This window comes from Bacteroides sp. D2 (genome assembly GCF_025147085.1).
Lineage (GTDB): Bacteria > Bacteroidota > Bacteroidia > Bacteroidales > Bacteroidaceae > Bacteroides.
Window position 1 is genome coordinate 6,458,938 of the sequence record NZ_CP102261.1, and the last position, 230,686, is coordinate 6,689,623.

Here is a 230,686-nt window from a genome sequence, read left to right on the forward strand (position 1 = left end):
CCATTGCCAACTCTTTACGACGAACCTGCAATAATTCTTTTTCGGATATTTTAGATATATCGACTCCGTTTACAAGTACTTGTCCGGCAGTAGGACGTATCAGGCGATTGATACAACGCAGTAATGTCGATTTTCCACTTCCCGAGAGCCCCATTATCACAAAAAACTCTCCTTCGTTTATTGAAAGATTGGCATCTTTCACTCCTACCGTACAACCGGTATCTTTCAGTATTTCCGCTTTACTCTTATCTTTTTTCAGCATCTTGAGTGCTTTCTGCTTCTCGTGACCAAAGATAAGGTACAAATCCTTTATTTCTATTTTACTCATATAATATATTGGTTTAGATTATAATATTTGTTTTGTTTTCAACTGCTGCGTTCCTCATTCTCATTTACATAAACAAGTTGAATGTCCGCATGGTTCAGTCCTGCTACATGGTAACATGACGATCCAATGAGTTTTTTAAATGATTAAAAAAACAGACTGAGTAGTTTAAAAGGAATAGAATTTGATAAGATTATCCTCTCAATGAACAGTAGAAAACAGTATTTTCATAAATAAATAACAGCCTGTTCTTGCATATTGTTGGCACAAAGGTAAGGAAAATAGATTAAACATGCAAATTTTATTCAGAAGTGGAGTAATTCCAAAGATGCTTTTTCAGGTCTACACATCCATTTTGCTTGAAAGAAACTCCCTCTTCCAGCAAGAGCTGCTTTTGCTCTGCCCAACCCGGTACAAGGCGTCCCGACGCATTGACAACCCGGTGACAGGGTGCAGATAAATCATCCGGAATCTGCTTCAAAGCACGCCCCACCATACGGGAACATTGAGGCATTCCCAATAATGCGGCAATTCCTCCATAGGTAGAAACATTACCTACCGGAATTTCCCGGACAACCTGGTATACCTCTTGACAAAAGGATGCGGAAAGGCTCGCCTTGTCTACTTTATAATCTTTCATCACCTGGACTTTATTTATTCACTCCTAAAACATAATACATACACTTAATTTCCTATATCTCAATCAAAGAAATAAATGCTATCCTTTCCGCTTCAACAAGTCTGTCGGACTTTCTCCAAACTGTTCCCGATAGCATTTGGTAAAATAAGAGGGAGAACTGAACCCAACCTCATAACCAATCTCCGCTACTGTCATATCCGAGGAAGCAAGCAGAGAAGCTGCTTTTTTCAAACGGGCGATACGGAGTAACTCATTCGGAGAATAATTAGTCAGAGATTTGATTTTACGATAGAGTTGCACACGGCTTAATCCCATATCTTTGCCCAAGTCTTCCACATTCAGATTAGAGTCTCCCATCTTAGCCTCAATCAAAGCCTTAAATTTCTCTACAAAGTCTTTGTCCATATCACAGACATCTTCTTTGGCCAATGTCTGCCCGTCACCAAAGAATTGTTTCAGACGACGATGTGAGTCTATCAGGTTGCGGACACGTGCCACCAGTAATTGCGAACTGAAAGGTTTGGATATATAGGAGTCTGCTCCACCATCATATCCTTGAATCCGTTGTTCGTCCAGAGAGCAGGCTGTCAACAGAATGACAGGGATATGACACGTTTGCAATTCGCTTTTCAAGCGACGACAACATTCAATTCCATCTATTCCGGGCATCATTACGTCGGAGATAATCAAGTCCGGGACATATTTCATAGCTTTACGAATACCTTCCGAGCCGTCTGCAGCTTCTATAACAGTATAATCAGTATGAAGCAATCCATGCACATATAAGCGAATATCAGCGTTATCATCAATAATCAGAACGCAAGGTTTGGAAGAGTCGTAACTTTTTTCCAATTCCTCTTCTTCGTAAGTTAAAGCATCATTCAAGCTCGAAGAACCGGAATAACCAGAAGTTGCAGGAGTTACGGGAGCCCCAGCAACGGCAGAGGTTGCAGCATCGGTGGAGGTTACAGAAGTAGCAGGGACAGAGAATGCCGGAGAGTTTTCTGAAACAACAGTCTCGCAAGTCTGTACAGGCAAATCAACGGTAAAGATAGTTCCTTGCTTTTCATCACTTTCCACCGTGATGGTACCTTTATGCAATTCCACAAAAGCCTTTACCAATGCCAGTCCAATACCCGAACCGGCATGGTGCATATCTATCTTATAGAAACGGTCGAAAATATTCCGGATATGCTCCGCAGAAATCATTGAACCGGTATTGGCAACAGTAAAGCGAATCCAGCAATGATCGTCTTTAGTCAGGGAAGACAAGCGTACAGTTACTTTTCCATTCTCCGGAGTAAATTTGAAAGCGTTGGAAAGGAGGTTGAAATAGATGCGTTCCAACTTTTCTACATCTGCCAATGTGCGGTAATCCGTATCCGGCATATAATCGAATGAGAAATGAATATGTTTCTTCCGGGCTGCTGCCATGAAAGACTCGTTCCATCCCTCAAAAGAAGAAAGAATGTCTAACGAAATAGGAGTATATTCCATTTTTCCATTCTCGTATTTACGAAAATCCAGAATCTGATTGACAAGACGCAAGAGGATATTCACGTTTCGCTGAACTAACAATAACATTCGGCGCTGATCTTCACTCAAAGACGAATCAGCCAGTAAATGCTCTACCGGGTCGGCAACTAATGTCAGTGGAGTACGAAAATCGTGAGATATATTTGTGAAGAAAACCAGCTTGGCATGAGTCGCTTCTTCCAGTTGATGAGAAAGCTGGATAAGCTGATCCCGCTGTTCTTCGAGTTTGTCACGCTGTTCTTCAAGAATATCCCGTTGCTCTTCGAGTTTATCGCGCTGTTGCTCTACTTGTTTCTTCTGTTCGGACAACTCTTTATTCAGGCGATTCTTGGAACGGAGGGATTTATAAACTACCAATAACAATCCCGCTACTAATAAAAGAATAACCAAGCCGCCATACATCACGACCTGTTGTGTAGCTACACGCGACAGATACCCACCGATACGTCCGTTCAATGTTTCAATCTTCTGATCCAGTTCCGAGATATGGGTAGTCTGAAGTTGCATAACGTGCGCGTTCGTGCGGTCTACAACGGCAGTATTCATGACCGTTTCGCGAGGATAAGACTTCTTCTCAAGAATATTCATGGCCAGTTGCATCACTTTGTCCCCATTAGTCGGATAAATAAAAGTTGCATCCAGCACATTGTCAAGCACCAATTCAAGCCCGTTTCCTTTGCCGGGCAGGGCATCAATGCCAACAAAAATCATTTCCTTTTCACGTCCGGCTTTCTTCGCAGCCTGATAGGCTCCCGGAGCGATACGGTCGTTATGTGCATATACCGCATCAATCTTCGGATGACGGCGAAGCATACTATCCATTTCCACTTCTGCCGGTTCACGTTCCCAGGCAGCATCCGCTTTATCAATCAGTTTGATATCCGGATAATTGCTGATAGCAGCCATAAATCCCTGATGGCGTTCCATGGCAGGGGTGGAACCACCCAGTCCGGTAAGCTCCACTACATTCCCTTTCCCTTTCAGACTTGATGCGATATAATTTCCTACCGCACGACCTATTTCATAATTATCGGCACCGATATAGGCAGTATATTTATCAGAAAGTATCTTCCGGTCTACAAGAATGACGGGTATTCCTTTCTGATAGGCCTCCTCCACAATTGGAGTCATGGGAGCCGCTTCATTGGCGGAAATTATCAGTAAATCAACTCCTTTATCTATAAAATAATGAACATCTTCCGCCTGCTTACGGTTATCATCCGCCGCCGAGCGGATTTCAACCGATACTCCATCATAAAACATCGCTTCGCGAAGAATCTCATCATTCATCTTGTGCCGCCAAGAGTCATCGCTACATTGGGCCACCCCAATACGGAAACGAGGCGCATCCTGACGACAGGCCGCCAAGCCCAAAAGACAAAACAAGACTGTTATCCACTTCGTATATTTCATCGCTTCAATCATTCTCTTTCTTTCGTATATCTTTTGTATTTCTTTCTGTAATCCAAATTTCTCTCCCCGCATTATTTGCATTCACCACCGGGAAATACATCAGTTCGACTTTCACAGGGTTCAGCGTGTATTTTCCAGTAAAGCGTGGAAGCAAAGGAACCGTAAACTGATAAGTACCTACCGGTAATTTTTCGCTAAAGATAACAGTTTTCTCTTTAAAATACTCACGATACACTTCAGAACGGGAGAAATTAACAGGTTTTGAGGCATAACTACAACCTGCCGGAACAGGAACTTCAAGCATCACATATTGCGCACCCTCCTGTTTCACCTGCAAGGTAACTGTCAATGTAACAGGTACACCCGCCACCAAAGAGTCTTTTTCCAAAGTCGCCTCCACCTTGAAAGCATCACTCTGACGAGCATTCATCACACGCTTCATTGAATAGACGCTATACAATAAAGGCTCTTTTCCCGTTTTTGAAATAAGCAGACTGTCGCCTGCTGTCAGCCGGGCATGATAAGGAAATTCCGTAATTCGTTGATGATCCTTACCGCTCACAGACACCGATGTTCCTGACATCCCTCCGGAACCTGCCAGCAAATCGGTCAGAACAGTTGCCACAGCCGAAGAAGCCTGATACGTATTCCATCCGCGCTCCTTAGTCCGCAAAATATACAATTGCATATTTTCTTTCAACTTACACAGGGAAGGGTCATTTTTAATAATCCGGTAGGCTATCAATGTATTTATCATCTGATTTCCCTCCCAATAATAAGTACGCCGTCCGTCGTCACAGTAAACACCTCCCAGCATATCCTTTTTCAGATAAGGACGTACGCTATCACCCACATTCACCGAATCCACCTGTTGTTTGATTTCCCAGAGAAGCAGCTTCTCTTTCAAGTATGAAAGAGGACGATAATACTTGTTTCTATTTGCCAACGAGTCTTCTTTCTGTTCCAATTGCCGGACGAAAGGTTCCAACAATCTGACTGCCGAAGAATAATCCGCCTCTACTTTCCACTCATGCAGAGCATGAAGTATTTCTATATCTTCCAGTTTCATTCCTCGATAAGGACGCGTATGAGCATACTCCACTTTCAAACCGTTCAGATTCAACTCCACAGGATAACCTGCATCTTGCGCCATCTTCAAAGCCCGCAGGATATGCGCAGACATCCAGAAAGAAGTATTTTCAGAGTTCCCCCACCACGACCATAACTGATGTTTGTTCTGATGATTCGTCAATCGATGGATAATAGGTCGAATTGCTTTATCTACTTTCACCTTTTCACCCTTACTCTGCATATACTGTTGGTAAGCCAGCAAACCGATTAACTTGGATGCCAGCTGCTCATTGCACAAATATTTGTATCCTGTCAAGTAATTCACCGATTCTTTATAGATGTCCAACTGATTGTCAGTGATACTTACCATCACTTCTTCATCCTCGCCGGATTGCACTTTGACCGTCTTTGCATCGGACAGAATACCCAATGTGCCCTCCGCCAATTCAGTTCCCTGTGGCAGTATCGGAATCGTATATTCCTCTCCATCCTGATAGCCATCGTCGCGAGTGAAAAGATAGCTGATGGTCACGCTATCGGTATGAGCTGCCTGCATCGGCACTGTTTCATGAAATCCATCCGTGAAACTCACTTCCTGCCGTTTCAATGTATCCGTTCCGACGCAGAACAGTGTTTTTCCAGCTATGTGCTGCCCATCCAGATAATTGCGGATAGTCCCGACCACCGTACTCTGATCCCCCTCCACCAGGAAGCGGGGAGTTTTCAACTCCGCCATCAACGGTTTGTAAGAACGGACGGAACGTCGGAAAGTACCCGTCTGCAAACGACGGTTCATGCCATAAACGACAGTTTCCCATTTCGTCACATTATCGGGGAAAGTTGTTTCAAACTGCACCGTTCCGGTTTTATCCGTAAACAAACGAGGCTGCCAGAAAGCCACATCCGAAAAATTCCTACGTAAGCCATTCAATTGCATCAGTTCATTATACAACTGTTCGTTATCCGCCTCTTCTTTCGCTTTCTGATCTTGCTCTTCCAGTTTCTCCAAAGGTGCGGTTGCAGCAGGAGAAGAAGAAGAACCTACCATTAATCCGGCAACAGACCCCGTCAACGAAGATCTTGAACGCATGCCGTATCCTACAACGACCACTTCCTCCAGCGCCTGACTATCTTCTTCCAAAGTAACCAACAGATTGGCTCCGGGAGTTGCTCTCATCTCCTGCTGTTTAAAGCCGACATAGCTAAACAAGAGCTGATCCCCTCCCCTGTCACAATCCATTTCGAAATATCCGTCCATGTCGGTGATCGTTCCCTCCGTCGTTCCTTTCACCACCACGCTGCACCCGATTAAAGGCTCTCCGGTAGCATCCGTCACATAACCGGAGACTTTACCGCCATAATTGCGTACATACTGCCTGATCCTCATTTCCCTGTGACCAGGAAAGTTTGTACCGATCCTGCCAATTCCTCTTCCCAGCAAGAGCCACCCTGCTGACAACGAATCGCGTTCGTGTAGAGGCAGAGACTCCATATCTACATCCAGATAGGTATATGATTGTATCGTCAGAGCATCCTGTTTCAGATACTTTCCATTGTTATAAAGCAAAATCGCATCATACGTTCCGGCAGGAAACTTGGAATATATTCTATTCATTTGCACTAAGGTATCCGGATAAACCAGTTCTCCGGTAGTGCAGTCTTTAAAAAGCAAGTTGGCCACTCCGGTAGAATCTTTTTCTTCCGGAAGCCGGAAATTCAACGTCTTATCCGGCAGGGAGAAATAAATCCGGGTGGGATGCCAACTCTTTCCCTTGCGAAGTTCAGCCACCAGACTACGGAATCTTTCCGGTGATAAATGGTAATCATTCAAAGTCGGAATCTTTGCCACAGACGAAAAATTCAGATAAGCCGGGCACATTTCCTCATCCTTATATTTATAAACCACATTGCCCTCGAATTCATAAGAGAAACCTCCCTCATGCCGATACAACACACCATTCATATATTTCCAAGGTCCCGGCTCCACAGGACCTGCCAATATCTTTTTCTTGTAGCGCGACAGCTCCATGAGTGAAATCGGAAACAGCTTTCCATTATGTTCGAGCGAAGTATATACCGCCCCATCCATCACCGGAAGACGGCAAAGATACCGTTCATAACGCTTCTTCTCTTCCGAAGTAAACTTATACTCATCATATTTCCCTTTCCTCTGCCGCAACCAGACTACTTCCACTCCTTGCGGCAACTGATTCATATCGAAACTTAAAATCGTTTTCTTGCCCTGGTCGAAAGCCAGAGAATCAATGATGAAAGCCCTGTCGTGCATTCGCAACGTAATCTTCTGCTTTCCCGACGGATGCAATACAGGAAAAGAATACTGTTTAGGCTGTTCCGTCCACGAAAAATAGCAGGGAACATCATTCTGCTCAATCACATAGATATTCACCGCCCGTCCGTTCAGCATCACATAAGGAGCAAACTGAGTGGTTCCATCCGGTGTATCAACCGTCTGACGGAACAGATTTCCCGAAGGATAAGCAAACTGATAATAAGGCAACTTATCCAAATGAAGCAACTGGTTCCAATGCTGATAATCCAATGTGCCCGTATGTAGATACTCTTTTTGCTTCATTGAGTAGGAAGCACGTTGCTCGCGCGGACGGGGTGCACTCCCGTAATAGGGTAAATCGGGTACGTGATAATCCAGCTGCGTGTTGACCGCAAAAGCTGTCAGATCGACGTTGGATACCGAACGCCCTTGTATATTGGTCACGTTCAGTTTTGTTTTCACTTTCTGACCGGGATACACTCGTTCCGGCAAATCAGATTCAATCACCAGCCGTTCGGAGGGTGAAGTGTACGAGCGTTTCAACATACATTCCTTATCCCCCATGAAATAAAATACTTCTACGTAATAGACGGAAGAGGGATCGATCTCTCCGGATTTGTGTTCCATCTCTTTTCCCGAACCTTTCTGCAACAGGCGGTTGCCTTGATACACATACCAGGAAAGTTCCAGCTGCAAAGGATTGGAAAGAGAGACACAGAACGAATCTTTTTCTATGCCGCCATTCAGTTCCAGTTTGGAGTCAAGTGCGGCGGAAGCAATCGTCGTTTCATATCCTGTTTCCGGTATTTTGAAACGATAGTCCGTCACTGCCTGATTGAACGGTTCGCGATAGGGCAAACGCACTTTCTTCACTTCTTTCTTTTCACCATAGGTCAGTTCGGCCGCCACAGGACGTTCCACTCCCAGGTCGAAGAATGAAAAGCAAATGGTATCCGCCTGCGTAGTGCACTGCATATCATAGCACGAATAGTAGAAAGTCGCTTTGCTCTGCTGCTCCAAACGGTTATTGTCTGCCGTAAGCAAAACTACATTCGCCGTATAGAAGCAATCGGAAGCTCCGAATATCCGGGCAGGAATATCTACCGAGGTTTTCCCGGAAGCATCCAGTTCCGCCTGCACGGACATCAGTGTATCGGGCAAAGAAAGTATCTGCGCATACGACTTCAGTACCTGCTGTCTGCCGACAGTCACTTCTACATTCACCTCCCGCAAAGGAAGTCCGTTGGCATCCGTTGCACTGATATCCATGCGGTTACTCTGCGGTGCATATTGCACATTCGAAGCCAGCTTCACCAACAACTTGTTTCCGTTCAGTTCATAGTCTTCATATTTGAAATTGGTGGAGGCTACGATGCGTCCCCGCTTATCGCGAAGCTGTACAGTATATCTCTGATCGAGCTTCAGATTCAATGAATCCGCCAACAGGAATTCTCCGGCGAAGCCTCCCGGATGGTAAGGGACGACGGACATTATCTTCTTATAGTCACGCCAGGAAGAACCGACACGCATCCACAATGAAAGTTCCTGTTTCAGAGGACGTTTATGTTCGGAGAGAGCATAAGACTTGAAACGGACAGTTTCGCCCGGTCTGTATTTATTCTTGTCAGTAATCAGGTAACTATAAAACTCCGGTGCATCTTGCCGCCCATAATCATTTTTATACCAGGGTGGTACAAGGTGTTTCCTCAAATCGAATACCGCACGAAACTTATCCACTTCAACCGTCAGGATATGTTGTTCTTTCTGCGACCAGTTATCGTCAGTATACGTCTGACTGTCTTCATCGTAATAAACAACCTTGCTGCCTACCCGCACTTTGGCGTCTTTCCTGATAGTTCCCCCGGCATCAACCACCTGCAAGGTGAGTACACCATACTCCTTGAAAAGGAAAACATGAAAAGGAATCACCGGAGCATAACGGTAATGAACTTCGTTCCGCTCTACATCAGCCAGCAGAAAATGCCCTTTGACCGGAGGGTTGCTCCAAGCATCCGTGAAACGGGCAAAAGGAGTCTGCTGTATTTTATCCCATTGTTTCTGCCGGAGTTTGCCTTTGAGAAGTTTCAAAGCCTCTTTGTTAGTCAGTTCGAAAACGATCGTTTCGGGAGAGGTATCATCCCAGATCATCGGCTGTCCGAATGCTCCATTGGAAAAAAGCAGGACTCCCAATAACAACAGGCTCTTTAGCTGGCATAGCATTGTGTTCATAGTATTCGATAGATTGATTGAGAACAAAAATAGAAAATAAAACTGTGAGTATGCTATAAATCATTCGATTATTCGCAATCTTATCCCTTGAAAAAAAGTAAAAATGGTCCCCCCATATTTACGCGGGAACCATTAACAAACGTATAAAGGGTAATACGAACACTTAATTGATGTTATAAAACATCTCTTTTTATTTGGATTATTTGCAAAGTTGACAGAAGTCCGTATCTTTGCAATGTGTTTTTCATAGTATTAGATTTAAGGTTAACAAAGGTTGGAGCAAGGCGTTGCTCCTTTTTTTATGCCTGTACGTTTCGTATCTCATTTAATTTTCTTCCCATTCTTTCTCCAGTTTGCCGTCAATGTCATAGCGTTTCCAACGACCGACGCGATGTCCGTTTTTGTATTCTCCACATTCGCGCAGCTTATCGTTCTTCACATAACGGGCCTCATAAGAACCATTCGGACGTCCGTTCACATACGTAGTTATCTCCCAATAGTCGAACCGGTTACTTACTACTAACTGGCGCTCTTTTCCGTTCAATCTGCCTTGCTGGTAGGTTGCTTCGTATTTCAATTCGCCATTCGCCGGGTTGTACTCCCGATATAATCCGTCCTTGCGGTCATTCTTCATGTAATATTCTTTTTCCCGGGTTCCCTTAGTAGGGCTGAACAAGACTTGCAATCCGTCTTCTTTTCCATTCTGATAAGTTTCAATCGTAAGCGTGTCACCAGTTTCGGCGAATTTCATCCATGCTCCTTCTTTCTGCCCGTTCTTGTAGCTACCCAGTACGTAAGGCGCTCCAAAGGTAAACATAGAGGAAAATTTACCCTCTTTCAATCCGTCTTCATTATAATAAATCGTTTCGTAGAGTTCGTGAGTACCTTTCATGAAAGTATATTGCTTGCCTACCTGACGACCATCTTTGTAGTTATGATCCATCCGCAAGGTTCCATCGGATTCGTAGGACAAATGTTTGCCATGCTCTTTCCCCATCCGGTAACCTTTCTCTGTCTCCACCTTTCCGGTAGTAAAATAGGTCTTGCTCGTACCGTCCAGTTTACCTTCTTTATATGACTTTTCTTCTTTCAATTTACCATCAAACTTAGAGTAAATCTTGAACAGCCCCTGTTTCCGTCCCTCCTTGTAAGTGCCCTCCGTGATGAGAATATTATCCAGATATTCTTTATAGCTGCCATCGTAAAAGCCATCTTTGAAAGAAGCCAACAGATAGGCAGAGTGGTAACCGTCTATGATGCGGTGTTCATCGTTCAGTGGATTTTCCGTTGTCAGGTCACGGTACAAAAGTCTACCATCGCCTACGTTAACGACAGATACCTGGTCAATTTTATACTCTTTTTGTGCAAATAAAGGAAGGGTCATGCATAGAAGTAAAAGTACATTCCAGCTTCTTGAGCGGAGTAAAATAGAAACATGTTTCATAAAGTGACATTCTCTTTTTAGTTATTATTTGTGTGAATCGCACAAAGGTATACAATTAGCACAAAAATCCAACAATAAAGGGGAAGAAATGAAAAAGGTATACCCCATACTATGAGATATACCTTTACTCCTTTGTATTTATAGAAAAATTACATCAGTCTATCTTTCAAAACCTGCGGAAGTTCGGGCATCGCACCGCTCTGTGTGCAAACATAAGCAGAAACCTCGACAGCCAGTTTATGCGCTTCGGGCACCGGTTTTCCATTGAGAATGGAAGCACAGAAAGCAGCCGTAAAAGAATCGCCTGCGCCCACTGTGTCGGCAACCGGTACTTTGGGTGTCTCCTGGAAAGAGACAACGCCCGGAGTGAACACATAGCTGCCATTGATGCCGCAAGTGAGAATCAACATCTTCAGGTTGTATTTTGCCAACAAAATCCAGCATTTATCCTGCAAGTCGATGCCGGGATAACCAAACATACGGCTGATAGTCACCAGTTCTTCGTCGTTTATCTTCAGGACGTTGCAGCGGCGGAACGATTCACGCAGTACCTCTTTAGAGTAGAAATCCTGGCGGAGATTGATATCAAATATCTTGAGCTGTCCGTCTATATCAGGCATCGTATCCAGAAAGCGGTTGATAGTGGCACGGCTCACGTCATTACGTTGAGCCAGCGAACCGAAGCAAACAGCACGTGTGCTCAAGGCCAGACGTTTCAGCTCATCCGTAAAGGGAATGTTGTCCCACGCCACGCCCTCTTTGATTTCGTAACAAGGCACGCCCTCATCATCGAGCGTCACCTGCACCGTACCGGTAGGATAATCTACCTGTTCAATCTGCATCTTCAACTTCTTCTCGTTGAATACTTTCAGAATTTCTTCTCCCAGTTCATCCCTGCCTACGGCACTCACTACACGACTGTCAAAACCAAACTGTGATACATGATAGGCAAAGTTTGCCGGAGCACCACCGATTTTCTTTCCTTCGGGCAACACATCCCAAAGTGCTTCGCCCATTCCTACAATTATATTATTCATGATATACGGGTTTTATTGTTTCCAAAGTTATAAAATTATTTTCTGATACGGAACGTATAATACAAGAGATAAAGCACGCCCACCGTCATTACAGCGATAGCACCATTCTGTCCCATGGAAGTATCCGAAGCCACTCCCATTGCCAACGGAAACACCGTCCCGCCGAAAAGTCCCATAATCATCAAGCCGGAAACTTCGTTTTTCTTACCCGGCAGATAAAGCAATGCCTGCGAGAAGATAACGGAAAATACATTGGAGTTGCCGAAACCAATCAAAGCGATGCAAGCATAGATAATTGCCTTCTCATGGAAGATAAACAAACCGATCATGGCAATCAACATCATCACCACACTAATGCCGAAGAAAGATTTCGGAGACATCTTACGCAAAATGAAAGAACCCAGAAAACAGCCCGCCGTACGGAAAATAAAATAAAGACTGGTTGCAAAAGCAGCATCATCCAATCCCATGCCGATGCGCTCCATCAGAATCTTCGGGGCGGTAGTGTTCGTACCTACATCAATGCCGACATGACACATGATACCAATGAAACATAGCAAGATAAACGGTTTGCCAAGCAGGGCGATGCATTGTCCGAAAGTAGACGGTTTGCCATCTTCTTTTTCCTCTTCAATCTGTGTGACATTGAGCAGAAGAATAGCGATGACAGCTACAATCATATAAATAGGGAACAGGATGCGCCAGCCTAAATCGAAAGTCGGAATGGCCTGTGTCGCTCCCCACATGGCGATATAAGGTGCCAGGAAAGAAGCAATGGCTTTCACAAACTGACCGAAAGTCAGACTACTTGCCAGGCGGTCGCCACGCACGATATTGGAAAGTAACGGATTCAGAGAAGTCTGCATCAACGCATTTCCAATGCCCAGGAGGGAGAAGGAAATCAGCATCAGCATATAGCTGTCGCCGAAAACGGGTAGCAACAGAGAAGCGAAAGTCACAATCAAACTAAGCAATACGGTTTTCTTCTGACCAATGCGGCCCATCAGCATGCCGGTGGGTACGGAGAAAATCAGGAACCAGAAGAATACCAGTGACGGAAAGATATTCGCCTGTGAGTCCGACAGACCAAGGTCTGCCTTTACGTAATTGGAGGCAATGCCTACCAGGTCAACGAATCCCATGGTGAAGAAGCAAAGCATCACCGGGATTAGTTTGGAGAGGGAAGAGTTTTTACTGTTTTCCATTATTTTATCTTTTATATGATGAATTCTGTTTCCATAGGGCGGAGCACATAACCCTACGGCAATGTATGCATCAGTCCTTTATATAGTTGGTGTATCTCACGTTCCTTGTTACTTTAAAGCTACGGTCTTGTTGGGTTACCACGGCCGTGGTAGCTTCTTCCCACGGCTGTGAAGAGTTCTCACCACGGCCGTGGGAGGATCTCGTCACGGCCGTGACGAACTAACAGAACCGTAGCTTTGAGGAAAGCGTCTCCGCACTTTAGTAGAACTCTTCCACTAGGACAGACGTACTCTTCCATAAGGAAAGACATATTAGTCTATAGGGAAAGAAGTATTCTACTCTAAAGAAACGAGGAAAGAGCGCATAGAGTAAGGAGAATGAGCTTATTTCTTCAACTTGTAGATCACAAACGAATCTACTTTATACGCTCCTCCTTTACTGTAAAAGTCGATATGAGTGTAAGGTTCCGACGGGAATACCTGATTAGTCATCACAAAACGTCCGCCATCACCAAAGGCTTCCACACTGGATTTGTCGACAAACAGACGGAGTTTCAATTCGTCTTTTCCACTTTCAATGGTCGTCCAAGTCAACATTGGGAAGTTCTCATTGAAACCCACCTCTCCGCTCTTGCAGCGGTCCATCGAGAATTTCTTTTCTTTCATGTCATATTGCATATCCACTTCTTCGCCTTTGTCATTGTAGAGACGGAAGCCGATTACATCCGCATGTTGATTTTCGATAGTCAGTTCTATTTCGTATGCACCCTCATTGCCGGCAATCATGTCTTTGATGGTACGTGTTCCGTTCACTTTGAACGAGCGTTTCTTGGAGATGTCACGCAGTTTCAGCAGTTCGGGAGAGGGAGCCGACTGAAGATAAGTCTCGCCATCTACGGTGAACAGGCTCAAATCGCGAGGAACAGAGTTCGGGCTACGGTATTGAGAGGTAGGAACATCGTTTGCATATTGCCAGTTGCTCATCCATGCGATAGCGATGCGACGGTTGTCGGGAGCATCACTCCAAGTTACAGTGGCGTAATGGTCTTTTCCCCAGTCCATCCATTTGGTTTTGGAGGGTGATTCATTTACAAATTCTTTTCCGTTGAACGTTCCGACAAAGTATTGAGTGGCCGAGTCACCGAAAGGACCGTCGCCCAAGCTGCAAAGTAACACCCATTTCTTTTCATTCGTCCCCTCTACCGGAAGTTCGAACAGGTCGGGACACTCCCAAACGTTTCCGTGAGCACCCTGTCCCTTGCCGAAGCTGCTTTCGAATGTCCAGTCTTTCAGGTTGGGAGATGAGAAGAATTGCATCTCCTGCCCTACTGCCAATGCCATAATCCAGCGTTGAGTGCCTTCATACCAGAAGACTTTCGGGTCGCGGAAGTCGCGTGCTTCGGATACCAGTACGGGATTGTTTTCATATTTAGTAAAAGAGCGTCCGTTGTCGGTGCTGTAAGCGATGCTCTGCACTTGGCGGTCACCATTTTGGGTATAAATAGCGATGATGGCGCCAGCACCGAATCCTGCAGTATTTTTAGAATCTACCACAGCCGAACCGCTGAAGATGGTTCCGAATGCATCCGGTGCAATGGCTACGGGACGATGTTCCCAATTGATGAGGTCTTTGCTGATGGCATGTCCCCAGTTCATATTGCCCCATTTGGAACCGTATGGGTTGTATTGATAGAATAAGTGATATTCTCCGTCTTTATATACCATTCCGTTGGGGTCGTTCATCCATCCGTAGAGAGGTGAGAAGTGGTAGGTGGGACGGAACTTTTCACGATTGCTCGTATCGAACGTGTCGGACAATTTCATTTCTTTGCAGCAAGCCGTGTTATCCGGTGAAAGGTTGACACGAATCGGATCGTTCGAATTCATTTTAAATTTGAAAGAGATTTGTTTGCCGGAATAAGCCGAAAGGTCTACCGGGACAAAGTAATCGACTTTATGGATGGCCAGGCGGACATCGAAGTTATCCACTTCCTTATTATCGACAATCATGCGGATACGCACGTCGGGAGATGCATCTTCTACGGGCAACAACAGATATTTCTGATTAGTGTTGACGCGTACAAGACAGTGTCCTTCTCCTAAGTCTTTTATTAATAGAGGAGAATTATCCGCACGAGCGGATAGGGAAATATTCATCACAATCATGCAAAGTAAAACCGCGAAGGTTTGAATTTGTTTGGAAGAGAGTTTTAAATTCATGCTTTATGGTATTAAGGTTGTTACAGTGCAAAGATAGGCGCTCCGGGATGAAGCGCCTGTCACTTTTGTTTCAAACACTGTAAAAGATGTTACTTTTCTATTAATATGTACTCACCTGAATGTTTGATACGGTGATTTCACCTTTATAACAGCAGAGTGACCATGGATTCTTCTGCATCTGGTAGATACGGTTTGTGAAAGATAACTGGTCGTTGATGTAAGTCACACAAACCGACTGGTCACTATAAATTGTCACACGGTATTCGTTATCGGCCGGAATGTTGAATTTGTTATCAAACAGATATTTGGCATCATCGCCGTCTTTCTCGAAATTAGCTTTGCCTTCATCAGCGTTGACATGGATACTGTACCATGATTTGGAGTCCGTTCCACGAACGAAAGAGATTCCAAAACGATCTGTATTCGAGGATGCTTTTACGGTAAAGGAAATCTTGTTATGTACTTTCAGTCGGTTGAAAATGACAGAAGCACCTTCGGCCAACGTATATGTCTTACCGCTTTCTGTTACATTTCCTTCTTTAGCCATTACTTTCACTTCTTGGGCAGAAGTGTATTTACGGTCGATTGCATCGGGAACTCCGAGCGTCAACGTACCGTCTTCGTGCTGAATCAAGCGTTGTGCCACCAGATTGCCTGCCCATTCGGGTTCTACATCACCTACGTTTCCGTTATCATTGCCGGCACGTGTGGGACACCAGCCCCAGATGTAACGGTTCGTTCCGTCGGAAGCGGTCTTGCCTGCGTAGAATGCACGACTGTCCAGCATACCTTCGCGACTGTCCGGCCATATTCCGGCGTCATTGGCGGTAGTTGCCTTTAAATCTTCCAGCGTTCTGCCTTTGAAGTATTGCACTTTGCGCATAAAAGAAGCCTGTTCGGAGTAAATCAGATACCACCAGTCTCCCATCTTGAATACGTCCGGACATTCGTAGAAACGATCCCACATCATAGTCATAAATGTTCCGGCAGATTCCCACTCCTTCAAGTCGGCAGAGGTAAATTCGGCAATGTGCCCTTTTCCGTTTTTACGGGTAGCGATCAACATGTGATAAACACCGTCTTCGGTCTGAAACAGGAACGGGTCGCGGAAGTCATTCTTATCATAGCCGTAAGTATCTCCTTTCAGGTAGAAAGTACGGTTTTTAGTCCATGTTTTGAAGTCAGGCGAAGTAGCTACCATTACGACTTGTGCATTCTGGTCGGAAGAAGGCTTGAACTTATTACCGGTATAGAATGTGTAATAGAGTTTATCAGCCGGATTGTAAATTGTACCTCCTGTACCGATTGCCGCATCCTGTTCATCGCGGGCTCCGCAGGGAATCAGTTCGCCAAGGGATTCATAAGTGGCACCGTCTTTGGTTGCCACCCCGAAAATGGGGTGGTAAGTAGCTTCGGGGTTCGGACGGTAATCTTGCAGATACATCACTTTAAAATCCTTGGCAACCGGATCATAAAATGGCATCGGGTCACCGATAAAGCCTACCTGCGGTTTGTAATACATGGAGAAGCCGTGTTCGTCGGTCGATTGAAAATAAGTGGCTGTACCATCCCAATCTTTCTGGGTCAATACGGGGTCCATCTCATCACTGCAAGCGGTCATTGAAGCCAACAGCGTGGTTAATGCTATATGTAAGATCATATTTTTCATAATTATCGCTTATTCTTTTATTTACATAAGTAATTGATTGCATTCAGAGTCATTTGCTCCACGTTATAGTGGTAGTAGTCGGCAGAAGCGTCTACTCCTTTACCATACCAGTCGTAACAACCGGAACCGATGCAGATCGTACGCCCACTATTGGCGCGCGGTTCGAATTCGGCGATGATTACCGCACCGTCGTCTCCGCATGCCACATTGATTCCTCCTGTTAGGTTACGCCATGCGTTCAGATCCTCATAACCTCCCCAGTCTCCGATATGCCATTGTGCTGTGCTATTGGTAATCGCGTAACCAGCATCAAAAGTATAGACTCTTGTTTGGTCACCATCTTTCCATCTTAAATCCTGGAACAACGGATGTGATTCGTTGCCGGTAATCGGGAAGCTCCATGGTCCATCAACGATGTCGGGTGAGTCTTCGTTTCCTCCCCAACTGTTGTTTGGTACACGTTCATCTTTTGCAATGCTAAGGTCCTTAATATAGAAAGTTGCGTAGCGAGTCAATAGAAGGTTGCCACCATTCTGATAATAGACTTTAAACTTCTCTACGGCTGCTTTTGCATCGTCCGGCAAAGGAGGATTGTCGCCATTATCTGCGTGGAAGTGCCACCAGATTGCGGTATATTTACCTAAATCAACTTTTCCATCTACTATATCTTTGAACGAGATATATTCGGACATTGATATATTATCCATCATCCATTGGGCAGCGGCTTTTTCTTCAGGACTTGTCAGCTGGCTCACGGAAGAAGCTGTACCGACAAAAGCAGTCGGAATCACATTTCCTTGAGTGACTGTCACTACATAAGGAGTAACTGCCGAACGGTAAGTTGCCGTATAAGTAACAGGATTTGTAAAGTCCTGGATACTTCCGGATACCGGAGTCACGGTGGCTCCATCCGATACGGTAAATGTACCTTTCAGCTGGGTGATGTCCACCGTCAGCGGCACAACCACAGATATCGTTTTGGATAACTGGTCTACTTTACCCACATAAGTATCATTCAGCTTGAAGGTCAGAATCTTCGCCTCATCTCTCTTCACGGTAATCGTGTAGCTCATTTGTACATCACCATTCTTCACTGTCAAAGATACGGGAAGAGAAAAGTCGATGGTCTCACCGACAGCGATGCTGGCCGTAGCCCCTTCGGAAAGATTCATTTCTGTGACTGCCATCCGGGTTACGTCATAATCGTAAGGAACTCCTACTACGATTGTTTTATTCTGATAATCGATCGTTCCCGCGTATGCATCCAGCTTGATAGCGTTCACCCATACATCCCCGTCCAGACGAAGATTGGATTTGAAGTCATCACTACATCCCGTGGCTGTCAGACATGCTACAGTCACCAACAGGATTGTATAAAGTTGTTTTATGATTGATTTCATGTTATTCTTTGTTTTAAGATTGATGGTTACCAACCGAAATTCTGTGTATAATTTCCATTACTAGCACTGATCTGTTCGAATGGAACAGGGAGGTATTCGTTCTTATTTTCTGTGAAACCTGCATTCTTGTAGACAGAACAACGGGATGCTTCGGTTACATAATAAGCATTGATGACGTCTTTGGCTTCTCCCCATCTTACGAGGTCGAAGAAACGTGAGCTTTCCATTCCGAACTCTACACGACGTTCCCATTTCAGCATTTTCATCGCTTCGTCCTGTGCATAGGCTTTCAGTTCATAAGGGGTTACTTTGAAGTTTACTCCGTACTCTTCTTTGTAATTGAAAATCAGCATAGTACTTCCGGCTGCACGGCTGCGTACATCATTGATAAGTGAGATAGCGTCAGCGATACGTCCATCGTTCAACTGTATCAGGGCTTCGGCACGCATCAGCAATACGTCTGCATAACGAATGACGATATGGTTCAGAGAACTTGCCCAATAAGAACCTTTCTTCAAACAGTCACAATCCGGGTCTACATTCTCTTTGAGAGAAACATAATATCCGTAAAGTCCCTTGCTACGGCTCCAGTCATCATTCTTCTGAATCATGTAGCCTTCGTTGTATTTATAAGGGAAGCCCGGCATACCTACCGTGTGGAATAAACGGGGGTCTACATTGTCTGACGTAACCTCGTAGTTCTCATTATCATAAGTGCTGAACAGCGGTTTTCCCTGCGAATCAGTTTTGAAAGCATTCACCAGATTCTGGCTTGGCTTATGGAAATCACAGCAACCGAGTATTTGCGGAGTTGTCAATCCCATTCCCCAGTTCAGGTTACCGTTGTAGGTTCCGTCGTTGATAGAATACTGAATGGCCCATACAGATTCTGAACCATTTTCGTATTGCGGCAGGAAGTTCATGCTATAATCAGTTTCCAGTCCGTAACCGGCTTTGGCCATGATAAGGGGATCGGTATATTTCACCACCTGTTTCAAGTCTTCCTCGTTGATACCGGTAAGGTTGTTGTTCACTCCGTCCTGGCGGTAAGCCTTATACAGGTAGGTCTTTGCCAGATAAGCGGCAGCGGCAGCCTGGGTAGGACGTCCTTTTTCCATTTGTATCTCCGGCAGATTGTCGTAAGCAAACTGGAAGTCGTCTGCTATCTTTTGCCATTGTTCGTTATTGGTATAAGTGGTATTCGAAAGCTCGTTGTAAGCATCCGGGTCCATGTTTTCATCGTTCACGATAACAATCTTCTTGAACAGTTGCTTCAACATAAAGTGAGCATGACCGCGCAGGAATCTCATTTCAGCAATGCGCTGGTTCTTCAGCGGATAAGTTTTTTCATCCATCAGGTCGAGTGACTGTAAGGCTGTGTTGGCACGAGTGATGCATTGATACAGTCTTTTCCATATATCGTTGATGTTCCAGTCTGTAGTGTTGATACCTTTGGAAATCTCCAGTGCGTTGAACACACCACCGTCTTCTGTTCCGGAACCACCTTTATAACAATCGTCGGAACGTACATCATAATTCCAAAGAGAGAAAGAAGAGTTGATATCGTCACCTGTCGCCCAAATGGCGTAGGCTGAAATCACGAGGTTGTCCACGTATTCGGGAGAAGCGATCTGATCTCCGGTCACAATGCCCTGCGGAACCTGACGATCCAAGAAATCGTCACAACTGCTTGTCAGCAAGGTAAATCCGATGGTTGCTATATATAATATCTTTTTCATAATCGTTCGTTTTATAAATGAGGTGAATTAAAATCCGATGTTAAGTCCGAATGTGATATTCACAGGGATCGGATAAGAGAAGTTCGGATTCTCCGGATCTTCTCCCGTAAAGTCCTTACTTTTGATAGTCAGCAGGTTTTGTGCACTGCAATAGAAACGCAAGCGTTCCATTCTCAACTTCTTGGAGATGACCGCCGGAACTGTATATCCTAACTGGATATTGCGCAGTTTCAGGAAAGAACCGTTTTCTACAAAATAAGTGGAGACGCGCTGTTCATTGTTTGTATCGCTACGAGTCAATGCCGGGATATTGGAATTCGGATTGGTAGGCGACCAGGCATTGAGCAAACGGGTTCCTTTGTTCAGGAAGCCGACATTGGCTGCACTCCAGAAATCGCTTTTCTTCTTTACGTCACTAATGATATCCACTCCCTGCACGCCTTGCCAGAACATAGTCAGATCGAAGTTCTTATATTCCAGATAGATATTCAAGCCGTAGCTGAAAGAAGGAGTAGGATCGTAAATCCATTCCTGGTCTTTTTCATCAATCACACCGTTGTGGTCGATGTCACGATAGCGAATACGACCGACAGCTGCTCCTTCCTGGGTAGCATGATTGTCAACTTCTTCCTGTGATTTGAAAATACCATCGGCAATGTAACCCACTTGTGCATTGTAAGTATGTCCGACTACACTCTTTACTCCATTACCACCAAACTTACCATTAGCGGCTACCGTTTCCGGTAATTCAAGAATTTCATTCCGGTAGGTGGAGATGTTTCCATTCAGGTCGTAAGTCAGTCCGAAAGCAGTCTTGTTACGATAACCCAGATTGAATTCAAAGCCTTGGTTTTTCATCGCACCCGAATTAATCCAACGGCTGCCACCTTCTCCCAATACTCCTACACCGGCCATTTCGGTCAGGATGTCGGTTGTTTTCTTATAATAGTATTCCAATGAACCATAGAGGGATTGTTTGAACAGGCTGAAGTCGATACCGACATTGGTCTGTGTGGTTGTCTCCCACTTGATATTGTCATTTCCGATCTGGTTACGTTTGAATCCGGAAGGTAGAGTGCTGCCTCCATTGGAACCGGTAATATCGTATGCTGTACCGTAGCTCTGACCTCCGAAGGAATCTGTTGTACCATAGTTGGGCGCGTAAATCGTGTAACGGGCAAGGTTGGAGATTTCCTGATTACCGGTCTGTCCCCATGAAGCACGCAGTTTCAAATCGTCCAGCCAAGTCAACTCTTTCATAAAGTTTTCCTGCGTGATACGCCATCCCAAAGATACGGAAGGGAAAGTGGCGTAACGATGATTTTTACCGAAGCGGGAAGAACCGTCACGACGAATAGTCAATGAAAGCAGATATCTGTCAGCATAAGAATAGTTCATTTTACCGAAGAAAGAGACAAGTGAATAACCTTCACCGGCACCGTAAGCCTGTGCCGTACCACTACCTGCATCAGGCCACATATAATCCGGGGTAAGGATGGAGAAGTCTTCTTTATATCCGGAGAAATGGCTGTCATCTTCACGGTTCAACTCCATACCTGCCATCACGTCTCCACGATGTTTGCCTATCTCCAACTGATAAGTGGCAATGGCATTCCACATCCATTTGGTCCAGTGTTCCTGTTTAGCTTCTACTGCGCTCTTGCCGTTGTTGGTCTGTGTCCCTTCCTGATAAGGATAAGTAAAGTAACGGGCTTGTTTGTTAGCATAGTCCAGACCGAAAGTAGATCGTACATTCAATCCTTTGAAAAGGCTTAAATTCACATAAGCATCACCGAACATACGCCAGTACGTGTATCGATTGTCTTTATTGTATTCGAGTACGGCACGAGGATTACGACGGTCCGGCCATCCTCCTACCGGTCCTCCCCATGAACCATCCGAAGCATAAACGGGAATGGCGGAAGGAATATCCAAAGCAGTTTCGATAATTCCGCCGGGAGCTTGCACTTCCGAAGTACGGTTTAATGTGAAATGCTGACCGATGGTCAATATATCATCAATCAATTTATAATCGCTGTTCATACGGGCGGAGAAACGGTCGAAGTCTGTATCTTTGATTACACCCAGGTTTTTGTAATATCCCAGAGAGAAGAAGGAAGAACCTTTCTCCGAACCGTTGCTGACAGAAAGATTGTATTGCTGGATGACACCTGTACGGGTAATTTCATCAAACCAGTCGGTATCTGCCACAGGCATTGTATTCTTCGAATCCAGGTATTTGGAAAGACTCATACCATATAGTACCGGATTTCCGTTGGCATCGTAACCCCAATTGTAGTTATATCCCAAGGCATTGCCATTCGGGTTCTCACCATCGTTTACATAGGCTTGCCACATGGCACGTCCGTACTGTTCCGTATTCAACACGTCCATCTTACTTTGATACATGGAAGCTGAAACCGAAGCATCAAAATTGATTTTAATCTGGCCTTTCTTTCCTTGTTTGGTAGTAATGACGATAACTCCATTTGCAGCACGCGAACCGTAGATGGATGCTGAAGCAGCATCTTTCAGTACTTGAATGGATTCAATGTCGTTTCCGTTCAATTCGTGCATACCGGCTTTGGTAGGAACTCCATCAATAATATAAAGAGGATCGTTGTTGTTCAACGTACCGATACCGCGAATACGTACGGTAGCCGATCCGCTCGGATTTCCATCCGCTGTAATATTCATACCGGGCACGCGGCCTTGAAGTGCTTTCACCGGGTTGTTCTCCCCTTGCTTCTGGATTTCGTCTACTTTCACTACGGAAACAGCACCGGTCAGGTCGGCTTTACGTTGAGTGGTATAACCTGTTACAACCACTTCATCTACCATTTGAGTGTCTTCTTCCAATAATACATTAATGATAGCAGCCGATTTTACGGTCACCGGTTTATAACCAATATACGTAATCTTTAAAGTAGAGTTAACCGGAACCGAAAGGGTGAAATTACCATCTAAATCAGTAATTGTTCCATTAGCAGTAGCTGTAGCTTCAACAACAGAGGCGCCGATGACCGGCTGTCCGTCCGTTTTAGAAGTAACGTTTCCTTTCACCGTAATGCTTTGCCCCCAAAGGACTGACATGAAAGTAAACAGGAAACAAACGCTGCAAAGAAGTTTTTTGTTCTTCATAATACGATGCATTAGTTTGATGTTATTAAATTAAAAGTACGAATTTTATCTATATCGATAATGCAAATTACGGTTGATTTATATCAAACGACTGAAAAAAATGTTTCAAAGGCTATAACATTTGTTGCATAGAACGCTATTTTATAGGGTTTTATACATGTTTTCTTTCATTACGGGAATTCTTGGATTCATATTCTTTTATAATCGCAGAAAACGCTACCTTTGTATAGTGATATGAGCCCAAAGAAAGAACGACTCTTCATTAAATGATAAACTCTAAAAATAAGATTCATGACTAAGCAACAAGCTTTAAAACTCTTTGAAGAAAGAAGAGTACGTACGGTATGGGATGATGAACAAGAGAAGTGGTATTTTTCAATAGTAGATGTGGTGGCTGTCTTGACAGACAGCAGTAACCCTCAAACTTATTGGCGTGTGTTAAAAAAGAGACTACTATCGGAAGGAAACGAAACCGTTACAAATTGTAACGGTTTGAAAATGCAGGCAGCGGATGGTAAAATGCGCCTTACCGATGTTGCCGATACCGAACAGCTTCTCCGCCTTATCCAATCTATTCCTTCCCCTAAGGCGGAGCCTTTCAAACTATGGATGGCTAAGGTAGCCAGCGAACGGCTCAACCAAATACAAGACCCCGAATTATCAATTGACCAAGCTTTAATGGATTATAAACGTATGGGATACTCTGATAGTTGGATTAACCAACGTCTGAAATCAATAGAAATCCGTAAAGACTTGACTGACGAGTGGAAGAAACATGGATTGCAGGAAGGCGTTCAATTCGCTACACTCACAGATATTATTTATCAGACATGGTCAGATATGACATCTAAAGAGTACAAACAATTTAAAGGATTGAAAAAAGAAAACCTACGGGATAACATGACCAATAAAGAATTGGTATTAAATATGCTTGCCGAACTTTCTACTAAAGAAATATCTGAAACCAGCGATCCGGAAACATTCAGTGACCACATAGATATTGCTCAACAAGGAGGAGAAGTAGCCCGTAATGCCCGACTGGAACTAGAAGCTAAAACGGGAAAGAGAGTAATCTCTCCTCTTAATGCCCAAAGTGGTATCCTACTGAAAGGTAAATCTGAAGACAAATCGAAAGAAGGATCGGAAAATGAACTTAAAGATTGACTCTAAAATAATCCAATAAATCAACGATATGAAAACAATCTCCAACAAACAACTTACGATTCAAGTATCTCCTCACGGAGCTGAACTCTGCAGTATCGTCGCCAATGGAAAAGAATATCTGTGGCAAGCCGATCCTGCTTTTTGGAGACGTCACTCTCCTGTCCTATTCCCAATTGTCGGGAGCGTATGGGAAAATGAGTATCGAAATGAAGGGGTTCCTTACACGCTTACTCAACATGGTTTTGCCCGTGACATGGAATTTACGCTTGTTGCTGAAAAAGAGGATGAAGTGCGCTACCGTCTTGTCAGTAATGAAGAGACTTTGCAGAAATATCCGTTTCCATTCTGTCTGGAAATAGGTTATCGTATTCAGGGAAAACAAATTGAGGTTATGTGGGAAGTGACAAATACCGGTGATAAAGAAATGTATTTTCAAATTGGAGCACATCCCGCTTTCTACTGGCCGGAGTTTGATGCAAACTGTTTGGAAAGAGGATTCTTCGGATTTGACCCAAAAGACGGTTTGAAATATATTCTCATTTCAGAAAAAGGATGTGCTGATCCTTCTACAGAATACTCCTTAGAGCTGACAGATGGATTGTTACCACTGGACATAATACATACTTTTGATAAAGATGCTTTGATACTGGAAAATGAACAGGTTCGTAAAGTTACCTTATATAATAAAGAGAAGCAGGCTTATCTAAGTTTACATTTTAATGCTCCGGTAGTTGGTCTTTGGTCTCCACCTGCAAAAAATGCTCCTTTTGTCTGCATCGAACCCTGGTACGGACGTTGCGACCGCGCACATTATACAGGTGAATATAAAGATAAAGACTGGATGCAACAGCTGCAACCGGGAGAGATCTTCCAAGGGGGATATATAATCGAAATTGATGAATAATTGATGAATGAAAGTAGCTGCCGGATCTCACATCTGACAGCTACCAATACCTAATTCTAATCTACAAAACCTAACTTATAAACCTAATCGATATACATTAAATGAATCGACATTAAATGTACCTCCTTTACTATAAAAGCACATACGGTTGTATGGTTCCGATGGGAATATGAGATTGGTCATTGCTATCTTTCCCCCATTCAGGAATATTTCTACAGAACATTTGTCGACAAAAATATCCAAAGCATATTTCTTTTCTTTTCTTATTGGCGCCCAGGTAGCTAATGCAAAATCATCCATATAATTGATGGAAGTCGTCTTTCTACGGTCGTGAGCCTCAATCTCATGAGGCACACTATTCTTTCCGAAATCTACAATACCACTTTTCGTCCGATCCATTACCAGTCTCTTTTCCGGAAGATTGAAATAAATATCCACCTTTTCACCTTTATCATTAAAGAGACTGAATCCCATTATTTCCGCCCCTCCAGCAGTAATATCCAATGCCAGTTCATAAGCACCTCCATTATCTGCCAATAAAGAATTGATATGATAATCATTAGCAACTGTAAATGTAGGAATCTCTTTACTTTCTTTTCGCAAAGCTTTTATCTCCGCCACCGGAGCTGCCGAAAGATAGACTTCGCTATTTTGTGTGTAAAGGCTTAACTCACGTGGTAAAGCATTGGCACTGCGGAATTGCTTCGTCGGGATAATATTACAATATTGCCAGTTACTCATCCAAGGCACAGCAATCACACGATCACCAGTATTCGAGAAACAAACGGTGGCATAGTGATCTTTGCCCCAATCCAACCATTTCGTGACATTTGGCTGATTGTCACAAATAAACTTCGTTCCATCGAAATCTCCTGTGAAGTACTGGGTAGCACTCCCCCCGAAGTAACATCCCGGATTTACATTTACTATCAACGCCCATTTCTTACGGTTCGTATCCCCATCTACCGAAAGTTCTACCATGTCCGGACATTCAAACTGACAAGGCTGCACTCCGTATCCTTCTCCGAAGCTACTCATATAGTTCCAGTCCTTCAGATTCTTAGAATCATAGAAACGCATTTCTTTATCGGCAGAAACAATCATAACCCATTTATCTTCCGGTTCATACCGGAAAACTTTCGGATCACGGAAGTCTTTCAAACCGTCAGAAGAACGCAGAATGGGGTTCTTCTCATATTTAGTAAATGTCCGCCCGTTATCCTTGCTAAAAGCAAGACATTGTATCTGCCCGTTTTTGTCACTGGCAGAAGTATAAAAAGCCAGAATACTCCCTGCTCCGTAACCGGCTACATTCTCCTGATCGACAATCGAGCTACCCGAAAAGATATGTCCCAATGTGTCACGGGCAATAGCTGGTTCCAGATGTTCCCAATGCATCAGGTCTTTGCTGACAGAATGTCCCCAATGCATATTTCCCCATTTGGAACCATAAGGGTTATATTGAAAATACAAATGATATTCTCCATCTTTATACACCAACCCGTTAGCATCATTCATCCAGCCATAAAGGGGAGTATGATGATAAACAGGACGAAACTTTTCTGTATTGGTAGTATCAAATGTATCAGATAATTTGATTTCTTTCCAGCAAAGTGCGTCTTTTGATTTATTACGGACACGTACGGTTACATTCCTCGTTCCGCCAGGCAAAGCAAAGGGAACAAAATAATCCACTTGATTCTGTGCCAAACGAATATCCATATCGGTATCGGCAGCTTCTCCTGTATGGAGGAGAACCTGACTTTCCGGTGCTTCCTCTTCTATAGGAAGCAATATATAATTAGTCGGATTGGTGATATGGATGACAGTCAAGCTATCACCTTGCTGTTCCAAGGTCAATTTGCTTTTAGTCGTATGGCAATAAGTCAGTCCATAAGAGACTGTTAATGCAAGTGCTACACCTTTACATAGTTTCATCCAGGGGGTTGTTTTCATGGCAACAAAGTATTCCTAGTTTATACAATCTTTAATCTAAAAATAGACGAAGGCAAAGATAGGGGATATCTTCACCTTCGGCTATAAACTTTGTTTCAAGAGGTATCAATTTTGATACATCTATCTATTCATGTTCTACCTCAATACAGACAATCGGACTTGTACTGACAGACAAATACTTGTTTTCCCGAATTATCATTAAATACTTCTTCTTCAAATCCTCCATACTTATGTATAATATGAAAACCACTCCATTCCAAATATGAATCTAATTCTTGAGGAAAAAACATTCTCATATCCAAGTTCTGAATAGAATTGAATTCACCATTGATAAAATAATGCCATTCTATACGATTTATCTGAGTTTTACTTTCATATCGCATGGTCTGCTTTATCAATACTTCTCTACCATCGTCAGTGGTATATGCAGCTATTTCCTTCGGTTCTTTTTCACCTTCAACTATATATTGAATATTCGGATTAAAGCAATCTAACAGAAATAAACCTCCTTCTTTGAGATGATTTTTAACGACATTAAATGCCCTAAACAAATCTTCATTCTTATATAAATGATGGATTGAATTAAATGGAATAAAGACAAGATCGTATTTGTCCTGCAAATTTAAAGTTCTAATATCTGCCTCAATAAACCTTATTTCTAATCCTGCTTCAAAAGCCTTGATCTTCGCTTGGTCGAGCATTGAAGACGTATAATCAACGCCACTAATATTATATCCATCCTTTGCAATTGGAAGAGTAAGCCTGCCTGTTCCACAGCAAAGTTCAAGTATTCGGGCATCCTTACTTTTGGGTAGCCACCGCTTATAAAAATGCAAATCAGCCAGATCGGTATTCATCCCATCATAAATATTTGCATCATAAATTAAATCGCCAACTTGATAATTACTATTCATTCATGTCCTCCAATCTCTTTTTATTATCACTCTACTCGAAACCAATATCCTTTGCATCCGGCCTCAAATGACCAGTAACTCCTCAATCAGCCCTAAAAGTTACTGGTCGTTCGCAAATTTAGCAAATATCTGTAAGCCAACTATGATTATCTTTTAAAACCTTCATTTTAATGATCTTCAATTCTAATAGAAGCCTGATATGGAATATTGTTGATATAGTCTACCGAAATTCAAACCAATCAATATTCATCGGACTAAGTATGTGAATCTTCATTGTATGTGTACCGGCTGATAATTGCAGGTTCGATACTGTAAAATCATTGTAAGTAGTCCAATTTCCCGTAGTTGTGGCCACAGGATTCAACTGTGCTCCTCCATCAAAAGAAAGGGCAAACTTTCCATCCTTCTCCGCTGCTGCACGAACCTTGACTGTAGAAACCTTCTCCTGAACATTAAATGTATATTGAATCCAATCGCCACCGGAAGTATTACTTATATGAACAATATTATTACTTGCACTAATCGCTACTCCCTGATCGCTCCGGTAAGACTTAAAGTTGCCGGATGAAGCATTCTTAAAGCTATATTGTCCATCATCAAAATCTTCCGCCTGAATGATACCGGGCACTTGACTGTGTCCTGCCCCAAACTTAATCCAATCGATATCAATATCCCCACTCTTTATACGAAAGTCAATATATTGTTCGCCTGTTTCCAACTCTATTGGATACACTAAAGTCTCATTCCATACTCCGGCAGAACCGCTTAATACTATTTCACCAGTCTTATAAACTCCATTCACAGCAATACGGAATTTACCCCCCGAACGCTTCTGAAACATTCTGCAAGTAATACCATAACGTCCAGCCTCTTTGACGTTGATTGAATAACGCACCCACTCTCCCGATTTCATATCTTTAAGATAAGTGATTCCGTTTTGCGTTTCCTGTTGCATTCCTCCCTCCAACGGATTTTTATGGTATCCATAATGTTCACCGCCTGTATTGTAGTTTTCAGCCTGTATTACTACAGATGGCGTCATCCTCACTTCTACAGCCCGACCACTACGGGGACTCCCCCAGTTTTGTACCATCTTCAATTTATTATTCTGATCATACTCGATCGGATCGACACAAACCGAACGCAAAGCTCCTTTTCCCGAATAATTAGCCGTATGATAAAAAGAATACCACCGACCTTTATACTCTACAATAGAGCCATGAGCCGTTTCTTCACCATGAGGATACATATATGCGCCGCATGGAGTGAATGGTCCCAAAAGATTGTTCGACATAGAATACTGCATCCGGTTACCTCCCTGACTACCCGCATGATTATCCGAATGGCTCAAATAATAGTTGCCTTTGTACTTATGTACCCAAGGTGCCTCATGAAAATCAGTAAAACCACTCAAAGGACTCATTACTCCATCCAGTTTAGTCCAGTCATCCTTGCGCAATTTAGCACCCCAACAGCCTTTGCCGGCACCGCTGGTATAAATATAAGGTTGTCCGTCATCGTCTACAAATACACAAGGATCAATCGTAGAAGGAATACCGTCAATCACTCCTTTCACCCTGAACTTTGCCGCAGGCTCCTTACTGGTTGCTACAAAGATGCGCCACGTATTAGCGTCAATCTTATGAGGGAAATAAAAATAATATAACTGTTCTTCTTTATTATAAGCACAATCAGGAGCCCACATAAAGCCATCGATTCCCATACCCACATGTGCTTTTACTGTGGCCGAATTCATGATCTCCCCATGATCCGTCCAGTTTTTCATATCCGTAGTGGAAAAAACATGGTATCTGTCCATGCGGTCACATCCTTGTGTCGGTTCCATATCATGTGAAGCATAAACATAAAGGCGACCGTCTGCCCATACATGTGCTGAAGGATCGGCTGTATAAAGCGTTCCCGTAAATGAATTCTGATACATCTGCGAAGAGAAATCAACAAACAACGGATTATGCTCATAATAACCGTATCTTGGATACTCAAATTGAGAACCGTCTACTTTATCCCCGGTATATTCTCCGGTACGTGTAAACACAAACTTATCCAGATTCATACTCCCCGTAGTGCACCATCTCAATACATGCCTGCCCTCACTCAGTTGTACATTGGTTACCTTCACCGAATGTGAGTAAACACTCCATTCATCCTCCGGCGATTCTACGATCTGACCGGCAGACTTTCCGTCTACCTCAAAATAAAAGCTGGTCTTTCCCCCACCCGACACACAATAAGTATCAATGGAATAGGCTCCTGCCTGATTGACCTGTAGTGTATAACAAAGCCAATCACCGTTATTGACATTACCTATATTTATAACTTCTCCGCTTTTACTGATAGCCACTCCTTTCTCTGTACGGTAATCCTTATAATTTCCTGCCGTACTGTTTTTAAAAGAGAAAGAAATATCCTGCCCACCATCATCAAAATCTTCTGCTTCTATCACTGAAGACACTCCCGATATCACAGACAAACTATTTCCTTCCGAATCTTTTTTAAACGGAATTCCCCGATAATTGGTCAGATATTCCTCGCAACTGATCCCATTGTCATAGCGGTCATCAACATACTCATATTCATCGCCGCCATCGTCCCCCTGCCCCGGATCATCATTGATTGACGCACGTTCCTCCTTACAAGAATTTAAAGCAATCATTCCTCCCAAAAATAGTGGAAGAAAATACCTCAAAGCAAATAACAAATTGTGTCCCATAGTTTTTCTTTTTAATTAAATTGAACTCGTTAGATTTGTGAATGTAAAGATAGCATGAGGCGCTTACCTCCGTTATTAAAACCGGATTAACCAAGAATTAAAAAACAATTAAATCACTTAACAAGCAATTTTTCTTATCAATCACCCCAAAAAACAGTAAACCGGACACCGAATAAAATCATTTTCTCCATCAGTTTTTTTAGTTCCGCAAAGATGCTTGCCAAGGAACATTTTACCCTTTATTTAGAAGAAAAACAGATGTTTTATACAATTAATCACTTTTTAATCCCAGATTAAGCCCTTTCATTCCTCCTTTTTAATGCTTTTCCCTTTACTTTGCCGCTAACTAATAATATCCGAAAAACTATTAATATACAAATATGAAAAAGAATCTAATCCTATTGTGCAGTTTGCTGACAGGTTTTACCTTACAGCCCATACAGACAAATGCACAAACAGCGACTAACGATCAAAAGTTATTTTATCCCTACTCTTTTGCTCCCAGTGAAGGCTTGGTCAATAAAACCGAGAAAGAGCATCGTCAAGAGATTTGCCTGAATGGTTATTGGGATTTTCAACCCGTCTCTTTACCGAAAGAGTACAAACAAGGAAAAGGAGTAGCTCCCCAACTGTCCCTTCCGAAAGATGGCAACGGTTGGAGCAAGACACGTATAAAAATACCTTCTCCGTGGAATATCAATTCTTTCGGCTATCGCGATCTGGAAGGTCCCGACCATCGCAACTATCCTTCTTATCCTAAAGAGTGGGAACAAGTAAAAATGGCATGGTTGAAAAAGAACATTACGATTCCCGCCAACTGGACAGGTCAGCAAATCAAACTTTACTTTGAAGCAGTGGCCGGATATTCCGAAATCTATATCAATCAAGAAAAAGTAGGTGAAAACTTCGATTTGTTTCTGCCGTTTAGCTTCGACATCACGGACAAAGTGACTCCCGGTGAAACAGTAGAAATTCTGGTAGGCGTACGTAGCCAGTCCTTATTCGAAGATAATTCGACTATCGGTCGCCGCATTGTGCCGGGAGGTTCTATGTGGGGATATCATATCAACGGTATCTGGCAGGATGTATATTTGCTGGCCTTACCCAAAGTTCATATAGAAGATGTATATATAAAACCATTGGTTGCCAAAAACACATTGGAAATAGAGGTGACCCTACAAAATAAAACCGACCGGAAAGCTGATATACAACTGCAAGGTAATGTCAGAGAATGGATAAATTGTGCCGGAATAGACATAAACTCTGCTCCCGTTCCTGCATGGACACTGGGTACGGAAGCATTACAGATAGCACCGTTCAAAGTTACAGTTGCGCCTAATGCATCACAAAAAGTAACTTTACAAGTCCCCGTCAATGAAAACATACTGGAATACTGGACTCCCGAACAACCGAATCTGTATGCCCTGTTACTTTCCATAAAAGATAAAAAGCAAACCATCGATACAAAATACGAACGTTTCGGCTGGCGTGAATGGGCATTGCAAGGAACCACACAATACCTGAACGGTAAACCTTATGCTTTACATGGAGACTCCTGGCATTTCATGGGTATCCCACAAATGACACGTCGCTACGCATGGGCTTGGTTCACTGCCATTAAAGGTATGAATGGAAATGCAGTCCGCCCGCATGCACAGGTTTATCCCCGCTTTTATATGGATATGGCAGATGAAATGGGTATCTGCGTATTGAATGAAACGGCCAACTGGGCCAGTGACGGCGGACCGAAACTGGACTCCGATCTCTTTTGGGAAGCATCGAAAGCACATTTGAAACGTTTTGTCCTGCGCGACAGAAATCATGCATCTGTTTTCGGCTGGAGTGTCAGTAATGAAAACAAACCTGTTATCCTCCATGTATATAATCGTCCCGAACTGATGCCTGTTCAAAAGAAAGCATGGGAAGAATGGCGCGACATTGTACATCAGTACGACCCTACCCGCCCATGGATTTCAGCAGACGGTGAAGACGACGGTGATGGCATATTACCTGTAACCGTAGGACACTACGGAGACATCAACTCCATGAAGCGCTGGACCGAAATCGGAAAACCTTGGGGAATCGGTGAACACAGTATGGCATATTATGGCACGCCGGAACAGGTTTCCAAATACAACGGAGAACGTGCCTACGAATCACAGGAAGGACGTATGGAAGGACTAGCCAACGAATGTTACAACCTGATAGCTAACCAACGCCGGATGGGTGCTTCATACAGCACTGTTTTCAACATGGCATGGTATGCACTGAAACCACTCCCACTCGGCAAAAAAGATAAAAGTAAAGCACCCAGTGTCAGCGAAGACGGCGTATTCTTCGGCGAATACAAAGAAGGTGTTCCGGGCGTCCAACCGGAACGCGTAGGACCTTATTGCACGACGTTCAATCCGGGTTACGACCCGACTTTACCACTCTATCAGGAATGGCCGATGTACAGTGCCTTACGTGCAGCCAACGCTCCGGGCGAACCGGCATGGTCTCCTTATGCAACAATCGACAAAGAGCAGTATCAGGCTCACAAAGCTACCAATACGGCTAAGAACTATAAAGAAGTAGTATTTATCGGTAATCCGGACAGCAAAGTAAAACAATTGATGGATGCGCAGGGAGTAATCTTCGCTTCCAAAACAACCATCCCTTCCTCACTGCTTTACATCGTGGATGGCAGCGAGGCTTTAAACGCCGCTACTCAAAAAGAAATTCAGAAGCAACTAGCCAAAGGCGCAGACTTATGGATATGGGGAATAACACCGGAAACCGTAGAGAAATACAATGAAATCCTACCTCTTCCCGTTGCACTAGATCCGCTGAAACGTTCTTCTTTCCTGCCTGTACAGAAAGCATGGATGCATGGGCTCAACAATTCCGACTTCTATTTCTGTGAACTTCAAAAAGCGGATGCCTCCAATTATTCGTTAAAAGGCGCATTTGTAGAAGAAGGTGAAGTTTTATTGAATGCCTGCAAGACCGACTGGCGCAAATGGAACAAACGTCCGGAAGAGATCAAAACAGCCGGTACAATCCGCAGTGAATACGAATGTACGTCTGCCACTCCGGTATTTGTTAAATATCAGCATGGCTCTTCCACTGTCTATTTGAATACATTGACTGAATTCGCCAATTCAGAAAAGGGATACAACACGTTGAGCATTATCCTGAAAAACGCAGGTATAAACTATCAGAAGCCGGAAATCAACATCAATGAAGTTTTCTTCCTGCGTGACGAGCAAATGAACTTCCCGGTAGCAACCAAAGAAAAGTTTGTGAAAAAGAATAATGGTTGGGCATTGGAATTCTACGTATTTAGCCCACGTCCTTTGGACGACTTATTGATAGAACCCAATATGCCGAAACTCTCCTTGATGTTAAAAGCCAAAACCCGCGAGTTGTCCATCAATGACAAACCTTATGCAAGTCTGTCGCACGATGGACGTAACGAGGTAATCTATAAAGAGCTCCCTCTGTTACAAGGCTGGAACAAACTGGTTATCACCATAGGAGACGGAGACCGGAATGACTTTAGCGGCTTCTTTCAATGTGACAACAAAAAGGATTTTCTCCCAACGTTGAAAGCTGCCTTTACCAATCCGGAAGCCAAATAAATGACTAATAAAAACGATTAAATATAAAAACTACCATGAAAATCTTACATTTCTGCGCTGCTATAACAATGGCTGCAATGTTAAGCGGATGCAATGGAGGGCAATCACAGACCGCCAACCGGGCACCGGTCGATTATGTCAATCCATACATAGGGAATATCAGCCATCTGCTGGTTCCCACATTTCCTACCATTCAATTGCCAAACAGTATGCTTCGTGTCTATCCGGAACGTGCTGATTATACCACCGAATTGTTAAACGGACTGCCATTGATTGTCACCAATCACCGGGAACGTTCCGCGTTCAACCTTAGTCCCTATCAGGGGAAAGAACTGCGGCCGATCATTACCTACAACTACGATAATGAGCACCTCACGCCTTACTCGTATGAAGTGGACCTGAACGACAACAGCATGAAGGCAGAATATGCCCTCTCCCACCAGTCGGCTCTTTACCGGATCACATTTGAAGCGGACAAACCTGCCTATATCATTGTAAACTCCCGCAATGGTTCGATCCATGTAGGAGAGAATTTCATCAGCGGACACCAGCAGTTAAGTGCCAACACCAATGTGTATGTATATATTGAACCACAAGAAAAACCGGTAAGCACCGGCATCCTGAAAGATGGAGTCATCGAAGCCAGCAAAGACAACGCAGAAGGTATCAACGCTTGTGCGGCATGGCGTTTTGCAGATGGCACAACAACAGTCAGCCTTCGTTACGGCATTTCTTTCATCAGTGAAGAACAAGCAGAGAAGAATATGCGCAATGAGTTGAAAGACTACAACATCAAAAATCTGGCAAAAGCAGGACGCCAAATCTGGAACGAAGCCTTGGGACGTATCAAAGTAGAAGGAGGAACCGAAGATGACAAGACTGTATTATACTCCTCCTTCTACCGTACTTTCGAACGCCCGATTTGTATGAGTGAAGCCGGTGGTCGTTACTTCAGTGCTTTTGACGGCGAAGTACACGACGACAACGGCACACCTTTCTACAACGACGACTGGATTTGGGACACCTACCGCGCTGCACACCCGCTGCGCACGCTGATCGACCAGAAAAAAGAAGAAGACATCATTGCTTCCTTCCTGCTGATGGCGGAACAGATGGGAACAATGTGGATGCCTACCTTCCCCGAAGTGACAGGTGACTCACGCCGTATGAATTCCAATCATGCCGTTGCTACCATAGCCGACGCTCTCGCTAAAGGATTGAATATAGACGCGGCCAAAGCCTACGAAGCCTGCCGGAAAGGAATTGAAGAGAAAACGCTCGCTCCCTGGTCGGGAGCAGCAGCCGGCTGGCTGGACAATTTCTACCGGGAAAATGGATATATCCCTGCTCTTCGCCCGGATGAAAAGGAAACCGACCCGAACGTGCATCCTTTCGAGAAGCGCCAACCTGTTGCCGTTACACTGGGAACGAGCTACGACCAATGGTGCCTTTCCCGCATCGCCGAAATATTGGGCAAGAAAGACGAAGCCGCCCATTACCTGCAATGTTCTTACAACTACCGGAATCTCTTCAACAAAGAAACAGGCTTTTTCCACCCGAAAGATAAGGAAGGCAACTGGATAACACCATTCGACTACCGTTATGCAGGTGGCATGGGTGCCCGCGAATATTATGGAGAAAACAACGGCTGGGTGTATCGCTGGGATGTGCCTCACAATGTAGCCGACCTGATTAACCTTATGGGAGGAAAAGAGCAGTTCATCGCCAATCTCGACCGTACCTTCAGTGAACCGCTGGGACGTAGTAAATATGAATTCTATGCACAACTACCCGACCACACAGGTAACGTAGGACAGTTTTCCATGGCAAACGAACCCTCCTTGCATGTACCTTATCTCTACAACTATGCAGGCCAGCCTTGGAAAACGCAGAAACGCATCCGTCAAATGCTGAAAACATGGTTCCGCAACGACCTCATGGGTATGCCGGGAGATGAAGACGGCGGAGGTATGACCTCATTTGTAGTCTTCTCCTCACTGGGCTTTTATCCTGTCACTCCCGGAGCACCGGTCTACAATATCGGAAGTCCACTTTTCACCCATGCAGAAATAACACTCAGCAACGGTTCCGTATTTGAAATCGAGGCTCCGAATGTTTCCGAAGAAAATAAATATATCCAATCGGCTACGCTGAACGGTCAAAAATGGGAGAAACCCTGGTTTCACCATGACGACTTGAAAAATGGAGGCAAATTAGTACTGACAATGGGCAACAAACCTAATAAGACATGGGGCAGCGGAGCAAATGCCGCTCCTCCTTCTGCAGACGATAAATAGGCTCTATCCGGTTGATATGAAGATGTCGCAAAATAGAATTTTCATTTTCTACATTCTATTTTGGGACATCTTCATGTTTCATTAAACGTATGATACGTAATAGCAAACAATTGTTTCAAAGCATTGCCTTATAAATAAACTCCGTTTTTTGGGTATATCATACAGTTTTTTGTATTTTTGCACTATAAATAAAGTACTATGAGATATCAACTACAAATCTTGCTCTCCGTCCTGCTTTGCATGGTAGGCAAAGTGGACGCATCTTCTTTGTATGATTATGGACTTTCTCTTAAATCCCATTCAGTACCGGGCATAGAGAGGACAACCTTGTACTTGGACGATAACCAACCTTTCTCTATAAAAAACGATTTTATCATTTCATTTCAAATGTATGTACGCGCCAATGAGCATGACTTTGGAACCATTCTCCATCTGCATACAAACACCAACCAATTTATTCGTTTCTCATTTGTGGCAGGTGAAGAAAGACATTTTCCGGCATTGGTACTCAATGAGGGCATCATCAACATAAACAGTCCCATCGAACGGGAAAAATGGCTGGATGTCTCGTTGCACCTGCGTTTGAAAGATAATGTAATTGAAATAGATTACGACAATAAAAAAATATCAGCGATGGCTCCCTTGCAAGGAGTGAAAAGCGTAACGGCTTTGTTCGGACAGATGAAAGAATATCTTTCGGACGTAGCTCCCATCGACCTTCGCAATGTAACCATCACACAAGATGGAAAACAGATACGTGAATGGAAACTGTGGAAGCACAATGATACCGTTTGTTATGATGAAATAGAAGGAGCTGTGGCACGTGCCATCCATCCAGTATGGCTGATAGACAATCATATTGAATGGAAACTTGTTCATCAGGCTAAAATCCCGGGAAAACTGGACGTAGCTTTCAACGCTCGCGAAGCCTTATTCTATTTAGTCAGATCCCAATCAATCGATGTATTGGACGAAAACGGAACTTTGCAGAAGGAAATTGCAATACGTGGAGGCTATCCGGCGGTAGAATTCCCCAATCATCTCTTATACGATACTTTAAGCAATAAATTAGTGTCTTATTATCCCAAGAAAGGCATCACGTCCCGTTTTTCATTTGATACTGAAAGATGGAGTAATGAGATACGTAACACGGAAGAAGCCAGCAACTACAATCATGCCAGAACATTCAATCCGGCAGACTCTTCCTTCTATTTCTTCGGTGGTTATGGTTTCTACCAATATCGCAACGATCTCTACCGGATGAAGTACAGCACTAACCAAATAGAACAAGTAGAATACGAACGTCCCCTTTACCCCCGCTATTCAGCTGCAATGGCCATAGTGGGTGATGAACTATACATCTTTGGTGGTAGAGGAAACAAGTATGGCAAGCAGGAATTGAGCAGCCATTACTATTGGGGATTATGCGCCATCAATCTGAAAAACAAGCAATCACGCATAGTCTGGCAAAAGAACCAACCCCAGGAAGAAGGTACTATCATGGCCTCTACCATGTATTTCGAACCCTCGGATAGTTCTTTCTATGCTGTTTCGACAAATAAAGGAGGTGTATTATGGAAGATTTCAATGAAAGATTCTGTCTACTCGGAAGTATCCAAACCCATCTATAATGAATCAACTTATCAGGATAGTGATTTCAGCCTCTATACTTCACCGTCTCATGGAAAATTATTCTTGGTATTAGATAAAATACTAAGCAACCATACACATGAGCTGGCAATCTACTCCATCAATATGCCCCTCGTGAACGAGGTGGATATCCGCCAGTCAACCGCCGGAGAGAGCATCAACAACCGATGGTACCTCTATGCCATTGGAATCTTGCTATTACTCGTCTTAGCCGGTTTTGTACTTTATCGTTTCAAATACAACGGCAAAAATAAAAAGGCACCTGCCACAAAGAAAGGAACAGAGAAAACTGTTGCCACCACCGGCAAAGTCCAGAGCCAATCTGACGTACCAGAGTCTAAAACCATACCGAAAAAAGAATGGATGCAAGAGAGTGAAACAATCTTCACAGAAACAGTCAACTATTACGACCGCAGTCGTGCATCTATTTCTTTGTTGGGCTGTTTCAATGTACGCGATAAAGATGGAAACGACATCACTTCCAACTTTACTCCCCGTTTGAAGCACCTGCTCATTCTATTGATCCTCTATACGGAGAAAAATGCGCAAGGTATTCTGGCTTCCAAAACAACAGAGATATTATGGCCTGAAAAAGAAGAAACCGCCGCCCGTAATAACCGCAACGTAAACCTGCGCAAGCTACGAGTACTCTTGGAAAGCATCGGAGATATGGAAGTAATGATAGAAAACAATTTCCTGCGTATAAAATGGGGAACGGGTGTTTTCTGTGATTATCACACCCTGATTACCTGCACCAAACAATTCGAGCAGGAGAAAAGTGAAGAACTGTTGAACCGAATCCTGGAAATACTGCTATACGGACCTTTACTCCCCAACACGATTCTTGATTGGCTGGACGACTTTAAGGACGACTATTCCAGTTATTCCATCGACTTGCTGAAGAACTTGCTGGACATTGAAATCAGCCGGAACCATCAGGACATGATTATCCGCCTTGCCGACATCATGTTCCTGCACGATCCACTAAATGAAGAAGCATTGGCAGCCAAGTGTTCCGTGCTAGTCACACAGGGAAAGAAAGGTATTGCCCGAAACCTGTACGACCGCTTCTGCAAAGAGTATCATGACTCCATGGGTGAAACTTATAAAGTCCCATTTGCCGACTTATAACCCGGACGACAAGCTATTTTTTTAATTAAATTTTCTCTCCCTTTTCCCTGAACCACCGATAAAGTTATCAAGATTTAGAGAAAGGGGAGTTTCTTTTCATACATTCCACACCACAAACCTGAATAAACCGAGTAATATTCCTCTTTGCTCATAACTTTATTTTCACTTAATACAAAGGATAAGCATCTGTTTGTGAAGGATTATAAGAAAAAAAAGACTTAATTCACATTTAATTGTTTTTTAATCCCCAATTAATCGCAAACACCACGCTTTTTTTATCGGTTCACAGTTCTTTTGCTGAAAATTAATCTTAAAAACATAACAGTATTATGAAGCAAGAAAGAACGCCTTAATCTAATTCGAATGATGAAACCTATAATAAAAACAGGTTCTCTCATCCGACTGATTCTTTAACTTAGTGATTATTCATAAATAAATTCATGAAAAGCATGAAACAACGATTTTCTCAGCACATGAGATACTATGAAAGAAGTCTCATTTTAATTTTAATGCTGTTCAGTGCTTCGGTAATGCAGGCGCAGAACCGGACAGTGAAAGGAACAGTATCCGATGCACAAGGTGAGCCTATTATCGGTGCTAATGTAGTGATAGTGGGTGGTACAAAAGGGGTGATAACCGATCTTGATGGTAAATACTCTATTCAAGTCCCGGAGAACGGCGCTGTGTTGAAATTCTCTTATATTGGTTTTAAAACAAAATCATTCAATGTAGTAAAAGGAAAGAATGTATTAAACGTGACCTTGGAAGAAGATGCTGTGATGCTGGAACAGACAGTGGTAACAGCGATGGACTTACGCCGCGATGAAAAATCTCTTTCTACCGCCTTCCAGAAAATGGATGTGGAAAGCATGACCGAAAACCGGGATGCCGGATTCGTAAACATGCTGGCAGGTAAAGTGGCAGGATTGCAGGTGATCTCCAATGGTGCCGCCGGTTCAGCCACCGTACGTATCCGTGGTGCCAACTCCATTTCCGGTAACAACCAGCCACTTTATGTAATCGACGGTGTACCTATTATTAATGATGTGACCGGTGGTGAAATCGACTATGGTAACCCGGCTAACAGTATTAACCCCGATGACATCGAAAACATCGTTGTTCTGAAAGGAGCCAACGCTTCCGCACTTTATGGTTCGGACGCAGCCAACGGCGCCATCCTGATTACCACCAAGAAAGCCGGTCAAAGAAGCGGACTGGGAGTTACCTACTCCACAAACGTTCAGTTCACCGAATTTTCCCAATATCCCATCTATCAAAATATATATGGTGGCGGACACATCAACCGTTTTGAAAACAACAAAGCCAACTCGTTCAATGGGGACGTCAAAGTGCCTTACGACCCGAACATGCCTTACGGCATCCAACGGATGGGCGGTTACGACAATTCCCGTTCATGGGGTATGCCGATGTTAGGTTTCCAAGTAGTAGGACGCAACGGAGAACTCAAATCCTACGTTCCTACCCCGGCAAACACCACCTCCATGTATCAGACTGCCTACTCCTGGACGAACAGTGTTTCTATAGAACGCGCCACCGAACATGTCTCCACCCGTATCGGCTTCACCAACCTGCGGAGCGATGACGTATTGGAAGGATTGAACAACCTTACCCGCAACGCTTTTAACGTGCGTTCCAACGTGAAACTGACAAAGTCGCTGGACGTCGACCTGAACGGTCGCTATACGCACGAGAATGTAAAGAACCGTTCTTACCGTAACAATTCCGACCGTAACCCTATCTATACACTTATGGATATGCCCCGCGACCTTTCCATACAGGAAATGTATCCCTGGAAAGACGAGAACGGAAAACCGACCGCCCTTCAATTCAAGAGTCCGGTGTGGATGCTGAACGAACTTTCCAACCAGGATAAGAAAGAATGGTTATTAGCGGACGTAACAGTCAACTACAAAATTACCAAAGACCTGAAACTGCGTCTGAAAGCCGCCCTCGACCTAAATATGAAAGAAGGATACGAATTTCGCAATATGTACACTCCGGGGGATGCCGACGGATTCTACAAGGAGTTTACCGAAAAATCACGCAACTATACTTACGAAGCCATGCTTTCTTACAACAAGACCTGGAAAGACTTCAACATATCCGCCAGTGTGGGTGCCAACTCGCAGGACTTCCTGTTCAAGAAACAAAACTCGGAAATCGGCACATTGGCCACTTCCGACTTTATCTCTCTCACTAACAACGGTGCTACCGTCAAATCCTGGCCGGAGTATAACGCGAAGAAAAAGCAGGCTGTCTACGGAACCGCCAGCATAGGTTACAAAGATTTCATCTACGTGGATGTAACCGGACGTAACGACTGGTCGTCTGCCCTGCCTTCCGACAACCGTTCTTATTTCTACTCCTCTTACGGTGTCAGCTTCGTACTGACGGAGTTAGTGAAGAGCATTCCTAAAGACTGGTTATCCTATGCCAAGATTCGTGGTTCTTACGCCAAGGTAGGTAACGATACCGGCTTCGACCAGTTGTTGAACGGATTCAGTTACAATACTTCTTATCTGGGAGACATGGCATGGTTTGAAAGCGAGAACAAGCGCAAGACCAACTCATTGAAACCGGAAAGCACTACATCTTTCGAGACAGGTTTGGACCTTCGTTTCCTGAAAGACCGTGCTTCCTTAAGTTTCACCTACTACAACAAGAACACCAAAAACCAAATTCTGACTTCCACCATCAACGGTGTAAGCGGCTATGGAGAAGCCTTGTTCAATGCCGGTGAAGTTAAGAACTGGGGATATGAAGTAACACTAGGTGTCGTTCCTTTCAGAAATAAAGACTGGGAATGGAAAGTGGACATCAACTGGGCTAAAAACAACTCGGAAGTGGTTTCGCTAGCCAACGGTATGGACTACATGACACTGACTACCGTACAAAACAGCGTGGAACTGCGCATTGTGAAAGGTGAGCCGCTAGTCAGCCTCTACTGCCGCGAGCCGTGGAAGACCAATGACGAAGGACAAGTGTTGGTGGGAGCCAACGGCCGTCCCTTGTCAGGTGAAGCTAAATTCCTTGCCAGCGTAGAACCGAAATGGACAGGCAGTATCCGTACTTCCCTCCGTTGGAAAGATTTGACATTCTCTGCCATGTTAGATATCCGTATGGGCGGGCACGTATGGTCGGAGACAGCTTTCCAGTCTTCCCGAAACGCGCAATCCATCATGTCACTGGGCGGACGTACCGAACACCTGTTCTCTGACTTGATTCTGAATGAAGGCGACCAGACCGGTTATCTCGGTATTCTCGACCCTAAATACGTCCCCAATGGCAAGAACAACATCTACATGGACGCTTCGCGCCCGAAAGGCATGAATATCCCCGGAGCCGTTTATGACAGTTCCGTACCGGGACTGGCGGGACAACCTTGCCAGGCTTGGATTAAGCCGATTGACTATTGGACCAACGACAGCGGTAAAAACGGCGAACTTTATTTGTACGACGCTTCTTACGTGAAACTGAAAGAAATTTCTTTAGGGTACAACATTCCCAAGAACTGGCTGAGAAAGATAGGTTTCATACAATCCATGAGAGTTTCCGCCGTAGGTAGGAACGTAGCTATTCTTCATCAGAAAACGCCGAAAGGAATTGACCCGGAAGCCACTTCTTCCATGGGAATCCAACAAGGTTTGGAACGAGGCTTCAACCTGCCAACTTCCAGTTACGGTTTCGATTTTAAAATAACTTTTTAACAGCGATGACGATGAAAAAGTACTTATATACACTATGCACTGCAGCCCTATTGGGACTGGCGACATCTTGCGTGGATAGTTTCGACGCAACCAACCAAAACCCCAACAAGCTATATTTGGATGAGATTGACATTCAGAAGATATTTCCGGGCACTATCTACAAATCCCTGGACGTATTATCCGAAATGAACTATAACTACTACGCCTACATGGCACGTTACATAGTTTCCTGGACAAGCCCGCAAAGTTCGGACAACGTAGGCGACAGATTCTATAACTTCTACAAGAAAGTCCTGGGCGACGTAGCCATCATGGAACAAAAATATGACCGGGATACCAACGGCAACTACTGGGCGATACTGACCACTTGGAAAGCCTACCTCTACTCCGTACTGACCGGAACTTGGGGACCTATCCCTTTGGATTCTGCCTGCAAAGAGACTTACGGAAACGTATATTACTACAACAGCGAAGCCGAAGCATATATGCAAATACTCCGCTGGCTGGACCAGGCAGTGGAAACTTTCGACCCGAACGGAACGAAAATGGTGAAAGACCCGTTCTATCCGTCTGCCGGCGGTGACAGCGACATTGAAAAATGGCGCAAGTTTGCCAATACCCTGCGTCTGGACGTGGCTATCCGCATGATGAACATGAAGAAAAGCCCCGAAGCCATCTCCATGGCACGCGAGCAGATAGAAAAAGCGTTGAACGAAAACAACCGCAACTACCTGTTCAGTTCCAACAGCGACAACGCAGCCGGACGCTACGGAACCGACCCCAATGCCGACGTATCCTTATATTACAACCGTATCCTGAAAGAGTTCGACTTGGGTACGAAGCTGGAAACAGAGATAGGCGGCCTGACATACCCGGCAATGAACGAATACTTCTTCTGCTATATGCGTTCCTACAAAGATCCTCGTCTGAGCAAGTACGCGCAAACATCACGTATCAACGAGAATGGTGACTACCGTGCGGTAGTAAGAGATTCCCTATGGTCCGTAGCAGAGCAGAAATATATCCAGGTGTCCTATAGAATACCGTTCCTCCCCCGCTTCGAATTGAAACAGACTCCAACCGGATGGATTGTAGGCAAGGATGAGCATAACAACAACCTTCAGAGCCTTTACTCCACAGCTTCTGTCAGCATCGAGGGGTATACATACGCCCTGATTCATCGTGACTTCATCAAGCAGGATGCTACAGTGAAACTGCTGACATGGGCGGACGTAAACTTCATGCTCTCCGAAATCCAGTTGCGCAAAGACGAATGGGGATTGAACGTGGCATTACCGCAGAGTGCCGAACAATACTACTACAACGGCATCAGTGCTTCCATGAACGAGTATGGCGTCACCAGCGGAGTATCCGAATATATCGAACGCAACGGTATCAAATGGAACACCAACGGACTAGGATGCCGCGACTACCGTGCCTTCTATAAAGCCGACATCAACGGAAAAGGCGGTTACAAGAACAATCTGGAACAGGTATGGAAGCAACGTTACATCGCCGACTACTTCAACGGATTCGCCGGATGGACACTGGAACGCAGAACACGTGTGATGCAATATCCGCCTATCTTCTACAACGGAACTCCGAACAACTACGGAACCTATGGTGCCAACCAGTTCGACCCTGTGCCCGAACGCCTGCAATATCCTACGGACGAACGTAACTGGAACATGAACTATTATCGTGAAGCCTGCCGTATGTTGCAATCCACTTCGCTCGTACCCCGTTCCGACGGCAACTATAATGACAATTTCTTCACTCCGTTGGGTATCGGTGGTCCATACAACCAGGAAGGCTTGTACGAACGTTGGAAAGGTGGTCAGTTGATGTATAACAACGAAATGGTAGCCCATTGGTATGGCGACACAATTGAAGAGTTTGTCGAAAATGTACTCGAAGACTATCCCGAATACGCTTCCCTGCAAGGAGAAGAACGTCTGGCGGCAAGTATCAAGTGGGTACGCATAGAAGATAATAAATAATATAATAAACAGATAGACAGTTATGAAACTAATGAAATACATTACCGGATGCTCCGCAGCCTTACTACTTCTTGCAGCATGCAGCAAGGAAGAAGGTCCGAGCGTCGATGACTACTTCCTGAACTACGAGATTCCGGAAATTCCCGTCACCGAAGATTATCAGGTGGGCATCTTCTACTACAAGGGGAATGACATTACCACCAGACCGAATGGTGACGCTAATTTCACCCGTTGGGAACTTCTGACGCTGACCGACAAGGAACTGAGCACCAAGAACAACTACAACAACCTGACACCGCAAGTAATGCCCGAATCACAAAAGGACGGCTATCTGCAACCGGACGCAGGAAGCCAGAGCTATCGCATGATACCAATGGTACAGCAGCATGTAGACGACTGTATCGAAGCAGGAGCGAACTTTATAATCCTGCCCGAAGTAGGCGCTGACCTGGGCAAGGGTCCCGGTACAGAAATCAATCAGGGAGATTCACTGTTCGTCACAATGATGCTGGGACGCTCCGGCAGAGGCGGCAAACGCCTGCCGATGCCACACCTCGGTCAACCGGGAGTAGACTTCGTAGACTTGAAAACAATGAAAATAGTAATTTCGGTCAACTGGAACAACATTGTCGACCTGCCTCCTACCCTTTCTTCAAGCAACTGCATCGAAACGGCAGCCGGAAAGGTATATGACGGTGTCACCTACACCCGCCAACAACTACTGAACAATTTCTTCAGCAAAATAGGCTGTTACTTCTCCGACGACCGTTACTACAAGCTTGGTGGCACGCGCCCGGTGGTTTACATCAAGAACAAGACAGGCGAAATCTACGCGCAAGAATCCAAAGCAATGTATGATGGTATCCGCAAAGCAGTGAAAGAAGCTACCGGTTACGACATTTACATCATGGTGGAAAGTGCTGATGTATGGTGCAACCAGATGCGTTACCAATACTTCTACATGGAAGGTTGCGTAGACGCCGTAGCCAGCCGCAATATGTACGACCAGTCAGAGATGAGCCGTTCCTATATGTACCCGCAGATGATAGATCAGAACTGGAAGTACAACCGTGAAACAGCATTGCCCGCTTTCGGTGACGGCAGTATGGAGTTCGTACCTTGCGTCGGTCCGGCATGGAACAAACTGGTGCAGGACGGTCGCGGTTCCATCGGTAACACTCCGATTGTGAAGAAAGACGCCGCCACCTACCGTACCATGTGCAACGTAGCCAAGATGAATGCCGGACGTAACCGGTTAATTCTTATCGACTCCTACAACAAGTACAACTTCGACTCTTTCATCGAGCCGACAGTAGAAGGATACGGCAACGGATATGGCAGGACTTACCTGGACATCACCCGGCAGCAATTCAAGAAAAACTAAGAATGTTAACTTTTTAATGATAGAAAGAATATGAAAAATAAATATTGGAAATACATTTGTCTGCTGGGCTTGGGCGCTTTCTGCTGGACGTGCTCGGACGACAATCCGAATGACGGTCCGGACGGTCCGGGTTCTGAAGGCGGACAGGGAACGGAACAGGAAATCGTACGTTCTTACAAAATAGGTACACTGGCAGGATTCGAAGGCAACTTGCGCCAGAAGATGGACAAGCCCAGCACCGACGTTTCCACCATGCACAACCGTTCATTATTCTGCCGCTACGTTGCTTCTGCCTACCCGGAAGCACAGGACGACCAACCTTATCCCGGCCCGATTACCGAAGCCGACTGGTGGGATAACTTTGTAGAGGAAATCGCTTACAGTGGTCAGGATTATGTTGCAATGAACTGTCGCGGCGAAGCCAACAAGGACATTGACCACGGACGCCCGGACAAACTCCATGACCTGATGGCAGCTATCAAGCGCAAAGGTGTGGAACACGAGTTTAAAATCGCCATCTTCGACGATACGCCTGCTTCATGGTCGGCTGCGCGCAACGCGCACAAAGGCTACGGTTATGACAACAAGCCGTTCAAGAACGGCAGCCGTGTAGAAGGTTCACACTATCCGTTACTGTTCCTCGACCCCGAAAAAGAGGATATGAAAGGTGCGGACAACGATTTCCGCAAGGAAGTGTACTACTACATCTGGAATGCCAACCTGAAACCCTCGTTCGAAAACGTACCACGCGACTACTGGTTCGAGATAGACGGACGCCCGGTTATCCTGTTCTGGAATCCTAACGGCTTCCTGCAGGACAGTTACCTTAGCGAGCTGATGAAGAAAGACCCGGCAAAATACAAAAGTACGACCGGGCTTGATGAAACAAAATCGGATGCTTACAACGGCAAGTTGAGCTATATCCTGAAGTGCATCAGCGACGATTTCAACAGTACGTTCGGCGTGCGCCCATTCCTTATCATCCAGCGCGAATGGACCGACCGCGACTTCTCATTGGTGAACTGCCCCTATCTGGACGGTATTCACAACTGGTTTGCCGTTCCCACTATGGATATGTCAGAAGAAGTGTACAACGAGAACTTAATCTACAACACCTATATCTCCGCCTACAACTTCAAGGGTTTCAGTGTAGGCAGCGGATGCCCGGGCTTCGTGCAAGGTGACCTCGCCCGTCCGAACTGGCAGTTTATCGATGCCGACCACGGTCGCTACGCAACCAAGATGATGGAATCGTTCTTAGCCAAAAAACCTGATCTCGTATTTCTGGAAGGATTTACCGACCTTGCCGAAAACGCAGCCTGGTGGCGCAGTTCGGATAAAATCTACTACGACTATCCCAACCAACGCATCAACCTGCTCCGCAAGTACAGCAACCGTCCTTTCCCGACCAGACAGAAATTGGAAGCGGAAGCCTGCGACTATTGTTTCAACGGTTCGGTTTCGGGCAATAAGATAGAAACGCTGTTGATGGAAACAGAAATGAACAATGCTCCCGAGCAGGGCGTGGTGAAATACTGCAACGACACGAAGTACAACGGTGGTTGGCACGCCAACCTCACTTCCGGCAGCTTGAACACATTGAGATGGAAAGAAATACCTTTCCGAACCGGAACATCCACTATCCGCTTCCGCTACTCCAGCAATAACGCAGCCAGCGTACGTTGCCAAATTGGCGACACAATGACCCAAAGCGTAAGTCTCCCTGCCACAGGCGGCGCATGGGAAGAAACCGAAGTAGCCGTTTACTCTCGTGACGCACGTGGATATGCCGACTTCAACCTGATAGTGACCGAAGGTGACATCAGCCTGAACTATGCAGAGATTATCGCAGAGAAATAAAGAAATTAGAATAGTAAAATATGTACCAAACTAAAAATTTACCTATGATGAACAAAAGAGTATTAAACAGTTTTCTCTATGGAACACTGTTGTTTTCATTAGGAACAGGAGTTGTTTCCTGTAAGGATTACGACTCGGATATCGAAGGTCTGAACAACCGCATCACAACCGTTGAGTCCGACATGGACAGATTCAAAGAAAAGATTGAAGCTGCGTTGAATGCTAACCTGACCGTACAAAGCTGGTATCCCAGTGAAGACCAGTCGCAATATACCATCGTATTGAGCAATGGAGACGAGTTGTATGTACAGGCTTCCAATAAAGCCACCCCTTTCTACCAGTTCAAGGTGGAAGAAGGCACATGGAGATATACCAAAGACAAAGGTGCGGGCTGGTATAAAGTGTTGACATTCGGTACCGAACAGGAAATTCCCGGAACAGACAAAGACCAACTGTATTATGACAAGAGCAACGGTTATATCTACATCCAGAAAACGGAAGGACTGGTGCAAACCACTATCACCGCAGACAAGGATACACCGATTTTGGCAGAGAACAAAGAGAATAAAACACTTTCCGTCTATATATACGGCGAAAACTATATTCTTCCCGTACAAGGTGGCGGTTTCAGCGGTATCAGTTCCATTCTCTTCCAAAAACAATTCGTGTTCGAAGAAGATGAATTCCTGGAAGCAGCCAGCTACACCAATACGCAAGGCAAAGTGGTTACTGCCCATACAGCTACCGCCAAGTTCAAGATTCTACCTAAAGACATTGATTTGTCCGAAGCCGACTTCCAGTGCGCGGATATTCACGAATTGAAGCTGACACGTGCGGAAGCGCCCCAACTGTTAGTAAATACAACTAAGAAGTTAGACGAAAACGGCATCTTGAGCGTAGAGTTGACTCCAAGTAACATGACGGCTCCTTACTACGGTGCAGTACTGGAAATCACATTGGACAAGACGACTACAAGTTCCAACTACTTCGTGGTGAAACCGACTTCCTACAGTGCCAACAACGGCGTGTTCGCTTATCGTGAGACACGTACGGTTTATCAGAACTCGGAATCCTTGAAATTCGTCAGCACCGAAAGTCTAGACCTTACCAGGACAATAGGCTGGGGATTCGGTGAAAACGAAGAAGTGAAGTTTGTGGACGAACTGGGATTCAGTGAACTCGCAGTTGCAACCACTTATGAGTTGACAGAAAACCCGAACAATACATTCGAAGTTACTGATAAAGGTGTATTAACTGCCAAAGCTGCTAACAGGTCGGGTAAAGTCAGAATAACTTATACCGTTGCCGAAGAGGAATTCTCTAAAGAAGTATTGATTTACTCACAGGATGAAGCGACCGCTAAGAACGGTATCGAATTGAGAAGTACAACAGTATCGTTGAGTGACATTGAAAGTCTGTACAAAGGTACAAAAGCCTTCATTGTGCAGAATGCCCAAACAACAATGGAAAATCTTGGTGTCACTGCGTCCAAAGCATGGAAACTGGGTACTCAAGCCAATGGCGGCAATTGGGAAGCTATCCCGATGACTACCAACCTTGCAACGATTACACAAGACACTGAGTTAGCTAATGGTGAAGTATGCCTTTACTACGATGCCGCCCAAAAGACCAGTTATCTGTTGGTAGGCCCTCAAGCTGATGGCATAGAAGGCGCTAACCTGTTCGCAATGAATGATGAAGGAACAGACAAAGCTCCTTTCACTCTCAATGAGAAAGAAGTGGGATTGTATGTAGGAAATGTAGGTACGAAGTATGTAGTGGAAGCTCCGACCGCAAAAGAGGAACTGGCTATTCAAATGTATGTAAAAGCCGGTATTGACCATCCGGATACTGACCCGAATCAGAATATACGTATATTAGGCAAGAAATTGGCAATCCCCGGTGTGTATGATGAAGAACTGGGTTACCACTTCAACGAGTTGGATTTGCGCACTACCTTGTATAATTTCAAACCTGCTGACGCTGATTTCAAAATCACATTGAATAGAGACGACCAGAATGACAAAGTAAAAGAAAAATGGGGTACTAACTTCCAATGGAATGCCGACAACTATACTTTAACATTAAGTCCGGTATGGGCTCTGTATAACTTCAACTTCAACGACAAGAAAGTGAGTGATATGACAGAAGCCAATAATGGTGTCAAACTCTCTTGGACATTCAATGCCGGTAAGGGAGAAACTACCTCTAACGGAAATGAACAGTGGTACATCAAAGACCCGGTTCGCCAGCCGGGTGAAAACACAATCTACATGGGGCTTGACAAACAGCCAAACGCAACGGGAGTCATCAGTACAGATTATGAAATCAAAGTATCTGAAATAACGGGCGACCCGGAAAAGAAGAAATTGTCAGATTTGGAAGTAGGCAAAGTGTATAAATTCGGAGACTACTTCAAGAATCACAATTTCTGGGTAAACGGTTGTTCATGGGATGTTTACGGCGGTCCTAAAAATCTTACCGGAAAGAATCTTCCTGTATTAATAAAATATGATTTTGCCACAAATAAACTTGTGATAACCGATTATGCAAAGAAATACTTTGGCAAAAGAAGGTGTGAATTAAAGTTCCAGCCACAAGGCAATGAGACTACTGCCGGTTTGGAGATTGACAGTGACGAACAGACATTCAAATTAAAGTTAGTTCCGACAACGACCAATTTTCAAATAAAGATTGATTATAATACCGACTTCTCAAATCAGAACCTGTTCTTCAGAATCGTTGAGGGGTAAATCTTAATCTCTGTACAAACCAGAGTAATGAAGATTACTCTGAATAGAGATGCTATCAAACAACCATGCCGTGAAATCGCAAGTCTGTTACAGACCTCGAATTCCGGCATGGCTCTTTTATATTTCATGTAACCTTTTACATCAAACTCACCACAAGATATTTTTTTCAATGTATACAATAAGGATTTCCACTGCATAGAATAAGAATTTTGAGTGCAGTAAACTGCAAGAGTTTATGCAGCCAGGTAGTTGTCACCTTGCTATGTGACTATTATCACCTTGTAAAGTGATAAATATCACCTTATAAGCTGACAATTGTCACTTTATAAAGTGACTATCTATATAAAAAAGACGAGAAACCTATAAAGATACAAAATTAATCAACGAAAAACAAGAGCAGGGACAATTAAGCACATATTAAGTGTACATTAAGCGGTACTTCATTCTAATATTTATTGTCGAACCGTACTTTTATACCAAAATTATTATTAACTTGTAATATCATGAATAGAATCAGCAAAGTATTTCTGGCTTGTGCGTGCAGCGTCTTCTGCATGAACGGACAAGCACAAAGCAATGCTACATGGACAAACGACTTCTCCAATGCCGGAGAAACACTGAAAGTGGTGGGTCGGGGAACATGCAGTATTGCCGACAATGTATTCCGTTCGAAAGGCGCTTATGCCGTATTCGGTCATCCCGAATGGAAAAACTACTCCTTTTCTTTCAAAGCCCGTGCCCCTAAAAATGCCGAACAGGTGCAGATATGGGCGAGCTTCCGCAATTACAACCATTTCGACCGTTATGTGGTAGGTATCAAAGGCGGACTGCAAGATGATCTTTACCTGATGCGCACCGGATATATGGGTACGGACGAATTTATGGGAGTCCGCCCGTTAGGTTTCCATCCTGTGCCGGGAGAGTGGTATCGTGTAAAAGTAGAAGTTTGCGGCAACCGTATCCGCATATTCCTCAACGACGAGAAACAACCGCATATTGATCTTGTAGACAAGAATGCCGACCTGGTACCATCGGGTGAAGTTGCTTTGGGTGGAGGATGGATAGAAACTGAATTTGACGACCTCACCGTTACTCCGATGGCAGACGATGCACTGAAAAACGTGAAAGTGGCAGAATATCAAAAGAAGCCCACTCCTACGGAGAAAGAAAACAAACGCCGCCAGGAACGAGCTTCCTATACTTCCGCCAAACTGGCAGCGCTCACCGGCAGCCGCACAGACATCACGCTGGATGGCAACTGGCTCTTTATGCCGGACTATCAACTGGACAACAAAGATAAGGCTGTTTCGGTACAAACAAACGACCAAGACTGGCACATCATGTCCGTTCCTAACTTTTGGACACCAATCCGTATCTGGCTGCATGGCGAAACGATGCCCTCTCCTACCGGTGCACAACCCAAAGGTGTGTCGGACACCTACTACCAACAGGAAACCGACCGCTGTGAAAACTATACATTCGATTATCGCCGGGTGAAATATGCCTGGTACCGTCAATGGCTGGAACTGCCTGCCAATGTGGAAGGCAAGAATCTGACGCTGACCTTCGACGCAGTCTCCAAAATTGCCGAAATCTATATCAACGGAACATTAGCCACTTCACACCTCGGTATGTTCGGTGAAATTCAGGTAGACGGCAGCCGTTTGTTGAAACCGGGTAAGAACCTGATTGCCGTAAAAGTGACACGCAAAATGGATGGAAGTACAGCGGAATCGGCAAATGCCATTGATTTCTTCTATTCTTCCGTACGTGAAAGTGAACAGGAAGATGCCAAAGTGGAAGTGAACAAAGATGCTCTGCTGAAAGAAATTCCTCATGGTTTCTATGGTGACGAACCTGCCGGAATCTGGCAACCGGTAAAACTGACGATTACCGATCCCGTAAAAGTGGAAGATGTCTTTATCAAACCGACCCTGAATGGCGCTACCTTCGATGTAACCCTAAAGAACCACGGTAGTAAAAAGAAACAGTTCGACCTTTATACGGATATCATCGACAAAGAAACCGGTGCTGTACTCTATTCGGGGTTATCCATACGGAAACTGAATCTCAATGCAGATGAAGAGCGCATGGAAACCTATACGATCAGCGATTTGAAACCTCGCTTATGGACACCGCAGCATCCCAACCTGTACGATTTCAAATTCCGCCTGGTAGCAGATAAAGGAACAGAACTGGACTGTCTGACAGAGACTTCCGGATTCCGTACTTTTGAAGTGAAAGACGGACTTTTCTACCTGAACGGTAATAAATACTGGTTGCGCGGCGGAAACCACATTCCTTTCGCACTGGCACCTAATGATGAAAATCTGGCCAATACTTTCATGCAACTGATGAAAGCCGGAAACATCGACGTAACCCGTACACACACCACTCCGTGGAACAAACGCTGGATGACAGCTGCCGACCGTAACGGTATCGGTGTTTCATTCGAAGGTACATGGTCATGGTTGATGATTCATTCCACTCCCATTCCAGACCAGCGTCTGATTGAAATATGGCGTAACGAGTTTTTAGGATTGCTGAAAAAATATCGCAACCACCCTTCACTGCTCTTCTGGACAGTGAACAATGAAATGAAGTTCTATGACAATGACAGCAATCTGGAACGTGCCAAAGAGAAATACCGTATTATTTCGGATGTAGTGAAAGAGATGCGTCGCATCGACCCTACCCGTCCTATCTGCTTCGACTCCAACTATCAAGCCAAAGGCAAGGATAAGAAATTCGGCGCTGACTTTATGAGCAGCATCGACGATGGCGACATTGACGATATGCACGGTTATTACAATTGGTATGACTACTCGGTTTTCCGTTTCTTCAATGGAGAATTCCAAAAACAGTTCAAAGTAGCCGACCGTCCGCTTATCAGTCAGGAGATGTCTACGGGTTATCCCAATAACGAAACGGGACATCCTACCCGCTCCTATCAGCTCATCCACCAAAATCCTTATACACTGATCGGTTATGAGTCTTATGACTGGGCAGACCCGGCTTCATTCCTGAAAGTACAAGCATTCATCACGGGTGAACTGGCCGAAACGCTTCGTCGCTCCAACGACCAAGCTTCAGGTATTATGCACTTTGCATTGATGACATGGTTCCGTCAGACATACGATTATCAGAACATAGAACCGTACCCCACCTACTATGCTTTGAAACGGGCTTTACAACCTGTATTGGTTAGCGCAGAATTATGGGGACGCAACTTGTACGCAGGTGAGAAACTGCCTACACGCATCTATGTGGTCAATGACCGTGAAGACGGAACGGATCTGCAACCGTCCCTGCTTCGCTGGGAAATACAAGATGAAAGCGGAAAGTGCCTGGCAAGCGGCAGTGAAAAGATTCCGGCTGTGAAACATTATGCACGATACTATGCCGAACCTGATATTCAGTTGCCGGCCAATCTGCCTGCCGACAAGACAAAAGCCAAACTGGTATTAAAACTCACAGAGAACGGTCTGCCTATTTCTGCCAATGAATATGAGTTGTTGCTCACTAATAAAGAGTGGAATATAGGTCAGGTAGACCCAAACAAAAAGATCGTATTGCTGGATAAAGATAACACGAAAACGGTATTTGACTTCCTGAACATCAATTATCAACCGATTTCTTCCATAAAAGAATTGCTCAACAGCAAACTGAAAGCCGACCTTTGCGTTATCTCCGGTCTGACAGTCTGCACTGACGAAGAAAAGGAGCTGATCCGTACTTATCAGTCAAAAGGTGGAAAGCTGCTCTTCCTCAACAGTAAGGAAGCCGTCAAAGCGATATATCCTGAATATATCACGGGCTGGATTATCCCGACAGAAGGCGATATCGTAATTATGGAACGTAATGATGCTCCGGTGTTCAATGACATCGATGTATTGGAATTACGCTATTTCAACAACAATAAACGGGAAATTCCGCAAGCATGTAACGCTACTCTGAAAGTCCATCGCCACAAAAACGTGACGGAACTGGCAGGACAGATGAAAATTCACGCTTACATTGATGGTGGAAAGCCGGAAGACCGCATCGAACGAATAGAATCTATGCGTGGACTGACGATGTTACAAATAGCTGACGGAAAAGGAGAAGCAATGATCTCGACCATGTGTACGGAAAAGGCAACGACAGATCCGGTAGCTGGCAAGTTAGTAGTGAATATGATTAATTGCCTGACTACCAACAAATAGGAATAAGGTAGAAAGCAGAAATAAAAGAGAGGACAAATGTCCGAAAGGTTTTGAATGAATAAACTCCCCCTCACAATGAAGTGAGGGGGAGTTTTCGTTGCAAAGTCTTTCGGACATTCAATCGTTGTAAAACGAATATCGCATTGTGTAACATTCATCTGATCGTATATCTCTTACCTTTAACAGTATCAAAAGCAATCCGGTCGTCAGCGAGTACTCTTACCCTAGCACCGGAAACTTTCAGACTCTTTGCATCCGGATATTTAAGCATACACTCTGCACCTGCATTAGAAAGTATTTCAATCGAAGTGATTTGCCCTTCTTTCCAGGTTACATCCACTTCAAAGTTTCCTCTGGCTTTCATCCCTTTGAACGCACCGTCTTTCCATGCATCGGGCAAAGCGGGAAGCAACTCGATATATCCCCCCTGACTCTGCATCAACATTTCCGCAATTCCGGCTGTACAACCAAAGTTTCCATCAATCTGGAAAGGCGGATGCGCGTCAAAAAGGTTGGTATATACACCACCGAAACGGCCTTGGGGAACAGTCAGTTTCATTGCACTCCGCAATAATGCATGAGAGCGGTTACCATCATGCAAACGGGCCCAGAAATTTAGTTTCCACGCTTTACTCCAGCCTGTGCCCTCGTCTCCACGGGTATTCAGTGTCACTTTCATGGCATTTGCATATTTATCATCTTCTTCGCTCCTTCCGATCACAATCTGCGAGCCCGGATGCAGCCAGAAAAGATGGTTCGTATGTCTGTGTCCACCGTCTCCGGTAACGTCTTTCGTCACTTCGTCCTTCCACTCCATCAATTGTCCGCCCAATCCTATTTTCGGACCGGAAAGTTTGTTCATTGCAGTCTCTATTTCTGCAATCTCCGGTTCTTTGTCCTTACCTAACACCTTGCTGGCTTTTATCATCATATCGAACATCTCTGCTATCATGGCTTGTGAGGTGGAGCAACCTAATGAAAACTCACCATGCTCGGGAGAATGTGAGGGGTTTGCCACCAAAGTACCGTCCCGCTCGTCCGTCCAAAGGTTATCCACCCAGAAAAGAGCCGCTTGGAGCATGACATCATAATACGCTTCTAAAAAGTCCTTGTCAAGATTAAACTGGTAATATTCCCAAATATCCTGGCACATCCAAATAGCTCCTGCCGGAAAATGATGGGGAGTGTCTTTCTTGGCCGGAGCCGTATTACCCCAAATATTATTTTCATGATGCGTCACCCATCCACGTACATTTCCGCCATCGGGTTTGCAATAATATTGTTGCGCCGTATATTTTCCACGTGGTACGAGGCTCTTTACATATTCTACCATAGGCAGGTGGCAACGAGATAGATTAGTAGGCTGCGTAGGCCAATAATTCATCTGCACATTGATATTGGTGTGATAGTCGGAATTCCAGGGATTGGAAAGTCTTTCTCCCCATACTCCTTGCAAATTGGCAGGCAGAGAACCTTCTCTTGAAGAAGAAATCAATAGATAGCGACCAAATTGGAAATACAACATTTCCAGATATTGATTCTCGGATTCCGAGTTGGTACGAGCATCCATACCCTTCAGCAAACTATCCGTAGTTACAACGGGCATTTCCGTCAGGTTGCCCAGATTCAGTTTCATTCTGTCATACAACGAATGGTAATCTTTCTCATGGGCAGCCAATAAAGCGGTATATTTTTTATTGGCCGCCTTTTTCAGCGTAGCCTTCACTTTATCCAGCGGTTCTTCTCCAGAGAAATAATGATAAGAATCGTCCATGCATTGCACATAGTTTGTTGCAGCCGACATCAATACGATGATTTCTTTGGCCTCTTCTATCTTCAATTTCTTCCCGTCTACTACCGTAATCTTTCCGCCTGTATGTTTCACTAATAGTTGCTGCGCGTATTTCAATCCATTCTTCCAATGATCTCCTACGCGCTTGTCACCACTCGTCGGAGTAGGATATCCTGTCAGGGTAATCGTATTGTCCGAAGCCCGGATGACCTTGTCGGTATGCAATGACTCCAAAGATATCATACGTGAAATCTTTCCCTTCTTCGAATCCGATGTCAGACGCATCACCATGATATTGTCCGGATAACTCATAAAATACTCCCGTTTGAAGGTTATTCCTCCCTCTTTATAAGTTACCCGATGAATAGCATTGTCGATATCCAGCGTCCGAGTATAGTCAGAATAGGCAGGTTCGGAGGTAGCCGGATTTACAACCTCTACAATGATATTGCTCAATGTTTGAAAAGAGCCGAAATGCTCTTTAGTTCCCGCCAGTTTATCTATGAGGTTTCGTAGTTCCGTACCGTTACCGTCCCCCTCATAATTATGGGTAATCAATTTTCCGTCTGCGTCAATATAAGCGGAATGATTTGCAGTAAAATCATTCATCTTCTGCTGTAACAGCACACGGGTTTTATGAAGATAACTTTTATTCGTTTCCGGGGTTCCCAAATGCCCTCCGTTATAAGACGGATCTTCGCCAGGACCTCCCGACCACAAAGTATGTTCATTTGTCTGAATAACATCTACTTCCACACCTCCGAAGATCATAGCGCCCATATAACCGTTACCAATAGGCAATGCTTCGCTTTCCCACACTTTTGCGGGTTTGTTGTAAGTAGCTTTCAGGGACGGCTGTTGGAAACGGGCGGCCATTGTTGTTTCCGCCATCAGACAGCATAAGAATAGTGCGTTTATGCACCGCAAATACTTGTTTTTCATACTACAATAAATTAAAAGTCGGGCTGTGTAAAAGGTACAGTTAATACATCGATTACCCTTTACACAGCCTCAACAACTATGATACAATCTATAAATTAATGACAGTTTGCAGACGAATATCTTTAGAGGAAGCACCGATCATAATGTCGAACGCACCTTGGGGAACGATGAATTGTCCCAATCCTGCATCCCAATAACGAAGTTGCTCTTTATCGAGTTCGATTTCTACCACACGGCTCTCTCCTGATTTTAAAGGAATACGCCGGAAACCTTTCAACTCTTTAATCGGAACAACACCTCCGGTTTCCGGAATCCGCACATAAACCTGTGCCACTTCATCCCCTTTCCTCTTGCCGGTATTCTTCAAGCGGAAAGAAACGCTGACGGTATTTGCACCGTCTTTTACTTTCAAATCGCTGTATTTGAAAGAAGAATAACTAAGTCCGTAACCAAAAGGATAAAGAACGTCTCCTTTAAAATATTTGTAAGTACGCCCTTGGGTTATATCGTAATCATCGAAAGCAGGCAATTCATCCAGAGATTTATAATAAGTGAGCGGCAAACGCCCGGCTGGATTGTAGTCACCAAACAATACGTCGGCAACGGCTGTTCCCCCCTGTTCACCCGGATACCAGGCATTTACGATGGCAGGAATATGTTCGTCCATCCAGTTGACAGCCAGTGAGCTTCCTGCTACCAATACAACGATTATATTCGGATTTACTTTATAGATTTCCTGTAAGAACTCTCTTTGGTCTGCCGGAAGCTGAATATCGTACCGGTCCTGCCCTTCACGTTCTATTGACTTATTGATTCCCATCACAGCAACGACCGTTTCACATTCGCGGACTGCTTTTCCAGCCTCCCCATACAAATCGAGACGGGTAGCTTTTCCTACCTGCGGAACTTTCCATTGTAATTTTGCGATAGTATAATCCCGGTTGTCATAGTACTCCGCTTTTAACTGATAATCTTTCCCCGCTTCAAGATAGATGGAAGCAGAGTCGGTAGATACCGCATGAGCCGACCAGGCATCAATCAACAACTGGTTGTCAATACTCAAACGACAACCATCGTCGGAAGTAAAACTAAAAGTATAACGACCGGAGATAGTCGGTCTCAACTTTCCCGTCCAACGAACGGAAAGCGGAGATTTAGGAAGAAAAGGATCGGGCGCCTGATTGGCAGGCTCAAAATTAATCCAACCTTCTTTACGTACTTTAGGCGTACCCTCCAATGCAGTGTTTTCAAAATATTCCGCTTTCAATCCTTCCGGAAAGTTTTCTCCTTGAATCAGTTCCAAGCCATCGGCAGCAGATTTCCAGGGTGCATACACTACTTTCACTCGATCGCCTACCCTGTCTTTTATACCTTGCAAAATGGAAACCGGATCTACTACCGGCGCACCGCTATAATCGCCAAACTCACATTTACCGGCATTGATACCTACCACGGCTATTGATTTCACCTTATTAACATTCAATGGAAGCATATTATTCTTATTCTTCAATAAAACAATGCACTCCCGGGCTGCATCCAAAGCAATCTGTTGATGCTCTTTCGAGCCGATCACCGACGGAGAGATTCTGGTATACGGATTTCGTTCGGTTCCATCAAAAAGTCCCAGTTTCATACGTGCTGTCAACACATGGCAGGCAGCCGAATCGATATCAGCATCCGATACCATGTATTGTTTGTAAGCATTCAACAGATATTCGTCATAGACATCATCTCCACATTCCAAATCCAATCCAGCCTGAATGGATAGAGTGGCAGCCGCCTCTTTCGTCTTTACATACTTATGGGCGTTTACCAATAAAGAAGGTCCCCCACAATCGGAAACGACATATCCCTGAAATCCCCAGTCCTGACGCAACACCTTTTTCAGCAGCCAGGCATTCAGTGTACAAGGCACATCGTTCAACGCGTTGTAAGCAGTCATGATAGAAGCAGCCTTTCCTTCCTTCACACACATTTCGAAAGCCGGGAAATAATATTCGCGCAGTTGCTTTTCCGAGATTTGCGGATTACAGACAAAACGGTTATGTTCTTCGTTATTGGCGGCAAAATGCTTGGGAGTGGAAACAATCTTCAAATAACGCGGATCATCTCCTTGTAAACCTTTCACAAAAGCCGTTCCCATCACTCCGCTTAGAAAAGGATCTTCCCCATACGTTTCCGGGGTACGTCCCCAACGGGGATCACGTGCCATATTCACCGTAGGCGACCAAAAGGTCAGTACATCACTAAACTGCTCTTTCTGCTCTCTCCCCTGATCGAGTTCATTCCAACGGGCACGCGCCTCATCCGAAATCACAGTAGCCACCCGTTTTTGTAACTCCGGGTTCCAGGTAGCTGCCAGTCCGATAGCTTGCGGAAATACAGTGAAACGTCCCGGACGGACTACTCCATGCAATGCCTCATTGCCATGATAGTATTTATCAATACCCAAACGGGGAATACCGGGAGAAGTAGCACGCAGCAAACTAATCTTTTCCTCCACTGTCAGGCGGGAAAGTAAATCTGCCACCCGTTCGTGCACAGGAGCGTTTTCATTCTTATACAACTCTTGCGCATGTATCAATGAGCAAGACATCACAGATAAAGTACCTGCCAACAAAATCTTTTTATACCTGTTCATTATCACCATTTTTCTATCATATTTTCTTTTATAATTGTTCGTAGCACTTATTCCGGAATCACTTTTCCACTTTCTAATCTACAGGGCCGTCCATCAACAAATCATGTTTCTTGTTCTTTGCATCATGAGAATTGAAGTAGGCTCCGTATGTTGCAATTCCCATTACACGCAACATGGAATTCCAGAAGACTATCCCGGAACCTTTTTTCCACGAAGAAGGAACAGCGACGCATTGTAAATCCCAAAGTCCGTTCAGACAAACTTCATCCCGATAAGGCTTTTCCTGGGGAGTGACCAACCCTTCTGCCGGAGAAAAATCACGGGAGAACACCACTTTCTGTGTCTGCGCAAGCATTGTTTCCGAAAAGACTCCGATCCAAATACAGACGCAGCATTTGAATACTTGCAAAGTCATTATCCCACTGTTCCTTTTATCTTGCATGTTTATCGACCTTTCATTTCACTAATTACCATTCTCATTAAATGCCGTTATCGAGAAATAATATTCCGAGTCTCTGTTAAAGTAACGGGCTTCATATTGATTGTCAAATACCGTCACTGCGTGCGTTAACTTATCTTTCTGTGATCCCCACCGTAACACGTATCCGGTAGCCCCTTTTTGTGCATCCCAAGTGAAACGAAACATTCGTTTATCCTCCGAATCCCGGATTGCCCGGAAGCCTGTCACCTTAGAAGGAGCAGCACCTTCTCCTTTACCAAATACACGGAAACCGGATAAAGAGAAGCACCCATCCATCTCTTTAGCGTTACAAATTCTCAAATAACGGACCTTCACGGGTTTATCCAACGTAAACAGGCGATGAGGCTCATCTTTTCCATTCTCTCTTTCATCAAACAAATTCATCCATTTTTCCCCATCTGCAGAACCTTCGATAAAAAATTGATAAACAACGGGAGGGTGTGGTGCGAAAACCTTGAAGTGATGGTCGGCAAAATTCACGTGTATACTATTTACCAACATTGGAGTCTCCAAATCAACCTGTAACCATTCGCCCTTTTTTCCGGTTTGAGCAGCCCACCATGTTTCAATCTGTTCATCATTTGCATTGCCCGGTTCATAGCCGGCAAGAGACGAAGAAGCCTGTACCGGTTTCCGGTATGAAAGCAGATTCCATCCCATACTCAAATCTGTTTTATCAAAATCAACTTTCCGGTTAGGAATATAGAAAGGATAATCCGACCAGACTGTGTGAGCATATATACCGTTGCGACTGGATACAGCAACCGGGAAAAGTCCCAACCGCCGTTCAAACATATGACGAACGGAAATGATCATGGAAGCTACGTGCCAGTAGTTTCCATACTTATCCTGAAAAGTATGTCCATGTCCTGCCCCACCGATAAAGCCTCCCGGTTTAAATGAGAACGGATTGTCTTCCACATATTCAAAAGGACCCAAAGGAGTATCTCCTACATAGATTCCATCGCCATAAATACGATATTGAGTACCCGGAGCCGCATATTGCAAATAGTAACGTCCTTCATATTTCAGTATACAAGGTCCTTCGTTCCATCCCTGACGCGGTTCTTCATTATTCTTTCCGGGAACTTCCCAGCCATACTTGTCTCCATGATGCGCGATCAGTGCTTTGGCTTCACCCAACGCGCGAAAACCGTCTTTCGGATCTACTTCCACCCCCATAATCGGGTCCTTATCCGAACATCCCCAATACATATACACCTTACCGTCCTCATCACTATAAAAAGCCGGGTCGTGAAGCCGGTAGGTCAGTTTGGTGTCCACAGCCTCCCAAGTATCTTTTTCCGGATGGGCATTTTTGAAAATCTGTGTTTTCCCGCTGGAAGTCGTAAAATAGAGCGTATCTCCTATCGGAAGAATGGTAGGAGCATAATCTTCCAATGTGGGGATAGTCGTACAAGGAATATATTCCCAGCCGGCCAGATCTTCAGAGCGCCAATATCCACCGGACTTGGACGCAAATAAATAATAATAGCCTTTAAAATACTCCAATACCGGATCGGCAGCTTCCCGACGCGATTCGTCTTTCGGTTGAAACCGATAGTTCAGATTCATCGGATTAGTTACTATCCGATGTTGGGCGATTCGCTTTCCTGATGAACAGGAAGTGATACATCCTGCCAATATGCTTGCAATTAATAGATGAGTAGATTTCTTCATGGTGTTTTTCTTTTTATTTATTCCGGTATTTGTGTCATTCCCAGTGATCTGTACGGAAAGGCGATGCCGGCAACCTTTCCTCATTATACAGATTACAACGCGGGCTATTGGAAAATCCGTAGCGCACAGCTACTGGTTCGGCAACTTCATGACTCGATACAATGACCTTATTACCTTCTATGACGGCATCCGCCCAAACAAATTTACGGTCGGCCCCGGCAATGCCAAATCCCGTGAGCTTTGTCGGCTTTGGACGAACCTGTTCTCCTTCAGGAATATAGGGAGAAGTCCCTATCATCAACTTCTTACCCTGATTGGTAAACTCCAAGATAATTTTATTGCCCTTCACTGACATTTTCTTATAAAGAGGTCCCATACCAACAATTTTCTCTCCATATGCCAATTTACGGGCAGCAAGGGCTAACCGATGTCCTACATCGTATTTATCAACCGGATGCAAATCGAACGGGTCGCCAACATCAATCGTTACCGCCATCGCAGTATTAGGCAGGTTCAGTGCTTTCAACTGACCTTCGCGCACCCAACGCCAACCGTTCCCCTCAACAGAAGGTTCCTGATCTACAGGCTCGAAATTAGGAAGCTGTACATATACAAAAGGAAAATCTCCTATTCCCCATTTCTCCCTCCAATCTGTAATCATCCGGGAAAAAAGTGTCGCATATTCTTTTGCCGAGCCACCGGAATTAAATTCACCCTGATACCAGATTACTCCTTTGATACTTAACGGAATTAAAGGAGAAATCATGGCGTTAAACAGATTAGCCGGACCGTTATTTCCACCATCCGGTTTGCGTGGATTGGGTGGACGAGGTACTCTGGGTTCCGGTTTGGCGGGCGCCGGTTTCCCATCGGCTTGTGCAGCCCGTACGGCTACCGCCCATTCTTTCTGTGCCTGATTCCACTCTTTACCTATTGTTTGATCCCATTCTCTGACTGCTGTATCAAACTCTTTCTGCTTTTGCGGATAAGTAGCCAGTATTTCCGGATTATCTTTCACATTTTTCTCGTAAGCAGCTACATAATGAGCCAATGCAGGCTCCTGCTTTAGCCCGGAAAGGCTTGTCCAAGCTTCTGCACGTGTACCACCCCAGGCAGACTGTATCACTCCTAACGGACGTCCGTTTGCAGCACGCATATCACGTGCAAAGTAATAGGCAGTGGCAGAGAAACCCTGCCCATTTATTTTTGCCAGCATCTCCGGAGTACAAAGCACCCATCTGGCAGCCCGTTCGGGACTGGCGGTTCCTTGAGGAATTTCAATCTCCGACAATGGCTGTAATGACGTATTTTTAGGAACAAAGAATAAACGTAACAACGAATCTTCCGAATGAGCTATATCATCAGCATATTCTTTTCTGACCTTGATCCCCCACTCCATATTTGATTGTCCGGAAGCAACCCATACATCACCTACCAGCACATCCGAATAAACCAGTTTGTTTTTTCCGGTAATAGTCAGCGTCTCTCCTTTTTTCTTCGTTTTTACCGGCTTCAGTTTTACCTGCCATGTCCCGTCGGCATTGGCAGTGGTTCTCACTTTTTGTCCGGCAAAGAGTACTTCAATGTTTTCTCCGGCATCAGCCCATCCCCAAATCGTAATCCGGGTATCTTGCTGCAAAACCATGTGGTTGCCGAAAATCAAAGGCATCCTTACATCTGCTTTCACTTCCGGCAATCCCAAGATAGCGGACAGTGACAGCAACCACGAAACCAAAAGTAATTGTTTCATTTTATCAGGAATTAGATGAAAGTGATGGCTCTACAGAGCCACCATCTTATATTTAGTAGTAAAAGCAACAGGTTGCTTGTTGTCTTTATCCAGTTTGAACGGAATCAGTTTTTCTTCTCCGGCTCCCAGTTCATAATGAATGGCATCCCCTGCTTTTTTGCCGTCAACAAACATTTCCACCTTGCCAATATCCATCAGCGTGCCATTATTCTTCACGCTGACCCATACAGTCTTTTGATTCTTCGTCAAATTCTCTTCTACTTTGGATACAGAAAGGATAAAGTCGGCACCGAATTCGTGCGTATAGTTAAGCATACCGGTCACCCCTTTTTTCTTATCGCTGTAACCCACACTATGTTTAATCTCATTCTTGGCCACATAGTCAGGACTCATACCACCGACACATATTTTGAATTCTCCTTTTTCCACTACCCTGTCCATGTGGTCATTGAGCAATGAAATGTCGTATGGCGTCAGTTCAAAAGAGACGGTTTTCGATTCTCCCGGTTGCAAATAAATACGATCGAAATCCTTTAACTCCATAACACGGGTTTTGACGCTGGCATACATATCCGTCACATACAATTGTGCTACTTCATCACCGGCACGGCTTCCTATATTCTTCACTGTAGCCTGAACCGTCACATTTCCATTGGGTTTTTCCTGTATCTTCAAATCCGAATATTCAAAAGAGGTATAGCTAAGACCGAATCCGAAACGGTAAAGAGGATAATATTCCATATCTACATATTCATAACGACGCCCCGATGTTTTGAAATTATAATATAAAGGAAGTTGTCCTACGTGACGTGGGAAAGTCATCGGCAAGCGACCACCGGGATTATAATCACCAAACAGTACATCTGCCATTGCCGGACCGCCTTCCTGTCCCGGTAACCAGTTTACGAGAATAGCTTTACACATTTCCGATGCTTTCAGAATATCATAAGGACGTCCTGCCTGAAGAATCAGAATCACCGGTTTACCTGTCGCACAAACCGCTTCCAGCAATTCCTGTTGTTTACCCGGCAGAATCAGAGTAGCCCAGTCATTATTCTCACCGCATGTCTTGCGAACATCATTGGTGGCTTCGCTGGTAGAACAATCCCCCAATACCATTACTACAACATCGGATTGAGAAGCGGCTTTTACTGCTTTGGGAATATTCGTTTCATCCGGATTTGTAAAGTCACAACCCTGCTCATAAAGAACTTTCGTTTGCTTACCAACAGCCTCTTTAATGCCTGTCAATACAGACTTCAACTGTCCGGGTAGTAGTTTCGGAGTGTAATCACCCGGTTGGAGATCGTCTGCTCCGGGACCCAGTACAGCTATTGTACGCAGGTTCTTGGTCAAAGGCAGAAGGTTCTCTTTATTCTCCAACATTACGATAGATTCACGGGCTGCCTGACGTGCCATCTCTTTATGGCTATCAGAGTTCCATCCCGGATAAATCTTCTTCCAGTCCAACGGTTTGCAGGGATTCTTTTCAAAGAGTTCATTACGGAACATGGTAGAAAGCATGGTACGACATACGTTGTCCAGATTTTCCATGTTGATGCGTCCGTCTTTGGCGGCCTGAATCACTTCTTTATTGTTATAAGTATCACCGCAATTAGTGGCAATACCGGCAGCCAATGCCTGGTTGGCAGCTTCAATCTTATCTTGTGCCGTATAATGTTTACGGGCAGTCAGATTACCGATAGCACCACAGTCACTGACAATAAATCCGTTGAATCCCCATTCCTGCCGCAAAATCTGTTGCAGCAGTTCCGTACTCTTGGCAACCGGAATACCCATATAATCGGAGTAAGCCATCATCAAAGACTGACAGTCATAGTTTCGGATAGCATGACGGAACGGAACCAGGTGAACTTCACGCATTTCACGTTCAGACAAACCGATGTCATGCGAGTCACGCCCACCCAATGGAGCACCATGTCCGCCAAAATGCTTGGGAGTGGTAAATAATCCTCTGGACTGATATCCTTTGATCCATGCACCACCTATTTGTGATACCAATACCGGATCTTCTCCAAAAGTCTCTTCACAACGTCCCCAACGTGCATCCTGCGCAACGTCCAGCACCGGTGACCATGCCTGCTTTGTATTGGCGGCTACCGTTTCGTCTCCGATTACCATCGCCACTTCTTCCGTCAGCTTCCGGTTCCAAGTGGCTCCCATTGCTAAAGCCTGCGGAAAAATAGTCGCTCCGCTTCCATACGAGAAACCATGTACGGCTTCTACTTTTGTGATAGGCGGTACATATAAATGAGGAATACCGGGAATCCCCCATCCTTCACGAATCAATTCCATTTTATCTTCAGGTGTCATCACTGCCAGCAGACTTTCCACCCGTTCTTCTACCGGAAGCGATGCATCCATATAACGACGGTCAGTCACTTTCCCTTTACTATCTGTCAGTACTTTCTCTGCTACCAATACTGAAATCTCCTTTAGAGAGAAAGGTTTATCCAGCTTTCCCGGCTTGAAATTCAACTTGACATGAGCGCCATATTTAGGAGTGAATTTCACTTTCATCTGTTTGTCATTGCCTTCTATCCGGTAGTTTACGGGAGTTCCCAGATTCATCGGATCATAAGTGACAAAGATATCCAATACCTCTTTCAGTTCATTTTTGTTGACTCCCTGCATCTGAAGATCCAGTTCGCAAACATCACCCGGTTGCTGGATGGTAAACATCAGCCATTGCTCGGTCTTTAGTGCCTGCGAAGGTAATGTCCACATCGTCTTTACATTTTTATCAAAAGCTAAAGCAGCATTGTCCGCATTGGCAGAAGCCGATACCGACAGTATATCACTTTGTTGCTGCGCCATTGCCATTGAACATGACAATAATCCTATTGCCAACATCCATTTCATTTTGTTTTTCATGTTATATTCGTTTTTCTTTAGTCAATCACTCATTTTGTTTGCCTTACCAGCTTGATTGTACCATCAGGATTGTAATACAGTTTATCTACACAGATAGAACGAAGCCAGTCGTGCCCGGACAACGCACTGTTATGGTAAAAGGCATACCATTGTCCTTTGAACTTGACAATAGATCCATGATTGGTATAGCTGTCAGTCGGTTCCATATAAATACCTTTCGATTCCCAAGGTCCCAACGGAGAGTCACTGATCGCATAGCGCATCCGGTTGTCCCCCTTCACTCCATCGTTCCAGTTTTCATCATGATTGTCGGAATAAGAGAGATAATACTTTCCATTATATTTGTGAATCCAGGCTGCCTCATGGAAATCTTCCAGTCCTTTCATGAGTTGCATCGGGCCATCCAATTCCATCATATTATCTTTCAACTTACCACCTTTACAGGTGCCGCCACCGCCATTATAGATATACGCCTGCCCGTCGTCATCTACAAAGACACAAGGGTCAATCATCGGATCCATCCCTTCAACATATCCCTGCACTTTGAATCCTTCCGCCGGTTTATTGCTGGTAGCCACTCCGATCTTCCAACTGTCGTTCCAGTCTGTTTCACTGGGATGAGGAAAATAAAAATAGTAAGTGCCGTTTTTATAAGCACAATCCGGAGCCCACATAAATCCTCCTTCTTTGCGTCCCCATGGCACCTGATCGGAGCTTAATATCTCTCCATGATCCGTCCATGTCACCATATCATCGGTTGAAAACACATGATAACGATCCATCAAATCACAACCTCGCGGAGGTGCTATATCATGGGAAGCATATATGTACAGACGTCCGTCTTCCCAAACATGAGCCGAAGGGTCTGCTGTGTACATATGCCGGATGAAAGGATTCGGAGTTGCCGGATTCAGGCTGGTATTAAAAGCTATCGCCTTTTCTTTGCGCAGAACCTTAGCGGCTTCACCAACCAGTTTCAGATAATGGTCACTTTCTACTCCCTCCTCGATAGGAACGAATGTACTTTTTCCTGTCGGAACTTCCTTTGCACATTTAAAGATAGCCGTCCCCTCATCAATTTCGTCAAACATAGCTACATAAATCATTTCGGCACCCGCCCGGATAGCTCCCATCATCTGTTTCCAAAGAAAAGATCCTTTATTGCGGGGGATAAATGAATTATGATCTTTACCTTTCATATTCCCCCAGGAGAAACCCGGAAAAACCAACGGTACATAATCAACCTGATTCTTTTTCGCCCACTGGATATCTTCTTCCACCAACTTCTGATATTTCGGATAAGTGGTTTCATTGTAACGTCCCACGAACCAAGGCATCACAATATCGCATTTTCTGATAAGCTCATGCAACCTGGGATCTGATTCCGTATCCCCTTTCAGCTCCCGCCATTGGGTAGGTACTCCAAGCATCACACTAAATTCCTGTGATTTTAAGCCGTCGATAATATGTGCAGCTTCTTTCAATCCATAACGGCGATTATCATTAAATCCCACACCCCATACAGTTACCAGCGGTTTGCCATTGTGATACAGATAAGAAGGGTTTTTCGCATGATTTTTTAAAGAATGGCGTTGCGCTATTTCCGCAATGTCTTTGAGCAACAGTTTTTCTTCTCCAGGCTGCATCCCGCTCAAGTCATACATCACACAAATAGCCCGTTCATATTTATTAGCAGCTTTCATTGCCGAGTTCAATACTTTATTAAAATGCTTCAATCCGCTTTCATTCCGGATTTCTGCGATAAAACGCTGCATGAACACTCCATCCAGTCCATACTCTTTCATCCATCTGAAATGAACATTGACAGTCGACTCGTCATAAGAAGAAAAGACGGATGCAGGCTTACCATCCGCAAAAGTAAAATCCGTTTTATAGAGCTTCTTATACTCCGATACCTCCGGCCAAAGATCTACGGAACACGATCCCGGACGAAATCCTTCACGACCATTGTAATGATGCCAGCCACGGCCGGAACCGTCACCAGGGGTGTTGAACCACCCCTGATAACCAGCCATAACCAATCCTTTGTAAGAATTGTACTGTTTCCTGCCGCCGGACTGTGCCATTATCCCTATTGAAAACAATAAATAGACCAATAACCAATTCAACCTTTTTACCATGTTATTTCTTTGTTTTTCATGTTATACCATTAAGTCCTTAAAACTATTTTCAGCAAAGTAAAGAGGCATCCCTTAATAAATTCCACAAAAGTGAATTAATAATGACTTAAAATCGAATTAATCGAGGAAAAAAAAGATAAAGTAGTAGAAATAGATACCTAATTAGGAAAATATTATGGAAATAAAGACCTGTAACCTCTTTGTTTTCCTGAATTTATTTTTCTACTTTTGAAGCAAATCTTTATTCTTCTACTTATGCCAGCAAATAGAAATGCCTTAATCCGTTATAAAACAATTGATAACTGTCTGCGTAATCCTTATCGACGCTGGACGTTGGAAGATTTGGTAGATGCTTGCTCGGATGCTCTTTATGAATACGAAGGCATTGATAAAGGCATAAGCAAACGTACGGTACAAATGGATATACAGATGATGCGTAGCGAGAAGCTGGGTTATAACGCTCCGATTGTGGTGTACGAAAATAAATACTATAAATACGAAGATCCGGAATACAGCATTACACAAACCCCGCTGAATGAACAAGACCTGAAAACGATGTCGGAAGCAGTGGAAGTGTTACGGCAATTTAAGGGTTTCTCCTATTTCACGGAAATGAGCGATATTATCAACCGCCTGGAAGACCATGTCGCTTCTGCCCGGATGAAAACCACTCCTGTCATTGACTTTGAAAAGAATGAATCATTGAAAGGACTGGATTATCTGGATACGATCTATCACGCGATTGTAAACGAGCATCCGATACAGCTCAAATATCGTTCGTTCAAGGCACGTTCCGCTAACAGCTTTATTTTTTATCCTTATCTATTAAAAGAATATCGCAACCGGTGGTTCGTTTATGGAGTCAGAGGAAACGGACGAATATTGCAAAATTTAGCTTTGGACAGAATACAATCATTGGAAGTTCTGCCACAAGAACACTATATCAAAAATACATTCTTCGATCCGAATACGTTCTTCGACGACTTGGTAGGTGTCACCAAAAACTCCGGAAGCGTAGCAGAGAAAGTTGGTTTCAAAGTAGCGGCAGCCGAAGCACCTTACATCATAACCAAGCCTATACATCGCAGTCAACAACTGGTGGAAAGGCTACCCGACGGAAGCGTCATACTGGAAATTGAAGTCGTAATCAATCATGAGTTAGAACGGGTATTCTTCGGATATGTTGACGGAATAGAAATTCTTTATCCCAAGACATTGGTAGAATTAATGAGTCGGAAATTGGAAAAGGCTGCCAAGCAATATACAAAGTCAAAATGAAAATAAAGCTTTCGCACATTCGTACCCTTCCTTATAAAACTCTGTCAGCTTTTGCACATCTTTCTCTATACGGTCTACAGCTACAGGTTTCAAAGGACGGATAACGACAATCTTTCCCTCATCCTCCATGCGTTCCACCATTTCCAGCTGTTCATTATAAACAGCACACCGGCAACTTAACGCTTCACGCAACTTCGGATATTTCCGGTATACAAACGAAGGGATACGAATATCTTTCGAATCTTTCCGATATCCCCGGTTACGGGTAAGTATCACGACATTTCTCGTACAGCCATCCGCAATAGCTCTTTGCAGAGGTATGGAATCTACGATTCCCCCATCAAGCATAGGAATCTCATCCACATAAGTGATAGGACACACAAAAGGGAGACTGCTGGATGCACGGACAATATCGATCACCCTGCGCCTGTCTTTTTTCTCTTCGAAATAATTGGCTTCTCCCGTAATGCAATTAGTAGTCACCATCACGAAACGTTCCGGTGAAGCAAAATATGTTTCATAATCATAAGGAAGAATGTGTTCGGGGAACTCATTGAACAATAGATCGAAATCCAAAATATTACGCTTTTTGAGCAAATATTTCAGACCGATATAATTGTACTTCTCCAACAAGTCGATATTGCTGTACTTGGCACGTCCCCGTTGCCGTGATGCATACGACAATCCGTTGCATGCACCGGCAGACACTCCTATCGCATAGGGAAACCGGATATCATGATCCATAAAATAATCAAGTACGCCGCAGGTGAATACTCCACGCATTCCCCCGCCTTCCAACACTAAACCGGTAGATCCATCTATCTGTAAGTTCTTCATTTTTTCTCCTATCTTCTAATTTCCATTCTCTTTTATACATGCTCTCTCTGTATTTACTATTCATGCATATTTATAACAAAAACAAACGGAAAAGGTAGTTCATTCAGCAAAAATAGTAAATATTTCAACAAAATCTTGTTTTTTTGCTTCAATCTATGTAACTTTAGGCTAACTTAATTGTTTAAGGAGGAAAAAAATTAAAAAGTCCTGCCCGCAGGCAAGCACCATGAGAATACAGTTTGAGATTAAAGAAAATTTGCCGGAAATTATCGAAGAGATCTTACACTCTGATAAGTGGCAAACTTCCGTGAAGGAAGAACTTAGCGGTCGGACGACCGTTGTGATCCGTGACCAAGCGTATGGTTCAGAAGCTACCATTGAAATTTATGCTACATCTATTGAAATCAAAACTGCCTGGTCTAAGTACTCCTATCGTATATTTGTAGCCAACGATATCGTATGGTGCGAATATAACGGTGCCTATCGTGGTCTGTTGGAACAAGTGCTCCTACCTACTATCACTCCTAAAGAAAACCTGCTCAATTCTGACGTAACTGAAAGTTCGCTTTATGGAAATGAGCATAAGAAATTGAGGGAGTATGCAGAAGATAATTTGAAACTGAAACAATTCCGCCGGGAAAACTTCAATGAGCAGAAGAATGGAACCGCACCATTCGATCATCCCAAGCGGGTGTATGATGAGTTTATCAAAGAAGATTATGTAGTTGCACCCAAAGAAGAAGAGAAGAAATAATCTGTACTTAATGCTTTAGTTTGTGCCATCGTATTGACACAACAGTGCCACCATGTTGACACTATCGTGCCAATGAGGTGGCATGACTGTGCCAACATGGTGGCATTAATACACTACTCCCAAGTTATCCAGGTCAGCCTTTGATATGGCAAATTCATTTCCAGCTTTAATTCGTTCCAGCACTAAATTTCCGATACATTGGGCATCTTGCACCGATTGAAAAGGCCTTTTCCCGGATACAACCGGGATAAAAGGCTGAACGATTATCAAACGCTCTCTCTCATAAATCTTATAACCGTATCCACTACCTTCAATCTGGGTTACTTCCAGCCGATATATGTTTATCGAATGCATATACCCATATATGATTCCCACTAAAAGCAGCAAGACAAAGCAACTAATACCTATTATTTTTTTATTTCTCTTCATATTCATAAGGCTTCAACTCCCAAGTATCATCGTAATAATAAGTAGAAGCTCCTCCCGTAGCTATAATTCCCCGTTTTCCAGTAGAAAAGCATACGGCTTTCGAGCGTGTACTTCCTTCGAAATCTGTCAAATCTTCCCCATCCCAGAGGTCTGTCAGAGGGTCGTAAATCCAATAATTGGAACGATAACTACCACCAGCAGTCTGCCCCGCAGCAATGTATCCTTTACCGTCGATCACGAAAGCACAAGCATAAGAACGGACGATAGAAGTGTAATCGTCGTCATAATCATCATCACTCTTATCGTAAAGTTCACGCAATTCTTTCCAAGTACCCGTTGCCGGATTAAAACACCAGAAATCCGTCACATCCGAACCGTTATTTTCACCGCCGCAGATATAAGCTATATCATCTATGACGAAGGCCATACCGCCCATTCTCTTCTGTCCGCCAAATCCACTCATGGCTGTCCATTCTCCTTTATCTCCCACCGACGGGTCGAACTTCCAGAAATCCTTTTGATAATTATCGTTGTAACCTGTACCCAGATACCCATACTGACCAATGCCGAAAGAAAGCGCATAATACCGTTTACCATAGATATTAGTCCCATCAGTTCCATCCGGAATAGAAGCCATCTCCTTCCAGGAATTCGTGGCAGGATCATACTGCCAGCAATCATTCAGATAATCCTTTTTTGTCGCATCGTAACCAGTAGCAATATATCCTTTGGTACCTACTGCAAAACCTGTAGCTGCATTCCGGGCTGGAGCTGCATCGGGCATTGATGTACACTGTGTCCACGAATTAGCCTCAATGTCATACGCCCAACAATCTTTCAAACGGTCTTTGGTACTCCCCCGGTATCCGGTGCAGAGGTACCCTACGTTACCAATCGTAAAACCAGCTGCGTCCGTACGCGCCACACCATCAAAATCAGAACGGCGATACCACACACCTGCCGTATATTCAGTATCATCCGTACATGCCGCCAATGAAAGCAGCACCACCATCATGCAAAGTAATTTATTCATTTTCGTATTCATAAATATGTCGTTGATTACAACCGCAAATGTAGGCGGCAACGGGCACGCATAAAAAAACTATCGACAAATACAGACATTCTATCTACCAACAAAATTCAGGTCGACAAATACAGAGATTTAGTCGATAGTTTTTTGGAGGACTATTTAAAACCTCTTCTTTTGCCGCTACAAAACCAATTTCATTTTTACTACATGAAGTCAATCATACTACTTTTTTCATTCTTTATATCTCTTTCTTTTTTCGCTTGTGTAGACGATTCATCGTCCATAGGAGCGAAATGGGTACAAAGTTCATTTCTCAACGAACAGATGGACACTTGTACGGTATTACTTAGTACAGTATTAAGCGACTCCATAGCCACTTCGGGAGATACGGTTTGCCAGATAGGATACCGTGACGACAACTTATGGGGGAAAATTACCGCCTCTTTTTACGCAGAGTATGAAGTACCTTCCTATTCTTTTGATGAAAACATCCAATATGAGTTCGACTCGATCACCATACGCCTGTATTCTTCGGGCAATTACCTGGGAGATACACTAAAAACCCAACGCATTCATCTGCATGAACTGACAAAGAATATAGAACTGGACGATAGAGGGTACCTATACAACACTACTACTGCCTATTACAACGAAACTCCACTGGCATCTTTCGACTTTCGTCCTACTCCGGGCTCACCGAGCGAAGAACTGGAAATACGATTGCCGGATGCATGGGGAGAAGAATGGTTCAACTTGATGCTGAATGATGGCCGATGGGTACAATCTCAGGATTTCTTCCATGATTATTTCAAGGGAATTGCTTTTATACCCGATGCAAATGACGCTTGTATCAGCGGATTTCAAGTCAACGACTCCAGTATGTGCATCACGGTCTACTATCACCAGATTACGGAAACACTGAACGAAAAAACACTGGTTTTCAATACAAGCAGCACACTGACTTACAACAAAATAGAACAAGACCGCTCAAACATCCCGATAGCCAACCTGCAAAGTGGGGACGGCAATGAATACTCTTCCGGAAAAAGCGAGCATCAGGTCTACCTGCAGGGAATGACAGGTATGTATGTCACCATCGACTTCCCACATTTAAATAATCTCTGCGAAAAAGGAGAGCTTGTGACTATCGAGAGCGCAACGTTACAGTTATATCCGGTAAAAGGAACTTATGACGGCATGTACCCGTTGCCCAAAAGCCTGGCTCTCTACACCGCCAACAATGAAAATGTGACGCAAAGTGTAATCACCGACCTCACCGGGAGTTCCGTACAAAGCGGAAATCTAGTAGTCGACGAGATGTCTTATGAGGAGACTTATTACTCTTTTGACATCACCTCTTTCCTGCAAACAAACCTGGGAACTACCGGATATGATCGTCAGAAACTACAATTATTTCTTCCGGACAACTTGTTCTATACCACACTTCAAGGCGTTATTTTCGGCGACGGAGAACATACCGCCAATAAAAAGAATACCAAACTTATCATACTTTACAAAACTTATCAACAATGAAAAAGATTTTGTTTTGCCTTCTGGCATTCTATACTCCTGTCTCTATAGTTATTGCACAAAATACAACGAACTCCCCTACTTCCATGTTCGGACTGGGAGAACTTTCTACCGGGGAAGGCGGGCAATATGCCGGACTGGGCGGCACAGGCATTGCATTGCGAGGAAATAATTTCCTTAACAATGCCAATCCGGCTTCACTCACAGAGTTGACCGAACAACGCTTCCAGATCGATGCCGGTATCATGGGAGCATACCAGATTTATTCACAACGAGGAGCAAGTAACCGTTCCGTCACCGGAAATCTGAATAACCTAAGTATCGGCTGCCGGATTATGCCACGCTGGTATGGAGCAATTTTCATGGCTCCCGTCAGCAGTGTGGGATATGCCATCACGCTGGATGAAGAAGTGGCAGGCACCAATGGAGGTACTATCTCTTCTCTCTTTCAGGGTGAAGGAGGACTTTCCAAGATGGGTATCAGCACGGCTTACCTTTTCGGAAAAAGATTTTCTGTCGGCACCAATCTTTCTTATGTGACGGGGACCATCACACAAACGGAGACGCAAGGTACTGCCACAGAAGAAACCAGCTCCTACAAACATACTTTTTATGCGGATTTCGGTGTACAGTATAAATGGGCTATAGACCGCGAACGTTCTTTCGTTGCCGGTGCCGTATATGGTTACTCGCAGGATTTTAAGCAGGATAATAACTTATACGTTAGTAGCAGTTCGGGAGGAGATGATATTGAAAAAAGCCTGAAACGCTATCGCCAATGTCTTCCTCAATTCTTTGGGCTCGGAGCTTCCTACAACACTCTACGTTGGATGGCAACCATCGACTACAAATATGTGGACTGGAGCCGGATGCAATCTTCCCAATCCAATGTCAGTTTTGAGAATCAACACCGGTTATCAGTCGGTGGAAGATATACATTGGGCAATGTCTATCGTAATCCGGTCAGCATCCTATTGGGAACAGGTATTAATAATTCCTATATCGTCATTCAAAAGAAAAAGGCAACCGAATATTACGTCAGTACCGGACTTAACTTCGGATTGCGCAATAACAACGTCCTTTCTATCGGATTGAAATATAAAGGCCAGATGAAAATTCCTAACGGCATGCAAAAAGAAAACAGCCTTTCCCTGTTCCTGAATATTACTTTCTCCGAGCGAACTTACCGCGCCAAGATACAATAAAATGTCATTAAACGGAAGTCATTAAGATAGCTGTCCATTTGAAAAAAGAGAAAACTTTGTGAAACTCTGTGTTACTCTGTGGTGAAACTTTCCTATATTTGTAGCCAAAACAATTTAATATTAATTTCATAGGAATGAAAAAGACAATCCTTATTGCTGCTTTAGGCCTGTTCAGCCTAAGTGTTATGGCACAAGATGCAAAACCTGAAGAAGGTTTTGTTTTCACGACAGTGAAAGAAAATCCGATAACTTCTATCAAGAACCAAAATCGTTCGAGTACTTGCTGGAGTTTCTCAACTCTCGGATTTGTTGAATCAGAACTACTTCGTTTAGGTAAAGGTGAATACGACCTGTCTGAAATGTTTGTTGTACACAAAACGATGCAGGATCGCGGAGTAAACTATGTACGTTATCACGGTGACAGTTCTTTCTCTCCGGGTGGAAGTTTTTATGATGTAATGTATTGCATCAAGAATTATGGTATCGTTCCGCAAGAAGTGATGCCGGGTATTATGTATGGTGATACGCTGCCGGTACATAATGAGCTGGATGCTGTTGCTTCCGGTTATATCAATGCGATTGCAAAAGGTAAATTAAGCAAACTGACTCCGGTATGGAAAAACGGACTAAGTGCCATTTATGACACTTACCTAGGAGCATGTCCGGAGAAGTTCACCTACAAAGGCAAAGAATATACTCCGAAGACTTTTGCCGAATCACTGGGATTGAACTATAACGACTATGTATCACTGACTTCTTATACACACCATCCGTTCTATTCTCAATTCGCCATCGAAATTCAGGATAACTGGCGTAATGGTCTGTCTTACAACCTGCCTATCGAAGAACTGATGGCTGTTATGGACAATGCTGTAAAGAAAGGCTATACCTTTGCATGGGGTAGCGATGTCAGCGAACAAGGATTCTCACGTGACGGTATCGCCGTAATGCCAGATGCAGCCAAAGAATCTGAACTGTCCGGTTCAGACATGGCCCGTTGGACAGGATTGACTGCCGCCGACAAACGCAGAGAACTATTCACCAAACCTTTCCCTGAAAAGGATATTACCCAGGAAATGCGTCAAGTTGCTTTTGACAACTGGGAAACAACAGACGACCACGGAATGGTAATCTACGGCATCGCTAAAGACCAGAACGGAAAAGAATACTTCATGGTGAAAAACTCTTGGGGTAAATCAGGCAAATATGATGGTATCTGGTATGCTTCCAAAGCATTCGTTGCCTACAAGACAATGAATATCCTGGTGTATAAAGATGCACTTCCTAAAGAAATTGCCAAAAAACTGGGAATTAAATAATTATTTAAGAAAGGCTTAATTTCCCAATGTATTCCGTAAATTTCTCCTTATAATTATCACCGACAGGAATATAAGTATTCTTATCAAAGATAATGCGAAGACGGGAAACTTCGGTAATCTTGCGAAGATTGACAATATAAGAACGGTGGACCCGCATGAAATGCGTGGGAAGCCGTTCTTCCATTTTCTGGAGGCTGGCAAGCGTTATTACAGGCTTGTCCTCTCCTTCCACAAAGATACGCACATACTCACTCATCCCCTCAATATAGCGGATATTCTTCACATCGATGCGAACCACTCTGTAATCGCTCTTCACGAATAATGAATCTCCTTTTATCTGCGAAGCATTTCCTATTTCACCCTGTTGTTCCAACAAACGATATTCAAATTGCCTGCGGGCTTTATCCGCCGCTTTCAATAAATCCTGGAACTCAAACGGTTTCAGCAGATAATCTACGGCATCCAGTTTGAAACCCTCTACCGCATATTCAGAATAAGCAGTAGTGAAAATCACCAACGGACGGTTCACCAAAGAACGTATGAAATCCAATCCGTTCAAATCGGGCATATTAATATCCACAAAGATCAAATCAACCTCCTCTTCGGACAATATCTTCATTGCCTCGAACGCATCCTGGCATGACTTTACCAAAGACAAAAAAGGTATCTGGGATATATAATCCGACAACTGCGTCAATGCTAACGGCTCATCATCTATTGCTATACATTTCATTCTAATAAAGGTATAATAAGTAAGACATCAAATTTATGTTCCTCTTCGGTAATGGAAAGCGTATAATCATTGCCAAATAAAAGCCTCAACCGCTTACGGATATTCTCGAGTCCGATGCCATGATGCTGTTCGTCAGCCGAACCATTATTGCTGTTGGAACAACGGAATGAAAGCCGGTTGCCCTCATCCAACTGTATCAAGACATGAATAAAAGACTCGCTCCGATAACTGACTCCATGCTTAAAAGCATTTTCCACAAAAGAGACAAAAAGCAAAGGAGGAATCTGCACTTCGGGCACTTCGGCCGGAAAATCCATCTGAATAGATACTTTGTTGGTATAGCGCAAACTCATCAGGGCAATGTAATTTTTAAGAAACTGAACCTCACGTGAAAGCAAAATCGTTTTATTACTCGCTTCATAAAGCACATAACGCATCAGTTTAGAGAGTTCCACAATCGTACTTTTCGCTTTCCCCGTATCAATATCCACCAACGCATGAATATTATTGAGCGTATTCATGAAGAAATGAGGATTAATCTGATATTTCAAATACTGCAGTTCCGACTGCAAACGTTGATGTTCCAGTTCCTTCAGCATTTCTTCATCACGGAAAGATTTAAAGAAAAGTTTGATGGCGATATTGAACCCTACCATCAAAAAGGCAATGATGAAATGAATAAGATAGCGGAGCACAAAAGGAGGATAAGGAAAAGGAGTCGGTTTTGGAAATCTTCCGGGACCATTTGGATCTCCCATTCCCCTAGGACGTTGTTCGGGATTGGATTCATGCCAATGCACATCCCCTTCCTCCCTCGCCTTTTCTCTCGTCTTAATAATCTGGTCCCTCCGGTTCTCCTTCATACGGAGAGGCAACTCTCCTCGCTTGAAATCTTTGGGGAAATGATTGGCAGAAGGAAACGGAGAAAGCCAACAAATCATTCCTATTACAAAAATCAACGAAACAGTATATTGCCAGTACCTTTTCTTAAAAAGAAAATAGGGAACCAGCCCATAATTATTCAACAGGAAAAGCACGAAAAAAGGAAGGATACTCAACCATGATTCGCGGATCACCATACGGGTTTCCTCCCGTTCAAGTCCTCCACTCATGGCAAAGTATCCGCCTATCAGCGGAAGAAGAAATATTACGATCCAGATAGCTCCGTAAATACTCTGCTCCAGCACGTGTTGTTTACGCAGTCTTTTCATGCCTCATTGCTTCTGATTATCGAAACAAAGATAAAACCGAACCTGTTTTATCACAAATAGAATCGACCAAAGAACGGATTTCGACGGTAAACTGCTGTTTACCATCCCCATCCACCAGGTCCATGTCCACCGCCTCCACCACCGGGCTGGCCACCGCCGGAAGTGCTGCCGACTTGTGTCACCATCGAACTGGCAGTAAATGTTGCCGTCTGTGTGCCACCGGAATAAGTGGCTCCCGAATATAACCCGAAGAACTCGGAACCACCGGAAACCGTTCCTCCTTTTGAGATAGTATAACTACCGCCCGAGGTCAGATTCGGACTACTGAATAATACCGTCATTTGAGAATAAGCACGGGGAATCTGATAGGTCAGTACGCTGGTTCCGTCGGCCGACTGGATATTCAGTATTTCTCCGTTACTTCCCGAACCGCCATAGATCACAGTGCGTTGCGTACATACACTTGATGTAGGTGTACTTGTTCCTCCTCCAATACCCAGAACAATCCCCCCGGTAATCTTAAAGGTATTCTGATCGCAATCGAATCCGTCTTCGGGAGAAGTAGTACCCGACGATACGATCACTCCCCCCGTAATGGTCAACGTACCATTAGAGTCAATGCCGTCATTTCCGGAACTATAACAATAAATATTGCCACCATTAAGAACAATGCTGTTACTTGCATTCATACAGTCATCGTAACAAAGCGCGGCAACTGTACCCTCATTGACAGTCAACACACTTTTACTCTCGATACCCTCACTACCTTCCCCACCGGTAGCCTTCACAAGCACCGTTCCTCCATTGATTGTCAACGCACCGTTCGCTTTGATTCCTTTTGCCGACGAGTCGAGCTTGCCATACACACACTGCGTACCGGTAGTTATCACTTTCACCGTGCCGTCATTGATGGTAATCGAACCGTCACAGTTGATACCTTTACCGGCTCCACCTGTACTCTGTATGGCGATCTCCCCTCCTGTAATCAGGATATTTCCGTCACATTTAATTCCTGCACACGAACTCAAATCATTGTCTTCATAAAGTGCGGTTTGAGAAGTGAATGCAGTCAGCTTTCCTCCGGAGATGGTCAGGTTACCATCACAGGATATTCCTTTGGAGGCTGCTCCCGCCACTTGTGCCTGAATAGCACCGCCACTGATTACCACATCCAGACAAGATTTCAACCCATGCGCTTTATTGTCCGTTGTAGAGAGTTTGGCAAATCCTCCGGTCATCGTAATTCCTCCCTCTTCACACTGAATAGCATCGCCGTCAGAAGATATATTCAGTATTCCGCCGCCGATAATCACAGATTCATTAGTATGGATTCCGTCTTTTTTGGCCGAAGCTACCGTAATATTACACCCGCTACGGAAACGCACATAATCATCGCTTGTGATGGCATGTTTATAATTTCCGGTAACTGTGAGTGAACCGCCTCCACTGAAAATGAGTTGCCCCTCACTGAACAGACAGGCTTTCATATCCTCTCCATCAGTAGTTGCCGTATAAGAAGACCCATCTGTCAACACATTCGTTGTTTCATCCGCGCATACCACAAACACACGTTTGGAAGACTGGATATTAATGGCAGCACCTACCGGATTGAGTATAGACACCCCTGCCAGTGATAATTTGAATTTCTTTTCGCTATATACCTTGAACGAGCCATTCGTAGTAGTCCCGCTCAACACATATTCTACTCCGCTGACTGTAGAATTAACCACGACATGCGCCCCATTGGAAGACACTTCCACTCCTGAAACACCATTGCTTACCGCAGCAGTCGTTCCATTATAGATAATCGTCACCACAGAGGCGAATTGGGAGTTCTCTATAAAATCATCATCGGAAGTAACCGTTTCCGACATGCTTCCATACGCCGTTTTATCACTTTCATCAAAAGCGATTGTAAATCCCAATAAATCTTCCGATCCCTCGGGAATCGTCGGGTTGGGCTGACTGCTTCCTCCACCTCCCGAACCTCCGACCAATATTCCTTCCTGATCGCCGAAATCGAATGATTCCGTCGTACAGTTCACCAACAACAGCAATAAAAGCGGTATCCAAAACAACACAATCCTTTTCATAATTTCTTGTTTTATCTATTAAAACTTAAATGAATATCCTGCAGACGCTTTCAGCCAACGAAACATCTTATAGGAAACACCTGCCGAACCCGACCAGCATTCCACCGTCTGCAATCCGTCCCTTGTACGAAATTCACCTTCCAGAGAAGCATCGAAACCGGAGAATATCTTTTTCTTCACTTCCAGAAAAGTCAGACCGGAAGAGACATATGTCCTTACACGGATCTTCTCACGGATCACTCTTCCGTTTTGATGAGCCAGATACATGGCGTAATCGGGAGTGTCGAGATAGGTAGTGTGATAAGCTATATTTCGCTCCCCCTGCACCTCTTGCACACGATAACAATTACTCGCCCGTTGTAATACGTCCATCAGGGCAGAGAGCGAAACGATATACTTCGTGTCCGTACGGTTCATCAAACGGATGGTACTCATCTCTTCCAAAGAAATGGAGGAGAAAGCGGAAAGTGCGGTGGTTACATTACATGCCTCGTTCATATTCATAAGGGATTAGAGTAGCAAGTGTTACAATACTGTAACAAATGTATGACAGAGAAGCAGAAAAAGGAAAAAAAATCAATGAACGGGGGATTCTTATCGGTGAATCGACTGTATTACAGCAATAAACTGTTCTGTTCTATTCTTAAGATTCTATTATTCAACAGTGGCTATGAATCGAATCAAATAGAAAATAAAATGCATAATCTAGTGCAAGAATATGCATATCACGCCCCTTATTATGCATAAATAAAGGGTAAACAGACCGTTTTTCATTGTATGAAAACGTCCGTTCTTTAAATGCAAGGTATCCTTGGTCGGTGAGGAACGCCTCCTTGCTCACCGACCAAGCTACCGTTCATCGGTGAGGAAGGAGGCGTTGATTGAAATAAGAGTCGTTTCCAAGCTATGTCACTTCTAACTTCGTTAATTTTCAATATAACAAATAGCTATAACATCAGAAAAAAAATATTGATTTATTTCGAATCTGGTAGCAAACAAATACAAACAGCAAGGATTTACTATCAAATCACTGTCTTTTGGGAGAATCCAAAAAGACATTTAAGCTCCTATTTATTTGCTATCCTCATATAGGTTCTAATTAAAGCAAAGAAAATGTATAAAACATCCTATTTTTATGTATAACCCTATTTTAAGCAAACATAGATTTATTTCTTGTAATATTCCAGCGGATTCCTCTTCACTTTTTTACGGAAGTATTTATTGAAAGTTGTAAAGATGAATATTACATTCTAAACTTTCCGCAAGAGTCAGAAATAGAGAAGAAAAAAAATGAACGGTTTCTCACCTGTGAAAAATAGGAGGAAAACCATTTGCTTTTTTAGAGACCTCTTCATTCTCTTTTTACAGCCATTCTTAAAAGAAGAACAATCGATATTAAAAATAGAACACATTTATTTTTTCATTTTAGGTACTTTTACCGCATACGATTAAAAATAGAACATTAAAATAAAAAAACAGACCTTGACAATAAAGAATTGTTAGTCGAACTTTGCAAAGTTTTATTAAATACGCAATAAAAACAAAAAGCAAAATGAGAAACTTACGAAAACTATCTTATGTCGCTTGCGCAGTATTTTTCTTTACATCATGCGAAGAAACTTACAATGACAAGCTATTTTGGCCAGGAGAAATTAGTCAGGAATATGGCTCGTATATTAAACCATATACGCTAGACCTAACCTACAGCGGAGAGAAATTAATTGGAAAAACTGTCAGCTTCAAGACAGAAGATAGCGAAACGGGAACACTGACGCTGAATAATATAATCCCGGGAGAAAAGGAAACTCCTATCAGTCGCATCCAACTTTATGAGAATGAAAAGAAAGGATATTATACTTTCAGCGGGACCAATATCACAATGGGAGGAGCTACGGTGAAATATGAAGGAATAATAACTCCGAAAAACATGCAACTATCACTGAACGTAACAATGGCTTATGCCAACTCCATTGCAAACACATATACATTTCCTGCATACTCCCACACAACAGATGGAGAAAGTATCATCCGTAATAGCGGAGCCAGCTACGTGAATATTACTACAAAAGCAGGAGGAGAATCTCTCCAGCCGGTGATTTTACAAATACAGCAAATGGCAACTAATATATTAGATGTGATTTTTCCTTATGTATTGAAGGATATTACATTTGAGAAAAATGGAATTGTCACTGCCAGCTATACTACGAGCCCTGTAGACATGAATGAAATTATGGAAGTTGCCAATTCGGGCAAAACTGACGCTGAATTCAAAAGTCTGATCAACAAACGCACTTATGAGTCATCTCCCAAAGGATTGGCCTACTGGAATCAAACAGGCAACAAAGCATTTGTCGTACAACTAAATATCCCTGCCATTGTGTCTCTCATAGCACAAAACAACGGAAAGCAAATTGACTATCAGCTTATCGCAGGAATCAGTGAAGCACTTCTAAAATCTGACCCGGCACGTTTAAAATTAACGTTAAGTGCCATCAATATGATTTTAAACAATGAAATAATCACCTATATTCTTCAATTGGATGATGATACTTTTGCAACTCTGCTCACATGGATGAAAGACGGAATACCAATGGGCATCAACTCAACAAAAGAACATACTTATATCTATTTCAACAAAGAAACTCTCATGCCGTTCATCAGCATCATCGGTAGTTTGCTGGAAACAAATTTAATTGAAGTTGCAGCCCTTTTCGATAAAATGGAAATCGGTATTGACCTCACAGCTAAGAAATAATTCATTTTAATTATCTAATATAAAAAAACAATGAAAAAAATATCTATCCTATTAATAAGCTGCCTTGCCGTAGCGTCTGCATTTTTAACTTCTTGTGATAATGATCACTACGGACCAGAGCCTATAGATGTAACAGCCAATTATTCAAATAAACTATCAAACCCCAATCCGAATCTAATTCTTACCTATAATGGTGAAACAATGATCGGAAAATCAGTAGACTTTAGCACTGTAACAGGAGAAACCGCTATTATTAACTTATATGATATTTTACCAGGAGAAAAAGAAGTAAAAATTATGTCTATCCCCCTTTCTGGAGATGGGCAAGGATATTCTTTTTCAGGAAATAGTATGGGAAATGAGACTTTAAGCTCTTTTAGATACGAAGGACGCGTAATAAAAGGACAGTTAACATTAAATATATCCAATATCAAAATGGGCAATGCAGAATTATGGGCAAATACTTATAAACTACCCACAGTTATTAATGGCATCAAAACGATTGTAGTTGGAGACATGTGGGGAGAAGAATATACATGGCAAGATGTTGACGGACAAGTACTAAATGCATCATGCTATTTTTATGCAGACATAGAAGCTTCAGAAAGTGGAGCCACAACTCAAACATGGGGTAGTGCCATTCAAAACATATTAAGTTATATTTTGCCACAAGTTCTACAAGAAATTACTTTAGGAGCGGACGGGAATGTAACGGCTTCTTATTCAAATGAACCATTGACAGGAGTAGACATGGATATCATTTTTGGATTTCTAGAAAATCCATTAACACAGGATATGATTACTCCTAACATTGTTAACCGTAATTATATTCCATCTCCAAAAGGATTTGCTAATTGGTTCCAAAAAGACGGTAAGTTAATATTAAAATTAAACTTAGCTAATATTATTGCCTCAATATCCAGCGGCAATCAATATATGGATGTCAATATAACCAATGCTATCATTGAAGCTATATCCCAAATGGATGCTATGAAAGTGAAAGAATTGCTAACCACGCTCAATCAAAGTCTAAAAAATGAAACACTTGGATTCCTGCTCAATGTCAATGACACTTCTTTCAAAGCTATTTTCAATTGGTTAACTACCGGAATCCCGATGCAAGTTATTTCAAAAGATGGACATACTTTTATTTACTTAGACAAAGAAGGTTTTACTCCCATAGCCAAATTACTACCAGATCTTAGTCCGCTAATAGTCAGTCTGCTTCCAGAAGATATGCAATCACTGGGAGGAATCATCTCTATATTTTTGAACGGTATATCAGACGCTTTTCTATCACCTGAAAAAATAGAATTTGGTTTGGAAATTGTTCCAAATAAATAAAACAAAAAACAATGAAGAAATTATATATCCTAACAATCCTGTTATGCCTTACCGGTTTCGGAAGCATCTTTGCCCAAACCCTGAAAGGACATATATATGATGCCAAGACCAATGAGCCATTGGTCGGAGCCACCGTCACCTACAAACTTCATGGTAATCAGGGAGTAGTATCTAACATTAACGGAGAATATGAAATCAAACTTCCCGAAGGTGGAGTTGACCTTGTATTCAGCTATGTTGGCTATGATGATGTCTTGATGCCCATCGTTATCAACAAGCGTGAAGTAGTCACCAAAGACGTTTACATGAAAGAAAGCACCAAGCTGCTGGAAGAAGTCGTAGTCAGTGCCGGACGCTTTGAACAGAAGTTGAGTGATGTCACTGTCTCCATGGACGTTGTTAAATCCGGAGATATTGCCCGTCAGGCACCCACGGATATTTCTTCCACTCTCCGCACACTTCCCGGTGTAGACATTGTAGACAAACAACCTTCTATGCGCGGAGGTAGCGGATGGACTTACGGAGTAGGTGCACGCAGCCAAATTCTTGTGGACGGAATGAGCACACTGAATCCGAAAACAGGAGAAATCAACTGGAACACTGTTCCTTTAGAGAACGTAGAACAGGTGGAAGTGATTAAAGGAGCATCTTCCGTACTATATGGCTCATCAGCTTTGAATGGTATTATCAATATCCGTACCGCACGTCCGGGACTGACACCGAAAACACGATTCAGCGCCTATATCGGTGTATATGGTGATGCGGAAAACGACGAATACCAATGGAGCGACAAGAGTTTCTGGAAAGATGATAAATATTCTGTTAAACCGATCCTGCGCGGAAGTCTTCTTAGCGGTATACGGAATCCTATTTACGAAGGATTCGACCTCTCCCATTCCCGCCGTATCGGTAATTTCGATGTCAGCGGAGGAATCAATCTTTTCACTGATGAAGGATACCGCCAACAGGGATACAACAAACGTTTCCGTATGGGAGGGAGCCTCACTTATCATCAGCCCGATATGGGAATGAAACTGTTGAACTATGGTTTCAATGTCGATTTCCTTTCCAATCAATACGGCGACTTCTTCATCTGGCGTTCACCAACGGAAGTGTACAAACCGTCTCCTTTCACCAACATGGGACGTGAAGAGAATAATTTCCATATCGATCCGTTCATCAACTATGTGAATCCGGAAAACGGTACGTCACATAAGATTAAAGGACGTTTCTATTACAGCGCCGACAATATCGTACGCCCTACCCAAGGAACTTCCATCACTGATATTCTGGGAAATATGGGAACTGATGCCAAAACGATACAGAATATAGCCGGTGGCGATTACAGTTCACTTTATCCTGCATTGGTAGGTATAGGTTCCGGACTTGTCAACGGCAACCTGGAAGATGCCATGAACGGAGTGTTCACCTCATTAGGCAATATTTTCCCGAATGCGACGACTGCCGATTATTGCGATCTGATCTCTTGGGTAATGGACAACGGAGTGCCGAGTGACTTAGGGGGACTTACGAACGGACAGTTACCGAGTGATCTGATTCCGTGGTTATCAAATGTTATCAATCCGTCACGAAACACTCCAAAAACACAGACTGATAAGAACTTCGATTACTACCTCGACTACCAGTTCAATAAGAAATGGGAAGGCGGTGCACAAATCACTACCGGAGTAACCCTGGAACATATCCGCTATGACTCCGCTGTAATGGATGAGGTATACAAAAGTGATAATATAGCTGCTTTCTTCCAATACGATCAGCGCTTCTGGGATCGTTTGAGTGTATCTGCCGGTGTACGTGCCGAATATTATCGGGTGAATAATCATCACCGTGAAGCCGAAACTAAAATCTTCGGAACCAAAGTTCCGTTCCGTCCTGTCTTCCGTGCAGGGTTAAATTATCAGTTGGCTGATTACAGTTTTATCCGTGCCAGCTTCGGACAGGGTTACCGTAATCCGTCTATCAATGAAAAATACCTGCGCAAGGATATTGGTGGAGTTGGCGTTTATCCTAATCTGGACATCAAACCGGAGAAAGGATTTAATGCGGAATTAGGAATTAAGCAAGGATATAAAGTTGGTAATTTCCAGGGTTTTGTGGATGTTGCAGGATTCTATACACAATATAAAGACATGGTTGAATTCCAGTTCGGGCTGTTCAACAATGCCAATTACACGATGATTAATAGCATAGGCGATGCATTCCAGATGCTGACAGATGGCAAAGGGTTCGGTATCGGAGCCCAGTTCCACAATGTATCGAAAGCCCAGATTTACGGAGTAGAAATCTCAACGAACGGCGTGTATAATTTCAATAAGAACACGAAATTGTTCTATAACTTGGGATATGTATACACGGAGCCACGCGATGCTGACTATCAGGAACGTAATGCAGTAGAGGGGCTTTATACCGATCCTCTTCAGATGAAAGAGAAATCGAACACAGGTAAGTACCTTAAATATCGCCCGAAGCACAGTTTTAAAGCTACGGTAGATTTCCAGTGGAAACGTATCAATGTCGGTGCCAATGTAGCATGGAAGAGCAAAGTTCTGGCAGTTGACTATCTGATGTTGGACGAACGCGAGAAACAGCAGAAAGACCTGATGGATTATGTACGTGGCATCCTTTTCGGTTATTCAAAAGGAGAGACACTGGCTACTTACTGGAAAAAACATAATACGGACTATGCCACTGTTGACGTGCGCTTCGGAGTAAAAGCCACAAAAGAAGTAGCTTTCCAGTTTATGGTGAATAACCTGTTGAATAAAGAATACAGCAACCGCCCAATGGCAGTTGCCGCTCCACGTACTTTCGTACTGAAAATGGACGTCACTTTCTAACTAACTTTCAAGATTCACAATTACTTAAGAAACGGCTGCTCAATGCAGCCGTTTTCTTTTTTCTCCTCATTTGTCATCATTTATCTATATATTGCGTATCTTTACCCCCCGAAAACGAGAAGAAATAACCGATAAAATGAAAAAACAAATCCTACTTATTGCCATCCTGTTTTGTACGGCCTTTGCACAGGCACAAGAAGTTTTTGTAACTGCTGATTTTGTAAGCAGTTATATCTGGCGCGGTATGGATAGCGGCAATGCAAGTGTACAGCCTTCACTCGGCCTCAACTGGAAAGGACTGACCGTTTACGCATGGGGTTCTACCGAATTTCGCGAAAAGAACAATGAAATAGATTTATCACTAGAGTACGAATACAAAAACCTGACTCTTTACGCCAATAACTATTTTACCCAGACAGAAGAGGAACCTTTTAAATACTTCAATTACAGTTCGCACTCTACCGGGCACACTTTCGAGGTAGGAGCCGGCTATATGCTTAGCGAAAAGTTCCCATTGTCAGTAAGCTGGTACACGACCTTTGCCGGAAACGATTACCGGGAAAACGGGAAACGTGCCTGGTCCAGTTACTGCGAGTTGAGTTACCCGTTCAGCGTGAAGGATGTAAATATGAATATCGAAGCTGGTTTCACTCCTTGGGAAAGTATGTACTCCGACAAATTCAATGTAGTCAATATCGGATTATCTGCAACAAAAGATATTAAAATAACATCCAACTTCTCTTTACCCATCTTCGGAAAGCTAATAGCCAACCCTTATGAAGAGCAACTTTATTTTGTAGTTGGAATTACATTGTAGATGATTCTTACATTCAATTATTAACTAATAAACACCCCCATGAAAAAACACTTTCTTATCTTCGCAACAGGTCTTTTTCTACTAAGTGCCTGTAATTCGGTAAAAGCACCGGAAGCTATCTTACCCATTCCCGAAGCCAAACAGGTGGAATGGCAAAAAATGGAAACGTATGCATTTGTACACTTCGGACTTAACACATTCAACGACCGTGAATGGGGATATGGAGACTCCGATCCTAAAACATTCAACCCTACCCGTCTGGACTGTGAGCAATGGGTACAGACATTTGTCAAATCCGGCATGAAAGGAGTGATCCTGACAGCGAAACATCACGATGGATTCTGTCTGTGGCCTACGCAACTGACAGAGTACTGTATCCGCAACACTCCGTACAAAGACGGAAAAGGAGACATTGTCCGCGAACTGTCGGATGCCTGCAAAAAGTATGGCATTAAATTCGCAGTCTATCTCTCGCCCTGGGACAGGCATCAGGCCAATTATGGTTCTCCCGAATATGTAGAATACTTCTATAAACAACTCAACGAACTGCTGAGCAACTACGGTGACGTATTTGAAATCTGGTTTGATGGTGCCAACGGTGGAGACGGCTGGTATGGCGGAGCAAAAGACAGCCGTACAATCGACCGCAAGACTTATTATAACTATCCGCGAGCTTACAAGATGATTGATGAGTTACAGCCACAAGCTGTTATCTTCTCGGATGGAGGTCCGGGCTGTCGTTGGGTAGGCAACGAACACGGATTTGCCGGAGCTACTAACTGGTCTTTTCTTCGTGCAGGAGAAGTTTATCCGGGCTATCCCAAGTATCGTGAACTGCAATATGGTCATGCCGATGGTAACCTATGGGTAGCTGCCGAGTGTGATGTTTCCATCCGTCCGGGATGGTTTTATCATCCGGAAGAAGACGACCGTGTGAAAACAGTAGACGAACTGACTGATTTATATTACCGCAGCGTAGGACATAACGCAACGCTATTATTAAACTTCCCGGTAGACCGTGACGGATTGATTCACCCTACTGACTCTGCCAATGCCGTAAACTTCCACCAGAATGTACAAAAACAACTGGCACACAATCTGCTGGCGGGACTCTCTCCCAAAGCATCGGACGAACGTGGAAGAACATTCTCCGCCAAAGCTGTGACCGACGGTGATTATGATACTTATTGGGCTACCAATGATGATGTCACTTCAGCCACTATCGAATTCGATTTACCTCAGGCAGAAAAGATCAACCGTATGATGTTGCAGGAATATATTCCTCTCGGACAACGTGTCAAATCATTCGTTGTAGAATATAACCAGGCAGGCGAATGGCTCCCAGTAAAGCTCAATGAGGAGACTACCACTATCGGATATAAACGGCTCCTTCGTTTCGAAACAATCACTACGGATAAGATTCGTGTCCGCTTCACGGATTCACGGGCTTGTCTCTGTATTAATAACATTGAAGCATATTATGCAGGAGAGACTTCGGATACATACACAGCGAAAGCTGCAGAACTGAAAAGTTACCCGTTCACTCTTGTTGGAGTAGATGTAGAGGAAGCACAGAAAGGCATGGATAAAAACGACCAGACCACCTGTTTCATCAATGGAAATACACTATTGATTGACTTGGGAGAAGAACGCACGATTACCTCATTCCACTATCTCCCCGACCAAAGTGAATATAATAAAGGGTTGATCGCAGCCTACGAAATATCTGTAGGTACGGACAGTAATGCGGTCAACCAGGTAGTAGCCAAAGATGAATTTTCCAATATAAAGAGCAATCCGATTTTGCAATCGGTTTACTTTACTCCGGTCAAGGCTCGCTACATTCAGTTGAAAGCAACACGGATGATACATGACGGTGAACCGATGGGGTTAGCTGAAATTGGGATACAATAATAGATGATATGGTACAAAAAACAGGAATTATTGTGCAGAAGAAAAACTATACTCTCCGTACCTGGCAAACCGAAGATGTAGCATCATTAGCCCAATATCTCAATAACAAGAATATTTGGGATAACTGTCGTGACGGTCTCCCCTATCCTTATAGTCAGGAAGATGCTAACGTTTTTCTCTCTATGGTACAAGCGAAAGAAAACATTCAAGATTTCTGCATTGAGGTAAACGGAGAAGCAGTTGGAAGTATCGGTTTTGTACCCGCTACGGATGTAGAACGTTTTAGTACAGAAGTAGGCTACTGGATTGGAGAACCTTTCTGGAACCAGGGAATCGTTACTGACGCCCTGAAAGAAGCCATCAACTATTATTTCGAACACACTGATAAGGTACGTGTATTCGCAGTCGTATTTGAGCATAACTCCCCATCCATGCGGGTATTAGAGAAAGTGGGATTCACGAAAGTAGGAATTATGCAAAAGGCTATTTTCAAGAATGATAATTTCACGAATGCACATTATTACGAACTTATCAAATAATCCGGAATTCATCAACAGTCTGCCGGACAATCCGGCAGACTGCCCATAAACGCTTTGTCAACCCTGAATTAAATCTATAAAAACCCTCCTCTTTTGCTCAAAAATCTTAAACCTGTGCATTTTTTACTCGGATTTCTTGTCAGAACCAAGCGTTTGAGTAAATTTGCACGCTGATAGTTAACCGGATAGTTTGGATAGCAAGATATTACTACTTGACTACTGGCTGCTAACTTGTAGAAATACTAATACTAAAATTTATAGCATGAGTTTGAAAATTGTTGTATTGGCAAAACAAGTTCCTGACACACGTAATGTTGGGAAAGATGCCATGAAAGCCGACGGGACGATTAACCGCGCGGCACTTCCCGCTATCTTCAACCCCGAAGACCTGAATGCTCTCGAGCAAGCTCTTCGACTGAAAGATGCTCATCCAGGCTCTACCGTAACCATCCTGACCATGGGACCGGGACGGGCAGCCGACATTATTCGTGAAGGACTTTTCCGTGGCGCAGATAACGGTTACTTGCTGACCGACCGTGCTTTCGCTGGTGCAGATACACTGGCTACGTCTTACGCATTGGCTACTGCCATCCGCAAAATCGGTGATTGCGACGTTATCATTGGTGGTCGTCAGGCTATCGACGGTGACACGGCGCAAGTAGGTCCGCAGGTAGCAGAGAAGCTAGGATTGACGCAAATCACATACGCAGAAGAAATTCTGGAAGTGGGCGATGGTAAAATCAAGGTGAAACGTCATATCGACGGTGGTGTAGAAACTGTAGAGGGTCCGCTGCCTATCGTGATTACCGTAAACGGTTCTGCCGCTCCTTGCCGTCCGCGCAATGCGAAACTGGTTCAGAAATACAAACACGCCAAAACAGTTACCGAAAAACAACAAGGTAACCTTGATTATACCGATTTGTATGACAAGCGTGATTATTTGAATCTGGTAGAATGGAGTGTAGCCGACGTAAACGGTGACCTTGCACAATGCGGTCTGTCCGGTTCGCCGACAAAAGTGAAAGCCATCCAGAACATCGTGTTCCAGGCTAAAGAGAGCAAAACCATCAGCGGCAGCGACCGTGACGTGGAAGACCTGATTGTTGAACTATTAGCTAACCACACCATCGGATAATCATGAATAACTTATTTGTATATTGCGAAATAGAAGAAGGTAACGTTGCAGACGTTAGCCTCGAACTTCTGACCAAAGGTCGTTCGTTAGCCAACCAGTTGAACTGTCAGCTCGAAGCTGTAGTTGCCGGAAGCGGCCTCAAAGATATTGAAAAACAAATCCTTCCTTACGGAGTAGATAAACTTCACGTTTTCGACGGTGAAGGCCTTTACCCTTATACATCACTTCCTCACACAGCTATCCTGGTGAACCTCTTCAAAGAAGAGCAACCGCAAATCTGTTTGATGGGTGCTACCGTTATCGGTCGTGACCTCGGTCCGCGCGTTTCTTCTGCTCTGACCAGCGGATTGACTGCCGACTGTACTTCACTTGAAATCGGTGACCACGAAGACAAAAAAGAAGGTAAGACTTATAAGAACCTGTTATATCAAATCCGTCCGGCATTCGGTGGTAACATCGTTGCTACGATTGTGAACCCGGAACACCGCCCGCAGATGGCAACCGTTCGCGAAGGTGTGATGAAGAAAGAAATCCTCTCTCCGACTTATCAGGGAGAAGTAATCCGTCACGACGTGAAAAAGTATGTAGCCGACACGGACTATGTAGTGAAAGTCATCGAACGCCATGTAGAAAAGGCAAAGAACAACCTGAAAGGTTCTCCGATCATCATAGCCGGTGGTTACGGTGTAGGTTCGAAAGAAAACTTCAACCTATTGTTCGACCTCGCTAAAGAACTTCACGCAGAAGTAGGTGCCAGCCGTGCTGCTGTTGACGCTGGTTTCGCAGACCATGATCGTCAGATCGGTCAGACTGGTGTTACGGTTCGTCCAAAACTCTACATCGCTTGCGGTATCTCCGGACAGATTCAGCATATCGCCGGTATGCAGGAAAGTGGTATCATCATCTCCATTAACAACGATCCGGATGCTCCGATCAATACGATTGCCGATTACGTAATCAACGGAAGTATCGAAGAAGTTGTGCCGAAGATGATTAAGTATTATAAACAAAATAGCAAGTAAGGAAAGATGGCTAATTATTATACAGACATACCGGAACTCAAGTTTCACTTGAACAATCCGATGATGAAACGTATTTGCGAACTCAAAGAACGCAATTACAGAGATAAAGATGAATTCGACTACGCTCCGCTGGACTTCGAAGATGCTGTAGACTCTTACGACAAAGTATTGGAGATTACAGGAGAAATCACAGGAGAAATCATTGCTGCTAACGCAGAAGGTGTAGACGAAGAAGGTCCTCACTGTGCTAACGGTCGCGTAGAATATGCTTCCGGAACCAAACAGAACCTGGACGCTATGGTGAAAGCCGGCCTGAACGGTATGACCATGCCACGCAGATTCGGCGGTTTGAACTTCCCGATCACTCCGTACACCATGTGTGCAGAAATCGTGGCTGCTGCCGACGCCGGTTTCGGAAATATCTGGTCTTTGCAGGACTGTATTGAAACACTGTACGAATTCGGTAACGCTGACCAACACAGCCGTTTCATTCCTCGCGTATGCCAAGGTGAAACGATGTCTATGGACTTGACCGAACCGGATGCAGGTTCCGACTTACAGGCAGTTATGCTGAAAGCAACTTATAGCGAAAAAGACGGTTGCTGGTTGCTGAACGGTGTAAAACGTTTTATTACAAACGGTGATGCTAATCTTCACTTGGTATTGGCTCGTTCGGAAGAAGGTACAAGAGACGGTCGTGGTCTTTCTATGTTCATCTATGACAAGAATGAGGGTGGTGTGAACGTACGTCGTATCGAAAACAAACTCGGTATCCACGGTTCTCCTACTTGCGAACTGGTGTACAAGAATGCAAAAGCTGAACTTTGCGGTGACCGCAAACTCGGTTTGATTAAATACGTTATGGCTTTAATGAACGGTGCCCGTCTGGGTATTGCTGCGCAGTCTGTAGGATTGAGCCAAGCTGCTTACAATGAGGGATTGGCTTATGCTAAAGACCGTAAGCAATTCGGTAAAGCAATCATCGAATTCCCGGCAGTATACGATATGCTAGCTATCATGAAAGGTAAGTTGGATGCCGGACGTGCTTTGCTGTATCAAACAGCTCGCTACGTAGACATTTACAAAGCATTGGATGATATTTCCCGCGAACGTAAACTGACTCCGGAAGAACGTCAGGAACAGAAAAAATACGCCAAACTAGCAGACAGCTTTACTCCGCTGGCTAAGGGTATGAACTCTGAATATGCTAACCAGAACGCTTATGACTGTATCCAGATTCACGGTGGTTCAGGATTCATGATGGAATATGCTTGCCAACGCATCTATCGCGACGCACGTATCACCAGCATCTACGAAGGAACTACCCAGTTGCAGACTGTAGCCGCTATCCGTTACGTGACTAATGGTTCTTACATCGCTACTATCCGCGAGTTTGAGGCCATTCCTTGTTCACCGGAAATGGAACCGCTGATGTCTCGCCTGAAGAAGATGGCTGACAAATTTGAAGCAAGTACCAACGCTGTGAAAGAAGTACAGGATCAGGAATTGCTTGACTTCACCGCTCGCAAACTGGTGGAAATGGCTGCTGATATTATCATGTGTCACTTACTAATTCAAGATGCCAGCAAGTCTTCTGAACTGTTCTCCAAATCTGCACACGTATATTTGAACTATGCAGAAGCGGAAGTAGAAAAGCATACAAATTTCATCGAAAACTTCGACAAAGAAGATTTGGCGTTCTACAAAAAGTAACAAATAATCGACTAAATCTGATAAAAGCATCCTTTCTTACGAAATGGATGCTTTTTTTATTTGTCATATTCTATTATTTTCCATTATTATTCTATACATTTGTCAGTGAGATAAGTAATTTTTTAATTGATGAATGTAGATAGAGATAGAAATATGGCACTCAAACCTTCATATAATGACAAACTGTATTTGCCAGGTTTATCAAACACGGAAATCCTTATATTGGCTCTCGAAGCCTCTCAAAAACTTGAGTGGAATATCGAGGAAGTAACTCCGGAAGGAATCCGGTTTGAAGTCCCGTTCAGTATACGCTCCCATGGAGAGGCAATAACCTTTACCATAGAAAAGGGAAGTGACGGGGAAGTATCCGTTCGCAGTCAGTCTTCTTCCGTACAATTTGTTGATTATGGAAAGAACAGAAAAAATATCCAGAAGTTACGGGAAACAATGGAAGAAATAAAAGCCTCACTCACTCCGGAAGAACTAGCCCAAAGGGCCAAAGATTTCGAAGAAGAGTTCAACCGCCCGCTCACAGAAGAAGAAAAAGCCTACATAGAGGAAGAAAAGAAGAGGAACTCTTTCCTGTCTTTCTTCATTCCCCGCAAAGGATTTATAGCAACTCCCATCCTGATAGACATCAATATTCTTGTATTCATTGTAATGATTGCTTCCGGAGTGGGTATTATGTCTCCTTCCACTCTGTCACTACTGAAATGGGGAGCCGACTTCGGACCGCTGACTCTGACCGGTGACTGGTGGCGCACAGTGACTTGCAACTTCATACATATCGGAGCTTTCCATCTCCTGATGAACATGTATGCTTTCATGTATGTAGGACTTCTGTTGGAAGAACTGATAGGAGGACGCCGTATGTTCGTTTCATACCTGCTAACCGGATTATGTTCGGCTGCATTCAGCCTGTATATGCACGGTGAGACAATCAGCACCGGAGCTTCCGGATCTATCTTCGGACTTTACGGTATATTCCTTGCATTCCTCCTCTTTCATCGCATCGCCAAAGAACAACGAAAGGCATTGTTAACCAGCATCCTCATTTTTGTGGGGTATAATCTGGTTTACGGGATGAAAGCCGGCATTGATAATGCCGCCCATATTGGCGGGTTGTTAAGCGGGTTTGTTCTGGGAATTATATACGTGGTCGGCTACAAGTTCGAGAAACCCGATGCACAGCGGACTGTCTCCATCATCGGGGAGCTTGGTATATTCTGTATATTCCTGTTCAGCTTCATGATCCTGTGCAAAAACGTTCCTCCTCTTTACCCGGAGATACGCAATGAATGGGAAAGCGGCATTGTGGAAGCCTATCTGAATGGTGAACTGGAAGAGGAAAACGAGAACAGTAATCATTCCGCTGTGAATGCTACGGACAATCTTTCCAGCAGGAAAGTTCCGGCATATACGCCTGTCGGCAATGACGATACGTGGCTATCTTATTATGATGCAGCCACCAAATTCAGTTGCCAGTATCCTACCAACTGGATAAAAATAGCAGGAGCAAAAGGAATTATTGACGGTGCGGAACCTCCATTACTCATGCTGGTCAACGGAGGGAATCAATTAACGATTACCGCCCTCACCTACGACACGCAGAAGGAGTTTGAACACATGAAAGAGTTATCACTCACTCTCCCAAGAAATGCACAAGGGGAACCGTCAGAAGATTACCAACTAAGCAATGTCAACATCAACGGACTCCCCATGACAAAGATCACGAATCCCCTGCACATCGGGGCTCCTGATGAACCGGGAGAGGATGTAAAACAAATAGCGTTGCATTACTTTCAAGAGAGCAAGAAACGATCTTTTGCTATTGTCATGCTTGTCTATGACGAAGAAGCTGAAACCGATCTGAATGCCATTACATCAAGTATCCAGATCACCCAATAAAGAGAATATGAGAGTATATATCCAAATCAAACAGTTAGGAAAGCGAAAGTGCAGTATCGAAAAGATTCCTATCGATTTTCCTGTTCCGCCTGTCAATGTACAGGGGTTGATCGAAGCCATCGTCAGTTGGCAAGTCTGCGAATACAATGAACGCTTGCAACAGAGCGAAGTGCTGAAATACCTCACACAGGAAGAAGTGGAAAATAAAACAGCTTCCGGCAAAGTAGGGTTTGCAGTAAACTATAATGGCAAACCTGCCGCAGAAGTCGAAGCCATCACCAATGCTTTGCAATCCTATGAGGACGGAATTTTCCGTATCTTCATGGATGATACGGAAACCGGAGACCTATCCTCTCCCATCCAACTTAAAGAAGAATCTACCTTAACCTTCATCCGGCTCGCTATGCTGTCGGGAAGATTATGGTAATCATTATCCTATAAAACACATTTAAAACGAAAAGAATCATGAGACTGATTTACAATGACGCATTAAATAAACGGATTGCTCCGTACCTGGAAAGGTTAACGAAAAAGAGAACCAGTTTAGACAAAGAGACAATGGCACTGTTGGATGTATTTATGCAATACTTCAACATGGATACCCGGTATGGTGCATACAGCGATAAATTAGAGCCTTGCATCATCTATATTATCCAAGAAGAGAAGATTAAAAGCGTTGCCAATCTTTTCGATGGTAAATTGAACAAGCTACTCCGCTATCTATTGGGAGACGAGTACGCCCACCTGTTCCACACCTATCTGAAGCTCAAAGCACGGTGCCCGTACACTCACGGATACTCGCGCCGGTCACAACGGTCGGCAAATCCTCTTCTGCATATCGGCCACGTTATAGATGCACTGACCCAGTTTCTGAAACTGCGCGCCACCGGATTTACGGTTCAAGCCATACTGAACGGAGGAAACACTCCGGAAGAAATAGAAGCATACAAGGATTCGATGAACTGCCAAAACTGGATGGCCGCCCAAATAGCAGAAGGCAACCAGACTGTCATTGAATACCTCAACAATGTGCTGACCAGTGAGAATAACGCCAACCGCCTCAACCAGGGACATCTCCAGGCTATCGCAGTAAGTGGATACCGCCCCTTGCTGGAACTGGAAGGGAAGTTACTTCTGGCAGCCAAGTTACAGGAGGGTCTCCGCCAAGCTATCGTGGAAACGATGGACGAAGGTTGTCCCGAAAGTTATCTCCATCTTTTCTCGGTCATCTGCGACAACGGCCTGCAACGATTTGCTTCCGTGAAACGCGGTATTGCAGTCAGTACGGGTATCGGAGAACAAGACAGCAGCGAACGTATCACCAATAAATATGTAGAACTGATCCATCGTTTTCTGAACGACCGGAAACAAGCACACAGTGCTCTTCAAAGCAAAGATACAGTCGAACTCTATCTGGCTTTATGGAGCATCGGATTCTATAATACGGAAGAGATTCAGACGCTCGTACCGGAAATTATCAAGAAAGGTGCTAAATACCAGGTACAGACATTACTTTATTTCTTACGCTGTACGCAATACTCCGGCATGAACCACCGCATCAGTAAAAATGCCTTTGAAAGATGGTATAAGGAACCGTCGGTGGTGGCGGCTATCTTACCGTTGTATCTGTCCGGTCTCTATCTTAGCCGGTATGGAGGGCACAAAGACGCCCCGTCACTCCACGACTATTTTGATAGCAAAGAAGAGGCGGTCCGCCATTATGAATATCTGAAGCAAATCTATCAGTCCATCTCTGCCAAAGAGATTTATTCTCCTTATGTATTCCCTTGGGAAAGCACAGAACTCACCCGTTCGGAAATCGTTCTCAAAATGGCATATATCACCTGGATGACTAATAATTCTGCATTGAAAGACGATCTTTGCAGCTATCTGCCCTCTCTGGATACTTATATGCGGGCAGGCTATATCGGTGTTGTATTAGCTCCACCGACCAGTCCGCTACAGGAAGAATATGTACTGCAATCACTGGGAGACCGTTCGCAAGATGTGCGTGAAGAAGCATATAAAGCATTGTCCGAGATGACCTTATCGCCCGAACAAAACCAGAAAGTAGAAGAGTTACTGCGCTTCAAATACAGCGAAATGCGTATCCATGCTATCAATCTGCTGATGAAACAGCCCAAAGAACAGCTAGCCGACAGCATCCGCCGCTTGCTAACAGACAAGGTTGCCGAACGCCGCCTGGCAGGATTGGACATGATGAAGACCATACACAATGTAGAATTCCTGCAAGATATCTATCAGGAATTGATCCCGACAGTTAAAGAGATTCAGAAGCCGAACCCGAAAGAAAAAGTATTGATAGAATCTCTGATTGGCGATGGAACAGAAGAGAGCGTCACACAACATTATACCAAAGATAACGGTTTCGGTCTGTACGATCCGTCTCTTGAAGTCAGTCTGCCGGAAATTACCCAGGACAAAGGATTCAACGTTAAAAAAGCATTCGAATTCATCTGCTTTGGAAGGGCCAAACTCGTTTTCAAAAAACTAAGCAAATACATCGAAACCTACAAGAATGAAGAATTCAAAAATGGTTACGGAGAAGCACGTCTGGTAGGTAACAGTGTCCTGATAAACTGGAGCAACTACGGAGGATTGAGCGGACTCGGATTCCCGGAATTGTGGAAAGCCTTCTACGAAGAAGAAATAGGAAGCTACGACAAATTGCTGATGATGAGTTTCATGCTTGCATCGACAGGTACCGCTAAAGACGAAGACGACTCCGACGAGGAAGATGAAGAAGACATCAAGGCAGACCAGAAATCAAGTAATACTTTTGAGCCGCTTGTCAACCGGATGTATGCCGGCATCACTTACCGCGGATTGCAAAAAGACCTCCGCAAGATGCCGTACTATGAACAGATGAGTGACATCATCGAAGCACTGGCATACGAATACAAAGATGAAGCCGTCTATCAACGACTGGCCGTCAATATGCTGCTCCAACTATTGCCTTTGCTAAATACCAAAAACATCTTCCGCCAGTACACCAGTAAGCATGCATGGCTTCGGGACAAACTGGAATACGGAGAAAAACAGGTCGTTTATCCGATACATAACAACAAATTCGTGAACTTCTGGCTCGAGATGCCTCAAAAGCCCATGAATGATGATCTCTTTATCCGCTATTTCACAGTGCGCTATCAGCTTTATAAGCTCACCAACTACATGGAGCACACCCCCGAACTAGAGGAAACAGACTCTTATCTCCATGCCACAGACTTCGCCCGTGCCTGGATGCTGGGAATCATCCCGACAGAGGAAGTATACCGTGAAATGATGGGACGCACCAGCTCTCCCAGCCAGATCAAAGCAATCACCATGGTATTGAACGACAACGTTCGTTTCAACAAGGAAAAAGAAAGATACGCCGATATCAAAAACATCGACTTCTCCCTCTTCCGTTCCCTCGCCCAAAAGGTGGTAGACCGGATTCTTGAAATCGAATTAAAACGTGGAGACTCAGAGACACAAGTCACCTCCCTTGCAGAAGAACTAAGCTACGTCTATGGAGCCGAAACATTTATCCGTATTCTGCAAGCATTTGGCAAAGATACTTTCATACGTGACAGTTACAACTGGGGCAGCACCAAACGGGGTGTATTGAGCAGTCTGCTCCATGCTTGTCATCCCCTGCCTACGGACACCAGCGAGAATCTGAAGAAACTGGCGAAGCAAGCCGAAATCAGCGACGAGCGACTGGTAGAAGCCGCCATGTTCGCCCCACAATGGATTGAACTGACCGAAAAGGCAATAGGCTGGAAAGGACTGACAAGTGCAGCCTATTATTTCCACGCCCACACCAACGAAACGTGTGACGACAAGAAGAAAGCGATTATCGCCCGCTACACCCCCATCGACGTAGATGACCTGCGGGAAGGTGCTTTTGACATCGACTGGTTCAAAGATGCATTTAAGACAATTGGCAAGCAACGCTTCGAAGTGGTCTACAATGCCGCCAAATATATTTCATGCAGCAACAGCCATACCCGTGCCCGTAAGTTTGCCGATGCTACCAACGGTGCAGTGAAGGCGGCAGATATAAAGAAAGAAATAATAGCCAAGCGCAACAAAGACTTATTGATGAGCTACGGCCTCATCCCATTGGGACGGAAGCCGGATAAAGAACTGCTGGATCGTTATCAATACCTGCAAAAGTTCCTGAAAGAGAGCAAGGAATTCGGTGCTCAAAGACAGGAAAGCGAAAAGAAAGCGGTAAACATCGCCCTGCAAAACCTGGCACGCAACTCCGGTTACGGAGACGTTACCCGCCTGACCTGGAGCATGGAAACCGAACTGATTAAAGAACTTCTTCCCTACCTGTCCCCCAAAGAGATAGACGGCGTAGAAGTGTATGTACAAATCAACGAGGAAGGCAAATCGGAGATTAAGCAAATCAAAGACGGCAAAGAGCTCAACAGCATGCCTGCCAAGCTGAAAAAGCATCCGTATATAGAAGAACTGAAAGCGGTACACAAAAAGCTGAAAGACCAGTACACCCGTTCGCGCATCATGCTGGAACAGGCGATGGAAGACTGCACCCATTTTGAAGAAAACGAATTGCGCAAGCTGATGCAGAATCCTGTTATCTGGCCATTACTGAAACATCTCGTCTTCATCTGCAACGGACAGACGGGCTTCTACACCGATGGATTGCTGATTACAGTGAATGCCGTTTGCCTCCCGTTAAAACCGAAAGACGAGTTACGCATCGCGCACCCCACAGACCTGTATACAAGCGGAGACTGGCATGCTTATCAAAAATTCCTGTTCGATAAATCAATCCGCCAACCTTTCAAACAGGTATTCCGCGAACTTTACGTTCCGACTCCGGAAGAAATAGAAGCCACTCAATCCCGCCGCTATGCCGGCAATCAGATTCAACCGCAGAAAACGGTTGCCGTACTGAAAGGGCGCCGTTGGGTAGCCGATTATGAAGACGGCCTTCAAAAGATATATTACAAAGAGAATATCATCGCCACCATCTATGCCATGGCAGACTGGTTCTCTCCTGCCGATATCGAAGCTCCGACATTGGAATATGTCTGCTTCCATAGCCGCAAAGACTACAAGTTGATGAAAATCTCGGAGATTCCTCCTGTCATCTTCTCCGAAGTAATGAGAGACGTAGACCTGGCAGTAAGCGTAGCCCATGCCGGAAGCGTTGACCCGGAAACCAGCCACTCTACCATCGAGATGCGCAGCGTACTGGTGGAACTGACGATGCCGTTGTTTCATTTCAAGAACGTGACAATAAAAGGAAGTTTTGCTCACATCGAAGGTAAACTGGGTAAGTACAATATTCATCTGGGCAGCGGTGTGATCCATCAGGAAGGTGGTGCACAGATAGCCGTTCTTCCGGTACATTCGCAAAATCGCGGACGCCTGTTCCTGCCTTTCGTAGATGAAGATCCGAAGACTGCCGAGATACTGACTAAGATTATCTTCTTTGCAGAAGACGATAAGATAAAAGATCCGAGCATCCTGAACCAAATCAAATAGTAAAGAGATGGCAGAAAATTTAATCATCCACACAGGAAGCAAGGAAGAAAAGTATCGGGAGTTACTTCCGCAACTGCATGCTTTGGTAAGTACGGAAGCAGATCTCATTGCCAATCTTGCCAACATGGCAGCAGCCTTAAAGCAGACTTTCGGTTTCTTCTGGGTAGGCTTTTACCTTGTGAAAGAGGAAGAACTCGTACTGGGTCCGTTTCAAGGCCCCATTGCCTGCACTCGCATCCGCTTTGGCAGAGGAGTTTGCGGAACCGCTTGGAAAGAAGCCCGTACACTGATTGTTCCTGATGTAGAGCAGTTTCCCGGACACATAGCCTGTAGTTCGGACTCGAAATCGGAAATAGTAGTACCGATCCTCAAGCAGGGGAAAGTTGTCGGGGTGCTGGATATCGACAGTGATACATTGGATAGCTTCGACACTATCGACGCACGCTATCTGGAAGAGATTTGCACGTATATTGTATTATAAAATAACGGCATAAACATCCTGAAAAAACGGAGGCTCTGATTGAATGAATCAGAGCCTCTGTTCGAATCAAACAGAGGCTCTATTTTTTTACCAGTCCATATCTTCTATTTCCCGTTCCCGGTACAGCAAAAGTTGTTTGCGAAGCGAACGCATTTCGTGCCTCATATCTTCCATCCTTTCCAGCAAATGATGAATGGCATCGATACCTTCCATGTTGATGGATAAGTCATAGTACATTCTGCTATAACGTTCCACGTTCGGGAGTTCCGACAAAAGCAGATAATGTTCACCGCCTTCGGTATGCACGTTAATCAAACCGCCCTCTTCCAACATTTCGATGAATGAAGGCTCAATATGACATTTGTGACAGTATTCACTGACAATTATTAATTCGGTCTGCATAGTACTCATTCATTTTAGTTCATACTCTGTAATTGACGGAACAACTCTTTCTGTTTGTCGGTCAAGTTCGTAGGAATCTTGACAGAATAGGTCACAATCAAGTCACCGAATTGTCCTTCCTTCTTATAAACCGGGAATCCTTTACCTTTCAGACGGACTTTCGTACCGTTCTGCGTTTCCGGTTTTATCTTCAGTTTCACTTTACCGTCCAGCGTGTCGACTACTTTCTCGCCTCCCAATACGGCAGAGTAAAGATCTACCTCCACATCTATGTACAGATCGTCGCCCAGGCGTTTGAACACCGGGTCTTCGGCTATAACGAACGTAATGTACAAGTCCCCCGCAGGTCCTCCGTTGACACCTTCGGCTCCGTAGCCTTTCAGTTTAATAACCTGTCCGTCGGCTACACCGGCAGGGATAGTGATACGTACCTGTTTACCATTTACAGTCAATATCTGCTTATGCGTTTGAGCAGCATCACGAAGGGAAAGATGAAGTTCGGCATTAAAGTCCTGTCCGCGGAATCCCGCAGAACCTTGTCCTCTTCCTCCCCGATGTCCGAACATTGATTCGAAGAAATCGGAAAATCCACTAGCGTTGCCACCGGAAAATCCTTCTCCATCGGAACTATACCAATAGGTTCCGTTACCGTCGGAGAAACCCTGACCCGCACCGCCGAATCCGCCGAAACCTCCTGCACCGCCAAAGCCTCCGGCTTGTTGCTGTGCACGTTTCTGCGCTTCGAATTCATCGGCATGCTTCCAATGTTCTCCGTACTCATCATACTTTTTACGTTTCTCGGGGTCACTCAGTACTTCATTGGCTTCGTTGATTTCCTGAAATTTATCCTTTGCACTAGGGTCATTAGGATTCAAATCAGGGTGATATTTCCGGGCCAACTTACGAAAAGCCTTTTTGATATCATCCTGAGAAGCACTTTTGTCTACTCCAAGAATCTTGTAATAATCTATATAGGCCATGTTTTATGAATTTAATCGTTCATACATCATACGGCAAATAACACGCCAATCCCATTTTTGGATGCAAAAATTAACAAGGATTAATACCTAATACTTAATACTTGATATTCCTCTTTTCCAGCATCTGGAAGTCTTGCTTCTTCATGCCCAAATCATCCAACGGACGGGGATCATTGTGATCGTTCAGATAAACCCTCGGTTTCAGGACGTAGTGCGAAGCCGTCACAGCCTGCGAATCATCCCGGTAAGGAGTTTCTATTCCGCCTAAAGACAGCATGGTCGGGAAGAAAGAGCTGCTGGAAGAAACATTCTTATCCTTATTTTCAATAGCGGTATTCCAACGTTCGGGATACGTTTCGCGGTAGTCATCGGACATCCAAATCAGGAATGGCACATGAAGCTGATAATAAGAAGGTACGGGAGAAGCATGGAGGAACAGATGACGGGAATCGTCGAAAATGTCCTCTCCATGATCGGAAGTGTAGAGCATGGCGGCATCTACCTGCTGTTTTTCCAACATACGGATAAGTCGTGACAGAAAATCATCCGTGTAACGAATAGAGTTGTCATAGGCATTCACCAGGTTATCCCGGTATTTTCTCTCTGCTTCCATCGGATAATCGGGCGTAAAGAAAGCATCTTCCGACGGGTAACGTTCGCGATAGTTAAAGTGGGAACCGTAGGTGTGAAGTACGATGAATTGTTTCGTTGCACCTTTCGCCAGTTCCTCCTCCACCAATTTCAGAAGTTCGTCGTCAGAAGGATTATAGGTAGAACTGACCGAATCTTCTTTTATAAAATCATACGTATCGGCTTCCATTCCGAAGAAGTCGATAAATGAATGATTGTAACGTTGGTTGGAGAAAAAAGCCGTCCGGAATCCTGCCTCTTTGAAAGCGGTGATGATTCCTTTTTGATGGTAGATAGAGTCGTAGTTGCAGGCAGTAGCATCCGACATCAGCATGGGGACACTTTTATGTGTCGTATTCGACTCTGTCAACACTTTTGGGAAAGCAATCAGCCCCGTTTGCCGGGATAAGAGCGGGTTCGTTTCACGTTCGTAACCATACAATTGCCAGTTTAGGGCACGAGAGGTTTCTCCTATGACCATTACATATACTTCCCGTTTTCCCTCCGGATGAGTAGGCCGGGCATGGAAAGTAAAGTCTTTGGATGTACGGTGGTAATCCTGTGTCAGAGCTGTTCTTTGAAAGGCAAGACCTACGTTGTAGCATACGTTTAGCGGGTATAAATCAGATTTCAACTCATATCCCGAATCCTGCACATAGGCTCCGACAAGACTAAGGAGGGAGATTCCAAAGACCAGGAAGGCTCTCTTCCGTTCCCTGCGAATGAACTCTACCGTAAGTTTCCGTTTACGTATAATTGAAATCGTCCCTAATATCAGGGCAGGTACATAGAGTATGATTACAGCAATAATGGCAGGTGTGAGATTATCGAGCAGTTCCAATGCCTCACTCGAATTGGTGGTGACCAGATTCAAAAACATATCGACAGCGATAATGGACTGGCCGAATAAATAAAGCAACACGATCTGAAAGGCTCCGAAGAACAGGAACAGGAATAAAATCCACAGCATCTTGCCGCAATTCCTCGACAAAGTCATCAACAGGTAATAGCAACCGAAAGGTAACAACACATTGGCGACTTTTGCCATAAATGGTAAAGGTTCTGTAAAACAGAGTACCATATTAGGTACTATCAAGATAAACAGGAACAGATAAAACAGATGTTCCTGATTTTCCAACCAATTCTTTATATTTTTAAAAAGCTTCATTGATGTTAAAAATAAATCCGGTCTGGTGTTTGCCAAACCCTAAATCCAAACGTACATTTACTCTCTTCTTAAATTCCCAACGATACCCGAAGCCATAATTAGGCAGAATGTGTTTCGGGGTGAACTCGGAAAGTCGTGGAAAAATCGTTCCCGCTCCTACCCATACAGCTACTCCATTCCGTTTCCAGACGTGTTGCCGGAGTTCTATTTGCGCGTCCATTACTCCCTTGTCCCGATAGCGTCCTTCGTAATATCCGCGCATGGAGTAAGAACTTCCCAACGTTGCCATCAATCCCCAAGGGGTATCGCCATAGGTAAGCAATGTGTGGAATTGCCCTGCCAGCACTCCACCTTTCCATACCGGCTGATAATAACTGGTAGTCAGTTCTGTACTGCTAAACGCATATTTATTGCCGAGAAAAGCCGGACTGAACCGCTGGTCTATCCGCAAATAATAGCCATGATATGCATTTGTCAGGAAATCACGTGAATCGTAAAGGAGGGAAAGTCCCAGGCTGGTATTAGTGGTTCGCGCGGCCATTCCTTCCCATAGTTCCGGTTTCTCAAAGTTCCGTCCGTCGATATAATCGAATACGGCCATCGGGCCGATGTAGAAGTTCTTTGCCAGCCGAAACATAAAATCGACTTTCACCTGTGCCTGAAAACGTTTATAATCGCTTTCGTTATCAGAGTTCGCTCCATTGTCATATCCCCGTCCCCAATACAGACTGGGAAAAGAATAGAAATAGAGATTGTAATTCAAGCGGTATTTATCTTTTGGAAACAGATGATTTCCGCGGACTCCCAACAGATAGAAGCCGACAGTCGACACATCTCCGTAAAGAGAGACATTGGAGGGAGGAAGAAGCGTATCAATCCGATCGGTTCGATATAGTCCGGCTGCCACCAGTCCGAGTCCGAACTTGGTGTCACTGGAATAATGTGGGCCGCCTATCACACTGAAATCAAACTTTTTATTCTTTTTTTCCTTATTGGCGTCATTGAAGTAATCAAGAAACTTTTTAAAGAAACTGCGCTTTGCCGGAATGGGATCTTCCATGGTTGCAGATATAGAATCCTCCGGCAGTTCAATTTTAGTAGAATGCAGCTGTGCGCCCAACGGGGTTTGTGTCAACAACAAAAGCGCGAATATGATTAGCCTGTTCTGTCTAGTATTCATAATCATAAGAAGTAGAAAACTTTGCGGACAAAGTTAGTTTCAAACTTCCTATAAAAACAGATATTCAGGCGCTTTTGTTGTTCCGGATTTCCTTTTTAACGTTTTAAAAGTCTTATAAACTCGTCTACATCCTCCTCTGTGGTATCAAAAGAAGTCACCAGACGGATTTCATTCTTCTCTTCGTTCCAAAAATAAAAGAAGTAAGACTCCAGCATCCGGTCGATAACCGGGCGGGGCATGGTGAGGAATAACTGGTTACTTTCGGCTCTTTGAGTGAAAGTTACTTCGGGCAGTTTCTTCAATTCAGCGTAAAGTTTGGTAGCCATTGCATTGGCATGGTTGGCATTCTTCAGCCAGAGGTCGTCTGTGAGGTATGCCGTAAACTGGCAAGAGAGGTAACGCATCTTCGACGCTAGTTGGGCGGATTGTTTACGGATGAAGCGGGCTTCCGATTGCAAGTCTTTATTAAATACAATCACGCACTCTCCCATCATCAGTCCGTTCTTCGTTCCGCCAAAACTAAGAATATCGACTCCGCAGTCTACTGTCAGTTCTTTTAAGGAAAGATTCAAAGCGGCACAGGCGTTGGCTATTCTGGCTCCGTCCATGTGTACATACATACCATTCAGATGGGCAAAGTCAGTCAGACGTTTTAACTCTTCGGGAGTATAGATGGTGCCAAGTTCGGTACATTGGGAAATATAGAGAGCTCTGGGTTGCGAATGGTGCTGATCGCCGAAACCATGCAGATAGGGTTGCATCAATTCCGGGGTAAGCTTACCGTCGGGAGTAGCAATCGGACGAATCTGACAACCTGTCATTTTCACAGGAGAGCCGCATTCATCTACATAGATATGAGCCGTTTCCGCACAAAAGATAGAATGATACGGACGGGTCATCAGCTGCAATGCTACCACGTTGCTACCTGTTCCGTTAAATACAAACAAGGGGACACAGTTGGGCGTAAAGGTTTCCTTTATTTTCGCTACGGCTTCTTCTGTCCATTTATCATCGCCATATCCTAAAGAATGGTCTATATTAGCCCGGTTCAATGCTTCCATTACCAACGGATGCACACCGGAATTATTGTCGGAGGCAAAACTTCTCATTGTTTCTTACATTTTAATTCGTGATGCAAAGTAACAGAATTATTTCCGGAAATCCATTGAAAGGAAGATACATAAAGCAGAAAAAGGATAAAAAACAAGAATCTCCGAAGTGCTGACTGGGCTGTCATCCCTCCGGAGATTCTTCTGTTCTCGTTAAAGTGCCAAACTCTTTCAGCCAATATAAACATTCACACAGAGATAAACATAGAGTTCTTCATCGCACTGATCGAACTCTATTTTGCTCTCTCTTGACAACCACCCCAAAGCGGCACCCAGCTCTTTATCTTTCAGCCCGGATTTTCTCTTCAAAAGTCCATAGCTCCACTTCTCATTATTGCTAAGCAGTTGCCAAACCTTACCGGCATTCACACCGATTTCATTTCTGTTCATTTTTCTAGAGTAATTAAGAGGTTTAATACATTAGGTTAAGATTTCGCCTATAAAGATAACAAAAGGATATTGCAATTGTTTATACATCTTTACTAAAAAGTTGTTACAGAATTAATTTTAACATAAAAGCGGTGATGTGTCCCGACACAAAGGCGTTATTAGCATATGTTAAATTAGAACTTTTCTTTGCAGCCATCTGTTATTACATAAAAATCAATCCTAAACCAATTACAGCTATGGCAAAAAAAATAGCAGAACAGTTGATAGATACTCTGGTAAAATCCGGAGTTGAACGCATCTACGCCGTAACAGGCGACAGTCTGAATGAAGTAAACGAAGCAGTCAGAAAAAACGATCAAATAAAATGGATACATGTGCGCCACGAAGAAACAGGGGCGTATGCCGCTGCGGCAGAAGCACAACTGACCGGTCGCCCGGGATGCTGCGCGGGAAGTAGCGGGCCGGGACATGTTCATCTGATTAACGGCTTGTATGACGCACACCGATCCGGCGCACCGGTAATCGCCATCGCCTCTACAATTCCTACCGGAGAGTTTGGTACGGAATATTTTCAGGAGACGAATACCATCAAACTTTTTAACGATTGCAGTTATTATAATGAAGTAGCCACTACTCCCACACAATTTCCACGTATGCTCCAGTCGGCCATACAAACGGCTGTCACCCGCAAAGGGGTGTCCGTTATCGGGCTTCCGGGTGACTTGGCAAAGGCTTCTGCCGTTGCTGTCGACTCGTCGGTTATCAACTATCCTGCCCCACCGGAAGTTTGTCCGTCGGAAGAAGATCTGGCTCAATTAGCTGACATGTTAAACAAACATACGCGTATCACTCTTTTCTGCGGCATCGGTTGCCGAGGAGCTCACGAGGAAGTGATTGCTCTTTCCGAGAAGCTGAACGCTCCGGTGGTATATACTTTCAAAGGAAAGATGGAGGTGCAATATGAAAATCCGTATGAAGTGGGTATGACCGGATTGCTGGGAATGCCGTCGGGCTATTACAGTATGCATGAAGCCGAAGTGCTTCTCATGCTCGGCACAGACTTTCCTTATTCCGCTTTCCTGCCGGATGACATCAAGATAGCACAGATTGATATAAAGCCCGAACGTCTGGGACGTCGTGCAAAGGTGGATATCGGACTTTGCGGTGATGTTAAACTGAGCATCCAAAGTCTATTGCGTATGCTGAATCCGAAGACAGATGATTCGTTCCTGTTGAAACAACTCAAAAGATATGAAGGAGTAAAGAAGGATCTGGCTGCTTACACGGAAGATAAAGGCGATGTAAATAAGATTCATCCCGAATATGTGATGTCCGAAATAGACAAACTAAGTTCGGACGATGCTGTGTTCACAGTAGATACGGGAATGACTTGTGTGTGGGGAGCACGTTATCTGCAAGCGACAGGCAAACGCCACATGCTGGGTTCTTTCAATCATGGTTCTATGGCAAATGCTTTGCCGCAAGCCATCGGTGCCGCACTAGCTTATCCGGATCGCCAGGTAGTGGCGCTTTGCGGAGATGGTGGCTTGTCTATGACTTTAGGAGACTTGGAAACCGTTGTACAATATAAGTTACCAATTAAAATTATCGTATTCAACAACCGTTCATTGGGAATGGTGAAGTTGGAAATGGAAGTGGACGGATTGCCGGACTGGCAGACAAATATGTTGAATCCAGACTTTGCTCAAGTGGCCGAAGCAATGGGAATGACCGGATTTAATGTCAGTGATCCGGAAGAAGTGTTGACTACCTTACTGAATGCATTCGAACTGGATGGTCCGGTACTTGTTAATATCATGACTGATCCGAATGCACTGGCCATGCCTCCCAAAATTGAATTCGGTCAAATGGTGGGCTTTGCACAATCAATGTATAAGTTGTTAATCAACGGTCGTTCACAAGAAGTAATTGATACGATCAATTCTAACTTTAAGCATATACGGGAGGTATTTTAAGTTATTCTATTTTGAATATTTTCATAACCTCTCTCAAGGTATGACCTACTATTATTGTCAATTTCAATAAGGTAAGTCATACCTTTTTATAGTCTATCTTGAGGTGATAATCATTTTATTTTCTTATGTTTGTAATCATCAAAAAGCAAAAACACATGGAAAAGACCGACTCTTCGCCTTTATCCCGACAAGCGCTGTACGCAGATAAAAAGCAATGGAATCAATTCCTTTCTATTTTTTTATTGGCAGTGGGCGTTGGTTTTACAGTGGCAGGAATTATCTTCTTCTTTGCCTACAACTGGGAGGAATTACCCAAATTTGCAAAGTTAGGAATAGTAGAAGTGTTATTAGTAGCTTCTGTCCTGCTCGCTACATTCACGCATTGGAATAAGCTCGTCAAACAAATTCTCCTGACCGGAGCTACATTCCTGATAGGCACGCTTTTCGCTGTCTTCGGACAAATCTACCAAACGGGAGCCGATGCTTACGATCTTTTCCTGGGATGGACTCTCTTCACTATTCTCTGGGCGGTTGCTATCCGTTTCGCTCCGTTATGGCTGACGTTCATCGGATTACTTTGTACTACGATATGGTTGTACAATATACAGATTGCCAGTGCCAACTCCTGGGAAATGACTTTGCTGGCCAATGCAGTAACCTGGATATGTGCCTTAACAACGATCATCACGGAATGGATGAGTGTAAAAGGTCACTTGGACAGAAACAATCGCTGGTTTGTCAGTCTTCTTTCACTGGCTACTATTATACATACCAGTTTTCTGTTAATGATGGCAATCTGCGAAGAAAATGCCATATTGTCTGTTCCTCTCATAAGCACCCTCCTTTTATTCTCTGCGGGACTTTGGTATGGATGGAAAGTAAAAAGCCTGTTCTATCTGGCTATCATTCCGTTTGCTGCATTAATGATTCTATTGACTACATTCATATCACAAAGCGGTCTTAGGGATGTTCAGATATTCTTCTACGGAGGGGTTATTGTCATCACCGGAACAACTTTACTCATTTACATCATTCTTCATCTAAAAAAGCAATGGTATGACACAGAAGCATAGCCTCACCATTCAAGCCGTATCTATTATCGGAGGAATCCTGACGGCTATTTTCTTTCTGGGATTTCTGGCACTTGCCAGAATCCTCCGCTCCGATATTTCCTGCCTGATTGTAGGAAGTATATTAATTCTCACTACCCTAACAATCAGCCGCATGGTGATCCGGTCTTTTCTGGATGCAATGAACATCACTTTATACATAGCCGGGTGTGTATTGATTGGTTTTGGTATAAATGCCAGCATTAATATCCTCTTCACCACACTTATGGGAATCAGTATTCTCACATTCTTGTTATCAAGAGGGTTTATCCTCCCCTTTCTTTCAGTCATTCTGTTTAATATATCTTTCTTCGGAGAAGCCGCCCATGTCTTTTCTTCGTTTTATCCCTTGCAAATAGCTGTAGTTCCTATCCTTGCACTATTTCTATTTGCCAACATCTTTGAAACTAAGTTGTTTGAATGTATAGGAACAAAGAATTACTTTTCCAAATACAAACCATTTCATTTCGGATTATTCGTATCCGGTATCGTCTCACTGGGAGGATTATCAATCAATTACATGATATCAGAAACAAATAGTTGGCTTGTGTCCTGCATACTGTCTGTTTGTATATGGATCGGTATTCTTATAATGGTTCAACGAATCATGCAGGTCATGAAAGTGGATCATCCGGTGAACCAGATTGGTATCTATATTCTTTGTATTGTTATCTGTCTGCCTACCGTGTTTGCTCCTTATTTATCCGGCAGTTTGTTGCTGATTCTAATATGTTTCCATTATGGCTACAAAGCGGAGTGTGCTGCCTCGCTTCTTCTTTTTATCTATGCCGTTTCCAAATACTATTATGATCTGAATTTAAGCCTGCTCACCAAATCCATGACACTTTTCTTCATCGGAATTGCATGTATTACAGCCTGGTATTTCTTCACTCAAAAAAGAACAAGACATGAAAAAGTATAGCCGAATATTGATTATTGCAAACCTGATACTGCTACTGGGATATTTCAACTGGTCGGTTTATAAAAAAGAGCAAACTTTGAAAGACGGACAGTTGATTTTGTTACAGCTAGCTCCCGTCGATCCCCGCTCTCTTATGCAAGGAGACTATATGAGGCTTAGCTACAAAGAAGCTTCATCAGATCTGCTAGACCAACAAACTGCCATACGCGGTTATGCCATACTTCAAATTGACAGTAATCAAGTAGGAAAAATAGTGCGGCTGCAAAACGCTTTAGAGCCTGTAAACGACAATGAGCTAGTCATCAAATATAAAATAGTACGTCACCGGATCTTCCTCGGTGCCGAGTCTTTCTTCTTTGAAGAGGGACAAGATACTCTTTATCAAAAAGCCGTATATGGCGGGCTGAAAGTGGATGGTAAAGGCCAAAGCCTGCTCGTAGGACTGTATGACGAGAACTTCCATTATATTCAATCCGATAAATAAATAATAATGAAAAAGCCCGTACTTTCGCAAGCCCGGGCTTTCTATATTCTCAAAACATCTCCTTAATCTATAGGGAAATAAGGGACTAGCAAATTGGTTTCTAGTGCAAATAAGGAGATGTTATGAAATAAAAAAAAGGGATACCTGTGGGAAATAAGGGAGGTATCCCTTTCTATAAGAAGAACAGAATTGGAAGGATTGACTTTCACAAGCCAAATCCTTCACTCTGTTTCTTCTCGGCGTATTCTTCACACAAGGTGAAGAAGGGTTTTATTATTCTGAATTTGGAGTAGTTTCAACTGTAATACAATCCTTTGCTTATATAAAGCATTAAGAGGTTTGAAGCAACTCTCCAATTTTTCTTCTTATTCTGCCGGAATAGTTACTGTAATTGTATTCTTTCCTTCATAATTCTTAATTGTACCCCACTTAGATGTAGCTTTTACTTCTACAGTATAAGTTACAGCTTCGTAGAAATGGTGAGATTTACCTTCTGCTGTAAAGGTCACCTTTCCTGTAGAAGCATCAAGAGACAGATAAGTTGACGCAGCTGCTTCTCTAAATGCAAAAGTAGGAGCTACCAGACCATAGATATTAAGAGGATTAGTAACCGAACTTGCAAATCCATTGCTTCCTGTTCCTGCTACCACAGCACCATCCTTCCACATAGTCTTGCCTGCTAAATCATTCCAAGCAAAGCCTGTTGAAACATTATATTCTACTGACTTGTCAGATAAAGAAAGAGTCGTTGCAGTCGGAGCAACCCAAGTTCCACTAATATCTTTCACTTCAACAATACCTTCAATCGTATCCTCTACTTTACCATTATAGCTAGCTTTAATAGTAAACTTAACTACAGCAGGTACAGTTTTACCGCCAACAGTCATTTTACCAGTATAGAGGTCTTTGTCAAACGTAAACTTAGCTTCGTTTTCATCATAGTTAACACCAGCAATACTATTTTCTGTAATATTAGTAGTGATTACAAAAGTCCCCCCCTTAGCCAAAACAGCAGTCTTAACAGCATCAAAGTTGGAGAATATAGTAGTAAGCTTAAATTCGGAAGTAATAGCAGTAGCCGCTGTCTCTGAATCTTTTGTCGGAGTAAAACCTGTACGTTTTTGATCTGAAGACCACATTTCCGATACTCTAGCCAATTTAGCCAAAGTGATAGGCTTAATTTTGACTGGAACATTTACAACAAGCGTATAGCCATCTCCTTCGAACTTAGCTGTTGCGGTATAATCACCAGCAGCTGTATTTTTAGGAATGATTAAAGTCAAAGCATTATTTGCACCATTTTCTAAGCGTATACCTGTTGTAGGAATAAGTTCAACCAAACTCAAACTTTCATAAGCTGATGGGCGGATATTCACAGCCGGGTCATTATAAATGTCAGCAACATTTAAATCTTTTCTCTCCTCTGCAGCAGCTGTAGTTTCATTAGTCCAGTCACGTTCTTCTAAAGCATACGTATGTGTAAGTTCATCAATAGTACGTGTTACTTTTACAGTTCCTAACTTTTTAGGATTATTAGAACTAGTTTCCAAATAGAAACCTGGTGCCGTTACTTTAGCCATAACATCAGCAGTTTTATCCAAAGAAGCAATCAGACCGGAGGTTTTTAGACTAACGCTACCTGCAGTAGAAACTTCAAATAGATTCGCATCTGTTCCAGTCAAACTATAAGTCGTCGCAAAGATATTCTCTACATTCAGTTCTTCTAATGTTTTTGTAAATGCTGTGCTTCCACTTGCAGTTGTGGTATATGAAACTGTCAAAGTTCCAACTCCTGAATAATCAACCGGTTGGGGAGCATCATAGATAATCTCGCCCGCTTTCTCTGTTACTACCTCATAATAGGCAGTCTTCAGATAATAACTAGACTGTATCACCGCAATATAATCAGAATTGACATTTGTCGGAGTCAATTCTTCTTTACCTTCCGCATCTTTTGTGCTTACAATATTCAAAGATATTGCATGACTCTTTTCGCTTGAAGTAGTTAATGATACCGTAAGAACACCAGCTTCACAATTCTTCACTTCTACGGCAAACGGTTCAGCAGCACGAGTCCAGTTACGTTCTTCAGCATTTAACTTGATTTCGTAGTTTTTATTGAAATCCTCCAATGTCATAGCAGCAGAAGCCGGAGAAATACGGAATTGCAATTCTTTTGCATCTGCACTCTTCGCTGCAACAACATAAGAAGATGAGGTTGAAGTTTTCTTAGCATACAAAGTATAGAAATCTACGCTACGATCTATGCTTGTAGGAATATATACTACACTCTGAATCATACCTTTAATAGCAACACCCAGTTTTGCAAGGTCATCTTCTAACGTATCTATACGGCTATTTACAGTCGTCAGTTCTGCTGAAACAATCGCCTTGACTTTTTCACTGAATTCTGCGCTTGCATAAAGACCGGAAAGAGTCGTTTTAAGAGATTTCACCTCTGCAATAACGGCTTCTACACTCTCGAAACCATTTTCTACCGCTTTATCTTCCAATGCTGTTTGATAGTCTTCCAGCGCAGTCAGTTTAGCAAGGATACCAGTTTTATCAGCATTAATAGCAGCATACAATTCTTTAATAACATCTGCTACAGTTGCATCCTCTCCGGCAAGAGCAGCAACTTCCTTCATACTGCCAAAGTCTGCAAGAACCTTTGTTTGAATAGCATCATTTATTGCAGCGGCAATCTCCCCATCTTCTCCCAAAGCTGTGGCAATTTCATCACTGATAAGTCCTGACAGTTTTGCAGATTCAACGTAGTTCTTCAGCTCTTCTTTTGTAGCGAAATTGACTTTTAAACCATCCAATTCCTCTTTAAGGGCTTCCAGCTTTACAATTCTTGCTGTCAAACCATCAATATCAGACTTTTGAAGTTTCTTCAGTGCTTCTAAATCATTCTTAGCTGTTGCCAAGTCTTTTGTCAGCTGGTCGACCGTTGCCTTATCAGCAGTCTTTGACAATTTGTCCTCCAAATCAGTAATTTTCAGACCCAAATCTTTAATTTGAGAATCCTTATTCTCCAATTTTGTCTTTAAATCAGCCAACTGACTTTCCAAAGCACTTTTAGCCACATTAATGGCAGTTTGCATGTCTCCCACGCTTACAGGATTGTTTGACTTGATCTGGTCAATTTGTTCCTGTACACTTTTTATGTCATCATCATAGTCCTTACAACCTACATAGGTGACAGTAGAAAGCGCCAACGCCCCGAAGAACATCACTTTTACAAATTTTCTTTTCATAACTACTTAAAAATTACATTAATAATATATTATTAAACACTAAGTTTCAATAATAGCACAACCCGTTACTCTGTAGGTAACAGAGAAACCTTTGTGCCTGCTCTTCTGGAGTAGTCGATACTGAAAAATGATACCAAATGTGATGAATTTTTTTTACCCCTGCTTCTGAAAGGCAGTAGAGGGGAAGGAAATCTTTTGCAAAATTTAGAAGTTAACAAAGCCCTAATACAAAGAATCCGCGTGTTTTATTTGTCCTAGTTCTACTTTTGAATGCTTTATTAGAAAAAATGTGTGATTTCGTTTGGTTGTTTTAAGAAATATGCTCATATTTGCACCGATATTCATTCCCGTTACCTACAGAGTAACAGAATAATTTTCAAGCACTTACACCTGTCACTGAACGCTTTACAAAATCGAGAACTTGCTTATTTGCTTCATCAATTTTCTTATTCCTGAAAGGCTTCAGATAAGTTTCAGTGACGGTGATAGACGAATGTCCCATCGCTTCGGAAATAATACCCGGATGGATTTCACAATAATAAGCCGTCGTAGCCCAGGTATGACGGGCAGTGTATGAACTAAGTTTATCTCCCAATCCGAGCAATTCACCCAATAACATCAGCTGTTGGTTAAAACTACGTAATGCAAGCTGATATTCGCGATAGGCTTCTTTAGTTCCTTCCCGACTTCTCAACAATGGAAATAAATAAGGAGAAGAAGAATCACGATTCATGTATTTCTTTACCAAAGCCATTGCTTCCGGAGTCAATGTCACCGACAATGGTCGCCCGGTTTTACGTCTGCGATACGTTATTACATTACCGCGCAAATCACTCTTACGCAAATAAGCAAGATCGACAAACGGCATACCACGAAGCGAAAACATCAGGATGAATAGCTCCTGCGCCTGATATACCGCTAATGGTACACCCGATGCACGAGATAATTTAGTAAACACCTTCTTCATATCGTCATCACCCAACGCACGTTTATGGTCAGCCCGCGTTCCGGTATAAACAGAACGAAATAAATGAGGAACATAAGGAGCCTTCTGAAGATCGACCGCACGATTGTAAACCGCACGAAAGGTCCGTAAATAGGTGGAAACGGTGTTCCAACTACATCCACGACTGCGAAGATATACTTCGAACCCTTTCAACCACTCCGAAGTCACCTCACTAAAAACAAAATCATTTTTCCCACGATAAGCAATGATGGCATTCAGACTACTACGATAGACATGTGCAGTCCCAAAGTTTCCCTCCATCTGTAACCCAGTGGCTACCTGCTTCATAAATGCTAGTACTTTCAACATCTCATAATTTATTAATAATTTAGACGATAAATATACGAGTATTATCCCATCAATGGAAATACCCCGCATGAACAAACAAAGGAAATAGCTAAGATGTTCCAAAGACAAAAGAGCACGAAAAGCCCGGACTTTCACAAGCCCGGGCTTTCTATACTCTCAAAACATCTCCTTAATCTATAGGGAAATAAGGGACTAGCAAATTGGTTCTAGTGCAAATAAGAAGATGTAATGAGACAAAAAAAAGGGATACCTGTGGGAAATAAGGGAGGTATCCCTTCCAAGAGACAAACATTTGAGAAAACATACTTTCACAAGCATAATTTTCAGTCTATCTCTTAGCATATTTCTTTTTAAAGGATTTATTATCCTATATTACAACTTGTAAAGAGAAGGCATCTTAAGTCTAAGAAGAATTAGGATGCCCTCAATTACAAATCCTTTAATCCTGATTACTTATTTACTTTTACGTAGATTGATACAGATTTAGTTCTGCCCCACTTATCAAGAATATTAACATTTACTTTACAAGTAGGAGGAGTTAGGATTACGGCACCCTCCTTCTTAGATATAACAACTTTCTTTGGATCATCAGTAAGATTACCATCGTTCTTCGCCAAATAAGTTGTAGCGTCATCATCTGCTAATACAACTGAAACAGACTCTATTCTGTTATCGCTGAATTCATAGGAATTACCACGAGCATCTATTCTCTTGAAATCTTTAGCTGATATTTCTACAGTATTTCCTTCGATTATGAACGGATTTGCTTCTGTTCCTATAATTTTCTTATCTACTTCTTTGGTATATTCGAAAGTACCTTCAAAGATTTCTGATAGTATTGTCAAATTGAATCTATCAGTAATAGCTTTCAAACGAGAATTTCCGAATGGTGCATAAGACACAGTAATATAACGACCAGTATAAGCACCACCCCAATTTTCATCAGTTGCTGGCTTAGAAACATAAGGGAAAACTTTAATTTTTGAATTCTTTGTTGGTTGTGGGAGAGTCTCATCCAACCATGCAGGAGCAAACTGCTTTTTACCACTTACCACTCTAGAAGGTTTCTCTTCAGTGAATGTAATAGTATTCTGTTTATCCGCTGATATAGAACCTTCTTTATATAGGGTGTAAAGATCGAAGCCAATCTTTGTATCAGCAGTAGCAGCAAGAACTGCAGTAGTCGGTACTGTACCATAAGCCTTGGCATTATCACCATCAAAGTAAGCAGTTGCACGTTTAAATGTGAACAATTTATCATTCTGCTGATCTACAGTAATCTTGAATGTAGTTTCATACAAAAAGTCATTACCCAAACCTGCTTGGGAATCCTTATTTTTGAATTTAACTGTAGCAGTATGAGATACGGCAGCCACATTTTCTTCGTCAAATGTAGCTTGGATTACAAATTTAGTAATTTTAGCTATATCAGCTTCACTTGTTCCTGATACAGGCTTTCCGTCTTTATCCAGACCTACCAATTTTAACTGAATACTACCATCCATATAAGACTGAACCACCTTTCCATTGATCATTGCCTTATCATCAGTATAAGCAATAGTCGCAACTATTGGGTCTGACAGTTTAATTTGTCCTTTAATCTCATCTACTGAAGGACCTACTATTTCAGAAGTAGCTGTCTTATTGCTAGCATCTACGACCCAAGTCATATCTTTGATTTCAGCTTTCTTAGACACATAAGTAAACGTCAATTCAACTTCAGGATCTTGAGTACTTCCATCAACAAGAAGACAGTGAATCTTAACTTTCACCTGACCCTCCTTATTTGCTAGAATTGTATTCTTCTCTTTATCAAATTTTGCATCAGCTTTTTTAGCTTCTTCATCAGTTACCTCATAATAATAAGCTACCACCTTATCCAATTCACTACCAAACAATTCATCCAAATTATAGGTAGTTTGGTAAGGCATAGGTTCAGGAGCAGTAAAATTAACATCCGGTATATTTTGGCTGCTAGCCTTAATTTTCACACCATACTGGGAAATGATTTCATTACCCCATGCATCTTTTGTTGTAAGCGCATAAGCAGTTTCAGCACTTTCCAAAGCTGTCAATTCGTCCTTAGTCAATCCGTCTACAAACTTCAGAGTCAAATCGTATACACCTTTATTTGCTGTAGGCTCTTTTTCCGGATCCGCTGCACGAGTCAAAGCATCTATACTAAAATTATCTGCTATATTTGCAACAGCAAAATTAGTATTACCCTTAGAGTCCGTCAAGCCTATTTCATAAGCTTGAATATCTGCTGCTTTCAAGTTTACAGGATTAATCAATGCATGAATCTTGCTGCCACCTCTAGCAACAAGCAAATCCCCTTTCTTCTTGAAAGTTTTGTTTCCATTAAACACAATATCTTTGCCAGCTATGCTATAATATAAAGTAGTTTCAGCCTCTGTAGAACCAACATCAACAGAACCATCGCCTTTTATACCAAGCACACTCATACTAGTGATACGAGCCGATTTCGGCATAGAAACCGTTTCCCATTCTTTAGTCTCCTTATTGAAAATATTCAATATCCAAACCAATGGATTACTAGCATCAGCAGCTACATAAATATCAGTAGCAGCTTTAATTTTTGTCTCTACAGGTTTTTTAGTTTCAGCATCCCAAACCATCCAGAATCCATTTTCTGAAATTTGAGGTGCATATCCGTCTTCTCCTTTACCACCCGGAGATCCTGCAGCGCCCGGTTTGCCATCAGCACCTTTCTTTCCTTCTGCACAAATACCAAGATCATTATCATTGACAATCCAGTTCTTTGTTACCGGATCAATCTTAATAGTCGTTGGTGTAGCATCCTTACCGCTTGTAATAGAATAACTTTTATTATCATTAAAAGTTATCTTAAATCCATCGGTAATTTGTTCAACATTGGTAACCCATTTACCTTCTTTCACAAAATTCTGCAACTCGGCTATACTAGCTTTGTTTGCGTCAATCTGTGTTTGCAGATTGTCGATGTCATCATCGTAGTCTTTACAGCCTACATAGGTGACAGTAGAAAGTGCCAGCGCCCCGAAGAACATCACTTTTACAAATTTTCTTTTCATAACTACTTAAAAATTACATTAATAATATATTATTAAACACTAAGTTTCAATAATAGACTGCCCGTTACTTTGTAGGTAACGGAGAAACCTTTGCGCCTGCTCTTCGGGAGTAGTCAATACTGAAAAATAATACGATATGCAATGAAACTTTTTTACCCCTGCTTCTGAAAGGCAGTAGAGGGAAGGAGATCTTTTGCAAAAATTTAGAAGTTAACAAAGCCCTAATACAAAGAATCCGCGTGTTTTATTTGGTTAATTCCTGTTTTGAGTAGTTTATTAGAAAAAATGTATGATTTCGTTTGGTTGTTTTAAGAAATATGCTCATATTTGCACCGATATTCATTCCCGTTACCTACAAAGTAACAGAGTAATTTTCAAGCGCTTACACCTACAACAGAGCGTTTCACGAAGTCAAGAACTTGTTTATTTGCTTCATCAATTTTCTTACTTCGGAAAGGTTTCAGATAGGTTTCAGTGACGGTGATAGACGAATGTCCCATCGCTTCGGAGATAATGCCCGGATGGATTTCACAATAATAAGCTGTCGTAGCCCAGGTATGGCGGGCGGTGTACGAGCTCAACTTATCGGATAATCCCAATAATTCACCTAGCAACATCAACTGTTGGTTAAAGCTGCGCAATGCCAACTGATATTCGCGATACGCCTCTTTGGTTCCTTCACGGCTTTTCAACAATGGAAACAAATAAGGAGAAGAAGGATCACGATTCATATACTTCTTCACCAGGATCATCGCTTCGGGAGTCAATGTCACTGACAATGGCCGTCCTGTCTTACGTCTGCGATACGTTATTACGTTATCACGCAAATCACTCTTACGCAAATAAGCGAGATCCACAAATGGCATACCACGAAGCGAAAACATCAGAATAAATAACTCTTGCGCCTGATATACCGCTAATGGCACACCGGACGTACGAGACAATTTTGCAAATACCTTTTTCATATCTTCATCGCCCAATGCACGTTTATGGTCGGCACGAGTACCGGTATAAACAGAACGGAACAGATGAGGTACATAAGAAGCTTTCCGAAGATCAACGGCACGATTGTAAACCGCACGAAACGTGCGCAAATAAGTGGAAACGGTGTTCCAACTGCAACCACGACTGCGAAGATATACTTCAAATCCCTTTAACCACTCCGGACTCACTTCATCAAAGGTGAAGTCCACTTTCCCACTATAAGCAATGATGGCATTCAGACTGCTACGATAGACGTGCGCAGTACCGAAGTTTCCCTCCACCTGTAGCCCGTTAGCTACCTGCTTCATAAATGTTAATACTTTCAACATCTCACTTTTATTAATAAATTTGATTCTAAATATACGAAGTATTCTCATTACTAAGAATACGTTGACCAAACAAAATATAAAGCAAGGATGTTTTGAAAAGATCAATTTGCAGAATAGATTGATAATAAAAAGAACGAGGGTACCCTTTTCGGACACCCTCGTTTTCATATTCATTCAGCGAAAGCCGGAATTACATCATTCCGCCCATGCCTCCCATTCCGGGAGCGCCCATCGGCATTTCTGGCTTATCTTCCTTCTTTTCTACAATTACACATTCAGTAGTCAGGAACATACCAGCGATAGAAGCTGCATTTTCCAAAGCTACACGAGCAACCTTAGCAGGATCTACTACACCGGCAGCGTGCAAGTTTTCGTAAACATCCGTGCGGGCATTGTAACCGAAATCACCTTTACCTTCACGTACTTTCTGAACAACTACTGCACCTTCTTTACCAGCGTTAGCAACAATCTCGCGAAGCGGTTCTTCGATGGCGCGTTTGATGATACCAATACCAGTTGTTTCATCGGCATTATCACCCTTCATTCCTTCCAAAGAATCAATAGCACGGATATAAGCTACACCACCACCCGGGATGATACCTTCTTCGATAGCAGCACGAGTTGCACGCAAAGCATCGTCCACACGGTCTTTCTTTTCTTTCATTTCTACTTCAGAAGCAGCACCTACATAGAGAACAGCTACACCACCTGACAATTTAGCCAGACGTTCCTGCAATTTCTCACGGTCATAGTCAGACTTAGTTGCTACAATTTGTGCTTTGATCTGTTCGCAACGTTCCTTGATGCTGTCTTTGTTACCTGCACCGTTTACAACAGTTGTATAGTCTTTAGTAACTGTAACTTTGTCAGCAGTACCCAACATTTCGATGGTAGCCTGTTCCAGTTTCAAACCTTTTTCTTCGCTGATAACAACACCACCTGTCAGGATAGCGATATCTTCCAGCATTTCTTTACGACGGTCACCGAAGCCCGGAGCTTTCACAGCACAGATCTTCAATTGAGAACGCAGACGGTTTACTACCAATGTAGTCAACGCTTCGCTATCTACATCTTCTGCAATTACCAACAGAGGACGACCAGTCTGTACAGCAGGTTCGAGGATAGGCAAGAAATCTTTCAGGTTAGAAATCTTCTTGTCATAGATCAGGATGTAAGGTTTCTCCATCTCACATTCCATCTTTTCCGTATTTGTCACGAAGTAAGCAGACAAATAACCACGGTCGAACTGCATACCTTCTACTACACCGATAGTAGTGTCTGTTCCTTTTGCTTCTTCGATAGTAATCACACCGTCTTTAGAAACTTTACGCATAGCGTCAGCAATCAATTTACCGATTACCGGATCGTTGTTTGCAGATACAGTGGCAACCTGTTCAATCTTGTCATAGTTGTCACCTACAGTTTCAGCCTGATCCTTGATTGATTCTACCACTTTGGCAACGGCCTTGTCGATACCACGTTTGATATCCATCGGGCTAGCACCGGCAGTTACGTTCTTCAAACCTTCAGCTACGATAGCTTGTGCAAGAACGGTTGCAGTAGTTGTACCGTCACCGGCATCGTCACCTGTCTTAGAAGCAACTTCTTTTACCAACTGTGCACCAGTGTTCTGGTAAGCATCTGCCAATTCGATTTCTTTTGCTACTGTCACACCGTCTTTTGTGATGTGCGGAGCACCGAATTTCTTCTCAATGATAACGTTACGTCCTTTCGGGCCCAGAGTTACTTTTACTGCATTTGCCAAAGCATCGACACCTTTTTTCAATTGGTCACGGGCATCGATATTGAATAATATTTCTTTTGCCATCTCTTTATTTACTATTTAAAGATTTACTATTTACTATTATTAATTAACCCAAAACAGCGAGAACATCGCTCTGACGCATAATCAGATATTTAGTACCTTCAACGTCAAGTTCTGTTCCGGCATATTTACCATAAAGAACTGTATCGCCTACTTTCAATACCATTTCTTCGTCTTTCGTACCGTGACCTATTGCCACAACTTCACCTTTCAAAGGTTTTTCTTTTGCTGTATCAGGGATAATGATACCACCAATTGTTTTTTCTTCTGCAGGTGCAGGGAGGATAAGCACTCTGTCTGCTAATGGTTTAATGTTCATAGTTACTTGTTATATTTTAGTTATACATTTAATAGTAGATGTTACCCGCCATTTTTCAGGCGGAACGCTAAAGTTATTGCGAAAAGCGTGCCAAAGTAAATAAATGATTCTTTGTCAGAAATAGACTGACAAAATGACTGACAACTTGCATTGTATGGCAAAAAAGTATATTTGTCACCTACTTTTTAAACAAAACAAAAGGATTATTCCTTATAATGACGTATATTCGTAAACGAACCATCAAATGCACTGTATAAATAATATGAATGGAATAGCATCCGGCCTCATCATCGCCTCTTGCGTCTTCTACTCCTGCACTTCGCGTACAGGAGAGATTTCTCCTGTACACGAACAACAAACAGACTCGCTGTCACAGGATACAATAGTTCAACCCGAGGTTAAACCTGTTAATAAAAAACTCACGGCAGAGCAGATAGAAATCTCCAAAGATTTATTGTATGACCAATACACATTGGAAGATACCTATCCTTATAAAGACACTACCCGGCAGTTTCAGTGGGATAAAATCAAAGAACGGCTGGCATTACTCGAAAATATACAGTTGCAGCCTTCCACCTGGGCCATTCTCCAGAATTACAAAAACAGAAATGGAGAAGCACCACTTGTGAGAAGTTTCAAAAGAAACGCTTACGGACGAGTGGCAGATACTCTTGGCATAGAACGTTACCAATCCGTTCCGCTTTATCTATTGACTGACACATTAGTACCCGAACGTTACGGACAGGATGGGGAATTAACCCGTTTTATCGAAGATGGAGAGAAATTCATAAAAGCAGAGCCAATGTTTACCGGAGATGAATGGATGATTCCTAAAAAATATGTCAAAGTAATCGGAGATACGATTGTTTTTAACAAAGCTGTTTTCGTAGACCGCCACAATCAGAATATCGCTTCTCTTGAACGTAGCGGAAAAGGGCAATGGGTGGTTCGCAGTATGAATCCTTCCACTACGGGACGTCATCTGCCCCCGTATGCACAGGAAACTCCTTTAGGAATGTTTGTTTTACAAGAAAAGAAAGTGAAAATGGTATTTCTAAAAGACGGCTCAAAAGAAACGGGAGGTTATGCTCCTTATGCGAGTCGTTTCACGGACGGGGCCTATATTCACGGAGTACCGGTCAATGCTCCCCGCAAGACGCAGATAGAATATAGTCCGTCGTTGGGAACTACTCCACGCTCACACATGTGCGTGCGGAATGCAACTTCCCATGCCAAGTTTATCTATGACTGGGCCCCCGTAAATGGAACTATTATTTTTGTATTGGAATAACCGTTGAACAAATCAGCATCGCCATTCCCTGATTCTTATTATCTATCTTATGGAATATGGTTAGAAAACTTATTCTCTATAAGGAGGAAACTTACTTTCTTCCTTGGGAAAAGTTGCTTTTCCCTTACCCCAAACTATAACCGCAAGTTTCGGTTATAAAACTGCAACTTCCAGTTATGTAATCAAAAGTTTCAGTTATATAATCAGAACTTGTGGTTATAGTTTATCTTATACTCTAAACAAGTTTTCTCCCTATGCAAAAGAAGTTGGCATAGGATGAAAAGAAACTTACCTATACGTACTTGAGAGAGAAAACAAAGAGGTCCGAACTCTTCAGTCCAGACCTCCAATTATAAAAAGGGATTTCTTTATCCCAGATGATCTCTTATCAATCAAATATCTTCTCTCTTTTATTTTCTCCGGTTTCACTCAACCCATACTTTGCCCTCGTTATATTCTGAATTATCTCTCTCTGTACACTTTCCAATGCACTTATTTCTTTTTGTAATAACTCCAAGGCAGAACCTTTCTGCAATAAATAAGACCGTTCAGTATATTTTATATAAGAAGTCGGAATCTCCTGCTTCTTTTCTTTATAATAGGCAATCGCATATCGCAAAGCTTCCGATCTATATTTGCAGACAGCCTTTCGTTCGGCATAGTACAAATCTTTATAAGCATTCTCTTCACTTCTCAACTTTTTCCAGAATGCAGAAAAGGCTGTTGATACAGCATCTTTCTCTTCCTTGGTTACCGCTTCTTTTTGCTTCTTCACCAGATCTTTATATTCTTTGTATGTATTTAAAAACTTATCCAGTTCCTCTTTACTGGCTTTATGTTCCAGACGATAAGTCTCCAAAGAAGCAGGACGCTCATATTCGACAACCTGTTGCAGATAAGGCAAATCATTCCAACTTATATATTTATTGTTTGCTTCACAATAATCTGCGTAAGCAGCTGCAAGCTGCCAACTATATTCTTTTGTCTTTTGACTCAATTCCTCGTTGATGGCGGACAAGTTCTTTTCCATCTCTTTCAAGTCCTGTGCCAATACCGCTTGCATACTTCCCCATCCGGAGAGAAACAAACAAAGCATACTCCATAAAACTGTTTTCATAATAAGATGATTTAAATTTTCTCCAAAGTTATTGTTTCTCTACAGAATTCCAAACACAATTACAGATTTGCGATATATTTCCATAATGGAGCAGCATTCAGCGCTTGCATAATTTCGTTCTTATCGAGCAGACTTTTGACTTCTTCCAATGTGAGCAGATGGACGGTGATATCTTCAGTAGCTTCCAGATGCTGATGGTCTATCAGTTCCACGTCTGTGGCAAGAAAACAGTAAGTCAGATTGGTATGAGTGCTCGGATTAGCGGAAATCACCATATACTCTTGCCAGTTTCCTTTTCCGTAGCCCGTTTCTTCCCACAATTCACGCTGGGCGGACACCAACGGCGAAGCATCTTCCTTCTCGCAGACACCGGCACAGAGTTCATAACAAGTTCGTTCGATTCCCGGACGGTACTGGCGGACAAAAACGAATTGACCATCTTTGGTAATGGCAATGGTATTTACCCAGTCGGGATACTCAAGAATATAATACTCGGGGATATGATTCCCATTGGGAAGTAACATATCTTCGCAACGCACAGTCAGCCATGGACGGCGAAATAGATATTTGCTACTTACCGTTTTCCAGGCTTTATTCTTCTCTTCCATAAGATTTGTTTTTCTCCCGGCAAAAATACGAATTCCTCCGGATTATCCTACCTTTCGGTTGCTTGTTTTTATTCGTCTGTGTCGATACAAGTGATCTCTATCTCATGTATCTGCTCCAAGTATTTTTTGGTAGAGCTTACCAAAGAACTTCCCATGTAGAATAAAAACATCAGGCTGATAATAACCATCAATGCACCAATCATGGCAAAACGACTGCGCTGTTCAAAAATACTGCTATTCATAACTCTGCCTCCTCTTATTTTTTGTCCACTACAAAGATAACACGCGAGGGCTACAAAAAAGTTACAAGAATGTTTCAAAAAACTTAAATATTGAAATTCTGTTCGTATCTTTGCACCAACTAACTAACAACCTCTTTATTACAATATGGCATTTACGAATAATATTATGATTGTCCGGCATAAACTGCTGGCAGACCTTGTTAGACTCTGGAAAAACGACGAATTAGTGGAAAAGATAGACCGGCTTCCGATTGAGTTGAGTCCACGAAAATCGAAACCCCTAGGACGGTGTTGCGTACATAAAGAACGCGCAGTGTGGAGATACAAGACTTTTCCCCTGATGGGACTGGATATGACAGACGAACACGACGAAGTTACCCCACTTTCCGAATATGCACGATTGGCATTGAGTCGTCCCGAACCAGACAAGGAAAATATCATGTGCGTCATCGACGAGGCCTGTTCTTCCTGTGTACAGATCAATTATGAAATAACCAACCTTTGTCGCGGATGCGTGGCACGTAGTTGTTACATGAACTGCCCTAAAGATGCGATACGTTTCAAGAAAAACGGTCAGGCAATGATTGACCATGACACATGTGTCAGTTGCGGTATTTGTCACAAGAGTTGTCCTTATCACGCTATTGTATATATTCCCGTACCTTGTGAAGAGTCTTGTCCGGTAAAAGCTATCAGCAAAGATGAACACGGCATAGAGCACATTGATGAAAGCAAGTGTATCTACTGTGGAAAATGCATGAATGCTTGTCCGTTCGGGGCTATCTTCGAAATCTCGCAAACATTCGATGTATTGCAACGCATCCGTAAAGGGGAAAAGATGGTCGCCATCATCGCCCCGTCTATTTTGGGACAGTTTAAGACTTCTATCGGACAAGTGTACGGTGCTTTCAAGGAAATAGGATTTACCGATGTGATCGAAGTGGCCGAAGGCGCCATGTCAACCACTAGCAATGAAGCCCACGAATTGTTGGAGAAACTGGAAGAGGGACAGAAGTTTATGACTACTTCCTGTTGCCCTTCTTATATCGAACTGGTAGAGAAACATATTCCGGATATGAAACCTTATGTTTCTACCACCGGATCACCGATGTACTACGCTGCACGGATTGCCAAAGAGAAGCATCCGGATGCTAAGGTTGTATTTGTCGGTCCTTGTGTAGCTAAACGAAAAGAAGTACGTCGTGACGAAGCGGTGGATTATATTCTGACGTTCGAAGAAATCGGTTCAATTCTCGATGGACTGGGTATTGAACTGGAACAGGTACAGGAGTTCTCTGTATTACATACGTCTGTTCGCGAAGCACATGGATTTGCACAGGCAGGTGGTGTGATGGGAGCCGTCAAAGCTTATCTGAAAGAGGAAGCGGAGAAAATTAATGCGATACAAGTGTCGGACATCAATAAAAAAAATATCGCTCTGCTGCGTGCCTGCGCCAAGACAGGAAAGGCTGCGGGACAGTTTATTGAAGTGATGGCATGCGAAGGAGGATGTATCACCGGACCGAGTACGCATAACGACATTGTTTCGGGACGTCGCCAACTGGCACAAGAGCTGCTCAAACGGAAAGAGAGCTATGAAACAATGGATCGATAAACTACGACAGGAAAGAACACTGACACCGGAAGAGTTCCGGCAACTGTTGACCGGATGTGACGCAGAAATTCTGCGTTACATCAATAAACAGGCGCAGGAAGTCGCACTCCTCCACTTCGGAAATAAGATTTATATCCGCGGACTGATTGAAATCAGTAACTGCTGCCGGAACAACTGTTATTACTGTGGTATCCGAAAAGGGAATCCGAATATCGAACGTTACCGGTTAAGCCGAGAGAGTATACTGAACTGTTGCAAACAGGGCTATGAACTGGGATTCCGCACCTTTGTATTACAAGGAGGAGAAGATCCTGCACTAACAAACGATCAGATAGAAATGACTGTTGCCCGTATCAGACAGGAGTATCCGGATTGTGCTATTACGCTGTCACTCGGTGAAAAATCACGTGAGGCATACGAACGTTTCTTCCGTGCCGGAGCCAACCGTTATCTGTTACGTCACGAAACTTATAATGAGTTGCATTACCGGCAACTGCATCCAGCGGAAATGTCCGACAAACGACGCCTGCAATGTTTAGCGGATTTGAAAGAGATCGGTTATCAGACAGGAACCGGAATTATGGTCGGCAGTCCGGGACAAACAGTAGAGCATATCATTGAGGATCTATTGTTTATAGAAAAGCTACGCCCGGAAATGATTGGCATCGGGCCTTTCCTGCCCCATCATGATACACCTTTTGCCGAATATCCCAGCGGAACGGCGGAACAGACGATTCTTCTATTATCCATTTTCCGCCTGATGCATCCGTCCGCATTGATTCCGGCAACAACAGCCCTTGCCACTCTCATTCCTGATGGCAGGGAACGGGGTATTTTAGCAGGTGCGAATGTGGTTATGCCTAACTTGTCTCCTCGAGAGGAACGGAGAAAATATGAATTATATAATGACAAAGCTTCACTCGGAGCGGAATCTGCCGAAGGGCTGGCTGCCTTACAAAAGCAATTGAAAACCATCGGCTACGAGATTTCTACCGAAAGAGGCGACTTTAAGTACACTACAGAGAATATATGATATACCAAAAAGATTCATCAAAAGCAGAAGAGTTTATCCATCATGAGGAGATTCTGGATACGCTGGAATATGCGCAGAACAATAAGGATAACCGTGTCCTGATTGAACAACTGATTGAAAAGGCTGCTCTGTGCAAGGGACTGACGCACCGGGAAGCGGCTATTCTGCTGGAATGTAACCAACCTGACCTGATAGAACGTATCTTTCATCTCGCCAAAGAAATCAAACAGAAGTTTTATGGCAACCGTATCGTCATGTTCGCACCACTTTATTTGTCGAACTATTGCGTAAATGGTTGCCTATATTGTCCGTATCATGCTAAAAATAAAACGATTGCACGCAAGAAACTGACGCAGGAGGAAATTCGCCGGGAAGTAATTGCTTTGCAGGACATGGGACATAAGCGGCTCGCTCTTGAAGCAGGGGAGCATCCGTCACTAAATCCGATAGAATATATTCTGGAATCTATTCAGACGATTTACAGTATCAAACATAAAAACGGAGCTATCCGCCGCGTAAACGTAAATATCGCAGCTACTACAGTAGAAAATTATCGTCGATTAAAAGAGGCAGGTATCGGTACGTATATCTTATTCCAGGAGACTTATCACAAGGACAACTACGAAGCACTTCATCCCACCGGTCCGAAAAGCAATTATGCCTATCACACCGAAGCGATGGACCGTGCCATGGAAGGGGGAATCGATGATGTAGGTATTGGTGTGCTTTTCGGTTTGAATACTTATCGGTATGATTTTATCGGATTGTTAATGCATGCCGAACATCTGGAAGCCAAATTCGGTGTAGGTCCCCATACAATCAGTGTGCCGCGTATCTGTTCGGCGGATGACATTAATGCCGGAGATTTTCCGAATTCAATTTCCGATGAGATATTCAGTAAGATTGTAGCTGTTATCCGAATTGCCGTTCCTTATACTGGAATGATTATTTCCACACGTGAATCACAAGAATCACGCAAGAAGGTACTCGAATTGGGTATCTCACAAATCAGTGGCGGCTCACGTACCAGTGTAGGCGGATATGCTGAAACGGAATTACCCGATCATAATTCCGCGCAATTTGACGTAAGCGATACCCGGACATTAGACGAAGTGGTCAACTGGTTGCTCGAACTCGGATATATCCCCAGCTTCTGTACTGCTTGTTACCGGGAAGGACGGACAGGCGACCGTTTCATGTCATTAGTGAAATCCGGTCAGATAGCCAACTGTTGCGGACCGAATGCCCTGATGACTCTGAAAGAGTATCTGGAAGATTATGCTTCCGAAGATACCCGCCAGAAAGGATTAGAATTGATTCTAAAAGAAACAGACCGAATCCCTAACCCTAAAATCAGGGAAATAGCTATCCGGAACCTCAAAGCCATAGCCGCAGGGCAAAGAGATTTTAGATTTTAAATCATACGCCAATGTGCCAATATATCAATGTGCTAATTAGCTGCGCATGAATTAACAAATTGAAAAATTAGTAATTATGAGCCTGACAGATACTCCAAATGCCAACAGACTTCATATCGCCCTTTTCGGTAGACGAAACAGTGGTAAATCTTCTCTTATCAATGCATTGACAGGACAGGATACCGCCCTCGTTTCAGATACTCCGGGAACGACTACCGACCTTGTATCCAAAGCTATGGAAATTCAAGGTATTGGTCCGTGTTTGTTTATAGATACTCCGGGGTTCGATGATGAGGGAGAACTTGGAGAGCTGCGTATCAGCCGGACTTTAAAGGCTATTGAGAAAACAGATATTGCATTGCTGCTATGTGGAGATACTACCTTTTCTCATGAAAAAGAGATGCTGGCACTATTGAAAGAGAAGAATATCCCTGTCATTCCGGTACTGAATAAAATAGATATACGAGAGAACAGTGATAGCTTAGCCACGTATATTGAGGAAGAATGTAAAATACGCCCGTTACTTATCAGCGCCAAAGAAAAGACAGGAATTGAACAGATCCGGCAAGCCATTCTCGAAAAGCTACCCTCGGACTTCGGTCAACAGAGTATCACCGGGGAACTTGTGACAGAAAACGACCTTGTACTTCTGGTTATGCCGCAGGATATTCAAGCTCCAAAAGGCAGACTGATTTTACCACAAGTGCAGACTATCCGTGAATTGTTGGACAAAAAATGTCTCGTAGTGACTTGCACCACTGACAAGTTTCCGGCAACCTTGCAAGCTCTTGCCCGCCCTCCGAAATTAATCATCACCGATTCGCAGGTCTTCAAAACGATTTATGAACAGAAGCCAAAGGAAAGTGAACTAACCTCTTTCTCTGTGCTTTTCGCAGGATACAAGGGTGATATTCATTATTATGTAGAAAGTGCAGCTACCATTGAAAGACTGACGGAATCGTCGCGTGTACTGATAGCGGAGGCTTGTACGCACGCTCCTCTTTCCGAAGATATAGGAAGAGTGAAACTCCCCCGTTTGTTACGGAAACGAATTGGAGAGAATCTGCAAATTGATATGGTAGCCGGAACTGACTTTCCACAGGATCTGACTCCTTACTCTTTGGTAATCCATTGCGGAGCATGTATGTTCAATCGTAAATACGTACTTAGCCGCATCGAACGTGCTCGGGAGCAACACATTCCCATGACGAATTATGGAGTAGCGATTGCTTTCCTCAATGGAATACTAGATCAAATAAAATATTAAAAAAGAAGTCGACTCTCTTTTAATTTTAAAGTGAACCCCCAAAGTCTTTTATCTGACTTTGAGGGTTCACTTCATTTTTATGTTAAAGCGGCCTCTTTATATAGAGAGTTCTAATATCTCTGCTTATTTCTTCACTACAGCAATCAGTTCTTCTGCCGAAACAAGATTTTGTTCCCCTGTCTCCATATTCTTCAACATGGCTTTGCCTTCGTTCATTTCATTCTCGCCGACAATAGCTACAAACGGAATATTCTTTGTATTGGCATAACTCATCTGTTTCTTCATCTTGGCTGCATCCGGGAAAATCTCGGCACGGATACCGGCAGCACGCACTTTCGACAGAATTCCCATAGAGAATGCAGCTTCCTTTTCACCGAAGTTGATGAATAGAAGTTCTGTTCCATTCACAGCTTCTTTCGGATAAAGTTCAAGTTGGTTCAATACATCGAAGATACGGTCTGCACCAAAAGAGATACCCACTCCCGACACTCCTGCCATACCAAATACTCCGGTCAGATTATCATAGCGACCACCACCTGTGATACTACCAATCTGCACATCCAACGCTTTCACTTCAAAGATAGCACCTGTATAGTAATTCAGTCCGCGAGCCAATGTCAGGTCAAGCTCGATTTCATTCTTCAAGCCCATTGTTTCCAATGTATTCAGGATAAATTCACTTTCTTCCACTCCTTTCAATCCTACTTCACTGGCCGATAATACATTCTTCAATGTTGCCAACTTTTCCGCATTCGTACCGCTAAGGAGAATGATTGGCTGCAACTTGGCAATAGCCTCATCACTGATTCCCTTCTCTTTCAGTTCGGCATTTACATTATCCAAACCTATTTTATCCAGTTTATCAATCGCTACAGTAATATCGACGATTTTATCCGATTCACCTATAATTTCAGCGATACCGGAAAGAATCTTACGGTTGTTTATCTTAATACATACACGAATATTAAAACGACTGAAAACAGTATCGACAATCTGCATCAATTCCACTTCGTTCAGTAATGAATCGCTTCCTACAACGTCAGCATCACATTGATAAAATTCGCGATAACGTCCTTTTTGCGGACGGTCAGCACGCCATACCGGTTGAATCTGATAGCGCTTGAACGGGAAAGTGATCTCATCACGATGCATCACGACGTAGCGAGCAAAAGGTACTGTCAAGTCATAACGCAAACCTTTCTCACAAAATTTGCTTGCCAGTTTGACAGCATTACGGCTTAACAATTCTTCGTCAGTAATCCCGGAAAAGTAATCTCCTGAATTTTGAATCTTAAAGAGTAGTTTATCCCCTTCATCGCCGTACTTTCCCATCAGTGTAGAAAGCATCTCCATAGACGGAGTCTCTATCTGTTGGAAACCATACAAATGATATACGTCACGAATCGTATTGAATATATAATTACGCTTCGCCATTTCTACCGGCGAAAAGTCACGAGTTCCTTTAGGAATACTTGGTTTTGCTGCCATAATATTACTGTTTATAATTTTAATGGTGCAAATTTACTGCAAATTTCCGAGCAATGCTTACATATATTTGAAAAAATCCTCCATAGTCTTCGGAAAGACTGCGGAGGATCCCTTTTTATTCTATAGAAAGAAGCTGGCAAACCTGCCTTTTCCCTTTTTCATTTCTTAGTCTCTTCTACCCATGAAGATCATGATGTAGTAAACCAATGTTGCTAATGAACCTAATGCAGCAACTACATACGTATAAGCAGCTGAACGAAGAGCGTCTTCTGCCTGTGCATGATTGTACGAATTAGTAATGCCGGATGAACTCAACCATACCAATGCACGTTTACTTGCATTGATTTCCACCGGCAGCGTGATAAAGCTGAACAGTGTAGTCATAGCAAACAGGATAATACCTGCCAACAATAACTGCGGGAAAGAGTTTATCAGCAAGATACCACCCAACAATACCCACGTCATAATGGAAGAAGCAAAGTTCACAACCGGAACCAGCGCACTACGCATCTTCAACGGAGCATACATACGTGCATGCTGCACAGCGTGTCCACATTCATGGGCCGCTACGGCAGCCGCCATGATGCTGTTACTTTCATACACGCCTTCACTCAAATTCACTGTTTTGTTAGTAGGATTGTAGTGGTCGGTCAATCGTCCCGGCGTATGTGTAACCTGCACATCATAAATACCATTGTCATGCAACATCTTCAAAGCAACGTCGCGTCCTGTCATTCCGTTTCCTGTAGGAATCTTAGAGTACTTCTTGAATTTGTTTTGCAAATTCATCTGTACCAACCAACTGACAACAGCGATTCCTATAAATAATACCCAATAAGACATCATATACTTTTCAATTTTAATTATTACTCTATATATCTATAAACAAATTGTTTGCCAAAAATAAGGGGAAACGTTCAATGTCAGAATAGTTTCCCCTTGCTTTTATGAAGAATTAGCTAAAAATTAGTCAATTGTCAGTTCTACTACATAGTCAATATCTTTCGGAACCTCGGCGAATTCGAGCAAAACACCAGCTTTCGTCTTTGTGAAACGAACCGGAGACTGATCTTTAAACAAGACTGCTTTCTTAACCTTCTTGCCTGTCAATGGCAGGAACAAAGCTGCATCTTTCAGGTCGAGGATATGTACATAGAGTTTATTTCCTTTTTGTGTGGTCACTCCCCAATCATGCGGAGCAACTATGCCGCTTCGTGTTCCATAGATCGTTTCGCCATATTGTTTCATCCACTCTCCCATCTCTGCCAAGCGTTGCACAGCTACCGCAGGAAGTTCCCCATCAGGTTGAGGGCCGATATTCATCAAAAGATTGGCATTCTTACCGGCTGCCTTCACCAGATAGTGAATCAATGTCTTTGTAGATTTATAATTCTGGTCGGTAATCTTATATCCCCACATACCATTCATTGTTTCGCAAGTTTCCAACGGCAGGCGACTCACCTCCTGTCCAGAAAGTCCCGAAGCATTCTCACCCGGCAGATCGCGTTCGAAAATCTGAATATCTTCTCCATCAAAAGGCGTCTGATGATGATTGTTACCCACCAGGCAGCCCGGTTGGAGTTTATGAATCAAAGCATACTGCTCTGGTAATTCCCAGTTAAAAGATTTAGGTTGATCCCACCATCCGTCAAACCAGATGGCACCTATCGGACCATAATTCGTCAGTAACTCCGTCAACTGGTTATTCATGAATTGATAATAGCTTTTCCAATCCCCTTTCGAGTTCGAACGTCCCGTCCCCTGTCCTGTACGTCCCCAGGGATAGTCCTCACGCGCCCAGTCAAGATGAGAATAATAAAAATGAAGCTTGATTCCCTGCTTGGCACAGGCAGCTGCCAGTTCTTTCACAATATCTCTTTTAAAAGGGGTGGCTTTGACTACGTTATAATCCGAATACTTAGTATCGAACATAGAAAAACCTTCGTGATGACGGCTAGTAAAACAGATATATTTGGCTCCCGAAGCTTTAATAGCCTCCACCCATTTATCGGCATTAAACTTGGAAGGATAAAATCCACCTGCCAGTTTGGCATACTCTTTATAATTCAGATTATTGTTTGTCATAGTCCACTCACCGGTAGCGAGCATGGCATATAGCCCCCAATGAAGAAAAATACCAAACTTATTGTCCTGAAATTCCTGCCGTGCTTTCAGATTCTCTTCGGCAGGCTGATAAGGAGACTGTGCAAATGCTCCCAAGTTCATGACGAACAACAAAAGGAAAGTAATAAAACGTGTTTTCATAAGGCGTACATTATTTTTCTGTGTGTTTAGAATAGACTACAAAGGCTTGAATAAAAAAGGCGGAGTTTTTCTTCAGTCTCCGCCTTTCCTCCATATAATAAATCAATGGTTATTCTTCTGTATAACGTTCGATCGTCTGTGCTCTGTCCGGTCCTACAGAAACAATCTTGATTTCTACGCCAAGTTGTTCTTCCAGGAAAGTCAGATAAGCGTTGAACTCTTCCGGGAATTCATCTTCGCTCTGCATCTTGGTCATATCTGTCTGCCAGCCCGGAAGCTCTGCATAAACAGGTTCTACCCCTTCTGTGATGTCATACGGGAAATAATCGATTTCTTCACCATTCACTTTGTAGGCAACACAAGCTTTGATTGTTTCGAAAGTATCGAGTACATCGCTCTTCATCATAATCAATTTGGTAACCCCGTTTATCATAACGGAATACTTCAGCGCTACCAGGTCGATCCATCCACAACGACGTTTACGTCCGGTAACAGAACCGAATTCATGTCCCAAAGTACACATCTTGTCACCAGTTTCATCAAACAGTTCTGATGGGAACGGACCTGCTCCTACACGAGTACAGTATGCTTTGAAGATACCATATACTTCACCGATACGATTAGGCGCCACTCCCAGTCCGGTGCAGGCTCCCGCACATACGGTATTGGAAGAAGTCACGAACGGATATGAACCGAAATCAATATCAAGCATAGTACCCTGAGCTCCTTCACAAAGAACGCTCTTACCATCTTTCAACAGATTATTCACTTCATGTTCGCTATCTACAAAATGGAATTGTTTCAGGTATTCGATACCTTCCAACCAAGCTTTTTCCAATTCTGTGAGGTCATATTCATAATTCAGCCCGTTCAGGATTTGTTCGTGACGAGCTTTTGCAGCAGCATACTTCTCATCGAAGTTATGAAGAATGTCACCTACACGAACACCGTTACGGCTCACTTTATCCGTATAAGTAGGGCCGATACCCTTGCCGGTAGTTCCTACTTTGGCATCTCCTTTGGCTGCTTCATAGGCAGCATCCAGAATGCGGTGTGTCGGAAGAATCAGATGAGCTTTCTTTGAAATGTGCAAACGTTCTTTCAGCGGATGACCTGATGCTTCAAGTGCTTCTGCCTCTGCCTTAAACAATGCCGGATCAAGTACCACACCGTTACCGATGATGTTTACCTTGTTTCCCTGGAAAATACCGGAAGGAATAGAGCGGAGCACATATTTCTGTCCTTCGAACTCAAGCGTGTGACCGGCATTCGGGCCGCCCTGAAAACGAGCAACCACATCATACTTAGGTGTTAAAACGTCGACTACTTTTCCTTTACCTTCGTCGCCCCATTGTAATCCTAATAGAACATCTACTTTCATTTTTCTTTTTTATTGTTGTTATTTACTTTTTTCCGTTTGTTAGCTCTGTCGCACTTACTACATACTCCATATATATATAAGGAGTAATGCGAAAGCTGGAAGCGGCTCAATTTCGTATTTTCAATGGCATGCTGCAATTCCTCGTTCTGAAACTCGGTCACTCTACCACATTGAGTACATATCTGATGATGATGTGTCTCGCGATTATATGATTTTTCGTATTGGGAAGAAGTGCCAAACTGATGCTTAATGACCAGTCGTGCATTGATAAGGAGGATAATGGTGTTGTAGAGAGTTGCACGGCTCACCCGGAAATTCTCCTGGTCCATCATCCGTGAATAAAGCATGTCAATATCGAAATGACCGTCGATAGAATAAATAGTATCGAGTATGGCGTAGCGTTCAGGAGTCTTACGATGCCCGTTCGCCGTGAGATATTCCGTGAATATCTGCCTTACTGTATCTTTCACGTTTTGAGTTTCCATCATCAGCCAAAATTAGCGCGAACAAAGTTAAGCCTTTTTTGCGGAAAGCAAAAGAAATTCCTAGAAATAAGTAATGGGTTAATTATTCTTCAGTCTCTTCTTTCACCATGTTGTAGAGCATCTGCTCCCCTTCCAAGGTAGAATCAGCCATTCCTTCCACCAGACGGCATACTTGAAAGGCATGTTCTTCACTATGCTGCATATATTTGCGGATAACCAATAAAGCAGCGTTACGAACATGATAACTGTCGGAATGTACGGCACAGATTGCCTGATCGAGTAATTCGCCGGAGGCGCGTTCAGTCATATCCCCTTTCTTCATCAAAAGACGGGCGGCAGTCAGAAAACCGCAAGTCTGTATATACTCTTGCTCATCTGCAATCCAGTGAAAAGATTTGGCCGGAGCATACGGCAAATACTGGAAGAGATTCATGCAAGTCAGCTCGGCTATTTCGATATTCCGGATATTTTCTACCCAAATGTCGGCTATCTCGGGATAAAACGTTTCAATCGGTTGAAGCATCCCCGCCAGAATTTTACATTCGCGAATGTCCTCTTTCCACAGAGCCTGTGCCAGGTCATGATTCTTCTCATAACTTTCGGCAATCATCTTGATACGGGGCAGTTCCACTCCGAAATTGAGTTTATAAACCAGCCCTTTCTCACGCATACTTTGGGACACAGCCCCGTTCATAGAGAGACGGAGCTGTGTCTTGATATCTTTTAATTGTTCTTTTATATCCATTTCAAATCAGTTGTTTATTGAAGGTAGCGGAGAATAATCAGTGCTGTAACGCAGCATTTGTTCTACATAACCTTCATCATAGGAAACTGTGACATCTGTAACATTTCCGTTTTCATCTGTCACCAGTTCGTATTTCGGATTCACAAAACCTTTGTAAGGAGCCAGATTCAGCTTCTTATAGCGTTCCAGAACTTCTGCATGCAGAGCCGGATCCACTTTTACCGCATAGTTTTCTACCAATGTACGGGCTCCTTCAAAATCACCAGTCGACTTGATGCGCTGGATTTCAGCTAATAATTCGCCGAAAAGCTGACGTACCTTCTGATAGTCATTGATAACCACATAAGTCTTTCCGTCTTTCTTCACCAGTTCCACCGCTTTATCGGCAGCTCCTTTTTCAAATACCCAGCGGGCTATCAGCTGGCGATTGCGCATGTGAGCTTCTTCAACACTATTTCCCGGTTCGATACGTACCAGTTGTGTCATCAGCCCATTCATCAGATAAGTATAGTATTGAGCCTTATAAGCATCGGGAGAAGAGAGCAGTCCCAGTTCCACCAGCTTCGGATCGGCTACATAATACAATCCGAATAAATCGGCACGTGCCTCTTCGATGGTAGAGCCATAAGCCTTCAACGCATCCGGATCTACACCCGGAAGCAACTTACCGGAACCGTGTCCCAGACATTCATGTAAATCTGTATGAAGCTCATCCGTCAAGTCAGAGTAAGCATCGATCAACTGTATTTCCGCATCACTATAAACAAATTCTTCATTGAACCCGTTTCCATGAGCAGCTTTATTATAAGCATCCGTAATGTTTCCGATAGTCACTGATTTGGAGCCATGATGAGCACGAATCCAGTTGGCATTCGGCAGATTGATACCGATAGCAGTTGCCGGATAAAGATCACCCGCAAGGATAGCAGCAGTAATCACTTTAGCCGATACCCCTTTCACCTTTTCTTTCTTGAAAGATTTATCAACCGGAGAATGATCTTCAAACCATTGCGCGTTACTGCTGATAATCTCCGTACGATGTGTCGATTCCAGATCTTTGAAGTTCACCAAAGATTCCCAACTCGCTTTCATCCCCAGCGGGTCGCCATAACTTTCAGTAAATCCGTTCACAAAGTCGATTCGTGAATCAAGGTCTTTCACCCACAGAATCGAATATTCATCGAAATCTTTCAGATCACCGGTTTCATAGAATTGAATCAGCTTGGTGATAACAGCTTTTTGTGCTTCATTTTCTGCCACACCTTCCGCTTTCTTCAGCCAATAAACAATCTTCTCAATTGCCTGTGTATAGAGTCCGCCTACTTTCCAAACCTTCTCTGTCAACTTCCCGTTTTCTTTTACCAAACGACTGTTCAGTCCATAAGAAACCGGTGTTTCATCTTTCGGATCTTTCAGCACGCTATAGAAACTTTCCGCCTCTTTCTGCGTCACTCCATCATAATAGTTACAAGCAGAGGTCAACACAAGATCTTCGCCATCCGCCTGGTTTACCCGCTTCGGCATAACCGCCGGGTCGAAAATCACCGGGAACAGCTCTGCACAAAGTTGATCGGCAGTCTGCCCTTTCTCCAGCGGAAGCAACTTGGCATCCAGACCGAGCACGGCCTGTTTCAAAAATTCCTGTGAGAAGTTCGGCACAAATTTCTCCGTACCATAGTGGTGATGAATACCATTGGAGAACCATACCCTTTTCAGGTACACCTCCATGTTTTTAAAATCAGGTGTCGTTTTATCCCCCTGATAGTTTGTATATACTGCTTCGAGCATCCTACGGATTCTCAAATTATATTTTCCATTCTGGTCAAACAGAATATCCCTTCCTTCCAGAGCAGCCTCTGTCAGGTAATAAATCAGTTCCTTCTGTTTCAGCGTCAGTTCCTCAAATCCGGGAACCCTATAACGCAATATTTGTAAATCAGCAAATTGTTCCACTGTATAATCAAATTTTTCTGCTTCAGCAGTTGTTGTTTTACTTCCTCCGCACGATGTTAAGAGCGTGGCGGCCACTGTCATTAAAATCAGATGTTTTCTCATAATGCTAGCATTGATTAATTAAAATGAGAAAAGGAATTATCCCCAAAATTTGTCTTTCAGAGGTAATTCCTTTTAATCAGTTTCGGAACGCGCAATTATTTCTTATTCTCGATATGTCTTTTGCGATATCCGTTAGGAGTCTCACCTACGTTTTTGTAAAATGCAGCGTAAAAAGATTGACGATTTGCAAAGCCAACCATGGCACTAATTTCTTCCACATTTTTGTCGGCATAACGTTTGTCAGTCAATAAATGCAAAGCATCTTTTACTCTGTACTCATTCAACAGGCAAGAATAGTTCATGCCAAAGCGTGAGTTTACTACTGCAGAAAGGTAACGAGTATTCGTCTTCAATTCTTTTGCCAAGTCCTTAGCTGAATAATCAGGATCCTTGTACTTCTTCTGTACAACGATGATATTCAAGATCTTGTCATACAACTCGTCTGCCAATTCCGGTCTAATCAAAGACCTGTATGCAGCCTTCTTTTCTTTCTTTTCCCTCAAATTGTAGGGACGTTTTTTCGGAGTTTCTTCCGTTTTTTTGTTCTCTAAATCACTCATTGAATTAACTGGTTAGGGTTTGTTCATTTGTTAATAATCGCTCAATTGCAACATAACATGTTACAAATGTCTTACTTTTTTTTTAAACACACAATTATTTTGTGCATTTTTTTTCTAAATAAACAATCAAAAACCTTGAAAAAGAAGGAATAGCCTTGAATAATAAGAAACTTTAACTTATTTATAATTCATATCAGAAACAGAAATCTACACATGACGAAAATTGCCGAAGAAAAATGTACCTTTGCAGCATGGATAAATCAGCATCAATGAGAGAAACTCTAAAGACATATTTCGGATACGATAGTTTCCGTCCTCTACAAGAAGAAATCATCCACCACGTCCTGAACAAACAGGATACATTGGTATTAATGCCTACTGGTGGGGGGAAATCGATCTGCTACCAACTTCCCGCACTGCTGTGTGAAGGCACTGCCGTTGTCGTTTCTCCACTCATCTCATTGATGAAAGATCAGGTAGAAGCATTGCTGGCAAACGGCATCGCAGCCGGGGCACTGAACAGCAGTAATGACGAAACGGAAAACGCTAATCTGCGACGTGCCTGCATCGAGGGGCGACTGAAGCTGCTTTACATTTCACCCGAAAAACTTTTAGCAGAAAAGGATTATTTATTACGGGATATGAACATCTCTCTGTTTGCTATTGATGAAGCGCATTGTATTTCACAATGGGGACATGACTTCCGTCCGGAATACACACAAATGGGAGTGCTCCACCAGCAATTTCCGCAAATACCGATTATTGCCCTAACTGCCACTGCGGATAAAATCACGCGCGAAGATATCGTGCGGCAATTGCATCTCAACCACCCCCGTGTCTTTATCTCATCTTTCGACCGCCCCAACATCAGTCTGACTGTAAAACGTGGTTTTCAAGCGAAAGAGAAGAACAAGGCTATCTTAGAATTTATTCACCGTCACGGGGGAGAAAGCGGGATTATTTATTGCATGAGCCGGAGTAAGACAGAAACCGTCGCACAAATGTTGCAAAAGCAGGGTATCCGCTGCGGTGTCTATCATGCCGGATTATCCACCCAACACCGGGACGAAACACAGAATGATTTTATCAACGACCGCATACAGGTGGTATGTGCCACTATTGCATTCGGAATGGGGATCGATAAATCAAATGTCCGCTGGGTCATACATTACAATCTACCCAAAAGCATAGAAAGCTTTTATCAGGAAATAGGCCGTGCCGGACGGGATGGACTGCCCAGCAGTACTGTCCTATTTTATTCACTCGGAGATCTTATATTACTCACTAAATTTGCTTCGGAAAGCAATCAGCAGAGCATCAATCTGGAAAAGCTACAACGGATGCAGCAATATGCTGAAGCCGATATTTGCCGGAGAAGAATCCTGTTAAGCTATTTCGGAGAAACAACAACGGAGGATTGCGGTAATTGCGATGTTTGTAAAAATCCTCCTCAACGATTTGACGGTACGGTCATTGTGCAAAAGGCATTAAGCGCCATCGCACGTACAGAACAACAAATCAGCACAGGATTGCTGATTGACATTCTCCGTGGAAACTATTCTGCGGAAGTAACCGGAAAAGGGTATCAGGAACTTAAAACGTTCGGTGCCGGACGCGACATTCCTCCTCGTGACTGGCAAGACTATCTGCTTCAGATGTTGCAACTCGGCTACTTTGAAATAGCCTATAACGAAAACAACCATCTTAAAATTACTGCAAGCGGAAGTGATATTCTCTTCGGGAGAGCTAAGGCAACATTAGCAGTCATCCGGCACGAAGAAGTCGCCACTCAAAAAGGAAAAAAGAAAAAAGTGGTTGTTGCAAAGGTACTTCCTTTCGGCCTGGAAGGTGGAGAAAACGAGGATTTATTCGAAGCCTTACGCGGATTGAGGAAACAACTGGCCGATCAGGAGGCACTACCCGCCTACATCGTCTTGTCAGACAAAGTATTACACCTGCTTAGTATTTCCCGTCCTACCACTATAGAAGAATTCGGAGAAATCAGCGGTATCGGAGAATACAAGAAGAAAAAATACGGAAAAGACTTCGTTAATTTGATTAGGCAGTTTGTAGAATAATCATACGTCACTTGCACTGCTTAAGCTGTTCGTGCAAATCAGCCGGAGGCACTCCCAATGAAATGGCTTTCTCAAAGTCAGCTTTGGCAAGTCCTTTCTTTTTCTGTGCCAGATAGATATTCCCACGCAGCAGATAAGCATCAGCCGAGGCAGCATCCAACCGGATCGCTTCCTCCAAATCAACCAATGCCAGATCTTCATGCTTCATTTCACGTTCCACGTCGGCACGGGCAATATAAAGCGTCGCATCGTCAGGAGTAGCCGTAATCATCTTATTCAGAATTTCAAGAGATTCCCGAAATTTTCCTTCTTTCTGCTCCAGAGTAGCCAATCCCAGACGACCGCTATAACTCTGCGGATCCAGTTCCAGCAAACGATTATAATCGATTCTCGCAGCCGGATAATCCCGGCGGAGCACATAAATATAGGCACGCATCAACAAAGCTTCCTTGTTCTGCTTATCCTCATCAAGCACCTGACAATAATCGGTATAAGCACGGTCTGTTTTTCCCATTTCCATATAAATAGCGGCACGGTCGAGTAAAATAGGAACTGCCAAAGGAGCAAAATTCAGTGCAAAAGAATAAGACTCCAGCGCTTTATCAAACTCACCCAAGCGGCGCTGTACCAATCCCAGGTTAGAAAAAAGCAACGCATTTTTGGCGTTCTTCGGTTCCAGCTTCAAAGCCTGAAGCAAAAGTTCCTCTGCTTTGGGAAGACTGTCTTTCTCAATACATTCAATGGCTCTCTCGGACAATTGCTGATAAGTTTGTGCAAAGGCAACAGCCGGAAAACAAAAAAGCAAAGCTATAATTATTCTTACCATGGTTCAGGTCTTTTTTATAATGAATGAATTAATCCAATGGATATGCGTCAAAAGCAAACAGTTCGGTCGACAAATAACGCTCTCCCGTATCAGGTAACAACGCTACTATTTTTTTGTTCTTAAATTCCGGACGCAGTGACAGTTGACGGGCAGCATACACAGCTGCTCCCGAAGAAATTCCCACCAGCAGACCTTCCGTCGACGCTAACTCACGTCCCGCACGAATCGCTTCATCATCGGGTACACCCATCACCTCATCTACCACAGAAGCATCATAAAGTTTGGGAATAAAATTTGCTCCGATACCCTGAATGCGATGCGGAGCCTCCTCTCCTCCTGCCAATACAGGAGACGACACCGGTTCTACCGCCACAATATAAATATCCGGATTATGTTTCTTTAAAGCACGGGCTACACCGCAAACCGTTCCTCCGGTGCCCACTCCGGCCACAAAAACAGCCACTTCACCGTCTGTATCCCGCCAGATCTCTTCACCTGTCGTCCGCTCATGAACAGCCGCATTAGCCGGATTCTCAAATTGTTGTAAGATCACCGAACCGGGAATACTATCACGCAACTCCTGCGCCTTGGCAATAGAAGCTGCCATCCCTCCTAACCCGTCTGTCAATACAATCTGCGCACCCAGCGCTTTCAACAGATTCCGCCGTTCCAGGCTCATTGTTTCAGGCATGGTCAATATCAAATGATACCCTTTAATAGTGGCTACCATTGCCAACCCGACACCTGTATTTCCGCTTGTCGGCTCAATAATCGTCGCACCGGGTTTCAATAATCCCCGAACTTCAGCATCTTCAATCATCGAAAAAGCCACCCTGTCTTTTACACTTCCCGCCGGATTAAAAGCCTCCAGTTTGGCAATAATATTTTGTTCCAGACCGTACTTTCCGCTATAACCGGAAAGTTCCATCAAAGGGGTATTCCCCACTAAATCTGTTAGTTTCCTTGCAATCTTTGCCATCTTATTACTTTATTTTTGTCACAGACACGACAAAGATATGGAAAAAAAGGTATGTTTTATATCACTTCATGAGAAAGATAAGGAAAAGTATAGTAACTTTGTATCCGTTCAATCTTTTTAAGTTTACAGATATGAAAAAGAGAATCATACAATTTCTCACGACCTATTTTTTATTTGTTCTTTTATTCGTTCTTCAGAAACCAATCTTCATGGTTTACTACCATGACTTATATACCAATGTATCTTTAGGTGACTACTTCCGCGTCATGTGGCACGGATTGCCTCTGGATTTATCTCTTGCAGGCTACCTGACCGCTATCCCCGGCTTACTGCTCATCGCCTCCGCCTGGACCAATTCATCCATACTCCGCCGCATCCGGCAAGGATACTTCGGGGTAATCGCCTTTGTCATGGCCTGCATTTTTATCATCGACCTGGGATTATACGGCTTTTGGGGATTCCGTCTGGATGCCACCCCCGTTTTCTATTTCTTCTCTTCCCCCAAAGATGCTATGGCAAGCGTCAGCTTTTGGTTTGTACTATTGGGAATCTTATCTATGCTGATCTATGCAGCAATTTTATACTTTATTTTCTATTGCGTCCTTATCCGGGAGAAAAAGCCCCTGAAAATTCCTTATCGACGTCAGAATGTCTCGCTTGCACTCCTTTTGCTGACAGCGGCACTTTTCATCCCTATCCGGGGCGGATTCAGCGTATCCACCATGAATTTGAGCAAGGTGTATTTCAGTCAGGACCAACGCATGAATCATGCAGCCATCAATCCGGCATTCAGCTTCATGTATTCCGCCACCCACCAGAATAATTTCGATAAGCAATATCGCTTCATGGACCCGAAAATAGCCGACGAATTATTTGCAGAGATGGTAGACAAACCTGTCGCAGCAACAGACAGCATCCCCCAATTATTGAATACACAACGTCCGAACATTATTTTTATTATCCTTGAGAGTTTCTCCACACACTTGATGGAAACTTTCGGAGGACAACCTAATGTGGCTGTCAACATGGATAAATTCGCAAAGGAAGGCATACTATTCAGCAACTTCTACGGTAGCAGTTTCCGTACAGACCGCGGACTGGCATCCATTATCAGCGGATATCCCGGACAGCCAAGCACCAGCATCATGAAATATCCCGAAAAGACGGACAAACTTCCTTCTATCCCCCGCAGCTTGAAAAACGCAGGATATAATCTGGAATATTACTATGGTGGAGATGCCGATTTTACCAATATGCGCTCTTACCTGGTATCTTCCGGCATCGAGAAGATTATTTCCGATAAAGATTTTCCTCTGTCCGAACGTACAGGAAAATGGGGAGCACAGGATCACGTCTTATTCCAACGCCTGATGAAAGACCTGAAAGAAGAAAAACAAAAAGAACCGTTTCTGAAACTTGTACAGACATCAAGCAGCCACGAACCATTCGAAGTCCCGTTCCACAGACTGGATGACAAAATCCTCAATTCTTTTGCCTATGCCGATAGTTGCGTGGGAGATTTCGTGAAACAGTATCAAGAGACACCGCTATGGAAAAATACACTGTTTGTACTCGTTCCCGATCATCAGGGTGCATATCCGTATCCAATAGAAAATCCGCTGGACGGCCAAACCATTCCACTGATTTTAATTGGAGGTGCAATAAAACAACCCTTGGTTGTAGATACTTATGCTTCACAAATAGACATCGCCGCTACCCTGCTCGCTCAACTAGGATTGCCGCATGATGAATTTACTTTCAGCAAAAATATCATGAATCCGGCGTCACCTCATTTCGCATACTTTACCCGGCCGAATTATTTCGGAATGATTACCGCCGATAATCAATTGGTATATAACCTCGATGCCAATACTGTGCAACTGGACGAAGGCACTGCCAAAGGAGCCAACCTGGAAAAAGGAAAAGCGTTCCTGCAGAAGCTCTACGACGACCTGGCGAAACGCTAGGAAATGAGTTATATTGAATATTTATAAAGTAATATAGGACAATTTTCTATTCTTTATTGTATATTTGCGACATTAAAATAGATCAATAAAGCCTGATGATACACACCGGAATTGTCCAATATCTTTCGGAGATAGATACAAATATCTTCTTGTCTTTCAATGGTATACATTCCCCTTTCTGGGATTATTTCATGAGTTCTTTCACGGGTAAATTCATCTGGATTCCCATGTATGCCACTATATTGTATATTTTATTAAAAAACTTCCACTGGAAAGTAGTAATGTGCTACGTGGCTGCCATTGCACTGACTATCACCTTTGCCGACCAGATGTGCAGCAGCATCATTCGTCCGGTAGTAGCACGTCTGCGTCCCGCCAATCCGGAGAACCCGATTGTAGATCTAGTATATATCGTAAATGGTTACCGCGGAGGAAGCTACGGTTTCCCATCGTGCCATGCCGCCAATTCATTAGGTCTTGCCATGTTTGTCATATTCCTGTTCCGTAAACGTTGGCTAAGCATTTTCATCCTGACCTGGGCAATACTCAACTGCTACACACGTATATATCTGGGTGTACATTATCCCGGTGATTTACTCGTAGGAGGTATTATCGGAGGATTCGGCGGTTGGTTGTTCTGCACTATCGCCCACAAAGCAGCCATCTATCTGGAACCTTCCACCCGCACGAAGAGAAAAGAAATAAAACAATGGTCAGTCACTATTTATGTAGGATTACTGACTATACTCGGTATCGTTCTATACTCCACTATTAAAAGTTGGTAGAACACAACATATTTCGAACTAAAAAGTAAAAGCCTGACACCGTTATCCGATGCCAGGCTTTTACTTTTTTATCCGGGTTTATCAAGCTTTCTTGATATAATCAACAATCCACTGTCCTACTTCTTTTGTTCCGTACTTAGCACCGTCAGCCACCTGGATTTCCGGCGTACGTACATTCTCATCCAAAGAAGCATCTACGGCTTTACGAATCAATGCACCCTCTTCTTTAAGGTCGAAATACTCGAACAACATAGCTACAGAAAGAATCTGTGCCAACGGATTAGCAATATTCAATCCCTTAGCCTGCGGCCATGAACCGTGAATAGGTTCAAATACCGGAGTACTTTCACCTGTAGAAGCAGAAGGAAGCAAGCCCATAGAACCACTGATTACAGAACCCTCGTCAGTCAGAATATCACCGAAGGTATTTTCCGTTACCATCACATCGAAGAAAGCAGGTTCCTGAATCATCTTCATTGCAGCATTATCCACAAACATATAATCAGTTGTCACTTCCGGATAGTTCGGAGCCATTTCCTGTGCAATCTGACGCCACAGACGGGAAGAAGCCAACACATTTGCCTTATCTACCACAGTCAGATGTTTTCTGCGCTTCATCGCATATTCGAAAGCCACCTTCAAAATACGTTCGATTTCCGGACGAGTATAATAGTTTGTATCATACGCCTTATCATTATCCTGATACTTTTCACCGAAATACATACCTCCGGTCAGCTCACGGATACAGATAAAATCGGCATTCTCTACCAACTCCGCACGCAACGGAGATTTGTGGATCAGGCATTTGAATGTCTGTACCGGACGGATATTAGCGAAAAGACCCAGTTTCTTACGCATAGCCAGCAAGCCTTGTTCCGGACGTACCTTGGCAGTAGGATCATTGTCAAATTTCGGATCACCTACGGCAGAGAACAAAACAGCATCCGCCTCTTTACAAACCTGATAAGTTGCTTCCGGAAACGGATCGCCTACTTTATCAATCGCATCAGCTCCACAGATTGCATATTCGTAACTTACTTTGTGACCAAACTTCTCGCAAACGGCACTCATCACATCTACACCTTGCACAGAGATCTCCGGTCCGATGCCGTCGCCTGCTAATACAGCAATTTTAAAATCCATAATCGTTTATTCTTCTATTTATATATTCTTATAAAAAACATTCTTCGGGCAAGTTGTTTCTCACTTGCTCTTCTCGTATTCATCTTCGATGAGGTTCAACATCTTCATAGTAGCCTTGATGGCAGCCTCTGTCTGGTCGGCATCGAGTCCGCGGGTACGGAACACCTGCTCATCATAACTCCACGTGATAACTGTCTGCACAAATGCATCTGTACGTCCACCGGGAGGGATGGTTACCGCATAATTGGTCAACATCGGGAATTTACGTCCTAATGTCACCTTATATATTTTACGCAGCGCACGAACAAAAGCATCATACTGACCATCGCCGCCTGAACTCTCTTCGTACTCTTTTCCGTTGATTTCTATCTTCAACGTTGCCATCGGTTTCAACCCATGAGCCAGATTCACAAAATAGCTCTTCAGTTTAACCTTCTCACCCACTGCTCCATGTTTCAACACATCCGAAACAATGTACGGCAAATCTTCCTGTGTAACCAGTTCTTTCTTGTCGCCCAACTCGATGATGCGTTCCGTTACCTTGCGCATAGCATCTTCGTCCAGCTCCAATCCGAGATCTTCGAGGTTCTTACGGATATTTGCTTTACCGCTTGTCTTACCCAATGCATATTCGCGCTTGCGGCCAAAACGTTCGGGAAGCAAATCATTGCAGTAGAGATTATTCTTATTATCCCCGTCGGCATGCACTCCGGCCACTTGCGTAAAGACATTCTCACCTACAATCGGTTTATTGGCAGGTATCACAATTCCCGAATAAGACTCCACTACCCGGCTGACATCATTCAAACGGCTTTCGTCGATATTTGTCACCGCATTGAAATGGTCTTTCAGGATAGCCTGCACACTTGCGAGAGGAGCATTTCCTGCCCGTTCACCCAATCCGTTGATGGTTGTATGCAATCCTTTGACACCGCTTAATACCGCGGCAAGGACATTACTCACAGCCAAATCATAATCATTGTGCGCATGGAAATCGAGATGAGTATTCGGATAACGTTTCTTCATCTTCCGCATATACTCTATCACTTGCAAAGGATTCAAGATACCCAACGTATCAGGCAACATAAAACGCTTGACACTCGTCTCTTTCAATCCATCCATCAACTGAAATACATATTCGGGGGAATCTTTGATACCGTTGCTCCAATCTTCCAGATAAACATTGACGGTTATATCCTGTTCGTCGGCATAATGCACCACACTTATGATATCCGCCAGATGTTCTTCCGGTGTTTTTTTCAGTTGTTGCGTACAATGCTTCAGTGAACCTTTACAAAGAAGATTTATCACACGGCAGCCGGTACGCTGAATCCAATCGACAGAAGTATGCCCGTCGACAAAGCCGAGCACTTCCACTTTATGGAGCAGACTACGACGGGCCGCCCAGTCGCAAATCATCTTCACGGCTTCAAACTCACCGTCCGACACACGCGCCGAAGCAACCTCCACCCGGTCTACCTTTAAATCTTCTAACAGTAAACGGGCGATCATTAGTTTCTCATGAGGCACGAAAGATACTCCGCTGGTTTGTTCACCATCACGGAGCGTTGTGTCCATGATTTCTATTTTCACGCCTTCTTTTCCCATTCTTCTATTTTATCTTTATTGCTCAACAAGAAATCGATATCGTCCAATCCGTTCATCAAACAAAGTTTCTTGTAAGCATTGATTTCGAAATGTTCACTTTTACCTGTCGCCTTGTTGGTGATGGTCTGTTCGGGAAGGTTCACTTCCACTTCCATCTTCGGGTCCGCTTCTATCGAATCAAACAACTCCTGCAGAAACTCCTCGGTAACAACCACCGGCAGCACAAAGTTATTCAACTCATTATTCTTATGAATATCGGCAAAGAAACTGGATACCACCACGCGGAAACCATATCCTGCAATAGCCCAGGCAGCGTGTTCACGGCTGGAACCCGAACCGAAGTTTTTTCCTGCCACCAATATCTGTCCGCTATAAGTAGGATTGTTCAACACAAAATCCTTGTTCAGGGAACCGTCAGCATTATAACGCCAGTCACGAAAAAGATTATCACCAAAGAATTTTTCTTCACGAGTGGTTGCTTTCAGGAAACGTGCCGGAATGATCTGGTCAGTATCTACGTTTTCTAAAGGAAGAGGTACACAAGTACTTGTTATTATATTAAATTTTGTCTTAGCCATCGTCTTATTTACAATTTAATGATTTACGAATTACGGTTAAATTACATCAGCTCTCTCGGATCGGTAATCACACCTGTCACCGCAGCAGCGGCAGCTACCAGCGGACTAGCCAGCAAAGTGCGTGCACCGGGGCCCTGACGTCCTTCGAAATTACGGTTGCTGGTAGATACCGAATACTTTCCGGCAGGAATCTTATCATCGTTCATTGCCAGACAAGCAGAACATCCCGGCTGACGGATAGCAAATCCGGCTTCCGTCAATATCTTGTCGATTCCTTCCTTACGGATCTGTGCGTCTACCATCCATGAACCCGGAACCAGCCATGCAATTACATTCTCCGCTTTCTTACGACCTTTCACGATGGAAGCAAATGCACGGAAATCTTCAATACGACCGTTTGTACAAGCACCAAGGAATACATAATCAATCTTCTTACCCAACAAAGATTCACCCGGTTGGAATCCCATATACTCCATTGATTTCTTGAACGAAACCTGTGCAGCTTCACTCATTCCTTCCATAGTAGGAATATGCTGTGTGATTCCCATACCCATACCCGGATTCGTTCCGTAGGTAATCATCGGTTCAATATCAGCCGCTTCGAAACGGACTTCTTTATCAAACACGGCATCATCATCACTCTTCAATGTCTTCCAATAAGCCAAAGCCTTGTCCCATGCTTCGCCTTGCGGAGCACTTTCACGTCCTTTGATATATTCAAAAGTCACTTCATCTGGAGCAACCATACCACCACGCGCACCCATTTCAATAGAAAGGTTGCAAAGGGTAAGACGTCCCTCCATTGTCAGATTGCGGATAGCCGAACCTGCATATTCCACGAAGTAACCCGTAGCACCACTGGTAGTCATCTTAGACATCATATACAGAGCCACATCCTTTGCAGTCACCCCTTTACCCAGTTCACCGTCTACAGTGATACGCATTGTTTTCGGTCTCGACTGGAGAATACATTGTGAAGCCAGCACCATTTCCACCTCGCTCGTTCCGATACCGAAAGCAATCGCTCCCATTGCACCGTGAGTAGAAGTGTGAGAGTCACCGCAAACAATCGTCATTCCTGGCAAGGTCAAACCACGTTCGGGACCTACCACATGAATAATACCATTCTTCGGATGCATCATGCCGTAGTGTGTCAGACCAAAATCCTTCGCATTCTGCGTCAGCGTGTCCACCTGCGTTTTAGAAATCGGATCTTCAATCTCCTTATCCTGATCGTGTGTCGGTGTATTATGGTCGGGCATACAAAATACCTTTTCGGGACGCAATACTCCGATTCCACGTTCACGCAATCCCGCAAAAGCCTGCGGACTAGTCACTTCGTGACAATATAACCGATCAATATAAAGCTGTGTAGGGCCATCTTCCACAGTAGTCACCACGTGGGCATCCCATATCTTATCAAATAATGTATTCATCTGTTTATTTACTATTTTACTAATTACTATTTACTCTTTCAATCAATCTCTGTAATACCAAACCGACTGTCAATCTCTTTTTTACGATTTGAATTTGTTAATACAGTCGATGTAGGCTTCTACCGAAGCAGCAATAATATCTGTATTGGCACCAAAACCATAATAAATCTGGTTATCGTATTCTACCTGCATGTGCACTTTACCTACATCATCACTTCCCTTACTGATAGCCTGAATAGTAAACTCTTTCAGAGTCATGTGGCGTTCTACAATCTTTTTCAATGCTTTGATGGCAGCATCTACCGGACCATTACCACTGGCACAAGCTTCAAACTTCTCACCGGCAATATTCAATCCCAAACTAGCTACCGAACGAACACCGACACCACTCGTCACCTGCAAGTAATCCAGTTTGATACGATGGTTCTGGCTACGGTCTGCACCTGCCAATACTAAAATATCATCATCATTAATATCTTTCTTCTTATCAGCCAACTTCAGGAACTCATCATATACCTTATCCAGTTTTTCCTGATCCAGATTCACTCCCAATATAGAAAGACGATTTTTCAATGCAGCACGTCCGCTGCGGGCAGTCAATACGATAGAGTTATCATCAATACCCACATCATGCGGATCGATAATCTCATACGTCTGTACATTTTTCAATACGCCATCCTGATGGATACCTGAAGAGTGTGCGAAAGCGTTACGTCCAACGATTGCTTTATTGGGTTGTACCGGCATATTCATCAGGCTGGATACCATACGGCTGGTCGGATAAATCTTCTGCGTATTGATATTGGTTTGAATATCTATTTCGTGATGGCTCTTAATAATCATGGCGATTTCTTCGAGAGCAGTATTTCCTGCACGTTCGCCAATACCGTTGATGGTAACTTCCACCTGACGCGCACCGTTCAAAACACCGGCTATCGTATTGGCAGTAGCCATACCCAAGTCATTATGACAGTGAGTAGAAAGTATGGCATTATCAATGCCGTCTACATGGTCAACCAGGTATTTTATCTTGGCGCCATATTCTGAAGGCAAGCAGTAACCTGTTGTATCAGGGATATTCACTACGGTAGCTCCCGCTTTGATAACAGCTTCTACCACACGTGCCAGATATTCGTTATCCGTACGGCCTGCGTCTTCTGCATAAAATTCCACATCGTCTACAAAACGGCGGGCATATTTCACAGCAGCTACTGCACGTTCAATAATCTCTTCACGATTCGAATTGAATTTATATTTAATGTGCGAATCAGAAGTACCGATACCGGTGTGAATACGTTTATGTTTAGCAAATTTCAGTGCATCTACGGCTACATCAATATCTTTTTGAACTGCGCGGGTCAAAGCACAGATAGTAGGCCAAGTCACCGCTTTTGAAATCTCAATTACTGAATTAAAATCCCCCGGGCTCGAAATGGGGAATCCGGCTTCAATCACGTCTACTCCCAACGCTTCCAATGCCTTTGCTACCTGAATCTTTTCTACTGTATTCAACTGGCATCCCGGAACCTGTTCACCATCTCTAAGAGTGGTATCAAAAATAAATAACCTATTGTCCATATTCTTATGTATATTATATAATTATTAGCATTAAAAAAAGCCTTTCACACTTGGAAGTGAGAAAGGCTTTCGTATATTTTCATTTATACACATTTACGCGCAGCACTCACTTCCACTAACCTTTGATAGTAGAATAATAATACCGCATAGTAGAATATGTATAAACATCTGATTCATTTCTTGTCTCTTTTATTAGTTTGACGGTGCAAAGGTATGGATTATTTCTTTACCACCAAATAATACGTTACTTTTTTATCGAAAAAAATATCATTTCATAAGTTAAAGCCGATTATTAGCAAAAATGTATCACGAATAAAGCGATATGTTTATTAAAACAGAAAGAGGGAGTAGAATGTTTGAACCATTCTCTCCCTCTCCTTCTTTATTGTTCTAAATCAATAGATTACTTCTTATCGCAACATTCTTTCTTTTCTGCGCAATCAGCTTTTTTGTCGCAAGCAGTAGCACAAGAGTCCTTAGCCTGGCAGCAAGAATCAGTTTCAACAACAGCTTCCACTGTTTCTACAGTTGTCTCTTCACCTTCAGAAGCAGCGTTAGTAGTTTTGTTACCAGTACAAGACATCATTGCAAAAGAAAATGTTACTGCTACAGCAGCCAAAAATAATTTAGTTTTCATACCTTTTAAATTTGCTTTAAACGTTTAATAAAATAATTGTCGGTCGCAAATATAGCACTTTTTTCGCAAAGTACCAAATGACAGAAAGCCCCTTGATTCATTTTGAATCAAGGGGCTTCTTAAAAACGGCGGCTACCTACTCTCCCACTGTTACGCAGTACCATCGGCGTGACGAGGCTTAACTTCTCTGTTCGGAATGGGAAGAGGTGGAACCCTCGTGCTATAACCACCTGAATAAGGTTATGACATGATGAAAAGTAAAAATTCAGTATCTAGCAAGCTAAACGTATATACCCAACCGGTACATGTTCGAAAGAAAGTGAACGGGCAATTAGTAATGCTCGGCTTTGATGTTACCACCTTTACACCTGCATCCTATCAACGTCATCGTCTTTGACGACCCTAAGAAATCTAATCTTGTGGCTGGCTTCGTACTTAGATGCTTTCAGCACTTATCCAATCCCGACTTAGATACCCAGCAATGCACCTGGCGGCACAACTGGTAAACCAGCGGTCAGTCCAACACGGTCCTCTCGTACTAGTGTCAGAGCCACGCAAATTTCATACGCCCACGATAGATAGAGACCGAACTGTCTCACGACGTTCTGAACCCAGCTCGCGTGCCACTTTAATGGGCGAACAGCCCAACCCTTGGGACCTTCTCCAGCCCCAGGATGTGACGAGCCGACATCGAGGTGCCAAACCCCTCCGTCGATATGAGCTCTTGGGAGGGATCAGCCTGTTATCCCCGGAGTACCTTTTATCCTTTGAGCGATGTCCCTTCCATACGGAAACACCGGATCACTATGCTCTAGTTTCCTACCTGATCGACTTGTCTGTCTCCCAGTCAAGCGCCCTTATGCCATTACACTCTACGGACGGTTACCAATCGTCCTGAGGGCACCTTTAGAAGCCTCCGTTACACTTTTGGAGGCGACCACCCCAGTCAAACTACCCACCAAACAGTGTCCTCGTTTCTACGAGTTAGAACTCAAATAATCAAAGGGCCGTATTTCAACAGCGACTCCACAAATACTGGCGTACCTGCTTCAAAGTCTCCGGCCTATCCTACACATCAATTACCCAAATTCAATGTTAAGCTATAGTAAAGGTTCACGGGGTCTTTTCGTCCCATCGCGGGTAATCGGCATCTTCACCGATACTACAATTTCACTGAGCTCACGGTTGAGACAGTGTCCAGATCATTACACCATTCGTGCAGGTCGGAACTTACCCGACAAGGAATTTCGCTACCTTAGGACCGTTATAGTTACGGCCGCCGTTTACTGGGGCTTCAATTCAATGCTTCTCTTGCGATGACATCTCCTCTTAACCTTCCAGCACCGGGCAGGTGTCAGGCTGTATACGTAATCTTTCAATTTGGCACAGCCCTGTGTTTTTGTTAAACAGTTGCCTGGACCTATTCTCTGCGCCCAACTCTCGTTGGGACCCTTTATCCCGAAGTTACAGGGTCAATTTGCCTAGTTCCTTAACCGTGAATCACTCAAGCGCCTTAGTATATTCAACCCGACTACGTGTGTCCGTTTACGGTACGGGTACCTTAAAGATTAAGTTTAGCGGATTTTCTTGGGAGTATGTTTACACGCACTATTACCTTATTCCGAGGAATTTGGTATACTATCAGGTTCGACTCTTATCCTGGATTTGCCTGGGATAATCAACATCTACACCCTTCAACGGACTATTCCGTCAGTCCGCGGCGCTGTCACTCCTCCGTCTCCACGTCACTCTTTAAGGTAGTACAGGAATATTAACCTGTTCTGCCATCGGCCTCACCGTTCGGCTGAGCCTTAGGACCCGACTAACCCTGATCCGATTAGCGTTGATCAGGAAACCTTAGTCTTTCGGCGAGGGGGTTTCTCACCCCCTTTATCGTTACTTATACCTACATTTGCTTTTCCACACGCTCCAGCAAAGCTCACGCTTCACCTTCGACGCAGAGTGGAATGCTCCCCTACCGATCCTTACGGATCCCATAGCTTCGGTAAATTGCTTGATGCCCGATTATTATCCACGCCAAACTCCTCGACTAGTGAGCTGTTACGCACTCTTTAAATGAATGGCTGCTTCCAAGCCAACATCCTAGCTGTCTTAGCAATCTGACTTCGTTAGTTCAACTTAGCAATTATTTGGGGACCTTAGCTGATGGTCTGGATTCTTCTCCTTTAGGACATGGACCTTAGCACCCATGCCCTCACTCCTGGGATCGAACTACTGCGCATTCGGAGTTTATCAAGACTTGATAGGCGGTGAAGCCCTCGCATCTTATCAGTCGCTCTACCTCACAGTAGTAATTCCCAAGGCTGCACCTAAATGCATTTCGGGGAGTACGAGCTATCTCCAAGTTTGATTAGCCTTTCACCCCCACCCTCAGTTCATCCGGAAGCTTTTCAACGCTTATCGGTTCGGTCCTCCAGTTAGTGTTACCTAACCTTCAACCTGACCAAGGGTAGATCACTTGGTTTCGCGTCTACTCCTTCCGACTAATCGCCCTGTTCAGACTCGCTTTCGCTTCGGCTTCATGTCTTAAGACACTTAACCTTGCCGGAAAAAGTAACTCGTAGGTTCATTATGCAAAAGGCACGCCGTCACAACCGAAGTTGCTCCGACCGCTTGTAGGCGCACGGTTTCAGGGACTATTTCACTCTTCTATTCGAAGTGCTTTTCACCTTTCCTTCACAGTACTGGTTCGCTATCGGTCTCTCGGGAGTATTTAGCCTTACCGGATGGTCCCGGCAGATTCACGCAAGATTCCTCGTGTCCCGCGCTACTCAGGATACCACTACGCTTCGTTTAGCTTCGAATACCGGACTATCACCGTCTATGGTCCCATTTTCCAAAGGGTTCTTCTCACTAAAGTTCTTGCGATATCGTGGTCCTACAACCCCAATATTGCCGTAACAACATTGGTTTGGGCTAATCCCCGTTCGCTCGCCACTACTAGGGGAATCATTATTATTTTCTTTTCCTACAGGTACTAAGATGTTTCAGTTCCCTGTGTTAGCCTCTTGCTATGCAAGATGTCATTCCTTCAGAATGACGGGTTGTCCCATTCGGAAATCTTCGGATCAAAGGTTATTTGCACCTTCCCGAAGCTTATCGCAGCTTATCACGTCCTTCATCGCCTCCGAGAGCCAAGGCATCCGCCATGCGCCCTTGCTTACTTTCTTTCAAACGTTTTATTCTTATACTGGTATTGGTATGGGAATTGCTTCCTTCTATCAATATTGCATACTCGAACACGTACGGTTTGATATATACTTTTAGCTCTTACTAAAATTTTACTTTTTGTACATCATGTCAAAGATCGTTTCTCTTTTCAGAGATGGTGGAGAATAACGGATTCGAACCGTTGACCCTCTGCGTGCAAGGCAGATGCTCTAGCCAGCTGAGCTAATCCCCCAAGAGGTTATCAAGAATTGCTGCATTCCGCTGACGCGTCATTCCTTCGTTCTTGAGCTTGGTAGTCCCAGGCAGAGTTGAACTGCCGACCTCTACATTATCAGTGTAGCGCTCTAACCAACTGAGCTATAGGACTAGTTCAACCTTGTCTACCTGTATGTTAGACTCGGCTTCTTTTTTCTCTTGTTTATCTCTATCTATACTTCTATAGATGGTTGATCTATATGTTATAAATAAACAAGTACCAGTAGTACAAAAAACAGAACCTTTAAAGTCTTTAAGTGGCTGTCACGTTTAGGTGACAGTTACGACATCGCTCCAGAAAGGAGGTGTTCCAGCCGCACCTTCCGGTACGGCTACCTTGTTACGACTTAGCCCCAATTACCAGTTTTACCCTAGGACGCTCCTTGCGGTTACGTACTTCAGGTACCCCCGGCTTTCATGGCTTGACGGGCGGTGTGTACAAGGCCCGGGAACGTATTCACCGCGCCATGGCTGATGCGCGATTACTAGCGAATCCAGCTTCACGAAGTCGGGTTGCAGACTTCGATCCGAACTGAGAGAGGTTTTTGGGATTAGCATCACGTCGCCGTGTAGCTGCCTTCTGTACCCCCCATTGTAACACGTGTGTAGCCCCGGACGTAAGGGCCGTGCTGATTTGACGTCATCCCCACCTTCCTCACATCTTACGACGGCAGTCTCTCTAGAGTCCTCAGCATAACCTGTTAGTAACTAAAGATAAGGGTTGCGCTCGTTATGGCACTTAAGCCGACACCTCACGGCACGAGCTGACGACAACCATGCAGCACCTTCACAAATGCCTTGCGGCTATATAGTTTCCTACATATTCATTTGCAATTTAAGCCCGGGTAAGGTTCCTCGCGTATCATCGAATTAAACCACATGTTCCTCCGCTTGTGCGGGCCCCCGTCAATTCCTTTGAGTTTCACCGTTGCCGGCGTACTCCCCAGGTGGAATACTTAATGCTTTCGCTTGGCCGCTTACTGTATATCGCAAACAGCGAGTATTCATCGTTTACTGTGTGGACTACCAGGGTATCTAATCCTGTTTGATACCCACACTTTCGAGCATCAGTGTCAGTAACAGTCTAGTGAGCTGCCTTCGCAATCGGAGTTCTTCGTGATATCTAAGCATTTCACCGCTACACCACGAATTCCGCCCACCTCTACTGTACTCAAGACTGCCAGTTTCAACTGCAATTTTACGGTTGAGCCGCAAACTTTCACAACTGACTTAACAATCCACCTACGCTCCCTTTAAACCCAATAAATCCGGATAACGCTCGGATCCTCCGTATTACCGCGGCTGCTGGCACGGAGTTAGCCGATCCTTATTCATATGGTACATACAAAATTCCACACGTGGAAAACTTTATTCCCATATAAAAGAAGTTTACGACCCATAGAGCCTTCATCCTTCACGCTACTTGGCTGGTTCAGGCCTGCGCCCATTGACCAATATTCCTCACTGCTGCCTCCCGTAGGAGTTTGGACCGTGTCTCAGTTCCAATGTGGGGGACCTTCCTCTCAGAACCCCTATCCATCGTAGTCTTGGTGGGCCGTTACCCCGCCAACAAACTAATGGAACGCATCCCCATCGATAACCGAAATTCTTTAATAAAAATATCATGCGATATTCGTATACTATCCGGTATTAATCTTTCTTTCGAAAGGCTATTCCGGAGTTATCGGTAGGTTGGATACGTGTTACTCACCCGTGCGCCGGTCGCCATCTCTTCTATTGCTAGAAAAATGCTGCCCCTCGACTTGCATGTGTTAAGCCTGTAGCTAGCGTTCATCCTGAGCCAGGATCAAACTCTTCATTGTAAAAGTATTTTTTATCATCCGTTAAGATGACTTTTTGCTCTGTTCAGGACGCCGTAAATTTATTGACCTTATTCAAATACCTATTAGTCTTAACTATATCGCTACTGAATAAGACAAGTATTGACGGTTCTATTTTTTTACTTGTACTACTTGTATTGTTTATCAATATTTCAAAGAACTTGTTGCTTTCGTTTTAAAAGCGGGTGCAAAGGTAAGGGCTTTATTTTTAACCACCAAACTTTTTCGGAAGTTTTTTTTAGTTTTTCTTTTTACTCAATTTCTCTGGCTCTCTATGCGAAAGGGAAAGAATGTATGAAAGAATAACTCTTGCCTATTTTCTTTGCGAATCGGACTGCAAAGATAAGAACTTTATTTATTATAATCCAAACTTTTTCGGAAGTTTTTTGTTCTTTTCTTTAAGTATAATTCCACTTTTTCACTAAGTCAATTTTTCAAGGCTTTCTTCTCTTGGAAAGCGGGTGCAAAAGTACGCCCTTTTCGTATACACTCCAAATATATCAAACTATTTTTTCTAATTATTTTTGAATACATTTGCTAAAGTGCTGATGCATAACGATGTTGTAGAACATATTTTTTATGTATGGGGGAATTGTGTGCGGAAACGACGAGAGGGATACACATTATTATATCACACGCGGGCGCGTAGGTGTCCGGGGATCAGTTTGCGTTAGGGAGCAATTAAAGAATCAGTTCATAAAAATAAGAGGGAAGAAAGATAGATATAAGAGATAGTGGTTTTATAGTGGATTCCATTCCTTAGTTTGATTCATTAATATAATACTTGTATGAGAATGATACGTAGAATCTTCACTTTACTGAAAATGATTTTTCTTTTTCATTTCTCATATTCTCATGATTGACATGGTATTTGTTTGTAAATCAAGCAGATAATACTATGAGAAATAAAACACAAAAGGGCATTTCTCATAGCTGTTCCGTGATTTAGTCCGTAAAATAGAGCATTTCTCATAGGGTTTAAACCATTTCTCATCTTATTCTCATACTCCGTCTATACATTTTACTCATTTCTCATACAGTATAACTGTAGTTTTTCCGGACTTTTGCCGGATTTACGATTACCCCTTTCCTTCTTCGGTTTTATTAAGCAACTTCTTGCTATTTACTGCTTTCCTGTATATTATTCACCTTATACCTTTATGTTTTTCCCTAATCATTGTTATTTCTTCCTACCACTATTCGTATCGTTGCACTCTAGTGAACAGATCGTTGCACTGGAGTGAACGGTTCTATCCACTCTAGTGAACAGACCTTTCCACTCTAGTGGAACGATTCAGATACCGGTAGGAAAACATGAGAATATCTACTCCATACACTTTCATAAACGCTTTATAATATATTATTAATCAATACATAACTGAATATGTAGCATTGAATCTATTACAATTTAGCCTCTTTGCCCTACGAAAGATTATGAGAAATGCCTTAAAAAGCTATGAGAAATACTTTGTTTTGTGGACAAAATGCTGGTAATACTATGAGAAATACCCTTTCTTCTTTTATTTCTCATAGTGTTATATAACTGATTTACAAATTGTTATCACATGTATTATGAGAACATGAGAAATGAAAATGAAAAATCATTTGCAGGAGCTTTGATATAAATACAGGAAACTATCCACACCTATGTTTTTTCGAGAAAATGATAAATCGGTTCAGTTCATATCATAGATTTATTTCGTACCTTTGCCATTCTATTTATATAAAAAGAAAAAATGAGTAAAGAATACACACTCGCAGATTTCACAGATATTTTTGATTACTCCACAGGATGGTTCAGCGACAGTAGCATTTGTAGTCTATTCTATCAGATATTCAAACGATTCCCTTCCATGAAAATGGTAAAATATAAAGTAAACCAGGATTTTCTGAAAGAAATCAAGGAACTTTATCAGCAAGATGACGCGTTCGATATATTCGAGCATGTGTACTGCAATCATTTTGAAAATGAAAAAGAAGAAGAGGAGGAAGAAGAAGATAATACATCTACAAAAGAGTTATACGACTGTATCGTTATCTGCAAAAAGAATTTGATGATCGGCTATTTTGATAATTGCGTAAAGATTGTCTATTCCAATATCGACAAGGAGGAAATCAATCAGATCAATCAGATTTGCGAAAACCACAAGAAGGAAAATGAGAAACTTAACAATCTATTTATAGTAACATACTCTCATAACTACTTCAGCCTGAAACAATCGCAAGTTAATGAACCTGCTATTCAGATTGATCGTCACTATAACGATGATTTTGTTCCCGTAGCTGCCGAGATCGAAAACTTTCTGCTGGAGGACAACAAAAGCGGATTAATCATTTTGCATGGAAAACAGGGTACAGGAAAAACGACTTATATCCGCCACCTTATCAATCTTGGAAAAAAGAGAATGATCTATATGAGTGGAGACCTGGTAGATAAACTTTCGGATCCGAGCTTTATCACTTTCATCCGCCAACAAAAAAATTCTATCTTCATCGTAGAGGATTGCGAAGAACTATTATCAAGCCGCAACGGAGGCAACCGTATGAATGCCGGCTTAGTCAACATACTGAATATTAGTGACGGGCTATTGAGCGATGAATTGTGTATCAAATTTATCTGCACCTTTAATGCTCCATTAAAAGATATCGACGAAGCATTGCTTAGAAAAGGACGTCTGGCTGCCCGGTACGAGTTTAAAGACCTGACTACTGATAAGGTTAATCAACTAATCAAGGAAGAAAGCCTGGATATTCCCGAACAGACACACCCCATGACACTGGCTGAAATCTATAATTACGAAGGAATGGATTTCTCCCAGGGAAGAAAACGGGTAGGATTCTAAAGATATTCTCCGGAATAGAATTGCCAGAGAAAAAACTGGCAATTATTATTGTGAAATACAAGTATATAAATTTTATCTACATCCGGACACGATTCGACATTTTTATACGTTTATTATACGTTAAAAGAGTTGCCCTATTATTGAGCAACTCTTTTAAATATAAAACTTCTTAAGTTCAAACTTAACTTGTGATACCTTATACGGACATATTCTTACTTATAAGTTAACGGAACTTCAAAGATATTCACTCACAAAACCTGCTATTATCCAAAGCTGAAGGGAAAAGCGCTTTCATCAGATAAAGCAATTAATCCATTTTTCCGTTGGATACAAATTTTGTTCTCTCGTGCCAACCAACCGGCGGCCAATGCTGTACTTTCTACGCTTAGGTTTAATCTTCTCGCCAATTCAGGTATTGAAATTTCACCAATTTCTTTCAGGGCATACCAGACCTTTCCGGCATTGTTCCCTACAATTGTTTTATCCATGGCTATTTTTATTAATAATTCGGTTACAATATAATCATTTTAATAATAGTTTATAACAAAACCGGCTTTTTTATTTTAGTTTTTGACATTATTTAAAACAAGAAAATCAATTTCGCAATTAGCGGTTAAAAATTTGGTCATGGTTCACACCATAACACCACTGTAAGGTACATTATATATCAAAATAAATTCTCAAAACAGGTATAGGGCAACCATAGAAAGAAAATAGAAAGTTGACATTTCCGCAATATCGGACAAGTCATTTCGCTTTTTTACCAATACCTTTGCGAAGTGAAATACCAAAATTAGTTATGCAACAGAAAAAAACAACGAAAGAGGAATATCAAAAGTGCGTAAATGTTGTAGTGGAATACATCATCCAACATTTAGGAGAAGATATTGATTTAAAATCTCTGGCCAGAATTTCAAACTTTTCTCCTTTTTACTTTCACCGGATCATGAAAGCTTTTCTCGGTGAACCGATTGGTACGTTTATTGTCCGGACGCGGACAGAAGCTGCCGCACGCCTACTCCGCTACTCGGATATTCCGATTGCTGACATCGCCTACCGGATTGGGTACGCATCCCCTTCTTCATTATCGAAAGTGTTCAAGCAATTTTATGGCATTTCACCTTTAGAATATAGAAACAATAAAAACTTTGTAATTATGAAACCAGCGATTATCAGGCCAGACCTGGAACTAAAAAAAGAGATCAGAAATGTCTCCGAACGGAATGTGATTTATATCCGCCTTACAGGCGACTACAAACTGAATGATTACGGTGGCACTTGGGGCCGTTTATTCCAATTCATCAAAGAACAAAAACTGCCGATGGGAGATTTCAGCCCGCTTTGCATCTACCACGATGATCCGAAAGTGACGCCAGCCGAGAAACTGCGTACAGACGTATGCATGGTAATGCCTGTAAAGGTTGCCCCAAAAAGTGATGTGGGATTCAAGGTTATCCCAGCCGGACGTTATGCTATTTTCCTTTATAAAGGGCCGTATGACAATCTGCAAGCTGTATACGATACGATTTACGGAAAGTATCTACCCGAAATGGAATGTACGATACGTGATGAAGCCAGTGCTGAACGCTATCTGAACAATCCATGTGACACTCCCCCCGAAGAGTTGTTGACGGAGATCTATATTCCGGTAGAATAATCCGGATAAGGGGACGAAGGAACAGCAGTCACTCCAGACAGGCTGTTCCTTCTTCCCTACCTGTTATTTTTCAGCATAGACGCCAATCCTGTTTCCTTCACTATCCGTGAATACGGCAAACCATCCTTTATCGTCTGCCTCAATCTTTGTTTTGGGAATGACAACTTTCCCTCCTTTCAGAAGCACTTTTTCCAACGTTTGTTCAATATCCTCACAGTTGAAATGGATAAGTACGCCATGCGTTGAAGGAAGAAAGTCGAAATTTGAAGCATAAGAAATAGCACCGACAGTTTCACCTTCTTCCGTGAAACAAGCCATTTTCTCTGTTTCACATTCAAAAGTCGGAAGTTGCACCCCCAACACAGTTTCGTAAAAATCGACAGCCCGACGGAAATCGGTAGCAGGAATCTCAAAAAATGCAATTAATTTTTTCATCTCGTTTCTTTTTTATGGTTACTACTAAGCCTTTGCAAAGACATTGCAAAAGTAGGGTAACACGAGGAAGCCCGATAGGAAAAAAGAGACATCTTTAGAGTTCAGAGAAATAATCGGAATAAGGGGCGCATACAGAAAGATACTCCGCAGGGGTATAACCGGAAAAGAGTTTGAATTCCTTTATCATGTGAGACTGATCGGAAAAGCCACATTCATAAGCCACTTGTACAAAAGGAATCGTAGCATCCTGTTGCAGCATGGATAACGCCCGTTGCATACGGATAATACGAATAAATTCCTTGGGAGTAGTGCCAACATAATCGGCAAAGATACGCCCAAACTGCTTACTGCTCAAACAGGCTGTTTCCGACAAATGAGAAATATTGATTTGCGGCCGGAGGTTTATTTCATGAAAGACAGCAGACATCCGCTTGAGATTATACTCGGGAAGAGTGTATAAACGACGAAGAAAAAACTGCTCTATCAACCGAATACAAACTGCATTATCAGAAGTATCCGTGACCTGTTTCACTAAATCCGACAGTTCTACATCTTCCATCGCATCGATATCTACAGTCTGCCCACGGAACAAATGACTGGGTATATGAAACAATGCTTTTACCGCATAAGGTTGAAAAACAACAGTAATCATCTCTATCCTGCCTGTAGACATCACATCCGAGAAACCGACCGATTGTCCGGAAATAAAGGATTGGGGTTGCAGCTCCGACTCGCCCAACAAAAGAAGTTGTTTCCCTTTATGAAATACCAGTTGCATGCAGCCAATAGGCAGAGTCCGTTCGGAGACAGGAGCTATTGAGTCGTCTTGCAATATCCAGTAATGCCGTATATAGGGAGCCAGTGCAAAACAGGGTTTTATCAGTTGAAATGATTGCATATAACAAAGATATTATTTCTTAATCCAAATGCAAAAGTAAAACTCCTGTTTAAAAGGGGATAGTAAAAAAAGGACTTCTTTACTTAATTAAAAAAGCATCCTCTGCTTGAAGAAGCATGATTGCAACTCATTCAAACAGAGGAAGAATTCTTTAGATAACGGAAAGTCCATATTCGTAGGCTTCCGACATCGCATTGTAATCTGCATCGGAATATGCGCCTTTATCTCTTGCTTTCTGCATATCTTTCATAAACGATTCCACAGAAGACAGGAAGCTATAATAATTCTTTTGCTCTTCATCATAGCCTGTGACAGCAGGAAGTTTCTTTGCAGCTTCGAGTTCTTTCTTCAATTCTGCCATCTTCACATCAATGCGAGCACCCTCCAGTACATGTTTGCGGGAATAAAGATTCATTATGCTTTGCACAGTGCCGGACATCTTACGCATAGCCATGATTTGATCTTTCAACGGTTCGTCGGCAAGAAGTTCTTTTTCAGCCTGTTCCGTGAGAGGGCTTAGAATATCAAAAATCACTTGTTTATATTCGGACATTTCTACACTTAGCCGATAGTTTTCATCCAAGAGCTTGCCAGCCTTGGCTGTCTCTTTGGCCTGCTTGTAAGAGAGAAACTTATTAAAATTATCATAGAATTGCGCCCGTGCACTGAAAAGTCCTCTATAACTCTCCTTCAGATTCTGACGGACTTGTATATTAAAGTAATCTCCCGGATCCATCAATTCCGCAGTGTCTCTGGCAGATACTTCAGGCGGTGCTATCGGAGATACTTCAGGAACTTTTCCTGTCTGTTCCATATATCCCAAGACCGCATTTACGTCTTTTGCATTAGCTACATGCCTCAACACGATGAGCGATGTATGATAATAGTTTATCACTTTACTGGCATTATCCAATTCCTCCGGAGTGACGGAGGACGCAGCCTGTTTCTTGTTTCCTCCCGAACAGGAAACCAATAAGAAAGCACCTATCAGTGCTCCAAACAATAAGATATTCTTCTTCATAATAATGGTTAGTTTATTGAGTCTTTCGTACTATAACAATAAAAATCGTTTTTTGTTATAGACAAACAATGCATATTCGAAAAGTGTTCTCTATATGATATTAACTTAAAAATAAAACAAATATGGAACAATCATTTCAAAAAGGAGTTGTGCTCCATTTGGCTTCTCTCATTGAATATACTGAAGGAGGCGTTATCAGCAAACAGTTAATCAAAAGTCCGGCAGGAAATATCACTTTATTTTCTTTCGACAAAGGAGAAGGGTTAAGCGAACATCGTGCCCCGTTTGATGCGCTCGTGCAGGTATTGGAAGGGGTAGCGAATATTACTGTAAACGGAACTCTGTTCACCGTAAAAGCAGGAGAAAGTATCGTATTTCCGGCGAATGCGCCGCATGCCCTTACAGCAGTGGAGAGATTTAAGATGCTGTTGACTATGATTAAGGAATAAACAATCATAGTGTATAAAAACAAAAAATGGCTACTCATCACGAGCAACCAATCTTTTGTTAACCTTAAATCTAATACTTATGAAAAAAACACTGTACAAAGGTACCATATTTCAGGTAAATAGCAAATTTTAGAGCCTAAACAGCCCATATTATAACAGGGTTTAATACTCTGGGAAGCGCATTAACATTTCAGACTTCGCACGTTAACATTTAACATATTCATTCACACAAGTTACTTCTTGGGTAAGTAAGAATACAAAAAAGAGGGAATCATTGAAACAACATCGTCTTTTTTTTGTAAGATAAAAACTCACCGCTACTCATCGGCCATTTATCTGAAAATGATATCGTAAAGGAACGAGAGATGAAAAGTCTGCGGGATAACCAATATTCGTTGTTTTAATCTCTTCGGTCTGCAGTTGGCTTACAGGCATAAAAAAAGGCTATCTATCCCAGACAGCCAATCTTTTGTTAACCTTAAATCTAATACTATGAAAAACACAGTACAAAGATACGGACTTTTCGGTTATCTCCAAATTTTGAGGCCAAAGCAGCGTATCTTATAACATGGTTTAATAGAATCAGAGCCGTATTAACAAATGAGTGGCCAGGCATTAACATTTAACAGTTTTCTTAAATAATCAGAGCGTAAAACTGGAAAAGATGCAAAAGTTTTCGAATCGAACACCTTATCTTATTAAAGAGAGTTTATGAGGGCTAACAAATTCCTCTGCCAGCTGTTTCTAATAGAAGGTAACCATCAAATTCCCATTATATGAACAGATTCGAAAATAAAGTAGTTGTCATCACCGGTGCCGCCGGTGGTATCGGCGAAGCAACCACACGCCGCATTGTCTCCGAAGGAGGCAAAGTAGTCATCGCTGACCATTCCGAGAAAAGAGCGGAGCAGCTTGCCAACGAACTCACGCACACAGGGGCTGACGTGCGTCATGTCTATTTCTCCGCCACCGAACTCCAGAGTTGCAAAGAGTTGATTGATTTTTCCATGAATGAATATCAAAGAATAGACGTACTGATTAATAATGTAGGAGGAACTGATCCCAAACGTGACCTTAGCATCGAAAAGCTGGACATCAACTACTTTGACGAAGCATTCCATCTGAATCTCTGCTGCACGATGTATCTTTCCCAACAGGTCATTCCTATCATGACTGCCAATGGCGGCGGAAACATTGTCAACGTAGCTTCCATAAGCGGACTTACGGCTGATGCCAACGGTACTTTATACGGCGCCAGCAAAGCGGGTGTCATCAACCTGACGAAATATATCGCTACTCAAATGGGAAAGAAAAACATCCGTTGCAACGCCGTAGCTCCGGGACTGGTACTTACTCCCGCTGCATTGGACAACCTGAATGAGGATGTACGTAATATCTTCCTCGGTCAATGTGCCACTCCTTATCTGGGAGAACCGGAGGATGTTGCAGCTACCATCGCTTTTCTGGCTTCGAACGATGCCAGATACATCACTGGACAAACGATTGTGGTGGATGGCGGACTGACCGTTCATAATCCGACAGTGGCGTTATCATAAAACGACCGGATAACGTATTATCGGTAAAGATGATAGGTTATTAACCGGCAACCATTACAAAAAATAATCTCTTTTTCCTTGATGTTACCGATAGGAAACATATCTTTGTGACCAGTCAGTAACAAAAGTATCAAAGTATGGAAAAAGAGATTACTAAAAACAGACAGGCTACGGAAATGACCCTGATTAAGGCCGTCAACGACATCATTGAAGAAAGCGGCTTCGAGGGGTTGGGCATCAATGCGGTAGCAGCCAAGGCCAAAGTTTCAAAAATGCTTATCTACCGTTATTTCAATTCGCTGGATGGACTGATAGCAGCCTACATTCAGCAGAACGACTATTGGATTAATTTCGATGAAGAGTTACCGGATCAGGCTCATTTAGCCGCATTTATCAAGCAGATATTCAAAAGACAAATCATGCGGTTACGGGAGAATTATACATTGAAACGCCTGTATCGCTGGGAACTGACAACGGACAATAAGTTTGTGAAAGAGTTGCGCAACAAACGGGAAGAGAAAGGAATCTGGCTGGTAGAGGCAGTCAGCAAACTTTCAAAACATCCGAAAAAAGAGATTGCCGCTATGGCTTCCATCATCACCGCAGCCATCAGTTATCTGGCATTGCTCGAAGAAAACTGCCCGGTCTACAACGGCCTCAAGATTCAGCAGGAAAGCGGCTGGGAGGAATTGGAAGAAGGCATCAATCTATTAGTAGACCTCTGGTTACAAAAACAACTCTAATCAAATGAATAAAATGACAATAATGGGAATATGGTTTCTTTCTCTATTGATAAATAGTGGATGCAACCGGGATTTAGTAGAATACGACAGTAACGATCTTAAAATATCTATTGAAAAAGGGGAAGAGTGGTTGCATAATTTTCCTTTGTTTCTAGGCATCAACATCAAAAATCCGCCCCAGATTGCAATCTGGACTGAAGACATGGAAGGGAATTATTTGTCCACCGTGTATGTGACACACAAAATAGCCACTCAATCCTGGCAAGCCTCCGGCGGTAACCGCCGAAAGGAAGCGCTGCCGCATTGGTGTTATCAGCGGGGAATCCAATATGAAGACGGGTTATATCTCCCTAGCAAAAAGGAACCGTTGACGGACGGTATCAGCGGAGCTACTCCGAAAGGTAGTTTTAATGTGAAGATGTCGCCAACCGGAAAACAGAAGAAGTTTATAGTCAAAATTGAAATCAATCATTCTACAGATTTCAATGATGCATATCCGAAATCGGCCAAAGAAGGAGACGCCAATTACTCCGGTGGAAAAGAAGGGAGCGGACAGCCTGCCCTTGTCTACGCAGCAGAAGTGGATTTGACTTCCGGCAAGAAAGAATTTACAGCCAAACTGATCGGACACAGTAGCCCGGATGGAAGTAATGGAGATCTTACCAGAGATACTTCTTCACTCACAACTGCATTGCATATCATTAAAAGCATAACCGTGTATGTGCAATAGCAGCAGCTAACCATCGTATTATCAGACTCTATCCTTGCATCATTATGAAGAAATTTATATTCATTTTTGCACTGCTATCTTTCATTACTGTATGTGCCGACGGACAAACAGACAGCAGACGTCTCTCTTACACTACATATATCGGGACAGGTTTTTCTATGAATCAGCCTTCTTACACGCCTTTCAACTGGCAAATCGTCAGTCATTACCACATCAGTCAACGGTTTGCCATCGGTGCGGGCAGCGGACTTTCTGTTTACGAGAAGTTGCTTATCCCGCTTTATGCCAGTGCGCAATTTTATATAACGAAGCCCAGGAGACTGACTCCTTATCTGGAATGTCATATCGGTGGGTCTTTTGCCACAGACAGAGAAGCAAACGGAGGCTTTTACCTCTCTCCTTCCATCGGTGCACAATTCAAAGTCAACCGGAAAATTAAACTGAATTTGATGGCAGGTTATGAACTCCAGAAACTGGAACGGACAAAGAAACAGGAAGATCCGTATTTCCATACGACGTTTAAGGAAGAATTGTCGCACCATTCCATTACGCTGAAAATCGGCTTGACTTATTGAGGTAAGTATAATAAGAGATAAGGAATTTGCCATTGCAAACAGAATATATATTCAGATCCTGACTTTATTCCCCCGAATAAGAAAAGGCATAATTATTAATGATTAAGTCGTTATATTATTCAACAAATACTAACTTTACGACGTTATAAAATATAAAGAGCGAACGAAATGATTGTTAAGACATTACTAGATACCGATCTTTATAAGTTTACCACATCGTATGCTTATATCAAACTGTTTCCCTATGCAATGGGCACGTTTAGTTTCAACGACCGGAATGAAACTCAATATACCGAAGATTTCCTGAAGGCACTCAAGACAGAGATTATGAATCTTAGTCAGTTGAGGTTTACGGAAGAGGAGCTGGAATATATGACGAAAAACTGCAGATTCCTTCCGAGGGTCTACTGGGAGTGGTTATCTTCTTTTCGTTTCGACCCGAATAAGATTGATATTCATCTGGATGAAGCCTGTCATCTTCACATTGAGGTGACTGATTTGCTCTATAAAGTGACGCTGTATGAAGTGCCTTTGCTCGCGATTGTCTCTGAAATCAAAAACCGTTTCTTTGGCAATGTAGCAGACATGAACGAGATTCTTTGCAAGCTGTCGGAGAAAATAGAATTATCGAATCAACATCAGCTCCGCTTTTCCGAATTCGGCACACGGAGAAGATTCTCCATTGATGTGCAGGAAACGGTTATCAAGAAGCTGAATGAGACGGCACATTATTGCACCGGAACTTCCAACTGTAACTTTGCAATGAAATATGGAATGAAAATGATGGGGACTCATCCACATGAATGGTTTATGTTTCATGGAGCACAGTTCGGATATAAACATGCCAACTATATGGCACTCGAAAACTGGGTGAATGTTTATGACGGGGATTTGGGTATCGCACTTTCCGATACATATACTTCCGGTATCTTCCTTAGTAACCTTAGCCGCAAACAGGCTAAACTATTTGACGGAGTGCGTTGCGATTCCGGTAATGAGTTTGAGTTTATCGACAAGCTGGTTGCCCGTTACAGAGAGTTGGGAATTGATGCGACGACCAAAACCATCGTTTTCAGCAATGCCCTCGACTTTACAAAGGCATTGGATATTCAGGAATACTGCCAGAACAAAATACGCTGCTCTTTCGGAATCGGTACCAACCTTACCAATGATACCGGATTCGAGCCTTCGAACATCGTGATGAAACTGACACAATGTAAGATGAATGTCAATCAGGAATGGAGAGAATGTATCAAACTGTCTGATGATGAAGGAAAACATACCGGCAGTCTTGAAGAGGTACAGGCTTGCCTGTATGAGTTACGACTCAACAGACAGCAATAAAAACAAAGAAAATAAAGAAAAGCAGGAAGTACCTCACCGGAGAATACTTTCTGCTTTTCTTTATGCATATTAAAAGTATGCCAGACAAAGACACACCAACATAGAATCAGCCACGTATATCATTGTGATAAGCTATGCAATAATCGTCAGGATTTGAATCCTTTCACTGCTCTTTCCAGTCTTTCCAAAGGTAATTCGCCGGATTGTCTCCAAAGCTGTTGTCCTTTTCTAAAAAGAATAAAGGTAGGAGTCGACTCAACCGTATAGAAATCTGTAAGGGCAGGTTCCTGGTCGATGTCTACCAATACCACTTCCAATGTTCCCTCCATCAGTTTCTTAAATTCTTCAACAACCGGTTTCATACGTTGGCAATGAGGACACCACGTTGCATAAAACTCTGCCATTACCCAATCACCGTTAGCCAGTTTCTCCTGATTTCTTTCTTCACGAGCTATTTTCTTTTCTTTCATACGAATATCTCCTTTTTTATTAATTATTATCAACTTAACAATATCAGGAGAAATATAGTTTAGAAAAGTAGCAAGGTTACACACTAATTAAAGAATCAAACCCGTTTACATTTGCCCGACCAGTTATCAATATCCATACGAATGATCTCCGTGCGATGGAAAGACTTCTCCGCATACTTCATTCCTACCACTTTATCTTCAGGAGAGAGTTTATCCAACAGCAGTTCAAGCGCCTTCATCCGTTCGGCTTCCGAAAGTCCTGTACGGGCTGTCCCTGTCAATACAATACTCTCATACCCCGTCGTAAACTTGTCGGGAACAAGATGAGTGGCTCCTACCACACAAAAAGAAACTCTCTCACAAGCAGAGATACAACGCAGTTTCTCTCCTTCGGGTGCACAATGAATATAAATAGAACGAGCACCATCCCACACATAATTGACAGGAATTCCATAACCGCCGCCTCCTAGTGCCTGCATCGACAATATTCCGTATTCTGCAGTTTGTAATAAACGAAGAGCTTTTTCTTCTTCCAGCAGACGATCCTGGCGCCTGACGGGTTCATTTAAATATTTCATTTTTACTATATAATTAATGACATTACAAAGATATACAATATTCTTAATCGAAGACAAATCCCCGTTTTAAAGATAAGCATTGCACAAAAATGAAACTTTCGTGCAAAAAAGGAACATCTTATTTAATATTTATTTATCTTTGCCCCCCGAAATGGTTCAGAATCCGTATCCAACGGACGATGATTAATAGGGAACCGGGTGTAAGTCCCGGACAGTCCCGCTGCTGTGAAGCTCTGTTCAATGTCTTATAATTGAACTAATTTAACGCCACTGATGTTAATCGGGAAGGCAAATAAGACAAGAGTCAGTCAGAAGACCTGCCATTTTGTGTAAGACGCTCCCCTCCTCGTGGGTTAGGAGAAAGAGCATCACTTGTTAAGCCCCAAATCAAAAAAATACTGTTTTTCGTCGGGTGGAGTATGTCCATTAGATAGGAAGACATTAATAAGTATGTACTTAATTGAAAAAAGTATGATAAAAAAAATCTTAGTAGCCAATCGCGGTGAAATTGCCGTAAGGGTGATGCGCTCCTGCCGGGAGATGGAGATAACGAGTATCGCTATCTTTTCCGAAGCAGACCGGACCGCGAAGCACGTGCTTTATGCAGACGAAGCTTATTGCGTAGGGCCGGCAGCATCCAAAGAGAGTTATCTGAATATAGAAAAAATCATCGAAGTGGCGAAAGCAGCTCATGCGGACGCCATCCATCCGGGTTACGGCTTCTTGTCCGAGAATGCTACCTTCGCCCGTCGATGTCAGGAAGAAGGAATCATCTTTATCGGACCTAATCCGGAAACAATGGAAGCCATGGGGGATAAAATTGCTGCCCGTATCAAAATGATCGAGGCGGGAGTACCCGTTGTTCCCGGCACACAAGACAATTTGAAAAGTGTGGAAGAAGCCATAGAGCTTTGCAATAAGATCGGATATCCGGTGATGCTGAAAGCCTCTATGGGCGGCGGTGGAAAGGGTATGCGCCTCATCCACAGTGCCGAGGAAGTGGAAGAAGCTTATACCACTGCCAAGAGCGAATCGTTGTCTTCTTTTGGCGATGACACGGTTTATCTGGAGAAGTTCGTTGAAGAGCCTCATCACATCGAGTTCCAGATTCTTGGTGACAAGCATGGAAATGTCATTCATCTATGCGAACGCGAATGTTCCGTGCAACGCCGTAACCAGAAAATCGTAGAGGAGACTCCTTCGGTTTTCGTCACTCCCGCACTGCGGAAAGATATGGGTGAAAAGGCGGTAGCTGCGGCTAAAGCGGTGAACTACATCGGTGCGGGTACTATCGAATTTCTTGTTGACAAACACCGCAACTATTATTTCCTTGAGATGAACACCCGTTTACAGGTGGAGCATCCGATTACGGAAGAAGTGATTGGGGTAGATTTGGTGAAAGAGCAGATTAAAGTTGCCGACGGACAGGTGCTTCAGCTGAAACAAGAAAATATTCAGCAACGCGGACACGCTATTGAGTGTCGTATTTGTGCCGAAGATACAGAAATGAATTTTATGCCGAGTCCGGGTATCATCAAACAGATTACAGAGCCGAACAGTATCGGTGTACGTATCGACAGTTATGTGTACGAGGGATATGAAATTCCAATCTACTACGACCCGATGATCGGTAAACTGATTGTATGGGCTACCAACCGCGAATACGCTATCGAGCGGATGCGCCGCGTACTCCACGAATATAAGTTGACCGGTGTGAAAAACAACATCAGCTATCTGCGTGCCATCATGGACACTCCCGATTTCGTGGAAGGTCACTATGATACAGGATTCATCACCAAGAACGGCGAATATCTGCAACAACGCATCATGCGCACCAGCGAACATTCCGAAAATATTGCTTTGATTGCCGCCTATATGGACTACCTGATGAACCTCGAAGAGAACAACAGCGGTATGGCTACCGACAACCGTCCTATCAGCAAATGGAAAGAGTTCGGACTGCACAAGGGAGTGTTGAGAATCTAATTTTAACAAAGAGAATTCAATTATGGAAATTCATATAGGAAACCGTGTGGCCGAAGTAGAGTTGGTCAGCAAGGAAGATAACAAGGTGGTGCTTACCATTGATGGAAAACCGTTTGAAGCAGACGTAGTGATGGCGGAAAACGGCACTTGCAACATCTTGATGGACGGACGCAGTTCGAATGCACAGCTGATTCGCCGTGATAACGGGAAAAGCTATAAAGTGAATACGCATTATAGCAGTTTCAATGTAGAAATTGTGGACAGTCAGGCAAAATATCTGCGGATGCGCAAGAAAGGGGAAGAGGAACAGAACGACTGCATCATTTCTCCGATGCCGGGCAAGGTGGTGAAAATACCTGTTGTAGCCGGTCAGGAAATGAAAGCGGGAGATACTGCCATCGTTGTCGAAGCAATGAAGATGCAGAGCAACTACAAAGTAACTTCGGATTGCCGCATTAAAGAAATTCTGGTTCAAGAAGGTGATAGCATAACCGGCGAACAGACATTAATAACATTAGAACCGATTGCATAATATAAGAACGGATTGCATTATGGAAGAAATAAATAAAGCATACGCCACGTTCGAGGAACGTGACCGCATCGCTTCTCTTGGCGGAGGCGTTGATAAAATAGAGAAGCAACATGAAAGCGGTAAAATGACTGCCCGCGAACGTATCGAGATGTTGCTCGATAAGGGTACTTTCGTTGAACTGGATAAGTTGATGGTTCACCGTTGTACGAACTACGGCATGGATAAGAACAAAATTCCGGGAGATGGTATCGTATCCGGTTACGGAAAGGTGGACGGTCGACAGGTGTTTGTTTACGCTTATGACTTTACGGTATATGGCGGTTCACTGTCAGCTTCCAATGCTAAAAAGATTGTGAAAGTACAACAACTTGCATTGAAGAACGGTGCCCCGATTATTGCTTTGAATGATTCGGGCGGTGCACGTATCCAGGAAGGGATCGAGAGCCTTTCCGGTTATGCTGATATTTTCTATCAGAATACAATGGCCAGCGGTGTGATTCCACAGATTTCGGCAATCCTGGGTCCTTGCGCCGGAGGTGCCTGCTACTCTCCTGCCCTGACCGATTTCATCTTTATGGTGAAAGAAAAAAGCCACATGTTTGTGACTGGTCCGGATGTAGTAAAAACTGTGATTCATGAGGAAGTAAGTAAAGAAGAGCTGGGTGGCGCAATGACACATAGCAGCAAGAGCGGTGTGACTCACTTTATGTGCAATACCGAAGAAGAATTGCTGATGAGCATCCGTGAACTGCTTTCTTTCTTACCGCAGAATAATATGGATGAAGCCAAGAAACAACCTTGCACTGACGAAACAAACCGTGAAGATGCTTCTCTGGATACCATCGTTCCGGTAGATCCGAACGTACCGTATGACATGAAAGACATTATCGAACGCGTTATAGACAACGGTTATTTCTTCGAAGTGATGCCGAACTTTGCTAAGAATATTATCATTGGCTTTGCCCGTATGGCAGGTCGTTCGGTAGGTATCGTAGCGAATCAGCCAGCTTATCTTGCCGGTGTTCTCGATATTGACGCCAGCGACAAAGCAAGCCGTTTTATCCGTTTCTGCGATTGCTTCAATATTCCATTGATTACATTCGAAGATGTTCCGGGATTCCTTCCGGGATATACACAGGAAAACAATGGTATCATCCGTCACGGTGCAAAAATAGTTTATGCATTTGCAGAAGCTACTGTTCCCAAACTGACAGTGATTACCCGCAAAGCTTACGGTGGTGCTTATATCGTAATGAACTCCAAGCAGACCGGAGCTGACGTGAACTTCGCTTACCCAAGTGCAGAAATTGCTGTAATGGGTGCGGACGGCGCCATCAATATCCTGTTCCGCAAAGCTGACGAAGCAACAAAGGCCAAGGAACTGGAAGCCTACAAAGAAAAGTTTGCTACTCCGTATCAGGCTGCCGAGCTGGGATATATTGACGAAATCATTTATCCGAGACAGACTCGCAAACGTCTGATTCAGGCACTGGAAATGACGGAAAATAAGATGCAGACAAACCCGCCCAAGAAGCATGGTAATATGCCTTTATAACAACTAGATAAGGTGCGCAAAAGCACCACTCATAAAACGAGCTTGCAGAGATTCTATGATATACTTTAGGAGATTTGTAAGCTCGTTTCTTATTTGTAAGCCTGCCGTTTTTTATATGTGACAAAAAAAACGGCACCTCGATTCACATCGCAGCACCGTCACAACACAAACACAAAATAAAACACGACAAAACTACTATGCAATCTTCCTGTCATGCCGGGGAGGCATATCTTGCTTGACTTATCTATATTCGCATACGCATAAGAAGCTTTATCAGGCGATTTGCACAATAAATAACATACGTTTCCGGATTTTGTTCACAGGATTGATAAGATTTTATTCAATAATATGATAAGAAAATGAAATAACGCGCTCTTTAACGAATTCAAGAGAAACGAAAAAAACGGCACCCCGATTCACATCGCAGCACCGTCACAACACAAACACAAAATAAAACACGACAAAACTACTATGCAATCTTCCTGTTATGCCGGGGAGGCATATTCACTAGCCTATATATATTCGCATACCTACAAGTAGCCATCAGGCGATTTGCATATATAAAACATTCTGATTTTTATTTTGTTCACGAAAGGAGAAGTAAAAATATTATTTTTTCTCCTTATAGTCTTTCAGGAAGCCTTCCATCAGCCATTTGGCGAGTGCCTGACGATTGGAATTCATCACCAGCCGACGCTGATCGAACGTATTCTGGATATTACCCAACTCCACAAAGACGGAAGCGGGAGTGGTATGGGAAAGTACGTATAAGTTACGCCCGCTTACTGTGCCGGAAAAGCCCCGGTTGGGTTGATGCTTATCATATTTTGACTCAAACGTATCTTTCATATTATTTGCCAATCGTTTGCTTTCTCCCTTTTTATTCGAATAATAGAAAAAGACATCCGTTTGTTTTCCCTTACTACGGCTATCGATATGAATAAAAATTGCCCTGCAATAAGAGTAGTTCTTACGGTCTTTCCGATAAAGGGCGTTTATTTTATCGCAGCGTTGCTGTAAGCGTTGCACCTGATTCAAAGGAATTGGATCGCCCATACAAGTCTCCCGTTTACTGTTTGACAGGTACGAATCATCACGGATACCATCTTTAGCATCTTGAATGATGATACGGACTTCGGCTCCTTCCTGCATCAGGTTACGTGCCAGACGGAGGGCAATATCATAAGCGTATTCATCTTCGTGCAATTCGTATTTACCAACTTTCCCGATAGCACCCGGATCAGGACCTCCATGTCCGCTGACCACATAGAAGCAAGCACCGGCAAGACGGTTGGAAGTGACTTTCACATCAGCCAGTTGCTTTCCAAACAGAGGCTCATTGAGGGTGGTTCCTATTTTTGTTGATTTAGCTTTCGGAGATTGTTGCTTTGTCCCGGAACTTTCGGAAGCTGTATTCTTCGCATCGGCATTCTTAGTGGGAGCATCTTTACTAGAAGTTTCTTTAGTGGAAGTACTTTTTGCAGGAGTAGCCGTCGATTTCTTTACCGGAGGAATAACATACGTTACGCCCACTTTAAGCACATTGTTCTTTCCCAGTTTCTGTTTATTCAGCTCAATAAAATCGTCGTAATACTTCTTCGGAGAGCGGTTGTGCCTCAACAGAAAAGAAGAGATGCCTTCACCCGCCTTCGGAGTTGCCTTCTGCTGTGCCCAAAGAGTTGTGCCCGAAAAAAGAAAAGCTAAGAATAAAAGAATATAGAGTTTATTTTTCATAACTACATTAACTATCTCCTTCGCAAGAGTATCATTTCACTCATAAACAGGGCAAAAATACAATTATTTTCCCTACTTTTGCAGCATTAAAACATTTTTTGAAATAAAACATTAAAACCCGATAACATTATGGCAAAACAATTCAAACCGGAAACCCTGTGTGTACAGGCAGGATGGACGCCTAAAAAAGGCGAACCACGCGTATTGCCCATCTATCAAAGTACAACTTTCAAATACGATACCAGCGAGCAGATGGCCCGCCTGTTCGACCTGGAAGACAGTGGTTACTTTTATACCCGCCTGCAAAATCCAACGAATGACGCTGTTGCCGCCAAAATCGCTGCCCTTGAAGGTGGTGTAGCCGCTATGCTGACTTCCAGCGGTCAGGCTGCCAACTTCTATGCCATTTTTAATATCTGTCAGGCAGGAGATCACTTTGTTTGCTCTTCCGCTATTTACGGAGGTACGTTCAACCTGTTTGGCGTGACCATGAAGAAGCTAGGCATCGATGTGACTTTCGTTAATCCGGATGCCAGCGAAGAAGAAATTTCTGCAGCTTTCAAACCGAATACAAAAGCTTTATTCGGTGAAACGATTTCCAACCCTTCTCTTGAAGTACTGGATATTGAGAAATTTGCACGCATCGCACACAGTCACGGGGTTCCCTTGATTGTTGACAACACTTTCCCGACCCCGATCAACTGCCGCCCATTTGAATGGGGAGCTGACATCGTGGTTCATTCTACTACCAAATACATGGACGGACACGCTACAAGCGTAGGTGGCTGTATCGTAGACAGCGGTAATTTTGACTGGGATGCTCATGCTGAAAAATTCCCGGGACTTTGTACTCCGGACGAGTCATACCACGGACTGACTTATACCAAAGCATTCGGTAAAGGTGCTTATATCACCAAAGCAACTGCCCAACTGATGCGTGACCTCGGCAGCATCCAAAGCCCGCAAAATTCTTTCTTATTGAATCTGGGACTTGAAACGTTGCACCTGCGTATGCCTCAACACTGCCGCAACGCGCAGAAAGTAGCCGAATATCTTTCTAAAAATGAGAAAGTTGCCTGGGTAAACTATTGCGGACTGCCGGACAATAAATATTATAGCCTTGCACAGAAATATATGCCGAATGGTTCCTGCGGAGTCATCTCCTTCGGACTGAAAGGCGGACGTGACGTATCTATCAAGTTTATGGATTCACTGGAATTCATTGCGATCGTTACTCACGTGGCGGATGCACGTAGTTGCGTGCTCCATCCGGCGAGCCATACTCACCGCCAGTTGACGGATGAGCAACTGATGGAAGCAGGTGTACGCCCGGACTTGATCCGTCTATCGGTAGGTATCGAAAATGCGGATGATATTATTGCTGATATCGAACAGGCATTGAACGCATAAGGATACCATAAAGGTATAAACCCCATCAGAGAAGGCACGGGAAATCTTTCATTCCCGTGCCTTCTTATTTTCCACAAAAAGAAAGTTAATTTCGCGGAGAATCATTTCAAATATGAACCGATAAATCCTCCCGGATGTTTATCTTTGCAGGGAACCAAATTCTGTACAGATATGAAAAAGAATCTATTATTAGCATTCGTGTTATGCCTTTCTTACGGATTTTCTTATTCCCATTCATTTTATAACCCCATTAATCTGACTACAAAGATGCCTGACTTTGAAATGGATTCGTTTACCACCAAGAGTGGAAAAAGCCTGAAGATCACTTTCTTCAAGCATGCCAGCTTATTATTAGAGTATGCAGGACAAAAAATATTCGTTGATCCAGTATCCGATTATGCCGACTATACACAACAGCCGAAGGCGGATTTCATCTTGATTACGCATGAACATGGCGACCATTTCGATACCAAAGCAATAGCAGCTATCGAAACGAGTCGGACCAGAATTATAGCCAATCCTAATTGCCGGAAAATGCTGAATAGAGGACAGGAGATGAAGAACGGTGATGTGCTTCAACTTGCAGATGACATCAAACTGGAAGCCGTGCCTGCCTATAATACAACTCCCGGCAGAGACAAATTCCATCCCAAAGGGCGTGACAACGGATATATTCTGACTCTGGGAGGAACTCGTATTTATATTGCCGGAGATACGGAAGATATTCCGGAACTGACCCAAGTGAAAGATATTGATATCGCTTTCCTGCCAGTCAACCAACCCTACACCATGACACCGGAACAAGCGATACGGGCAACTCAAATTATCAAGCCGCGCATTTTGTATCCTTATCATTACGGAGATACGGATATCAATAAAGTAAAAGAGGGGTTGAAAAATGAGAAAACAACCGAAGTACGTATACGGGCTTTACAATAAAGCCCGTACAAATGATTATAAATCCTCCGCAGATAAACTGGAAATCATTGTATCCACCCAGTATACAACTGTTCTATCCTCAGGTAAAAAACCTTCAAGATAAGGCGAATCAGATACATCTTCCAACCATGCCGTAGTAATCGGACCTCTTTCTCTTGTAAGACTTTGAGTTCCTAAATACGGACTAAAATTAAAGAAGGTGTGTTGTTTCTCTACATCATTTTCACCTGTATATGTAAAGACAAAAGCTTTTTTCTTTTTTCCGGCCAATGAAGCCCATTCTATCCGATATGTCCCTTCAACAAGCACCTGTTCATCCTTTGTTTTATAGGTGAATTTCCCTCCTTCTCCTTCTTCAGACAAACGATACACATCATCCGGTCGTAACACACAGATATCTCCTCTATTAATAAAAGCATAAGGAGCCATTGCTACATTCACTTTCTCCTGCAAGTCATCTTCTGCATCCAACAATAACAACATATCCTCACTAGGTCTGGAAACTTGGAATTCAGGTTGGTCGAGACATGTAAAAGTCAGTACACCATAAGAAACAGTAACAGGCAGCGTGACATAATTGCCGTCTTTATCACTAACGGTAACCGTCACTTTCCCTTTTTTACCGTGTGAGCTAAGCCATAACCTGTTATCGTTGACTGTTGCCGTCACAATCGTCTCATCGGAGCTTTGTGCCGAGTAACCACCTTTTCCATTAGCTATCCCGATATTCTCCGCTTCCCATCCATTAAGATACAGGACTGTAGAAGAAATCGTATTCGTACAGGTTCCCGTTTCGTCGATTAATTTGGAACCGCTAAATAAAATAATCTCTGCATCATCTTGACAGGCTGATATACCAAAAGCCATGAGAGAAAGAAGAAAGAAGCCTAATAAAGTTTTTGTTTTCATATTTTCAGTGGTATGGTTAAATCGCGGCATATGCCATTATTTTGCAAAGATATAAAGTATTTGTAAAAAAAGACTATCTTTGTATGGAAAAAACATAGCTATCTGTATTAAAATAAAAAGCATGACTTTAAAATACTATTATAGTCTCATTCTCAGTCTAATGACTACTCTTTCCGTTTCGTCTCAACAAGTCGTCGTCACGGAGCTTCCTACTCAAAGATTGTTACCGGTAGCACATATTCACCGGATTCTTCAGGATAGCGAAGGTTATATGTGGTATGCAACAGAAGGCGGAGGGCTGTGCCGTGACAACGGTTATCAGATTAACGTCTTTCGTTCAGACTTAAATACGCCTCACCTGCTATCCAGCAACGACATTACCTGTATAACAGAAGACAACGGACATCATATCTGGTTCGGCACCAAACGTGGTTTATACAGATTAGATAAAGCTAATTATCAAATCAACGAAATAACAGACGGGGAACTCAAGAAGCAAAGAGTCGATGCTGTCCGGGCTATTCATGACGGCACTATCTGGACTTCGGCCGAAGGTATGATTTACCACTTTTCCAGTGAAGGCAAATGTCTTGGGAGTTATCCTTCAGAATGGAAGGGCACGAGACGAAACGTTACTGACTTTTACGAAGATGGAAAACATCAACTTTGGGTACTGCAAGGAGCAGGAGGTCTTTTACAATATCATCCGTCAACAGACAGCTTCTCGCCTTATCAATGGACGTGTGACGCATCGCCTATACAAATGATTGAAGACGTACAAAATGAATGCTATTGGGTGGCCACTTGGGGAAAAGGAGTTGTACAATTAATCCCTTCTTCCAATCCACAATCGGAGGAAGTAATCTGCAAGTTACAACCCGCCACCTTAGAAGGGTACGAACAGACACCGCATAAAACTCAAATACTGGGATTACTTAAAGACAGCCGGCAGGGAGTGTTGTGGGTTTCAGCGATGGACAATTTATATGCTTACCGAATTGTAGATAATGCGCTGCATCCCGTCGATACGGAAAGTTTTCTTCCTAAAGGCAAAAAGATATTGGATAGAATCATTGAAGACCGTGCCGGCAATGTATGGGTTCCAGGATATTCTCCCCATACGTTTATCCTCTCGTTCGACGCCAACAAAATCAAACGTTACCCCGCTTCTGCCATGTCCGTTATTACCGGTTATCCGGTGATGGCAGACAGAACGATTCAAGAAGAAGACTATTATTGGATATGGCAGGGAAGAACCGGATTATCCATCTACCATCCCACTTCCGAACAGATTTCTTTTGCATCGGATTTTTCCGAAGAAACAGGAAAGTATAATATCATAAAATGTATCGAGAAATGTCATAATCAATCTGGAATCTGGGCTGCATCCGATAATGCGTGTCTATTGCATCTGCAACATGAAGGCATGAAGATGAAACTGACAAAAGAGATTCAATTGCCGGATGCCCGACAGATTCGTGTATTGAGTGAGGACAATCAGGGAAACTTATGGATAGGCACAGAAAATGCCATCTATCAATATTCTCTTTCCAAAGGGGAACTTAAGAAGTTTCAGGGGGGCACGGATATGATAAACGACCTGGCAGTTGCCCCGGACGGAACGATATTCTGCATTACAGAAGCATTGGAGTTCCAATATTTTTCCCCGGAAGGAGAAAGACATACGATTCGGAAAGGAGAAAACTATTCATCTGTCCTCATCGCTCCTGATGGTAAAGTGTGGGTAGCTACTTTGGAAGGAAATGTGTACAGCTATCATCCGCAAACTAAAGTTATCACCCGGGAAGAGAATGCCTGCAACACAAACGGAGATGCTATCAAAGGAATGGAGATAGACAACTTGGGACATTTGTGGATATTGGCAGACCCATACGTAAAAGAGTACAACCCTACGAATCATTCATTTAGAATACTGTATAATTCCGACCGCTTCATTCAAGTGGATTATTTCCTTTCCATCCGCAAAATGGAAGATGGGGCGATTTGCCTCGGAGGGATCGGTGCTTTTTGTCTGATTACCCCATCTGCAGAGCTGGATCAATCTCCCAACGATATAAAGCCCGTTATATCCTCCATCAAAATAGACGGAAAAACACAAATAACAGGTATAAATACCCGACAAATAGAATTGAATCCTGATAATATCAATGTAGAAATATCCTTTTCTACGCTGGAGCATTTGCACGCCGGACAAATCGGTTATGCTTATCGTCTGAAAGGATGGGATGTAAGCTGGAAGTCACTTCCTCCGGGAGTAAACACTGCATATTTCACCAAACTTCCCAAAGGCAACTACACACTGGAAATTAAAGCGACGGACATTCACGGTTGTTGGGCACAGCCCATGTCCTGCCTGCAAATCAATCGTCTACCGGCATGGTATGAGACATGGTGGGCATACGCCCTCTATATGTTTTCTTTTATTCTGATAGCGACAGGAGTCATAAAGATCTACTTCAACCGTCTGCACCGGAAGCAACAGGAACAGTTGGAAGAACAACTGACACAGATGAAATTCCGTTTCTTTACGAATGTCAGCCACGACTTACGCACTCCCCTGACGCTGATTGTCACTCCTCTAAGCAGTCTACTATCGGAGATTCAGGACGGCAAGTTAAAGCAACAGTTATCTTCCATCTATCGCAATGCTGAAGAATTGCTGCAATTAGTCAATCAATTACTGGACTTCCGTAAACTGGAAGTGAGCGAAGAAAAACTGAATCTGACGAATGCAGATATCAGTGAATTTGTCACAACTACTTGCGAAGCTTTCGAGTCGTATGCGAACAACAAGCAGATTCGCTTTTCAGTCATACCACTGAAACAAACGCTTTATATGTATCTTGACCGGGATAAAGTACACAGGATTCTCTACAACCTACTCAATAATGCTTTCAAATTTACCCCCCCTGAAGGAAGAATCGATGTGTTTTTCAAAATGGAGAACAGAGGAGGAATACAGTACGTCTGCATCATCGTGCAGAACACCGGACAGGAAATAGCAGCAGATGAACTTCCCCATATATTCGACCGCTATTATCAGATCGGGGCAAACACTCACAGACAAGCAACAGCAGGAAGCGGCATCGGACTGCATATTGTGAAAGAATATGTCGCCATGCATCAAGGCTTTATAGAAGTGGAAAGTAATAAGGAAGAAGGAACAGAATTCTGTGTCTATCTTCCGACCAATCTGGTTGATAAACGTTTGTTACCGAGAGAGGAGAACATACCGGATGAATCCGGAGCAACTGAAACGAACTCATCAGATGCCCGGAAGACCATTTTGATTGTAGAAGACAATGAAGAATTCCGCCAATTCATGTATCAGCAGTTATCACAAGAATATCAGGTATGGGAAGCCTCCAACGGAGAAGAAGCGGAAGCCATCGCCAATGAGAAAGAAGTGGATATCATTGTGAGTGATGTCATGATGCCGGGAATGGATGGGTTTGAACTATGTCTCCGGCTGAAAGAGAATATGAAGACTTCACACATCTTCATTATTCTGCTTACTGCCCGCACAGGTGACGAAAACGAACTGGCAGGATACCAATCGGGAGCAGACTGCTACCTGACAAAGCCCTTCAACATGGATATTTTAAAGAACCGGATCCAGCATCTGCTGGCATTGCAGCAAAAGCGGAAACAGATATTCTTGTCAGGCATTGAGGTTAATGCGGAAGATCTCACTTCCTCCAAAGTAGACGAGCGATTCCTGGAAAAAGCAATCGAACTGGTCGAAAAGAATCTGGATAACAGTGATTATAGTGTGGAAGCTTTCAGTGACGACATGTGTATGAGCCGAATGAATCTTTACCGTAAACTGCAAATTATCACCGGACAGAAACCCACAGAATTTATCCGAAGCATCCGTTTGAAGAAAGCTGCCGGATTACTGACTCATACGGAACTGACCGTTATTGAGATATCGGAAAAGGTGGGATTCGCTACACCGAGTTATTTCAGTAAATGTTTTAAGGAGATGTTCGGAGTGTTGCCTACACAATATCACTCGCAGGATTAAAGGGAAAAAGGACGTCCCCGGGGGAAAAAGGGAATGGGAAATACGGGAACGTCCTCAAAACATAACAATACAGAAATACGGACTTTCACAAGGGCACATTTCTGTCTCTCTTATGCAACATTCCCTTCTATAAAAATATGGGGGAAATATCTGGAGAGGATATTATTATGTGGGAAATTTAGTTTATAGTCTTAAAAGCAATCTGATTGCATCAAAGTGATGAACGATAGGCAGTCCGGATATATTCTCCTATTGCATTGTCATCATTGATTTCTATGTATTTTTTCAATAAATCCGCAAATCCGGATTTTATCTGTTCCGTTTGCTTGTTCTCGCAAGCTGTGGAATATTCATCAACAGCCATGAGAAAATCCTGCATCCGTTCATTCAGCATTGTTCCTCCCGTACAAACCACATCGGAAATATCGGCTTGGATACTACCATTCTCTATGACGACAGGGAGGCGGTATTCCAGTCCCGATTTGCTGGCACGAATAGAAAGCACTTTTACTACGGGCGACACACTAGTCACCGTATCGGCAAAAGCAAACTTTCCATGAATTATTTCTGCACTATCTATTGGCTGCCCGCTCGAAGCATCTTTCATATAAACCATTTTTCCTTCGAATTCGGGCAAAGGTGCACTGCCGTTAATCTCGTAACCTTTTATCTGATGCCCGGCGCAAGCCGCTATCAGGCATATTCCCGGAAGAAAAGATAAAAGTTTCACATATCTGTTCATTAAGCTCTTCATTCTTCTTTAAAAAAGAAAAGCCGTCCGCACTATCAGCTGAACGGCTTTCTCTTTTCATTCATACATTTGTATAATCATTCATCCTTAGAATCTGAATCCCAGTTTCACCACAGGCATTTCAAATATCTTGATGTTGTGGTGACTGGCGTTATATTTATCAAATCCTTTCGGGCAAATCTGTATCAGGTCATAACGGTAAGCCAGAGGGTGCATTTCGAAACCGAAAACAAAACCTTTGGCAATGCTATACTCGATACCTGCTACGGCAGCTACTTTGAAACCGTACATCTGACCGGCTTTACTTCCGGAAACATAGACCTGTGACGGAAGTTCTTCCGAGTCGTCACTATCCTTATAAGTGTCTCCGGTGTATGGTTCGGTCGTTTCAATGCGTGCCATCTGGAAGCCGAGTGCGCCTCCAAGATACGGATGAATACGTTCGTTGCGAGTCTTGAAATAGTAGTTGGAACCGACAGATACATACCAGTTGTTGGTCATCTGCGCATTGATATAACTTTGCGCAGGGATAATCATGTCGGGTACACTGTTGTCTCCTTCTACATAGTCTTTCTTAGGAGTGAGGCTGACATTCATGCTGAACTGGAAATTTACATCCCAGTTGTCAGACACGAAATACTTACCTTCAATTCCGGCTATATTGACCAGACTATTATTATTCAGACTCCCGATGTTCAGATAGCGGTTCAGATCGCCGGAGTTATCCGTCCCTCCATTTGGAAGTCCGACTACTCCTCCGTCATTGGAGAACTTGGGAAGCAGATAAGAAGTGTTTTCGTTAAAAAACTTTCCGCTACCAAGCAGGACTGAAACCTGCCACTGTCCTTTCTTCGGGGCAAACGACGCATCATCACTGCTGCTGTAACGCTGCGCCATTGAAGGCGCAGCTGTCATACAGGTCAGCAAAAGTAATGTGCATAGTTTTTTTATCATCTTGTTACTTTTACGTAGTTAGGGAATTATTTCAAGAAGATAGCAAGAAGTGCTTTCAACTGAGCGCTTGCAGTATCATAGTCTGCCTTGGCAGCATCATATTCAGCCTGTTTTACTTTGATCTTTTCCTGAATACTTACCAATGATTCAGTAATATAATCTGTATCAGTATAAGTACCTGCTGCTAATTTCTCTATATTTCTCTTAGCTTTAGCAACATCGGCCTTAGCGGCAGTGACATTTGCCAGAGCAATCATGTATTCTTCCTTAACCAAGTTTTTGATAGCTTCCAAGGAACCTAAATCACCATTAGTAAAGTTATTATTCAAATAAACAGTGATTTCCGTTTCAATCTTGCCTTTGATAATTTCGTTATTGCCGTATTCTTTTTGTACTGTTGCAATATTATCATTTACTTCTTTAAATACTTTATCATAAGCAGCCTGAGCTTCGTCGTTAGCTTTCTTAGCTTTATCTACAGCATCCGCCAAAGCAGCATTTGCTTTATCTTGAGTAGTCTGTTCTACAGCTTTTTGAGCAGTAAATGCTTCTTTCAAAGCTTTGTAAGTTTCTACCTGATCAATTATAGCCTGTAGACTAGCTGTTTCTGCTGTTGCCCAAATCATCTTACCAAGAGAACCATAATTACCATTCTTCAAAGCGTCTACATGGTTATCACCAGCCGCAGCTATTACTTCGTCCTTAGATACTGGCAATCTTCTTGGATTATTACCTGAATTGAAATTATCGCTAAATACAGCAGAAGAAGCAGATTTCCACTTTTCCAATGGAGTCTTTACACTGGAATCTTGCTCTACATCTATTAATTTTCCAATATTTTCTTTACTAATTTCATTTGCAGTAGCAATGTCACCAGCATCCCAAGTGATAAAGCCTAAATCTACTCCAACAACTTTTTTAAAGTTATCAGCGTCTGCTATCAACCAAGCAGAGATTTTTTTCGTATCACTTCCTTTTGTTGCAGTTGCCTTAGTAACTTGTGCTTCTTTAGCCAATGCATCCTTATAGTATGCAACTAAAGCCGTAGCTACAGCATCAATATTAGCTTCTTTTTTTCTATCTTCTGATTTAAGTCCATTATATTTCTTTATTGCAGCATTAGCGGCTGCCTCTGATTTCTCCAAATCTATTTTCAGACTTTCATCATAAGCTGCCATTGCATCTTCCCATGCTTTATAATCTTTAGCATAGTTCTCTTCTGCTTCTTTTTGTGCTGCAAGAGCTGTAGCCAATTGTGGTTTGGCCCATTCTATATTTTCCAAATCAACACCTTTAGTAGCCTTATCGATCAGCTTAATCCAACCATCAATCTGATTTTGTGCTTCAGTAATTAGTATATCTTTACCATAGGCAAAAGTACCAGTACTAGAATTATAACCAGCAACAGTTGTTCCACTAGGTATTACATCATTCAATCCTTTCTTTATTTCAGCCTCTACTTTCTTAGAATAAGCTGCAGCTGTTTTAGCTTTGTTCTTGTTAGAGTTCTGGTTATTTTTAGCAATCTCTAACTTATTGCTAGTAGCTTGCAAGTCAGATATAAGTTTAGGATTAGCAACTTCCAGCTTACCTTTTTCAATATTATATTGTTGTTCCTTGACTTTTGCAGCAGCAATCTCTTCTTCCAGCTTCTTGACTTCTGCTTCCCAATCTGCAACAGTAGTATACTCATTATCCAAGATAGCTTTCAAGTTATCAGCATACTTCTGCGTCATTTCTAAAGCAAATTCTGCATTTTTCAATGCATTATCCAAAACCGCTTCTAAATTATTATCAGCTACTATATCAGAATAGTTAGCTAATTGCTCCTGAAGTTTTTTTAAGCTACCGGCTTTATAGCCATCCGCAGACTGGGTAGGATCTTCAGTAATAAGATAAACATAATACTTAGTCGTAGAAGAATTAGTCTCCGTGCTTTCATCCGGATTTGTAGTAGTAGTGGAATTTGCAACTTCCGATGACAGAATTCTTTTGATAACAGTTGTTGAATATCCATACATTGCCTTGTCCATTGCTTGTTTTGCATAGGCAACTTGCGCTTGTACACCATTCAAACGAGCTTGTTCTTCATCTGTCAGCAATAACTTGGAAGCTTCAATCTGTTCCATAGCTTGTTTGTAAGCTTCCTGTGCTTTAGCAGTGGCAGTTTCGGCAAGAAGCATTTTTTCCTTATACTGCTCAACAATCAATGCCTTTTCATTTTCCCACTTAGTTTTGTCAGCTTCCGCTTTTGCAATGGCAGCTTCCGCTTCCGCTTTTGCTTGTGCAGTAGCAGCTTCTTCCTTTTCAATCAGGAGTTGCTTCAACTGAATATCCAGTTCATGCAACTGCAAATCAATTTCTGCAGACTTATTCTGAAGTGCCAAACCTGCATTAACTAACTCTTGCTCTGCAACCTGTGCTTTTCTCAATTCAGCCTCTACAAGCTCAACTGCAGCTTGAGCTTTGATAAATTCAGACTTTGCTCCCCTAAGTTCTGCAATGCCTTCCGGTTCATCGGTATCAATACATCCCGTGAATGTCGCCGTCGTACCTGCCATGAGCAAGGTTGCGACTAAATACGTCCATTTTCTCATAAAAGTAAATTAAATGTTATACAATTAATAAATAAAAAATTTGTTTGTACTAATTCATGATTTATTTCGCTTCACTCCCCCTCTTCCCGTTACTTTGTAGGTAACGGGAAAACCCTTGTGCCTGCTCTTTTGGAGTAGTCTATACTAGAAAATTATACGATATATGACGAATCTTCTTACCCCTGCTTATGAGAAAAAGTAGAGGGGCGGGAAATCTATTGCAAAATTTAGACGTTAACAAAGTTCTAAGACAAAGAATCCACGTGTTCTTCTGTGTTTATTCCTATTTTGAGTAGTTTATTAGAAAAAATGTACGATTTTGTTTGGATGTTTTAAGAAATATGCTCATATTTGCAGCGTCTTTTCTTCCCGTTACCTACAAAGTAACAGCACTAAAAATCAGTTACTTGCCACAAATATAGTTCCTTTTCAGCGAAGATAGAATCGTCACATTCGCTTCATCTATTTTCTTATTCTTAAAAGGTTTTAGATAAGTCTCTGTGACAATAATGGATGAATGCCCCATCGCCTCTGAAATGATGCCTGGATGTATCTCGCAATAATATGCCATTGTAGCCCAGGTATGCCGAGCCGTATACGAGCTTAAATCAGAAGTTAATGCAAGTACTTGTTTCAGCAACAGAAGCTGATAGTTAAAATTACGCAAAGCTATCTGATATTCCCTGTAGGTAGCTTCCGTATTCTCTCCGCCAGTCAGTATGGGAAAAAGATAAGGAGAAGCAGAATCGGTATTCATATACTTTTTCATCAGTTTCATAGTTTCCGGCAGAAGCGTCACGGTCAGAAGCCTTCCGGTTTTTCTACGACGATAAGTAAGTACATTCCCCACTATATCCTGCTTTTTAAGATACGCAAGATCTACGAACGGCATACCACGAAGCATGAACATTAAGAAAAAGTACGCGCGCGTACGTTGTAATTCTCCTCTTCCCTGATGAATTTGTTTGGGAAGCTCTTTCATCAACCGTTCCATGTCCTCCTTTTCCAGTGCACGCTTTCTGTCGGCACGCGTTCCAGTATAGACATACCGGAAATGATGCGGTATATAAGACGCCATCCGACGGTCAACCGCACGGTTGTATACCGCCCTCAACGTACGCATATAGGTTGAAACTGTGTTCCAGCTACAATCCTTTTCCCGCAAATACGTTTCAAAGCTTTTAAGAAACTCCTGATTCACTTTCTTGAATGGCAGATTCCTGCTCCCGTTAAATGCAATGATAGCATTCATGCTACTCCTGTAAACATGAGCAGTTCCATAGTTCCCACTTTTTCGAAGCCCTTCAGCTACTTCCTTCATAAATGAAATCAAATTCCCCATTTTTATTAATTTTAGTTATCACTCAAGCATGTCCCTGAAGAAAAGCGCCCTCACCGCAATTCCCCCCAATGCTCTTTATTCCAATTCTCAACGTATCATCATACAAATATAATGAATTATGTTTTCTTTATATATACCCGATGTGTTCCTCTGCCATCAATCCCGATACCGGAATCGGGCGTATACGCCCATTGGCGTAATTCATTAGTAGCCGCTGTGCGCAGCAGACCTGTCAGTTTCCGGTACTCGTAGACCGTCAGAAAAGGATGTTCCTCCAAATATCTAACAGCCAATGCTAGTCGTTGCTCCGGTGTATACTTCTGTGAAGAACGTTGCGACTTCCACGGAGCTCTTTCCAGTAGACATCTTCCATTAATACGCCTCATCATCTTCCTGTCTACACGAAAGTTCACGTTTCCCACCACAATGCTTCGCGCGTTACGATGGGTTTCACCCTCTCCGGCCTTTTCGCGTTCTTTATCTTTGCATAACGCCAACGAAGGAGAGAATGTTCCGATGCCATCCAGCTTCACAGACTTGCCTTCTGCCATCTGATGTGCCATCTCAATACCTATCTGTGTAATTACGCCTTCCACATCTCCGACGTTAAAACCACTACTGGATGCTATCTGACGTATCAAATCCTCGGTAGATACCTGTTCCATCATTGCAAACCGCGGATAAAGTACCTGTTCGCCCGTTCCATGAATATCGGGCATTTCTTCCATTATATACATTGCCATAATACAAAAGTTTATATGAAATATTGATTACTAATAGAAAACTTACTCGCTATAGGTAGAAAACTTGTTCTCCCCTAGAGGAAAAGTTGTTTTTCCCTTAGGGTAAACTAAAACCGCAAGTTCTGGTTTTATAACTGAAACTTCTGATTACATAATCAAAAGTTCCGGTTTTATAATCAGAACTTGCGGTTATAGTTTTCTTACCAACAAAGATACGTTTTCCTGCCGGGACAAGCAAGTTTAATCCCTATGAAAAGGAAGTTTGATACATTTGTTGCAGCATCTTGTTACATTTCTATTCCGCACATCACCTGTCACTCTCCTATCTTTGCCCATTATTAAACAAAGAATAGGAAATGATGAATAACTACTTCGAATCTTCTGTTAGACTACTCGCTCTTTTAGCGTTAATACCCTGTTTTATTGCTGAAAGTTCCGCATCGGAACGCAAAGTCAGTATGAATGAGAACTGGAAGTTTTACCGGGGTTGCATTGCCAATGCCGAACAAACATCTTTCAAAGACACTCAATGGAGAGTACTCGACTTGCCTCATGACTGGAGCATAGATCCTGTGCCCGTACAAAGAGAAGGTATAACAATCGGTCCTTTTTCGCGCATGAGTGTAGGCGGGGCAGATACCGGACAAACCGTAGGAGGTGAAGGATGGTATAGAAAAGAATTCACCATACAGCCGGAAGATGCCGATAAGATTATTTCCCTTTATTTTGAAGGAGCTTATAACCAGGCAGAAGTCTGGATAAACGGGCAGAAAGCCTGTTTTAATCCTTATGGATATATCCCTTTCAAAATCGACATCCAGCCATATTGCAACGCTCCCGGCATTCCGAATATAATAGCCGTCAAAGTGGTGAATGAAGGTCTGAACAGTCGGTGGTATGCCGGTTCCGGCATTTACCGACACGTATGGTTAATGAAAACAGACAAAGTACATTTAGACGAATGGGACACTTTTATAGATGCTTCCAAAGTAGAAGGTAAAAAAGCGACGGTTGATCTTCATTCTATTCTACATAACTCTGGCAAAGAAAAAGTGACCGCCCATTTGAAGATTCAGATATTTTCTCCACAAGGGGAAGAGGTTTATTCCACTACTCAACCAGTCAATATATCCGGTGAAATCAATATCCCCATTTCCCTCACTTTTGATATAAAAAAGCCGGAATTATGGTCGGTAGATACTCCTAGTTTATATACTGCACATCTATCCGTGAAATCTAAGAAGCTATCTGATGAAATAACCGTTCCTTTCGGAATACGAACCGTCGAATTCTCCGCAGAAAAAGGATTTCTATTAAATGGGAAACCGCTGAAATTAAAAGGTGGTTGTTTGCATCATGACAATGGTTTATTAGGTGCCGTAGCTATCAACAGGGCGGAAGAACGCAAAGTAGAGCTAATGAAAGCAAATGGTTTCAATGCAGTCAGATGTTCACACAACTTGCCATCGGAGCATTTTCTACAAGCATGTGACCGACTGGGATTGCTAGTGATTGATGAAGTATTCGATCAATGGCAACAAGCAAAACGCCCGCAAGATTATCACCAATTCTTCGATGAATGGAGCGAACACGATATAGCTACCATGGTGCGCAGAGACAGAAACCATCCTTCTATTATCATGTGGAGTATTGGCAATGAAATAGCTGAACGCGCCGACGAACCCACCGGAGAGATCATAGCCCGGAAACTGATTGCAACCATTCACAAATATGATACAAGCCGCGCCACTACTGCCGCTGTTAACTCATTTTGGGACAGAAGAGATTTCAGTTGGGAGAAGGATTCGGAAAGGGCTTTCCGGAACCTGGATATCTCCGGTTACAATTATCAATGGAAGGAATATGAAAAAGATCACGCACGATTCCCGCAACGGATTATGTACGGCAGTGAATCGGTGCCCAAAGAAGCAGCACAGAACTGGAACCTGATCGACAAGAATTCCTATCTGATTGGAGATTTTGTCTGGACTGCCCTCGACTATCTGGGTGAAGCCGGTCTGGCACATACTCTCGAACTTGCTCCGGGAGAACACAGTCCGCAGTTTATGGGATGGCCGTGGTATAATGCATGGTGTGGTGACATTGACTTCTGCGGAGACAAGAAACCGCAATCTTATTATCGCGACATTCTTTGGAAAAGACGTGATATTTCGTTAGCAGTACAACCTCCCGTAGCCAAAGGGAAAAGAGAAGATATCAACTACTGGGGATGGAAAAACGAATTCCTTAGTTGGAACTGGAAAGGATACGAAGGCGAAACGATGGCAGTACATGTGTATAGTCGTTCCCCTAAAGTAAGACTTTATTTGAATGACAGGTTATTGGGAGAAAAAGAAGTCAATCCCGATACCTATACGGCTTCTTTCGAGGTTCCCTATGAACCGGGACAACTGAAGGCCATCAACTTGAAGGGAAAGAAAGAAACGACATCGACTGAACTTTGCACAACCGGAATCCCGGCAATGATACATTTGACAGCCGATCGTATGAAAATAAAGGCAGATAAAAATGACCTTTCGTATATAAAGGTTGAAATATTGGATAAAGATGGAAAGTTAATACCTGACTGTTCCATTCCTTTGGAAATTAAATCTACCGGAAAAGGGTCCGTCATTGCCGCAGGTAATGGAAGTGCGGATGATATGAGAAGCTTTCGTTCCTTAAAGCCGAAAACGTTCCGGGGAAAAGCAATTGCTATCGTTCAGCCAAATACAGAAAAAGGGACGATCACTCTTACTGTTTCAGCAGAAGGATTGCCGGAAGCGGCTATTGTCATAGAGACTTATTAATAAATCAATCTTGATTAAGGATACACAGTTGAGTGTACTGCATGAGATTGTTTAAACAGTAATATAAAAAATATAAGAACAGGAAAAACATGATTAAGAAAACCACCTTATTAAGTAGTTTTGCCATTGTGCTGTCAATGGGGACTATGAGTGCGCAATCCTATGAATGGGTTAGCAGTACGGAAAATAACACATGGCAACAGTCTAAAGTCAAGTTGCAGACAAATACCGGGCGCACTCCCCTACTCAAGGTCAACGGTTCGGAGAATGGAACTGTCTTCAAGGCCTGGGGGACGTGCTTTAATGAACTTGGATGGGATGCACTCAACATGCTTCCACGGAAGCAACAGGAAATTGTTCTTCAACAGTTGTTTGCTCCCGGAGGAGATCTGAAGTTTACAATGGGACGCTTCTCCATGAATGCCAACGACTACGCCCGCGACTGGTACAGTTGCGATGAGGTATCCGGTGACTTCCAATTGAAACATTTCAATATCAATCGGGATAAAACAACGTTGATTCCTTTTATCAAAGCTGCACAACAGTATAATCCGGATATGACTTTCTGGATGTCGCCATGGTCGCCTCCTTCCTGGATGAAAATCAATCACTACTATTCAGTTCGCAGTGACCGTAATCAAAATCAGATGTCGCCTCTGTCTGATGTAGCACTGTATGAGGATAGTAAAGAAAAGAACACACAGGTATTTCCACAACAGTTGGCTGTAAATGATTACTTTATCCAGGACCCACGTTATCTGCAAACCTATGCTAATTACTTTTGTAAATTCATCGACGCTTACAAGGAACAAGGTATCCCCATCTCCATGATTATGTTCCAAAATGAGTCATGGAGTTACACCAACTATCCGGGTTGTGCCTGGACGGCAGAAGGTATTATCCGTTTCAATGCAGAGTACCTCGCTCCTACTCTGAAAAGACAGCATCCGGAAGTAAAATTATATTTAGGGACGATCAACACCAATCGCTATGAGGTGATCGATCAGATACTTTCCGACCCACGAATGCCGGAAACAATAGAAGGGGTTGGCTTCCAATGGGAAGGCGGACAGATTTTACCCAAACTCCGTGCCAAATATCCGCAATACAAGTACGTGCAAACGGAAAGTGAATGTGGTTGGGGCTCTTTCGACTGGAAAGCAGCCGAACACACTTTCGGACTAATGAATCATTATCTGGGTAATGGTTGTGAAGAATATACTTTCTGGAATGCTATTTTGTATGACGGAGGTTTCAGCGGATGGGGATGGAAACAGAATGCTTTGATTCATGTGGATTCAAAGACAGGGACTGCGACCTACACTCCCGAATATTATGCGGTAAAACATTACAGCCATTATGTAACACCCGGCTCGCAAGTGCTGGCATATAAAGATAGAGGAGATAAGATGCCGGTAATGATCGTCATGACTCCACAAAAGAAACAGGTGGTGATAGCCGGTAATTTCAACGAAGAAACCAAAGAGCTTACTGTGAAATTAGGCACTCGCTATTTGAATGTAACCTTGCAACCGCATTCTTTGAACACTTTCATAGAAAAGTAGAAAAAAAACAGAGCTGCCGCAAAGAGTCTAAATTCAATAATCGACGACTCTTTGCGACAGCATACAACTATGTTAATTCCTTATATATGCCGCTAAAATTGATTCTATTTTACGATTTGGTTACTGTTACCGCTTCTTTACTTTATATCCTTTCAGGGTAAAACCAACTTCAAACAGGTTCAAAAGGGCTATCCGGATGTTATCTTCTATATAGGTTTCCATATTATCATATTTTACAAAGTTGACGGGAAGGAGTCTGTTATTCCTCCTAAAGCTTTCATCCGGTATTTTACCCGTAAAACGTCCTTTCTTCTTCACTCCCCAACGAATGGTTTTACTACAAGGAAGAGGTATACCTATCGTCAGTACTTTTTCTTTAGTTACCGTATCGGTGATTCCATGTTTCCAGATACTGATATGGTTGGCTCCCAAATAAGTGCCGATATAAAGGACAACAGTCAGCGTCCAATCGTCCAAAGCCTCATCGGTTTGAATACCATTCACCAAATCAGAGAAATAGCCTTCAACCATTTCTCTGTCAAAACAGTTTAGTTCAGGCCATTCACATTTCTCAAACAGTTGATGCACATTGACAGGAACCAGTAAGGTGGTTATTTCTAACTGATATTTCATTCATTTCGTTTTTATATCATTGCATCTAAAATCGTCTCAAGTATCTTATCGACTATAAATATACAATTTTACCAGATCAAATGCTAAAGAGTAGAACTTTTTTTAAACCTATTTCTGAAAAAGAAAGGACTGTTTGATACACCCCTCCTATATAAACAGGGTTTATCAGACAGTCCTTTCCGTGCGGAGTATGATTCGTCCGTTATTCAGTAGACGATCCTTGCTTTTCGTCCTTACGGCATTTCAGTTTCTATCTGGAATTTACGGCTTACTTTCATCAAATTGATGGTATAAGTGACTACGTTCTGTGCTTCCTGAACCATCGTCAGATATACCATGCTTACCCGGATGCTTCCTGATTGGCTTTGGATACGTTGCAGTTCCTTACGTTTCAATAGTGAAAGCTGTCCGTTGAGGTCGTTGGCACGACGGATTTCTTCTTCGAGATCGTTGTACTCGTTGTTTTCCATTTTCTTACGACATTGCTGAATCAGATAGGTGATATCTTCGGCAATATCGCTGAATTCACCTTTCTGAATGGCATCCAATGGGTTGAAGTTGTTGTCGATATGTTCGAGGCAAGGTTCGCAGAGGCGGGAAATACTGTAGACCAATTCGCTGGCGAAGTCGTTGCCTTGATAGTAATAAAGTCCTTTTTCGAGTACGGTGTTATTGTCGAGACGACACATGGCAACGGTGCCCGAACGTTTCATTTGTTTGATAAGTTGTTTCTCAAATTTAGTGGACCCCATGGCACGACGCAATCCCCGCAGATTTTCATGAAGGAATGAAGTGACAGTCAGTTCGAAATTTGTTTCTGCATATTCCAATACTTTGGAAAGTTCTTCGCGAGTGTGCTTACGCATCAGTTGCAGGGCTTCTGTGCTGTCTGTGGTTTGCATCAGTTGCTTCAGCGTTTCGTTACCTTTTTCTTTCGCTTTGCGTTTCTTATACATCACTTGACTACGAATCAAGATGAATACAGCTATACCGATAAGTGCGATGATAGAGATATTTCCTCCATAATGAAGTACGAGAGCTACAAAGAAACAGATAGTGAAGGCAGCTCCGGCGGTGATGAACCAGCCTCCGATGACGCTTAATACACCGGTGATACGGTAAACGGCTGAATCACGCCCCCAGGCACGGTCAGCCAGAGAGGTACCCATAGCTACCATGAAGGTTACGTAGGTGGTGGAAAGGGGAAGTTTCAGGGAAGTTCCCAAGGCGATGAGCAGACCGGCCAATACCAGGTTGACAGAAGCGCGGACAAGGTCGAAAGCGGCTCCGTCGGCAATGATTGCTTCGTCTTTGCGGAAGCGGGAGTCAAGCCATTTTTTGCTGCCGTCCGGCATTATTCGGGAGATTCCGTTGGCAAGTGTCATGCTGATGCGGACTACTGTACGGGCGATCGGGGTGCTTCCGAATGCTTCTTCTCCTTCATCTTGGCGGGAAAGGTCGACAGATGTTTTAATTACGGCGTGTGCTTTTTTAGAGGTGCAAAGGGCGTAGACCATGACGGCTCCGGCTCCGATAAGAAAATACCACGGTGTTTTAGCAGGTCCCAGCAAGGAGGTCATCAGGAAGCCGTTCGGATTTCCTTCTCCGTTGGCGGTGTAATCTAAAAAAGAGGAGAAACCTGCGAGGGGAACGCCAATAAAGTTGACAAGGTCGTTACCGGCAAAAGCGAGAGCCAGAGCGAAGGTTCCCATCAGTACGACGACTTTGAAAACATTGATTTTCATCCAGTGAAGGATTTGCATCAGTACGGTGAAGAATACAAAGAAAACGGTGATTAGCATCAGTGTGTTGTCTTGTATCCAGTGTTTGTTTTCAGAGGTCATGAAGGAGCTGTCTTTCAGTCCTTTGATAAGCATGAAATAGATGATAGCGGTAGCGGCTACACCTCCGAAGAGGGCAATGCTGTATTTCATCTTTTTCGTATAGTTGAAAGTGAATATCACACGGGCAAGCCATTGTACAAGCATTCCGAAGAAGAAGGCGATAGCGACGGAGACGAAGATCGCCATGATGACGGAGAGGGCTTTGTCGGTGTTTATGAGGTCGCCCAGACCGAGGGTATCGCTATTATGTACTTTGATAAGTGAGAGGGCAAAGGTACCTCCGAGTAGTTCAAAGACTAGTGAAACGGTGGTAGAGGTAGGCATCCCCATGGAGTTGAATACGTCCAGCAGTACTACGTCGGTCAACATGACGGCCAGCAGAATGCACATGATTTCGGCAAAGTAGAAGTGCTCGGGCTGGTAGATGCCGTGCCGGGCAATGTCCATCATACCGTTGGACAGGGAAGCGCCAATGAATATACCAATACCGGCTATGAAAAGAATGGTTTTAAACGAAGCGGCCTTGGCGCCTACCGCAGAGTTCAAAAAGTTAACTGCATCATTACTGACTCCGACTATCAGATCGAAAACAGCTAGTACAAAGAGGAAGATGATAATGCATAAATAAATAGTCTCCATAATAAATATATGTGTATGTTGTTTCCGGCTGCAAAGGACGGGATTTGACGTTGCAGGGAGGTGTCATACATGTTACATTTATGTTACAATCATCTTTCTTTTGTCTCGTAATCGTCTTTCTTTTGTCTTGAAACAAAAGAAAGAAGCAAAGAAAAATTCAAGGCTGACTTTTTTCTCCTACTCGCTCCCTGCACTGCGCTAAAGGGCAGAAACTCGCTACGCTCAAACAGTCTGCCCTTTTTGACGCTCCGTTACGGGGGCTCGCTTGACGGAGAAAAAAGTAGGCCGGAGGGGCGTGCGGGGTGGGCGTTGTGGGGGAGGTTGCATGAGATGTCGGTGTGGTTGTTGCGAGGGAAGCCATGTAGTAAGGGCGTATAACGGGGATGTGCAGCGGGAACGTTGCGGGAAGGCCGTGTGGGGTGTTGTAAGTTGCAGGACACGGGTATGGGATTCTTATGTTAGTTAATTAGTTGGTTGTTTTTTAGTTATTTGTTTTGTTTAACCAGTCATAGAAGGTGTATTGGGCTCGTACAGCGGGGGTGCCGGGCGCTCTTTTTTTGAATATATTTCGCAGGTTGTCGTCTACCCAGCAGGCTTTTTGGTTGTCGGCGAGCTGGATATTAAGCATTTCGATGAGGCTGTCACGCAGGTCGGGGGCGAGAATGGGGGTGATGGCTTCGATGCGGCGGTAGAGGTTACGACGCATCCAGTCGGGGGAGCCCATGAAGACTTTGGGTTTGCCGTCGTTGCCGAAGTACCAGATGCGGGCGTGTTCGAGGAAACTGTCTACAATACGGGTGACACGGATGTTACGACTGTATGACTGTCCGGGGATAAGACAACAGATTCCACGGACGATGAGGTCTATTTGTACGCCGTGTTCGGAGGCTTCGTAGAGACGGTCAATCATGGCGGGGTCTTGAAGGGCGTTCATTTTTAAGATGATACGGCCTTGTTTGCCTTCGTCGGCGAGGGCGATTTCCCGATCAATCAGGCGGTTCAATTCGGGGATGAGGTTGAAACGGGCGACAAGAAGGGTGGTGAACTTCGGGTCTTCTTTGCCTTGCAGGGTGCGGAAGAGGTTATAGAGGTCGGCCACTATCTTCGGACGGCAGGTGAAAAGGCCACAGTCGGCGTAGAGGGTGGCGGTCTTTTCATTAAAGTTACCGGTGCTGATATAGGCGTAGCTGGGTATTTTTTCACCGTTCAGTCCGCGGCGGCGGATAAGGGCTACTTTGGCGTGTACTTTCAGACCGGGTATGCTGTATATTATTTTAATGCCGGCGGCTTGCATCATTTCGGCCGTGGCAAGGTTGTTTTCTTCGTCGAAACGGGCTTTCAGTTCCACGAATACGGTGACTTTCTTGCCGTTTTGGGCGGCGGCTATCAGGGTGTTGATGACGGCGGAGTTTTCAGCTACGCGGTATTGGGTTACCATGATTTCACGGGTTTCCGGGTTGTGCACGGCTTCATACAGGAAGTGGATGAAGTGCTCGAAAGAGTGATAAGGGTAATATAATAACAGGTCCTTCTTGGCAACGTAGTTGAAGATAGATTCTTTTTCGTCAAGAATGGTCAGCTTCATTGGCTTCGGCTTTTCGAGGCTGTGAAGAGATTTGTTCGGGTTGGGAAGATGACGCAGGTCTTCAAGATTCAGGTGCTTGTCGCCGGGGACAAGTTCATCGCGCTGAATATGGAAGGCGTCTACCAGAAAGTCCAGAAAGTCATGAGGCATACCACGGTCGTAGACGAAACGGCAGACGTCACCGATCTTACGTTTCTTCACTTTCTTCTTGAGTTGAGCGACAAGGTCGGCACTGCTGGCGGTGTCGTCAATTAATATGTCAGCGTCACGGGAGATTTTGATGCAGTAGCTGGAATCAACATCGTAGCCGGGGAAAATAAGGTTGAGGTTTGCCTTGATTATATCTTCGGTAAACATCAGGTAATGGTTTTTCTCGCGGGATGGAAGTTCGATGAAGCGGGGCACTTTGGCGTAGGGTTGCTTCATCACGAAGTAAAGAGGTTGCCGGGATTCTGTTAGACTGGTAGTTCCTTCATTTCCTTCTTTCTTCGGATAAACTCGTATGGCCAGGTAAAGGCGGTTATCCCGCAGGAAGGAGACTATTTTATCTTTGGATACAGGCACAGGCTGCAGGTAGGGAAAAATTTCTTCCCGGAAAAAGTCTTTAATAAACTGCTGGTGGAACGGTTCTACATGTCTGTCCTGATAAAAGATGATGTGATTCTTGCGCAGGGCAGGTAGTAGTTTCTCTTCATAAATGCGTACACGGTCATCCAGCTGGCGGGTGACTTCTTTATTTATTTCTTCTACCAGTTCGCGGGCGGATTGTACGGTTTCTTCATCACTTTCCGTAGCGCCGGAGGCAACAGCTTTATGGTCGGCTACACGGATTTTGTAAAACTCTTCGAGGTTGGAAGAGTAGATAGAGATGAAGTTGATACGTTCGTAGAGCGGTAGACGCTCGTCCAGAGCCTCCAACAATACGCGATAATTAAATGAGAGCCAACTAATATCTCGCTTGAAATAATTATATTTGCTTTCCATGTGCTTTAAGATTTTTCCAAATATAGTATCTTTGTGGGATTAAACAAAGAAATTTATGACAAGAATTGGATTATTATCTGATACTCACGCTTACTGGGACGAGAAATATCTGGAATATTTTGAACCATGTGACGAAATCTGGCATGCCGGAGACATCGGTTCGCTGGAAGTAGCGGAAAGGTTAGCCGCCTTCCGTCCATTCCGGGCGGTATATGGAAATATTGACGGACAGGAAATCAGAAAGCTGTATCCGCAAATAAACCGTTTCACGGTGGATGGTGCAGAAGTGCTGATTAAACATATCGGTGGTTATCCGGGGAAATACGATCCTTCCATCATCGGCAGTCTGATGACACGTCCGCCCAAACTTTTTATCAGCGGACATTCTCATATATTAAAGGTGAAATATGATAAAACGCTGGATATGTTGCATATTAATCCGGGAGCTGCCGGCATGTCCGGTTTCCACAAGGTACGGACTTTGGTACGTTTTGTTATCAACCAGGGGGCCTTTCAGGACTTGGAAGTCATCGAATTGGCGGACAAATAAAATAAATGTTCCTGCCAGATTGAAAAATTATTTTAAAATTTTGCCACGTCGGAATTCTTTCCGACCTTTGCACGCAGTTAATGAATAACTCAGACGAACATGAAAGGAATTATTCTAGCCGGTGGTAGTGCCACCCGACTTTATCCGCTCTCTAAAGCGATTTCCAAACAAATCATGCCTGTGTATGACAAGCCGATGATTTATTATCCGTTGTCAACACTTATGTTGGCAGGAATACGCGAAGTGTTGATTATTTCGACTCCACGCGACTTGCCGATGTTCCGCGACTTGTTGGGAACGGGTGAGGAACTGGGTATGTCTTTCTCCTATAAAATTCAGGAACAACCTAACGGACTGGCACAAGCTTTCGTATTGGGAGCCGATTTCCTGAACGGCGAACCGGGCTGTCTGATTCTTGGGGATAATATGTTTTACGGACAGGGCTTTTCCGCCATGCTCCGCCGGGCTGCCAATATAGAAAAGGGCGCCTGCATCTTCGGTTACTACGTGAAAGACCCGCGCGCTTATGGTGTAGTGGAATTTGACGAACAGGGAAAAGTGATTTCACTGGAAGAAAAGCCGGAAGTGCCAAAAAGTAATTATGCCGTTCCGGGACTTTATTTCTACGATGCCAGTGTGACGGAAAAAGCAGCGGCTCTTCGTCCTTCAGCACGTGGAGAGTATGAGATAACAGACTTGAACCGTCTGTATCTGGAAGAAGGTACATTGAAAGTGGAACTCTTCGGACGCGGATTTGCATGGCTCGATACGGGTAACTGCGACAGTCTGCTGGAAGCTTCCAACTTCGTGGCCACTATTCAGAACCGCCAAGGTTTTTACGTCAGCTGTATTGAAGAAATTGCCTGGCGTCAGGGATGGATTCCGACGGAGCAGTTGCTTCTACTGGGTCAACAGCTCGAAAAAACCGAGTATGGTAAGTACCTTATCGAATTGGCTAAACAATCCTAAAATCAACATAAAGAATAAAATATGAAAACTTATCTAGTGACCGGTGCCGCAGGATTTATCGGGGCAAATTACATCAAGTACATCTTAGCCAAACATAACGACATCAAAGTCGTGATATTGGACGCTTTGACGTATGCAGGTAACTTAGGAACGATTGCCAAAGACATCGACAACGAACGCTGTGTCTTTATCAAAGGAGACATTTGTAGCCGCGATGTGGTAGACGGTCTTTTTGCTGAGTATCGTTTTGACTATGTGGTGAATTTCGCTGCCGAGAGCCATGTGGACCGCAGCATTGAAAATCCGCAGCTGTTTCTGATTACCAACATTCTCGGAACACAGAACTTACTGGATTGCGCACGCCGTGCATGGGTGATGGGGAAAGACGAACAAGGATATCCGACCTGGAGAAAAGGTGTACGCTATCATCAGGTATCTACCGATGAGGTGTATGGTTCATTGGGAGCCGAAGGGTATTTCACTGAAGCAACTCCGCTTTGTCCTCACAGCCCGTACAGTGCTTCTAAGACAAGTGCAGACATGGTGGTAATGGCTTACCACGACACTTATAAAATGCCAGTAACGATTACCCGTTGCTCCAACAACTACGGTCCGTACCACTTCCCGGAAAAATTGATTCCGTTGATTATCAAGAATATCCTCGAAGGAAAGCATCTCCCCGTCTACGGTGACGGTAGCAATGTGCGCGACTGGCTTTATGTGGAAGACCACTGCAAAGCAATCGACCTCGTTGTGCGTGAAGGTCAAGACGGAGAAGTGTACAACGTTGGTGGACACAACGAGAAAACAAACCTCGAAATCGTGAAACTGACAATTTCGACTATCCACCGTCTGATGGCAGAAAATCCCGAATATCGTCAGGTTCTCAAAAAGAAAGTGAAAGACGAAAACGGAGATATTTCAATCGACTGGATCAACGAAGATCTGATTACTTTCGTTAAAGACCGTCTGGGACACGACCAACGTTATGCTATCGACCCCACCAAGATAACAAATGCCTTAGGATGGTATCCCGAAACTAAATTCGAGGTCGGTATCGTAAAGACAATCGAATGGTATTTAGCCAACCAAGCTTGGGTGGAAGAAGTTACCAGCGGAGATTATCAGGGTTACTACGAAAAGATGTACGGGAAAAATTAAGAATTAAAAATTGAGAATTGAAAAATAAGACTATTGCACAGCATTATAAGCGCAGCCATTTCTCAATTTTTAATTCTCAATTCTCAATTTATCAACATTCCTATTGCAATAAGAATACCCATAAGCAGCATATTACGCGAAGTCTCGCCTAATATGCTGTTTAATTTTTTACCGCTGTATATTTTCACCATCCGTTTCCAGGTAAGGAAATGAGGGATTAGATAAAGTTGCGGAAGAAAAGCGGCGTAGAAATGACCTTCACGAAGGAAACACAAGCAGAGAAGAGAAGCGGTAATCCCCAGCATCAAATAGAAATAGCGACCGAATTTCTCGCCAAAACGAACGATCACTGTCCTTTTTCCACTGCGTGCATCCGCTTCGCGGTCACGATAATTATTGACGACCAACAATGTATCGATAAGCAGTCCGCAGATTAAAGAGGCGATAGTGACATCCGGTGTCCAAGTTAGCGCCTGTACGTAATATGTTCCGCCTACGGGTACAAAGCCGAAAAAGACAATCACCAATACATCGCCCCAACCGTTGTAAGAAAGAGGATAAGGACCGGTGGTATAAAGAAAGGCAAATAACACACAAAACACTCCTACGATAATCAATTCCCACCCGGCAAAGAAGAGTAACGTACAGCCGATAAGGCAGGCAAGAGCAACTGTAATAACAATCCCGGTTTTCATCGCTTGCGGAGAAATCCATCCTTGCGCACAAGCACGTTCGGGGCCTAACCGGTCTTCCCGGTCTGTTCCTTTGAGGAAGTCGAAAAGATCATTGATGAAATTAGCGGCAATTTGCATCAGACTTGCAAACAGACAGCAGATCAGTGCAGGCAACCAGTGAAAACGTCCGTCCATTGCAGCAAGAGCAGTACCTATCATAACCGGAGTTATGGCCCCTGTCAGCGTTTTGGGACGTGCAGCTAATATCCATGCTTGTAGCGAGTTACGCTTTACTTCTTCCATACTTTAATATATTATAAATAGTTTTGACGGACAAAGATACATGATTTTTCGTATCTTTGCACCCCGAAAAACTTCAAACTAAGAGAAGATGAAGAAAATAAAAACAATCTACCCTGTTATCCTGTTGACATTGCTTTTGCTGGTTTCCTGTAAGTCGAAAAAGAATATGGTGGCTACCTTGCCACGCCCTGTTTTAAATTCAGATTCTATTTATCCGGATACGGCTAATGCCATAGCCGGGATATTCTCCCCCGACCACTCGCAACTCAAAGAGCTGAATGTTTCCAAAAACAAAAAGCAGAATACAAAGAAAAAGACTTCTACCGATACACACGAATCGTCGGATCTGGTACTGCGGAGAACAAAAATCACTTCTTCCAGCGTAGATGTATCTTCTGTCTATACCGGAGTGGACCGTGTAGTAAAATATGACTTTACACACCGCGATGTTCCCGAAGCCTTTGAAGGTTTCCGTATCGCTTTCATTTCCGACTTACACTACAAAAGTCTGCTGAAAGAAAAAGGTCTGAACGACCTTGTCCGCCTACTGATTGCTCAAAAGGCTGATGTGCTTCTAATGGGTGGTGACTATCAGGAAGGTTGTGAATATGTGGAACCTTTGTTTTCCGCACTGGCACGCGTAAAAACGCCGATGGGCACTTATGGGGTAATGGGCAATAACGACTACGAACGTTGCCACGACGATATTGTGAATACAATGAAACATTACGGCATGCGCCCGTTAGAACATGAAGTAGATACGCTTCGTAAAGACGGGCAGCAGATCATTATCGCCGGAGTGCGCAATCCTTTTGATCTGGGGCGCAACGGAGTATCGCCTACTCTGGCACTCTCTCCCAAAGATTTTGTCATCTTACTGGTTCATACTCCGGATTACATAGAAGATGTTTCAGTAGCTAACACCGACCTTGCCCTGGCAGGACACACCCACGGCGGACAAGTCCGTGTATTCGGAGTTGCCCCGGCACTTAACTCACACTATGGCAATCGTTTCATCACCGGACTGGCATATAATTCTGCAAAAATACCTTTGATTATAACAAACGGAATAGGAACCTCCAAATTACCAATCCGTGTCGGTGCTCCGGCGGAAATCATCGTTATTACTCTTCATCGATTGACGGAGTAAAGTATCGTAGCTTGGTATGAAAAAACAACCCGAATAGTAGCATTCTACATTTTTAAGGTACGACTTTCTGTGATATACCACACTTTTAGGATACGACTTTTTGTTAAAGATCACATTTTTAATGTACTACTTTTTTGTTAATATCCCTTTTAATGCTTACATTTGCATCTATAAGTAGCTGATAATAAAAGAAAGAAGTATGAGAAGAGATGCAATGCAAGAATTGTATGACTGGAAAGAAAAGTCTACACGAAAGCCTTTGATTATTCGCGGAGCCCGTCAGGTAGGAAAGACATGGCTCATGAAAGAGTTTGCGGCTACTGCTTACAAACAGTTTGCTTACATCAACTTCGAAGACAATGAAGTGATGAAGGAGATTTTCCAAAAAGATTTTGATATCGAACGTATTTTAATGGCTATCCAATTAGTTACCGGAAAAGTAGTAAATACGGATACTTTAATTCTTTTTGACGAGCTTCAGGAAGCTCCACGCGGTTTGACAGCTATGAAGTATTTCCAAGAGAAAGCACCACAGTATCATGTCATTGCAGCTGGTTCTTTATTGGGGATCGCGATGCATCAAAATGATTCTTTCCCAGTAGGAAAAGTCGATTTTATAGACTTATATCCACTTTCTTTTTCCGAGTTTTTAGAAGCTATCGGACAAGAACCTTTTGCCAGCTTGCTCGCTAAGCAAGATTGGAACCTGATTTCTACCTTCCGCTCTAAACTCACCGACTTCCTTAAACAGTATTATTTCGTAGGAGGAATGCCTGAAGTAGTCAATGCCTTTATTGAACACAAAGACTATGCCGAAGTCCGCCAGTTACAACAAAATATACTGGATTCTTATGATCGTGATTTCTCCAAACATGCTCCTATTGCCGAAGTACCCAGAATTCGTATGGTGTGGCGTTCGATTCCGGCACAGTTAGCAAAAGAAAATCGCAAATTCATTTATGGAGTTATAAAAGAAGGAGCAAGAGCCAAAGATTTTGAACTGGCTATGGAATGGTTGATAGATGCCGGCCTTATTTATAAAGTAAACCGGGTAAAGAAAGGTGGAATACCTTTATCGGCATACGAAGATTTTTCTGCATTCAAACTATTTATGCTGGATACCGGATTAATGGGAGCAATGAGCGGACTCCCCCCACAGGCATTATTGGAAGGAAATGTTTTATTTACCGATTATAAAGGAGCAATTACCGAACAATATGTGTTACAACAACTGAAATCGGTGAAAGGCTTGAATATTTATTACTGGTCTTCAGATACTTCCAAAGGAGAGTTGGATTTTCTATTGCAAAAAGAAATCTATATTATTCCGGTTGAAGTGAAAGCAGAAGAAAACTTACAGTCGAAAAGTCTGCGTTCTTTTGTTGAAAAGAATCCAGGACTACATGGCATTCGTTTTTCCATGTCAGATTACCGGCAACAGGAGTGGCTGACAAATTATCCGTTATATTCTGTCGGATATATATTTTAATATATTCAAAGACGTATATTATCTTTCTTTTATAGTCTCCCAGACCTTTGGATGCACAAAGTATCGAACATCTTTCCCTGCATCCAATGCTTCTCGAATAAAAGTAGAACTGATTTCAAATACAGGGGAATGAACGAGACGCACCGTTTCCGGCAATTCCTCCTCTTTGACGGGAAAGCCGGGACGGGGGTAAATAAGAATCTGATTCTCTTTAATGATACGTTCGGACTGATACCAATATCCAAAACGTTCCCAATTATCGGAACCGATAATGAAATAAAACTCGCGATCGGGAAATGTCTCGCGCAGTTTCTCCAACGTATATACACTATATGAGGGGCGAGGCAAATGAAACTCAAAATCTGAAGCCTGAAAACGAGGATAGTCACTGATGCTCAACTTTACCAGTTCGAGACGTAATTCATCATTCCATAACTTCTCCTGTGCTTTCAAAGGGTTCTGTGGACTCACCATAAACCAGATCTCATCCAACCCTTCATACTCGCAAAGGTAGTTGGCTAGAGCAAGATGTCCGATGTGAATCGGATTGAATGATCCGCTGAAGATTCCGGTTTTAAGTTTAGTCATTATATAATCAATTTTAGAGTCACCTTTATGGATGATTCAATTACTGCGATTTGCTCAAATGAGAAAATAGAACTTACACATTCAGCAAATCTTTAAATCCTTCTATCGACTTATTGGGCTCAAACTCTATAATTTGATAATCAGCAATTTCGTTAAAAGGATCTTCTCTAATTATTTCTTCCACCTCTACCCTATCTGTAGCCCGGCAGAGAATCACACCTCCTGTACGAGGAATTTGTGGACCAGAGGCAAGAAAGTTTCCAGCATTATAATATTTATCAAGAAAACGACAATGTGCATCCAATAATTCGAGTACTTTTTCGATAGGAGCTTTATAGGTCAAAATTAACACAAACATATTCTAATGCTTTTAGTTTCTCTATGAAGAGATACTCATTTAGAAAACCCTAAGAATTTAAAAACTCTTTGATAACTTTCAAAGCTTCCGCTTTAGCAGCTTCCAAATCGTCATTGACAATCACACAATCGAATTGCGGAGCAAAACCCAATTCATATTCCGCCTTAGCGATGCGACTTTCAATCACTTCCGGCGCATCCGTTCCGCGTCCTTCCAACCGGCAGCGTAATTCTTCCACCGAAGGCGGCTGGATAAACACCGACAACGCACGATCGCCATAAAACTTCTTGATATTGCATCCGCCAACCACATCTACGTCAAACACCACATTCTGACCCGCTTCCAATTGCTTTTCTACCTGCGCTTTCAGCGTTCCGTAATAACGGTCCTTATATACCTCCTCATACTCCAGAAATTCGTTGTTCTCAATGCGTTGGCGAAACTCTTCCGGCGTAAGGAAGAAATATTCAACCCCATGCTGCTCCGTTCCACGCGGAGGACGGCTGGTAGCAGAAATAGAAAACGCTAAATTCAAGTTCTGCGTCAGCAGATAATTGATTATAGTAGATTTGCCCGAACCCGACGGAGCAGAGAAAATAATTAGCTTACCGGTCATAAGTTTAATGAAGAATTAAGAATTAAAAATGATAGATACTGTTTTACATCACGTTCAGCACCTGTTCCTTAATCTGTTCCAGTTCATCCTTCATCTGAACTACGATCTTCTGCATTTCAGCATGATTGGACTTGCTGCCTAACGTATTGATCTCCCGACCCATTTCCTGGGCGATAAAACCAAGCTTCTTACCCTGTCCGCTACCACTTTCCATCGTGCTGATGAAATATTTCAGATGGTTGCTAAGACGTTGTTTTTCCTCGTTGACATCCAGTTTTTCGATGTAGTAAATCAGTTCCTGTTCCAGACGATTCTTGTCGTAGTCTACGCTTAACGTCTTTTCGAGAGCATCAGTGATGCGTTCCTTCACTTTCTCTACACGTTCTTTCTCGTAAGGAGTAATCTGTTCGAGCAAACTGTTGATGTTGGCAATCTTCTCACGGAATTTCTTTTCCAATGCAGCCCCCTCCTGTTTGCGGAAATCGACCAAATGACTGATGGCTTCAAGTATGGTAGCATGCACCATGCTCCATTCCTCTTCCGTCAGTTCCTGAATTTCCGTTTTCGTCATCACGTCCGGCATGCGGAGTAATAGTTGGAGCCAGTCTTCCGGTGCGGGACAAGGAATCTCCAGTTCGCGGCTTATCGATTCCAGCTGGCTATAATAACTTTTCAGCACATCCTTATTGATGGGAGCAGCATCCGCGCCCTCCTTCTTCTCTATCCACAGGCTGAAGTCAGCTTTTCCACGTTCCAGAACTTTAGAAATCTCATTACGGATTTCAATCTCTTTTTCACGATACGCCGGAGCGATGCGAGTGGACAAATCCATTGCCTTGCTGTTGAGCGACTTGATTTCTACATTTATTTTTTTATCAGGAAGTTCGGCCGTAGCTTTACCGTATCCTGTCATAGACTGTATCATAACCTTAAAGTTTTGTGCAAAAGTACACGAATATTTTAAGAATTGGAAATAATCATGTAAATTTGCGACAATTTAATAAGCTGATTTTTATGTCGTGTATACTGAATATTGAAACCTCTACCTCTGTTTGCTCGGTAGCGGCCAGTCAAGACGGACAGACGATTTTTGTGAAAGAAGACTTGAAAGGCCCTTCACACGCCGTGTCTTTAGGAGTTTTTGTAGATGAAGCATTGTCGTTCATAGACAGTCATGCCATCCCTTTGGATGCCGTTGCAGTGAGTTGTGGACCGGGTTCGTACACCGGACTCCGAATCGGGGTTTCTATGGCGAAAGGAGTTTGTTACGGGCGCAATATACCCTTAATCGGTATCCCGACGCTGGAAGTATTGAGTGTTCCGGTGCTGTTGTATCACGACTTGCCCGAAAACGCTTTGCTTTGTCCGATGATCGACGCCCGCCGCATGGAAGTATATGCAGCCGTCTATGACCGTCGTCTACAAGTGAAACGTACAGTTGCCGCCGACATCGTAGATGAGAACTCTTACCTGGAGTTCCTGAACGAACAACCGGTTTATTTCTTTGGAAACGGAGCCGACAAATGCCGCGAACAGATCACGCATCCGAACGCACATTTTATCGACAATATCCATCCGCTAGCTAAAATGATGTTCCCACTGGCAGAAAAAGCAGTGGCCGATGAAGATTATAAAGACGTGGCTTACTTCGAACCTTTCTACCTGAAAGAATTCGTTGCCTCCATGCCGAAAAAGCTTCTTTAATTTTTTAATTTTTAATTCTCAATTTTAATTTAACAAATGCAATACAATACTCAACAGAAAAGAATGCCGCTTCCCGAATACGGACGTAGCATCCAGAACATGGTAGATTATGCGTTGACCATTCAGGATCGTGCAGAACGCCAGCGTTGTGCTAACACCATCATCAACATTATGGGAAATATGTTCCCCCATTTGCGTGATGTACCCGATTTCAAGCACAAGCTTTGGGACCACCTGGCTATCATGTCCGGTTTTGAGCTGGATATTGACTATCCGTATGAAATCATCCGCAAGGACAATCTGGTGACCCGCCCGGACCATATCCCCTACTCCACTGCCCGTATGCGTTACCGTCACTACGGACATACGCTGGAAGTACTGATAAAAAAAGCGATCGAATTCCCTGAAGGAAACGAAAAGAGAAACCTGATTGCCCTTATCTGCAACCACATGAAAAAGGATTACCTGGCATGGAACAAAGATACAGTGGACGACAAAAAGATTGCCGAAGACCTGTACGAACTGTCCAACGGGGAACTCCAAATGACCGACGATATCGTCCGGCTGATGGCAGAACGCCTGAATCAGAACTACCGTCCGAAGACGAACTATACCAACAATCGTCAAAACAATAAAAGAAGATACTAAACACTTTATACTTAATACTAAAAAAATTAATGGCTTCATTTGTAATCGAAGGAGGACATCGGCTTAGCGGAGAAATCCACCCGCAAGGAGCTAAAAACGAAGTTTTGCAGATAATCTGTGCCACGTTGCTGACCGCAGAGGAAGTGACGGTGAACAATATACCTGACATTCTTGATGTCAACAACCTGATTCAGCTCTTGCGGGAGATGGGAGTGACGGTTGCGAAGAAAGGCATTGATTCTTATAGTTTTAAAGCAGAAAATGTAGACCTGGCTTATCTGGAAAGCGATGAATTCCTAAAGAAATGTTCCAGTCTGCGAGGCTCTGTGATGCTTATAGGTCCCATGGTGGCACGTTTCGGCAAGGCATTGATTTCCAAGCCGGGAGGAGATAAAATCGGTCGCCGCCGTCTGGACACTCACTTTGTAGGTATTCAGAATTTAGGGGCCGACTTCCGCTACGACGAAGAGCGGGGTATCTACGAAATAACGGCCGACAGACTTCAGGGAAGCTATATGCTACTGGACGAAGCATCTGTCACCGGAACAGCCAACATCGTCATGGCAGCCGTACTTGCCAAAGGTACGACCACCATTTACAATGCCGCCTGCGAACCCTACGTGCAACAACTCTGCCGGTTACTCAACCGGATGGGAGCCCAAATCAGCGGTATCGCATCCAACCTGCTCACCATCGAAGGCGTGGAAGAACTGCACGGCACGCAACACACCGTACTGCCCGACATGATTGAAGTGGGCAGCTTCATCGGCATGGCGGCAATGACGAAAAGCGAAATTACCATCAAGAATGTTTCTTACGAAAATCTTGGAATCATCCCCGAGAGCTTCCGCCGTCTGGGCATCAAGCTCGAACAGAGAGGAGACGATATTTACGTTCCCGCACAGGAAACATACCAGATAGAATCATTTATCGACGGCTCCATCATGACGATAGCCGACGCCACCTGGCCGGGACTGACTCCCGACTTGCTAAGTGTGATGCTCGTTGTAGCCACACAAGCCAAAGGCAGCGTACTGATCCATCAGAAAATGTTCGAAAGCCGCCTGTTCTTTGTGGACAAACTGATTGACATGGGTGCACAGATCATTCTCTGCGACCCTCACCGTGCCGTAGTCATCGGACACAACCACGGCTTCAAGCTGCGCGGCGCCCGCCTGACTTCACCGGATATACGTGCCGGTATCGCCCTTCTGATTGCCGCCATGAGCGCCGAAGGAACCAGTACCATTAGTAATATCGAACAGATAGACCGTGGTTATCAGAACATCGAAGGACGTCTGAACGCTATCGGAGCCAGAATCACCCGGATATGATAAAGAAAGAAGAAGTATACAAGATAGGATTATTCAATAAACCGCACGGGATCCACGGCGAATTGCAATTTACCTTCACGGACGATATTTTCGACCGTGTGGACTGTGATTACCTGATATGTCTGCTCGATGGCATTTTCGTGCCTTTCTTCATCGAAGAATACCGCTTCCGTTCAGACTCCACCGCCTTGGTGAAACTGGAAGGAGTCGACAGTGCCGAACGTGCCCGAATGTTCACCAACATTGAAGTCTACTTCCCCGTGAAACACGCCGAAGAAGCGGAAGATGGCGAATTATCCTGGAACTTCTTTATCGGTTTCCAGATGGAAGACATCCATCACGGACTTCTGGGAGAAGTCATAGATGTAGATACCACTACGGTAAACACCCTTTTCGTGGTTGAAGGAGCGGAAGAAGAGGAACTGCTCGTTCCCGCCCAGGAGGAATTTATCGTAGGAATAGACCAGAAACAGAAACTCATCACGGTGGAACTTCCCGAAGGGTTGCTCAATCTGGAGGAATTGGAAGATGACCGGTGAGAACGAATCAAACGATGAGCCGCTCATCCACTGAAAATAGTAAATAGTAAATAGTAAATAGTAAATAGTAAATAGTAAAAACAGTAAATACCCGAGATGCCAAAGAGAAGACGAAGTAAAGCTTTCTGGAAAAATTTCAAGTTCAAGTATAAACTAACGATCGTTAATGAAAATACACTTGAAGAAATTGTCGGACTTCGCGTATCCAAGCTCAATGGACTTTCCGTATTACTTTGCGTGCTGGCGGTACTTTTCCTGATCGCTTCCTGCATCATCACCTTCACCCCGCTGCGCAACTACCTCCCCGGATACATGAACAGTGAAGTCCGTACACAAATCGTGGACAATGCCCTGCGTGTAGACTCTTTACAACAAGTGCTCAACAAGCAGAATCTTTACATCATGAACATTCAGGATATCTTCAGTGGAAAAGTATCCATCGACAGCGTGCAGACACTCGATTCACTGACCACTGCCCGCGAAGACACACTGATGGAACGTACCAAACGGGAAGAAGAATTCCGCCGTCAGTATGAAGAGAATGAAAAATATAACCTGACCTCCATCACTTCCCAACCGGACGTGACCGGACTCATTTTATACCGTCCGACACGAGGTATGGTGTCCGACCACTTCAATGCCGAGAAGAAACATTACGGCACCGACATCGCCGCCAATCCCAACGAAAGTGTATTGGCAACCATGGACGGGACCGTCATCCTAAGTACATACACCGCCGAGACAGGTTATCTGATTGGCGTACAACATAACCAGGATTTAATTTCAATCTATAAACACTGCGGCTCCCTCCTGAAAAAGGAAGGTGAACGCGTGAAAGGAGGGGAAGCCATCGCTCTGGTAGGAAACAGCGGCACACTTAGTACAGGGCCGCACCTCCATTTCGAACTTTGGTATAAAGGTCATCCGGTAAATCCCGAAAAATACATCGTATTTTAAGTGATAATAGAAAAATGAATATAGAGACTAACAAAAAGAAAAAACAAATAGCTATCCTAGGCTCAACAGGCTCCATCGGGACGCAGGCTCTGCAAGTCATCGAAGAACATCCCGACCTGTACGAAGCCTATGCGCTGACAGCCAACAACCGCGTGGAACTACTGATTGCCCAGGCACGGAAGTTCCAGCCGGAAGTGGTAGTGATAGCCAACGAAGAAAAGTATTCCGAACTGAAAGAAGCATTGAGCGACCTGCCCATCAAAGTGTACGCAGGCACAGACGCTATCTGTCAGATTGTAGAAGCAGGCCCCATCGACATGGTGTTGACAGCCATGGTCGGTTATGCCGGACTAAAACCAACCATCAACGCCATCCGCGCCAAGAAAGCGATTGCGTTGGCCAATAAAGAAACATTGGTAGTAGCGGGCGAACTGATTAATCAGTTGGCACAACAATATCGCACTCCGATTCTGCCGGTAGACTCTGAACACTCTGCTGTTTTTCAGTGTTTAGCGGGAGAAGTGGGTAACCCGATCGAGAAAGTGATATTGACAGCCTCCGGAGGTCCGTTCCGCACTTGCACCTTGGAACAGCTGAAATCCGTCACAAAGACGCAAGCCTTGAAACATCCCAACTGGGAAATGGGAGCAAAAATCACAATCGACTCCGCTTCCATGATGAATAAAGGTTTTGAGGTGATCGAAGCCAAATGGTTGTTCGGTGTTCAGCCCAGCCAGATCGAAGTGGTGGTGCATCCGCAATCAGTCATCCACTCGATGGTGCAGTTTGAAGACGGAGCTGTCAAGGCACAACTTGGGATGCCAGATATGCGCCTGCCCATCCAGTACGCATTCTCCTACCCCGACCGTATCAGCTCTTCTTTCGACAGACTCGATTTCTCCCAATGCACGAATCTGACGTTTGAGCAACCCGATACGAAACGGTTCCGCAACCTGGCACTCGCCTACGAAGCGATGTACCGCGGAGGGAATATGCCCTGTATCGTCAATGCTGCCAATGAAGTAGTGGTAGCCTCTTTCCTGAAAGACGGCATCAGCTTCCTCGGCATGAGCGACGTAATAGAGAAAACAATGGAACGGGTTGCCTTCATCGCCAATCCGACATACGACGATTATGTAGCTACGGATGCGGAAGCAAGGAAAATAGCAGCCAGTCTGATATGATCCGCTTCATCCCATTGATGAACAAAGAAAATAAAGAAATTGATTAGTATTAATATAAATTGAAAATAGCCTTTATATCCTCTCTTCGGTAGAGAATTAGTTGAAGGCTTTAAACTGTAAATAGACTATATGGAAACATTTTTGATTCGTGCCCTGCAATTGATTATGAGCTTATCCTTGCTCGTTATCGTTCATGAAGGCGGGCATTTTCTTTTTGCCCGTTTGTTTAAGGTGCGTGTAGAAAAATTCTGCTTATTTTTTGACCCTTGGTTCACCCTTTTTAAGTTCAAACCCAAGAAAAGTGACACAGAGTATGCAGTAGGCTGGTTGCCATTGGGCGGTTATGTCAAAATAGCCGGCATGATTGATGAGTCGATGGATACCGAACAGATGAAACAACCCGAACAACCGTGGGAGTTCCGTTCCAAGCCGGCGTGGCAACGTCTGCTGATAATGGTGGGTGGCGTACTGTTCAACTTCCTGTTGGCACTGTTCATCTACTCCATGATTCTTTTTGCATGGGGCGACCAATATATAAAGGTACAGGAAGCCCCTCTTGGTATGGAATTCAACGAGACTGCCAAAGCGGTAGGTTTCCAGGACGGTGATATCCTCCTTTCTGCCGACGGTGTTCCTTTCGAACGTTATGACGGCGACATGTTGAGCCAGATTGCCGATGCACGCGAAGTAAGCGTCATCCGTAACGGGGCAAAAGCCTCCGTCTATATCCCGGAAGACCTGATGCAACGCCTCTTGGCAGACAGTGTCCGCTTCGCCTCCTACCGTTTCCCGTACGTTATAGACAGCGTAATGGTGAACTCTCCTGCCGCACAAGCAGGAATCCAGGCAGGTGACAGCATCATCGCCCTGAACGGAACACCGATCTCTTTCTCCGACTTCAAAGAAGCGATGGCAGAACGTAAGAAAAACGAAGCAACCCTGCTCAAAGACAGCATAGATCCACGTCTAATCACGCTGACTTATGTGCGTAACGGTGCAACAGACACGCTAAGTATGCGTGTAGACTCCGCCTACCTGATGGGTGTAACCGCCTGTCTCGTCACAGACCGTCTGCTCCCTATGGTAAAAAAAGAATATGCTTTCTTTGAATCCTTCCCCGCAGGTGTCTCCCTCGGTGTGAAAACCCTGAAAGGCTATGTAGGAAACATGAAATACCTCTTCTCGAAAGAAGGAGCCAAACAGTTGGGCGGCTTCGGAACGATCGGCAGCATCTTCCCCGCTACCTGGGACTGGCACCAGTTCTGGTATATGACAGCCTTCCTTTCCATCATCCTGGCTTTCATGAACATCCTCCCTATCCCCGCATTAGACGGTGGCCACGTGCTCTTCCTCTTCTACGAGATGATAGCCCGCCGCAAACCGAGCGACAAGTTTATGGAATACGCCCAGATGACCGGTATGATTCTGCTCTTCGGTCTGTTGATATGGGCTAACTTCAATGATATTTTGCGATTCTTCTTCTAGCGAATATAACAATAGAAAGATAGAGAAAACATATAAAAAGAATCATCCCGGATGAAAAAGGTTTTAAAAACCAATTTTCATCCGGGATCTTTTTTTATTGTTGTTTGTCTTTAAATCTTCAACATCTTCTTCTCTCTCTCCAAATCCGTCTCATCCAACTTAGGTGAAGGCACCGTGCACGTTTTGATATAATCTCCCTCCTGACACGTATAATTATAGTACACCTCCAATTCCGGAGTCAATTCCGCCCGCGGAACCAGACACCCTTCCATCTCCAGAAACTGATTAACATCCGTACTATCCGACTGTTTCACCAGTACAATACGACGCGCAATCGGATTATGATTGTAGTCCAGACAGAGATAAAGCCCTTTCAGCATATTCGGAAACTCATAATGCGGAAGTTGCAGGTAAATAGTCACCAGCGCAAACTGTGGCAAATCCCTTTCGTTGAACATCAGGTAAGAGTTCTGATGATTACTGATAATCCCGCTCCCCCAATGCACCGACTTATACGCATTAATCATCCCCACCTTCACATACTCATTATTCTCGGAAGCACAAATCATGTACGGCTCGATCTTCAAGCTATCCGTAGAAGACGACAAACTGTAACTAAGATACATACCGCTATAATTATACACCTCCTGCACAGACTCCTTCGCCTCTTTCCCCAGCAACTTGATAAAAGAGTTGCCATTCTCCGCCTCGCTCTGCACGTCCGGCTCCATCTCCTGAAGCAACAGCCTCACCGATCCCACATTATTTAATAAGCGTTTCTTGGAAACATTATTCACCAGTGCCAAAGCTTCATCCAGCGCCTCGTCCGGTGTGCGTGTTTTCAATAAGTCGATATAAGCGGGAAGCACACTCGAATACAAAGCAGACAACACACTCGGAGCCATATCCACCCGGTCGGCAATTTCTTTCATCTTCACCCCGTTGTTGCGCAGGTACTCTATTCTTTTATAAATATCCGTAAGTTCGTCCATGATTTTTCGGTTTGTTAATTGATTCCGTTGCAAAGGAATGACTAAGGTATTATGTTTGTATTGCATGAATATTACATTAATATTTCAGTACACTTAAAGGCTCATATATACAATATGATTCATTGAAATTCATTTTTTCGTTCGCTCCGACACCCTACTTTTGCACCGGAAACAAAAAAATAGCATTATGAATTTCAAAGAAAAACTGTCGCCTTCGGCCCAAAAGAAACTTTCCGATTTACTCTTTATCCTTTATGCGGGAGGAGCGGCACTGCTATCCTATTCATTAGTCTACGCACTACGCAAACCGTTCACCGCCGCCACGTTCGACGGCATGGAACTATTTGGTATGGACTATAAGATAGCCACCAGCATCATCCAGATATTCGGATATATGGTATCCAAGTTTATCGGGATCAAACTTATTTCCGAACTGAAGAGAGAAGGCCGCCTGAAATTCATTCTTGTTTCTATTTTAGTGGCCGAACTCTCTTTGGTTCTTTTCGGATGCCTGCCCCGCCCGTTCAATGTGTTGGCGTTGTTCTTCAACGGACTGTCGCTTGGCTGTATGTGGGGAGTCATCTTCAGCTTCCTCGAAGGACGCCGGGTGACGGATCTGCTCGCTTCCCTTTTCGGACTTAGTATCGCAGTCAGTAGCGGCACAGCCAAATCCATCGGACTTTTCGTTGTCGACACCCTGCATGTCAGTGAATTCTGGATGCCTGCACTGATCGGTGCGGTAGCATTGCCCTTGCTGGCAGGACTGGGCTATATCCTCGATCACCTGCCCAAACCGACTGCCGAAGACAAAGCACTGCGTGTGGAACGTGTCACTCTCAACAAACAACAACGCTGGAACCTGTTCCGCAGCTTTGCTCCCATATTGACACTGCTTTTCTTCGCCAACCTCTTTCTCACCGTTTTGCAAGATGTCAAGGAAGACTTTCTGGTGAAAATCATAGACGTCAATGCCGCCGGACTTTCCCCGTGGGTATTCGCCAAAGTGGACGGTGTAGTCACACTGATTATCCTGGCTATTTTCGCCACCCTGGCAGTGATGAAAAGCCACATCAAAGTACTTTCCGTTCTATTGACCCTTGTCATTGCGGGAGCAATCACACTTAGCACTGTGGCATTCAACTACCATACCCTGCAACTTTCTCCGCTCGTGTGGTTATTTATCCAGAGCCTCTGCCTCTATTTTTCCTACTTGAGCTTTCAAACCATTTTCTTCGACCGCTTCATCGCCTGTTTCCGCATCAAGGGAAATGTAGGTTTCTTCATAGCGATGGTCGATTCCATCGGCTACACAGGCACAGTGGTGGTATTGGTAGTGAAAGAATGTTTCAACCCGGATTTAAATTGGCTGGAATTCTACAATACGATGGCAGGGACAGTAGGAATCGTCTGCACCTTTGCGTTCACCTTAGCAATGATTTATCTGACACAAAAATACAGAAAAGGGAAACAGGGTGAAATACGCGGGAATGAATCTTGCCCCGTCCCCTCCCTCGCTTCTTACTAATTTCTGACGAATAAACCAATATTATATAGAAACAAGAATGAAAAAGATTGAATGTATTATTATGGACTGGGCTGGTACAGCCGTTGACTATGGATGTTTTGCCCCCGTGGCTGCTTTTATCGAAGCATTTGCCGAAAAAGGACTGGTAATCGATGTTGTACAGACCCGCAAACCAATGGGACTACCCAAAATTCAACACATCCGCGAACTACTTTCCATGTCTGACGTGAACGAACAGTTTACCGCCTGTTACCAACGCGCCTGGACGGAAGAAGACGTGGTAGAACTAAACCGCCTTTTCGAGAAGCATCTCTTCGCCTCTCTCGAAAACTACACAGACCCTATTCCGGGAGTAATCCCAACTTTGGAAAAATTGCGTGCCGCAGGTATTAAAATAGGATCGACCACCGGCTATACCCGCGAAATGATGGATGTAGTTCTCCCCGCCGCACAGGCAAAAGGATACCACGTGGATTATTGCGCCACTCCCAACCTACTTCCTGCCGGACGTCCCGCTCCTTACATGATTTTTGAGAACCTGACGAAATTAGCAGTCCCCAGCCTCGACGCCGTTATAAAAGTGGGTGATACGATTGCCGATATTCTCGAAGGAGTGAACGCGAAAGTGTATAGTGTAGGCGTGATTCTCGGCAGCAATGAAATGGCACTTACCGAAGCAGAAACAAAATCAATGCCTGCCTCCGAACTCGAAGCCCGCATCGCCGATGTCAAAGAGCGCATGCTTGCCGCAGGAGCTTCTTACGTGATACGCACTATCGAAGAACTTCCCGCACTGATTGAAACGATCAACGCCGGCAACTAACATTCAAGCCCGCACCCAACAATCAGAAAAGAAACAAAATCATTTATTTATTCATTTCTAAAGAAAACATCATTATGAAACCATATTTGTTATTAACTCCGGGACCTCTAACCACCTCTGAAACAGTAAAAGAAGCCATGATGACCGACTGGTGTACGTGGGACGAAGACTACAACCTCGGCATCGTTCAGGAACTCCGCAAAGACCTAGTTAACATCGCCACTAAAAAACCGGAAGAATATACCTCCATCCTTTTACAAGGAAGCGGAACCTATTGCGTGGAAGCCGTTTTGGGCGCCACCATCACCCCGAAAGACAAACTCCTGATATGTAGCAACGGAGCCTATGGCGACCGCATGGGCAACATTGCAGAATATTACCACCTCGACTACGACATGCTGGCTTTTGAAGAAACAGAGCAGGTATCAGTTGAATATGTAGACGATTATCTTAGCAATAACTCCGATATCACACATGTCGCTTTCGTTCATTGCGAAACAACGACCGGTATCCTGAATCCGATCAAAGAACTGTCCCACATCGTCAAGATGCACGGTAAAAAGCTGATTGTAGACTGTATGAGCAGCTTCGGAGGTATCCCCTTAGATGTAAACGAACTCGGTATCGACTTCCTAATCAGCAGTTCCAACAAGTGTATTCAGGGTGTACCGGGATTCGGATTCATCATCGCCCGCCGTTCGGAATTAAAATATTGCAAAGGAGTGGCACGCTCTCTTTCCCTGGACATCTACGACCAATGGGAAACAATGGAAAAAGGACACGGAAAATGGCGCTTCACTTCACCGACACACGTTGTCCGTGCTTTCAAACAAGCCCTGACCGAATTGATTGAAGAAGGAGGCGTAGAAGCACGTTACCAACGTTACTGCGAAAATCACCGTATTTTGGTGGAAGGTATGCGTGCACTCGGATTCAAAACACTGCTCGAAGATGACATCCAGTCGCCTATCATCACTTCTTTCCTTTATCCGCATGAAGGATTCGACTTCAAAACATTCTATTATGCACTGAAAAATAAAGGATTCGTGATTTACCCGGGAAAGATTTCAAAAGCAGATACCTTCCGTATCGGAAACATCGGTGATGTGCATCCGGAAGACTTCCGCCGTCTGGTAGAAGTCATACGGGAAACGAAATACTAGAAAGTCAAATCTTTCAAGTTCATCTTGAATGATTACTTACTAATATGTTGTATGATGTTCCTGTGAAGTTCTGAAAGACTTAATCCTCTTTCAGGACTTCATTATTTTCTTTTCAGGGTGGAAGGCTGTGATAACCTCAAGCTACTGACAATAGCTGCCACAACGGCAAATCCACTCCCCACCATCAGGCAAACAGCCGTGCTCCGGCTATGAGTGACAAAGCTGAAAAGCAAGGCAACCAATGTTGTTCCGGTGGTCTGTCCCAACAGGCGGGCCATTCCCAGCATCCCACTGGCCCCTCCCGAACGCTGCGTAGGAGCGGAAGAAATAATTGTACTGTTGTTCGGCGTCTGAAACAATCCGAAGCCCGCACCGCATAACATCAAACGCAGGATAATACTTATATCAGATGATTCGGCAGTCAGACTGGAAAGCGAGAAAAGTCCGATGGCAAACAGAACCATCCCGATACTTCCCAGTATACCGGGGTGAATACGCTCCACGAGATACCCTGCCAATGGAGCCGTGACCAGCGTAGCCAACGGCCACGGAGTAAGCAAAAGTCCGGTCATCACCTCACTGTGTCCTAAAGTGTTCTGCAGGAAAAAAGGCAGGGAAACCATTGCCGACATTTGAGCGATAAAGGAACAAATGGAAGTCAGGATGGATAACCGGAAAATCGGAATCCGCAACAGGTCGAGCGGCAGTAACGGAGTAGTCTGCGTGAGTTGCCGACGCACATAGTACGTGCCTACCACTGCCAATACAACCAGTTGGATGAAAAGGAAATCCATTTCCTCGTGATGGGCGAATCCGTCCAGCGTATATATAAGCAGGCCGAAGGTAACCGCATTCGCTATGGCGCTGATATAATCAAACTTGCGTTTCGAGCGTTCCTCCTGCCTTGGCAGATGTTTGATGCCGAGGAACAATGCGGTAAGTCCTAACGGAACATTAATAGCAAATAACCAATGCCAGCTGGCAATAGAAAGAATACCGCTCGCCACAGAAGGCCCGGCGGCAGCCGATATGGCAACAACCATCGCATTAATGCCCATTCCCCGCCCAATCTGGTTCTTCGGATAGATATAACATAGCTGTGCCGTATTCACGCTGGTGATGGCAGAGGCACTGAATCCCTGAAAAATACGGGCGACAGTTAGCGTCCAAAACGAATCGGACAAGGCACAAATCAATGAAGTGATGCAAAACAGACCGATACCCGAAAGAAAGACTTTCCGGTAACCGATGATTTCACCTAAAGCGGAAAAAGACAGTAGCGATATGACGATAGCCAGCTGATAGCCATTGATAATCCAGGTTGTAACAGCGGGAGAAGTCCCAAAATCATGCGAAAGTGTGGGTAGTACGATATTGACGATGTTAATATCCAATACCGACATACAAAGAGCGAATCCGACGGACACCACCGCCCAAATACGCTTAGGCATCGGCAATCCGTCGGTTTCCTCTATTTTTTGAGTTGGATTTATTGATTGTACCATAAAAACTTATTCTTGTAAGTAGTCATTCTTTTTTCACCATAAAGCAACGCAGGGATGCAAACACAAACACCACCGACGACAAAAAAAGCACCGCGTTACTCTGTAATGAAAAATGATTCACTTGGTTTCGTAAAGGTAAACAAAACAATGGTACAGGTGTTTTTGTTTCCTTTGAAAAATAAGTTTTTTTAGTGGAAAAGAGTCGTTACTTCAACTTCAAAATCCGTTGATTACTGCTTCCCCTGAACTCCAGATACGGAGAGAAAAGAGCCTGCTCGAAGCGTCCGTCCACCAACACATCTATATAATCAAGAGCAGCGTTCAAGCGGGGCTGTGCCTTGATTTCTTCGTAGCTATATCCTGTATAGCACCACACATTCATCCCCGTCTCCTCTTTCACCCGTTTCAGTAGAAGCAGAAACTCCTCCGGATGGAAAAACGGATCACCACCGGAAAAAGTAACACCGTCCAGCAAAGGATTTGCCTTGATTTCACGGATAATGGACTGTATTTTCTCTTCCGTCAGTTCTTCCCCCGCCCCCGGATTCCAGCTCTCCGGGTTGTGGCAACCGAGACAGTGATGGGAACATCCGGCAAGATAAATAGAGTACCGGATGCCTTCACCATCGACAATCGTTTCAGGATAAGTTCCTAATAAATTCACTTCTTAAATTGAAAATTGAAAGTTGAAAATTAAAAAATTAAAGATAGAAGCCTATTAGTGAGGCCATTTTCAACTCCTTACAGGTGTTTTACGCGGTCTTGTTCTTCTGCCCGTTTAGCAGAGTTCCAGGAACTTAAATCGCCTGTCAGGTAACCAGTTATACGGCGCATACGGAGGATGCTTTCACTCTGGCACACCGGACATTTATCGAAGATAACCCCTTTATAACCACAGTTATGACAAGTATCTACCGGGTGATTGATAGAGCCGTAGCCAATCCCCTCGTCGTGCATCACTTTCACAATCTTGGCGATGGCACGTACATTCTTCTGTGCTTCACCGTCCAGTTCTACATACGTGATATGTCCGCCGCGCGTAATGGCGTGGAACGGAGCTTCACGCTTGATTTTCTCAACGATGCTGATCAGTTCTTTCACATCTACGTGGAAAGAGTTGACATAATAGTCGCGGTCTGTCACTCCGGGGATTTTTCCATATTTCCGACGATCCATTTTGGTGAAACGTCCCGAAAGTCCTTCGGCAGGAGTAGCCAGAACGGAGTAGTTCAGGTTATATTTTTCTTTATATTCGTTTACCACTTTATTCATTTCCATCACAGCTTCATACAGCGTGTCCCATGCTTTCTGGTTGTGTCCGTGACCTTGTCCGTAGAGAGCCACCATCGCATTGTGTCCGCCGATAAATCCGATACCCAGCGTGCCGCTGCGCAATGCATCCCCCACCTGCTCGTTCGGGTTCAGCTCACCACCACCCTTCCACACATTATTTCCCATCATGAACGGGAACTGACGTGCCAGGGCCGTACGCTGATACTGATAACGCTCATAAAGCTGATCGGCTACAAGAACCGACATAGTATGTACGGATTCGATGAAAATTTCTTTTGCCTTCTGTTCAATGGCATCCTTGTTGCGTTCATCCTCTATCAGGTTTTCCGCCTTGATGCGGGCTTCGATCGCCAGTCTCGGCATATTCAGTGTAGTGAACGAAAGATTGCCACGACCTAAAGAAGATTTTTCTCCTGCCACGTTTTCAAATACACGGGTGCGGCAACCCATCGTCGCCAATTCGTAGACGTAACGTTTCGGATCGTCTGCTCTCCATTTCTCGTTCTGGTTGAAAGGTGCGTCGAGGAACATGAAGTTCGGGAACAATGCTTTCGCCGTAGTCTGGCAAGCCTTCAACAGCAAGTCGAAGTTGGGAGCCTCGTAACGGTCGGTCATTGCCTCTTCGATATTTCCCGCTTTCATTGCTTTCTCAAAGTCTTTCTCCGAGTAAGAAACTCCGTCTTTCACCTTGAAAATCTGAATCGGGAATACAGGTACTTCGCCTCTTGTGCCCAATCCTTCAATGGTAGCTTTCAGCAATTCTTCGATCACCATGCGACCTTCGGCAGAAGTGTCCGTACCGTAGTTGATGGAGCTGAATACCACCTGATTACCGCCGCGTGAATGCATCGTGTTCAGGTTGTGGATAAATCCTTCCATGGCCTGATGGGTATCTTTGCGAGTCTGCTGATAAGCTTTCTCAACGATACGGGCAAGGTGTTCCTTATCTATAATGATTTGTAAAGCTATCAAAGCAATGCGCAATGTTTCGCGTTCGGCTTCGGTAGCCTTGATAGACGGAAGATATTCTTTAATCAATGTGCGGATGGATTTCTCATCGGCCTGATTTCCGTTTTCCATGGCGACATAGAAATTGATGAACGATGCCAGATGCTTACGGAAAGATTTGGCCACACCTTTTGCCATGAAGAAATCAAAAGCAGGAATCGCCTGTCCGCCATGCTGCTCATTCTGGTTGGTCTGGAAGATAATGGTAGCCAGCGTAGCATAACTCTGGATGCTTTGCGGGGTACGAATACTACCGTTCTTTGTGCGGAAACCACGTTCAAAGAGGTCGTCCATATCATATTGGATACAAGTTGTCGTCTTTGTCGGATAATAATCCAAGTCGTGAATGTGAATATCTCCCAACTGGTGTGCTTCGGCAAAACGTTTCGGCAACAGGTATTTATACGTATAATCTTTGGTTACTTCGGAAGCGAATGTCATCATCTGTCCGGCAGGCGTGTGACTGCTCATGTTGGCATTGCTCAAGTTGACATCGTTCTTATCGATGGCAACGATGCCGTCCATCACTTGCTTCATCTGGGTTTTCTTATCGCGCTCCGTATTCCGCCATTCGCGATAAATAATATATTTCTTCGCTACTTCCGGGCGTACTTTCATCAACGACTTTTCTACTAAATCTTGAATCTCTTCTACGGTAATAGTAGGAGTAGTAAACTGACTGATTACGTTCATAGTGATGTCAGCCACCAACTGCTGCTCATCCTGAAAACCGGTTGCACTGAATGCCTTACTGATTGCATTCTTGATCTTACTGATAGAGAAATCTTCTCTTTTACCATCACGTTTGATGATACAAATTTCCGCGTAGTTCATAACTTTAACTCCCGAAAGCTTATTAAATTAAAAATTGAAAATTAAAAAATTCCGGCAGGTCTTCTGACTTATCCCTCCCTCGCAACACCTTCCCACACCGCCATCGATGCAGTGGCTTATTGTGCGGATTCTTAGAGAATTACAGCAGCGGGTACTGTCGCCGATTTACACAGCGTTCCCTCATTGACTAAACCTCTTTTTAGCTCCGAAACCGGATACAAAGATAGAAGATTATCTAATAGCTTGGTTAGCTTTTAACATTAAATTTCGGGAAACTTTTCTTTCTCGCTGATACAGAAAGTTTTCCAAAACGGAAAACTTTTTTCTGATTTTAACGCAAGAAGTATTCTGTTTTCATTCATCCTTTTTCCAGAAAGTAGACATCCCACAGGGCGCCTATCCCCTATTGCAGCTACAAAAGTGGGAAATTATTTTCTTTTGTTCTATACAAAATCAAAGAAATATTTCTGCCTTTTAAAATTTACTACTGATTTTTTCTTTTTCACTATGTTTCCGAAAAAGGATTTTCGGAATGCGAAAAAAAGAAAAGGTAAACAGGAACAAAATAGAAAAAGAGAGAGAGAATAGAAAAAGGAAAAAGAGAGGAAAAAGGAAAGAGAGAAAAGGAAAATAA

156 protein-coding genes, 2 tRNA genes, 3 rRNA genes, 1 pseudogene and 2 riboswitches (1 of these 164 cut by a window edge) are annotated in these 230,686 nt (G+C 43.5%); of the genes and pseudogenes, 72 read left to right on the forward strand and 90 right to left on the reverse strand.

Going from position 1 to position 230,686, the window contains the following annotated elements:
• The 12 genes from NQ505_RS24470 to NQ505_RS24525 form a co-directional block, all read right to left on the reverse strand.
• Nucleotides 1-328 carry the 5' portion of a glycine betaine/L-proline ABC transporter ATP-binding protein gene (locus NQ505_RS24470; protein WP_008651874.1) on the reverse strand. 899 nt of this gene lie to the left of the window's left edge, so the window shows 328 of its 1,227 coding nt (coding positions 1-328); the start codon lies at nt 326-328; its stop codon lies beyond the left edge, outside the window.
• A gap of 298 nt (nt 329-626) precedes the next feature.
• Entirely contained in the window at nt 627-965 is a 339-nt protein-coding gene (locus tag NQ505_RS24475; RefSeq protein ID WP_008999774.1) for an MGMT family protein, read from the reverse strand.
• Nucleotides 966-1,043: 78 nt separating this feature from the next.
• Nucleotides 1,044-3,914, reverse strand: a complete 2,871-nt coding sequence (locus NQ505_RS24480) for a substrate-binding domain-containing protein (protein WP_317135443.1) — start codon at nt 3,912-3,914, stop codon at nt 1,044-1,046.
• A gap of 4 nt (nt 3,915-3,918) precedes the next feature.
• Nucleotides 3,919-9,504, reverse strand: coding sequence for a carboxypeptidase-like regulatory domain-containing protein (locus NQ505_RS24485; protein WP_008999772.1), 5,586 nt, complete (start codon nt 9,502-9,504; stop codon nt 3,919-3,921).
• Between the two features lie 325 nt (nt 9,505-9,829).
• Nucleotides 9,830-10,948, reverse strand: coding sequence for a toxin-antitoxin system YwqK family antitoxin (locus NQ505_RS24490; protein WP_008999771.1), 1,119 nt, complete (start codon nt 10,946-10,948; stop codon nt 9,830-9,832).
• Between the two features lie 149 nt (nt 10,949-11,097).
• Nucleotides 11,098-11,985 carry a carbohydrate kinase family protein gene (locus tag NQ505_RS24495; protein ID WP_004311736.1) on the reverse strand — a complete coding sequence of 296 codons (888 nt, stop codon included), beginning with the start codon at nt 11,983-11,985 and terminating at the stop codon, nt 11,098-11,100.
• A 35-nt stretch (nt 11,986-12,020) separates the two neighbouring features.
• Nucleotides 12,021-13,190, reverse strand: coding sequence for an MFS transporter (locus NQ505_RS24500; RefSeq protein ID WP_008999770.1), 1,170 nt, complete (start codon nt 13,188-13,190; stop codon nt 12,021-12,023).
• A 384-nt stretch (nt 13,191-13,574) separates the two neighbouring features.
• On the reverse strand, nt 13,575-15,410 hold the full coding sequence (locus tag NQ505_RS24505) for a DUF4980 domain-containing protein (RefSeq protein WP_008999769.1): 1,836 nt from the start codon (nt 15,408-15,410) through the stop codon (nt 13,575-13,577).
• Between the two features lie 100 nt (nt 15,411-15,510).
• The gene (locus NQ505_RS24510) at nt 15,511-17,079 is read right to left on the reverse strand and encodes a glycoside hydrolase domain-containing protein (protein WP_008999768.1); all 1,569 of its coding nucleotides are present in this window, start codon (nt 17,077-17,079) and stop codon (nt 15,511-15,513) included.
• Nucleotides 17,080-17,096: 17 nt separating this feature from the next.
• A complete protein-coding gene (locus NQ505_RS24515; protein WP_008999767.1) occupies nt 17,097-18,479 on the reverse strand; it encodes a DUF4960 domain-containing protein in 1,383 nt (460 codons plus the stop codon).
• A gap of 26 nt (nt 18,480-18,505) precedes the next feature.
• On the reverse strand, nt 18,506-20,218 hold the full coding sequence (locus NQ505_RS24520; RefSeq protein WP_008651889.1) for a RagB/SusD family nutrient uptake outer membrane protein: 1,713 nt from the start codon (nt 20,216-20,218) through the stop codon (nt 18,506-18,508).
• A 27-nt stretch (nt 20,219-20,245) separates the two neighbouring features.
• Nucleotides 20,246-23,359 (reverse strand): SusC/RagA family TonB-linked outer membrane protein, encoded by a 3,114-nt coding sequence (locus tag NQ505_RS24525; protein ID WP_008999766.1) that lies wholly within the window; start codon nt 23,357-23,359, stop codon nt 20,246-20,248.
• A 291-nt stretch (nt 23,360-23,650) separates the two neighbouring features.
• On the opposite strand from NQ505_RS24525, the gene NQ505_RS24530 reads away from it, so the two are divergent.
• Together NQ505_RS24530 and NQ505_RS24535 are read left to right on the forward strand one after the other, a co-directional pair.
• Complete coding sequence (locus NQ505_RS24530; protein WP_008999765.1) at nt 23,651-24,523, forward strand: Bro-N domain-containing protein; 873 nt, start codon at nt 23,651-23,653, stop codon at nt 24,521-24,523.
• A 28-nt stretch (nt 24,524-24,551) separates the two neighbouring features.
• Nucleotides 24,552-25,427: an aldose 1-epimerase family protein gene (locus NQ505_RS24535; protein WP_008999764.1), complete on the forward strand. Its 876-nt coding sequence runs from the start codon at nt 24,552-24,554 to the stop codon at nt 25,425-25,427.
• A gap of 75 nt (nt 25,428-25,502) precedes the next feature.
• On the opposite strand, the gene NQ505_RS24540 is transcribed toward NQ505_RS24535, so the two are convergent.
• The 3 genes from NQ505_RS24540 to NQ505_RS24550 form a co-directional block, all read right to left on the reverse strand.
• Nucleotides 25,503-27,383 carry a DUF4980 domain-containing protein gene (locus NQ505_RS24540; protein ID WP_032853674.1) on the reverse strand — a complete coding sequence of 627 codons (1,881 nt, stop codon included), beginning with the start codon at nt 27,381-27,383 and terminating at the stop codon, nt 25,503-25,505.
• Nucleotides 27,384-27,523: 140 nt separating this feature from the next.
• Nucleotides 27,524-28,297 (reverse strand): class I SAM-dependent methyltransferase, encoded by a 774-nt coding sequence (locus tag NQ505_RS24545; RefSeq protein WP_008999762.1) that lies wholly within the window; start codon nt 28,295-28,297, stop codon nt 27,524-27,526.
• Nucleotides 28,298-28,517: 220 nt separating this feature from the next.
• Nucleotides 28,518-31,028 carry a carbohydrate-binding protein gene (locus NQ505_RS24550; protein WP_008999761.1) on the reverse strand — a complete coding sequence of 837 codons (2,511 nt, stop codon included), beginning with the start codon at nt 31,026-31,028 and terminating at the stop codon, nt 28,518-28,520.
• 380 nt (nt 31,029-31,408) lie between these two features.
• Between NQ505_RS24550 and NQ505_RS24555 the strand changes: the two genes are divergently transcribed.
• The 9 genes from NQ505_RS24555 (at nt 31,409) to NQ505_RS24595 (ending at nt 55,659) form a co-directional block, all read left to right on the forward strand.
• On the forward strand, nt 31,409-34,651 hold the full coding sequence (locus tag NQ505_RS24555) for a glycoside hydrolase family 2 protein (protein WP_008999760.1): 3,243 nt from the start codon (nt 31,409-31,411) through the stop codon (nt 34,649-34,651).
• 35 nt (nt 34,652-34,686) lie between these two features.
• Nucleotides 34,687-36,948 carry a GH92 family glycosyl hydrolase gene (locus NQ505_RS24560; protein WP_008999759.1) on the forward strand — a complete coding sequence of 754 codons (2,262 nt, stop codon included), beginning with the start codon at nt 34,687-34,689 and terminating at the stop codon, nt 36,946-36,948.
• 198 nt (nt 36,949-37,146) lie between these two features.
• Nucleotides 37,147-39,729 (forward strand): hypothetical protein, encoded by a 2,583-nt coding sequence (locus NQ505_RS24565; protein ID WP_008999758.1) that lies wholly within the window; start codon nt 37,147-37,149, stop codon nt 39,727-39,729.
• A 449-nt stretch (nt 39,730-40,178) separates the two neighbouring features.
• Nucleotides 40,179-43,457, forward strand: coding sequence for a SusC/RagA family TonB-linked outer membrane protein (locus NQ505_RS24570; protein ID WP_004307108.1), 3,279 nt, complete (start codon nt 40,179-40,181; stop codon nt 43,455-43,457).
• An 11-nt stretch (nt 43,458-43,468) separates the two neighbouring features.
• Nucleotides 43,469-45,457 carry a SusD/RagB family nutrient-binding outer membrane lipoprotein gene (locus NQ505_RS24575; protein WP_008999757.1) on the forward strand — a complete coding sequence of 663 codons (1,989 nt, stop codon included), beginning with the start codon at nt 43,469-43,471 and terminating at the stop codon, nt 45,455-45,457.
• A gap of 22 nt (nt 45,458-45,479) precedes the next feature.
• Nucleotides 45,480-46,841, forward strand: coding sequence for a glycoside hydrolase family 99-like domain-containing protein (locus NQ505_RS24580; protein WP_004307110.1), 1,362 nt, complete (start codon nt 45,480-45,482; stop codon nt 46,839-46,841).
• Between the two features lie 30 nt (nt 46,842-46,871).
• Entirely contained in the window at nt 46,872-48,701 is a 1,830-nt protein-coding gene (locus tag NQ505_RS24585; protein ID WP_008999756.1) for a DUF5010 domain-containing protein, read from the forward strand.
• Nucleotides 48,702-48,745: 44 nt separating this feature from the next.
• Nucleotides 48,746-51,454, forward strand: a complete 2,709-nt coding sequence (locus NQ505_RS24590) for a hypothetical protein (protein WP_118391735.1) — start codon at nt 48,746-48,748, stop codon at nt 51,452-51,454.
• Nucleotides 51,455-51,957: 503 nt separating this feature from the next.
• Nucleotides 51,958-55,659 carry a glycoside hydrolase family 2 gene (locus tag NQ505_RS24595; protein ID WP_008999754.1) on the forward strand — a complete coding sequence of 1,234 codons (3,702 nt, stop codon included), beginning with the start codon at nt 51,958-51,960 and terminating at the stop codon, nt 55,657-55,659.
• A gap of 154 nt (nt 55,660-55,813) precedes the next feature.
• Here the strand turns inward: NQ505_RS24595 and NQ505_RS24600 are convergent, their stop codons facing one another.
• The 7 genes from NQ505_RS24600 to NQ505_RS26290 form a co-directional block, all read right to left on the reverse strand.
• Entirely contained in the window at nt 55,814-58,393 is a 2,580-nt protein-coding gene (locus NQ505_RS24600) for a glycosyl hydrolase family 95 catalytic domain-containing protein (RefSeq protein WP_008999753.1), read from the reverse strand.
• An 88-nt stretch (nt 58,394-58,481) separates the two neighbouring features.
• A complete protein-coding gene (locus NQ505_RS24605) occupies nt 58,482-61,043 on the reverse strand; it encodes a glycoside hydrolase family 3 C-terminal domain-containing protein (protein WP_085938559.1) in 2,562 nt (853 codons plus the stop codon).
• A 64-nt stretch (nt 61,044-61,107) separates the two neighbouring features.
• Nucleotides 61,108-61,476 (reverse strand): hypothetical protein, encoded by a 369-nt coding sequence (locus NQ505_RS24610; RefSeq protein ID WP_232293025.1) that lies wholly within the window; start codon nt 61,474-61,476, stop codon nt 61,108-61,110.
• Nucleotides 61,477-61,497: 21 nt separating this feature from the next.
• Nucleotides 61,498-63,195: a family 43 glycosylhydrolase gene (locus NQ505_RS24615; protein ID WP_008999750.1), complete on the reverse strand. Its 1,698-nt coding sequence runs from the start codon at nt 63,193-63,195 to the stop codon at nt 61,498-61,500.
• A gap of 34 nt (nt 63,196-63,229) precedes the next feature.
• Entirely contained in the window at nt 63,230-64,945 is a 1,716-nt protein-coding gene (locus NQ505_RS24620) for a sialate O-acetylesterase (RefSeq protein WP_008999749.1), read from the reverse strand.
• A 30-nt stretch (nt 64,946-64,975) separates the two neighbouring features.
• Entirely contained in the window at nt 64,976-67,840 is a 2,865-nt protein-coding gene (locus NQ505_RS24625; RefSeq protein WP_008999748.1) for a glycoside hydrolase family 3 C-terminal domain-containing protein, read from the reverse strand.
• A gap of 29 nt (nt 67,841-67,869) precedes the next feature.
• Entirely contained in the window at nt 67,870-68,790 is a 921-nt protein-coding gene (locus tag NQ505_RS26290) for a family 43 glycosylhydrolase (protein ID WP_369748563.1), read from the reverse strand.
• A 1,446-nt stretch (nt 68,791-70,236) separates the two neighbouring features.
• Between NQ505_RS26290 and NQ505_RS24635 the strand changes: the two genes are divergently transcribed.
• A complete protein-coding gene (locus tag NQ505_RS24635) occupies nt 70,237-71,259 on the forward strand; it encodes a helix-turn-helix transcriptional regulator (protein WP_008999746.1) in 1,023 nt (340 codons plus the stop codon).
• On the opposite strand, the gene NQ505_RS24640 is transcribed toward NQ505_RS24635, so the two are convergent.
• On the reverse strand, nt 71,251-72,096 hold the full coding sequence (locus tag NQ505_RS24640) for a patatin family protein (RefSeq protein ID WP_008999745.1): 846 nt from the start codon (nt 72,094-72,096) through the stop codon (nt 71,251-71,253). The genes NQ505_RS24635 and NQ505_RS24640 overlap by 9 nt on opposite strands.
• A 226-nt stretch (nt 72,097-72,322) precedes the next feature.
• Between NQ505_RS24640 and NQ505_RS24645 the strand changes: the two genes are divergently transcribed.
• The gene (locus NQ505_RS24645; RefSeq protein WP_004307123.1) at nt 72,323-72,850 is read left to right on the forward strand and encodes a hypothetical protein; all 528 of its coding nucleotides are present in this window, start codon (nt 72,323-72,325) and stop codon (nt 72,848-72,850) included.
• Between the two features lie 105 nt (nt 72,851-72,955).
• On the opposite strand, the gene NQ505_RS24650 is transcribed toward NQ505_RS24645, so the two are convergent.
• The gene (locus NQ505_RS24650; protein WP_004321609.1) at nt 72,956-73,285 is read right to left on the reverse strand and encodes a DUF4907 domain-containing protein; all 330 of its coding nucleotides are present in this window, start codon (nt 73,283-73,285) and stop codon (nt 72,956-72,958) included.
• The gene (locus NQ505_RS24655) at nt 73,266-74,324 is read right to left on the reverse strand and encodes a Kelch repeat-containing protein (RefSeq protein WP_004301004.1); all 1,059 of its coding nucleotides are present in this window, start codon (nt 74,322-74,324) and stop codon (nt 73,266-73,268) included. The genes NQ505_RS24650 and NQ505_RS24655 overlap by 20 nt, the downstream gene beginning before the upstream one ends.
• Before the next feature lie 192 nt (nt 74,325-74,516).
• On the opposite strand from NQ505_RS24655, the gene NQ505_RS24660 reads away from it, so the two are divergent.
• The 3 genes from NQ505_RS24660 to NQ505_RS24670 all read left to right on the forward strand — a co-directional run bounded on the left by NQ505_RS24660 (nt 74,517) and on the right by NQ505_RS24670 (nt 78,363).
• A complete protein-coding gene (locus NQ505_RS24660) occupies nt 74,517-75,842 on the forward strand; it encodes a DUF4270 family protein (protein WP_004327062.1) in 1,326 nt (441 codons plus the stop codon).
• Nucleotides 75,839-77,044 (forward strand): hypothetical protein, encoded by a 1,206-nt coding sequence (locus NQ505_RS24665; RefSeq protein WP_004307127.1) that lies wholly within the window; start codon nt 75,839-75,841, stop codon nt 77,042-77,044. Before NQ505_RS24660 ends, NQ505_RS24665 begins: the two co-directional genes overlap by 4 nt.
• Before the next feature lie 134 nt (nt 77,045-77,178).
• Entirely contained in the window at nt 77,179-78,363 is a 1,185-nt protein-coding gene (locus tag NQ505_RS24670; protein WP_004311751.1) for an aminopeptidase C, read from the forward strand.
• A 4-nt stretch (nt 78,364-78,367) separates the two neighbouring features.
• Here the strand turns inward: NQ505_RS24670 and NQ505_RS24675 are convergent, their stop codons facing one another.
• From NQ505_RS24675 to NQ505_RS24690, 4 genes and pseudogenes are all read right to left on the reverse strand, one after another.
• Nucleotides 78,368-79,096, reverse strand: a complete 729-nt coding sequence (locus NQ505_RS24675) for a LytR/AlgR family response regulator transcription factor (RefSeq protein ID WP_004311752.1) — start codon at nt 79,094-79,096, stop codon at nt 78,368-78,370.
• On the reverse strand, nt 79,093-80,307 hold the full coding sequence (locus tag NQ505_RS24680; protein WP_004311753.1) for a sensor histidine kinase: 1,215 nt from the start codon (nt 80,305-80,307) through the stop codon (nt 79,093-79,095). The genes NQ505_RS24675 and NQ505_RS24680 overlap by 4 nt, the downstream gene beginning before the upstream one ends.
• 98 nt (nt 80,308-80,405) lie before the next feature.
• Nucleotides 80,406-82,400, reverse strand: a complete 1,995-nt coding sequence (locus NQ505_RS24685) for a carbohydrate-binding domain-containing protein (protein ID WP_008999743.1) — start codon at nt 82,398-82,400, stop codon at nt 80,406-80,408.
• Between the two features lie 168 nt (nt 82,401-82,568).
• Nucleotides 82,569-82,898, reverse strand: a pseudogene (locus NQ505_RS24690) (VTC domain-containing protein); the annotation flags it as partial.
• 1,054 nt (nt 82,899-83,952) lie between these two features.
• On the opposite strand from NQ505_RS24690, the gene NQ505_RS24695 reads away from it, so the two are divergent.
• From NQ505_RS24695 to NQ505_RS24755, 13 genes are all read left to right on the forward strand, one after another.
• A complete protein-coding gene (locus NQ505_RS24695) occupies nt 83,953-85,155 on the forward strand; it encodes a DUF4925 domain-containing protein (protein WP_004311756.1) in 1,203 nt (400 codons plus the stop codon).
• A 30-nt stretch (nt 85,156-85,185) separates the two neighbouring features.
• Nucleotides 85,186-86,499, forward strand: a complete 1,314-nt coding sequence (locus NQ505_RS24700; protein ID WP_004311757.1) for a DUF4925 domain-containing protein — start codon at nt 85,186-85,188, stop codon at nt 86,497-86,499.
• 11 nt (nt 86,500-86,510) lie between these two features.
• Nucleotides 86,511-89,357, forward strand: a complete 2,847-nt coding sequence (locus NQ505_RS24705; protein ID WP_008999741.1) for a TonB-dependent receptor — start codon at nt 86,511-86,513, stop codon at nt 89,355-89,357.
• Nucleotides 89,358-89,493: 136 nt separating this feature from the next.
• On the forward strand, nt 89,494-90,174 hold the full coding sequence (locus tag NQ505_RS24710; protein ID WP_004307137.1) for a hypothetical protein: 681 nt from the start codon (nt 89,494-89,496) through the stop codon (nt 90,172-90,174).
• 39 nt (nt 90,175-90,213) lie between these two features.
• A complete protein-coding gene (locus NQ505_RS24715; protein ID WP_008999740.1) occupies nt 90,214-92,088 on the forward strand; it encodes an alpha-L-fucosidase in 1,875 nt (624 codons plus the stop codon).
• Between the two features lie 8 nt (nt 92,089-92,096).
• Nucleotides 92,097-92,627 (forward strand): GNAT family N-acetyltransferase, encoded by a 531-nt coding sequence (locus NQ505_RS24720; RefSeq protein ID WP_004301027.1) that lies wholly within the window; start codon nt 92,097-92,099, stop codon nt 92,625-92,627.
• 262 nt (nt 92,628-92,889) lie between these two features.
• Entirely contained in the window at nt 92,890-93,762 is an 873-nt protein-coding gene (locus NQ505_RS24725) for an electron transfer flavoprotein subunit beta/FixA family protein (protein ID WP_004321625.1), read from the forward strand.
• 2 nt (nt 93,763-93,764) lie between these two features.
• On the forward strand, nt 93,765-94,784 hold the full coding sequence (locus tag NQ505_RS24730; RefSeq protein WP_004301029.1) for an electron transfer flavoprotein subunit alpha/FixB family protein: 1,020 nt from the start codon (nt 93,765-93,767) through the stop codon (nt 94,782-94,784).
• 6 nt (nt 94,785-94,790) lie between these two features.
• The gene (locus NQ505_RS24735; protein WP_004301030.1) at nt 94,791-96,497 is read left to right on the forward strand and encodes an acyl-CoA dehydrogenase family protein; all 1,707 of its coding nucleotides are present in this window, start codon (nt 94,791-94,793) and stop codon (nt 96,495-96,497) included.
• A 153-nt stretch (nt 96,498-96,650) separates the two neighbouring features.
• Nucleotides 96,651-98,405: a rhomboid family intramembrane serine protease gene (locus NQ505_RS24740; protein WP_008774824.1), complete on the forward strand. Its 1,755-nt coding sequence runs from the start codon at nt 96,651-96,653 to the stop codon at nt 98,403-98,405.
• 7 nt (nt 98,406-98,412) lie between these two features.
• The gene (locus NQ505_RS24745; RefSeq protein WP_004301032.1) at nt 98,413-98,832 is read left to right on the forward strand and encodes a hypothetical protein; all 420 of its coding nucleotides are present in this window, start codon (nt 98,413-98,415) and stop codon (nt 98,830-98,832) included.
• A gap of 38 nt (nt 98,833-98,870) precedes the next feature.
• The gene (locus NQ505_RS24750; RefSeq protein WP_008999738.1) at nt 98,871-103,931 is read left to right on the forward strand and encodes a DUF4132 domain-containing protein; all 5,061 of its coding nucleotides are present in this window, start codon (nt 98,871-98,873) and stop codon (nt 103,929-103,931) included.
• 7 nt (nt 103,932-103,938) lie between these two features.
• A complete protein-coding gene (locus NQ505_RS24755) occupies nt 103,939-104,412 on the forward strand; it encodes a GAF domain-containing protein (protein ID WP_004327073.1) in 474 nt (157 codons plus the stop codon).
• 87 nt (nt 104,413-104,499) lie between these two features.
• On the opposite strand, the gene NQ505_RS24760 is transcribed toward NQ505_RS24755, so the two are convergent.
• The 6 genes from NQ505_RS24760 to NQ505_RS24785 all read right to left on the reverse strand — a co-directional run bounded on the left by NQ505_RS24760 (nt 104,500) and on the right by NQ505_RS24785 (nt 110,271).
• Nucleotides 104,500-104,814: a chaperone modulator CbpM gene (locus tag NQ505_RS24760; RefSeq protein WP_004307142.1), complete on the reverse strand. Its 315-nt coding sequence runs from the start codon at nt 104,812-104,814 to the stop codon at nt 104,500-104,502.
• Between the two features lie 14 nt (nt 104,815-104,828).
• Complete coding sequence (locus NQ505_RS24765) at nt 104,829-105,794, reverse strand: DnaJ C-terminal domain-containing protein (protein WP_004301036.1); 966 nt, start codon at nt 105,792-105,794, stop codon at nt 104,829-104,831.
• A gap of 94 nt (nt 105,795-105,888) precedes the next feature.
• Nucleotides 105,889-107,592: a phosphoethanolamine transferase gene (locus tag NQ505_RS24770; protein ID WP_004307144.1), complete on the reverse strand. Its 1,704-nt coding sequence runs from the start codon at nt 107,590-107,592 to the stop codon at nt 105,889-105,891.
• Nucleotides 107,579-108,778: a BamA/TamA family outer membrane protein gene (locus NQ505_RS24775; protein WP_008999737.1), complete on the reverse strand. Its 1,200-nt coding sequence runs from the start codon at nt 108,776-108,778 to the stop codon at nt 107,579-107,581. Before NQ505_RS24775 ends, NQ505_RS24770 begins: the two co-directional genes overlap by 14 nt.
• An 89-nt stretch (nt 108,779-108,867) precedes the next feature.
• The gene (locus NQ505_RS24780; RefSeq protein WP_008999736.1) at nt 108,868-109,881 is read right to left on the reverse strand and encodes a threonine aldolase family protein; all 1,014 of its coding nucleotides are present in this window, start codon (nt 109,879-109,881) and stop codon (nt 108,868-108,870) included.
• A 171-nt stretch (nt 109,882-110,052) separates the two neighbouring features.
• On the reverse strand, nt 110,053-110,271 hold the full coding sequence (locus NQ505_RS24785; protein WP_004301053.1) for a winged helix-turn-helix domain-containing protein: 219 nt from the start codon (nt 110,269-110,271) through the stop codon (nt 110,053-110,055).
• 236 nt (nt 110,272-110,507) lie between these two features.
• Here NQ505_RS24785 and NQ505_RS24790 point away from each other — a divergent pair, with 236 nt between their 5' ends.
• The 4 genes from NQ505_RS24790 to NQ505_RS24805 all read left to right on the forward strand — a co-directional run bounded on the left by NQ505_RS24790 (nt 110,508) and on the right by NQ505_RS24805 (nt 114,762).
• Complete coding sequence (locus tag NQ505_RS24790) at nt 110,508-112,247, forward strand: thiamine pyrophosphate-dependent enzyme (RefSeq protein ID WP_032843878.1); 1,740 nt, start codon at nt 110,508-110,510, stop codon at nt 112,245-112,247.
• A gap of 155 nt (nt 112,248-112,402) precedes the next feature.
• On the forward strand, nt 112,403-113,320 hold the full coding sequence (locus NQ505_RS24795) for a DUF2157 domain-containing protein (protein WP_032853672.1): 918 nt from the start codon (nt 112,403-112,405) through the stop codon (nt 113,318-113,320).
• The gene (locus NQ505_RS24800; protein WP_008999732.1) at nt 113,304-114,278 is read left to right on the forward strand and encodes a DUF4401 domain-containing protein; all 975 of its coding nucleotides are present in this window, start codon (nt 113,304-113,306) and stop codon (nt 114,276-114,278) included. The genes NQ505_RS24795 and NQ505_RS24800 overlap by 17 nt, the downstream gene beginning before the upstream one ends.
• Nucleotides 114,265-114,762, forward strand: coding sequence for a GDYXXLXY domain-containing protein (locus tag NQ505_RS24805; protein ID WP_004307158.1), 498 nt, complete (start codon nt 114,265-114,267; stop codon nt 114,760-114,762). Before NQ505_RS24800 ends, NQ505_RS24805 begins: the two co-directional genes overlap by 14 nt.
• A 365-nt stretch (nt 114,763-115,127) precedes the next feature.
• Here the strand turns inward: NQ505_RS24805 and NQ505_RS24810 are convergent, their stop codons facing one another.
• From NQ505_RS24810 to NQ505_RS24835, 6 genes are all read right to left on the reverse strand, one after another.
• The gene (locus NQ505_RS24810; RefSeq protein ID WP_008651966.1) at nt 115,128-118,022 is read right to left on the reverse strand and encodes a hypothetical protein; all 2,895 of its coding nucleotides are present in this window, start codon (nt 118,020-118,022) and stop codon (nt 115,128-115,130) included.
• A 376-nt stretch (nt 118,023-118,398) separates the two neighbouring features.
• Nucleotides 118,399-119,337: a tyrosine-type recombinase/integrase gene (locus tag NQ505_RS24815; protein WP_004311770.1), complete on the reverse strand. Its 939-nt coding sequence runs from the start codon at nt 119,335-119,337 to the stop codon at nt 118,399-118,401.
• A 449-nt stretch (nt 119,338-119,786) separates the two neighbouring features.
• Nucleotides 119,787-122,411 (reverse strand): PL29 family lyase N-terminal domain-containing protein, encoded by a 2,625-nt coding sequence (locus tag NQ505_RS24820; protein ID WP_004321643.1) that lies wholly within the window; start codon nt 122,409-122,411, stop codon nt 119,787-119,789.
• 374 nt (nt 122,412-122,785) lie between these two features.
• Nucleotides 122,786-123,724: a tyrosine-type recombinase/integrase gene (locus tag NQ505_RS24825; protein WP_004307167.1), complete on the reverse strand. Its 939-nt coding sequence runs from the start codon at nt 123,722-123,724 to the stop codon at nt 122,786-122,788.
• 190 nt (nt 123,725-123,914) lie between these two features.
• A complete protein-coding gene (gene groL / locus NQ505_RS24830; protein WP_004301061.1) occupies nt 123,915-125,552 on the reverse strand; it encodes a chaperonin GroEL in 1,638 nt (545 codons plus the stop codon).
• Nucleotides 125,553-125,595: 43 nt separating this feature from the next.
• Entirely contained in the window at nt 125,596-125,868 is a 273-nt protein-coding gene (locus NQ505_RS24835) for a co-chaperone GroES (protein WP_004301062.1), read from the reverse strand.
• A 244-nt stretch (nt 125,869-126,112) separates the two neighbouring features.
• Between NQ505_RS24835 and NQ505_RS24840 the strand changes: the two genes are divergently transcribed.
• The gene (locus tag NQ505_RS24840; protein ID WP_008999731.1) at nt 126,113-127,159 is read left to right on the forward strand and encodes a L,D-transpeptidase; all 1,047 of its coding nucleotides are present in this window, start codon (nt 126,113-126,115) and stop codon (nt 127,157-127,159) included.
• A 388-nt stretch (nt 127,160-127,547) separates the two neighbouring features.
• Here NQ505_RS24840 and NQ505_RS24845 read toward each other — a convergent pair whose 3' ends face one another.
• The 3 genes from NQ505_RS24845 to NQ505_RS24855 all read right to left on the reverse strand — a co-directional run bounded on the left by NQ505_RS24845 (nt 127,548) and on the right by NQ505_RS24855 (nt 129,126).
• Nucleotides 127,548-128,276 carry a DUF5039 family protein gene (locus NQ505_RS24845; protein WP_008999730.1) on the reverse strand — a complete coding sequence of 243 codons (729 nt, stop codon included), beginning with the start codon at nt 128,274-128,276 and terminating at the stop codon, nt 127,548-127,550.
• Between the two features lie 59 nt (nt 128,277-128,335).
• Complete coding sequence (locus NQ505_RS24850; protein WP_008999729.1) at nt 128,336-128,884, reverse strand: NUDIX hydrolase; 549 nt, start codon at nt 128,882-128,884, stop codon at nt 128,336-128,338.
• Nucleotides 128,885-128,952: 68 nt separating this feature from the next.
• Nucleotides 128,953-129,126 (reverse strand): hypothetical protein, encoded by a 174-nt coding sequence (locus NQ505_RS24855; protein WP_004301069.1) that lies wholly within the window; start codon nt 129,124-129,126, stop codon nt 128,953-128,955.
• Between the two features lie 145 nt (nt 129,127-129,271).
• Between NQ505_RS24855 and NQ505_RS24860 the strand changes: the two genes are divergently transcribed.
• The 4 genes from NQ505_RS24860 (at nt 129,272) to hydF (ending at nt 134,459) form a co-directional block, all read left to right on the forward strand.
• Nucleotides 129,272-130,741, forward strand: a complete 1,470-nt coding sequence (locus NQ505_RS24860; RefSeq protein ID WP_008999728.1) for a 4Fe-4S dicluster domain-containing protein — start codon at nt 129,272-129,274, stop codon at nt 130,739-130,741.
• Entirely contained in the window at nt 130,722-131,774 is a 1,053-nt protein-coding gene (gene hydE, locus NQ505_RS24865; RefSeq protein ID WP_004301074.1) for a [FeFe] hydrogenase H-cluster radical SAM maturase HydE, read from the forward strand. Before NQ505_RS24860 ends, hydE begins: the two co-directional genes overlap by 20 nt.
• Nucleotides 131,771-133,192, forward strand: a complete 1,422-nt coding sequence (gene hydG, locus NQ505_RS24870; RefSeq protein WP_008999727.1) for a [FeFe] hydrogenase H-cluster radical SAM maturase HydG — start codon at nt 131,771-131,773, stop codon at nt 133,190-133,192. The genes hydE and hydG overlap by 4 nt, the downstream gene beginning before the upstream one ends.
• A gap of 76 nt (nt 133,193-133,268) precedes the next feature.
• Nucleotides 133,269-134,459: a [FeFe] hydrogenase H-cluster maturation GTPase HydF gene (gene hydF, locus NQ505_RS24875; protein WP_008651974.1), complete on the forward strand. Its 1,191-nt coding sequence runs from the start codon at nt 133,269-133,271 to the stop codon at nt 134,457-134,459.
• A 123-nt stretch (nt 134,460-134,582) separates the two neighbouring features.
• On the opposite strand, the gene hisS is transcribed toward hydF, so the two are convergent.
• The 8 genes from hisS to NQ505_RS24915 all read right to left on the reverse strand — a co-directional run bounded on the left by hisS (nt 134,583) and on the right by NQ505_RS24915 (nt 143,438).
• Nucleotides 134,583-135,947, reverse strand: a complete 1,365-nt coding sequence (gene hisS / locus NQ505_RS24880; RefSeq protein WP_004301086.1) for a histidine--tRNA ligase — start codon at nt 135,945-135,947, stop codon at nt 134,583-134,585.
• 165 nt (nt 135,948-136,112) lie between these two features.
• Nucleotides 136,113-136,793 carry a zinc metallopeptidase gene (locus tag NQ505_RS24885; protein WP_004301089.1) on the reverse strand — a complete coding sequence of 227 codons (681 nt, stop codon included), beginning with the start codon at nt 136,791-136,793 and terminating at the stop codon, nt 136,113-136,115.
• Nucleotides 136,794-136,913: 120 nt separating this feature from the next.
• Nucleotides 136,914-138,212 (reverse strand): alpha-L-fucosidase, encoded by a 1,299-nt coding sequence (locus NQ505_RS24890; protein WP_004301091.1) that lies wholly within the window; start codon nt 138,210-138,212, stop codon nt 136,914-136,916.
• A 109-nt stretch (nt 138,213-138,321) separates the two neighbouring features.
• Nucleotides 138,322-139,593 (reverse strand): adenylosuccinate synthase, encoded by a 1,272-nt coding sequence (locus tag NQ505_RS24895; protein WP_008999726.1) that lies wholly within the window; start codon nt 139,591-139,593, stop codon nt 138,322-138,324.
• Complete coding sequence (locus NQ505_RS24900; protein ID WP_004327109.1) at nt 139,590-140,078, reverse strand: Fur family transcriptional regulator; 489 nt, start codon at nt 140,076-140,078, stop codon at nt 139,590-139,592. Before NQ505_RS24900 ends, NQ505_RS24895 begins: the two co-directional genes overlap by 4 nt.
• 82 nt (nt 140,079-140,160) lie before the next feature.
• Entirely contained in the window at nt 140,161-140,823 is a 663-nt protein-coding gene (locus NQ505_RS24905; RefSeq protein ID WP_008999725.1) for a DNA alkylation repair protein, read from the reverse strand.
• Between the two features lie 6 nt (nt 140,824-140,829).
• Nucleotides 140,830-142,878 (reverse strand): dipeptidyl-peptidase 3 family protein, encoded by a 2,049-nt coding sequence (locus tag NQ505_RS24910; protein ID WP_008999724.1) that lies wholly within the window; start codon nt 142,876-142,878, stop codon nt 140,830-140,832.
• Nucleotides 142,879-142,973: 95 nt separating this feature from the next.
• Nucleotides 142,974-143,438: a helix-turn-helix domain-containing protein gene (locus NQ505_RS24915; RefSeq protein ID WP_008999723.1), complete on the reverse strand. Its 465-nt coding sequence runs from the start codon at nt 143,436-143,438 to the stop codon at nt 142,974-142,976.
• A gap of 269 nt (nt 143,439-143,707) precedes the next feature.
• Here NQ505_RS24915 and recQ point away from each other — a divergent pair, with 269 nt between their 5' ends.
• The gene (gene recQ, locus NQ505_RS24920; protein ID WP_032853670.1) at nt 143,708-145,516 is read left to right on the forward strand and encodes a DNA helicase RecQ; all 1,809 of its coding nucleotides are present in this window, start codon (nt 143,708-143,710) and stop codon (nt 145,514-145,516) included.
• Nucleotides 145,517-145,523: 7 nt separating this feature from the next.
• On the opposite strand, the gene NQ505_RS24925 is transcribed toward recQ, so the two are convergent.
• Nucleotides 145,524-146,342 (reverse strand): tetratricopeptide repeat protein, encoded by an 819-nt coding sequence (locus tag NQ505_RS24925; RefSeq protein ID WP_004301105.1) that lies wholly within the window; start codon nt 146,340-146,342, stop codon nt 145,524-145,526.
• A gap of 28 nt (nt 146,343-146,370) precedes the next feature.
• Complete coding sequence (gene cysK / locus NQ505_RS24930) at nt 146,371-147,321, reverse strand: cysteine synthase A (protein ID WP_008999721.1); 951 nt, start codon at nt 147,319-147,321, stop codon at nt 146,371-146,373.
• A gap of 131 nt (nt 147,322-147,452) precedes the next feature.
• Between cysK and NQ505_RS24935 the strand changes: the two genes are divergently transcribed.
• Both NQ505_RS24935 and NQ505_RS24940 read left to right on the forward strand, forming a co-directional pair.
• Nucleotides 147,453-149,288 carry an LTA synthase family protein gene (locus tag NQ505_RS24935; RefSeq protein ID WP_008999720.1) on the forward strand — a complete coding sequence of 612 codons (1,836 nt, stop codon included), beginning with the start codon at nt 147,453-147,455 and terminating at the stop codon, nt 149,286-149,288.
• 95 nt (nt 149,289-149,383) lie between these two features.
• On the forward strand, nt 149,384-150,073 hold the full coding sequence (locus tag NQ505_RS24940) for a phosphatase PAP2 family protein (RefSeq protein WP_004301114.1): 690 nt from the start codon (nt 149,384-149,386) through the stop codon (nt 150,071-150,073).
• Between the two features lie 81 nt (nt 150,074-150,154).
• On the opposite strand, the gene leuB is transcribed toward NQ505_RS24940, so the two are convergent.
• The 11 genes from leuB to NQ505_RS24995 all read right to left on the reverse strand — a co-directional run bounded on the left by leuB (nt 150,155) and on the right by NQ505_RS24995 (nt 162,323).
• The gene (gene leuB, locus NQ505_RS24945) at nt 150,155-151,216 is read right to left on the reverse strand and encodes a 3-isopropylmalate dehydrogenase (RefSeq protein ID WP_008651986.1); all 1,062 of its coding nucleotides are present in this window, start codon (nt 151,214-151,216) and stop codon (nt 150,155-150,157) included.
• Between the two features lie 60 nt (nt 151,217-151,276).
• The gene (locus NQ505_RS24950) at nt 151,277-152,824 is read right to left on the reverse strand and encodes an alpha-isopropylmalate synthase regulatory domain-containing protein (protein WP_004301119.1); all 1,548 of its coding nucleotides are present in this window, start codon (nt 152,822-152,824) and stop codon (nt 151,277-151,279) included.
• Nucleotides 152,806-153,402 carry a 3-isopropylmalate dehydratase small subunit gene (gene leuD / locus NQ505_RS24955; RefSeq protein WP_004307192.1) on the reverse strand — a complete coding sequence of 199 codons (597 nt, stop codon included), beginning with the start codon at nt 153,400-153,402 and terminating at the stop codon, nt 152,806-152,808. Before leuD ends, NQ505_RS24950 begins: the two co-directional genes overlap by 19 nt.
• A 41-nt stretch (nt 153,403-153,443) precedes the next feature.
• Complete coding sequence (gene leuC, locus NQ505_RS24960) at nt 153,444-154,838, reverse strand: 3-isopropylmalate dehydratase large subunit (RefSeq protein ID WP_004301124.1); 1,395 nt, start codon at nt 154,836-154,838, stop codon at nt 153,444-153,446.
• An 81-nt stretch (nt 154,839-154,919) separates the two neighbouring features.
• Nucleotides 154,920-156,416, reverse strand: coding sequence for a 2-isopropylmalate synthase (locus NQ505_RS24965; protein WP_004301125.1), 1,497 nt, complete (start codon nt 156,414-156,416; stop codon nt 154,920-154,922).
• A gap of 403 nt (nt 156,417-156,819) precedes the next feature.
• On the reverse strand, nt 156,820-157,053 hold the full coding sequence (locus NQ505_RS24970; RefSeq protein ID WP_004307193.1) for a hypothetical protein: 234 nt from the start codon (nt 157,051-157,053) through the stop codon (nt 156,820-156,822).
• Between the two features lie 123 nt (nt 157,054-157,176).
• A 5S ribosomal RNA gene (rrf, locus tag NQ505_RS24975) occupies nt 157,177-157,287 on the reverse strand.
• A gap of 77 nt (nt 157,288-157,364) precedes the next feature.
• Nucleotides 157,365-160,244, reverse strand: a 23S ribosomal RNA gene (locus NQ505_RS24980).
• A gap of 156 nt (nt 160,245-160,400) precedes the next feature.
• Nucleotides 160,401-160,477 (reverse strand) — tRNA-Ala (locus tag NQ505_RS24985).
• Nucleotides 160,478-160,535: 58 nt separating this feature from the next.
• Nucleotides 160,536-160,612 (reverse strand) — tRNA-Ile (locus tag NQ505_RS24990).
• Between the two features lie 186 nt (nt 160,613-160,798).
• Nucleotides 160,799-162,323: ribosomal RNA gene (locus NQ505_RS24995) — 16S ribosomal RNA — on the reverse strand.
• The 16S, 23S and 5S rRNA genes sit together here with 2 tRNA genes alongside, the layout of an rRNA operon.
• A 1,754-nt stretch (nt 162,324-164,077) precedes the next feature.
• Between NQ505_RS24995 and NQ505_RS25000 the strand changes: the two genes are divergently transcribed.
• The gene (locus NQ505_RS25000) at nt 164,078-165,184 is read left to right on the forward strand and encodes an AAA family ATPase (RefSeq protein WP_004306902.1); all 1,107 of its coding nucleotides are present in this window, start codon (nt 164,078-164,080) and stop codon (nt 165,182-165,184) included.
• Between the two features lie 263 nt (nt 165,185-165,447).
• On the opposite strand, the gene NQ505_RS25005 is transcribed toward NQ505_RS25000, so the two are convergent.
• Nucleotides 165,448-165,672: a winged helix-turn-helix domain-containing protein gene (locus NQ505_RS25005; RefSeq protein WP_004296847.1), complete on the reverse strand. Its 225-nt coding sequence runs from the start codon at nt 165,670-165,672 to the stop codon at nt 165,448-165,450.
• Between the two features lie 311 nt (nt 165,673-165,983).
• Between NQ505_RS25005 and NQ505_RS25010 the strand changes: the two genes are divergently transcribed.
• Nucleotides 165,984-166,841: a GyrI-like domain-containing protein gene (locus NQ505_RS25010; protein ID WP_004296845.1), complete on the forward strand. Its 858-nt coding sequence runs from the start codon at nt 165,984-165,986 to the stop codon at nt 166,839-166,841.
• Nucleotides 166,842-166,904: 63 nt separating this feature from the next.
• On the opposite strand, the gene NQ505_RS25015 is transcribed toward NQ505_RS25010, so the two are convergent.
• The 3 genes from NQ505_RS25015 to NQ505_RS25025 all read right to left on the reverse strand — a co-directional run bounded on the left by NQ505_RS25015 (nt 166,905) and on the right by NQ505_RS25025 (nt 169,195).
• Entirely contained in the window at nt 166,905-167,276 is a 372-nt protein-coding gene (locus tag NQ505_RS25015) for a VOC family protein (protein WP_004296844.1), read from the reverse strand.
• A 94-nt stretch (nt 167,277-167,370) separates the two neighbouring features.
• Nucleotides 167,371-168,174, reverse strand: coding sequence for a helix-turn-helix domain-containing protein (locus tag NQ505_RS25020; protein ID WP_004296842.1), 804 nt, complete (start codon nt 168,172-168,174; stop codon nt 167,371-167,373).
• 151 nt (nt 168,175-168,325) lie between these two features.
• Nucleotides 168,326-169,195, reverse strand: a complete 870-nt coding sequence (locus tag NQ505_RS25025) for a DUF6845 domain-containing protein (protein WP_008998715.1) — start codon at nt 169,193-169,195, stop codon at nt 168,326-168,328.
• Nucleotides 169,196-169,317: 122 nt separating this feature from the next.
• On the opposite strand from NQ505_RS25025, the gene NQ505_RS25030 reads away from it, so the two are divergent.
• From NQ505_RS25030 to pncB, 6 genes are all read left to right on the forward strand, one after another.
• On the forward strand, nt 169,318-169,644 hold the full coding sequence (locus NQ505_RS25030; RefSeq protein ID WP_008998716.1) for a cupin domain-containing protein: 327 nt from the start codon (nt 169,318-169,320) through the stop codon (nt 169,642-169,644).
• 776 nt (nt 169,645-170,420) lie between these two features.
• A complete protein-coding gene (locus NQ505_RS25035) occupies nt 170,421-171,200 on the forward strand; it encodes an SDR family NAD(P)-dependent oxidoreductase (RefSeq protein WP_008998717.1) in 780 nt (259 codons plus the stop codon).
• A 137-nt stretch (nt 171,201-171,337) separates the two neighbouring features.
• On the forward strand, nt 171,338-171,943 hold the full coding sequence (locus tag NQ505_RS25040; protein WP_007766523.1) for a TetR/AcrR family transcriptional regulator: 606 nt from the start codon (nt 171,338-171,340) through the stop codon (nt 171,941-171,943).
• Between the two features lie 4 nt (nt 171,944-171,947).
• Nucleotides 171,948-172,673: a hypothetical protein gene (locus tag NQ505_RS25045; protein WP_032853473.1), complete on the forward strand. Its 726-nt coding sequence runs from the start codon at nt 171,948-171,950 to the stop codon at nt 172,671-172,673.
• 44 nt (nt 172,674-172,717) lie between these two features.
• A complete protein-coding gene (locus NQ505_RS25050) occupies nt 172,718-173,248 on the forward strand; it encodes a hypothetical protein (protein WP_008998719.1) in 531 nt (176 codons plus the stop codon).
• Between the two features lie 168 nt (nt 173,249-173,416).
• On the forward strand, nt 173,417-174,592 hold the full coding sequence (gene pncB / locus NQ505_RS25055; protein WP_008998720.1) for a nicotinate phosphoribosyltransferase: 1,176 nt from the start codon (nt 173,417-173,419) through the stop codon (nt 174,590-174,592).
• A 146-nt stretch (nt 174,593-174,738) separates the two neighbouring features.
• Here the strand turns inward: pncB and NQ505_RS25060 are convergent, their stop codons facing one another.
• The gene (locus tag NQ505_RS25060; RefSeq protein WP_004296832.1) at nt 174,739-175,062 is read right to left on the reverse strand and encodes a thioredoxin family protein; all 324 of its coding nucleotides are present in this window, start codon (nt 175,060-175,062) and stop codon (nt 174,739-174,741) included.
• A gap of 95 nt (nt 175,063-175,157) precedes the next feature.
• Nucleotides 175,158-175,640, reverse strand: coding sequence for a pyridoxamine 5'-phosphate oxidase family protein (locus tag NQ505_RS25065; RefSeq protein ID WP_008998721.1), 483 nt, complete (start codon nt 175,638-175,640; stop codon nt 175,158-175,160).
• Between the two features lie 135 nt (nt 175,641-175,775).
• Nucleotides 175,776-175,980, forward strand: a riboswitch (cobalamin riboswitch).
• 131 nt (nt 175,981-176,111) lie between these two features.
• Between NQ505_RS25065 and accC the strand changes: the two genes are divergently transcribed.
• The 3 genes from accC to NQ505_RS25080 are packed head-to-tail and all read left to right on the forward strand — an operon-like array spanning nt 176,112 to nt 179,713.
• Nucleotides 176,112-177,626, forward strand: a complete 1,515-nt coding sequence (accC, locus tag NQ505_RS25070) for an acetyl-CoA carboxylase biotin carboxylase subunit (protein WP_008998722.1) — start codon at nt 176,112-176,114, stop codon at nt 177,624-177,626.
• A 22-nt stretch (nt 177,627-177,648) separates the two neighbouring features.
• Nucleotides 177,649-178,158, forward strand: a complete 510-nt coding sequence (locus NQ505_RS25075) for an acetyl-CoA carboxylase biotin carboxyl carrier protein subunit (RefSeq protein ID WP_008998723.1) — start codon at nt 177,649-177,651, stop codon at nt 178,156-178,158.
• 19 nt (nt 178,159-178,177) lie between these two features.
• Nucleotides 178,178-179,713, forward strand: coding sequence for an acyl-CoA carboxylase subunit beta (locus NQ505_RS25080; protein WP_008998724.1), 1,536 nt, complete (start codon nt 178,178-178,180; stop codon nt 179,711-179,713).
• 609 nt (nt 179,714-180,322) lie between these two features.
• Here NQ505_RS25080 and NQ505_RS25085 read toward each other — a convergent pair.
• On the reverse strand, nt 180,323-181,447 hold the full coding sequence (locus NQ505_RS25085; RefSeq protein WP_008998725.1) for an N-acetylmuramoyl-L-alanine amidase: 1,125 nt from the start codon (nt 181,445-181,447) through the stop codon (nt 180,323-180,325).
• Between the two features lie 129 nt (nt 181,448-181,576).
• Between NQ505_RS25085 and NQ505_RS25090 the strand changes: the two genes are divergently transcribed.
• Together NQ505_RS25090 and NQ505_RS25095 are read left to right on the forward strand one after the other, a co-directional pair.
• On the forward strand, nt 181,577-182,857 hold the full coding sequence (locus NQ505_RS25090; protein WP_004306892.1) for an O-acetylhomoserine aminocarboxypropyltransferase/cysteine synthase family protein: 1,281 nt from the start codon (nt 181,577-181,579) through the stop codon (nt 182,855-182,857).
• Between the two features lie 171 nt (nt 182,858-183,028).
• The gene (locus NQ505_RS25095; RefSeq protein WP_032853512.1) at nt 183,029-183,796 is read left to right on the forward strand and encodes an MBL fold metallo-hydrolase; all 768 of its coding nucleotides are present in this window, start codon (nt 183,029-183,031) and stop codon (nt 183,794-183,796) included.
• A gap of 15 nt (nt 183,797-183,811) precedes the next feature.
• Here NQ505_RS25095 and NQ505_RS25100 read toward each other — a convergent pair whose 3' ends face one another.
• The gene (locus tag NQ505_RS25100; protein WP_008998727.1) at nt 183,812-184,735 is read right to left on the reverse strand and encodes a hypothetical protein; all 924 of its coding nucleotides are present in this window, start codon (nt 184,733-184,735) and stop codon (nt 183,812-183,814) included.
• A gap of 91 nt (nt 184,736-184,826) precedes the next feature.
• Here NQ505_RS25100 and NQ505_RS25105 point away from each other — a divergent pair, with 91 nt between their 5' ends.
• Nucleotides 184,827-188,753, forward strand: a complete 3,927-nt coding sequence (locus NQ505_RS25105) for a response regulator (protein ID WP_232292995.1) — start codon at nt 184,827-184,829, stop codon at nt 188,751-188,753.
• 211 nt (nt 188,754-188,964) lie between these two features.
• On the opposite strand, the gene NQ505_RS25110 is transcribed toward NQ505_RS25105, so the two are convergent.
• From NQ505_RS25110 to NQ505_RS25130, 5 genes are all read right to left on the reverse strand, one after another.
• Nucleotides 188,965-189,507, reverse strand: coding sequence for a DUF4369 domain-containing protein (locus tag NQ505_RS25110; RefSeq protein WP_008998729.1), 543 nt, complete (start codon nt 189,505-189,507; stop codon nt 188,965-188,967).
• A gap of 84 nt (nt 189,508-189,591) precedes the next feature.
• A complete protein-coding gene (locus NQ505_RS25115; RefSeq protein WP_008998730.1) occupies nt 189,592-190,458 on the reverse strand; it encodes a BT1926 family outer membrane beta-barrel protein in 867 nt (288 codons plus the stop codon).
• Between the two features lie 26 nt (nt 190,459-190,484).
• Nucleotides 190,485-193,055, reverse strand: a complete 2,571-nt coding sequence (locus tag NQ505_RS25120; RefSeq protein WP_008998731.1) for a hypothetical protein — start codon at nt 193,053-193,055, stop codon at nt 190,485-190,487.
• Nucleotides 193,056-193,458: 403 nt separating this feature from the next.
• Nucleotides 193,459-194,397 (reverse strand): tyrosine-type recombinase/integrase, encoded by a 939-nt coding sequence (locus NQ505_RS25125; RefSeq protein ID WP_008998732.1) that lies wholly within the window; start codon nt 194,395-194,397, stop codon nt 193,459-193,461.
• A 116-nt stretch (nt 194,398-194,513) separates the two neighbouring features.
• On the reverse strand, nt 194,514-195,140 hold the full coding sequence (locus NQ505_RS25130; protein ID WP_008998733.1) for an HU family DNA-binding protein: 627 nt from the start codon (nt 195,138-195,140) through the stop codon (nt 194,514-194,516).
• Nucleotides 195,141-195,496: 356 nt separating this feature from the next.
• Between NQ505_RS25130 and NQ505_RS25135 the strand changes: the two genes are divergently transcribed.
• Entirely contained in the window at nt 195,497-197,950 is a 2,454-nt protein-coding gene (locus NQ505_RS25135; RefSeq protein ID WP_008998734.1) for a glycoside hydrolase family 2 TIM barrel-domain containing protein, read from the forward strand.
• Between the two features lie 89 nt (nt 197,951-198,039).
• On the forward strand, nt 198,040-199,515 hold the full coding sequence (locus NQ505_RS25140; protein WP_008998735.1) for a glycoside hydrolase family 30 protein: 1,476 nt from the start codon (nt 198,040-198,042) through the stop codon (nt 199,513-199,515).
• Between the two features lie 126 nt (nt 199,516-199,641).
• On the opposite strand, the gene imm9 is transcribed toward NQ505_RS25140, so the two are convergent.
• The 3 genes from imm9 to NQ505_RS25155 all read right to left on the reverse strand — a co-directional run bounded on the left by imm9 (nt 199,642) and on the right by NQ505_RS25155 (nt 205,200).
• Entirely contained in the window at nt 199,642-200,148 is a 507-nt protein-coding gene (gene imm9 / locus NQ505_RS25145; protein ID WP_008998736.1) for an Imm9 family immunity protein, read from the reverse strand.
• 233 nt (nt 200,149-200,381) lie between these two features.
• Entirely contained in the window at nt 200,382-202,631 is a 2,250-nt protein-coding gene (locus NQ505_RS25150) for an inorganic phosphate transporter (protein ID WP_008998737.1), read from the reverse strand.
• Between the two features lie 481 nt (nt 202,632-203,112).
• Nucleotides 203,113-205,200 carry an RNA degradosome polyphosphate kinase gene (locus NQ505_RS25155; protein WP_004296808.1) on the reverse strand — a complete coding sequence of 696 codons (2,088 nt, stop codon included), beginning with the start codon at nt 205,198-205,200 and terminating at the stop codon, nt 203,113-203,115.
• 55 nt (nt 205,201-205,255) lie between these two features.
• Here NQ505_RS25155 and NQ505_RS25160 point away from each other — a divergent pair, with 55 nt between their 5' ends.
• The 3 genes from NQ505_RS25160 (at nt 205,256) to rfbB (ending at nt 207,880) form a co-directional block, all read left to right on the forward strand.
• The gene (locus tag NQ505_RS25160) at nt 205,256-205,750 is read left to right on the forward strand and encodes a metallophosphoesterase family protein (protein ID WP_008650393.1); all 495 of its coding nucleotides are present in this window, start codon (nt 205,256-205,258) and stop codon (nt 205,748-205,750) included.
• A gap of 99 nt (nt 205,751-205,849) precedes the next feature.
• On the forward strand, nt 205,850-206,719 hold the full coding sequence (gene rfbA / locus NQ505_RS25165) for a glucose-1-phosphate thymidylyltransferase RfbA (RefSeq protein ID WP_004296806.1): 870 nt from the start codon (nt 205,850-205,852) through the stop codon (nt 206,717-206,719).
• Between the two features lie 21 nt (nt 206,720-206,740).
• Nucleotides 206,741-207,880 (forward strand): dTDP-glucose 4,6-dehydratase, encoded by a 1,140-nt coding sequence (gene rfbB / locus NQ505_RS25170; protein WP_008998738.1) that lies wholly within the window; start codon nt 206,741-206,743, stop codon nt 207,878-207,880.
• A gap of 83 nt (nt 207,881-207,963) precedes the next feature.
• Here rfbB and NQ505_RS25175 read toward each other — a convergent pair whose 3' ends face one another.
• Entirely contained in the window at nt 207,964-208,857 is an 894-nt protein-coding gene (locus NQ505_RS25175) for a 1,4-dihydroxy-2-naphthoate polyprenyltransferase (RefSeq protein WP_008998739.1), read from the reverse strand.
• Between the two features lie 88 nt (nt 208,858-208,945).
• Here NQ505_RS25175 and NQ505_RS25180 point away from each other — a divergent pair, with 88 nt between their 5' ends.
• Both NQ505_RS25180 and NQ505_RS25185 read left to right on the forward strand, forming a co-directional pair.
• A complete protein-coding gene (locus NQ505_RS25180) occupies nt 208,946-210,007 on the forward strand; it encodes a metallophosphoesterase (protein ID WP_008998740.1) in 1,062 nt (353 codons plus the stop codon).
• Nucleotides 210,008-210,206: 199 nt separating this feature from the next.
• The gene (locus NQ505_RS25185; RefSeq protein ID WP_008998741.1) at nt 210,207-211,496 is read left to right on the forward strand and encodes an ATP-binding protein; all 1,290 of its coding nucleotides are present in this window, start codon (nt 210,207-210,209) and stop codon (nt 211,494-211,496) included.
• A gap of 18 nt (nt 211,497-211,514) precedes the next feature.
• Here NQ505_RS25185 and nadD read toward each other — a convergent pair whose 3' ends face one another.
• The 4 genes from nadD to NQ505_RS25205 form a co-directional block, all read right to left on the reverse strand.
• Complete coding sequence (nadD, locus tag NQ505_RS25190) at nt 211,515-212,084, reverse strand: nicotinate (nicotinamide) nucleotide adenylyltransferase (protein WP_008998742.1); 570 nt, start codon at nt 212,082-212,084, stop codon at nt 211,515-211,517.
• Nucleotides 212,085-212,157: 73 nt separating this feature from the next.
• Nucleotides 212,158-212,442 (reverse strand): YciI family protein, encoded by a 285-nt coding sequence (locus tag NQ505_RS25195; RefSeq protein WP_008998743.1) that lies wholly within the window; start codon nt 212,440-212,442, stop codon nt 212,158-212,160.
• A 49-nt stretch (nt 212,443-212,491) separates the two neighbouring features.
• Nucleotides 212,492-213,058, reverse strand: coding sequence for a guanylate kinase (gene gmk / locus NQ505_RS25200; protein WP_008998744.1), 567 nt, complete (start codon nt 213,056-213,058; stop codon nt 212,492-212,494).
• 43 nt (nt 213,059-213,101) lie between these two features.
• The gene (locus NQ505_RS25205; RefSeq protein WP_008998745.1) at nt 213,102-213,983 is read right to left on the reverse strand and encodes a YicC/YloC family endoribonuclease; all 882 of its coding nucleotides are present in this window, start codon (nt 213,981-213,983) and stop codon (nt 213,102-213,104) included.
• A gap of 89 nt (nt 213,984-214,072) precedes the next feature.
• Between NQ505_RS25205 and tsaB the strand changes: the two genes are divergently transcribed.
• The 7 genes from tsaB to rseP all read left to right on the forward strand — a co-directional run bounded on the left by tsaB (nt 214,073) and on the right by rseP (nt 220,909).
• A complete protein-coding gene (tsaB, locus tag NQ505_RS25210) occupies nt 214,073-214,762 on the forward strand; it encodes a tRNA (adenosine(37)-N6)-threonylcarbamoyltransferase complex dimerization subunit type 1 TsaB (protein WP_008998746.1) in 690 nt (229 codons plus the stop codon).
• 36 nt (nt 214,763-214,798) lie between these two features.
• Nucleotides 214,799-215,410 (forward strand): DUF4290 domain-containing protein, encoded by a 612-nt coding sequence (locus NQ505_RS25215; protein WP_004296797.1) that lies wholly within the window; start codon nt 214,799-214,801, stop codon nt 215,408-215,410.
• A gap of 29 nt (nt 215,411-215,439) precedes the next feature.
• A complete protein-coding gene (murA, locus tag NQ505_RS25220) occupies nt 215,440-216,744 on the forward strand; it encodes a UDP-N-acetylglucosamine 1-carboxyvinyltransferase (protein ID WP_008998747.1) in 1,305 nt (434 codons plus the stop codon).
• Nucleotides 216,741-217,283, forward strand: coding sequence for a ribosome maturation factor RimM (gene rimM / locus NQ505_RS25225; RefSeq protein ID WP_004296795.1), 543 nt, complete (start codon nt 216,741-216,743; stop codon nt 217,281-217,283). The genes murA and rimM overlap by 4 nt, the downstream gene beginning before the upstream one ends.
• Before the next feature lie 96 nt (nt 217,284-217,379).
• Nucleotides 217,380-218,240 (forward strand): M23 family metallopeptidase, encoded by an 861-nt coding sequence (locus NQ505_RS25230; protein WP_004296794.1) that lies wholly within the window; start codon nt 217,380-217,382, stop codon nt 218,238-218,240.
• Nucleotides 218,241-218,254: 14 nt separating this feature from the next.
• Nucleotides 218,255-219,424 carry a 1-deoxy-D-xylulose-5-phosphate reductoisomerase gene (locus NQ505_RS25235; protein WP_004296793.1) on the forward strand — a complete coding sequence of 390 codons (1,170 nt, stop codon included), beginning with the start codon at nt 218,255-218,257 and terminating at the stop codon, nt 219,422-219,424.
• A 129-nt stretch (nt 219,425-219,553) separates the two neighbouring features.
• Nucleotides 219,554-220,909 carry an RIP metalloprotease RseP gene (gene rseP / locus NQ505_RS25240; protein WP_004296792.1) on the forward strand — a complete coding sequence of 452 codons (1,356 nt, stop codon included), beginning with the start codon at nt 219,554-219,556 and terminating at the stop codon, nt 220,907-220,909.
• Between the two features lie 110 nt (nt 220,910-221,019).
• On the opposite strand, the gene NQ505_RS25245 is transcribed toward rseP, so the two are convergent.
• Nucleotides 221,020-221,901, reverse strand: a complete 882-nt coding sequence (locus NQ505_RS25245; protein ID WP_008998748.1) for a hypothetical protein — start codon at nt 221,899-221,901, stop codon at nt 221,020-221,022.
• A 187-nt stretch (nt 221,902-222,088) separates the two neighbouring features.
• Between NQ505_RS25245 and NQ505_RS25250 the strand changes: the two genes are divergently transcribed.
• The 3 genes from NQ505_RS25250 (at nt 222,089) to NQ505_RS25260 (ending at nt 225,412) form a co-directional block, all read left to right on the forward strand.
• Nucleotides 222,089-223,426, forward strand: a complete 1,338-nt coding sequence (locus NQ505_RS25250; protein WP_004296790.1) for a DUF5690 family protein — start codon at nt 222,089-222,091, stop codon at nt 223,424-223,426.
• Between the two features lie 37 nt (nt 223,427-223,463).
• The gene (gene phnX, locus NQ505_RS25255; RefSeq protein WP_008998749.1) at nt 223,464-224,249 is read left to right on the forward strand and encodes a phosphonoacetaldehyde hydrolase; all 786 of its coding nucleotides are present in this window, start codon (nt 223,464-223,466) and stop codon (nt 224,247-224,249) included.
• Between the two features lie 74 nt (nt 224,250-224,323).
• Nucleotides 224,324-225,412 carry a 2-aminoethylphosphonate--pyruvate transaminase gene (locus tag NQ505_RS25260; protein ID WP_004306876.1) on the forward strand — a complete coding sequence of 363 codons (1,089 nt, stop codon included), beginning with the start codon at nt 224,324-224,326 and terminating at the stop codon, nt 225,410-225,412.
• A gap of 101 nt (nt 225,413-225,513) precedes the next feature.
• Here NQ505_RS25260 and NQ505_RS25265 read toward each other — a convergent pair whose 3' ends face one another.
• The 3 genes from NQ505_RS25265 to NQ505_RS25275 all read right to left on the reverse strand — a co-directional run bounded on the left by NQ505_RS25265 (nt 225,514) and on the right by NQ505_RS25275 (nt 230,052).
• The gene (locus NQ505_RS25265) at nt 225,514-226,917 is read right to left on the reverse strand and encodes an MFS transporter (RefSeq protein WP_008998750.1); all 1,404 of its coding nucleotides are present in this window, start codon (nt 226,915-226,917) and stop codon (nt 225,514-225,516) included.
• A 205-nt stretch (nt 226,918-227,122) separates the two neighbouring features.
• Nucleotides 227,123-227,581, reverse strand: coding sequence for an anaerobic ribonucleoside-triphosphate reductase activating protein (gene nrdG / locus NQ505_RS25270; protein ID WP_008998751.1), 459 nt, complete (start codon nt 227,579-227,581; stop codon nt 227,123-227,125).
• 77 nt (nt 227,582-227,658) lie between these two features.
• Nucleotides 227,659-230,052: an anaerobic ribonucleoside triphosphate reductase gene (locus NQ505_RS25275; RefSeq protein ID WP_008998752.1), complete on the reverse strand. Its 2,394-nt coding sequence runs from the start codon at nt 230,050-230,052 to the stop codon at nt 227,659-227,661.
• Between the two features lie 35 nt (nt 230,053-230,087).
• A riboswitch (cobalamin riboswitch) is annotated at nt 230,088-230,277 on the reverse strand.
• Nucleotides 230,278-230,686 lie beyond the last annotated feature (409 nt).

Excerpts from the sequence above, each read along its gene's own strand:
- NQ505_RS24475 (WP_008999774.1), bottom strand. The coding sequence starts at position 965 with ATGAAAGATTATAAAGTAGACAAGGCGAGCCTTTCCGCATCCTTTTGT.
- NQ505_RS24480 (WP_317135443.1), bottom strand. The coding sequence starts at position 3,914 with ATGAAATATACGAAGTGGATAACAGTCTTGTTTTGTCTTTTGGGCTTG.
- NQ505_RS24485 (WP_008999772.1), bottom strand. The coding sequence starts at position 9,504 with ATGAACACAATGCTATGCCAGCTAAAGAGCCTGTTGTTATTGGGAGTC.
- NQ505_RS24490 (WP_008999771.1), bottom strand. The coding sequence starts at position 10,948 with ATGAAACATGTTTCTATTTTACTCCGCTCAAGAAGCTGGAATGTACTT.
- NQ505_RS24495 (WP_004311736.1), bottom strand. The coding sequence starts at position 11,985 with ATGAATAATATAATTGTAGGAATGGGCGAAGCACTTTGGGATGTGTTG.
- NQ505_RS24500 (WP_008999770.1), bottom strand. The coding sequence starts at position 13,190 with ATGGAAAACAGTAAAAACTCTTCCCTCTCCAAACTAATCCCGGTGATG.
- NQ505_RS24505 (WP_008999769.1), bottom strand. The coding sequence starts at position 15,410 with ATGAATTTAAAACTCTCTTCCAAACAAATTCAAACCTTCGCGGTTTTA.
- NQ505_RS24510 (WP_008999768.1), bottom strand. The coding sequence starts at position 17,079 with ATGAAAAATATGATCTTACATATAGCATTAACCACGCTGTTGGCTTCA.
- NQ505_RS24515 (WP_008999767.1), bottom strand. The coding sequence starts at position 18,479 with ATGAAATCAATCATAAAACAACTTTATACAATCCTGTTGGTGACTGTA.
- NQ505_RS24520 (WP_008651889.1), bottom strand. The coding sequence starts at position 20,218 with ATGAAAAAGATATTATATATAGCAACCATCGGATTTACCTTGCTGACA.
- NQ505_RS24525 (WP_008999766.1), bottom strand. The coding sequence starts at position 23,359 with ATGAAGAACAAAAAACTTCTTTGCAGCGTTTGTTTCCTGTTTACTTTC.
- NQ505_RS24530 (WP_008999765.1), top strand. The coding sequence starts at position 23,651 with ATGACTAAGCAACAAGCTTTAAAACTCTTTGAAGAAAGAAGAGTACGT.
- NQ505_RS24535 (WP_008999764.1), top strand. The coding sequence starts at position 24,552 with ATGAAAACAATCTCCAACAAACAACTTACGATTCAAGTATCTCCTCAC.
- NQ505_RS24540 (WP_032853674.1), bottom strand. The coding sequence starts at position 27,383 with ATGAAAACAACCCCCTGGATGAAACTATGTAAAGGTGTAGCACTTGCA.
- NQ505_RS24545 (WP_008999762.1), bottom strand. The coding sequence starts at position 28,297 with ATGAATAGTAATTATCAAGTTGGCGATTTAATTTATGATGCAAATATT.
- NQ505_RS24550 (WP_008999761.1), bottom strand. The coding sequence starts at position 31,028 with ATGGGACACAATTTGTTATTTGCTTTGAGGTATTTTCTTCCACTATTT.
- NQ505_RS24555 (WP_008999760.1), top strand. The coding sequence starts at position 31,409 with ATGAAAAAGAATCTAATCCTATTGTGCAGTTTGCTGACAGGTTTTACC.
- NQ505_RS24560 (WP_008999759.1), top strand. The coding sequence starts at position 34,687 with ATGAAAATCTTACATTTCTGCGCTGCTATAACAATGGCTGCAATGTTA.
- NQ505_RS24565 (WP_008999758.1), top strand. The coding sequence starts at position 37,147 with ATGAGATATCAACTACAAATCTTGCTCTCCGTCCTGCTTTGCATGGTA.
- NQ505_RS24570 (WP_004307108.1), top strand. The coding sequence starts at position 40,179 with ATGAAACAACGATTTTCTCAGCACATGAGATACTATGAAAGAAGTCTC.
- NQ505_RS24575 (WP_008999757.1), top strand. The coding sequence starts at position 43,469 with ATGAAAAAGTACTTATATACACTATGCACTGCAGCCCTATTGGGACTG.
- NQ505_RS24580 (WP_004307110.1), top strand. The coding sequence starts at position 45,480 with ATGAAACTAATGAAATACATTACCGGATGCTCCGCAGCCTTACTACTT.
- NQ505_RS24585 (WP_008999756.1), top strand. The coding sequence starts at position 46,872 with ATGAAAAATAAATATTGGAAATACATTTGTCTGCTGGGCTTGGGCGCT.
- NQ505_RS24590 (WP_118391735.1), top strand. The coding sequence starts at position 48,746 with ATGATGAACAAAAGAGTATTAAACAGTTTTCTCTATGGAACACTGTTG.
- NQ505_RS24595 (WP_008999754.1), top strand. The coding sequence starts at position 51,958 with ATGAATAGAATCAGCAAAGTATTTCTGGCTTGTGCGTGCAGCGTCTTC.
- NQ505_RS24600 (WP_008999753.1), bottom strand. The coding sequence starts at position 58,393 with ATGAAAAACAAGTATTTGCGGTGCATAAACGCACTATTCTTATGCTGT.
- NQ505_RS24605 (WP_085938559.1), bottom strand. The coding sequence starts at position 61,043 with ATGGTGATAATGAACAGGTATAAAAAGATTTTGTTGGCAGGTACTTTA.
- NQ505_RS24610 (WP_232293025.1), bottom strand. The coding sequence starts at position 61,476 with ATGCAAGATAAAAGGAACAGTGGGATAATGACTTTGCAAGTATTCAAA.
- NQ505_RS24615 (WP_008999750.1), bottom strand. The coding sequence starts at position 63,195 with ATGAAGAAATCTACTCATCTATTAATTGCAAGCATATTGGCAGGATGT.
- NQ505_RS24620 (WP_008999749.1), bottom strand. The coding sequence starts at position 64,945 with ATGAAACAATTACTTTTGGTTTCGTGGTTGCTGTCACTGTCCGCTATC.
- NQ505_RS24625 (WP_008999748.1), bottom strand. The coding sequence starts at position 67,840 with ATGAAAAACAAAATGAAATGGATGTTGGCAATAGGATTATTGTCATGT.
- NQ505_RS24635 (WP_008999746.1), top strand. The coding sequence starts at position 70,237 with ATGCCAGCAAATAGAAATGCCTTAATCCGTTATAAAACAATTGATAAC.
- NQ505_RS24640 (WP_008999745.1), bottom strand. The coding sequence starts at position 72,096 with ATGAAGAACTTACAGATAGATGGATCTACCGGTTTAGTGTTGGAAGGC.
- NQ505_RS24645 (WP_004307123.1), top strand. The coding sequence starts at position 72,323 with ATGAGAATACAGTTTGAGATTAAAGAAAATTTGCCGGAAATTATCGAA.
- NQ505_RS24650 (WP_004321609.1), bottom strand. The coding sequence starts at position 73,285 with ATGAATATGAAGAGAAATAAAAAAATAATAGGTATTAGTTGCTTTGTC.
- NQ505_RS24655 (WP_004301004.1), bottom strand. The coding sequence starts at position 74,324 with ATGAATACGAAAATGAATAAATTACTTTGCATGATGGTGGTGCTGCTT.
- NQ505_RS24660 (WP_004327062.1), top strand. The coding sequence starts at position 74,517 with ATGAAGTCAATCATACTACTTTTTTCATTCTTTATATCTCTTTCTTTT.
- NQ505_RS24665 (WP_004307127.1), top strand. The coding sequence starts at position 75,839 with ATGAAAAAGATTTTGTTTTGCCTTCTGGCATTCTATACTCCTGTCTCT.
- NQ505_RS24670 (WP_004311751.1), top strand. The coding sequence starts at position 77,179 with ATGAAAAAGACAATCCTTATTGCTGCTTTAGGCCTGTTCAGCCTAAGT.
- NQ505_RS24675 (WP_004311752.1), bottom strand. The coding sequence starts at position 79,096 with ATGAAATGTATAGCAATAGATGATGAGCCGTTAGCATTGACGCAGTTG.
- NQ505_RS24680 (WP_004311753.1), bottom strand. The coding sequence starts at position 80,307 with ATGAAAAGACTGCGTAAACAACACGTGCTGGAGCAGAGTATTTACGGA.
- NQ505_RS24685 (WP_008999743.1), bottom strand. The coding sequence starts at position 82,400 with ATGAAAAGGATTGTGTTGTTTTGGATACCGCTTTTATTGCTGTTGTTG.
- NQ505_RS24695 (WP_004311756.1), top strand. The coding sequence starts at position 83,953 with ATGAGAAACTTACGAAAACTATCTTATGTCGCTTGCGCAGTATTTTTC.
- NQ505_RS24700 (WP_004311757.1), top strand. The coding sequence starts at position 85,186 with ATGAAAAAAATATCTATCCTATTAATAAGCTGCCTTGCCGTAGCGTCT.
- NQ505_RS24705 (WP_008999741.1), top strand. The coding sequence starts at position 86,511 with ATGAAGAAATTATATATCCTAACAATCCTGTTATGCCTTACCGGTTTC.
- NQ505_RS24710 (WP_004307137.1), top strand. The coding sequence starts at position 89,494 with ATGAAAAAACAAATCCTACTTATTGCCATCCTGTTTTGTACGGCCTTT.
- NQ505_RS24715 (WP_008999740.1), top strand. The coding sequence starts at position 90,214 with ATGAAAAAACACTTTCTTATCTTCGCAACAGGTCTTTTTCTACTAAGT.
- NQ505_RS24720 (WP_004301027.1), top strand. The coding sequence starts at position 92,097 with ATGGTACAAAAAACAGGAATTATTGTGCAGAAGAAAAACTATACTCTC.
- NQ505_RS24725 (WP_004321625.1), top strand. The coding sequence starts at position 92,890 with ATGAGTTTGAAAATTGTTGTATTGGCAAAACAAGTTCCTGACACACGT.
- NQ505_RS24730 (WP_004301029.1), top strand. The coding sequence starts at position 93,765 with ATGAATAACTTATTTGTATATTGCGAAATAGAAGAAGGTAACGTTGCA.
- NQ505_RS24735 (WP_004301030.1), top strand. The coding sequence starts at position 94,791 with ATGGCTAATTATTATACAGACATACCGGAACTCAAGTTTCACTTGAAC.
- NQ505_RS24740 (WP_008774824.1), top strand. The coding sequence starts at position 96,651 with ATGGCACTCAAACCTTCATATAATGACAAACTGTATTTGCCAGGTTTA.
- NQ505_RS24745 (WP_004301032.1), top strand. The coding sequence starts at position 98,413 with ATGAGAGTATATATCCAAATCAAACAGTTAGGAAAGCGAAAGTGCAGT.
- NQ505_RS24750 (WP_008999738.1), top strand. The coding sequence starts at position 98,871 with ATGAGACTGATTTACAATGACGCATTAAATAAACGGATTGCTCCGTAC.
- NQ505_RS24755 (WP_004327073.1), top strand. The coding sequence starts at position 103,939 with ATGGCAGAAAATTTAATCATCCACACAGGAAGCAAGGAAGAAAAGTAT.
- NQ505_RS24760 (WP_004307142.1), bottom strand. The coding sequence starts at position 104,814 with ATGCAGACCGAATTAATAATTGTCAGTGAATACTGTCACAAATGTCAT.
- NQ505_RS24765 (WP_004301036.1), bottom strand. The coding sequence starts at position 105,794 with ATGGCCTATATAGATTATTACAAGATTCTTGGAGTAGACAAAAGTGCT.
- NQ505_RS24770 (WP_004307144.1), bottom strand. The coding sequence starts at position 107,592 with ATGAAGCTTTTTAAAAATATAAAGAATTGGTTGGAAAATCAGGAACAT.
- NQ505_RS24775 (WP_008999737.1), bottom strand. The coding sequence starts at position 108,778 with ATGATTATGAATACTAGACAGAACAGGCTAATCATATTCGCGCTTTTG.
- NQ505_RS24780 (WP_008999736.1), bottom strand. The coding sequence starts at position 109,881 with ATGAGAAGTTTTGCCTCCGACAATAATTCCGGTGTGCATCCGTTGGTA.
- NQ505_RS24785 (WP_004301053.1), bottom strand. The coding sequence starts at position 110,271 with ATGAACAGAAATGAAATCGGTGTGAATGCCGGTAAGGTTTGGCAACTG.
- NQ505_RS24790 (WP_032843878.1), top strand. The coding sequence starts at position 110,508 with ATGGCAAAAAAAATAGCAGAACAGTTGATAGATACTCTGGTAAAATCC.
- NQ505_RS24795 (WP_032853672.1), top strand. The coding sequence starts at position 112,403 with ATGGAAAAGACCGACTCTTCGCCTTTATCCCGACAAGCGCTGTACGCA.
- NQ505_RS24800 (WP_008999732.1), top strand. The coding sequence starts at position 113,304 with ATGACACAGAAGCATAGCCTCACCATTCAAGCCGTATCTATTATCGGA.
- NQ505_RS24805 (WP_004307158.1), top strand. The coding sequence starts at position 114,265 with ATGAAAAAGTATAGCCGAATATTGATTATTGCAAACCTGATACTGCTA.
- NQ505_RS24810 (WP_008651966.1), bottom strand. The coding sequence starts at position 118,022 with ATGAAAAGAAAATTTGTAAAAGTGATGTTCTTCGGGGCGTTGGCGCTT.
- NQ505_RS24815 (WP_004311770.1), bottom strand. The coding sequence starts at position 119,337 with ATGTTGAAAGTACTAGCATTTATGAAGCAGGTAGCCACTGGGTTACAG.
- NQ505_RS24820 (WP_004321643.1), bottom strand. The coding sequence starts at position 122,411 with ATGAAAAGAAAATTTGTAAAAGTGATGTTCTTCGGGGCGCTGGCACTT.
- NQ505_RS24825 (WP_004307167.1), bottom strand. The coding sequence starts at position 123,724 with ATGTTGAAAGTATTAACATTTATGAAGCAGGTAGCTAACGGGCTACAG.
- groL (WP_004301061.1), bottom strand. The coding sequence starts at position 125,552 with ATGGCAAAAGAAATATTATTCAATATCGATGCCCGTGACCAATTGAAA.
- NQ505_RS24835 (WP_004301062.1), bottom strand. The coding sequence starts at position 125,868 with ATGAACATTAAACCATTAGCAGACAGAGTGCTTATCCTCCCTGCACCT.
- NQ505_RS24840 (WP_008999731.1), top strand. The coding sequence starts at position 126,113 with ATGCACTGTATAAATAATATGAATGGAATAGCATCCGGCCTCATCATC.
- NQ505_RS24845 (WP_008999730.1), bottom strand. The coding sequence starts at position 128,276 with ATGAAAACAGTTTTATGGAGTATGCTTTGTTTGTTTCTCTCCGGATGG.
- NQ505_RS24850 (WP_008999729.1), bottom strand. The coding sequence starts at position 128,884 with ATGGAAGAGAAGAATAAAGCCTGGAAAACGGTAAGTAGCAAATATCTA.
- NQ505_RS24855 (WP_004301069.1), bottom strand. The coding sequence starts at position 129,126 with ATGAATAGCAGTATTTTTGAACAGCGCAGTCGTTTTGCCATGATTGGT.
- NQ505_RS24860 (WP_008999728.1), top strand. The coding sequence starts at position 129,272 with ATGGCATTTACGAATAATATTATGATTGTCCGGCATAAACTGCTGGCA.
- hydE (WP_004301074.1), top strand. The coding sequence starts at position 130,722 with ATGAAACAATGGATCGATAAACTACGACAGGAAAGAACACTGACACCG.
- hydG (WP_008999727.1), top strand. The coding sequence starts at position 131,771 with ATGATATACCAAAAAGATTCATCAAAAGCAGAAGAGTTTATCCATCAT.
- hydF (WP_008651974.1), top strand. The coding sequence starts at position 133,269 with ATGAGCCTGACAGATACTCCAAATGCCAACAGACTTCATATCGCCCTT.
- hisS (WP_004301086.1), bottom strand. The coding sequence starts at position 135,947 with ATGGCAGCAAAACCAAGTATTCCTAAAGGAACTCGTGACTTTTCGCCG.
- NQ505_RS24885 (WP_004301089.1), bottom strand. The coding sequence starts at position 136,793 with ATGATGTCTTATTGGGTATTATTTATAGGAATCGCTGTTGTCAGTTGG.
- NQ505_RS24890 (WP_004301091.1), bottom strand. The coding sequence starts at position 138,212 with ATGAAAACACGTTTTATTACTTTCCTTTTGTTGTTCGTCATGAACTTG.
- NQ505_RS24895 (WP_008999726.1), bottom strand. The coding sequence starts at position 139,593 with ATGAAAGTAGATGTTCTATTAGGATTACAATGGGGCGACGAAGGTAAA.
- NQ505_RS24900 (WP_004327109.1), bottom strand. The coding sequence starts at position 140,078 with ATGGAAACTCAAAACGTGAAAGATACAGTAAGGCAGATATTCACGGAA.
- NQ505_RS24905 (WP_008999725.1), bottom strand. The coding sequence starts at position 140,823 with ATGGATATAAAAGAACAATTAAAAGATATCAAGACACAGCTCCGTCTC.
- NQ505_RS24910 (WP_008999724.1), bottom strand. The coding sequence starts at position 142,878 with ATGAGAAAACATCTGATTTTAATGACAGTGGCCGCCACGCTCTTAACA.
- NQ505_RS24915 (WP_008999723.1), bottom strand. The coding sequence starts at position 143,438 with ATGAGTGATTTAGAGAACAAAAAAACGGAAGAAACTCCGAAAAAACGT.
- recQ (WP_032853670.1), top strand. The coding sequence starts at position 143,708 with ATGAGAGAAACTCTAAAGACATATTTCGGATACGATAGTTTCCGTCCT.
- NQ505_RS24925 (WP_004301105.1), bottom strand. The coding sequence starts at position 146,342 with ATGGTAAGAATAATTATAGCTTTGCTTTTTTGTTTTCCGGCTGTTGCC.
- cysK (WP_008999721.1), bottom strand. The coding sequence starts at position 147,321 with ATGGCAAAGATTGCAAGGAAACTAACAGATTTAGTGGGGAATACCCCT.
- NQ505_RS24935 (WP_008999720.1), top strand. The coding sequence starts at position 147,453 with ATGAAAAAGAGAATCATACAATTTCTCACGACCTATTTTTTATTTGTT.
- NQ505_RS24940 (WP_004301114.1), top strand. The coding sequence starts at position 149,384 with ATGATACACACCGGAATTGTCCAATATCTTTCGGAGATAGATACAAAT.
- leuB (WP_008651986.1), bottom strand. The coding sequence starts at position 151,216 with ATGGATTTTAAAATTGCTGTATTAGCAGGCGACGGCATCGGACCGGAG.
- NQ505_RS24950 (WP_004301119.1), bottom strand. The coding sequence starts at position 152,824 with ATGGGAAAAGAAGGCGTGAAAATAGAAATCATGGACACAACGCTCCGT.
- leuD (WP_004307192.1), bottom strand. The coding sequence starts at position 153,402 with ATGGCTAAGACAAAATTTAATATAATAACAAGTACTTGTGTACCTCTT.
- leuC (WP_004301124.1), bottom strand. The coding sequence starts at position 154,838 with ATGAATACATTATTTGATAAGATATGGGATGCCCACGTGGTGACTACT.
- NQ505_RS24965 (WP_004301125.1), bottom strand. The coding sequence starts at position 156,416 with ATGGACAATAGGTTATTTATTTTTGATACCACTCTTAGAGATGGTGAA.
- NQ505_RS24970 (WP_004307193.1), bottom strand. The coding sequence starts at position 157,053 with ATGAAAACTAAATTATTTTTGGCTGCTGTAGCAGTAACATTTTCTTTT.
- NQ505_RS25000 (WP_004306902.1), top strand. The coding sequence starts at position 164,078 with ATGAGTAAAGAATACACACTCGCAGATTTCACAGATATTTTTGATTAC.
- NQ505_RS25005 (WP_004296847.1), bottom strand. The coding sequence starts at position 165,672 with ATGGATAAAACAATTGTAGGGAACAATGCCGGAAAGGTCTGGTATGCC.
- NQ505_RS25010 (WP_004296845.1), top strand. The coding sequence starts at position 165,984 with ATGCAACAGAAAAAAACAACGAAAGAGGAATATCAAAAGTGCGTAAAT.
- NQ505_RS25015 (WP_004296844.1), bottom strand. The coding sequence starts at position 167,276 with ATGAAAAAATTAATTGCATTTTTTGAGATTCCTGCTACCGATTTCCGT.
- NQ505_RS25020 (WP_004296842.1), bottom strand. The coding sequence starts at position 168,174 with ATGCAATCATTTCAACTGATAAAACCCTGTTTTGCACTGGCTCCCTAT.
- NQ505_RS25025 (WP_008998715.1), bottom strand. The coding sequence starts at position 169,195 with ATGAAGAAGAATATCTTATTGTTTGGAGCACTGATAGGTGCTTTCTTA.
- NQ505_RS25030 (WP_008998716.1), top strand. The coding sequence starts at position 169,318 with ATGGAACAATCATTTCAAAAAGGAGTTGTGCTCCATTTGGCTTCTCTC.
- NQ505_RS25035 (WP_008998717.1), top strand. The coding sequence starts at position 170,421 with ATGAACAGATTCGAAAATAAAGTAGTTGTCATCACCGGTGCCGCCGGT.
- NQ505_RS25040 (WP_007766523.1), top strand. The coding sequence starts at position 171,338 with ATGGAAAAAGAGATTACTAAAAACAGACAGGCTACGGAAATGACCCTG.
- NQ505_RS25045 (WP_032853473.1), top strand. The coding sequence starts at position 171,948 with ATGAATAAAATGACAATAATGGGAATATGGTTTCTTTCTCTATTGATA.
- NQ505_RS25050 (WP_008998719.1), top strand. The coding sequence starts at position 172,718 with ATGAAGAAATTTATATTCATTTTTGCACTGCTATCTTTCATTACTGTA.
- pncB (WP_008998720.1), top strand. The coding sequence starts at position 173,417 with ATGATTGTTAAGACATTACTAGATACCGATCTTTATAAGTTTACCACA.
- NQ505_RS25060 (WP_004296832.1), bottom strand. The coding sequence starts at position 175,062 with ATGAAAGAAAAGAAAATAGCTCGTGAAGAAAGAAATCAGGAGAAACTG.
- NQ505_RS25065 (WP_008998721.1), bottom strand. The coding sequence starts at position 175,640 with ATGAAATATTTAAATGAACCCGTCAGGCGCCAGGATCGTCTGCTGGAA.
- accC (WP_008998722.1), top strand. The coding sequence starts at position 176,112 with ATGATAAAAAAAATCTTAGTAGCCAATCGCGGTGAAATTGCCGTAAGG.
- NQ505_RS25075 (WP_008998723.1), top strand. The coding sequence starts at position 177,649 with ATGGAAATTCATATAGGAAACCGTGTGGCCGAAGTAGAGTTGGTCAGC.
- NQ505_RS25080 (WP_008998724.1), top strand. The coding sequence starts at position 178,178 with ATGGAAGAAATAAATAAAGCATACGCCACGTTCGAGGAACGTGACCGC.
- NQ505_RS25085 (WP_008998725.1), bottom strand. The coding sequence starts at position 181,447 with ATGAAAAATAAACTCTATATTCTTTTATTCTTAGCTTTTCTTTTTTCG.
- NQ505_RS25090 (WP_004306892.1), top strand. The coding sequence starts at position 181,577 with ATGGCAAAACAATTCAAACCGGAAACCCTGTGTGTACAGGCAGGATGG.
- NQ505_RS25095 (WP_032853512.1), top strand. The coding sequence starts at position 183,029 with ATGAAAAAGAATCTATTATTAGCATTCGTGTTATGCCTTTCTTACGGA.
- NQ505_RS25100 (WP_008998727.1), bottom strand. The coding sequence starts at position 184,735 with ATGCCGCGATTTAACCATACCACTGAAAATATGAAAACAAAAACTTTA.
- NQ505_RS25105 (WP_232292995.1), top strand. The coding sequence starts at position 184,827 with ATGACTTTAAAATACTATTATAGTCTCATTCTCAGTCTAATGACTACT.
- NQ505_RS25110 (WP_008998729.1), bottom strand. The coding sequence starts at position 189,507 with ATGAAGAGCTTAATGAACAGATATGTGAAACTTTTATCTTTTCTTCCG.
- NQ505_RS25115 (WP_008998730.1), bottom strand. The coding sequence starts at position 190,458 with ATGATAAAAAAACTATGCACATTACTTTTGCTGACCTGTATGACAGCT.
- NQ505_RS25120 (WP_008998731.1), bottom strand. The coding sequence starts at position 193,055 with ATGAGAAAATGGACGTATTTAGTCGCAACCTTGCTCATGGCAGGTACG.
- NQ505_RS25125 (WP_008998732.1), bottom strand. The coding sequence starts at position 194,397 with ATGGGGAATTTGATTTCATTTATGAAGGAAGTAGCTGAAGGGCTTCGA.
- NQ505_RS25130 (WP_008998733.1), bottom strand. The coding sequence starts at position 195,140 with ATGGCAATGTATATAATGGAAGAAATGCCCGATATTCATGGAACGGGC.
- NQ505_RS25135 (WP_008998734.1), top strand. The coding sequence starts at position 195,497 with ATGATGAATAACTACTTCGAATCTTCTGTTAGACTACTCGCTCTTTTA.
- NQ505_RS25140 (WP_008998735.1), top strand. The coding sequence starts at position 198,040 with ATGATTAAGAAAACCACCTTATTAAGTAGTTTTGCCATTGTGCTGTCA.
- imm9 (WP_008998736.1), bottom strand. The coding sequence starts at position 200,148 with ATGAAATATCAGTTAGAAATAACCACCTTACTGGTTCCTGTCAATGTG.
- NQ505_RS25150 (WP_008998737.1), bottom strand. The coding sequence starts at position 202,631 with ATGGAGACTATTTATTTATGCATTATCATCTTCCTCTTTGTACTAGCT.
- NQ505_RS25155 (WP_004296808.1), bottom strand. The coding sequence starts at position 205,200 with ATGGAAAGCAAATATAATTATTTCAAGCGAGATATTAGTTGGCTCTCA.
- NQ505_RS25160 (WP_008650393.1), top strand. The coding sequence starts at position 205,256 with ATGACAAGAATTGGATTATTATCTGATACTCACGCTTACTGGGACGAG.
- rfbA (WP_004296806.1), top strand. The coding sequence starts at position 205,850 with ATGAAAGGAATTATTCTAGCCGGTGGTAGTGCCACCCGACTTTATCCG.
- rfbB (WP_008998738.1), top strand. The coding sequence starts at position 206,741 with ATGAAAACTTATCTAGTGACCGGTGCCGCAGGATTTATCGGGGCAAAT.
- NQ505_RS25175 (WP_008998739.1), bottom strand. The coding sequence starts at position 208,857 with ATGGAAGAAGTAAAGCGTAACTCGCTACAAGCATGGATATTAGCTGCA.
- NQ505_RS25180 (WP_008998740.1), top strand. The coding sequence starts at position 208,946 with ATGAAGAAAATAAAAACAATCTACCCTGTTATCCTGTTGACATTGCTT.
- NQ505_RS25185 (WP_008998741.1), top strand. The coding sequence starts at position 210,207 with ATGAGAAGAGATGCAATGCAAGAATTGTATGACTGGAAAGAAAAGTCT.
- nadD (WP_008998742.1), bottom strand. The coding sequence starts at position 212,084 with ATGACTAAACTTAAAACCGGAATCTTCAGCGGATCATTCAATCCGATT.
- NQ505_RS25195 (WP_008998743.1), bottom strand. The coding sequence starts at position 212,442 with ATGTTTGTGTTAATTTTGACCTATAAAGCTCCTATCGAAAAAGTACTC.
- gmk (WP_008998744.1), bottom strand. The coding sequence starts at position 213,058 with ATGACCGGTAAGCTAATTATTTTCTCTGCTCCGTCGGGTTCGGGCAAA.
- NQ505_RS25205 (WP_008998745.1), bottom strand. The coding sequence starts at position 213,983 with ATGATACAGTCTATGACAGGATACGGTAAAGCTACGGCCGAACTTCCT.
- tsaB (WP_008998746.1), top strand. The coding sequence starts at position 214,073 with ATGTCGTGTATACTGAATATTGAAACCTCTACCTCTGTTTGCTCGGTA.
- NQ505_RS25215 (WP_004296797.1), top strand. The coding sequence starts at position 214,799 with ATGCAATACAATACTCAACAGAAAAGAATGCCGCTTCCCGAATACGGA.
- murA (WP_008998747.1), top strand. The coding sequence starts at position 215,440 with ATGGCTTCATTTGTAATCGAAGGAGGACATCGGCTTAGCGGAGAAATC.
- rimM (WP_004296795.1), top strand. The coding sequence starts at position 216,741 with ATGATAAAGAAAGAAGAAGTATACAAGATAGGATTATTCAATAAACCG.
- NQ505_RS25230 (WP_004296794.1), top strand. The coding sequence starts at position 217,380 with ATGCCAAAGAGAAGACGAAGTAAAGCTTTCTGGAAAAATTTCAAGTTC.
- NQ505_RS25235 (WP_004296793.1), top strand. The coding sequence starts at position 218,255 with ATGAATATAGAGACTAACAAAAAGAAAAAACAAATAGCTATCCTAGGC.
- rseP (WP_004296792.1), top strand. The coding sequence starts at position 219,554 with ATGGAAACATTTTTGATTCGTGCCCTGCAATTGATTATGAGCTTATCC.
- NQ505_RS25245 (WP_008998748.1), bottom strand. The coding sequence starts at position 221,901 with ATGGACGAACTTACGGATATTTATAAAAGAATAGAGTACCTGCGCAAC.
- NQ505_RS25250 (WP_004296790.1), top strand. The coding sequence starts at position 222,089 with ATGAATTTCAAAGAAAAACTGTCGCCTTCGGCCCAAAAGAAACTTTCC.
- phnX (WP_008998749.1), top strand. The coding sequence starts at position 223,464 with ATGAAAAAGATTGAATGTATTATTATGGACTGGGCTGGTACAGCCGTT.
- NQ505_RS25260 (WP_004306876.1), top strand. The coding sequence starts at position 224,324 with ATGAAACCATATTTGTTATTAACTCCGGGACCTCTAACCACCTCTGAA.
- NQ505_RS25265 (WP_008998750.1), bottom strand. The coding sequence starts at position 226,917 with ATGGTACAATCAATAAATCCAACTCAAAAAATAGAGGAAACCGACGGA.
- NQ505_RS25275 (WP_008998752.1), bottom strand. The coding sequence starts at position 230,052 with ATGAACTACGCGGAAATTTGTATCATCAAACGTGATGGTAAAAGAGAA.